The sequence below is a fragment of the Bradyrhizobium sp. SZCCHNRI1009 genome (assembly GCF_032487575.1).
Taxonomy (GTDB): domain Bacteria; phylum Pseudomonadota; class Alphaproteobacteria; order Rhizobiales; family Xanthobacteraceae; genus Bradyrhizobium.
This window is the reverse complement of the sequence record NZ_JAUEUL010000005.1, coordinates 1-230,686: the sequence shown is the minus strand read 5'-3', so window position 1 is coordinate 230,686 and position 230,686 is coordinate 1. Positions and strand designations below refer to the sequence as shown.

The following is a 230,686-nucleotide window of genomic DNA, read 5'->3' as shown; positions in this document are numbered from 1 at the left end:
ATGGCTTTCGGCGTGCCGTGCGGCACGGCGACGCCATAGAAGCCGGAGGTTTCGAACGCCGGCAGCACGTCGGCGACCGGCGGCAGATCGGGGAAGGCGGCGGCGTGCTCGCGCGTCGTGACGGCCAGCGCCCGGACCTTGCCGCTGCGCAAAAGGTCGACGGCGGAAGCGGCGTTGTCGAACATCGCGTGGATGTGGCCGGAGGCGAGGTCGGTCAGGGCCGGACCCGAGCCACGATAGTGCACAGTCGACCACGTGAGGCCGCCGAGTGTCCGGAACAGCTCGGCCGACAGCAGCTGGACGGTGCCGGGACCGGCGGAGCCGACGCTGAGCTTGCCCGGGTTGGCCTTGGCATAGGCCAGGAATTCGGGCAGCGTCTTGACAGGCAGCTGCCGGCTGACCAGCAGCAGCAGCGGCATGCGCGCCATGCCGGCGACGGGGATGAGATCGCCGTCGGGCGAGCGGTCGGTCGAGGCGGTGATGACGTTGGCGGTCGAGGTCGCAAGGATCGTATAGCCGTCCGGCGCGGCGCTCGCGACGCTCTTGGTGGCGGTCGCGCCGCCCGCACCCGGCCGGTGATCGAGCACGAAGGGCTGGCCCAGTCGGCGGGTCAGCTGATCGCAGATCAGCAGCGACAGCCGGCCGGTGGCTCCGCCCGGGGCAAACGGAATGACCCAGGTGACGGGCTGAGCCGGATAGGGCGCATCAACTCCGGCGAACGCCGTGGTCGAAGTCATGGCTGCAACACTGCTCCAGGCGGCGCAGCGCAGCAATGCGCGTCGTGTCATCGTGTCCTTGGGCATGCCGGCCTTCGCGTTGGCATGTTCTGGGAGCGGTACGCTAACCGGCATTTCCGAGAACTTCGTAAAGGATCGCATTCGCATCAACAGCGACGCACTCTCGGCCGGTTAACCCTCCCGATTAACGGCTGGTGAGGCCACACCGCCTATAAGCACGCCGAATTGGGGTGAGGGCGTTCATGAACTCCGGGCCGTTGGATCGATCTGTGGAACTCAGCACGGCCCCTCGGAGCCCGTCGGCGGCGAAGATCTGGTTGAGAGCGATCGAGCTGACCTCGCGCATCGAAGCAGAGCCCACGCGGCTGTTCGCCGACGTGGTGGACGACTGGGCTGCGAAGCAGCCCGAACGGCCGGCGCTGATCTCCGATCGCGAGACGCTGAGCTATTCCGCCCTGTCTGCGCGCATCAGCCGATACGCCCGCTGGGCGTTGGCCAACGGCATCGGGCCTGGCCACACGGTCGCCTTGATGATGCCGAGCCGGCCCGACTACTTGGCCGCCTGGCTCGGGATCAGCCGCGTCGGCGGTGTTGTTGCGCTCATCAACGCCAATCTCATCGGACCGTCGCTCGCGCATTGCATCAATGTGGCCCGGCCAATCCATGTGATCGTCTCCAAGGACTTCCACGAAGCCTATACGGAGGTTGCGCCGTTGATCGCGGGCGGGCCGCGTGTCTGGTTTGCCGACGGCGGCGATCTCGACGTCGCGATCGCCGCGATGGATACGCACGCGCTCGACCCAACCGAGCGCCGCGCTGTGACGATCAACGACCGCGCGCTGCTGATCTACACCTCCGGCACGACGGGCCTGCCCAAGGCCGCCAGCATCAGCCATCGCCGCATCATGAACTGGGGCGGATGGTTTGCCGGCCTCACCGGCGCAGGTCCCGACGATCGCCTCTATGACTGTCTGCCGGTCTATCATTCCGTCGGCGGCATCGTCGCGCCCTGCAGCATGCTGCGCGCCGGGGGAGCCGCGGTGCTCGCCGAGAAATTCTCGGTGCGCAATTTCTGGCGCGACATCGTCCGTCACGATTGCACGCTGCTGCAATATATCGGCGAGCTCTGCCGCTATCTGCTGGCCGCCGCGCCGTCCGATTTCGACCGCGCGCATCGGCTGCGGCTCGCCTGCGGCAACGGCATGCGCGGTGACGTCTGGGAGGCATTCCAGGCGCGTTTCCGCATTCCTCAAGTGCTGGAATTCTATGCCGCGACCGAAGGCAACTTCTCGCTCTACAATGTCGAGGGCAGGGTGGGATCGATCGGGCGCGTGCCGTCGCTGCTCGCGCATCGCTTTCCCGCCGAAATCATCAAGCTGGACGCCGACCAGCGCGCACCCCTGCGCGGAGCTGACGGACGGTGCCTCGTCTGCACGCGCGGCGAGATCGGCGAGGCCATTGGCCGCATCGGTACGGCGGACAAGGGAGGCGGTCGCTTCGAAGGCTATACCGATACGGGCGAGACGGAGAAGAAGATCCTGCGCGACGTCTTCGAGAAGGGCGATGCCTGGTTCCGCACCGGTGACCTGATGCGCCAGGACGACCAGGGCTTCTTCTATTTCGTCGATCGTCTCGGCGACACCTTCCGCTGGAAGGGCGAGAACGTCGCGACCAGCGAGGTGAACGAGGCGATCCTGCAATGTCCCGGCGTGTTGGAAGCATCGACCTATGGTGTTGTCGTGCCGGGGACCGATGGGCGCGCCGGGATGGCCGCGCTCGTCGTCGGCGACAGCTTCGATCTCGATCGTCTCTCCGTCGAACTTGCCCGAAGGTTGCCGTCCTACGCGCGGCCGGTGGCGCTCCGCATCACGTCGTCGCTGCAGTCGACTGAAACATTCAAGCAGAAGAAGCAGGAGCTGATGCGCGACGGCTTCGATCCGTCGGTCGTGCACGAGCCGCTCTACGTGCGAGACGCCGGGACAGGTGCATATTACCCGCTCGATCGCGATCTGCATGCGCGGATCCTCGCCGGCGAGGTTCGTTTGTAGGTGATTTTAATCATAGGCCATGATGGGCATTTACCAACGGTCCCGAAACATCGCGGGCCAGTCCGGGTTCCTTCACCTTCTGGCCCTATGGTCGGTTTCATCGTTTGAACAGTGAGCGGATTGGCCCATGTCGGTACGGTTAAGAATCATTGCAGCGATCAAGCAGATTGCGGAAGAACAGAAGGTCAAGCTGCCGCCGCTGACCGACGAGCTGACGTTGCATGAGACCGGCTTCGACTCGCTCGCTTTCGCCATCCTGGTCGCCCGTCTCGAGGACGATCTCGGCGTCGATCCGTTCACCCTGTCCGAGGATGTGACGTTCCCCAACACGATAGGCGACTTCATCGGGGCCTATGAGAATGTCCCCGCGTGAGATCTTCGCCCTTCGCGACCATCTCGGGACCGCGCTGACCGAACGGACGATCTCCGATCCGCGTCACGTCATATCGCTCGCCGAGCTCTCGCGCGGAAGCAGCCTCGGCGGCCGCACCGAAGAGCTCAACGGACGTTCGGTGCTGCTGGCGACCTCCGGCCAGCTCCTCGCCGGCCTTGCGCTGATCGAGATCGATGGCGTCGCACGACGTCTCCTGCTGTGTCCGCCGGATCTCAAGGGCGAGCACCTCGCCAGCATCATTGCCGATGCTGACATCGACGCCATCGTGACCGATGAGGTCCGGCGTTTCGACGCCTGCGGCGTCGATCTCGTGATCGAGGTCGCCCTGCCGCAGCCTTCTGCCGCGGTCGTGCAGACGGTGCGCGCCACCGAATGGCTGATGCTGACATCGGGTACATCGGGCGTGCCAAAGATTGTCGGGCATACGCTGGACGGTCTGTGCGGCGCGATCATCGGCGACCGTCCGGTACCTGGCGAAGCCATGCCGGTGTGGGCGACGTTCTACGACATCCGCCGCTATGGCGGCCTGCAGATCTTCCTGCGCGCCATCGTCGGCGGCGGCTCCATGGTATTGTCGGATCCGGGCGAGGGGCTATCGGACCACGTCGCGCGTCTCAACGCACGCGGCGTTACGCACATGTCCGGAACGCCGTCGCATTGGCGCAAGCTGCTGATGAGTGGGGCAGTGGAGGGCTTCGCGCCGCGCTATGTGCGTCTCTCCGGCGAGATCGCCGACCAGGCCGTGCTCGACGGATTGAAGCAGGCGTTCCCCGGCGCTTCGATCGGTCACGCCTACGCCTCGACCGAGGCCGGCGTCGGCTTCGCCGTCAATGATGGGCTGGAGGGTTTTCCTGCGACGCTGCTCGGCGAAGGCCGCGGGGCCGTCGACATGAAGGTCACGGACGGCTCGCTGCGCATTCGCTCCAAGCGCGCCGCGCACGCCTATGTCGGACGCGCTGCGGCTGCCCTGACCGATACGGATGGTTATGTCGATACCGGTGACATGGTCGAGCTGCGCGGCGATCGCTACTACTTCGTCGGGCGCCGCAACGGCATCATCAATGTCGGCGGGCTCAAGGTCCATCCGGAAGAAATCGAGGCCGTGATCAATGGCCATCCCGAGGTGCGGATGTCGCGCGCCAAGTCGCGGCGCAGCCCGATCACCGGCGGCATCGTCGTCGCCGAGGTCGTGCTGACGGCGGATGCCGATCCGGCGCGGACCGAGGCGGTCCGCAATGAGATCCTCGCCGCGTGCCGCGCGCGCCTCGCGCCCCACAAGGTGCCGGCGATGATCCGTGTCGTGCCGGCGCTCGACGTCACACCGGCCGGCAAGCTGGCGCGCGCCGATGCGTAACGTTCTCGTCACCGGCGGCAGCCGCGGCATCGGGCTCGCCATCGCGCGCAGGCTCGCTGGCGCTGGCTATGACGTCGTCACGGTGGCCCGCCGGGAAAGCGAGGAACTGCGCGCTGCGATCGCCGAGTTCAGCGCCAGCAGCGCCGGGATTCATTTCCGCGCCTGTGATCTCAGCGTCGTCGACGAACTTCCGGCCTTCGTGAAGTCGGTCCGCGACGAGTACGGTCCGCTCTACGGTCTCGTCAACAATGCCGGTCTCGGCACCGAAGGGCTGCTGGCGACCATGCACAATTCGGAGATCGAGGCCCTGGTGCGGCTGAACGTTCTGGCACCGATGATCCTGACGAAATATGTCGTTCGCCACATGATGGCCGCGGGCGAGGGGCGGGTGATCAACATCTCCTCGATCATCGCCTCCACCGGCTACAACGGCCTGTCCGTCTACGGCGCGACCAAGGCGGCGGCCAACGGCTTCACGCGCTCGCTGGCGCGCGAGGTCGGCAAGGTCGGCATCACCGTGAACGCGATCGCACCGGGCTTCATCGCCACCGAGCTGACGCAGAGCATGGACGAGGAGCAGCAGCGGCGCATCGCCGGCCGCAGCGCGTTGCGGCGGCTGCCGGAAACGGATGACGTGGCGGCGATGGTTGAATTCCTGCTCGGCGATGGCGGGCGCAATGTCACCGGCACCGTGCTGACGGTCGATGCAGGCAATACCGCCTGAGCCATTTGCGGCGATCGGTCGCTCTCGCCGTTGATTTCGCTCAAGGGTCCGACGGGCGGCAGCAGCGATAGTGCCGGCGCAATCCGGAACCGGTATCCATGTTCGAGCGCATTCTGCGGTGGACCCTCGTCGCGATCGCAATCGCGGGCCTCGCCGCGGGCGGCCTCGCGCATGTGCTCGGTCGCCCCGATCTTGCCGGGATCGCTTTTACGGCCTCGACCGTTCCGGTCATCCTGGGGCTGATCGTCTCGATCGTCCGCGATGTCCTGGCCGGCCGCATCGGCGTCGACGCGATCGCGCTGGTGTCGATGAGCGCGGCGATCATCCTCGGCGAGCCGCTGGCCGGCGCTGTCGTGGCGCTGATGTATTCCGGCGGCAACGTGCTCGAAGACATTGCCGTCGCCCGCGCCGAGCACGATCTGCGCGCGCTGGTCGATCGCGCGCCGCGCGAGGCACATCGCCGCCGTGGCGACCAGATCGACAACGTTCCGATCGCCAGCGTCGCGGTCGGTGATCGCCTGATGGTCCGCGCCGGCGAGATCGTCCCGGTCGATGGCATGGTCGAAGCGACCATCGCGGTCGTCGACGAGTCGGCGCTCACGGGGGAGCCGATCCCGGTGACGAAGACGCGCGGGATGGCGATCCTGTCGGGATCGGTGAATGCCGGCGACACGTTCGAAATGGCGGTCACCGCCACTGCGGGCGAAAGCACCTATGCCGGCATCGTCAAGCTGGTGACGACGGCCCAGACCGCGAAGGCGCCGTTCGTGCGGCTTGCCGACCGCTATGCGCTGATCTTCCTGCCCGTCAGCCTCGCCATCGCGGGGGCCGCCTATCTGGCTTCGGGCGATCTGATCCGGAGTCTTGCCGTGCTGGTGGCGGCAACGCCGTGCCCGCTGATTCTCGCTGCACCCGTCGCTTTCATTGCCGGCGTGGCGCAGGCGGCCCGAAGCGGCATTCTGGTCAAAGGCGGCGGCAAGCTCGAGGCGCTCGCGCGCGCCCATACCGTGCTGTTCGACAAGACGGGCACGCTGACCGTCGGCGGCGCGCGGCTGCTGTCGGTCGACGCCGCGCCGGGCGAGGACGCCGATGCGGTGCTGCTGCTCTGCGCATCGCTCGAGCAGGCCTCGCACCACGTGGTGGCGCACGCGATCGTTCAGGCCGGCCAGGCGCGCGGGCTGAAGCTGAAGGTGCCCGAACAGGTCAGGGAAACCATGGGCTCGGGCCTCGAAGGTCTGATCGATGGCCGCCCTGTGATGGCCGGCTCGCGCGACCTCGTGCTCGGCAGCCGGACGCCGCCGCCCTGGGCGGCGCGCGCGATCCGCCGCGCGTCGTGGCGGTCGGCGCTGATCGTCTTCGTTGCGATCGAGGGGCGCCCGATCGGGGCGCTGCTGCTGGCGGACGAACTGCGCGCGGATACGCCGCGCGCGATCCGCTGGCTCCGCGAGGCCGGCATCGCGCGCATGGTCATGGTGACCGGGGACCGCGCCGCGGCCGCCCAGGCGATCGGCGCGGCGCTCGACCTCGACGCCGTGCTGGCGGACCGTGTCCCCTCCGACAAGGTGGAGGCGGTCAAGAGCGAGCAGCGGCTGCATCCCACCATCATGGTGGGCGACGGCATCAACGATGCTCCGGCGCTGGCCTCCGCCGACGTCGGCATCGCGCTCGGCGCCCGTGGTGCCAGCGCCTCGTCGGAAGCCGCCGACGTGGTCATTCTCGCCGATCGGCTCGATCGCGTCGGCGAGGCGATCGTGATCGCGCAGCGCGCCCGACGCATCGCCCTGGAGAGCATCTTCGTCGGCATGGGCCTGTCGTTCGTGGCGATGGGGGCCGCGGCCTTCGGCCTGCTGCAGCCGGTGCCTGCGGCCCTGGTCCAGGAAGCCATCGACGTCGCCGTCATCCTCAACGCGCTCCGCGCTCTGTTCCCGGCCGGCCGCAGCAAAGCCGGCCGGATCACGGCCGAAGACGGCCGAGGGCTCAGGCATGATCACCAGGCGCTGCTGCGCGGCCTCGACCGCCTGCGCGCGATCGTCGATGCGCTCGACGAAGCCCCGCCCGACGGCGCCGTGGCGCTGATCATGGAGGCGAACGGCGTGGTGCAGGACAAGGTCGTGGCGCATGAGCGCGACGACGAGGGATCGGTCTATCCGAAGCTTGCGCGGCTCCTGCAGGAGAGCCACGGCCTGTCGGCAATGAGCCGCGCGCATCGCGAGATCCTGCATCTGGCGCGCCTGCTCGGCCGGCTGGTCGAGGATCTGCCGTCCGAACATGTGGATCGCTATCTGATCCGCGATGCGCAACGGGTGATCGAGGCGATAGAGACGCTGGTCCGCATGCACACGGCGCAGGAGGACGACATCTACGAGGCCGTGGTGGCGCGCTCGGCCGCCTGAGCCGTTCGCGTCAGCCTGGATGCCGCGGCAGGTCGATCCGTTCGTTGGCAAATTCCGCAGGACCTTCGATCAGGCGGCGGATCCGCCGCTCGCGCTCCTCGGCGGACAGGCTCGGATCGAGCATCCGATCGATCAGCCGGATCGCATTCTGCTCGATGGCGACGGGATCCCGCGACGTGGGCTGCCCGGCTGCGGCCGGCCGCGATGCATGCAGGCCGATCGTGAGCAACTGGCCGATGGCGTCGGAGCGTGTCATCTGGTGAACCTCCGCCCAGGCGTCGATCTCGGCGGTGAGCTCCTGGGACAGCTTCACCGCGCTCACCGCATCATATCCCAACCGGACGGCCGGGCTGTGATCCCTGCGGACGTCGGAGAATGGCGTCATGTGTTTGCCGGACGTCATCTGCCTGTTGATCATATCAGCCTAAAGTATACGGGAGGGACGGGGATTTGATTTCGATCAAGGACGGCTTAAGAAAGCGGCCTTCTCGCGACGGTTCCGCCGCCGGATGCCACGCGTGCCGCTGCCGCCAGGCAGGCCACGGAGCGTAATACCGTAGACAGTCAGCAAGCCCATGCGATTCCTCCACACCTTCCAGGTCTTCGACTTCCTCGACACGCTCGTGAGCCTGTTCACGGCGTTCGTGCTGGGCACGCTGATCGGTGCCGAGCGGCAATACCGGCAGCGCAGCGCCGGCCTGCGCACCAACGTGCTGGTCGCCGTCGGCGCGGCCGCCTTCGTCGACCTCGGCAACCGCCTGACCGGCGCCGACGGCGCGGTGCGGATCATCGCCTATGTGGTGTCGGGCATCGGCTTCCTCGGCGCCGGCACGATCATGAAGGAGGGCATGAACGTCCGCGGCCTCAACACCGCCGCGACGCTGTGGGCGTCCGCCGCGGTCGGCGCCTGCGCCGGCGCCGACCTGATCGCGCAGTCGGTGGCGCTGACGGTGTTCGTGCTGGCCGGCAACACCTTGCTGCGGCCGCTGGTCAATGCGATCGATCGCATCCCGCTCAATGCGCAGACCTCGGAGGCGAACTACGAGATCGTCCTGACCACCGACGGGCTGCGCGCCGCCGAGCTGCGCGAGGCGCTCGACGAGCGGCTGGAGGCGGCCAAATACCCGGTGCGGGAGACCGAGGTTGTCTATCGCTCCGAGGACATCGTCGAGATCATCGCGACGCTGGTGCCGCTCGCGGTCGATACGGTCGATCTCGACCGCGTCGTGTCCGAGCTGGCGAAGCTTGCCGGGGTCCGTCATGCGACTTGGAACGTCAGAGCGCTGGTGTGACGGCATTGGCGGACCAGCATCGCCGCGCCGGCGGCGGGGCGCTCGCCACACCTCGTGGCTGGCTGCCGCCGGCGACGGTCGCAAGCTCCCCACCCACGTCATGGTTCGACATCCCCCAGCATCGCTCATCGCGCCCATGCGAGAGTTCCATGCCGCGTCTGAACCATCGCTGAATGCGATGGCAGCCGGTCGAGGCTCTGCCGTCAATGCCCGCCGCGGGCGAAGATCTCGTAGAAGCCGAGCACGATCTCGCAGGCGATCAGGATGACGACGATGACCTCGAGCCGCAGCGAGCGCTTGGTGTCGATGATGTCGGCGAGCGTGGTCGCCGTCTCCGCGATCACCGCGAGCTTGCGGTTGAGGGTGTCCTCCCGCTCCTTCAGCTCATACTCGTCCTCGAGCCGTGCATAGAGCCGTTCCAGATCGGGCCGGTCCCACAACACGTCCGGCTTCTCGCCGACCGCCACGCGGCCGGAGACGCGGTGCTGCACCAGCAGCGCCTCGCCGAGCAGCTTGAGCATCGCCACCCGGCTCTTCGATGTTCGCCCCAGCAGCGCCAGCTCGCGCGCGAACGGCTCGATCGTGTCGAACACGTTGGCGATCTCGCGCTCGCTGCGGCCGAGCACGACGCTCTTGGCCAGCGCATCGGCGACGATGAGCAGCCGCTCCAGCGACAATTCCTTGACCAGGACCGGGCCGCCGACCGGGATCGGCTCGTCGGATTCGCGCGCGACCTGGACCTTGGCCGTCTCTTCCTCGTGCGGCGCGATCGGGCCGAACAGTCGCGCGCTCAGCCGGTCGAGGAAGTTGATCTCCTCCGCCACCGACAGGCCGATGAAGACGACGACGCCGTAGCGGAAGACCACGGCGATACCCGTCTCGCCGATGCGGACCGCCAGCGGCGTCGCCGACAGCACTTGGCCCTCGAAGCCGGCGGTATTGATGCGGTCCGCGATCTGGAGCGCGCGGGCGGCGAGTTGTGGAACGGGTGAGGTGTCGGCCATGATGGCGATAGGCTAGCACGTCAATGCCGATGGAACGATAACGCGGTGCAATCCGTCAGGCGACACGTCCGCTGCCGAATATCGTTGCCTGAACCCGCTTGACAGGAAAGAACGTAGCTCCTCATTGGACGCGCACCCCGGACGGATGCCTCTCAATGTCGAAGACCAGCGCTGCGGACTACTATGCCTCGATTCCGGTGTTTCGCGGCTTCGCGCGCCTGATGGAGCCGCAGCTCTACCAGCCGGTGCCGGATGACTGGCTGATCGGCACGGCTGACATCGTCGAGTCGACCAAGGCGATCGCCGACAGGCGCTACAAGGCGGTCAACATGGCCGGGGCGGCGGTCATCGCCGCGGTCACCAATGCCTTGGAAGGGCGCGAATTCCCATTCGTGTTCGGGGGCGACGGCGCGAGCTTCGCCGTCAGCCCGGATGACGAAGCGGCCGCGCGCGAGGCCCTTGCCGCGACCGCGACCTGGGTCAGGGAGGATCTCGATCTCGCGATGCGTGTCGCCCTGGTGCCGGTGAGCGCGATCCGCGCGCAGGGCCTCGACGTCCGCGTGGCGCGCTACGGTCCGTCGGCCAACCTGTCCTACGCGATGTTTGCAGGCGGCGGACTGGGCTGGGCCGAGGCCGCGATGAAGCGGGGCGAGTTCGCGATTACGCCGGCGCCGTCCGGTGCGCAGCCCGATCTGTCCGGACTATCGTGCCGGTTCGAGGAGATCCCGGCGGCACGCGGCCTCATCCTGTCGGTGCTGGTGCTGCCGGCCCCCGGCGCCGATGCGCAGGCCTATCGCAAGGTGATCGAGGAGATCATCACCCTGACCGAACGCAGCCCCGATGCCGGGCGGCCGGTGCCGGCCGGCGCGCCGGCGCTGCGATGGCCGCCGCAGGGATTCGGCTACGAAGTCCGCGCCGCGCGCGGACCGCTGTTGTCGCGCTGGGCCCGCGTGCTCGGACGGACGCTGTTCGTCTATGCCGTGATGCGGTTCAACATCAGCATCGGCGGCTTCGTGCCGGATCTCTACAAGCAGCAGGTGGTCGAGAATTCCGACTTCCGCAAATATGACGATGCGCTGCGCATGATCCTCGACTGCACCGACGAGCTCGCGCAGGACCTGGAGCGCCGGCTTGGCGCGGCGGCGTCGCGCGGCATCGTCCGCTACGGGCTGCATCGCCAGGATGCCGCGATGATGACCTGCTTCACGCCGTCCGCGATCCGGCCGGATCACGTCCACTTCATCGACGGCGCGCGAGGCGGCTACGCGTCGGCTGCGACCGCGTTGAAGGCCGCGGTCGCCTGAGCGCTGATCAGCGCGCGCGGGTCCAGGTCTCGCCGCCGCACAGCGATCCGACGCAGCCTTCCACCTTCAGCGTGTCCGGGCCGGAGACGGAGATGTGGCTGGTGTAGCTCTGGCCGTCATCGGCGTTATAGATCTTGCCGGACCATTTGTTCGGCCCCTCCGCGTGAACGCCTTCGAACAGTTGCAGGCCGATGATCGGGCGGTTGGCAAGCGCGCGATTCGGATTCTTGTTGTCGACGGCCGGCTTGCCGGTGTCGGTGTCCATCGGCTCCTTCAGCCACACGACGGTGCCGCAGAGACCGGCGCCGCATTTGGCGACCTTGATCCTGGCGTCGCCGGCCTGGGTCAGCCAGGTGCCGGTCGGATCATCGGCAGCCAAAGCGGGCTGCGCCATCACGACGGTCGCCAGCGCAAGACCAGCCAAACGCAATTTCCAAATCATCTTACCCCCCGTTGAAGCCGCGTTTCCATAACAGCAAACGGCGCAGTTGCAATCGCAGAGCAGCGGTTGTCCAAAGCGGGATCATCACGATCAGGTGCATCGCCGACGGAACGTCTCAATCCCTTGCTCGGTTGTCTCATGCACTGGAAATGGCTTTGACTGCCGCGACAAACTCCATTGTCGTCCCGGCCTGGTGCGCAACTGCGCACGCGGCGCCGGGACCCATACCACCAGGGAGGGGTTTGAGGCAGACCGGTCATTGGCATTGTGCCCATCACGTCCGCCGCGGCGTATGGGTCCCGGATCGGCGCCGCGACGCGCTGGCGCGCGTCACGGCTTGTCCGGGACGACAGCGGTGGGTTTGGCGGATTTACGACTCAAACAGCTGATGACAGGGCCGGGACACGGCAGCGCGGCCTCGCGGCATGTGATGCCCGAGTGCTGCGATCCATGTGGCCCTCTTGAAAGTGCGGAGGGCGCAGGGAATGCCGGGTGAAGGCCTCACCCATGGCCCGCCTGCGAAAAAAATGCAGGCGGCAGGTACCACAGGCAAAGCCGAACACTCCGGCATTCCCTGCGCGACGGTCTTCACGCTTATACGCAGTCTCCCTGGTGCGCCGGGCTTGTTGGCCACCATGCCGCGACCATGCTTGCGCATTGCGCGGGTGACACCAGCGTCGGGGTGTCAGGACGCTGCGACTTCACGTCCGCGAGGTATCGTTCGTCCGCATCCTCGTCGAAGAGAATGCTGCGATCTCTCGCGGCCATCGCATCCCCACCTCGCGTGTCGTGACGATCGCGCGCTACGCCCCTCTGCGGTGAGGCGGGATGCACGGAGATAATCATGATTTCCGATAATACGCAAGTTAATTATTTTTTCCGGAAGTTGCGCCGGGCGCTGCGCTGTCGTCCCGGTCGGGACATGGTTTGGACTGCCGCGACAAACTCCGCTGTCGTCCCGGCGAACGCCGGGACCCATACCCCCAGGGAGCGGTTTGAGGCACGCTGGCCGTTGGCCTTTCGCGTCTCGCAACCGCCGCGGCGTATGGGTCCCGGATCGGCGCCGCGACGCGCTGGCGCGCGTCACGGCTGTCCGGGACGACAGCGGAAAGGAGAACGGATTTACGATTCAAACAAGGGAGGGGAGAACGGAGTCACCACGGCAATCCGCAGAGGTCGATGGTGCCGCGGGTCGGCGCGGTGCGCTTGACGTCGTGGACCAGCGCGGACAGCCGGTCGAAGCGGATGCGGCCCTGCTCGGGCTGCTCGGCGTAGACGTCGCCGTCGAACGGGATGAAGCCTCTCGCCGTGTAGAAGGGGATGCGATCCGCCGCGCAGAATAGCACGGCGTAGTTGATCGAGTCCTCGTGCCGCAGGGTCTGGATCGCCGCGTTCAGTCCCACCGTGGCGAGGCCGCGGTTGCGCATGTCGGGACGCGTCAAAACGCCGCCGATGCCGGCGACATTGACGTTCTGGCCGTTCCACTTCACGAGTCGGCGATAGATGCCGACATGGCACAGCACCTCGCCCCTGTCGTCCTGCACCAGCACCCGCAGGTCGGCATGCGCAAATGTGATACCAGCCCACGGCAAACCGGCGACCACCTCCGGCGGCCAAATCGCGTCGTAAAGCGGCTTGACCAGCGGCCAGGCGGCGTCACCATTCAATACGTCGATCTCGATGCTCATCAAAGCGGCTCGCTTTTTCCAAATTCACGGTGTTTTACGGTGTCGGAACCTTCTATAAGAAGGTCCCGTTAAATCCCGTCTTCCACAAGTTGCGGAACCGCCCCCATGACCTTTACGCTTCCCCCCCTGCCTTACGCCTATGAAGCCCTCGGACCCTACATGTCCAAGGAGACGCTCGAGTACCATCACGACAAGCATCATCAGGCCTATGTGACCAACGGCAACAATGCGATCAAGGGGACCGAATTCGAAGGCAAGTCCCTCGAGGAGATCGTCAAGGGCTCGTTCGGCAAAAACCCCGCCGTGTTCAACAATGCCGGCCAGCACTTCAACCACATCCATTTCTGGTCGTGGATGAAGCCGAATGGCGGCGGCTCCAAGCTGCCGGGCGCGCTGGAGAAGAAGATCAATGAGGATCTCGGCGGCTTCGAGAAGTTCAAGGCCGACTTCGCCGCGGCCGGCGTCGGCCAGTTCGGCTCGGGCTGGTGCTGGCTCTCGGTCAAGAACGGCAAGCTCGAGATCTCCAAGACCCCGAACGGCGAGAACCCGCTGGTGCATGGCGCCACCCCGATCCTCGGCTGCGACGTCTGGGAGCACTCCTACTACATCGACTATCGCAACCGCCGTCCCGACTATCTGAAGGCGTTCGTCGAGAACCTCATCAACTGGGAATACGTCGAAGAGCTCTACAGCAAGGCGATCTGATTGCCGACGCGAGCAAGTGACCAGGGCGGCGGCTTCGGCTCGCCGCCCTTTTTCATGGCCCTTTTTCATAGCAAGGATCAGGACGATCCTTGCAACGGACGACACGTTTCGGCAGAGATTTTGCGGGTGATGCCGGGCGGGCAGGGGTCCGCTCCGGGCGCAGGATGCAAGGTGAGGTCGTGAATCAGTTGTTAGGCTATCTGCTCGTTTTCGTCGGTGGCGGCTCCGGGGCTGCGCTGCGCCACGCCGTCAACATGGCGAGCGGTAAGGCGTTCGGTACCGCCTTTCCCTACGGCACCTTCATCATCAACATCACCGGCTCGACCGTCATGGGCCTGATCGCAGGCTATTTCACCTTCCGGAGCGGCGGCAGCCATCAATGGTGGCGGCTGGTGCTGATGACGGGCATCCTGGGCGGCTACACCACGTTCTCGGCCTTCTCGCTCGACACCGCGCTGCTCTACGAGCGCGGGGCGGTTGGCCTGGCGGTGCTCTACGTGGTGGGCTCGGTCGGTATCTCCATCGCCGGCCTGTTCGGCGGCCTCGCCCTGATGCGGTATCTGAGCTGACGGAGTTGCTGGTCACTCGCAATGACGAGTGGAATGAACGCATCCGGCCCTGGAAACACCGCCTCAGCCCGCGGTGGACAGGGGTGATGTTATAATGTAACATCATGACGAAATGACGCAGTCCGCCCTTCATAGCCATAGCCATGGCCACGCGCACGGGCATACCCATGGTCACGGCCATGCCCACAGCCACGATTCGGGGGCGCCGCATCCGGCGCAGCCCGCGCCGTGGTCGATCCTGCGCATGCCGGTCGCGACACGGCTCGGCGCGGCGCTGGCGGCCAGCGCGGCGCTCTGGGTGATCGTCATCATGGCGATGCGGTGAGGGCGGCGGTGGCACAGCTGCAGTTCCGCGACGTCACCCTGGGCTATGACCGCCACCCGGCCGTGCATCATCTCTCCGGCGAGGTGCCGGAGGGCGCGCTGCTGGCCGTGATCGGTCCCAACGGCGCCGGTAAATCGACCTTGTTCCGCGGCATCGTCGGCCTGTTGAAGCCGCTCGCCGGCAGCATCACGGCCGCCGGCCTCAAGCCGCGCGAGATCGCCTATCTGCCGCAGATCGCCGATATCGACCGCTCCTTCCCGATCTCGGTGTTCGATTTCGTCAGCACCGGACTGTGGCGCAGCACCGGCATGTTCGGCGGCATCGGCGCGGCGGCGCGTGAGAAGATCGCGCAGGCCATCGCCGCCGTCGGCCTGACCGGATTCGAAGGCCGCGGCATCGGCACGCTGTCGGGCGGCCAGATGCAGCGCATGCTGTTTGCGCGCGTGCTGCTGCAGGATGCCCGCGTGATCGTGCTCGACGAGCCGTTCAACGCGATGGATTCCAAAACGTCGTCCGACCTGTTGCAACTGATCGAGCACTGGCATGGCGAGCGGCGCACCGTGCTGGCGGCGCTGCACGACATGGACATGGTGCGCGCGCATTTCCCGCAGACCCTGCTGCTGGCGCGCGAGGCCGTGGCCTGGGGACCGACGGCGGAGGTGCTGACAACGGACAATCTCGCGCAGGCGCGCCGGATGTGCGAGGCGTTCGACGATGCCGCCGCGCCCTGCGTGCCCCCGCAAGCCTCCAAGGCGGCGTGATGCTGCGCGAGGTGCTGTTCGCTCCGTTCTCGGATTTCGAGTTCATGCGCCGCGCGCTCGCCGCGGTCATCGCGCTGTCGCTCGGCTCCGGACCGATCGGCGTCTTCCTGATGCTCAGGCGCATGAGCCTGGTCGGCGACGCCATGGCGCATGCGATCCTGCCGGGAGCCGCGATCGGCTTCCTACTGTCGGGGCTCAATCTGTTCGCGATGACGACCGGCGGGCTGATCGCAGGCTTCGCCGTGGCGCTGCTGTCGGGCTTGGTGTCGCGCTCGACCGGGCTGAAGGAGGACGCGTCGCTCGCGACCTTCTACCTGGCGTCGCTGGCGATCGGCGTCACCATCGTCTCGGTCAAGGGCACCAATATCGATCTGCTGCACGTGCTGTTCGGCAACATCCTGGCGATGGACGATCCGACCCTGCTGATGGTGGCCTTCAATGCCACGCTCACCTTGGTCGTGCTCGCCGTGATCTATCGCCCGCTGGTGGTCGAGAGCGTCGACCCGCTGTTCCTGCGCACCGTCAGCCGCGCCGGCGCGCCGGCGCACCTGATCTTCCTCGGCCTGATCGTCGTCAACCTCGTCAACGGCTTCCAGGCGCTCGGCACCTTGCTCGCGGTCGGCCTGATGATCCTGCCGGCGGGCATCGCCCGGTTCTGGTCGCGCGACGTCACGCCGATGATCTGCATCGCCGTCACCTCCGCGATCGTCTCCGGCTATGTCGGCCTGGTGCTGTCGTTCCAGACCCGCATTCCCTCGGGGCCAGCGATCATCCTGGTCGCGTCGCTCCTCTATCTCGGCTCGGTGCTGTTCGGACGCGTGGGCGGCGTGCTTCCGCAACTGTTTCCGGGACGTCACCTCGAAGCCTGAAGTCCATCCCCATGAAACGTTTGCTGTCCGTCCTCACTCTGCTGCTGTCGCTCGTCGCTCCCGCATCGGCCGAGACCCGGCTGAACGTCGTCACCAGCTTCTCGATCCTCGCCGACTTCGTCCGCCAGGTCGGCGGCGACAAGGTCAGTGTCGCCTCGCTGGTCGGGCCGGACAGCGACGTGCACGTCTACACGCCGACGCCGCATGATGCGAAGGACGTCGGCGCCGCGCGGCTCTTGATCGTCAACGGCCTCGGGCTGGAGGGCTGGCTGCCGCGGCTGCAGCAGGCCTCCGGCAGCAAGGCGCCGATCATCACGGCCACGCAGGGCATCAGCCCGCGCAAGCGCGGCACGGATGCCGATCCGCATGCCTGGCAGTCGGTCGGCAATGCCAAGGTCTACGTACGGAATATCCGCGACGCGCTGGTGGCGGCCGACCCCGCAGACGCGGAGGTCTTCAAGGCCAATGCGGAGCGCTACCTCGCCGAGCTCGATGCGCTCGACCGCGAGGTCCGCGCCGAGATCGACAAGATCCCGGCCGAGCGGCGCAAGGTGATCTCGACCCATGACGCCTTCGGCTATTTCGCCGATGCCTATGGCGTCGCCTTCATCGCCCCGCTCGGCGTCTCCACCGAGACCGAGCCCTCGGCCCGCGACGTCGCCGAGATCATCCGCCAGGTGAAAAAAACAGGGATTCCGGCCGTCTTCCTGGAGAATTTCAACGATGACCGGCTGGTCGGCCGGATCGCCGCCGAGACCGGCGCCAAGATCGGCGGTACGCTGTATTCCGACGCCCTGAGCGATGAAAAGGGCCCCGTTCCCACTTACATTGCCATGGTCAGGCACAATATAAGGGCCTTGACGAGCGCGCTGGTCCGTTAGGGTTTTCAAGCCCTCGCGGCCAGCGCTTTTGAGCCATTTTCGATGCGATCTGAGGTTTTCGGAGTGAGCATGTCCGACGCGAGCAAGACACCAGTGACGGTCCTGACCGGCTATCTCGGGGCGGGCAAGACCACGCTTCTGAACCGCATCCTCTCGGAAGACCACGGCAAGAAGTACGCCGTCATCGTCAACGAATTCGGCGAGATCGGCATCGACAACGATCTCATCGTCGGCGCCGATGAGGAAGTGTTCGAGATGAACAATGGCTGCATCTGCTGCACGGTGCGCGGCGACCTCGTGCGCATCATCTCCGGCCTGATGCGGCGCAAGGGCAAGTTCGACGCCATCATCGTCGAGACCACCGGGCTCGCCGACCCCGCGCCGGTGGCGCAGACCTTCTTCGTCGACGAGGACGTTCAGAAGAACGCCCGGCTCGATGCGGTGGTGACGGTGGCCGACGCGAAGTGGCTGTCGGACCGGCTCAAGGATGCGCCGGAGGCCAAGAACCAGATCGCCTTCGCCGACGTCATCGTGCTCAACAAGACCGATCTCGTCAGCAAGCCGGAGCTCGCCGAGGTCGAGGCGCGCATCCGCGCCATCAACCCCTACGCAAAGCTGCATCGCACCGAGCGCTGCCAGATCGCGATCTCCGATGTGCTGGAGCGCGGCGCGTTCGATCTCGATCGTATCCTGGAGATCGAGCCGCAATTCCTCGAAGCCGGCGACGACCACGATCATCACCATCATGATCACGACCACGGTCATGATCATCATCACCACCATCACGATCACGGCCTGAAGCACTATCACGACGAGGAGATGCAGTCGCTGTCGCTGCGCTCCGACAAGCCGCTCGATCCGTCGAAGTTCATGCCGTGGCTGCAGAACCTGGTGCAGACCGAGGGCGGCAAGATCCTGCGCTCCAAGGGCATCCTGGCGTTTCAGGACGATGACGACCGCTACGTCTTCCAGGGCGTGCACATGATGCTGGAAGGCGATCATCAGCGGAAGTGGAAGCCGGATGAGGCGCGGCAGAGCCGCGTCGTCTTCATCGGCCGCGAGTTGCCGGAAGACGCCATCCGCGAAGGCTTCGAACGCTGCATCGTGACCTGATGACGTCGTTCGACCAGGGTGGCGAGGCCGCATCCATCGTCTCCGTCACCGACAAGGTGAAGCAGGTCGCGCTCGGCATGGCCGTCACGGCCGTGCACTATCTCGGCGACCGCGCGGTCTTCGTCGGCACCGAGGAGAGCGTCGCGGTTGTCGACGCCGAGGGCGAGATCAGCAAGATCGAGGTATCAGGCGGCGGCATCCTGTCGGCGGTGTCGGACGGATCGCGCATCCTGTTCGGCGGTGATGACGGCAAGGTCTCCGCGCTCGACAAGGCCGGCAGCGTCAGCGTGCTCGCCACCGATCCGAAGCGGCGCTGGATCGACAACGTCGCGGTTCATCCGGACGGTGCGATCGCCTGGTCGGTCGGCAAGACCGCGTTCGTGCGCGCGCCCAAGGGCGAGGAGAAGTCGCTCGAGGTGCCCTCGACCGCGGGCGGACTGGCGTTCGCGCCGAAGGGCCTGCGGCTTGCGATCGCGCATTACAACGGCGCCACTCTGTGGTTTCCGAACATGGCGGGCGAGCCGGAATTCCTCGGCTGGGCCGGCTCGCATCACGCCGTCACGTTCAGCCCGGACAACAAGTTCCTGGTCACGGCGATGCACGAGCCGGCGCTGCATGGCTGGCGGCTGGCCGATTCCCGGCACATGCGCATGACCGGCTACCCGTCGCGGGTCAAGTCGATGTCGTGGGGCAGCGGCGGGCGCTTTCTCGCCACCTCCGGCGCCGACATGGTCATCCTCTGGCCGTTCGTCGGCAAGGACGGCCCGATGGGCAAGGAGCCGGCGATGCTGGCGCCGATGAAGGCCAAGGTCACCGCGGTCGCCTGCCATCCCAAGCAGGACATCCTGGCCTGCGGCTACGAGGACGGCACCGTGTTGATGGTGCGGATGCAGGATGGCGCCGAGATCCTGGTGCGGCGGAACGAGACACCGCCGATCGTGGCGCTGGGCTGGAATGCCGCGGGAACGTGGCTCGCTTTCTCCGATGAAAGTGGCGAGGCGGGCCTGCTGCGGCTGTAACGGCGCGTTCCAGGGCGGGGATGGGGCGTTGGGGCGCAGGTCCCAATCGGAACCTCGCCCCCTTCCATTCGTTGTTCCGCACATCACATGATGCGGATGACAGCCATGGCCTCGATCAACAGCAAACGGACGTTGCGAAGGGACCTGTGGCTCGCAGGCGGCCTGCTCGGCCTTGGCGCACTGGTGGCGATCATCTCGCTGACCGAGATCAAGGCCAACCATCTCGACCAGGTGGCCCAGGCGACGCCCGAACCGTCGGCGACGCCAGCCGAATCCAAGCCCGGCGGCACCCGCCCGACCACACCGGCGCCCGAGCCGGCGCGCCCCGATCCGGCTGCTCAGCAGGAAGGCGCCAACAAGCCCGCGCTGCCGCCCGCTCCTGCCGAGAAGGTCGCGCCGCCGATGGAGAAGAAGTAGCTGGCCGCTGCGAGCTAAGTGCTCGATCATCCGCACTCTGCCTCAACATCGTTATGCCCGGGCTCGTCCCGGGCATCCACGTGTTTCCGGCTGCGCAGGCTTCGTGGATGGCCGGGTCAAGCCCACGGCTGTCCGGTTCAGACAGACTGGACATGGTGCATGGCGTGGATTCTTCTGCGGTCTTGAGCATCGCCAAATGTTCGAGACACACCAGGAAGGTCCCGCCATGCCGCATCAGAATACAGTATTCCGAGACATTCTGAAGTTGGTCCCCTGGCATCGCTTCGAGGCGCTTGTGGACGAGCATGGCACGGACGCGCGGATTCGACGGCTTTCCACCAAAGACCAATTTGTGGCGCTGCTGTACGGTCAGCTTTCGGGGGCTTCCAGTCTGCGTGAGATTGTCACCGGGCTGTCGAGCCACACCGCGCGGCTTTATCACCTGGGTGGGGGCCCTGTCCGCCGCTCGACTTTCGCGGACGCCAATATGAATCGGCCTGCGGAGATGTTTGCCGCCCTGTTGGCCATCATGATGAAGCAGGCCCATCGCCGGTTACGCCGCAAGCTTGCCGAGACGACGTATTTGATTGATTCGACCAGCGTACGGCTGACAGAAGCCAGCGCTGGCTGGGCACGGTTCTCTACCGGTGTCTGCGGTGCCAAGGTGCATGTGATCTATGATGCCGACGCCGACCGGCCGATTTATGCGGCAATCAGCGGAGCCAACGTCAACGACAATACTGCAGCGCATCAGATGCCCATCGAGCCGGGAGCAACCTACGTCTTCGATCTCGGCTATTATGAATATGCTTGGTGGGCTCAACTGGACGCCGCCGGTTGTCGAATCGTGACCCGGTTCAAATCCAATACGCCGCTGCGGGTCGTGGAGGAGTTGCCTGTCATCGCGGATGGCAACATCCTCTCCGACCGCATCGGCTTCCTTCCACAACGCCAAGCCTACAGCCGCCGCAATCCAATGCAGACTGCGGTGCGCGAAGTGCGCGTCACCTTGGAAACGGGAAAGATCCTGCGCATCCTGTCGAACGACCTCGATGCCAGCGCTCAAGAGATCGCCGACCTCTATCGTCGCCGCTGGGCCATCGAGTTGTTCTTTCGTTGGGTCAAGCAGACCCTCAAGATCACCAGGTTCCTCGGGACTTCTGAGAACGCCGTTCGTATCCAGATCGCCGTTGCCCTGATCGCCTTCCTCTTGCTTCGCCTCGCGCAAGACCTTCAGAAGGCAATCCAAAGCCCCTTGGTCTTTGCCAGATTGGTCCGCACCAACCTCATGCATCGCCGCCCCATCGATCAATTGCTCACGGGGCCACCCCAACTTGCCAAAAACCCACAACAGTTGAGCCTCGCAATATGCGGAAGCTGAACCGGACAGCCGTGGGTCAAGCCCGGCCATGACGGAGGAGAGAGCGGGGCGCGAACGCGGCGACAAATTCCGCCGTCGTCCCGGCGAACGCCGGGACCCATAACCTCAGGGAGTAGTTCGGGGCAGTCTATTAGCTCCACCTCCCGCCACATACCCGTCACGGAGTATGGTCCCGGCTCGAGGCCGGGACGACGGCGAGGGCTTACCGCACCAGGATGTTGCGGAACTGCCAGGGATCGGACGTATCGATGTCCTCCGGGAACAGGCCGGGGCGATCGTTCAGCGGCGTCCAGTCCGTGTAGTAGCCCTTGACCGGGCCGAGATACGGCGACTGGATCTCCAGGCAGCGGCGGAAGTCCATCTCGTCGGCCTCGACGATGCCGGCGGTTGGGTTTTCCAGCGCCCACACCATGCCGGCGAGCACGGCCGAGGACACCTGCATGCCGGTGGCGTTCTGATAGGGCGCGATGCGGCGGGTCTCTTCGATCGACAGCTGCGAGCCGTACCAATAGGCGTTCTTGCCGTGGCCGTAGAGCAGCACGCCGAGCTCGTCGATGCCGTCGACGATCTCGTTCTCGTCGAGGATGTGCCACTTCTCCTGCATCTTGCCGGTGGCGCCGAAGATCTCGTGCAGCGACAGCACCGCGTCGTTGGCCGGGTGATAGGCGTAGTGGCAGGTCGGGCGGTACACCACCTTGTCGCCGTCGCGCACGGTGTAATAGTCGGCGATCGAGATCGACTCGTTGTGGGTCACCAGGAAGCCGTATTGCGCGCCCGGGGTCGGGCACCACGAGCGGACGCGGGTGTTGGCGCCGGGCTGCAGCAGGTAGATCGCAGCGCCGCAGCCCTCGGTGTGGCAGCGGCCGTTCTCTGGCATCCACTTCTCGTGCGTGCCCCAGCCGAGCTCGGCCGGCTGCAGACCCTCGGACACGAAGCCCTCGACCGACCAGGTGTTGACGAACACGTCCATCGGCTTCGGATTCTTTGATCGCTGGGTGTCGCGCTCGGCGATGTGGATGCCCTTGACGCCGAGCTTCTGCATCAGCTGCGCCCAGCCCTCGCGGCTCTTCGGCTCGACGATCTCGGTCTTGGTGTCCTTGGCGATGTTCAGCAGCGCCTGCTTGACGAACCAGGAGACCATGCCGGGATTGGCGCCGCAGGTCGAAACGGCGGTGGTGCCGCCCGGGCTCTTGCGGCGCGCAGCCAGCAGCGTCTCGCGCAGCGCGTAGTTGGAGCGCTGCTCGACACCCTTCTGCTTGTCGAAATAGAAGCCGAGCCACGGCTCGACGACGGTGTCGATGTAGAGCGCACCGATCTCGCGGCACATCGTCATGATGTCGACCGAGGAGGTGTCGACCGAGAGATTGACGCAGAAGCCCTGGCCGCCGCCTGCGGTGAGCAGCGGCACCAAGAGCTCGCGATAATTGTCGCGGGTCACGCCCTGCTGGATGAAGCGCACGCCATGCTTCTTCGCCAGCGCGCCATCGTCATGCGGATCGATGATGACGAAGCGGCTCTTGTCGTACTCGAAATGGCGTTCGATCAAAGGCAGAGTGCCCTTGCCGATCGAGCCGAAGCCGATCATCACGATGGGGCCGGTGATCTTCGCGTGGATCTGCGAGCTCATGAATGGTTCTCCGCGAAAGGTGCGTGTGATGGATGGATTCAGGCGGCGCGCGCCTTCAGATGCCTCGCCGCGTTTAGGAGCCGCGGCGCTTGGCGGTGACTTCGATCTCGACCTTCATCTCGGGCTTGAGCAGCGCGGCGACGACCAGCAGCGTTGCGGCGGGGCGGATGTCGCCGAGGACCTCGCCGCAGACCGCAAAATGCGCGTCGGCGTCGCTGACGTCGGTCAGGTAGTAGGTCGCGCGGACGATATCGGCCATCTCGAACCCGCCCTCCTGCAGGGCGGCCGCGATGGTCTTGAAGCAGTTGCGTGACTGGCTCGTGACATCGGCCGGCATCGTCATCGTGCTGTAGTCATAGCCGGTGGTCCCGGCGACGAAGGCGAAGTCGCCATCGATCACCGCGCGGCTGTAGCCGGCGGTCTTCTCGAACGGTGATCCGGTAGAGATCAGGCGGCGGGACATGACGGACCTCGTGGGGGGGATTTTCGGGGGTTAAAGAGCTTTTGCTGCACCTGCGCAACCCCTCGCGGGGCTGCTGCGGCGCCCGTTGCCGGAATGCCTAACGCAGGCGGGTGACGTCGGGTCCGGCGGGCGGGCCGCTGCTCCAGCGCCGGACCATGATGTCGCGAACGATCATGATCCCGAGCAGGATCAGCAGGAGCGTTGGCAACAGCGTTCGCCGCCGCGGCGTGGCCGCCGCCCTGGTCCTCACGCCGCGCACGATATCTGCCGCTCGCGGCGCGAGCGGCGGGCCTTGCGCTCGGCCGCTCCCGTGGCGACGATCATGCCGGTCGCCCCGTGCAGCGCGCCATCGACCAGCTCGAGCCCGAGCAGGCGCTCGCGCGCGAACGCACCAGGCAGCTCCAGCTCGGCGGTCTGCGCGACCGAGAAGCCGAAGCGGGCGTAGTAGGGCGCATCACCGAGCAGGATCACCGCGCCATGGCCGCGCGACGCCGCGATCATCAGCGCGGCATTCATCAGCGCCGCACCGACGCCGAGGCTGCGCGCCTCGGCGGCGACCGCCAGCGGGCCGAGCATCAGCGCGTCGCGTCCGCCGGCGCTGACGTGCCACAGCCGCAGCGTTCCCACGAGGACGCCGCCGCGCGTCGCCGACAAGGCGAGGCCTGCGGCGGGCGCGCGTCCGTCGCGCAGGCGCTGGCAGGTGCGCTCATGGCGATTGTCGCCAAAGCAGGCATCGAGCAGCGTCTCGCGCGCCGGGACGTCGGAGGCACGCTCGGCACGGATCACGAACGGAGCGGCAGTCCGAAGCGGCGTGGTCGAAGGGATGCGAAAAGCGGTCATGGCACGTCAGTCCCCGGCCTGCGCGGCGGACCTTGGGCTCGCGCGCAAACACGTGATGTCAGGTTGAAGATGACGGTGGATCGCTCCCTCCCCCGCTTGCGGGGGAGGGTCGGGGTGGGGGCAGCCCCACCCGAGGCTCTTGCCCATCTCACCCGCGCAGGGGCGAGGGCAGCCAGATCAGATGTGATAGGTCTTCAGCGGGGGGATGCCGTTGAAGGCCACCGACGCGTAGGTCGAGGTATACGCCCCGGTCCCCTCGATCAGCACCTTGTCGCCGATCGAGAGCGTCACCGGCAGCGGATACGGCAGCTTCTCGTACATCACGTCAGCCGAATCGCAGGTCGGGCCGGCGAGCACGCACGGGGTCATCTCCGCGCCCTCATGCGGCGTGCGGATGGCGTAGCGGATCGACTCGTCCATCGTCTCGGCGAGACCGCCGAACTTGCCGATGTCGAGATAGACCCAGCGCAGCTCGTCCTCGTCGCTCTTCTTCGAGATCAGCACCACTTCCGACTCGATGATCCCGGCATTGCCGACCATGCCGCGGCCCGGCTCGATGATCGTCTCCGGGATCTGGTTGCCGAAATGCTTGCGCAGCGCACGGAAGATCGAGCGGCCGTACTGCACGACCGGCGGCACGTCCTTCAGGTACTTGGTCGGGAAGCCCCCGCCCATGTTGACCATGGTCAGGTTGATGCCGCGCTCGGCGCAGTCACGGAACACCGTCGAGGCCATCGCCAGCGCGCGGTCCCACGCCTTCACCTTGCGCTGCTGCGAGCCGACATGGAACGAGATGCCGCACGGCTCCAGGCCCAGCCGCTTCGCCAGGTCCAGCACTTCGACCGCCATCTCGGGATCACAGCCGAACTTGCGCGACAGCGGCCACTCGGCGCCGGCGCAATCGTACAGGATGCGGCAGAACACCTTCGCGCCCGGCGCTGCGCGCGCGATCTTCTCGACCTCGGCGGCGCAGTCGACGGCGAAGAGGCGGATGCCGAGCGCATAGGCGCGCGCGATGTCCCGCTCCTTCTTGATGGTGTTGCCATAGGAGATGCGGTCCGGCGTCGCACCGGCGGCCAGCGCCATCTCGATCTCGGCGACGGTCGCCGTGTCGAAGGAGGAGCCGAGCGAGGCGAGCAGCGACAGCACTTCCGGCGCCGGGTTGGCCTTGACCGCGTAGAACACGCGGCTGTCCGGCAACGCCCGAGCGAAGCTCATGTAGTTGTCGCGCACGATCTCGAGGTCGACGACGAGACAGGGCTCGTGGTCCAGACCTTCCTCGCGGCGGTTGCGCAGGAATTCCCGGATACGTTCGGTCATAGCACCCTCCAAACGGCCCCAGCGACGAGACCCGTTCAAAATGATCCCGACACGGGTGCCTTGGCGTTGCCGCCCGATGGAAAGGCGACAAAACCTCGAACCCGTAGCCGAATTGTGCTGCCGTGGATTGGTTGGGAATTTCCCGCCCGCACACCTGGCAATGAAGGACAAGCCTTTTCAGTAGCCCGCGCCGGCTTTGGACTGCCGGTAGAGACCAAAAAAGCCCGATCCGTCGTTGCTTTAAGTCGCGTCCCCCGTTGAGAGCGGGGTGCGCCGGTTCGCCTCCGGCTGCCAGTCACGGTTGCAAAAGATGGGGTGACCTTCAGCGGCATCTCTTGAGAGAGATGCTGGGCTCTGGAGCATGACGATCTCGATCATGGTGATCTTGACCGCAACGATCCGAGGGCCCCTCGGTTCCTCATCCCTTGGCGGCTGTCCGGCCTCTTGTCCGGATACCTACCGACTGACACACGACCACAGGCACGTGCGAAATTGGGCAGAAGCGGAAATAAGCGTTTTGAATTTCGTTCGCAAGGCATTTTTGGACGCGGGGAAAGATTTCCCTCATCTGTGCTTGCGCGACACACAGAGCGGCGTCGATGTCTGAACGAACGTTAAGCGAGCTTAAACTTTCGTAACGCGTTCACGCTTGCAGGACAGTGTTTTTGTGCTGTTCACGCGCGCCTGGTGAAAGGCTCGATGCGCTGCGCGCCGCGGATGAAGCCGATCATCACGAACACGCCGATCGCGAACAGCACGGCTTGAACGATGTGCGCGCCGCTATCGCCGAGCCCGAACAGAATCGCCAGCGCCCAGCCGCCGGCGAAGGCCGCACCGAACACTTCGGCACCGATCAGGATCGCCGCCGAGATGACGGTGATCACGGTCGGCCAAGCGATCTGGCGGCCGGCTTTGGAGGTGGTCTCTGCGTTCATGGTCCAGGTCCTGTTGCGGGCCGCAATCTCTCCGAAAAGGCCCGGCCCTTCAAGGGGAAATGACCCAAAAAGGGCCGGCTCCGTGATATGAGGGGCGCATCGAACTTCCGGGAGAGGACGGACCCCAGCCGATGTCAGACACCACCGCTGTGATCGACGCCCAGACCAACCCGCTGCTCGTGGCCTGGGAGACCCCCCACCAGACACCGCCCTTCGACGCGATCAGGCCCGAGCACTTCCTGCCGGCCTTCGAGCGCGCCTTCGCCGACCATTCCGCCGAAATCACCGCGATCACTCACGATCCGGCCGAGCCCGACTTCGCCAACACCATCACGGCGCTGGAGCGCTCGGGCAAGCTGCTGTCGAAGGTCGCGGCGGTGTTCTACGACTTGGTGTCGGCGCATTCGAACCCGGCGATTCTGGAGATCGACAAGGACGTGTCGCTGCGGATGGCGCGGCACTGGAACCCGATCATGATGAATGCCGTGCTGTTTGGCCGCATCGCGCTGCTCTATGACAACCGCAAGGACCTCAAGCTCACCGGTGAGGAGCAGCGGCTCCTGGAGCGCACCTACACCCGCTTCCGCCGTGCCGGCGCCGGCCTGTCCGATGACGACAAGGTGCGGATGGCCGAGATCAACGAGAAGCTCGCCCAGCTCGGCACCACCTTCAGCCACCACGTGCTCGGCGACGAGCAGGACTGGGTCCTCGAGCTCGGCGAGGACGACCGTGCCGGCCTGTCCGAGAGCTTCGTGGCTGCCGCCAAGGCTGCGGCGGAAGAGCGCGGCATGCCCGGCAAGGCGATCGTGACCCTGTCGCGCTCCTCGGTCGAGCCGTTCCTGCAGAGCTCCGCCCGCCGCGACCTCCGCGAGAAGGTGTTCAAGGCGTTCACCGCGCGCGGCGACAATGGCAATTCCAACGACAACAACGCCGTCATCGGCGAGATCCTGGCGTTGCGCGAGCAGGCCGCCAGGATCATGGGCTTTCCCAACTTCGCCGCCTATCGCCTCGAGGATTCCATGGCGAAGACGCCGGAGGCGGTGCGCGGCCTCTTGGAGCGGGTCTGGAAGCCGGCCCGCGCCAAGGCGCTGGCCGACCGCGACCAGTTGCAGGCGATGATCACGGCGGAGGGCGGCAACTTCAAGCTTGAGGCCTGGGATTGGCGTTACTATGCCGAGAAGCTGCGCCAGGCGAAGGCCAACTTCGACGACGCGGCGATCAAGCCGTATCTTTCGCTCGATAACATGATCGCGGCCGCCTTCGATTGCGCCACGCGGCTGTTCGGGATCACCTTCGCCGAGCGCAAGGACATCCCGGTCTGGCATCCGGACGTCCGGGTGTGGGAGATCAAGGCGGCCGATGGCAGCCACAAGGCGCTGTTCTATGGCGATTACTTTGCGCGCTCGTCGAAGCGCTCCGGCGCCTGGATGACCTCGCTGCGCGACCAGCAGAAGCTCGACGGCGACACCGCGCCCTTGATCATCAACGTCTGCAACTTCGCCAAGGGCGCGGACGGCCAGCCCTCGCTGCTGTCGCCGGACGATGCGCGCACGCTGTTCCACGAGTTCGGCCACGGCCTGCACGGTATCCTGTCCAACGTGACCTATCCGTCGCTGTCGGGCACTGCCGTGTTCACCGACTTCGTCGAGCTGCCGTCGCAGCTCTACGAGCACTGGCAGGAGCGCCCCGAGGTGCTGCAAACCTTCGCGCGTCACTACCAGACCGGCGAGCCGCTGCCGCAGGACCTGCTCGACCGCTTCCTGGCGGCGCGCCGCTTCAACCAGGGCTTTGCCACGGTCGAGTTCGTCTCCTCGGCGCTGATCGACCTCGAGTTCCACACCCAGCCGGCATCGGCTTCGAAGCATGTGCGCGCGTTCGAAAAGGCCGAGATGGAGAAGATCGGCATGCCGCCCGAGATCGCGCTGCGCCACCGGCCGACTCAATTCGGCCATATCTTCTCGGGAGACCACTATGCGGCGGGCTATTACAGCTACATGTGGTCGGAGGTGATGGATGCGGATGCCTTCGGCGCCTTCGAGGAAGCCGGCAACATCTTCGATCCCACCGTCGCCAAGCGGCTTCACGACAACGTCTATTCCTCGGGCGGCTCGCTCGATCCGGAAGCGGCGTATGTCGCGTTCCGGGGCCGCGAGCCCGAGCCCGACGCGCTGCTCCGCCGACGTGGCCTGCTCGATGTCCCCGCGGCGGCTTGAGGTGAAGGGGATGGCGGTGGTTCGTTTCGTTCTCGGTGCGCTGATGCTCGTGCTCGGCGCGAGCGCGGCGAGCGCCCATCCGCATGTCTGGGTCACAGCGACCAGCGAGCTGCTCTACGCGGCCGACGGTTCGCTGACCGGCGTGCGGCACGCCTGGACCTTCGACGACATGTTCGCGACCTACGCACTGCAGGGCCTCGAGACCAAGCAGAAGGGCGTCTACACCCGCGAGGAGCTGGCGCCGCTGGCGCAGACCAATGCCGAGTCGCTGAAGGAATATGCCTATTTCACGTTCATCAAGTCCGACGGCCGCAAGCAGAAGCTCGAGGATCCCGTCGACTACTACCTCGAATACAAGGACACCAAGCTGACCTTGCACTTCACTCTGCCGCTGAAGGCGCCGGTGAAGCCCAGGGAGCTTCAGGTCGAGGTGTACGATCCCAGCTATTTCATCGATTTCCAGATGGCGGAGAAGGATCCCGTCAAGCTGGTCAGTGCTCCCGCCGGCTGCAAGTTCGGCCTGGTGAGACCGAGCGACGGCGGCTCCGTCGCGCAGACCATGAACGAACAGACATTCCTGAGCGGCGGGGCGAACGCCAATTTCGGAATGAATTTCGCCAACAAGATCTCAGTGGAATGTCCATGACACCTCGCCCCAGCTCCGCCCGTCCGCTCCTCACCTGCGCTGCGATCCTCGCAGCGCTTCTCGCCGCCGACGCCGCCTCGCATGCGCTGCTCGCCAAGCCGCCATTCGGCGCGCCGGCGGAGCCGCAGGTCGGCGGCATCGTCGGCTGGCTGCTCGCCAAGCAATCGGAGTTCTACCGGCAGATGTCGGGGGCGATCCGCTCGGCCAAGCAAGATGGCTCGGCGGTGTGGTGGCTGCTGGCGATCTCGTTCGCCTACGGCATCTTCCATGCGGCCGGTCCCGGCCACGGCAAGGCCGTGATCGCGTCCTATCTCGTCGCCAACCAGGAGACGGCAAAGCGCGGCATCGTGCTCTCGTTCGCCTCGGGCCTGATGCAGTCGCTGGTCGCGGTCGTCATCGTCGGCATCGGTGCCGTGCTGCTCAACGCCACGGCTGCGAACATGTGCAGCGCCGAGAAGGTGGTGGAGATTGCAAGCTACGGCCTGATCGCGCTGCTCGGCGCACGTCTGGTCTGGGTCAAGGGCGCGGCATTCCTGCGCACCTGGCAGCCGGCGGCGCCGGCACTGGCCTTGGCGGGCGCGCCTGCGGCGGCGGTGGCGCCGTCAGTGCATGATCATGGCCATGCGCATGATCATCAGCACCGCGCGCCTCATCATGATCATCACGGTCATGATCACCATCATGGTCACGACCACCACGGCCACGATCATCATCACCACGATCATGCGGACGCCCATGCTGCGGCGGCGCATGGTCACGCTGCTCACGATCACGTCCACCACGATCACGTTCACGGCGATGATTGCGGTTGCGGCCATTCCCACGGGCCCGCGCCGAGCGAGCTCGCCGGTCCCGGCGGCTGGCAGCGCGGCTTCCAGGCGATCTTCGCCGCGGGCATCCGCCCGTGCTCGGGCGCGATCCTGGTGCTGGTGTTCGCGCTGGCGCAGGGCCTGTTCTGGGCCGGCGTCGCTGCGACCTTCGTGATGGGCATGGGCACGGCGGTGACCGTGGCGACCATTGCGGTGCTCGCCGTCGCCGCCAAGGACGTCGCCCGCCGGCTCAGCGCCGGCCGCGACGGCGGTGGCGCGCTGATCATGCGCGGCCTGGAGTTCGGCGCGGCCGGGCTGGTGCTGCTGTTCGGTGTCGGCCTGCTGTTCGGCTACATGGCGGCGGAACGCACGACCTGCTTCTGAGCGGACAGCGCCCAGCGACTACGCGTCTGCCCACCACATCCGCCACGGCGTACTGGATGCCCCGCCTGCGCGGGGCATGACAGCGGTGGATGTGGCCCAGATCGCGCAACACCACGAGTGTCGTCCCGGCCTTGAGCCGGGACCCATACTCCGCGGCGGTCGTGAGGCGCGAGCACGTAGTTGCCCGCCTGCCTCAAACCGCTCCCTGTGGTTATGGGTCCCGGCTCAAGGCCGGGACGACAGCGAGGGTGCGGATGCGGTGTTGCCATGCCCCTGCGGCCGCAGCGCGCGTCCCAAGGCCATCAGCGGGAAGTAGTGGCGGTACATGCCGTAGCGGAGCATGAAGGCGCGGGACAGTTCCGGGCCCTGCATCAGCCGTTCCTGCAACGAGGGATCGTTCAGCTTGATGGTCTGGCCGACGCCGTAGCCGGGGAAGCCGGTGCCGGTGAACTCCGGCTCGTCCCAGGTGCCGGCGGACTGGCGTTCGACCAGCCACAGGCAGCCGCGCTCGATGGCTTCCTTGTCCTGCGGACGGTTGGCGGCGAGCAGTGCCATCAGCGCCCAGGCGGTCTGCGACGCGGTGGTGGTGCCGCGCCCGACCGCGCTGACATCCATGTAGGACGCGCAGCTCTCGCCCCAGCCGCCGTCCGGCTGCTGATGGGCGACGAGCCAGTCGCAGGCGCGGCCGATATAGGGTTGCGTCATGTCCTCGCCGATCGCGGCCAGCGCCGGCAGCACGGCGCCGGTGCCGTAGACGTAGTTGACGCCCCAGCGGCCGAACCATGGACCGCTCGGCTCCTGCTCCCTTCGGATGTAGTCCAGCGCGCGCACCATGGCGGGATGGTTGCGCGAGATGCCGAGCTTGCCGAACGCCTCGACGATATGCGCGGTGACGTCGACCGACGGCGGATCGAGCGCCTCGCCGTAGTCGCAGAACGGAATCTTGGTCAGGATCTGCTGGTTGTTGTCCTTGTCGAACGCGCCCCAGCCGCCGCCGTGGCTCTGCATGCCGATCAGCCAGTCGACGCCGAGCTGAATGGCCTCGTCGATGCCTTTCGCCTTCCACTTGGGGTCATGCCGCAGCGGCGCCAGCGCGATCAGCGCGACCGCGGTGTCGTCGGTGTCGGGATAGTAGTTGTTGGCGTATTCGAACGCCCAGCCGCCGGGCTTGACGTGCGGCAGCTTCATCGACCAGTCGCCGGGCACCCGCACCTGGCGCTCCAGCACCCAGTTCACCGCATTGTCCACGGCTTCCGGATAATCGCCGAGCACGCCGGCATCGTCGAAGGCGAGCAAAGTGAGGATCGTGTCCCACACCGGGCTGTTGGTCGCCTGGATGTAGGTGGCATCGCCAACATCGACCCGCCAGCCGGGATCGTTCAGGGCATCGAGGCCCTTGGCGAGAACGGGGTGATTGAGCGGATAGCCCTCGGCATAGAGCGCCATCAGGCCGTAGATCCAGGGCGGCTGGATGCCGCCCCAGGCGCCGTCGAAATCCTGATGGCGGATCATCCATTCCAGCACGCGGCTGGTCGCCGCCGGGCGAAACAGGCCGAGATTGAGCTTGTTGCCGAAGTTCTGCAGGGCATGCAGCACCTTGTCGGCGCCGCGGAAGAACTTGTCCCAGCCGCCGGCATTGGCCTTGACCGGCAGGTCGTAGCCGAACGCGTTGCGCCCATGCGGAAACAGCGCGTCGAGCCGGTTCTCGGGCGGCAGCGGCCGGCTCGGGCGCCGCGCCGACAGCACGGCGATCGGCATCAGGGTGGCGCGTGCCCATTGCGCGAAATTGTAGATCGAGAACGGAAACCAGAGCGGAAACCAGATCACTTCGGGCGGGATGTTCGGCGTCTTCTCCCACGGCCATTCGCCGATCAGCGCCAGCCAGTAGCGCGTGAACACGCGGATGTTGCGCAAGCCGCCCTTGGCCTCGATCCATTCGCGGGCGCGGCGCACCGGCGGCTCATCGTCGCGGAAGCCGAGCGAGCGCAGCGCGGCATAGGCCTCTACGGTCGCGTTGATGTCGCCATTGGGCGCGCCGAAATAGACCTGCCAGGCGCCGTCCGGGCGCTGGCTGTCGAGCAGCGACTGGCCCAGGCGCTTGCGCAGCGGATGGTCCTCGAGCCCCATGAACCACAGCGCCAGGCACCATTGCGCCTCCATGCAGGCGTTGGATTCGGCGCGGCCGACCCAGTGGCCGTCCGGCTTCTGGTTGGCGATCAGCCAGTCCGAAGCCGCCCGCACCGTCGATTGCAGGGCGGTCTGGTAATTTCCCGGGTCGCGCGGCGCGCGCGCGGAAGCCGAGCTGGTCAAAGTCATCATCATCCCTCTGGCGGCCCGATAGCGCCGCTGCAGCCGTCGAATTCACCCCGCCCTATAGGGAATTTCGCCGTCAAATCCAATCAACTGGCCGTAGCAGGCCGGATCAAAGCGGAAACGAAAAGCGTACGGACCGAGGTCTTCAGCGCTCGTGGTTAGCACCTCGGCGGGGACAGGGATGTGACACCGCTCACGCGCGGGGACCGCGGCTTCCGCTCAAACCGGCAGGTAATTGCGCAGCAAAGGCAGGAAGAAGATCGCGACCGTGATCAGGAAGCCGATCGCCCACAGGATCGAGCGCAGCGACGGCCGGTCGCCGACGTAGGTCAGGACGTAGGCGACGCGCACGATCAGGAACAGCACCGACAGCTCGTTGATCAGGTTCTGCGGTGCACCGCGGAACTCGGCCAGCAGCACCGCGGCGGCAAAGAACGGGAACGCCTCGATGCCGTTCTGGTGGGCGCCCAGCGCCCGCTCGCGGATGCCGCCGTCATAAAAAGAGGGATCGCGGGGCCTGGCATTGTCGTAGCGCCCGGCGCCGTCGACCTTGATCCATTTCGCCGGCACGATCGTTAAAAGGTAGAGTATTACGCTGGCGAAAATGCACCATTCTGCAATCGTCATGGCTCCTCCAGCCCGATGACATCGGTGAAATGGCCCTTATCTTGACAATGTCGAAACAAGCCGCCAAGCCACGCCCTTCACCAGTCACAGGCATCATGACCGCCGCCATCTCCCTCGACAATGCCAGGCCTGTCGATGCCAAGGCTCTTGATGCGAAGCCGTTGCCGGCCGCGAGCACGTCACGCGTCGGCGTGCTGCTGGCCAATCTCGGGACGCCGGATACGGCCGACGCCGCCGGCGTGCGGGTGTACCTGAAAGAGTTCCTGTCCGACCGCCGCGTCATCGAGGACCAGGGCCTGCTGTGGAAGATCATCCTCAACGGGATCATCCTCAACGTCCGGCCGCGCAAGAAGGCGAAGGACTACCAGTCGATCTGGAACACCGAGAAGAACGAATCGCCGCTGAAGACGATCACCCGCGCGCAGAGCGAGAAGCTGGCCGCTGCGATCGCCGACCGCAGCCACGTCCTCGTCGACTGGGCGATGCGCTACGGCAATCCGTCGATCAAGGCCGGTGTCGATGGCCTGATGGCCAAAGGCTGTGACCGCATCCTGGTCGTGCCGCTGTATCCGCAATATTCGGCCGCGACCTCGGCCACCGTGTGCGACGAGGCGTTCCGCGTCCTGACCGAGCTGCGGGCGCAGCCGACCATCCGGGTGACGCCGCCCTATTACAACGACGATTTCTACATCGAGGCGCTGGCGGTCTCGATCGAGGACCATCTGAAGACGCTGCCGTACACGCCCGAGCTGGTCGTGGCGTCGTTCCACGGCATGCCGAAGGAATATGTCGACAAGGGCGACCCCTATCGCGAGCAGTGCGTCGCCACCACCGAGCTGCTGCGCAAGCGGCTCGGCATGGACGACACCAAGCTGCTGCTGACCTTCCAGTCGCGTTTCGGCTTCTCGGAGTGGCTGCAGCCCTACACCGACAAGACCATCGAGAAGCTCGCCAAGGACGGCGTCAAGCGCATCGCCGTGGTGATGCCCGGCTTCGCCGCGGACTGCCTGGAGACACTGGAGGAGATCTCCGGCGAGAACTGCGAGATCTTCAAGCACAATGGCGGCGAGGAATTCTCCGCCGTGCCGTGCCTGAACGACAGCGCGCCGGGCATGGAGGTGCTGCGGCAGCTGGTGCTGCGCGAGCTGCAGGGTTGGCTGTAACGGGCTGGCTCTGAGCCGGCCCGCCGGCGCTTCTCTGCCTTCGGCTAGGTGAGCCGTGCGGCGGCGCAAGGTTAATGCCGCTGCAACCTTCGAAAATACTTTCCTGAACCGCGCCTAGCGAATCCCCGACAAAATCATGCAGCAATCCCTAGATTGTGATGGCTGCAGAGGCTGGTGAGGGGACGACCGTCTCCTCCCTTGGAGGATCCATGAGCGGTTTCGACATTTTCGCCATAGCGCTGGTGCTGCTGGTCATCTTCACGCTGTATTCCGGCGTGAAGACCGTGCCACAGGGGTTCGACTGGACCGTCGAGCGGTTCGGCAAATACACCCGCACCTTGTCGCCGGGCCTCAACATCATCGTGCCCTTCTTCGATCGCATCGGGCGCAAGATCAACATGATGGAGCAGGTGATCGACATCCCCGAGCAGGAGGTCATCACCAAGGACAACGCCACCGTGACGGTCGACGGCGTCGCCTTCTACCAGGTGTTCGACGCCGCCAAGGCGAGCTACGAGGTGTCGAACCTCAACCAGGCGATCGTCACGCTGACCATGACCAACATCCGCTCGGTGATGGGCGCGATGGATCTCGACCAGGTGCTGTCGCATCGCGACGAGATCAACGAGCGGCTGCTGCGGGTCGTCGACGCCGCGGTGTCGCCGTGGGGCCTCAAGGTGAACCGGATCGAGATCAAGGACATCGTGCCGCCGGCCGATCTGGTCGAGGCGATGGGCCGTCAGATGAAGGCCGAGCGCGTCAAGCGCGCCGACATCCTGCAGGCCGAGGGCCAGCGCCAGTCGGAGATTCTGCGCGCGGAAGGTGCGAAGCAGAGCCAGATCCTGCAGGCGGAGGGCCGCCGCGAATCGGCCTTTCTCGATGCCCAGGCGCGCGAGCGCGCGGCCGAAGCCGAGGCCAAGGCGACGCAGATGGTGTCGGACGCGATCGGCAAGGGCGATGTCGCCGCGCTCAACTACTTCATCGCGGACAAATACATCAAGGCATTCGGCCAGCTCGCCGATTCACCGAACCAGAAGGTGATCATGCTGCCGCTGGAGGCGACGGGCATGCTGGCCTCGCTCGCCGGCATCGGCGAGATCGCCAAGGCGACGTTCGGCGAGAGCGCGGCTTCGGCCGTGGCCGCCGCGCGCCGCGGCGGTTCGGTGCCGTCGGCGGGGACGCCGCCGGCGCCGCCCGTGCCGCCGCGGACGTAGAGCGAAGGAGGCGATCATGAGCGACATGTTCGTCACGCTCGGCACCTGGAACTGGCTGATCTTCGGCATCATCCTGATGGCGCTGGAGCTGCTCGCGCCGGGCATCTTCCTGTTCTGGCTGGGACTCGCGGCCCTGCTGGTCGGCCTGATCTCGTTCGTCGTCGCGCCGGGATGGCAGCTGCAGATCCTGCTGTTCGCGCTGTTCGCGATCGCGGCCGTGCCGCTGTGGCGGCGGCTGGCGCGCGCCAACGCGGCGCCATCGCAGGACAATCCGTTCCTCAACCGCCGCTCGGCCGCGCTGGTCGGCCGCGAGTTCACCCTGGAGAAGCCGATCGTTGGCGGCAACGGCACCGTGCGCATCGACGACACGGTGTGGCGCGTCGCCGGCCCGGACACGCCCGCCGGCAGCCGCGTGCGCATCGTGCAGGCGGACGGCGCACATCTGACGGTGACAGCGGCGTAGTTCGTTGCGCTGTGAGATACCCTCCCCTTGTGGGAGAGGGCATCTCCGGCTCATCAACATACTCGGTCGGGTGAGGGATTCTCTCCACGACTACGCGCGTGGAGAGAACCCCTCACCCGACCGAGCTTGCCGCGCTGTGCTACATGCAAAAGCCCTCACAAGGGGAGAGGGCGCATTTATGAGCACCGCGTGCTTCCTTTTGATAGTTGAGCGCCGCAATGCCTGCTGCTCAGTTCTGCAGCCGGACGCCCAGCATCACCACCGTGCCCGACGAACCGGCGCCGGCGATGTTGGAATCGAGCTTGTCGTAGCGCAGCGTGCCCTTCACCCACACGTTCCGTGACATCTTGTAGACGAGGTTGCCTTCGGCCGAATAGGTGCGGTCGCTGCGGCCGTAGCCCTGATAGTCGAGCGTGCCGAAGCTGAACTTGCCGATGCCGGTCAGCCAGCGGCGGAAATCGTGATCGACCTGCACCGTGTAGGTGCGCACCAGCACGCCGGAGGCGCCGGCCACCGTGGTCTCCGCGAGCTGCGTGTCGGAGAGAAAGCGCGCGGTGGTCAGCGGCGTCGCCGACCACACCAGCGAGGCCGTGGTCAGGAAGCCCTGCAGCCGGTTCAGCCGCGGGTCGACATAGCTGCGCGTGGCATAGCCGAGCGAGACCTCGCCGGTCAGCAGCCGGGTGAACTCGAACGAGGTGCCGGCCTTGGCGTAGCCGCCGGAGGAATCGCGCTGATAGCCGGAACGGTCGATCCGCTCATCGTGCACGCGGCTGTCGCCCTGGATTTCCGTGAAGGGCTTCAGGCCGGGCATGACCTCATAGGACACCCGGCCGATGCCGCCGAACTGGTTGTAGTTGCGGTCATCGTTCGACGTCATCGTGCCGTCGGTCAGCTTGCTCTGCTGATAGCTGGTGCGATCGGCGGTGGCGCCGGCCGAGACCTGCAGCCGGTTGAAGCGCTGGTCGATGCCTAAGGTGGTGCCGAGCGTGGTGTAGACCGGATAGCGCGACAATCCGGCCTGCACGCTGGGGCTGCCGGGATTGTCGGTCGCCGCGCGCAGGCGGAGCTGGGCGCCGATCGAGGTGTCGCGCGTGATATCGAGGCGGCCGTCGACATGGCCGGTGAAGTCGGGGCGGTCGAGCGTGGTCGGCGCCGAGTTGATGCCGCCGTCCATGACGGCCGGCAGAGTGCTGCCATAGCCGGTGAAGGATCCCCTGAGGTCGGCGACGAGGGCGTGACGCTCCCAGTTCGACACCGCCAGGAATTCCGGCGCGATCACCCAGGCCGGCATGCCGCGCGGCCTGGCGAGGCGGGCCGGGTTGCTGTCATAGCCGGCGGAGAGCTCGACCGCGCCTTTGATCAGGAACGGCCCGGCGTAGTCGCCGACCGCGCCGAACGGGTCGTCGTCGATCCTGAGGCGCTTGCGCGGCGGCTGGCCGGGGACGGTGCCCGCCATCGCGGGCGGCAGCGGCTGCCGGTTGGCGGAGGCCGAGGGCGGCAAGGTCGGGCGCACCTGGCCGGTGAGCTCGCCGGACGGCGGTGTGCCGGGGCCCGGCGCCGGCTTGGGCCGCGCCTGGGCGGGATAGTATTTCGGCTTCTTGCGGGTGCGATTCAGCGAATCATAGCCGACATCGGATGCGCCGCTGGCCGCGGGCACACCGGGCAGGGGGACCAGATTTCGTCGTGCGGCCGAGCTGGCCGGCGCAGGCGTCGCGGGCAGCCCTGGCGTCGGGACGGCATCGGTCAGGCCGCTGACCACGGTCCGCCGCAACGGGGAGTCCTGCGGAGCCAGGAAGCCGTCGCGCACCGGCCGGAACACGTCGATGGTCTGGGAGCGGGCGGCCTCGGGGCCGAGCGCGGCGAGCAGCAGGCATGCGGCGGACGCGCCGCGCCACACCGCGCGCCTTCGCGCGCGCCTCGCGCGGCCGCTGTCAGGCCTCCACCCCACGATGAAAATACTCCAACAAAATCAATTGCGTCGTCGGGACGCCCGCGCCGCCGGCAAACCGCGTCGTTAAGGGAGTAAAAACAAATATGGTTAATGGGCTGTTGATGGCGCCTTGCTGCCTTACCCATGCTAAAGAGCGGCGCCTGACTGTTCAGCCCTGGAAGTCCGCATGCCGAGATCGAAGCCGTTGCCCGACACCGCTCCCGCCAACGCAGATATCCAGTCGGCACTGCGCACGCTCGACGCCGGCAGCAACGGCATTGCCGCGATCTCCGCGGCGCTATCCGGGCCCTTGGGAGCAGCCTTCGCCGCTGCCGTCGAGCTGATCCGCCAAGCCAAGGGCCGGGCGATCCTCACCGGCCTCGGTAAGTCCGGCCACGTCGCCCGCAAGATGGCCGCAACCCTCGCCTCGACCGGCACGCCCGCCTTCTTCGTCCATTCCGCCGAGGCCGGCCATGGCGATCTCGGCATGATCACCTCGGACGACGTCGTCATCGCGCTGTCGTGGTCCGGCGAGCAGCCGGAGATGAAGACGCTGGTCAACTATACCAAGCGCTTCGCCATCCCGCTGATCGCGGTCACCTCCAATGCGCAATCGTCGCTGGGGGAGGCGGCGCGCATCGTGCTGGAGCTGCCGAAGGCGCGCGAGGCCTGTCCGCACAATCTGGCGCCGACCACCTCGACCCTGATGCAGGCCGCGATCGGCGATGCGCTCGCGATCGCGCTGCTCGAAGGCCGCGGCTTCACCGCGCTCGAATTCGCCAATTTCCATCCGGGCGGCAAGCTCGGCGCCATGCTCAAACATATCTCCGATCTGATGCGCTCGGGCGACGCGGTGCCGCTGAAGCCGCTCGGCACCGGCATGGCCGATGCGCTTGCTGAGATGTCGGCCAAGGGTCTGGGCTGCGTCATCATCGTCGATGGCCGTGGCCATGTCGCCGGCATCATCACCGACGGCGACCTCCGCCGGAAGATGCGTGCCGACCTGCTGTCCGTCTCGGTCGACGAGATCATGACCGCGAACCCGCGCACCGTGCGCCGCGAGGCGCTGGCCTCCGAGGCGCTGGAGATCCTGAACTCCGCCAAGATCACGACCCTGATCGTGACCGACGGCGCCAAGCCGGTCGGCATCCTGCACATGCACGATCTGTTGCGGGCAGGGGTGGCGTGACCTTCCCACCATGACCGACCGTTTCGATCTCGACAGATATCTCGCCCGCATCGGCTATCGCGGCCCGCTGACGCCGACGTTCCAGACGCTCGCCGGATTGCAGGCCGCCCATGTCGATGCCATCGCTTTCGAAGGCATCGATCCGCTGCTCGGCCGGCCCGTGAACATCGATCTCGCCTCGGTCCAGGCCAAGATCGTCGACGGCCGTCGGGGCGGCTATTGCTTCGAGCAGAACGCGCTGTTCAAGGCCGCGCTCGAGGCGATCGGCTTTGCGGTGACGCCGCTCTCGGCGCGGGTGCGCTGGCGGCTCGATGCCGACGCGCCACTGACGCCGCGCACGCACATGATGCTGAAGGTCGACCTGCCGGAGGGGCCGTACATCGCCGATGTCGGTTTCGGCTCCTGCCTGCTCGATACGCCGCTGCAGATGGTTGCCGACATCGAGCAGCCGACCGCGATGGGGACGTTCCGTCTGACGCTCTCCGATGGGCTGTATTGGCTCGCGGCGAGGCAGCCGGCCGGCTGGCGCACGATGTACGTCTTCGACCTCGCGCCGCAGATTCATGCCGACTACGTGCTCGGCAACTGGTTCACCTCGACCAGCCCGTTGACGCCGTTCACCTCGATGCTGATCCTGGAGCGGTTGACATCAGAGGCGCGCTACAAGCTGGTCAATCGCCGCCTGGTCATCGAGGCGCGCGATGGCGAGGTGAGGAGCGAGCAGATCATCGAAACGCCCGAGACGCTGCGCAGCGTCATCGAGGAGGTGTTCGGGCTGACACCTCCGGTGTCCGTCGATGTGATCTGGGCGCGCATCGAGGGTTGACGGGAAGGCGTTGCGATGGCGGATGAGTTTCAGCTGGAGTCCTATCTCGCCCGCATCGCCTATCGCGGGCCGCTCGCGCCCGACCTGGCGACGCTCGCAGCGCTGCAGGCCGCGCATGTCGACGCGCTGCCGTTCGAGGCGCTCGATCCGCTGATGGGCCGTTCCGTCCATGTCGACCTGCCGTCCGTGCAGCAGAAGCTCGTGCTCGGCCGCCGCGGCGGCTACTGCTTCGAGCAGAACGTGCTGTTCCAGGCCGCGCTGGAAGCGATCGGATTCAAGGTCAACGGCCTGACGGGGCGCGTGCGCTGGCGCTCGGCGCCATCAGATCCGCTCGGGCCGCGCCAGCACATGATGCTGCTCGTCGAGGTCGACGGCCATCCGCATCTCGTCGATGTCGGCTTCGGCATCTGCATGATGGATGCGCCCATCCGTCTCGAGATCGGGCCCGAGCAGCAGACGCCGATGGGGACGTTTCGCATCGGCACGTGGGACGGACTCTACACGGTCAGCGCAAAGCAGCCGGCGGGCTGGCGCATGATGTACGCCTTCGATCTCGCGCCGCAGATCCATGCCGACTACGTGCTCGGCAACTGGTACACCTCGACCAGCCCGAACGTGCCGGCCACGCATACGCTGATGATGGAGCGTGTCGAGCCTCGTGTGCGGCACAAGCTGGTCAGCCGCCGCTATCAGCGGCAGGCGCGCGATGGCGAGGTGATCGAGGAGCGGATCATCGAGACCGCCGGCGAGCTTGGCCGTCTCATCGACGACATCTTCCGTGTGACGCCCCCGGTGCCGGTCGAAGACATCTGGGCGCGGACGTCGAGCTGATCGCGTTGCAGGTTGCACGCGATGTTCTGTGATCGAACGTGCGTTGCGGCCGCGCATGCGAGCACGAGTCGCTGCGGAACTTTTTCGCGTGTCGTGCGGAATTTGACGGGAATGCCGGCCCTCTCATTGTGTTTATGTTAAGAGTCGCACCCTTAGGTTGCGGGAACCGGAGGGGCTCGCGGCTGCCAGCCGTCGAACAATGGGGATCGTCCAGCATGACTGACATCGTGATGCACGCGACGCGATCAATCCTGCAGAGTGTGTCCGCGCGGGGCTGCCCTCACCGAACACGGCCGCATCCTTCCTGACATCGGAGCCGCGCACCGCGGCTCATCCGAGCTGGCCTCACGGCCAGGACGGGTGGGGGCTTCACGGTTGCAACGTCGACCTTGACGCTTCGACGCTCATCCGATCGATCATGAGACCACGGCCTGACCTGCCACTTCAGGCCGAGCGGAGACTCTCGTCGAGGAAGCCCCCATCCCTTTTTTTGTTGTCCGTGCAATGAATGCTGCAAATTGGATTGGAGCTGCAAGCGACGCAATCGGTGCGCTCCCCTCCCCCTTGCGGGGAGGGATCGGGGGTGGGGGTCCCCGAGTCACGTTCGATCTGATGAGAGCTGAATTCTCTATCCGTGAGTAGGGCGCATGCTGAGCTCGATAGTCTCACCGCGTCATTGCGAGCGCAGCGAAGCAATCCAGAGTCGGTTGCGCGGCTCTGGATTGCTTCGTCGCTTTGCTCCTCGGAAGCTCATAGCTGACTTCAGAAGAAGAGGGCGACGAAAGCGGTGACTGCCTTGGGCATGTTCTTCGGCATGTTCTTGGGCATGTTGAAGCGCCGGCGGATCCAACGCTGTTCGGCGCCCGGTGACCCCCACCCCCGACCCCTCCCCGCAAGGGGGAGGGGAGCACACCGGCGTCGGGGTGGGCAGTCGGGCTAAGGCTGATCTACAGCACGTCCACTACACTCCGCGCTCAGCGCGGCAGCTCGGTCTTGCCCATAAGGAACTTGTCGACGGCCTGGGCGCACAAGCGGCCCTCGCGGATCGCCCAGACCACCAGCGACTGGCCGCGCCGCATGTCGCCGGCGGAGAAGACCTTCGGCAGCGAGGTCTGGTAGTCGGTCAGGTTGGCCTTGACGTTGCCGCGCGGGTCGAGGTCGACGCCAAGGCTCTTGAGCAGACCCTCGTGCACCGGATGCACGAAGCCCATCGCCAGCAGCACGAGGTCGGCTGCGAGCTCGAACTCGGTGCCCGGGATCGGCTTGAACTGGGCGTCGACGCGGACGCAGTGCATCTTCTTGACCGCGCCGTTCTCACCCTCGAACTTCTGCGTCAGCACCGCGAACTCGCGCATCGCGCCCTCGGCCTGGCTCGACGATGTCCGCATCTTCAGCGGCCAGTTCGGCCAGGTCAGCGCCTTGTCCTCGCGCTCCGGCGGGGCCGGCATGATCTCGAGCTGGGTCACGGAGAGCGCGCCCTGGCGCAGCGAGGTGCCGATGCAGTCGCTGCCGGTGTCGCCGCCGCCGATCACGACGACATGCTTGCCGCCGGCGAGGATCTCGGTCGCATTCACCGGCTCGTTGCCGACGCGGCGGTTCTGCTGCGGCAGGAAGTCCATCGCGTAATGAATGCCGGCGAGATCGCGGCCGGGGATCGGCAGGTCGCGCGGGGCTTCCGCGCCGCCGGTCAGCGCCACGGCGTCGTAATCCTTCAGCAGCGTCTTGGCATCGAGGCCATCCTTGCCGCCGACATTGACGCCGTAGTGGAAGACGACGCCTTCGCCTTCCATCTGCGCGATGCGGCGGTCGATGATACCCTTCTCCATCTTGAAGTCGGGAATGCCGTAGCGCAGCAGACCGCCGGCCTTGGCGTGCTTCTCATAGACATGCACCTCGTGTCCGGCGCGCGCCAGCTGCTGCGCGGCTGCGAGACCGGCCGGACCCGCGCCGACGACCGCGACCTTCTTGCCGGTCTTGACGGAGGCCGGCTCCGGCTTCAGCCAGCCATTCTCCCAGGCCTTGTCGACGATGGCGCATTCGATCGTCTTGATGGTCACCGGGTTGTCGTCGATGTTCAAGGTACACGACGCCTCGCACGGGGCAGGGCAGATGCGGCCGGTGAACTCCGGGAAGTTGTTGGTCGAGTGCAGGTTGCGCGACGCCTCTTCCCAGTTGCCGTTGTAGACGAGGTCGTTCCAGTCCGGGATCTGGTTGTTGACCGGGCAGCCGGTGGTGCCCGGCGCGGCCGAGCCCGTGCCGTGGCAGTAGGGGATGCCGCAATTCATGCAGCGCGCCGCCTGGTCGCGCAGCTCCTTCTCGGAGAGCGGCACCACGAACTCGTTGAAGTTCTTCAGACGCTCGGCAACCGGCGCGTACTTGCGATCGTGCCGCTCGATTTCGAGAAAACCTGTGACCTTGCCCATGACCTACGACGTCCCTGACTGCTCGGGCCTCATGGTTCGAGACGGCGCTTTCGCGCCTCCTCACCATGAGGGTTTGCTCCTACTTCTCCTCACCCTGAGGAGCGGCGTCTTCGCCGCGTCTCGAAGGGTGAGGCCCCGCTCTCGGCCTCATGGTTCGAGACGGTGCTGCGCACCTCCTCACCATGAGGGTTTGCTCCTATTTTCTCCTCACCGCTGAGGAGCGGCGTCTTCGCCGCGTCTCGAAGGGTGAGGCCCCGCTCTCGGCCTCATGGTTCGAGACGGCGCTACGCGCCTCCTCACCATGAGGAGAGATATCAAGCCCCGATCGCGATCTTCGGCTCGGCGTCGGCGTTGGCCGCCATTTCCTTCAGGGCGCGGCGGTACTCGACCGGCATCACCTTGCGGAACTTCGGCGCATAGTCCTTCCAGTTCGCCAGGATTTCTGCGGCGCGCTTCGAGCCGGTGGCCTTGGCGTGACGCGAGATCAGGATGTGCAGGCGTTCGATGTCGGACGCCAGCAGGTTCTTGAACACGTCGACCCGGCCATGCGCCTCAAGATCGCCCATCTGGTGATAGGAGGCTTCCGCGATCATCTCCTCCGACAGCACCGGCTCGAGCTCGACCATCGCCATGTTGCAATGCTTGTCGAAGTCGCCGGCCTCGTCGAGCACATAGGCGACGCCGCCGGACATGCCGGCCGCGAAGTTGCGCCCGGTCTTGCCGAGCACGACGACGATGCCGCCGGTCATGTACTCGCAGCAATGATCACCCGCGCCCTCGACCACGGCGACCGCGCCCGAGTTGCGCACCGCGAAGCGCTCGCCGGCGATGCCGCGGAAGAAGCACTCGCCGGAGATGGCGCCGTACATCACGGTGTTGCCGACGATGATCGACTCCTCCGGCACGATGCCGGAGTTGCGCGGCGGCTTGACGATGATGCGGCCGCCCGACAGGCCCTTGCCGACATAGTCGTTGCCTTCGCCTTCGAGCTCGAAGGTGACGCCGTTGGCGAGCCAGGCGCCGAAGGCCTGGCCGGCGGTGCCCTTCAGGCTGACATGGATCGTATCCTGCGGCAGGCCGGCATGGCCGTAGATCTTCGCCACCGCGCCGGAGAGCATCGCGCCCGCCGAACGGTCGGTGTTGTTGATCTCGGCCTCGATCTTGACCGGCGCGCCGCGGTCGAGCGCGGGCTTGGCCTGCTCGATCAGCTTGCGGTCGAGCACGGCGTCGAGGTGATGGTCCTGCTTCTCGGCGTGATAGACCTTCTGGCCCGGCTCCGCCTTCTGCTTGACGAAAAGCTTGGAGAAGTCGAGGCCCTTGGCTTTCCAATGCGCCACCAGCCTGGACTGGTCGAGCATCTGGGTCTGTCCGACCATCTCGTTGAACGAGCGGTAGCCCAGAGCGGCCATGATCTCGCGGACTTCCTCGGCGACGAAGAAGAAGAAGTTGATGACGTGCTCGGGCTGGCCTGTGAAGCGCTTGCGCAGCACCGGGTCCTGGGTGGCGACGCCCACGGGACAGGTGTTGAGGTGGCACTTGCGCATCATGATGCAACCAGCCGCGATCAACGGCGCGGTGGCGAAGCCGAACTCGTCGGCGCCAAGGAGTGCGCCGATGACGACGTCACGGCCGGTGCGGAAGCCGCCGTCGACCTGGACCACGATGCGGCTGCGCAGCCGCTCGCGCACCAGCGTCTGATGCGTCTCGGCAAGGCCGATCTCCCACGGCGATCCCGCATGCTTGATCGAGGTGAGCGGGGAGGCACCGGTGCCGCCCTCGAAGCCCGCGACCGTGACGTGGTCGGCGCGCGCCTTGGCGACGCCGGCCGCAACCGTGCCGACGCCGACCTCCGAGACGAGCTTGACCGACACCTGACCGTCGGGATTGACGTTCTTCAGGTCGTAGATCAGCTGCGCGAGATCCTCGATCGAGTAGATGTCGTGGTGCGGCGGCGGCGAGATCAGGCCGACGCCGGGCGTCGAGTGGCGCACCTTGGCGATGGTGGCGTCGACCTTGTGGCCGGGCAGCTGACCGCCTTCGCCGGGCTTGGCACCCTGCGCCATCTTGATCTGCATCATGTCGGAGTTGACGAGGTACTCCGTCGTCACGCCGAACCGGCCCGAGGCGACCTGCTTGATCGCCGAGCGCATGGAATCGCCGTTCGGCAGCGGCTTGAAGCGGTCGGCCTCCTCGCCGCCTTCGCCGGTGTTCGACTTGCCGCCGATCCGGTTCATGGCGATCGCGAGCGTCGTATGCGCCTCGCGCGAGATCGAGCCGAAGCTCATCGCGCCCGTGGCGAAGCGCTTGACGATCTCCTTCGCCGGCTCGACCTCGTCGAGCGGAACCGGCTTGCGCTTGTCGTCCTCGGCCGACTTGATCCGGAACAGGCCGCGCAGGGTCAGCAGCCGCTCCGACTGCTCGTTGAGCAGCTTGGCGAACGCCTGGTAGCGCTCCCTGGAGTTGCCGCGCACGGCGTGCTGCAAGGTCGCAACCGACTCGGCCGTCCACGCATGGTCCTCGCCGCGGGTGCGGTAGGCATATTCGCCGCCGACATCGAGCGCGCTCTTGTAGACCAGCGCATCGCCGAACGCGTCGCGGTGACGGCGCGTGGTCTCCTCGGCGATCTCGGCGAGGCCGACGCCCTCGATGCGGGTGTGGGTGCCGGCGAAGAACTTCTGCACGAACTCTGCGCGAAGGCCGACCGCGTCGAAGATCTGCGCGCCGCAGTAGGACTGATAGGTCGAGATGCCCATCTTCGACATGACCTTGAGCAGGCCCTTGCCGATCGACTTGATGTAGCGCTTGACGACCTCGTAGTCGCTCAGCGCGCCCGGCAGCTTGTCCTTGAGCGCGATGATGGTCTCAAAGGCGAGATACGGATTGATCGCCTCGGCGCCATAGCCCGCGAGACACGCGAAGTGATGCACCTCCCGCGGCTCGCCGCTCTCGACGACGAGGCCGACCGACGTGCGCAGGCCGGTGCGGATCAGGTGATGATGCACGGCGGCGCAGGCGAGCAGCGACGGGATCGGAATCCGGTCGGCCGAGACCATGCGGTCGGACAGGATGATGATGTTGACGCCCTCGCGCACCGCGGCTTCGGCGCGGCCACAGAGATCGTCGAGCACCTGCTCGAAGCCGGCCGCGCCCAGGCTCGCATCGAAGGTGGTGTCGAGCGTGCGTGAGACGAAGTGGCTGTCGGAGACCTCAGAGATCGAGCGGATCTTCTCCAGGTCCGCATCGGTCAGGATCGGCTGATGCACCTCGAGCCGCTTGGTCGAGGCGACACCCTCGAGGTCGAACAGGTTCGGTCGCGGGCCGATGATCGAGACCAGGCTCATCACCAGCTCCTCGCGGATCGGATCGATCGGCGGGTTGGTGACCTGTGCGAAGTTCTGCTTGAAGTAGGTGAAGAGCAGCTTCGGCTTGTCCGACAGCGCCGAGATCGGCGTGTCGTTGCCCATCGAGCCCGTGGCCTCCTCGCCGGTCGCCGCCATCGGCGTCATCAGGATAGCGATGTCTTCCTGGCTGTAGCCGAACGCCTGCTGCCGGTCCAAGAGCGGCAGGTTGGTGCGCGCACCCGTGGTCGGCGCATCCGGCAGCTTCTCGACCTGAATCTGCGTGCGGCCGAGCCACTCGGTGTAGGGATGGCTGGCGGCGAGCTGCGCCTTGATCTCGTCGTCCGGGATCAGGCGGCCCTGCTCGAGATCGACGAGCAGCATCTTGCCGGGCTGCAGCCGCCACTTGGTGACGATCTGGTCCTCCGGGATCTTCAGCACGCCCATCTCGGACGCCATTACGATGCGGTCGTCCTTGGTGACGAGATAGCGCGCCGGCCGCAGGCCGTTGCGGTCGAGCGTGGCGCCGATCTGGCGGCCGTCGGTGAAGGCGATCGCGGCCGGGCCGTCCCACGGCTCCATCAGGGCGGCGTGATATTCGTAGAACGAGCGGCGCTCCTCGCTCATCAGCGGATTGCCGGCCCACGCCTCCGGGATCATCATCATGACCGCGTGCGGCAGCGAGTAGCCGCCCTGCACCAGGAACTCGAGCGCGTTGTCGAAGCAGGCGGTGTCGGACTGGCCCTCATAGGAGATCGGCCAGAGCCGGCTGATGTCCTTGCCGAACAGCTCGGACGACACCGACGCCTGCCGCGCCGCCATCCAGTTGACGTTGCCGCGCAGGGTGTTGATCTCGCCGTTGTGCGCGATCATCCGGTAGGGATGCGCCAGCGACCAGGTCGGGAAGGTGTTGGTCGAGAAGCGCTGATGCACCAGCGCCAGCGCGCTCTCGAAGTCCGGCTCATGCAAATCGGCGTAGTACTTGCCGAGCTGGTCGGCCAGGAACATGCCCTTGTAGATCACGGTCCGGCACGACATCGAGCACGGATAATAGCCCGACATGCCACGGTCGCGGCGCTGATAGATCGCCTGCGAGATCGACTTGCGCAGGATGTAGAGCTTGCGCTCGAACTCGTCCTCGGTCTTGGCGGCGCCGTTGCGGCCGATGAACACCTGCATGCTGCGCGGCTCGGTCGGCTTGACCGTCACGCCCAGCGAGGAGTTGTCGGTCGGCACGTCGCGCCAGCCGAGCAGGACCAGGCCTTCCTCCTCGATCTGGTCGGCGATGATGCTCTTGATGACGTTCCGCCAGGAATCGTCGCGCGGCATGAACAGCGCGCCGATGGCGTATTCGCCGGGGGCGGGCAAGGTGAAGCCGAGCTCCTTCGCCTTGCGCGAGAAGAAGGCGTGCGGGATCTGCACCAGGATGCCGGCGCCGTCGCCGAAGCGCGGGTCGGCGCCGACGGCGCCACGATGCTCGAGGTTGCACAGGATGTTCAGCGCGTCGGCGACGATCTGATGCGACTTCTGGCCCTTGATGTTGGCGATGAAGCCGACGCCGCAGGAATCCTTCTCCTGGCTCGGGTCATACAGACCTTCGGCCTCCGGACGCCAGGTGTGCAGCTCGCGGGTGATCTCGGCCGGTTTCTCGTGCGAATCCACAGCCAGCACCGCGCCGCCCAAAATTCCGTGCTCGACCTTCGATCCGCTCATATCCGTCCCCATCAGTTATTGGTCAGGGCCTTCACCACAGTCCGGTACACAGTCCGGCGCACCCCGGGCGCTGCGCGGCCCCTCTCCGGAGCCAACGCTCGTCCTTTTTCAGCGAGCCGCATTTGCAGAATTCAGGCCAGCCGCCGGGGGACCATGTCCCCGCTGGACGACCGCGGCCTGTTCATGTCGCAGCGCCCTCAGGCGCCGTAACATCATTGCAAAGTCTCGGTCACCTTTGCAACGAAATTTTAGACAGCATTTCTGTCCTAAACCGCAAGATGCCAAACTTTAACCTATCACACAAGCACTGCGGAGTCCTCGAGTTCGGGCGCCGCAACACGCTCATTCCCCGGCAAATCTTCCGTTTCTGCCGCTGACCGAACGATCCGGCCGGGCCGGCGATCACGCGCCGCGCTCGATTTTGAAACCTAACGCCCCGATCCCGCCCCTTCGCCGACCCAGGACCGCCGGAATCGCGGCAGAACTTCCGCCGCACTTGAGAAGAAGCGAACAGCTTCACGTGCGGGGGCATGCAGGAGCTTTGAACCATGAAGTTGCTAGTTGGAGTCGTCTCAGCCGCGCTGGTCGCGACGTTCGCCGCCGCGCAGGCCGAGCCGCTGCCACCGTCCGGCCTCCACGGGCCGTATACGGCAGTCTCCGATTTCGATGCGCCTTATTCGGACTTGCCGCCGCCGGCCGTCGTGCCTGCGCCACCGCCGCGCTACGGCTACCGGCCGGGCCCTGACTACGGCTACCGCGACGAGCGCTATGTGCCGCCGGCGCCGGTCTACCGTCAGGACAATTACAGAGAGGGCTATCAGCAGGACTATGGCTATGCGCCCGCGTTCCTGCCGGTGCATGAGGTCTATGCCATTCTGCGCGACAACGGTTTCTCGCCGCTCGGCGCGCCGCGCCAGCGCGGCAATGTCTGGATCGTGGCGGTGCTCGATCGCCAGGGCGAGGACGGCAAGCTCGTCGTCGATGCCCGCTCCGGCCGCATCATCCGCTTCGTGCCGGCGTTCCAATGGGGCGAGGAGTACGAGCGGATGCGCTATGAGCCCGCCCCGCGCGGTGGCCTCGACCGCCTGCCGCCGCCGAGCGTGATCCGGGCCGATCCGCGCCTGGTGCCGCCGATGCCGGCTGCGCCGCGCGTTGCCACCGCGGCGCCGATCCAGCCGAAAGTGCCGACGCCTGCCGCGCGGCCGAGTGCACCGGCACCGCAGACCGCAGCGCTCAATCCGAAACCGGCGGACGCACCCAAGGCCCTTCCGCCCAAGCCCGCGGACATCAAGCCGGCCGAGGCCAAGGCTTCGGACGCCAACACCTCTGACGCGAAGCCTTCAGAAGCCAAGCCTTCAGACGCCAAGGCTTCAGAGGCCAAGGCTTCAGAGGCCAAGGCTTCAGACGCAAAACCCTCTGAGCCGAAGCCCGTGCAATCGGCCGCGGCTACGGCCACGCCGCAGACGACTGGCTCCGTCGCGGCGCCCGCGGCGAAGCCGGTGCCCCAGATCCTGCCGACGGCAAAGATGCCGGCTGTACAGGGTTTGGAATAGAGGCAGTCAGACGGTCTGCCCGGCCGCTTGCCACCCCCAACGCCGTCATCGCCCGGCTCGACCGGGCGATCCAGTCAACACCGGCATCTCGGTCATTCACGACCGCCGCCGCGGACTGGATGCCCGCTTTCGCGGGCATGACAGGTCGTTTGGAGCAGCCGATGAGACCCCAGCACCATCGGTCGCACTACTCGTGCTGACCGGCGGCCTTCAGGATCAGATCAGCGATCTCCTTCGGATGCGACACCAGCGACAGGTGTCCGGCGTCGAGCTCGATCGTGGTTGCCTTCATGCGGTGGGCCAGGAAGCGCTCGAAATCCGGATCGATGGTCTTGTCCTGCTTCGACACTGCATAGAATGACGGCTTGTCGTGCCATGCCGCCTGGGTGGTGCGGTTGCCGAAGATCGTCGCCGCGGTCGGCCACTGCACCGCATAGAGCTCCTTTGCCGTCGTCGCATCGACGCCGTTGGCGAAGTCCGTCAGGAAGGCGTCCTCGTTGAGCTTGGTCTCGCCGTCATGGTCGACGATGCCGGCGCGCGCCGGCGGCGTCGGATATTGGCCGGCGAGCTTGACGAAATCCTCGCCCGCATCGGGGGCGCGGGCGGCGACATAGACCAGCGCGCTGACCTTCGGATCGGTGCCGACCTCGCTCACGACCGTGCCGCCCCAGGAATGGCCGACCAGCACGGCCGGCCCATCCTGCTCGGCCAGGGCGCGGCGGGTGGCGGCCGCGGAGTCTGCCAGCGAGGTCAGCGGGTTCTGCACGGCCGTGACCTTGAGGCCGGCCGCCTGCAGATAGGGGATGACCTTGGCCCAGCTCGAGCCGTCGGCCCAGGCGCCGTGCACCAGCACGACGTTGTGGACCTTGGGCGGCGGCGCGGGCTGCGCCAGAGCAGGGCCGGCCAATGCCGTCAGGGCGGCGACGAAAGTGAGGGTGCGAACGACGTTCATCGTTGAGGCTCCAGTGGCTCGGGTGAGTGAGGTCATCACTGGCGTCTTCGCTGGCCGGGTGCAGGCCGTTACCGCCCGTCACGATCGTTTGATTGCACTGCAGCAACGCACAAAAAAACGCCCCGGCTGCCCGGGGCGTTCGCATTCTCAAGTCTGAGTGCCGGTTAAGCGGCGGCCTTCTCGGCCGATCCCTCGATCACCGGCTGCTCGGAGCCTTGCGCGCCGGTTGAGATCGGAATCGAGCGGGGCTTCTTCGCTTCCGGAATCTCGCGTACGAGGTCGACGTGGAGCAGGCCGTTTTCGAGGCTGGCGTTCTTCACCACCACGTGGTCGGCGAGCTGGAACGAGCGCTCGAACGCCCGGGCGGCGATGCCGCGATACAGCACCTCAGCCTTCTTGCCGTTCTCATTGGCGGCCTTCTCGCCCTTGATCGTCAGCGTGTTTTCCTTCGCGACGAGGGAGAGCTCATCCTTGCCAAAGCCGGAGACGGCGACGGTGATGCGGTAGGCGTTCTCACCGGTGCGCTCGATATTGTAGGGCGGATAGCCGGGGGTGGGCTCGGCGGTGGCCTGATCGAGCATCGAGAACAGACGGTCGAAACCGACGGTGGAACGATAGAAGGGGGTGAGGTCGTAGGTACGCATGGTCAAAGTCCTCCATTGAGCGACTATTGGGCAAACCCGCCCGCCATCGGGCCGGGCCGTCGTGCAGCCATCAGAGGCCTGCACGATCTCGATGTAGGGCAGGCGTTTCGACGTTCAAGGGCGTTCGGGACCTGCTCTTTTTGCCGTTCCACCCCTTGATTCCCGCTGCCTTTCACCTATTCGATGGGTGCCTCATGACGCTCGTCTCGATTCCCGCCAATCCCGTTCCCGAAAACGTCACTGCCGGCACCATCAAGACCCCTGATGGCGCCGAGCTGCGCTTTGCGCGCTGGGCGCCGCCGGCCGGGCGCAAGGGCACGGTGTGCGTGTTCACCGGCCGCAGCGAGATGATCGAGAAGTATTTCGAGACGGTGCGCGATCTGCGCGATCGCGGCTTTGCGGTCGCCATCATCGACTGGCGCGGCCAGGGCCATTCGTCGCGGCGCCTGCGCGATTCCCGCAAGGGCTATGTGCGCTCGTTCTCCGACTACGAGACCGACGTGGAGACCTTCGTCACGCAAGTCGTGCTGCCGGACTGTCCGCCGCCTTATTTCGCGCTGGCGCATTCGATGGGCGGCACGGTGCTGCTGCGGCTCGCGCATGCCGGCAAGCGCTGGTTCGATCGCATCGTGCTGTCGGCGCCGATGATCGACCTTCCGGGCAGCCGCACAGCGCTGCCGGCGCGGCTGTTGCTGCGGGCAATGCGCATCGCCGGGCAGGGCGGCCGCTACGTGCCGGGCGGCAACGACGAGATCAGCGGACTGGCGCCATTCGTCAACAATCCGCTGACCTCCGATCCGGTCCGCTATGCCCGCAACGCCGCGATCCTCGAAGAAGATCCGACGCTCGGCATCGCCTCGCCCACGGTCGCCTGGGCCGACGCCGCGTTCTCCGCGATGATGACCTTCCGCGGCATGAGCTATCCGTCGCAGATCCGCCAGCCGATCCTGATGCTGGCGGCCTCCAGCGACACCGTGGTGTCGACGGCTGCGATCGAGGAGTTCGCCTATCATCTGCGCGCCGGCTCGCATCTCGTGATCGCCGGCGCCAAGCACGAGATCCTGCAGGAGCAGGACCGCTACCGCTCGCAGTTCTGGGCCGCGTTCGATGCCTTCGTGCCGGGCACCCCGCTGTTCGGCTGAGCCGTCGCGCCCGTTTGCTGGACACCCCTGGGCGGGCGGGCTAGCTAGGCCCGACGTCCTCCTCGGAGCTTGGCGGCAGACGTGAGTGAACGGCGGAAAAATCAGCAGGCGCAGGCGCTGCAGGAAGCGGTCCACGCGCTCCGTTCGCGGCAGTTCGCGCGCGCCGAGCAGATCGCCGCCTCGATCCTGCGCACGGCCAGGACCGATCGCGCGGCGCTGCTCGTTCATTCCCATGCGCTGCTCGGCCAGCACCGCGCGAGCGAGGCGATTGCGCCGCTGGAGAAGGCTGCGCTCCGCGGCAGCGATCCGGAACTCGAGACGCTGCTCGGCGCCGCCTTGTGCGAGTCCAGACGCGCCGCCGACGGCATCGCGCAGCTGCGCAAGACCGCGGCGCGGCGGCCGCCTTTTCTGCCGGCGTTCCAGGAGCTGGCGGGGCGGCTTGCCAAGTCGGGGCAGCTTGGTGAAGCCATCGCCGTGATCGAGGAGGCGCTGACGCTGTCACCCGACAGCGTCGACCTCCAGCTCGATCTCGGACGCCTCTCTCTTCAGGCCAATGACCGCGTTCGTGCCCGCACGCACCTGCTGGCGGCGCGCGAGGCCGCGCCGGGACGGCCCGACATCCTGATCGAGCTCGCCTGGGTGCAGTTCCTCGACGGCGACTATGCCGAGGCCGCAGGCACCTACCGCCATGCGCTCGGGCTGCGGCCGGAGGACACGCAGACCCGCGCCAATCTCGCGATGTGTCTCGCCGAGATGGGGGATCGCGATGGCGCCCAGGCTGCGCTGCGCACGGCGGTGCGCGGCCGGCCGCATCTGCTGACCCGCGCGGCCTACACGCTCGCCGTCACCTCGCACGGCCGTTTCTTCTTCCGTCCGAGCGACGCTGCCAGATTCCTGCAGATCGACGGCGCTGCGACAGCTAAGCCCTGAACCGCTTGCGATAGACGCCGGTCTCGCGCTTCAGCGCATCGCGCACCTCGTGGATCTCGGCGATCTCCTCTTCGGTGAAGGCCGAGGTCTGCATCGCCCATGCCTGCCGCTTCACCGGAATGCATTGCGCGACCGGCGTTCCTCTCGGGATCAGGCCGCGGAACGCCGTGTCATGCCAGTGCGCCGGGAAGTGCACGAACGAGTCGTGAAAGCGGTCGCTGTCGACCAGTCCGGTCAAGGTGGTGAAGGGCAGGTCGAAGCGGTTGACGGGATGCGTGAACAGCAATGCCCAGCCCTCCGGCGACTCGATGGTCCAGAGATTGTGAAACTTGAGCAGGAAGCGGTCGGCCTCGAACAGCGGCGAGCCCGTGACCTGCGCGACGTCGTGGAAGCTGATCGGTGAGCGCGGAAAATCGATCGCACCGCCCGGCGGCAGCTCGTTGTCCCAGCTGATGCCGCCATCCTCGACCGTGAGATCGCAGATCAGCGGAATGAGGAAGCCGGTCGTCATCGCGTCGATGAAGGGCGGGCAGCGCTTGACGGTCTGCTCCTCGGCCTGGTTGAGCGCGCTGAACGCGGTGGCCGGCATCGTCTTGACCCAGTCGGGAACGCCCATCGGCGCCGGCACCGGCTGCGGAATGAGGCCTTCGAGCTCCTTCGGACAGCGGAATTTCAGCGTGAGCGGTTCAGTCTCGGACATCGGCGCCGCGGTTCTCCTGGGGACGACGGCAGATGTCTACGCCTTCGCCGCCGAAAGTCCAACCGGCCGAGCCTGGGCCTGGCGATGCTCTATCTCGTCAGATGCGCCTCGGACACCGCATGATTGAACATCGCGTTCAGCGCCGACGTGATGTCGGCGGGCGTGTTCGCCGTATAGAAGAATCCTGGCGAGGCGCAGGCCTTCAGGCTCGGCGGAATCGAAGGAATGTTGCTGTTGGCATAGTCGTCTTCGTCACCGGCGAAGGATGCGTTCACCGGATTGATCACCTGGTAGGGTATGTAGAGCACGGAAATGATGATGCCGCGGTTCTTCAGCGGTGTGCAGGAGGTGTTCGGATCGATCACGGTGGCATGGTTGCTGCCTGACCATGAGCCATTGGGGACGCCCTTGACCTGCGGGTCCTGTGCGCCGTCGGTGACCAGGAATACGTAGGGCAGGGTGTTGGTCGAAGCGCTGCCGTTGCCGACACTGACGATCAGGTTGTTGACGCTGGAGAGGGCCGTGTCGATGTGCGTGCCGCCTGAGCCCAGAGATGCGTTGGTGTTGGTGTCGAGCAGGGTCGCGAGGTTGGCGGCTGCATAGTTGATGGTGGTCGAATCCGACGTCGAGCCGTTGATGCTGCTGGTGAGCGGGAAGTAGGAATAGAGATAGCGAATGAAGGGATAGAGACCGATCCGGAACTGGTTGCTGACCTTCTTGGTGTTGTTCGCAGTGACGAACAGCTGGTTCACGGCATAGCCCACCGCATCCAGCCGCAGCTGGATGCAAGAATCCGTCCCGTCGGTCGGACAGTTCGCAACGGTCGCCAGGTTCTTGTACAGCGAGTTCGGCAGGCCGGACACGATCGACGACGGCAGTTGAACGCCCTTGGGGTTGTTCTTGTTGGTGGTCAGCAGGCTCTTGTAGCCGCTCTGGCTGACGCGCGAGATCGCATAGCCCAGGCAATAGTTGTTGGTAGGATATCCCTGGGTCCCCGTATCGGTGCACGCGCTGTTCTGCGGCGAGAAGTGGCACGCCAGCGTGCACCCCGTGGGGTATTGCCGGTAGTTGTCCGGGCTGATCGCCTGCATGCGCTGCGCTTCGGCCGATGTCGACGGCAGGCCCATCGAGCCGGAGACGTCCAGCGTCAAGTAGAAGTCGAGATAGAGCGGCAGGGTGACGGAGGAGGACGATTGGCCGCTGACCGTCAGATTCTGATAGCCGATCACCGTCAGGAACGTGGCCGGCACGTTGGCGGTGAATTGCACCTGCGACGTCAGTGTGGACCCACTCTTGGTGACGGTGCTGGTCTCAGACGTCAATGTGTAGCCTTGAAAGGTAGAGGCGTTGCCCTTGAAGATGTTGTCCGCCTCGGAGACCCCGGCGGTAACGGTTCCGTCCGACGTCATCGCCATCGCCGCTGCATAGCCTGCCGAGTTGACCGAGATCGAGGCGATGCTCGCGGCATCGGCCGCAGACTGGAGCCTGATCTTCATGCGCATGGCCATGGAGTAGTCGGTCGCGCATCCGATCGCCGTGAGAATCGGCAACAGCGCCAGCGCGAATGTGACCGCGATATTGGCCTTGCTGTCGCGGGAGAAGCGCGCGATGGCGGCGATCGCCCGGCTCGCTGGTCGGCTGATATCCGTCATGCTCTTCCTCAAAAGATCCCGTTGGGGCGGTGAGGACCTGTATTCTTTTCCTTGTTGGCGCTTCCCTGCGGCGATCATCTCCGCGACTGCTTCAAGGAGACCTGCAGTGAGAACCGGGCACGAGCTCCGCCCGCTCCCCGGTCGTGAGCAGAGGGGGACGCCGTCGCGCGCGGGACCACATGTGGATGTATGCGGACGCCGATTGCGAATTCGGTTGACCTGCGACGAAACATCGCAGGCGACTGTTGCGATTTTGTTTACGTGGCGAGAGAGAGGCGCCGTCCTCCAATACCGTGCCAGCCCATGCATGCACCTGTCGTCAGCGCGGAGCCGCGCCGACGATCCACGGAGCAGCCGCCGCTACTTGGTCGACAGCACCTCGCCGAACCGCTCCCACTGCTTACCGGTGAAACGCATGAACTGCACCTGCTCGACCGGGAGGTGGTCCGTCTCTGACGTGTTGACCTTGATGCCCGGCAGCAGCATCGGCAGTTCGAGATCCTTGATCGACAGCGCCTGCCGCAAAATGTTCTCGCGCGACAGATCGTTGCCCGCGGCCTTCAGCACCTGCTCGAGCACCATGCCGTTGTTGTAGCCGTTGACGTAGTTGGAATCGCGGATGTCGCCGTCCGGCACGTATTTCGCCATGTAGTCGCGCCAGCCCTTGACGCCGGCATCGTCCGCCCAGGCCGGATCCAGAGGATCCTTGACATAAGCCGTCGAGATGATGCCTTTGCCGGCTTCGAGGCCCGCGGGCTCCATCACTGACGACATCCACACCGAGACGTTGGTCAGGAACGTCAGCGGGCGCCAGTTGATCTCATGGATCTTGCGGATCGCCTGCGCGGCGAATTTCGGCGTCGCGGCAATGATCAGCGCATCGGCGCCGGTCGATTTCAGCTTCACGATCTGCGAGTCGATGGTCGGATCGGTCGACTCGTAGCTTGCGACGGTCACCGCGCTGTCGAAGCGCTCGCCCAGCACGTCCTTCAGCCCGGCGAGATAGTCGCGGCCAAAATCGTCATTCTGCGCGAGAATGGCAAAGGTCGCATCCGGCTTCTTCTGCAGAGCGTAGCGCGCATACATCCGAGCCTCGTTGCGGAACGGCGCCATCACCCCCATCAAGGCCAGCGGAAATTGCTGGGGATCACCGAACTTCGAGGCGCCCGAGGCCACGAACAGCTGCGGCACCTTCTTGCCCTGGAGATACTTGGCGATCGCAGTGTTGTGCGCGGTGCCCATGGTCGAGAAGATGAACGACACCTCGTCGCTCTCGACCAGCCGTCGCGTCTGCTCCACGGTCTTGGGCGGCACGTAGCCGTCGTCCAGCGAGATCAGGTTGACCTTGCGGCCGTTAATGCCGCCGCGGTCGTTGACCATCTTGAAATAGGCCACCTCGCCTTTGCCGAGGATGCCGAAGGCGGACACGGGCCCGCTGTAGGGCATGGTCTGTCCAATGCGGATCTCGCCGGCGGTGATGCCCGGCTGATCCTCCGCCCGCACGGGCGCGGCGAGGACGGACGCGACGACGAACAATCCTGCCGCTGCGATGGCGCTTCGCATGGATACCTCCCTGGTGGCCGCGCTGCCGGCGGCGTTTTAGCGGTCAGCATAGGCGGAGGTTGGGGGGCTGCGCAATTAAAATATATTTTTTAATAAAAATGTACTTTCTGGCTTTGCTAGTGTGAATTGTCCCGCGAAAGTGAGTCGATGTCCGGCAGCGCCACCCAGACCGTCTACGAGCAGTTGCGTGCCAGCCTGCTCGCCGGCCTCTATCGTCCGGAGGAGAAGCTGAAGATCAGCGAACTCGGATCAGCCTTCTCGGTCAGCACGGGGGCGATCCGCGAGGCGTTGGCGCGGCTCACGGCGGAAGGGCTGGTGACGGCGACGCCGCAGCGCGGCTTCCGCGTGGCGCCGGTCTCGGTGGCCGATCTGCGCGATCTGACCGACATGCGCGTCGAGATCGAGACCAAGTGCCTGCGCCGCGCCATCGCCAACGGTGATCTTGCCTGGGAGACCACGGTCGTTGCCGCGCATCACCGTCTAGCCGCGACGCCGATCGCGGCTCATGACGGAAGCTTCTCGCCGGCCTGGATGCTGGCGCATGCCGATTTCCATGCCGCGTTGGCCCAGGCCTGTGGCAGCGCCTGGATGATGCGGGTGCGTGATCTCCTGTTTGCACACAACCAGCGCTATCTCGATCTCGCCCGCAAGACCGATCGTGGCAACCGCGATGCCGCGCGTGAGCATCGCGAACTGATGGAGGCGGCGCTGGCGCGCGACACCGAGCGCGCTGTGATGCTCATGACGGCGCATCTCGACAAGACCCGGGACACGATCGAGGCGGCGCTGCTCGCAGCGACGGCGATGAACGAGGCGAAGTAGGACCCTATCAGGACGCAGACGGCGAACGTCTTCGACGCGATCCGTCCCTAACCGGATGTCACCAGCCGAATGAATGAGGGTAGCCTGACGGCTGCGGCCACTTCATTCGGGGGGCGATGTACTTCCGCTGAGAAGCGTCGAACTAAGCGCGCCGCGCGTAGATGCGATCGCTCGGCGCGACGCGAACCACCATGCCTCGAGCGCGGTCGTAGTCCACCGTTGTCGTCGACATCATCCGTCAAGCGCGAGCTGTTAAGAAAATTCAACCTTTTCGAGCGCCGACGCTTCCCTCGTCCCGATGCATTTGTGAATCCGCCGTCAGTGTTAATCGGGCTTCATGCCGGGCTTGCTGTGCATTCAAGGATGCATTCACCACGCGCCGATCTCTCCAAGTTTGGAAACGTCCCGGTAACGCGCCGTCCCGCTAGTGGCGTCCACTAACGACATTCCTGGAGGAGACATTGATGATTATGAAGATTGCGCGGAAGCTGGTTGGTCCCCACGCGCTCAATTCCGGCTTCGGTCTGGTGACCATGTTCTCATTGACCGGCGTGGTCGCTTCACTCGTGCTGGTCCAGCACGGGGTGAATGTCAGCCCGCCCGCGATGTTCTGATCGAACCGCTGCCGACCCGGCCCCAGTTGGTAGTTGGTCCGCAGGACTCACCCGTCCCGAGGCGGGCTGCCTGTAACCTCTCTCGAGACAAGCTGTCACCGACAGTCATTCGGGCCGTGAACCGGTCTTCCTGGCGCGCGATCCGATCAGCTCGGCGACGAGCGGATTGGCGTAGCGGCGCTGCTGGCTCACGGCAAAGAACTGCTCCTTCAGCGCACTCAGCCGCGCGCGCTCGACGAGCGTGCCGGAGCGCAGCTCGTCGATCACGACGATCGACGGCACCAATGTGACGGTGCCGCTCTCGCGGGCCATCAGGCGCAGCATCGCCATGTCGTCGACCTCGGCGGCGATGATCGGGCGGATCCCGCCCGATCCGACTAGCGCATCGAAGGCCGAGCGCAGCGCGCTGCCTCGGCCGGGCAGGATCACGGGCGTCGTCGCGAGATCCTGCGGAAAGCGGAATCGCGCGGGCCCGGTCGGCTTGCGGCCGACGAGGCTGACGCGCTGTTCGTCGATCAGTGTGTTCTCGAAACTGCTGCGCATGTCCGGCGCTGCCGGATGGTTGGCGAGCACGAGGTCGAGCTTGTGGGAATCGAGCTGCTCCAGGAGCTCGGCGAACTGGCCGGTGCGGATGATCAGCTCAACGTCGACCCGCGCGATCAGCGGCTTCAGGAAGGCGATCTGGAAGTTGCGCGACAGGTTCGCCGCGGCGCCGACCCGCAGCAACTGTCGTCCCGGCCGTAGGCCCGACAGCGTCTCGATCAGCTCATGGCCGGACTTGAACACGCTGCCGGCATAGTCGAGCGCGATGCGCCCGGCCTCGGTGAGCTGCAGAGTGCGGCCGGTGCGCTCGAACAGCTTCTGCCCGAGCTGCGCCTCCAGCGCCTTGATCTGTACCGAGAGAGAGGAGGGCGAGACGTTGAGCCGCTGCGCGGCGCGGCTCATGCTGCCTTCGCTGGCGATGACCCAGAAATAGCGCAGGTGATGGTAGTTCAGGTGCGGCATGGCATCGTTCTATATTTTATAACGATCAGGTTCAATCATTGAAATTTTAAGAAGCATCGTGGGCCGGTAAAGCAGGGGGCAGCCGTCTCATTTGATCAACCTGTCGAGCCGTCATGAACCCGCTCATTCCCTGCCTCGCGGCGCTTGCGCCGCTCACGCTGTGTGTCGCCGCACTTGTGGGCATCCACGCCAGCGCCCGTGACGTTGCTCGCCGCGCGATCCTCGCCGCGGCGATCGCCTTCGGCATCGCGACGGTCGCGAGCCTCGCTGCGGCCGTCGTCGGGGCAGGGCGGACGCCGCTGCTTGGCGGATACGGCCTCGGGCTGTCGCTTCAGCTCGACGCGCTCGGCGCCATCCTCTCGGTTCTCGTCAGCTTCATCGGCATGGTCGTGGTGCGCTACAGCCGCAACTATCTCGACGGCGATCCAGGTCAGGTCCGGTTCACGCGCTGGCTGCTGCTGACCCTCGCCGCGGTGCTGACACTGCTGATCGCGGGCAATCTGGTGCTTCTGCTCGCCGCCTGGGTCGCGACGAGCCTTTCGCTCGGCAAGCTGCTGTTGTTCTACGAGACCCGGCCGGCTGCGATCCGCGCCTCGCGCAAGAAGTTCGTCGCGAGCCGGCTCGGCGACGCCTGCCTCGCACTCGCTGCGCTGCTGCTCTACATCCGGTTCGGCACGCTGGAGATTGCCGGCCTCGTCGCCCACGCCCGGGTGGGCGAGGGGGTTGGCTCTCCGATCGTCACGATTGCAGCGCTCCTGATCGTCGCGACCGCCATGCTGAAATCCGCCCAGCTGCCGCTGCATGGCTGGCTGATCGAGGTGATGGAGACGCCGACGCCGGTGTCGGCGCTGCTGCATGCCGGCATCATCAATGCCGGCGGCTTCCTGGTGCTCAGGCTCAGCGACGTGCTGCTGCTGGCCACGCCCGCGCTCGACGTCCTCGCGATCGTCGGCGGCGCCACCGCGCTGTTCGGCTCGCTGGTGATGCTGACGCAGACCTCGGTGAAGGTGCAACTGGCCTATTCGACGGTGGCGCAGATGGGCTTCATGCTGCTGCAATGCGGGCTCGGCGCCTTCTCCGCGGCGCTGCTGCACATCGTGGCGCACTCGCTCTACAAGGCGCATGCCTTCCTGTCCTCGGGCAGCATCATCGATCTTGCCCGGGCGTCCTGGACACCGAGCCCCGGCGGCCAGCCGCACGCGGCACGGCTGATCCTGGCGCTGGTCGCCGTGATCGGGCTCGCGCTGCTCACCGGGTTCGCCTTCGGCATGACCTTGCGCACCAACCCGGCGCAGATCGCACTCGGCTCGGTGCTGCTGATGGGGCTCGTTCACCTGATGGCCAACGCCATCGACGAGCGGCCGAACGCCTTCGTCGTCGCTCGCGCCGCGGTCACCGCGGCCGGTGTCGCGATCGTCTACTTCGCGCTGCAGGCCGCGATGGCCTGGCTGGTCGGGGGCAGCATCCCGGCTGCACGGCCGGTCGACGGCATCGTGCCGATGCTGATCGCGGCCGCCGTCGTCGTGTCGTTCGCGGCCGTCACCGTGTTCCAGAACCAGATGATGCGCCGCGCCGACGCGCCGTTCTGGATCGCGGCCTACGTCCACCTGCGCAACGGCCTCTATCTCAACACGCTCGCCAACCGTCTCGTGCTGACCTTAGGGCCGAGGCATTCGACCGCACGTCTCCCGTCCAACCAGTGATCCGAGATCTCCGATGACCCAGGCCGCCCTCGCCATGTCCATGGCCGATCCGCTCGACACCCCCGCCGATGCCGGGCTCATGGCCCGCATCGACAGCGCCTGTCAGCGGGTCGCGCCGCTGTGGCCGCTGAAGCACTTCGTCGCGGTCAATCCGTTCCTCGGCTTCACCGGCCAGAGCTTCGCGGCGACCGCCGCCACCTTCGAGCGCGTGGTGCGCACGCGCATGCTGATGCCGCGGGCGTATTACCGGCAGGCGCTCGATGACGGCCGGATCGACGATGCCGCGCTGACGCAGGCTCTCATGTCGCATCCATCCATGGGCCTCGACGTCGAACAGCTCAAGCGCAAGGCTCTTGCCGAGGCCGCGCAGTCGTCGCCGCCCGCCGTGGTCGCGACCGTCGCCGAGGTGCTCGACCGGCTCGCCGAGGGCGACCGCTACGTCTCGCTTGTCGCCTTCATGATCGACGAGATCTCGGCCTTCTGCGCCACCTATTTCGACGAGGGGCAGGCGAGCTGGCCGAGCCCGGTGCGGAAGCTGAAGCCCTACGCGGCCTGGCGCAAATTCGCGGCCTACGATCGCAATCCCGAGGCGATGGGCCTTGCCGGATTCCGGAAAGCCGTCGCGGAGCTGCCCGCCGATCCGGTGCAGGCGATCGGCCTGATCGTGGATCGGCTGGGAATCCCAGCTCGGGCCGTCGAGGACTATCTGGTGCGGGCGCTGTTCGATCTCGGCGGCTGGTCGGCCTATGCGCGCTATATCGGCTGGAACGCGCAGCTCGACGGCGGGCGAGACGATACTCTGCTGGAACTGCTGGCCATTCGGCTCGCCTGGGGCTTTGCGCTGTTCCAGGCACGGACCGACGAGGCGTTCAAGAAGGCCTGGGCGCAGGCGATGGCCGAGGCGGCCAAGCTGCCGGCCGACCACCGGCTCGAGGAGACGCCCGAGCTTGCGATCGATCTCATTCTGCATGAAGCCTACGAGATCGGGTTCCGCGAGAGGCTCGTCGCGAAGCTCGCCACCCATGGTGCGCAGCGATCGATCACGCAGCTGCCGGCCCGGCCGCTGGTCCAGGCCGCGTTCTGCATCGACGTGCGCTCGGAGATCTTCCGCCGCGCGCTGGAGACCGCCTATCCGGAAGCCGAGACCATCGGCTTCGCCGGTTTCTTCGGCTTCCCGATCGAATACGTGCCGATTGGCCACACCAGAGGCGGCGCGCAGTGCCCGGTGCTGCTGAAGCCCGCCTTCACCGTCTGCGAGGCCGTCAAGGGCGCCGACGATGTCGAGGAGGCTGAGGTGCTTGGCCTGCGTCTGCTGCGGCGGCGCGCCGCCAAGGCATGGAAGTCGTTCAAGGTCTCGGCCGTGTCGTCGTTCTCCTTCGTCGAGACTGCGGGCCTCGGCTTCGCCGCCAAGATCGCGACCGATAGCGCCGGCGTCACACGGCCGGTGCCGTCGCCGGTCGTCGATGGTCTCGATCCGGAGGTCGCCTCGCGGGTGATGCCGCAACTGACGCCCGGCGAACTCGGCGGGCGCGTGACCGGCTTCGACGACGTGCAGCGCGTCGCGATGGCGGAGGCGGTGCTGAAGGCGATGTCGCTGACCGGGCCGTTCGCGCGGCTCGTGCTACTGGCCGGCCACGGCAGCACGACGGTCAACAATCCGCACGCCTCCGGGCTCGATTGCGGCGCCTGCGGCGGTCACACGGGCGAAGCCAACGCGCGTGTCGCGGCAGCCGTGCTCAACGACCGGCGCGTCCGCGAGGGCCTCCGCGCCAAGGACATCGACATTCCCGCCGACTGCTGGTTCATCGGCGCGCTGCACGACACCACCACCGATGCGGTCACGCTGTTCGATGAGGACGACGTTCCGGCGGCGCTCGCGCAGGACCTCGCGCGGCTGAGGGCGCGGCTGACCGAGGCCGGACGGCTGGCGCGGCTCGAGCGCAGCGCCCTGCTCGGCATCCGCGACGCCTCGGATGTCGACGAGGCCGTCGTCGCGCGCACCCGCGACTGGTCGCAGGTGCGGCCCGAATGGGGGCTCGCCGGCAACGCCGCCTTCATCGCCGCGCCGCGCAGCTTCACCCGCGGGCTTGACCTCGGCGGCCGCGTCTTCCTGCACTCCTACGAGGCGGGGCGCGACGAGGGACATCGGACGCTCGAACTGATCATGACGGCGCCGATGGTGGTCGCGAGCTGGATCAATCTGCAGTACTACGGCTCGACCGTGAACAATGCCGCCTTCGGCAGCGGCAACAAGGTGCTGCACAACATCGTCGGGCAACTCGGCGTGCTCGAGGGCAATGCCGGCGATCTCCGGGTCGGACTGCCCTGGCAGTCGGTGCATGACGGCACCCGCTTCATCCACGAGCCGGTTCGCCTGAACGTGTTCATCGCCGCGCCGGAGAGTGCGATGGACGAGATCATGCAACGCCACCAGGGCGTCCGCGATCTCGTCGCCAATGGCTGGGTGATGCTGCATTCGCTGAGCGAGCAGGGCACGACCATCCGGCGGTGCCTACGCCCCGGTCTCTGGAGGGCGGCATGACGCGCTGGCGCGCCTCGCCGTCGGCAAGGCGCGCCGCTTCACATCCTCACAACGTCTTCAGATATTCGATGAGGTCCCAGCGCTCGTCCTCCGAGAAGGCGCCGCCGATGATGCCGTTTGGATAATCCTTGTTGGGCTTGGTCGGGCCTTCGAAGGAATGACCGAGCGTGCTGTTGCCCTTGATGGGCTTGCCGCTCGAATCGCTGGCCATGAACAGCGTCTGTCCGACCTTGCACGCGCTCTCGCCGCCCTTCGGCACGGCGAAGCCGACCGCCTTCGGGTCATAGTCGCGCGCGCCCTGGCAGAACGACGTCGGCCGCTCGGCAGCCGGCGTCAGCAGCCAGTACAGCGACGGCACTGAGCCGTTGTGCAGATAGGGCGCGGTCGCCCAGACGCCGTTGAGCGGGCGGGCGCGATAGCTCTTGCCGGCCGGGTTGGGGCAGTTCCTGCGATCGCCCCACAATGCGGCCCGCTCTGCCTCGGAGAGCTTGCGGTCTTCCATCCATTTGTCACTGGCCTTCTGCACGACGGCCATCAGCGCCAGCGCATAGGGCATGTCCGTGGTCGAGTCCTGCGGCAGGTTGCAACCCTTCAGGTCCTTGGCCGGATCGACCTCGAGAAAGCCTGCCACCTTGACCTTGCGGTTGGCGAGAATGCTCGCCTGTCCAGGGTCGGTCTGCATCGCGTCGACCGGCTTCTGCACGAGGTCGAGGATCGGGCCCTTGGCATTCCAGCCCTTGCTCTCCCAGTCATCGGCCGGCTTGATCTTCCAGAAGCTCTTGTCCGGATAGGTCTTGTCGAACACGGTGTCGGCGACCGGCCCGAGATGGCACTCGACGCAGATCGTTGCATAGAGCTTCCGGCCGCGTTCGACGCGGGCCGGATCGATCTTCCAGGCGTCGTCGCCGGCGAACAGTTTCTCCGGCCATTTCGGCGAGGTCAGCCCGCCGAACGCGGGCGTCGTCGTCGCGAACGGATCGGGACCGCGCAGCATGTTCTCGATGTAGAGCAGATTTTCGATCGCCATCGACGAGCGCCACAGCTTGTCCCGTGCGGTCTCCGGCGAGAGGTTGATCTGTGCAAACACGCCGAGCGCCTCGCCGGCATTGCGGATCAAGGGCTGCGCGATCGAGCCGTCATACTGCGCCCAGGAGAACCACGGCACCGTCCAGATGGGCGGATACGACACCGGCGCGTCGATGGCCTCCTGGTTGCCGAGCATGTTCGGCAGGCCGCTCACGGCCATGTCGAGATAGAACACCTGGTTGCCGATGCGGTTGAGTGCATCGAGCCTGCCGAAGCCTTCCTCGGTCTCGATCTGCTTCTTGGCCTTGATCGTGTCCTTGTAGTTCTTGGCCTGCATGTTGAGCGCGAAGGAGGTCGCGTCCTTCAGCCCCTTCTTCAGGGCGTCGCGATCGGCATCGGTTGCATTGGGCCCAAGCACGCGATCGGCAAAGCGCGAGAAGCGTCCGGGCACGTATTGCGTGAAGATCATCGCAAAACCCATGGCTTCTTCCAGCTTGCGCAGGTCGACCATGCCGGGGCCGCCGTCGAAGCGCACGCTCACGCCTTTGTAGTGAATGCTGCCGGCGTGGCAGGCCGCGCAGGTGAGGCCGATCTTGTCGGATTGCGGCGCGCCGGTGGTGGGATCGGCAGCGCCAGTGAGCCGCGCGAAGCCGACCGGCAGGCCGCCTTCGTTGCCGGCCGGGGTCGGCTTGAGGCCGGCGGGTAGCGGCGCGGCGGGCTCGGTCTTGGCAGCCGTGGCGGCGTAGCCGAACGGCCGGAGGACGCTTGGGTCGCCGTCGACGCTCTTCGGGCTCGGGATGAAGCCGAAGCGTTCGAGATAGGCGCTGTCGGAGATCAGGCCGGGCGTGCCGAACGGCGTCAGATACGGCTGCTCCATCGCCATGAACCAGGCGTAGGGAATCGGGAAGGTCGCGGTGCCCTGCGTCACGTGGTGAAACCAGTGCCGGTCCTGCGTGGTCCAGCCCTGGTCGAGCCAGTAGGCCGCCTTGGTCGGCTCGGTCTCGGGCAGCGCGGGCGGCACCAGGGCCGCGGCATCGGGCGGCAGGATGGAGCGTAGCTTGTCGCTCACCGCGTCCGGCGCGGCCACCCAGAGCAGCAGCAGCGCCAGCGCCGCGGCGACCGCGCCGCCGACGAGCGCCTTGCCGATGCGCCAGACGATGTTCGCGGGCTTGGGTTTGGCCATCAGCCGCGCGGCGATACGCTGCGGCAGGCGACGCTCGACGAACAGCGTGCGGACCTCGGCGACCGAGAGATAGCGGCCATCGCCGTCGCCCTTGCCGAGGATGTTCAGCAGCACCGGCCATTCGCCCTGCATCAGGATCGGGAAGTACCAGCGTGCCTGGTCGCCGTCGCGCGTCAGATTGGCCTTCATGAAGGTCTGGATCTGGGCCGCGTTGAGGCCGCGCTCGGTGCCCCCGTTGGGATCGGGATAGTCGCTGCCAAAGCTTGCGAAGCGGTCGATCTCCTCGGGATGGACCTTGGCCTCGGCGTCGAGGATGCGCGAGCCGCCGCCATGCTTGTCGAGTGGACCGTTGCGCAACTGGTCGAGATCGGCGCCGGACCACAGGCTCTTCAGGAGCCGCAGCGGCGACAGGCCGTTCGCGATCAGCGCCACGCCGAAGGTCTCGATGCCGACGAGCCGCTTCTTGAAGCCGGTCTCGCCGCTTGCCGCCTCGACCCGGTCGCCGATGGTCTTCAGCGGGACGCTGTGGCCGTCGACGAAGCCGCCGGCGACGAGCGCGCGCAGGAAGGGGCACGGGTTGTCGGACGAGACCGGAAGCTGTCCGGGCAGGGCGTCACGGGCGCGGGCGCTGTCTTCTTGCATCGAAGAACATCCTTGGAAAGCACCTGAGTGATGAAAACGAAATCACGCAAACAAACGAAGGCGGCGCCGAATTGCGCCGAGGAACGGGCGGGTCGGCCGCCGTCTGAACGCTACAATGCAATCGTGAATGATTGGAGTAACCCGCCCAAGTGTCAACCTCAAGTGTCAACCTCAAGTCGCGATCGCGCTATTCGCCCGCGAATTTGGCCTTGGTGTCCACGAGGGTGAGCTTGGTCAACGGGATGCCGGCCTTGGTGAGGCCGTCGCGATAATGCGCGATGTCAGCAGGATTGCGCCAGCGGATGTTGCTCAGGAGGCGCTCGATCGTCATCCACGGATGCTGGCTCAAAAGCGCCGCGACGGCCTCGCCGGCTTCGACCGAGCGTCCGAGCTGCGCCAGCGCGGCGGCGCGGATCGCGAGGCACTGAAGATGGTTCGGATTCTGATAGTGCGACTCCCGCGCCCAGGACAGCGAGGCGTCGTACTGGCCGAGCATGTAGTGGCTGAACGCGCTCAGCACCGACCATTGATAGCGCGGATCGCTGTTGCCGCGCTGGGCAGCGACCGAGAACAGCTCGATCGCCTGACGGTGCTCGCCGCCGACGAGATGGCAGACGCCAAGCACGCCGCGCGCACCCATGTCATAGGGATTGAGCTGCAGCGCCTTGCGCGCCGCCTCCATCCCGGCCTCGACCCGGCCCTGCATGGCATGGACATAGGCCAGCAGCGAATAGGAGAACGACGAGCGGGAATCGAGCCGGACGCCGGCCTCGGCCAGCGCCATTGCCTCGTCCCACAGCTCCCGTGAATTCCTGATCCAGCCGAAATGGATGCCCTGCAGCAGGATGGTGCCGAGATAGGTGTGGGCGATCGCGAGACCTGGGTCGATCCTGATCGCCTCGCGGAACAGCGCGATCGAGCTCTCGTAGTCGGCCTTGGTCGGTTGGTAGTAGTGCGACAGCCCGCGCAGGAAGCGGTCCCACGCCGTGAGGTCGGTCGTCTTGGACCGCACCGGCACCGCGGCCTCGGCGCGGTAGATCTCGGGGATCAGCGCGGTGCACAGGTTGGCGGTGATGTCGTCCTGCACGGCAAACAGGTCGCCGATGTCGCGGTCGTAGCGGCCGGCCCACAGCTGCTCGCCGTTCTCCGGCGCGACCAGCTCGGCGGTGACCCTGATCTTGTCGCCGGAGCGCCGCACCGAGCCCTGGATGAGATAGGTCGCATCGATCTCGCGTGCGATCAGGCGGGCGCTCATGCCGGCATGCTTGAAGGCGAAGGTGGAGTTGCGGCTGAGCACCCGGAAGAACGACTGCAGCGACAGCGCATGGATGAGGTCCTCCGCCAGGCCGTCCGAGAAGTACTCGTCGGTCTCGCCGCTGAGATTGGCGAATGGCAGCACGCCGACGATGGCGGTCCGGTATTGCGCCGGCAGGGCCGTGGCGGACCGCTGCTCGCGTCTCTTCTCCGGCGAGGACGGATCCCAGGTCCAGACGTTGATCGTGTCTTCGATGTTCTTGAAGCGGAACGGCCCGCGGTCGACGAAGGTGACCGTGAGGTGCTTGCTGGCTTCCTGGTAGGCCTTGTGGGAGACGGCAATTCCGCCAGGCGGTGCTGCGGCTTCAAGTCGCACCGCAGTATTGACGCCGTCGCCGAATACCTCGTCCTCATCGAAGATGACGTCGCCCATGTTGAGGCCGAGGCGAAACTGCATCACGCGGTCGGCCGGCAAATGAGCATTGCGCTCGGCCATCAGCTTCTGCACCTCGACCGAGGCCGCGATGGCGCCGACGACGCTCGGAAATTCCAGGAGAAACCCGTCCCCTGTGTATTTCACGATGCGGCCGCCGTGATTGAGGATGATCGGGTGGATGGCGCCGCGATGCGCCTTGAACGCGGCATGGGTTCCCGCCTCGTCGGCGCCCATCATCCGCGAGTAACCGACCACATCGGCACAGACAATCGCGGCCAGCCGTCTCTCCATTCCGTCTTTGCTCCCACACACGGCGATACCACGGCAACAGCGGTCGAATCCAATCAATTTGCGGAAGCAATGTGTAGGCCATGTGGCGGGCCGGCACCATGCGGCCCGATTGGCTCAAACCAGCCCGGCCCTGATCAGTCCGTCGCGGTAGTGATCGATATCCTCCCGGCGTTTCCATCGGATGTTCTTGATGTGGCGGTCGAGCGTCAGCCAGGGATATTGCGCGCGCAGCACGTCGACGGCGTCGCCCGCCTGATCGGTCGCGCCAAGCTGCGCCAGGGTCGCCGCGCGGATCGTCAGCGCCTGCAGATGGTTCGGGTAGAGAAACAGCTCCTCGCGGGCCCAGGACAACGCGGCCTCGTAGCGGCCAAGCAGGTAGTGGCTGTAGGCGTTCAGCGCCGGCCATTGGTAGCGCGGATCGCTGTTGCCGCGCTGGGCCGCGATCGAGAACAGATCGATCGCCTGCTGGTGCTCGCCGTTGACCATATGGCAAAGCCCGAGCACGCCGCGCGCGCCCATGTCGTAGGCATTGAGCTCGGTCGCCTTGCGCGCCGCCTTCATGCCGTCCTCATGGTCGCCCTGCATGGCCTGCACGAAGGCAAGGATCGCATAGGCGAACGACGAGCGCCCGTCGAGCCGCACGCTGTCCAGCGCCAGATTTTTCGCCTCGTCCCAGAGCTCGCGCGAGCCCTTGATCCAGCCGAAATTGATACCCTGCATCAGAATGGTCGCAAGATAAGCGTGGGCGAGCCCGAGAGTGGGATCGAGCGCAATCGCCTGCCGAAACAGCGAGATGGAGATCTCGTAGTCGGCCTTGGTCGGTCGGTAGTAGTGCGACAGACCGCGCAGGAAGCGGTCCCAGGCGGTCGGGTCGGTCGCCGGCGCACGGACCGGAATCGAGGCTTCAACACGATAGATCTCCGGCATCAGCGCCGCGCATAGGCTGGTGGTGATCTCGTCCTGCATCGCGAAGAGATCACCGACGTCGCCGTCGTAGCGACCGGTCCACAATTGAGCGCCGGTCTCGGGCGCGATCAGCTCCGCCGTCACGCGGAGCTTGTGACGAGAGCGCCGCACCGTTCCCTGAATCAGGTAGGTCGCATCGATCTCGCGTGCGATCAGGCGGGGATTGAGGCCGCGGTCCCTGAAGCGAAACGTCGAGGTGCGGCTCAGGACGCGAAAGAACGATTGCAGCGACAGCGCATGGATCAGGTCGTCCGCGAGCCCGTCGGCGAGATACGCGTCGGCGCCGTCGGAGAGGTTGACGAACGGCAGCACGCCGACGATCGCGGAGCGATATTGCGGCGGCAGGCCGTTGACGCTCGTCCCGGCCCGGATCGCCGTCTCGCTATCCGGCTCCCATGTCCACGCCTGCACTGGCTCCTGAAGGTTCTTGAACTGAAAGCTTCCGGCGCTGGTCAGCTTGATGGGCAGTTGCGGGCCGGCCTCCTCATACGCCTTGGCCGAGACGGCAACACCGCCCGGGACGGCGATCGATTCCAGATTGACGGCGACATTGATGCCGTCGCCGAAGGCCTCGCCGTCATCGACCGTGAACTCACCCTGATGGATTCCCAGCCGGAAGCGCATGTTGCGGTCGGACGGCAGATCGGCGTTGCGCTCCGCCATCAGGGACTGCATCTCGATCCCGAACTGGATGGCGCTGGCGGCGGTGGCGAATTCCAGCAGAAAGCCGTCGCCGGTGTGTTTGACGATGCGGCCGGCGTGGTTGAGGATGATCGGATGGATGGCGCCGCGATGAGCCTTGAAGGCGGCGTGCGTGCCGTCCTCGTCGATACCCATCATGCGCGAATAGCCGGCGACGTCGGCGCAAAGGATGGCGGCGAGGCGTCTTTCCATCACATCGTGCTCCCGCCTCGCGCATACCACGGCCGAGGCGGCCGAATCCAACGCTTTTCCGGAACCCATCGCGGCACCTCGCCATGCGGCCCCGCGCCGGCCTCTGCGGTGCGAGACGGCAATGCCGAGGCCAGGTATGGTTAGACCAGTATTGTTAGGAAATGCTCAATCATGCTCGGCATTCACGATTTGCCTTTGTTTCTCGTCTCCGGGCTGCTGCTCAACATCACGCCGGGTCCCGACACCGCCTACATCGTCGGCCGCAGCGCGCAGATGGGCTGGCGCGGCGGGGCCGCTGCCGCCTTCGGCATCAGCACGGGCTGCCTGATCCACGTGTTCGGAAGCGCGATCGGGTTGTCGGCGCTGCTCACAGCCTCTGCCACGGCCTTCGCTGCGGTGAAATGGGCCGGTGCGGCTTATCTGGTCTATCTCGGCATCACGCAGCTTCTGGCGCGGCGGCCGGACGCCGCCAGGACGAGTGATGCGACGTCGATGCCGGTGGTGACGCTGCACCAGGCGTTCTGGCAGGGCGCGCTCACCAACATCCTCAATCCGAAGGTCGCGATGTTCTTCCTCGCCTTCCTGCCGCAATTCGTCGCAGCCGAGGCGCCGCACAAGGCGATCGCCTTCCTGCTGCTCGGCACGATCTTCATCGTCAACAGCACGATCTGGTGCCTCGGCGTCGCCGTCGTCGCGGCCCGTGCTGCGCGCCGCGTGCGCGGCTCGTCCGCCACACTGCTCTGGCTCAACCGCGCGATCGGCGGGCTGCTGATCTATCTCGGGGTCCGGATCGCGATGCTCGAGGCGCGCTGACTTTACCAGAGCAGCTCGATGACCGCCGTGCCGGCGAGATACAGGCCGAGCAGGATCATGGCGATCAGGAACACACGGCGGAACGCCTCGGCCGGCAGCCGGGATCGCGCCGCCTGGCCGGCATACATGCCGAGAAAGGCGCCGGCCATCGCGACCGCGCCGGGCAGGGCGGTGGCCGTGCTGAGCAGGCCGGAGCTCGTCAGGTTGAAGGCCAGCGTGACCGTGGCGACCGTGAAGAACACGCCGAGGGCCTGGACCAACTCGTCCTTCTCGAGCCCGATCGCCTGCATGTACGGTACCGAGGGTACGACCTGCACGCCGGTGGCGGCCGAGATCAGCCCGGTGACGAGCCCGACGATGCCGCCGACCCATTTCTCGTGCGGCGGAGCGACCTTGAAGGCGAGCTTGGTGAGGCCGAGCAGGGCATAGAGCATCAGCAAGACGCCGAGCGCGACGTTGCCCCAGCGGGTCGAGGCATGGCTGAGCGCGCCGGCGTTGAGGCAGATGCCGATCGCGGTCCCCAGCATCAGCGGCCACAGGCGCCTGGCGATATCGCGCAGGTAAGGTCCGGCGAAGGTCTGCCAGATGTTGGTGATCACGGCCGGCACGATGACGATGGCGAGCGCGCGGCCCGGCGGCATGGCGACCGCGAGCAGTCCGACGGAGATGGTCGGCAGGCCGAGGCCGAGCGCGCCCTTGACGAAGCCGGCCAAGGTGAGCGCGAAGGCGATGAAGATGAGGATGGGGTCGATCATGGTTGTCACATTGACCAGACTGCGCCGGCGGCACAATGTGGAGGTTACGGAGCAAGCCTTCGTCCAGGACTGAGGCAGGATGACCATGCGTTTCGATCTGGTCGATCTCAGGCTGTTCATTGCCGTGGCCGAGGCCCGCAGCATCACCGGGGGCGCCGACCGGGCGCATCTGGCGCTGGCCTCGGCGAGCGCGCGGATCAAGGGTCTGGAGGACGCGTTCGGCGTCGAGCTGTTCAAGCGCGGCCGGCGTGGCGTGGATCTCACCGCGGCGGGCGAGAGCCTGCTCGATCACGCCCGCATCATCATGGCCAATGTCGAGGCCATGCAGGGTGAGCTCTCGGGCTTCGCATCCGGCCGTCGCGCCAACGTGCAGCTGCTCGCCAATACGGTCGGCCTCGCCGAGCATCTGCCGAAGGCGCTGGCGGCCTTTCTGCGCGAGCATCCCGACATCAACGTCGATGTCGAGGAGCGCGAGAGCACCGAGATCGCCGAGGCGATCGCGTCCGGCCGGGCGGATCTCGGCTTTGCGGCGGAGCACGCGCTGCCCGAGACGATCGAGCGCTTCGCCTTCGGCGAGGACCGGCTGATCCTGGTGGCCGGACGGCGCAGCCCGTTCGCGGCCCGCCGACAGATCGACTTCAGCGAGACCGCGGGGGAGGATTTCATCGGCCTCACGCAGGGGACGGCGCTCAACGTCCATATCGGCCGGCACGCCGCGCGGCTCGGCATCCGGCAGCACGTGCGGGCCAGGCTGCGCGATTTCGACGCGATCTGCCAGATGGTGGCGGCCGGGATCGGCATTGCCGTGGTGCCCGAAGCGGCGGCGCGACGTTGCGCGCGGTCGATGCCGATCAGCCTCGTCGCGCTGCGCGACGCCTGGGCCGATCGGCGGCTGGTGATCTGCGCCCGCAGCTTCAAGGCGCTGCCGCGTCCCGCGAAACTGCTCGTCGAGCATTTGCGCCGGGCCGCCGCGTGAAGCGCCCGACGACAGGCCGGATGTCCGTTCTGCACGAGGCGGAGCCAGGCCGGTGGAGGCGGGATCAGTCCGCGGCCAGCCGTTTCAGCGCCGCTTCGTGGACGCGCTTGTCGCCGGCGGCGACGATCCGGCCGCCGTTCTGCGCCGGGCCGCCTTCCCAGTTGGTGACGATGCCGCCGGCGCCGTTGATGATCGGGATCAGCGCCGCGATGTCGTAGGGCTTGAGCTCGGTCTCGATGACGAGATCGAGATGGCCCGCGGCCAGCATGCAATAGGAGTAGCAGTCGCCGCCATAGCGCGACAGCCGCGTCTCGGCCTCGACCCGGCTGAAGGTTGCGCGATCGGCCTCGTTCATCAGCAGCGGGCTCGTCGTATAGCACACCGCATCCCCGAGACGCTCGCAGCGCCGCACCGAGAGCCGGCGCTCGCCGCCGCCGTTCTTGTAGTTGGCGGAGCCGTTGTCGCCGGCGAAGCGCTCGCCGATGAAGGGCTGGTGCATCATGCCGAACACCGGCGCGCCCTTGTGCAGCAGCGCGATCAGCGTGCCCCAGGTCGGAAAACCGGCAATGAAGGACTTGGTGCCGTCGATCGGATCGAGCACCCAGACGTAGTCGGCGTCCTCGCGCTCGTTGCCGAATTCCTCGCCGACGATGCCGTGCTGAGGAAAGTTCGCCTTGATCAGGCGGCGCATCACCGCCTCGGCGGCGCGGTCGGCCTCGGTCACCGGGTCGAAATCCTGCCGGCTGCTCTTGTTGTCGACCAGCAGCGAGGTCCGGAAGAACGGCAGGATGGTTTCGCCAGAAGCGGTCGCCAGACGACCGATGAAGGCGGAGAAATCGATGACCGTCACAGCGCGTCCTTGGGTGAGGGAATCGGGTGGCAATGAGCCGCTATGCCTAGCTCAAAGCGGTTCGGGGTGCATCCGGATATGGAACACCAGCGTGGCATCATGGATACCGTTTGGTGTCCTGCCGCGCTGACCGGGCGCGATTGAGCCGTCGCGGGCCTCTGATGTGAAAGTGAAAGCGAAACCGGCGTCCCTCTCCGATCGTTTGGAATCTCCAATCAAGCCATTGACTTTTATGATGAAAAGCAAAGCTGTTTCGCGCTGAACGCAACCCGGCCTATGTTTTTTTGCATGGAGAAAGGCGGAAAAACCCTTGCGCTTTGTGCAGCGCGATTGCATATTGTTGCGGTGCGGTAGCGCTTCGCGTTATCGCTGCCCTCCTTGGGCGTTTCCTCCCTAGACTTGGGCCGCTTGTCATTCAAGCGGCCCTTTTTTTTGCGCCGGCGCCACCGGCCGGAATCCCTCGGACCGAGGGCGCTGCCCTCTATTCGGCCGCCGCCTGGAAAGGCCCGAGGTCGCCGAGCGGCACCGTCGCCAGCACCTCCGCGAGCACGGCGAGATCGGAAGCGACCTGGGCGAAGCGAGGTCCGCGCTCCCTGCGGCGCTCATCCATGTAGATCGCGCGGTTGAGCTCGATCTGGATCGCATGCAAGCCCGTGGCCGGATTGCCGTAATGCTCGGTGATGAAGCCGCCGGCATAGGGCTTGTTGCGGCCGACCGAATAACCGAGCCGGCCGAGCACGTCCTCGACCAGATCCGGCAGCAGCGACGCGCAGCTCGTGCCGTAGCGGTCGCCGATCACCATGTCGGGCCGGCGCGGCTCGTCGCGCGAGACGCCGACCGACGGCATCGAATGACAGTCGACCAGCACCACGGTGCCGAACTGCTGGTGCACGCGGTTGATCAGCCGGCGCAGCGCGCGGTGATACGGCTTGTACAGCGTCTCGATCCGGTGCAGCGCCTCGTCGACGCTCAGCCGGTCGCGATAGATCTCCTGGCCGTCGCCGACCACGCGCGGGATCGTGCCGAGGCCGCCGGCCACCCGCATCGAGCGGGTGTTGGCAAAGCTCGGCAGCCGCCCGGTGAACATTCGCGGATCGAGCTCATAGGGCTCGCGATTGACGTCGACATAGCAGCGCGGGAAATGCACGCGAACGACCGGAAAGCCGCGCGACAGGAGATCGGCGATCAATTCGTCCATGAACGAATCCTCGGACCGCCGCAACGCCGGCAGATCGATTCGCGAGGCCCTCAGGAAATCGTCGGGGTAGGCCGATCCGGAGTGAGGGGAATTGAAGATGATGGGCGCGCGCCATTCGGTCGGCTCCATGATCTCGAACGGCGGCAATTCGCCATCAAAGTCCGTCATCTCTGGGCGCCGTCCCCTTGGTCACGTGCGTCGATGTCACGTCCGTTGATGCGCCGGTATCCTCCGGCCGATTCGCTCTGGACAACGCAGGTACTGCTCTCGCCAACGCGCATCTTCGATAATCCCAGCCGGTCTGCCAAGCGAAAAGCAATGAAAAAGTTCATCCCGCGTTTGGAACAACTCTGAGCTGGCATGCTGCTTCGATCGAAGACCGCGGCTTCAGCCCTCAAAATGCCTTGCCGATGTCGGATCAAAAGGCGCAATCTTTCACCCGAAATTTACCGCCCGTCAGGCTTAGTGGCGGCAACGCTCCGCCTCTCACCCGGACCAGACAACCCCTCGCCATGCACAAAATCCTGCTCGCCGAAGACGACAACGACATGCGCCGCTTCCTGGTCAAGGCATTGGAAAATGCCGGGTTCCAGGTCTCGCCCCACGACAACGGCATGTCGGCCTACCAGCGGTTGCGCGAGGAGCCGTTCGAGATGCTCTTGACCGACATTGTGATGCCGGAGATGGACGGAATCGAGCTGGCGCGCCGCGCCTCCGAGCTCGACCCGGACATCAAGATCATGTTCATCACCGGCTTCGCCGCGGTCGCCTTGAACTCCGATTCGGAGGCGCCCAAGAATGCCAAGGTGCTGTCCAAGCCGGTGCACCTGCGCGAGCTCGTCAGCGAGGTCAACAAGATGCTGGCGGCCTGAGCCGCCGGGGCCGGCGTCGCGAAGTTCAGGATTATTCCCATTTTCGCCTGTTTGCGTCCTTGCCTGCCTGCGTGGGAGCCGATATAGGGACCCCCACCCGACGAGACCTTTTGGGTTTAGGGCACGTAGCTCAGCGGGAGAGCACTACCTTGACATGGTAGGGGTCACAGGTTCGATCCCTGTCGTGCCCACCACCCGTCCGGACGTCGGCTGATTTCATTGAGCTTTTCGTTCGATTTCCCGCACCTAGCCTGTCGGTGAGGGAATAGACGTTCGCTCTATGATCCACGGAGCCGATCATTCGTTCGAGCTTGGCGACGCCGCCGTACGCCAACTTCTTGCGATTGGCGTTCCGCGTGTAATGGCTTGCCATCCGACGATCGGTCCAACCGAAGATCGCATCCAGCTCGGCTTCCGTTGCTCCGTTTTCGGCGGCGACGGTCGCAGCCGCCTTGCGTAGGCCGTGCGCTGATCGGTTCGCCAACCCAGCTGCGACGCACTTCTCCTTGAACAGGTTGCCCAGGCTCTCCTTGGTCATCGGCTTGCCCTGCCGGGTCGCGATGTAGGTCTCGGTTCCGACCGGACCTGCCTCCAACGTCCGGCGCAGGACATCGAGCATCGGGAAGGTGACCTCAATGGTCTCGCTCCCCTTTTCGAGGCGCTTCGTGATGATCGGAACGGAGATCTGCTCGAGTTTTCCGTCAGGGCCAATCCGATCTTGCACCTGTTCGGTCACGTCGGCGGGGCCGAACGATGCTGCGTCACCCCGCCGAAAACCGGTGAAGAGGTAGACGTCGATCATCACGCGCTCGCGTGTGCCCAGCGGCCAGCGCTTATAGTAACGCCGAACGTCGGCATCAGACCAGGTGACGAAGCCTTCGGTTTTTGCCGGCTTGGGTGTCTTGATCCCCTCGGTTGGATCTACCGCAAGGATCTTTTGCGCGACCGCCCAGGCGAACATCCGCCTCATGGTGGTGAGAAAGTGCCGGGCTGCGGAGGGGTTCTGAGCGCGACGCCCAAGTCCGTCCAGGATGTGCTGCTTCTGGATGGCGGCGGCTCTTTTGTTGCCGTTGGCCTCCAGAACATGAATCATCAGGCTGTTGCGCTGCTTGTGCGTGCTCGCCTTCATCTCGCGCCAATCAGGCGCTTTTGCCTTGTATTCTTCCCATAGCCATTTGAGGCTACCATCAAAGACCTTCGCCCTCGCCTCACTGGGATCGATTGCGAGGCGCGGCCGATTGAACATGTCGGCTACAGCGATGTCGTAGTTGCGGTTGAATTCTATGGACCCGTACTCGCCGCGAATACGAGTGCGTTTGCCACCGACGTCCTTGTTGCGAACGTACCAGACCGTCCTGCCGTGACGGTTGATTTCCTTGTGAAGGTAGGGCTTGCGAGGACGGGGCATAAAGCGAATCAAAGCACGAAATGCTCTTCGGGCTCAACCGTCTCATCGATGCCCCGCTCTTCCTTGTATTTGACCAGGTCGACGATGATCGTGCCGTCCGGCTTAATTCGTATGGATGAAGCACCGGCCGCTTTTGCAGCGCGGATCGCTCGTGCCACTTCGCCTTGGGTAAATCGAGCGGGGCGCCGGCTCATGGAACGCCTTCGGTTGACATCGCGCTCTGCCGTAAGCGCATTTCCAATGTAGCTTGGTCCGAACTCGTCGTCTGCATCTCGCGGGACCGTCCCTGAAGCGGGATGCCGTGGCGTAGAAAAGGATGGGGTCGGATAGTTCAGGAGAGCGCCTCCAGAAACGTCGTCCCTGATCGTTGTGCCATAGAGCTTACAAGATTTCATCGAGGTCGCGCCGCGGACGCCATCTTACGGGATCTGCGATCCACCGGTTGATGTCGGATTCATGCCAACCAGTTCCGTTGCTGCTGATCTTGATCTGGGACGGGAACGTACCCTCGGCGATCTTGCGGTAGATGGTGGATCGGGACAGTCCAGTCCTGGCGAGGACGGTTTTCAACCTGATGATACGGTCTTCTCTAATCGGCGCGTTGCGGTCAAGCACTTCCAAGCCCTCTCCGTTGGGTGACGTTCGGTGTCTTTTCGCGGCCCGCGCTTCTCTCCGGGATTGGCATTGAGCCCTCCCATTATGGGGTCCAGTAGAATGACGTGGTCCAAACTGGTTCGCATCCTGATGATGGCTCATCGGAGATAAGACCGTATGCGAACTCACATCATTCATCGTCCGCGAAGGACGCCTTCCGCCTCCCGGCGGAACTCTAAGCTCTTCTTCCGTTGGTCGCGTTATGCAGTCGCGCCCATCGCTGTCGGTCTTGTCTCCCGTGTCCAACGAAATTCTGAGCCGTCGACCCACATCCGATGCAGGACCACTGCAATCCTGCGTGCCAATGCAACGATAGCCTTCTTGATCCCATGTCGTTTGGCGACATTCATCGCCCACGCTTTTAGCCACGACCATTTCTTGACGCGGATCAGCAATACGTGCGCCGCTTCATAAAGGAGCCCCCGCAGCATGCCGTCCCCGCACAATGAGACATGACCTATGCGACTGCTCTCGCCCGACTGATGGAGTACGGGTGTTAGCCCCAGTACAGCCCCCACTGCTCGTGAATGTCGAAAGCGGGACGGAATGTCGATCGTCGAGGCATAGGCGAGCGCGACGATCGGTCCGACTCCTGGCACCGTCATCAACTGCCGGCAGACCGGATCGACCTTGGCTTCGCAACGGACCTTGTGGTCCAGTTTGACGAACTGCTCGCGTAGCTTTCGCCTGGCAGCGAGCAATGGCTCGATGATTTCCTCCAGATCGGGAGCTGCCTCAACGAGCTCGCGTATCCTCTCGTCGAATTTGAATGCTCCAATCGTACCGACCTTCAGCCCAAAGTTGCGCAAGAGCCCGCGCATATCGTTTTCCATGGCGATAGCCTTCTCCTGCAACAGCTTGCGGGCCGTCAGCAAGGCGCGGCGCTTTTGGCTCGTCAGTGTCTTCACGTGCACGTCTTTGAACAGACCGACCCGCATCATGTGCGCAATGCCGCGCGCATCGTTGCGGTCGCTCTTGTTCGGCTGTTGAGCCTTCAAGAACGCTTTTGTGTGCCGCGTCTCGATACAGAGCACCGCGAATCCTGCCTTCGCGAGCCCCTCGAACAGCCATTGGGACAGCGGCCCAGCTTCGAGCCCGATCCGTTCAAAGTGAAATGTGGGGTCGCCCAAGACGGCGACCAGGTCGTCCGGGTGCGTCACAACCTTTTTCTCCCGGCAGAGTTTTCCGCTTTCATCGACAATGCACACGCTCGTTTCTTTGACAGAGACGTCGAGACCCGCATAATACTTCATGCTGCGCTCCATCTTTCTGATGCTTTGTGGCTGTTTCGTTCAGACCGCGTTTTATCATCAGCCTGAAGCGCAGCATCTTCCTTCCTTTACGGTCGGCGAAGATGGGGCACGAAGCCGATTACCCCATCTGGCTCGCGCATGGCCGTGATGCCCCTCGCTGGTTGCTTCTGACGTCCGGCGAGACCAGAGGCCAAACAGGTGCAGGCGGACAATAGGAGTTCGCGCGTTGCCACCTGTGGCGTAGAGCCGGCGGCAAACGGGATGGGTCAAATTCCAAGGCCTCGGCCCCTGCCGAGATCGATGCCATGGACGAAGGCCAGATCCTGGCCGAGTCGGCGGCCCGATTCGAATGCAATGCCGAGATCGTTCTTGCGGCCGGCAAGGATGGACTCCAGCTGCGGGTCGCGCTGGAGGCTCTTCGCCATGTCGCCCATCGCCGAGCGCGTGGCCTTGTAGCCGGACAAGTCGCCGGCCTGATATAGGCGCCTGCTGGTCTGGTCGAGCTCCCGCCATCGCTCAACGAAGTGATCGGCGCGACGGCCCGGATCGCTGCGGAGTTCGGTTTCGAGCTGGAGCGCGCGGATGGCGCGATTGACCCGGCCGTCCGCCGCTTCGCGGGCGAGCTCCGGGTTCTTCTTGTAGGCGGCCTCGGCATCGTGCGAGCCAAACGGGCGCACCTGCTCGAAGGCTTGGCGGGCCTTCTGCAGCTCTTTCACCTGCTCGGGACTGGCTCTGCCGCCCGTCTCCTGCGCCTCGAAGATCGCATCTACCGCGCGGGCATGGCGCACCAGCGCTCGTGTCCGGACGCGACGGGCGTCCGCTTCGGGATCTTGCGCCACGTTGCTTGCCGGCACTTCGGCTCCGCGCCGGTCGGCTGCGGGACCGCTGGCTTCCCTTTCCGGTGTTGCCCGCTCCCGCCTCCCTTCGCTATCCAGTCCGGCCACATCAGCCGGAGAGCGCAGGCCGTCGAAGATGTCTCGCAGCTTCTCGGGCACAATCTTGCGCACGATCTCAGCTACGCGCTCGCGGAATGTGATCCCACGCCCTTCTGCGTAGCTCTGGACCGGATCGGCGCAGTCGTAATCCGAGGCCATGTCCTTCGCACGTTCGCGCGACAGGGTGTGGGTGAGCCGCTCCTGACTCGCAAAATCATCGCGACCATAGTGCAGGTCCACCTCGTCGCGGTGACGCGACAGGGCGACATAGCTGCTGTGGGCATCCATGCCCGGCGTTGCCAGCACATGGACGCGGTCAACTGTCGTGCCCTGCGCCTTGTGGATCGTCGCGGCATATCCATGGTCGATGCGGTTGTAATCTTTGAACTCGAAGTGCACGGACCGGCCATCGTCGGTCTGTACGGTCATGGCTTGCGCGCTGATCTGTTCGATGGTCCCGAGCGTGCCGTTCTTGACGCCAAGACCGCGCTCGTTCTGCAGGAACATGACCCGGTCCCCGTTGGCGAAGGTTCTCGCGCCGCGTTCGACTGCCACATGCACTTCGTCGCCCAGATCGCCGGCAGCGCGCATGCGCACGCGCGCAGCCTCGTTGAGCGCCCGGACCTCGTCATTGGTGTGGGTGAGAATGATCCGGCTCCGGTCCGGCGATGCCTGACGATCGCGATTCCAGCGCTCGATCAGATCGCCGCGAGCCTGCTCGCGGCTCTGGGCCTCATGCACCATGCCGTGGGCGCGGTAGGCTCCAAGCGCATTGCCCGTTTTGCCGGTTGCCAGATCACGCGTGGCGTCCCGCTGCCAGCCCTCCCGCTGACGGCGCACCTCGCCGATTTCCGCCCCGCCGTGACGCTCATGGATCGAGCGAAACGCCGCGCCCGCCTCGATGGCCTGCAGCTGTTGCGGATCGCCGACCAGCACCACCTTTGCACCAGCATCGGCAGCGTGGGACAGCACGCGCTCAAGCTGGCGCGTGCCGACCATCCCCGCCTCGTCGATCACCAGCACATCACTGGATTGGAGCAGGTCACGGCCTTGTTCCCAGCCATGCTCCAGGCTGGCAATCGTGCGCGACGCAATGCCCGATCCGCTTTCGAGGTTTTCTGCGGCAATGCCGGACAGCGCAATGCCCCGGACCTCGAAGCCGGCGGCTTCCCACGCCTCCCGTGCCACCCCCAGCATCGCGCTCTTTCCCGTCCCGGCATGGCCGACCACGACGCTGAGATCGCGTCCATCTGTGACGTGCGCCAGCGCCTCAGCCTGCTCGAACGACAGCACCAGGCCGCGCGCTTCCGCACCCGCCAAAGCGGCCTGGCGATCCGCGTCGCGCACCTGGTGGCGCTCCCGTTTTGCCATCAGTTCAGCGGCCCGGTGCAGGCGCTGCTCTGCCTCGATCATTCCGCGGGTGGTGAAGCGATCCTCGCCGCGCGCATCCTTGCCGAGTTCGACCAGGCCGGGCGCTCCTTGCATTGCGCCCACCACCTCATTGAACTGGTCGAGCCCGTCGCTATGCCGGTGCGCGAACCTCGCCATATCGCGGCGCGTGAATGTCGATTGCTGCTGGGTGATGGCGTCCAGCCCTATGGTGGGGGCGGCGACAATCCGCGCGCCGTTGTTGCGCGCGATCTCGCGGTGCATCTCGGCGCGATCGGCCTCGCCGCCTTCGCCAGCGATGCCCCGAGACTCGATCCGTTTGGCGGGCGCGCCGATCTGGCTTTGCGGCTCCAGCGCGATGCCCTGGTCTTCCAGGCTGCGGTGATCAATCCGCGCGTCGATATCGAGCTCGGCTAACCGCTCATTGGCGAGCTCGGCCCAGCGTTCGCGGCAGCGCTCGACCATCTCGGTGCGGTTCCAGTCCCGCACCTTCTGGCCAAAGCCGTTCTCGTCGACCGAGCGCATGGTCAGCATGACATGAGCATGAGGTTTGGGCAGTCCGTCCTCTGCCCTGTCCCAATGCACATTCAGATCGGCGATCATGCCGAGACCGACGAACTCGCCGCGAACGAAGTCCCGGGCGAGCTCGATACCCTGCGCCTCACTCAGCTCGCGCGGAAGGGCGAACTCGACCTCACGGGCCAACTGGGCATCCTTCCGGATTTCGCGCGCTTCGACATCGTTCCAAAGCCGCTCGCGATCGCCCCATGAGGCCGGCGCGTTCTCCGGCAGCATCACTTCGGAATGAACGACGCCGCGCTTTTCGGAAAAGTCCTGATCACGGCCGAGCCGCTCGTCACGCAGCCGCGATGCCGAGCGGTAGGCCGCCGATGCCACCGCGCTGCTCCCGGCCTTCCGGCCAATGACCTTGACGTGAAGATGATAGATCGCCATCGCGACCAGAGCATCTACACAGCGAAGCGTACGTCGGCACGACGTATAAGCGCGCCCTCCCTCGAAAAATTCTCGGGAGGGATCGCACCGTCTCAGCCCGTCCTGACGACCTTACAGCATTCTGACGTGTGCTCGCCTATGATTTCTCTATCGACACTCATGGAGACTACGATGCGCAAACCAAGAGACTTCGATGCGGACCTGAAGGCGCTCGACGACAAGGCGCGCGAGCTGAAAACCGGGAAGGTGCGACAGCTCGGCAAATTGGTCATCGCCACCGGAGCTGACACGCTCACCGCGGAAGAACTGGCCGGTGCGCTGATCGTGCTGGCCGAGACGAAAGAGGCCGGGAAGAGGGAGGCATGGGCCAGGCGCGGGGCCGCGTTCTTTCAAAGCCGGTCGCGGCGAAATGCACCAGCAGCTGACCGCAACACGGACGGCGCTCCTGCGCAATCGGGCGGCGCGCACCCGGCATCAAGCCGCAAAAGCGCGACATGACATGCGCGCGTGGCAGGTCGAACGCCGTAAGCGCACCCGGCACCTCATCGAACTCGGCGGCCTCGTGATCAAAGCCGGTATCGTGGACCTGACCGGTGACGACCGTTCCACGATCTTCGGCGCGCTACTTTGGATGGCTGACAAGCTTAAAAGCGGTGAGGGCGAACGGGCACGTAAGCTTTGGGCCGCGAAGGGAAAACAAGCGTTCGAGATGGACCCTAGGATGCCAACACGCACAGTCGTCTATGTCAGGCAATCGCACGTTGGCCAATCGCTGCCGCTTCGACAGAAGCCCTATTGATCAATTGCAGGATCGGCATACAAATTGCGATTTGATTGCAGCCCTACCCTAGCTCCGAGCCGTTCGCTCTTGATGAAGCGGTCACTGTGACTTTCGACATTGGCTACTGGCGTTGGGTAAGGCTCACTAGATCGAGATCTCCGCCTTTATGATGATTGCCTTTCATTGAAGCAGGACCGGACCCGCCTGCCGAGTCTCTTGCCTTCGCAGCAGAAGGGTCCGGATTAGCCGCTGAACAGGCGCTTCAAACCAGCAATAGGTGAGGCGCGCGGTGACGAGCGTGGACAGCACGAAAGCCGCCGAGAACAGAGGATCGAGGTAGGGGATAGGCCGCTGCATCGACGAAAAAGCAAGCGCGATCGCAAGTTGAATCGGAAAGTGCAGCAGATAGCAGGAATAGGTCGTATTGCCGGCTGTCTCCACCAGGGTCTCCAGGCGCCGCGGCAAGACCATGGGCTTCGAGCAACAGAACAACAGGATCGGCGTATAGATGAGCAGAAGCGGTGCCGTGAGCGCCTCAAGGTCCATGCCGGACATCCAAAATGCCGCGGGCATCGCGATGCTCGCACACGCAGCCAAGGCTTCCAACTTCGGCCGATGCCGAGTCCCGGCGACAGCCTGTCTTGCCATCGCGGCAAGGCCGCCAGCGTAGAAGAAAGCGAAGCATTTTGCCATCAGCGTACCGGTCGCGATCGAGATCACGATCACCGCGAGATTGAAGAGCGGGGACGGACGCACGACGCGCAGCGACAGGAAAAACGCCGCATAGACCACGAGCTCGATTGAGACTGACCAGATTGGTGCGTTGAAGCTGACGCCATGCGGCGGAAGCCAGTCGCTTGCCATGAACAGCTGCTTGACGAATTGAGGGATGTCGTTTTGCTGAAAGACGAAGAAGTAGTTGTGCTGAACGAAATACATCGGCTGGAGCATCGTGACCAACAGCAACGTCGCGAGATGGAGCGGGTAAAGTCGCGCCAGCCGATAGACGAAGAAGGTCCATCCGTTGATCGTGCGGTCGGCGATGACCGCGCTATACTTCCAGAAGAAGATGAAGCCGGAGATGGACCAGAATATCTCGACCCCGATCTTGCCCTTCTCATAAAACGGGAACAGAACGCGGTAGAACGGCAGCTCGCTCCTCACGAGACCGACCGGCTCCTCGCCGACGAAGGCAAAGTGCTGATAGTGCCACAGCAGCACGGCGACAGTAGCGAGGAAGCGCAGCCCTTCCAATCCAAGGAGCTTCTGGGTCTTAGGCCATGTCGACGCTTTGGGAATGATCATCGGGGTCATCGACCTCCTGACGAGGGCGCTGGTCAATTCTAGTCCGAGCAAAGTGAAGGATTCTTTTCGCTTGGAGGCATCCCAGGCGTTCGTCGCAGGCGATCTCGGCGCCACACTAGATTGCCTTCTCCAAGGAATGAAACGCTGATCGTCGTGGTCTACGTTAAGATCTTGCGGATCATAGGCCACGATCCCGACCCGGTGACCATTGCGCGCGGTGTCCTCTCCAGCGCCTCGACCTTGCTCTAGTGAAAGCCGCGACGACTGGGAGGTGGATACTCAAAATCTGCCGCGAGACCGACGAAAAGGGGAGGCAACGCCGAACGAGATAGTGCGGTGCCAGATCGGCAATGGTGACAAGAACAAGAGTCGCCGCACCGAGAACTGTGGCTGCCGAGCTGCTCAATCTGACGCTCTGATCGCCAGAGGAGTCGCTCGCGAGCTCGAGAATGCAGTCGCTCGCCAAGTGCAGTTCCGCGCCCCGCAACAACTGGGTTTATTTTACAGTCACTCAAATCCAAATCTGGTGAGGCGCTTCAGTTGCTCGACAATGTGAGCTGCAGAGGACGACGAAGGAGCCATCGGCTCGCGATACGATGGCGAGTAGCGGGAGCTTTGATAGCTCCCAAGCTTCCGAACCGCACGCGCTTTCGGCTACAGCTGCTTGGCACGGCGCAGCATCTCGGGCACGCCGACGGGCTCTCCCGCCAGCTGTAATTGTAGTCCGGAACGTCGCCGCCTGTCGCTTTCGGATGCATCCAATCCATCGAGCATGGCCGACAGCGGCGATGTGAATACGGCACGTTCCAGGGCGCGAGCGGGACGACGGGATGATCGAAGACGTAGAACTCGACAGCCACAATCCTAACACCAAATGGCCGGGGGACCCCTCCGTCAGAAACTTAGACCAGTATTCCGCGCCGCCGCGGCCTTGAAGCGAGAAATCCGAACGCATTGGTTCGGGCTTCCTGAGAACGCCAACGTCTGGACTGCGCAGAACTAGTTGATGGAGGAATTGATGTCGACGAACGAGGTGTTGATCTTGCTGCCCAGACCGTTGACTGCTGCGATGATCGCAAGTGAAATTCCGGCGGCAATCAATCCGTACTCGATTGCAGTGGCTCCCGATTCGTCACGCAGGAACCTCATCATTTTGACCCGCATTACACCCTCTTTGCTGTTGGCCAGATCGGCGCACCTTCACGCCAGAAAAGGATATCCTACGTCATCTTAAAATAGATGAGTCGTGTAGGTACAATTTTAGGTAGGGCAAATATCTTTAGCGCTTATGATCTAGTGGGGCGCAGGTAGCTGTACGTTTTAGTGTCGGAACGGACGCGTGTACGCCCTCGCGGGAAATCGCAGACCACGGCATACAGGGCCGGTGTCAGGATTCGCTGACTTGCGCTCCGGTCATGATCTGGCACATTCCGTGCGTGAGTCGGTCGTGAGAAGCGTCGGCTCGCAATCCAGATGATCCCTGCGCCCGTCGCGAGGACGACGACATCAAGGCGACAGCAGTTCCGGTTGCGACCAGCCACACGATCGCTCCACATGGAAGGTCGATCGCATAATGTCCACCGATCGGCACGGTCGATGTGATCACGAGGGAATTCCAGATCAATGAAATCGGAAATAGCCACCTGAGGTGCCAGGACGCGGATATGATCATCAGCGCCAGGCAGCAATGGAACGAGGGAAATGTCACAACTCCCTGCAGATTGGCGAACGACAGCAACGGCGAGGCCTCATTGCGGAAGTATTCCAACTTCGACAAGTGATACGTTCCCGCGCCTGTCGGGAGATGCTCGAGCAAGCTGGCTGGGTACCCAAAGAACGCGAAGGCACCTTTCGCCGGCCAAATCACGGAAATGCTCGCGCATGCGACAATCGTGCTGGCGAATACGAACGTCAGTATCCATAGATGATCGAAACGGCGAACGATTGCGAGCAGTACTGAAAGGCCGAAGAGCAGGGGGAATGAGCTGTCGTACGTGACCGACAGGAGCTGGGACCAAGCGGGGTTGTCGGCTGCCCAAGCGATGACAGCAGGCAAGTCGAAGCCCGCCGCTCGATCCCATCTCGCAAGATCTGCATCGACGAATGGAGCGTTATTCCGAAGCCCGACAAGGCTGATGATTCCAGCCACTGCGCCCGATAGTAACATTGCTAGGAGCGCTCCGCACAAGTTGCTGAGCACCGGCGATGGTCGCCAACGTCGATAGACAACGTGAACCGTGAGGAGGAAGCCCAATATCGTCAATGCAACCAAGAGGCTGCCGAGATCGACAATGACAGCCGACCGCTGGAGCAGGAAGGCCGCGAACGTGGTCGCGACAAAGCAAATGGCCCATACGCTCGCTTCCACATATCCGGTCGTATGCGTTCCCTGAGAAGACCAGGCGAAAGCCGTGCGACCCGAAGTCTGGGAATCAGGAGGACTTGAATTTCCATCCTGCGACTGCGTGCCGTTAGGTCTGTGTATCTCCCCGATATGTGTCCTTGCGGATATCAGGAAGCGGAGGCGACGAAAGAGTGCGGGCAATAGGGTGTCTGTGGCGGGCTCCAACATGGATGTCCGCTCCGTGTCAGTCTGTTTCAGATTATTTCGGTCGGTACCTACATACGCAAAAACCGTGAGCCTGAGCAATCTCAACGTGTATTTTAACATGATACCGTGCTGAGATGCTTAACAGATCTCTAGCGCCCTGCGAGACGTGCGTTGGGAATCGGTCCGGGATTGCGTTGTCCAAGAGCTCCTGACCATGAGCCTATGATCGCCGGACATCGCAGCTTCGGTGTCAATGGGGCGTCCTTATGTAGGCTTGCTCGTTGCGCGGCGATGATCGAGTGCGGATTTCACCTTGCTGTCAAAATTGTCAGTTGTTCGGGCGGCCGGATGTTTATCGCCTCGACAATTCGGAATTCACCAGCTCTCGAACATCACGCAGATGCTTATGATTCGCGGGGATTGTGTCGTTCTTTGTTTGTGGTGGGGAACATCAGGCGCGCGCGAATTCAGGCGTTTGCCGTGAGGGAGCTAGCTGAGTAAGTCAAGAACCTTCGTTCCTCAGCCGTCCGGGGCGTTGCGAGGTGCTGTCGGGTTAGTCCAGCAGACGCGCGAAGCCTGCACTCAATGCATGCAGTGCGTGTAACGCGCGATCCCTCGCAGGTAAAAAATATCCTCGCAGGAACGTGCCAGATCTTGTCCAATCGTTTCTTGTGGTACATTATTCATACACGACTTAGGGTAGTGCAGGGGCAATGGAAGCGGGGCAGAGAGATACGGGGCTTGACTGCCTGATATTGCTGCTGCGTTTCCATCAGGTCGCTGTCGATCCGGCGCAGATTGCACATCAGCTAGCAGGAGAGGCGGTCGGCGTGACCGAGATGCTTCGCTGCGCCAAGCAGTTGCATCTCAAGGCGCGTGCAGTCAGGCAGACGTGGGAAAGTCTCCCCAAGCTGTCGCTACCGGCTATCGCGGCGCGGGCGGATGGCTCGTTCGTTATTCTGGGGCAGGTCACGGCCGACGCCGTGCTGATCCAAGATCCCCAGGTCAACCGGCCGCAGAGTCTCAAGCGCGCCGAGTTCGAAGCCAACTGGACGGGCACAGTGGTGCTGATGGCGCGCCGCGCCTCGCTCACGGATCTTGCGCGCCGCTTCGACGTCACTTGGTTCCTGCAGGCGATGCAGAAATATCGCCGCCTGCTCGGCGAGGTGCTGCTGGCGTCGTTCTTCCTGCAGCTGTTTGGCCTCGTCACGCCGCTGTTTTTTCAGGTCGTCACCGACAAGGTGCTGACGCATCGCGGCTACACCACGCTCGACGTGCTGGTGTTCGGCCTCGTCACGGTCACCATCTTCGAGACCGTGCTTGGCGGGCTTCGAACTTACGTCTTCTCCCACACCACCAATCGCATCGACGTCGAGCTCGGTGCGCGGCTGTTCCGGCATCTGGTCGCACTGCCGATCGCCTATTTCGAGGCGCGGCGCGCCGGCGATTCGGTGGCGCGGGTACGCGAGCTCGAGAACATCAGGAACTTCATCACCAGCTCGGCGCTGACCCTGGTGATCGATCTCGCCTTCACCTTCGTCTTTCTCGGGGTGATGTTCTACTACTCGCCGTTCCTCTCCTGGATCGTGGTCGGCTCGTTCCCGTTCTACATCGCGCTATCGGCCGGCGTGACGCCGCTGTTCCGCAAGCGGCTCGACGTCAAGTTCAACCGCGGCGCCGAGAACCAGGCCTTCCTGGTCGAGACCGTCACCGCGATCCAGACCCTGAAGGCGATGGCGATCGAGCCACAGATGCAGCGGCGCTGGGAGGAGCAGCTCGCCGGCTATGTCGGCGCCAGCTTCGACGTGCTGTCGCTCGGCAATTGGGCCAGCCAGTCGGTGCAGTTCATCAGCAAGATCGTCACCGCGCTGACCTTGTATTTTGGTGCGCATCTGGTGATCGAGGGGAGCCTCAGCGTCGGCGAGCTCATCGCCTTCAACATGCTCGCGGGTCGCGTGGCTCAGCCGGTGCTGCGGCTGGCGCAGCTGTGGCAGGATTTCCACCAGGCGCGGCTGTCGGTGGCGCGGCTCGGCGACATCCTCAACACCACGCCGGAGCCGGCCTTCAATCCCGGCCGCGCCGCGCTGCCGCCGGTGCGCGGCGAGGTGGTGTTCGATCACGTCCATTTCCGCTACCGCGTCGATGGTCCGCTTGCGCTGCATGACGTCAGCCTGAAGGTGCCGGTCGGCCAGGTGGTCGGGATCGTCGGGCCCTCCGGCTCCGGCAAGTCGACACTTACAAAACTGATCCAGCGGCTCTATGTGCCGGAGGGCGGCCGAATCCTGATCGACGGCGTCGATCTCACGGTCGCCGACGTCACCTGGCTGCGGCGGCAGATCGGCGCGGTGCTGCAGGAGAACGTGCTGTTCAACCGCTCGATCCGCGACAACATCGCGCTCGCCGATCCCGGCATGGCGATGGAGCGGGTGATCCAGGCGGCCGAGCTCGCCGGGGTCCACGAATTCATCCTCGGCCTGCCCGACGGCTACGACACTGTCGTCGGCGAGCGCGGCGCCAGCCTGTCCGGCGGCCAGCGCCAGCGCATCGCGATCGCGCGCGCGCTGGTCACCAATCCGCGCATCCTCATCTTCGACGAGGCCACCTCGGCACTCGACTATGAGAGCGAGAACATCATCCAGCGCAACATGCGCAAGATCTGCGCCGGGCGCACCGTCTTCATCATCGCGCACCGGCTGTCCGCCGTGCGCAACGCCGATCGCATCATCACCATCGAGAATGGCCGCCTTGTCGAAGACGGCACCCATGACGAGCTGATCAAGCGCGCCGGCCGCTATGCGACCCTGCACCAGATCCAGGCGGGGCTCCATGTCGTCGGCTGAGGCGCACAAGCAGGACAACGCGCCGATCTCGCTGGATGCGCACCGCAGGCGCCGCAATGATGCTCGCGAATTTCTCCCCGCCGCGTTGGAGATCGTCGAGACGCCGGCCTCGCCGGCGGGCCGCGCGATCGCCGGCAGCATCATGCTGTTCTTTGCCGTCGCGATCGCCTGGTCGATCATGGGCCATGTCGACATCATCGCCTCGGCGCAAGGCAAGATCGTGCCGACCGGCCGCACCAAGACGATCCAGCCGCTGGAAGCCGGCGTCGTCGCGGCGATCCATGTCCAGGACGGCGACAAGGTCCATACCGGCGACGTGCTGGTCGAGCTCGACCGCACCGTGACCGAGGCCGAGCGCCGCCGCGTCGCCCAAGGCCTGATGCAGTCGCGGCTCGATGTCGCCCGGCTCAGCGTGCTCAGGGATAGCTTTGCCGATCTCGCCGCGCTGCGGCCGCTCGTGGTGCCGCAAGGCGCCGCGCCGACCGATCTCGCGCGCACCCGCGCCGCGCTGCAGGCCCAGGCCGCCGAGCAGCTGTCGAAGCTCGCCGCCAATCAGCAGCAGATCGCGCAGAAGCGCGCCGAGGCGCAGTCGGTCGAGGCCGCGATCGCCAAGATCGATGCCACCCTGCCGTTCCTGCAGGAGACCGCCGAGATCCGCCGCAACGCCAAGGAGATACAGTACGGCAACCAGATCGCCTATATCGACGCGCAGTCGCGGCTGATCGACCAGCAGAGCGAGCGCATCGTGCAGACGCGGCGCCTGGTCGAGATCGAGGCGGCGCGGCTGGCGCTGGAGCAGCAGCTGGCGCAGACCCGCTCCGGTTTCGAGCGCCAGGTGCTGTCGGATCTCACTGACGCCGAGAAGAAGGCCGATGAGCTGACCCAGGACCTCGTCAAGGCCGAGCGCAAGATCGCCGAGCAGGTGCTGCGCGCCCCGATCGACGGCACCGTGCAGCAGCTCGCGCTGCACACCGTAGGCGGCGTCGTCACACCAGCGCAACAGCTGATGCTCATTGTTCCGGCGGACAGCCAGCTCGAAGCCGAAGCCATGATCTCCAACCGCGACATCGGCTTCGTCAATGTCGGCCAGGCAGCCGAGATCAAGATCGACACCTTCAACTTCACCCGCTACGGCCTCGTCCACGGCAAGGTGCTGAGTGTGTCCCAGGACTCAATCCTGCGCGAGAAGCCCGCCGACAAGCAAGCTGGCGCCAAGCCCGCCGGTGCGCTGGCCGAGACCAGCGAGCCGGCAGGCCAGGAGTTCATCTACTCCGCGCGGGTGTCACTGGACGAGAAGCAGATGCAGGTCGAGGATAAGATGGTGGCGCTGGCGCCGGGCATGGCGGTGACGGTTGAGATCAAGACGGGGACGCGGCGCATCATCGAATACGTGATGTCGCCACTGTTGAGGTACAGGCAGGAGAGCTTGAGGGAGAGATAGAGTCAAGAGAATAGGCAAGTCAGCAAGTATACGGCAAAACGAACGCTCTATTCGCTAAATCTCGGCTGTTTTAGTTCGGTCCAGGCTTCACCATGAAAATAAGAAATGCACTTGTTATATCCTTGCTGCTGGCGGTGGTCGTGGTGTTTTTCGTGGTCAAGAACACTCCGTTCGTACAGGCTTTGCTGGGAAATTGGGATTTCGTCAAATCAGTCGATAACGAACGGGGGAGCTATTACCGACTAAAGGTCAGGTTGGTCTACAATGGGGATTTGCAAAGTTTCGATATCGTAGTTGCATGTGACGTGCGGCAAGTGAACTATATGGACGGAGCACGAACGCTGGAAGTCGGTTTGACGCCGACCGTCTTTGGCCGAAGGATGGCTGATGGAAAGGCGATCGTCGTCCGTCCCCCTCGTGCTTGTCGTGGCGAAACGACCGAAAATGGTGGTGTGCCTGTCGACCTGTTGCCGCTCATTGTCGTCTTTGACGATGCTGAGACATTGGCTTTCGGAGCGGCATATTTGACGGATGATGCCTTCGATAGCCCGCTATCCTCATTAAAATTCGACGGTGCGTCGATCGAGTCGGCGGACAAAGCCGCGTTCGATAGGTTCAGAAGCGAACAGCCGAACCTCGTGAGCCGGTCGTCTTATCATACAGCGAGTGGCCCCGTTGCTGTGAAGAGGTTTGGCACGACCGCGGCAAGGATCCCGATGGGTATTGGATGTTTTGGCTACGCTCGATTTCGATTGACGGATGCTGAGCGCCAACGTGCGGCCGAGCTATGGCCGACCAATCGCCCGCGGTATTGGCTGCCTTCGCACCCGGGCGGGAGAGACGCGTTCTCGCCGACATTTGGCGAATTGATGATGACGGATCGGCAGTACGACAAGCCGACTGCATCGTACAACCTGCTTTCACAGACCGAGTATGGGATTGCAGACTTCGGAATGCCGAGGAGAAATCCTGTCGAATGGTCCGGTCATCAACGCCCCGTTGCACCGTCCTACTATCCAGATATTGGCGGGTGGCAAGCCTTGCCGTGGCCGAGCGATCCTGAAGCAAGAGCGCTTGAGCTGTTGTCGAATGGTCCACATGTCGGCGCTAGCATAGACTTTCGAGGTGGGGCAACTCGCGGGTTTGCATACTGTCGCCCTATGCCGGAGACATTTCCGACGGGGGTGGAATATCCGGACCCAGCCCAGGCACCAAGTGTTCGATATCTCAACTCTCCGGCTACGAACTACGTTGATGGAGTTGTTGTGTCCGGTGAGAGAAATTCGAGGCCTGCAGCCATCGTCGAGCGTGACGATTTCATTTTCCGACAATTCTTAATTGGGTTGTCGTCGACCAGGGGGGATGTTTGATGTCTTTAAATGAATTGCAAACGGCTGCCGCGCTCGCTGAGCAGGTCTATCGCCGGGCGGCAGGGGATCAGCAGTTATCCGACGCCGATATTCAAGTGTCCGGTGTAACGGGCCTTCGAGCGGCTAATATCTACGAGGATGGAAACTCGGCATTTTATTACGATGATACGACTGGCTTTGCTGGGCGGGTTGTTGTCAACAATACGGACGATACCGTCTACGTCGTCTTCCGCGGAACGGACATGGCGGGCAGTCTTAAAGATCTTGCTGTCGCTAAGGCTGGATTTGAGCGGTCTTCATCAATAGATTTGCGAGATTTTAATTACGGGAACTTCGTTCTCGGAAGGGGTACCAGCAGCAGGACTCAGTTTGATGATGCGCTTGCGCTTGCGCAAGCGGCCGAAGCAGTGGCTGCCGGTAGGAAGGTCGTTGTTGTTGGCCAGTCGCTCGGCGGGGGGCTTGCTGGTTTGGTGTCGGCCACGCTCGGGTTGCCTGCCTACCTTATCGCGCCTGCGCCGTTTCAGCACCAGCTTGAGTTCGAGGCGACGCGCTATGCGTTTGAGCGGCATGGCATCACGATTGAGGAATTGAAGAACGGACCCGTAGGCCAGATTGAGGACAACATACTTACGCTTGGCGGAGATGCGCTCCGTTCCAGTATTCATCAATTCTTCGGACAATACGATAGCATAATGGACGAGGTTCTGCTCGATCGGCAGATCCGCCTGAACTTTCTGAATCGTAATTTGAACAACCTATCGCAGATTTATTCGATTCAAGGGGAGGCGCTCACGAGTGGCGCCGTGGGGTTCAGTATCGGGCTGATCGCAAATCAGTTCTCTGCGCCAAAGACGTCCATGAACATAGGCGATGGGGACTCAATATCCCTGCATGGTCCAGCAATTCATAATCTTGTAATTCGAACGCTCGATTCGTCGCAGAGTTTCGGGAGTCTCTTGAGTGCCGACAAGGCGCTACGCGTGAGCTTCTTTGATTCAATTGGTATCACCGGTGTTGTCGATCACGACCGCGCGGGGCCGAGCCAGCCCATGGGCAGTGCGGGCCCAAACCCGTCGATTCTCGAGAATGCTCTTTGGAAGTCGGTCGATGTCACAGATGGATTCTATGATCGGTTCTATGCAAGATTTGGGACGTGGCTCGCCAAAGGTGCCGTTGCTGTAGGCAAATCCGATACTGCCGACAATCTTTCTGTGCACTCGGGCGTGGTGAAGCTCGGACTCCAGGTCGTACGCGACTCGATTAACGTCGCCGACCCCTCGGTGGGTGCGCCCGTTGGGCCGGATGGACTTGAAGTGTTCGGCGCAGGGAACGCCGATGGTCCAACCGCAGGCTATGTTCGCGTTGGACTCGATCAGATCAAGCCGATGAGTCCTGATCAATGGGATCAGATTGACGGCGGTCCCCCGCAGAAATTTGGCGTCCGTGATATCAACACGGCGATTGCACAGGCAGTTTGGACTGATCTCGGCATGTCGTCGCCAATCGGCGGATCATCGTCAAGTGCTGCTATTCGCGCGGTTCTCGGTGCAAGTTACCTTGAGATTCAAGGCGGATCGAAAGCTCTCCCGTCGTGGGAGGTTCTCATCGCCCAGGCGGGTGCTGATTACCGCTACCTGACCTATGATGCGAGCAAGTCTCCGATCACGACCGATGCTGTCACCTCACAGGTCATTATCGGTGGGGACGGCGGGAGCGATATCAAGGGATCAAGCGCTGCTGATATCATCGTCGGTGGCAACGCGATAAACAGATTCGAAGGTGGTGGTGGTAAAGACATCATCATTGGCGGTGGGCAGAAGGACACTTATACGGCCCGTCCCGGCCAAATTGAAGGCTCCTCTGTCACGTTCCTGGGTGGCGCAGGGGAGGACACTGCAATCTATGGGAGTGATTTTGCCGGGCAGGAAATAACGGCAAGCGGTGCAAAGCTGTCAGGGCTCAACCCTGACTTGGGTGTTTCAATCACGATTGGTGACAAAGGCCGGGTTGACACCCTGATTGGCGTCGAGCAGGTCGATCTCAGCAACGGAAAGGATCACCTGCATATCGACGACAGCATACGGAATCAAAAGAACAAAATTCGTTTCAATGCTGACGGTGTACCCGTCGATGGTCTGGGTAATCGATCCGATGCGCAGCCAGCTCCTGGTCGAGATGTGCTCGATTTTGGGAACATGTCGGCTGGGGTCGTGCTGACCGCAGCCGGAGATGACATTCGGTTCGACAATATCACCTTCGCCGGGTTCGACGAGATCAGGCTGACGTCGAAGAACGATACGGTCAGCACCAGCGCCGCTGGTCTGTTGCTCAACCTCGGCGATGGCGATGACACGGTCAAGTCGACGGGTAAGGGCACGATCATCAAGACCGGCGGCGGCGCCGACACAATCGAATTGTCGCACAATGGTCAGACGCTGATTCAGGACGCGGATGCATCCGACCGGCTCACCTGGTACGGCCAGACGCTGACAGGCGCCGTGCGCTGGGGCGGGTCTGAGAGCGTCTATGCGTATGATACTCATCTCGACCGCTACTATCACAACACCTCAGGTGACCTGGTCGTTCTGGATCGCCAGGGCAACGAGACGTTCATCTCGCGCTTCAATTTCGACCCCGGTGCATCGAACCTTATCGCCGGTCTGTACGTCATCGAGGTCACGTTCAAGACGATCCGCAGCAATATGTGGACGTATGCATTCGAGACCGCTGCGTCCATGCTCCAGGCCACGGAGAAGGTTGGGCAGGCCATGTTCGGCTGGCCGCGGACCAAGCGCAAGGATCCGCTGGTGCTCGACCTCGACGGTAACGGCATCAGCTTCACCATTCAGGAGGCGTCGAACGCCAAGTTCGACATCGACAAGGATGGCTTTGCGGAGCCGGTCGGCTGGATCGGTAGCGACGACGGCTTCCTGGTGCGCGATCTCAACGGCAATGGTGTCATTGACGACGTCGGCGAGATGTTCGGCAACGAGACCACGCCGGGCTTTGCCCAGCTCGCGCTGCTCGACGGCAATCACGACGGGAAGGTGAGCGCGCTTGATGACGGCCTCGCCGACTTCAATGGCGACGGCGTGATCGACGAGACCGACACGTTCTCGTCGCTCAAGGTCTGGGTCGATGCCAATGAGGACGGTATCACCGATGCGGGTGAGCTGAAGTCGCTGGCCGAGTTCGATATCGTCGCGATCTCGACCGGCGCGACGCCGTCGACCTACACCGATGGCGCTGACACGATCTCGGAGACGGGAACCTTCATTCGGGCTGACGGCACCACCGGGCTGGCGGCGGACGTCCAGCTCGAAACCGACAACAGCAACACCAGATGGCTGGGGGATTCCACCGTCAGCGATGCCGCGGTGAGCCGGCCGAACCTCAAGGGCTTCGGGACGCTGACGGATTTGCAAGTCGCGATGACGCTGAAGCCGAGCCTGATCGACGTCGTTGATGCCGCCTTGCCGTCGCTGGCGACATTGTCGCTGTCGGCGCTGCGTGCGGCGGTTCGCCCGATCCTCTATGCGTGGCAGGCGGCCGTTCCGGTGCCGACAGGCACGCCTGGGACCGAGCCGACGGAGGATTTCCATTTCGTCGGCACCACCAACGAGAAGGGCGCCGTGCTCTACGACTTCATCATCACGAAGTCGGACGACGAGGGGATCTTCTACGCCTATGCCAGCGGCCAGGCCGTCCGTGACGCCGCTGGTGCGGTCATCGAGCGTCCGACGTTGCAGCAGGTGCTGGGCAGTACGCCGGAGCAGGGCAGCTGGCAGATCCTGACGGCGGCCGACATCGCCTTCCTCGAGCGCTTCACCGGCGAGCGAATCGGCTTCGGTATCCCCACCAATCCGAGTGCGGACGCGATCCTGCGCGTCTCCGACGCCGTCACCGCCGGCTGGAACGAGCTGAACAAGCTCGCCATCCGCGTGGCGATGCAGGGCGAGCTTAAGCCGTTCTTCGCCGGCATCGCCTATGATGTGGCGACCGACACCTTCAAGCCGACCACCGACCAGCAGTTCGCGCCGATGCTGGAGCAGATCTTCCAGCACACACCGAGTGATCCGACGGCGGCTGGCAACTATCTGGAGCAATGGAAGGGCATCATCGGCATGATGCTGCCGGACTTCCAGCGTGACGATCAGGGACGGCAGATCACCGATGCCTATCTGTTTGCCAACATCGTCAATGCGTTCGAGAACGTTCCGGTCAACCTGTCGCTGCAGGCGGTCGCTGACAAGCTGTTCGACATCCCGGCCTCGGAGCTTGTGATCGGCAACGGCAATCTGACCGGCGGCGACACCACCGACGACATCTTCTATCTCAATGGCTCCGATCAGGTCGTCCAAGGGCAGGGCGGCCACGACGCCTATGTGGTCGGCACCAATTTCGGCCACGACGTCATTCAGGACGTCTGGCAGGGGCTTGGCGACAATCAGGAGGACGCGATCTGGTTCGCCCACCTCAACGTCTCCGATCTCACCTTCGTGCGTGACGGGCTCGACCTCGTCATCACCCAGAACGGCACCGACAACCAGATCCGGGTGATCGACGAGTTCGCCGGCCGCCGGCCGGGCCTCGTGACCGCCTATCAGGATTTCGACAAGTCGATCGAGGTGATCAAGTTCGCCGATGGCACCACCTGGGACAAGATCGACCTCGCCAACGCGGTCGGGAAGCCGTCCTACGCCACTGACGATAATCTGGTCGGCACGCCGGACGCCGACGTTCTCAACGGCGGTCTCGGCACAGATACCATGTCAGGCGGCGACGGCGGTGACACCTACATGTTCGGCCGCGGCGACGGTCATGACACGATCGAGGACAATCAGGCCTGGATCTGGGGCGAGCTGCCGGACTTCCTGCGGTTCGGTGAGGGCATCACGCTCGATGACCTGTCGTTCCAGCGCGACGGCAACTCCAATGATCTGACGATTGCGATCACCGGCACGGACGACGCCGTGACCGTCAAGGGCCAGTTCCGGGTCGATTACGGTCTGCTCAACACCACCATTGACCGGATTGAATACTTCACCTTCGCCGACGGCTCCTATGTCAGCTGGGAGGACGTGATCCAGAGCATGGATGCGAGCGCTGGGACTGACGGCAACGACGTGATCTACGGCTTCTCCTATGCCGACACGCTTCAGGGCGGCAAGGGCGATGACGTCATCGATGGCGGCCGCGAGGACGACACCTACGTCTATGCCCGCGGCGACGGCAACGATACCATCATCGACGGTCCGGATGCGCAGACCTCTGCCTTCGACACGCTGGTGCTGAAGGGCATCAATCCGGCCGACGTGACGCTCGTCCGTGACGGCAACGATCTGCGCTTGGTGTTCGCCGAGAGCGCCGACGGGGCCGGCGATGCCGGCTCGGTCCTGCTCAAGGACGAGCTCGACGACTGGTTCGCGCGCGGCATCGAGCAGGTCAAGTTCGACGACGGCACCGTCTGGACCCAGAACGATCTGCGGCTGAAGCTGCTGGCCCAGGCGTCGACCGACGGCAACGACGTCATCGTCGGCTACAACACCAATGATGTGATCGAAGGCGGCAAGGGCGACGATACCGTCGCCGGCGGCGCCGGCGACGACACCTATATCTATAACCGTGGCGACGGCAACGACGTCATCACCGAGGTCACTGGCGGAAATTACAGCACGATCGACACGCTGCGGCTGAAAGGGATCAGCCCGGCCAGCATCTCTTTCAGCCGCAACGGCAACGACCTTACGCTAATTATCAACGAAAGCGTGACGGGTGCCAATGACGGCGGCTCGATCATGCTCAAGGACGAACTCGGCGACTGGTTCAGCCAAGGCGTCGAAAACATCGTGTTCGACGACGGCACGACCTGGGATCAGAACTATCTGCGCACGACGGCGCTGTCGCAGGCCTTCACGCCGGGTGACGACGTCATCAATGGCTTCAACACCAACGACATCCTAATCGGCGGGCGTGGCAACGACACGCTGAACGGCGGCGCCGGAGACGATACCTATATCTACGCCCGCGGCGACGGTAACGACACCATCATCGACGGGCCGGCCGGCAACTTCTCGACGTTCGATACGTTGCGCCTTCAAGGTATCGATCCCGCCGCGATCAGCTTCGTCCGCAACGGCAACGATCTGACGCTCGTCATCGCCGAAACCGTGGCGGGCGCCGGGGATGGTGGCTTGATCCTGATCAAGCAGACTCTGGACGACTGGTTCAGCCAGGGCATCGAGCGGGTCGTGTTCGACAACGGGACCGTCTGGACGCAGAACGATTTACGCCTCAAGGTGCTGACACAATACTCGACCGCCGGCAACGACGTCATCGACGGCTTCAACACCAGCGACGTCATCACCGGTGGACGCGGCGACGATGTGATGTCGGGCGGGAGCGGCGACGACACCTATATCTACAACCGCGGTGATGGCAACGACACCATCATCGAGGGAACGGTGGGCAACGCCTCGAGTTACGATACTCTGAAGTTCAAGGGGATCCGGCCTTCCGACATCAGCTTCGTTCGCAACGGCAACGACCTGACCCTGGTGATTGCCGAGAGCGCGCCGGGCGCCGGTGACGGTGGTTCGGTCCTGATCAAGCAGACACTCGACGATTGGTTCAGCCAGGGCGTCGAGCAGGTCGTGTTCGACGATGGCACGGTCTGGAAGCAGGCGGACCTGCGGGCCCTCGTGCTGCAGCAGGCAGCGAGCTCCAGCGCGACGTCGATCTACGGCTTCAACGCGGCCGACACGATCCTGGCAGGAGCCGGTGACCGCTATCTGAACGGCCAGGGGGGAACCGACACCTACATCTACACTTCGACGGGCGGCAACGACGTCATCGAGGACAGTACGAGCGGCAACATCCTGGTGATGCAAGATTTTCCCTCGACCGCGGTAACGCTCAGCCGCAACGGCTCCGACCTCATCATCGCGAATACGGCGACGGGAAAGACCGTCACGGTTAAGGCGCAGTTCAGCAACGGGACGCTATCCACCGTCAGCTTCAGTGATGGCGCCAGCTGGAGCCAAGCGCAGATCCTGGACATCCTGGCGGGATCGAGCGACGCCAACGCGTATCCCTTCACCGCCGGAAGCGGCCAGGTGACCGTTGCTAATACGGTCACGACGATCCGGATGGGAGCGGGGATCTCGTCGTCCGATCTCTACTTCCAGGCGAATGGCAATGGCGACCTGACGATCAGGTTCAGAAACAGCACCGACGTCATCACCGTGCCGCGGGATCTTACCGTACAGCCCTGGGGCGTCTCCAGCGCGATCATTCGCATCGCATTCAGTGACGGCGCGGTGCTACCGGTCGGACAGCCGGCTGCGGGCCTAGGCACACCGTTGACTTTCACCTGGGTCGGCAACACCAACGGCTTCAACCTCGGCAACAGCAATTTCGGCTCCAACGTATTCGAGGTGTCGGCAGCCGGAAATCTGGGCTTTGCGGATTATAGCAACGGGGTCGCTGGAACGAACCGGATCAAATATGCGCAAGGATCCGGCAGCCTGACGGCCTGGCCTGGCGCGAGCAAGGGGTCCCTGGAGTTCGGCGCGGGCATCAGTGCGCAGGACGTGCTGCTACAAGCCGGTGGCGGCGACCTGATCGTCAAGTTCCGCAACAATGCAAGCGACAACATCCTCGTTCACAACGACCTGACGGTCAGTGGCGGTGTTGCCTCTAGCTCGATCAATCAGCTGGTGTTCAGCGACGGTAGTTCGATTGCGCTGGGAGGTTCGGCCTCGGTGCCGATTACCTTCACCTGGGTCGGTAACACCAACGGCTTCAATCTTGGCAACTCGAATTTCGGCTCGAACGTGTTCGAGGTGTCGGCATCCGGAAATCTCGGGTTCGGCGATTACAGCAACGGTGTCGCCGGAATTAACACGGTCAAGTATGCGGCAGGATCTGGTGCCCTATCGGTATGGCCCGGCGCGAGCAAGGGCACGTTGCAGTTCGGCACCGGCATCTCGGCGCAGGACGTGCTGCTGCAGTCCAGCGGCAGCGACATGATCGTCAAGTTCCGCAATAACGCGCTCGACAACATTCTGGTACACAACGATCTGACGATCAGCGGTGGTGTCGCCACCAGTTCAATCAATAGACTGGTGTTCAGCGACGGCAGCTCAATCGCGCTGGGCGGCTCAGCGTCGGTGCCGATCACCTTCACTTGGCTCGGCAACACGTCGTCGGCTGGACTATCGGGCTCAGGCTACGGCTCGAACGTCTATGAAATCACCGCCAGCAACGTCTCGGTCAATTTTGCAAATGTCGCAGCAGTGGGGGGCACCAACACCCTGCTTTACAGCCGCGGCGTCGGGCGGACGGACGTCAATCTGAACGCCGGCGCGACCGGCGCCATCAAATTGGGCGCCGGCATCTCTGCCCAGGACATCTATGTGCAGGTCGAGAATGGCGCCGATCTGATCCTTCGGATCCGGAACGACGACACCGACAAGATCGACATTCACGGCGACCTGACGAGCACAGGCGGCATCCAGTCGGTGGCGTTCGCCGACGGTACAGTGTTGTCGCGGCAACAGCTGCTCGCGCTGGAGACAACGGGCACCACCGTCAACGACGTCCTCTGGGGCTCGCTCGGAGCCGACACATTCGACGGCAAGGGAGGAAATGATATCGCGCATGGACGCGGCGGCAACGACACGTTCGTGTTCAACACCGGATACGGCCAGCTCGAGATCGACGAGACCGACAGCTCGAGCACTGCGGCCAATGTGCTGTCGCTCGGAGCCGGAATCCGGCCATCCGACGTGGCGGTGGCCGTAGCCTCAAACGGCAACGACTGGCTGCTGACGATCGGCGGCAACGGCGATCTGATCAGGATCGACAACATGGTGCAGTCGAGCACCAGCGGCGTCCAGCAGGTCCGGTTTGCCGACGGCACGGTCTGGGACCGGGCCGCAGTCAGGGACGCGTCGCTGACCTTCACCTGGACCGGAAGCGGCAGCAATCCGACCCTGGTTGGCAACGCGACGGGCTCCAACATCTTTGTGCTCGGTGATGGGGCCGAGACGGCGTTCGGAGGCACACGCTCCAACCTGTTCCGGGTGTCGTCCGGCACGGGGCAAGCCACCATCAATCTGTCGGCGACGGCCGACGCGAAGAACCAGATCGATTTCGGCAGCGGGGCCACAGCGCAGAAGCTGTGGTTCACGCAATCGGGCAACGATCTGGTGGTCGCCGTGCTCGGCACAGCGACGCGGGTGACGGTCGCAAACTGGTTTGCAGACTCCGCCAGCCAGTTGCAGACTATCACTGCAGGAACGACGGTGCTGGATGGCGGCGCGATCGGGACGCTGGTTCAGGCGATGTCAGCCTATACGGCGGCCCACCCGGGCTTTGATCCGGCGTCGGTCTCACAGGTCCCCAGCGACCTCGCCTTGCAGAGCGCGATGGCGGGTGCGTGGCACGGTCAAGCGGGCTTTCTCGCGAAATTCTTCGCCCTGACGTCCGGACCGTCGCAGCTGTCGGACGTCAACTGGGGGGCTGCGCCGAGCTTTGTGACGACAGTGTCCCAGATCTCGGGCACCGCAGACGCAGCCTGGCCAGCCTCGTCGCACGTCAATTTCGCGACGGCCTACCAGGCCAACCTCACCATCACGACGGCTGGAACCTATACGTTCAGCCTCGCTTCCGACGACGGCTCCGCACTCTACATCGATGGCGTGCGGGTCGTGAACAATGACGGGCTGCACGGCAATAACACGGTCTCCGGTCAGGTGACACTGGGGATCGGGGCGCATGCGGTCGAGGTTCGCTACTTCCAGAATGGAGGCGGCGAGGTCGTGACGCTGACGGCGCCGGCAGGAGCAAACAGTTTTGCGACTGCGACCGGCAGCCTGATCTTTGCCGGAAGCTACGGCAGCTATCGATTTGCCGCCGATGCCTTCGGCGATGTCTTGATCCTGGACACTCGTGCAGGCGCATCGGGCGCCAATTCCGCGGTCGGCCTGACGCAGCTGATCTTTGCTGACGCAGCGATCGGTGTCGTCTCGGGAACGGCGGGCGTCGATGCGTTGAGCGGCTCCGCGGCCAACGAGATATTCGTCGGATCCGGAGGCAACGATGTGATCGTCGGTGGGGGCGGGGTTGATACGGCCGCATTCTCCGGCAACTTTGCGAACTACACGGTATCTTTGAATTCGGCTAATCAGGTCGTGGTCAGCGACCTGCGCAGCGGCAGTCCGGACGGAACCGACACGCTGTCCGGCATTGCTTCGCTCGGATTTGCCGACCAGCAGGTGCAGCTCGTGGTCGGGACCGGCTCTACCGGCACAGCAGGTTCGGCTACGCTGGCAGGAACAGCTAGCTCTGAAGTTTTTGTTGGCGGCGCCGGCAATGACACGTTTATCGGTGGCGGAGGAAACGATCGGTACCTGTTCGGCGCGGGCCAGGAGACGATCGTGAACGGAACTGCGAGCAGCTCTACCGCCAGCGGACAGCTAGCTTTCGGAACGGGCGTGACGGACAACGATCTCTGGTTCCTGCAGTCCGGCAACGATCTGCAGATCGACCTGCTCGGCACGACTCAGAACGTCACGATCAAGAACTGGTTTTCGGCGCCATCGAACCAGCTGCAGGAGATCACCGCCGGCGGTCTCAAGATTGACAGCCAGATCTCGCAGCTGGTCCAGGCCATGGCGAGCTATTCGTCTAGCCATGCGGGCTTCGATCCGACCAGCGCAGGGAGCCAGGCAGCGTCCAGCGACCCGAGCCTGCAGGCATCGATTGCAGCCGCTTGGCACGCGTAGAGAGTGAGGTACACGGAGACGAAAGCTGGCTCGCTCGACTCGTCGGGCGCGCCAGTTCAATCTCATTTCGGCCTGATTCCCGACGTGCCTCCGCATCCTCTGCCGCCGGCCACGCCAGCAACTAGTGATTCTGCAGGATTGCGAACACCTCAATCTCGGCGCCAGACGAGGGGGAAGTAAGTCCCTCGTCGACTGGTGCGGCAAGCCAGCTACGATCGTTGACAAGACTCACCTTCATCGCGACGACGGCGGCACTTCCTCGCCTCTGGGGACGCCCGTCCAAAACGCCGTTTCCATCAGCCGGCCCGGGCACATCTGTCATTCATAGGTTGTTAACTAGCGTCCATTTGTCCGTGCGAGGAGATGGATGCGAACGTGTTTTTTACTCCGCCTTAGACGCCCTCCCGTATTCAGGTACAGGTAGCGCAAAAATATCGGTAACGAAGTGGGTTGCGCGCGCTGCTGGGAAGGCAGAAGTACAACATGTGCGAGCAGACGTTACCCGGGCGTGAGGTGCTGGCCACGTCGGCTGCGACCGATCAGCCGCCGTCGCACCACTTGGGAACTTACGCGTTCCTGATCTCTCTTTTGAGCGTCTTTTATCTTTCCAACGCATCACTCGTCCTAAGTCATTACGACCTTGGCTGGCATCTTGCCGCTGGCGACTTGATTCGAACGGAAGAGCGCATCCCCTTCCAGGATCCCTGGTCGTTCACCCTCGGGACCCAACAGTGGTTCAATCTCTCGTGGCTATGGGACGTGGTTGCCAGCACAATCTTCAAGTTCGGCGGATACGGAGGTCTTGTTGTCCTCGTCTTGGTGTGCGGAATCCTGATCGCTGGATATCTCACGTCGGCTTGCTTGCGAAGTGGCGCTTCCGCGTTCGCCGCCTGCATCGGGACATTTGCGGTTTGCCTGCTGTATCCCTCCTACGATACGGCGCCTAACAGCTATCTCGCAGCATCTCCCAACATCGCGACCATGGTATTCAGCGTGATTTTCTACCGGGAGTGTTTGCGGCCGACCAAACTGTCGTTGCTACCCTTGCTGATGGTGCTCTGGGTGAATTTGCACGGTGGATTCGTGCTTGGCTTCATGATCCTCGCTGTCTTCGGTGGCGGGGCCATTCTCCGAGGTGACTGGAACGACTTAAAAGCCATCGTAGTGGCTGGTTGCGGCTGCCTAGCGGCTACCTTCGTCAATCCGCTCGGCTGGAAAATCTACAAAGGTGTGGCGGCTACCTTGGGACACTTTGTTCAGGGACATATTGGAGAGTGGCTTCCCTATTCTCACAATGTCGAAATTCCGGGCAGCCTTCCCGGAATGGCCTACATTATTGCGTTCATCGCGCTGGAACTGCGGTACGGCGTAACGGCGAAAATCCGCGCCGAGCACCGCATTCTGTGTTGGGTATTTCTCGCGCTCGGACTTTGCCAGTTTCGATACATGTCATTCTTTTTCATCTTTTCGACGGTGCCGGTGGCTCTTCATCTCGATCGGCTTCTTCCCACTCGGCTGCCCAAGCCGCAAATTCAGCGGGCGCTTCTGACTGCAGCGCTCGTTGGCGCATGTGTCCTTCCGGTTACTTTTATCCGAGTACAGCCGGCTTTGGCATTGCCAAACATGTTGTCGGAGCAGGACGCCGAATACCTGGAGAAGCATCTTGCGCATGCGCGGGTGCTTAACCATTGGAATGTTGGAGGATATCTGATCTTCCTTACCCATGGATCAGTCCGGCTCTTTGTCGACGGCCGAGCGGCCACGGCTTATCCTGATGAGTTGCTCCGCGACTACTTCAAGCTCGTGCATTGGGAGGTCGATGAAGCCGCCTGGGATGAGGTGCTCGAGAAGTACCATATCGATGCTGTCTTGTGGCTTAAGGGGCATGATGAATTGAGGCAGTTCCTCGTAGGAAAGCGAGGCTGGACTGAGGACCATATCGGGAAGTACGAAAGTGTCTATGTCAGGCCCGCTGTCGCGCGCTGACGTGGCGCCAAGGGATATCGCCAGGTACTGCGTCCCCCGGAGCAGCAGAAGCTGATGCGCATTTGCGTAGAAAGTTGACGGCGAGGTTTCCACCAGCGCCCGCTCTGCTTCACCGATCTACTCCAGGGCTCTCGCTCACCGGCCAAACGATTGTAAAGCGTGGTTTCGTTGCTGCCGTAGCCTAGAGATCGCGCGGCGTTATATCCCCGCGCAAAAGCCGCGGCACAGGTTCCACAATGGTACGCAACCGGTGAGAGAATTGTGCCCAGCCAGATCTACCAAAATGCCCTCTCATGAATCCGGCCGCTCTGCAAAATGGCTTCAGAACGTGCCTCGTTTGTGAATCGTGAATCTCAGGATCTCCTTTTTTCACACTACCTTAAGTTTTGTCCCGTAATTTTGCGGGGTGAGAGATCGGGTGATCTGCGGGCTACTGGCCGGGCTTAAGAGCCCTGCTTGAGAGATGTGCCGCGACCAGCTCCCTGGGAATGCGATCCAATGTTCCGTGCTTTCGTCAGATGTTGCGCTCGCGATCGTCAAAAGAGCTTCGTTGAAGGAAACGATGGCCTGCAGGCATGAAAACCGACGAAGAAAACCTCGCGTGGCAAACACTCAATCTCAACTGGCTGCCAATCGCTCTGTTAGGCGCGGCGCTATTGAGTGCCTTGACGTACTCCGACTTTTCCTTGGAGCCAGTGGGTTTCGGAGTTCTCGTTGCTATTGCGATTTCGCTTGCGAGTATTGCCTATGCTTATGCCCACATCAGGCAGGCTTCCGCGGATCCTAAACTTGTCTTCTGGTTTGGTGTCACAGCTCAGATCATATTGCTCACGGCGATCGCTGGCCCTCTTAGTTATGTCGCAAACGCGATGAATTGGCCCCTACAGGATCGGAGCCTATTGTGGATCGACCGCGCAATTGGGTTTGATCCCCAGGGGATTGCAGCGTTTTTTAATGCCCACAGCTGGATCGGACACTACTTGAAAGTTGGATACGGCTTCATCAAGTGGCCCCTGCTCGCGATCCCGATCATTTTGGCGATGGGGTCGCGGTTCTTGCGACTTCAGCAATTCGTGCTGACATTGAGCGTTGCACTCGCTGTAACGATTGTCGTGTCCGCCTTCATTCCGGCCATAGGGACTTATTATGGTCTGGGATTGTCGCCGGGCGAGCAATTCCCGAAGGTTGACTCAGCAAATTACGCGGCGCAGCTTCGGGATATCTTCGCGTTACGAGATGGGTCGTTACGACAGCTCGACGTGCTCAGGCTGGCGGGCATCGTATCATTCCCAAGCTTCCACACGGCGTCGGCAGTTCTTTATATCTGGGCTTTGTGGCCGATCCGAGTTTTGCGGCCGGCGTCGATCGCGCTCAATACCTGGATGGTTGCCGCGACGCCCCTGATCGGTGCGCACTACATCATCGACCTAATCGGAGGCGCCGTTGTGGCTGGCGGGTCCATCGTGATGGTCAAGCACTTCTTGAGATCCCTATTGGTCAGTTCACAGCGCCGCGCGCAATCGCACGCTTATTGGCCGTCCGCTATGCCAAACGCCGGATCTTCGTCGGAGTAGACCCCGGTCACATCTTGGTGGCGCTGCCACACGGGCCGAGTTGGGTCCGGCGAGCAACGAATCGGCTCGATATCTGCAGGCTGGCGGAGCACTTGAACCCGATGGGCTCAGTGCCGTGCAGACGTTGGGCAGTTCGACGCGGTGCGTGCTGCTCCAGTTAATTTCGGTTGTTGATGCTGCGGGAACCAGTGGGCTCATCATGTCAGACGCCGTTTCGAGTTTGAACTCGGTTCCAAGCCAAGGCAGAGTAAGAGCGGTCGGCGTTCTGATCCTGATCCTGGTGCTGGGGCTTACTGCGGCGATGGCGTTCAAGCTGCTCTCGATCAGGGGCGTCGTTTTCGACGCCATGTCGACCGATGATGCGATGCGTCTTGTCGAAATCCGGGATTTTCTCGACGGCCAGGCCTGGTGGGATCTCCGGCAATACCGCCTGGGTCCATCCGGCGTGCTCATGCATTGGTCGCGCATTGTCGATCTGCCACTAGCTATATCGATCCTGACACTGAAACCTTTGATCGGTCCGCTCCATGCGGAAGCGGTAACGCTGTTCGTCTGGCCAATACTTCTGCTTCTCGTGGCTCTCGTGCTCGTCGGGACGATTGCCTACCGTATGAGCGAAGGCGTCGCGGCCTCATCGCTGGGCGCAGCTGTGCTGGCTATGCTGGCAGCGCCAGCATTGATACACTTCAAGCCGGGCGCGATCGATCATCACAACGTGCAAATCGATCTCTTGCTCCTGATGCTTCTCTTTGCGATCCAGGCCGATCGAAGCGCGACCAGGGCGGCGCTCGCAGCGTTGACCGGATCTGTGTCGCTCGCAATCGGAGTTGAGATCCTGCCGGTGATCGTCACGATATGCGGTGCCATGGCGGGTCTTTTCGTCTGGCGTGGTGGAGAGGTTGCGCGCGAAGTCTCGGCCTTTGCTCTCGCGCTAGCCGCATCATCGGCGGCTCTCGGATTTGCGTTGGTTCCGGCAGAGGAACTAACGTTCCCCGTGCTTGACGCGTTCGGGGGCCCGCTGCTTTTGTTGACCGTGGGCGGGAGCGTTGGCCTGGTGCTAATGGTTGGAATTGAGCGTTACCGATCCTCGCTATGGCTGCGTGTTGGTACTGCGACCGGAACCGTGATCGCCTTGCTCGGTGCGTTCGTCCTGCTTTTTGCGCGATCGCTGGTGTTGCCGTATTCGCAGCTTGATCCGCTGGTCGTTTCTCTATGGCTCGATCATGTTCAGGAGACCGTATCCCTGGCGGAGATGATCCGGATCGGTCCAGAGGAAGTACTCGGCTTTTACGCGTTTCCTCTTATAACAATGGCAATCGCGGCAGCGGCATTTTTGCGAGCCAACCCGGTTGATCGATTTCGGTGGGGTGTTGGTGTCGCTGCCCTCGCGACGTTGATTGTGATCAGCGTGTGGGAAATGCGCGGAACAGGCGGGGCTGCCATGGCGGCAGCGCCAATATTCGCCGCAGCCGCCGTCTTCATCTGGCCATCGCTTGCCCAGACAAGCAGCCTCGTTCTGGTGGCGTTCGTCGTCTCTCCGGTCATGTTCGCAGTGCTTGGAAAATGCGCGAAACCACTGATCGATTCGATGGTAGAGCCGACTGAAATGGTATTTGAACCTGACGAGTCCCGATGCCAAAGTGTTTCGGATGCCGAGCCTATGGGGCTATTGGCAAGAGGAAGCGTCATGGCGCCGATCGATCTCGGCCCGGCCATATTGGCTGCGACGAAACACGCCGTGTTTGCGGCCCCATACCACCGGAACAACGATGGCAATCTCGCGATGCTCAAGCTCATGCTTGCGCCAGCGCCGGTCGCGCATCAGATGCTACGAGACTACCACGTCGATTATGTGGTCACGTGTCGGACATCTCCAAATCGTAACGTTATTGAGCGCGCTCCGGATGGCTTAGAATCATTGTTGGCTCGAGGCGAAGTTCCTGAATTTCTCGAGCCATTGGGACTCGCATCCTCGTCCAAAATCGCGGTTTGGCGTGTTCGGGGATGATGGCCCAACTCCGGCGGCTTAGGTTTGGCGCAGATGAAGTCAAGTTGCTCACGCAACTGCCCGTATTCTGATCCGTCCCGTCAATACTGCGTCCACTACCCGGTCCGTGGGTGCGCGCTCTCGATCTCGCGGCCGCATCGGCGCGAACTCGGTTGCAATTGGGTATCCTCTTGAAGCGAGAGGACTCAGGAAGGTTGAGCACCAACTCGCACAATGAAGCTTCGGTCCGCGCGCCTGCGCGCGGTACTGGGGCGCGGACCAAGGACCTTGAGCGGCCCTGGGTATATGAAGAGAACGCGATCGCGGGGCATTGCAATGCCAGCTGGCAGCGGGGTGTCGGCACGACGCATGGGTGGATCTCGCGCGTGCGCGAGTCTTGCGCCTCCCCGCAACCATCGAAACACAGGAGAGGTTGGGCGAACGAGGGATCCGAACTTCACCTTTGGGCGCCGAGCGGTCGTGTCCCCGGGCGTGGTGTAACTCGGTAGAGCAAAGCCGTCCGCCCGCGCGCTCCCCATAGCGCCGTAGCGGGTGGACGGCTTTGCGGTGGTCACCGGCGATTGCCCGGTAGGGTCGGGTTGCTGACACCAACCTGATTCGAGGAACCACCGATGACCGACGAGATGATGAACCTTCGTGCGCTCGTAGAGAAGGCCCCCGACGCCGATCTTCTGCGCGAGATGATCGGCTTTGCAGCCCAGCGGTTGATGGAGATGGAGGTCGCCGGGCTGACCGGAGCGGCCTATGGCGAGAAGAGCTCCGAGCGTCTGGCGCAGCGCAACGGCTATCGTGACCGGACCTGGGAGACGCGTGCCGGTGCGGTCGAACTGCGTATTCCCAAGCTGCGCAAGGGAAGCTACTTCCCGGGCTTCCTGGAGCCGCGCCGGATGGCCGAGAAGGCGCTAACGGCCGTGATCCAGGAAGCCTACGTCCAGGGCGTCTCGACCCGTTCAGTCGATGACCTCGTGCAGGCGATGGGGATGAGCGGCATCTCCAAGAGCCAGGTGAGCCGGCTGTGCGGCGAGATCGACGACAAGGTGAAGGCCTTCCTCGCCCGTCCGATCGAGGGCGACTGGCCGTATCTGTGGATCGACGCCACCTACGTGAAGGTGCGCCAGCAGGGGCGCATCGTCTCGGTCGCGGTGATCGTCGCGATCGGCGTCAACAGCGACGGCCGGCGTGAGGTGCTGGGCATGGACGTCGGCCCGTCCGAGGCCGAGACGTTCTGGACCGCGTTCCTGCGCAAGCTCACACGCCGTGGCCTGCGTGGCGTGAAGCTGGTGATCTCGGATGCTCACGAGGGCATCAAGGCCACTGTCTCCAAGGTGCTCAATGCCACCTGGCAGCGTTGTCGCGTTCACTTCATGCGCAACGTTCTCGCCCATGCCGGCAAGAGCGGACGCCGCGTAGTCTCCGCCTTCATCGCCACGGCCTTCGCCCAGGACGACGCCGAGGCAGCCCAGACACAATGGCGCAAGGTCGCCGACCAGATCCGTCCCAAGGTGCCCAAGCTCGCAGCCCTCATGGATGAGGCCGAGCCTGACGTACTCGCCTATATGAGCTTCCCGGCACAGCACCGCGCCAAGCTGCATTCGACCAATCCAATCGAGCGGGTCAATGGCGAGATCAAGCGCCGCACCGAGGTCGTCGGCATCTTCCCAAACGAGGAAGCCATCGTCCGTCTCGTCGGCGCGATCCTGCTCGAACAGAACGACGAGTGGGCCGTCCAGCGCGCTCGCTACATGACGCTGGAAACCATCGCGCCTTTGAGCGATGATCCCATTGCCGGCCTGCCCGCTGTGGCGGGCTGACCAGCTCGGCCCGCACCGGAATCGCCCGGTGACCCACCATGCCAGCTACACCACTCTATGGGACACGATCCGCCGAGCCCAAAGGGCAAGCAGTCAACTTTTCTGAAGTCTTGGCAACTTTCAGGCGATTCTGGCTTCCAACCTACCCCTTGGATGGTGCGGGCATCGCCAGAAATTCCCTTTTGAAACCAAGAGCCCTGGAACGCTGGTGCGGGTGCCTAAATCATTGATCTTGATCCGTGTTTTCGCCCCTGTCGTGCCCACCATCGGCCGGTCCGGCCGGTGACCCAGCTCGGTCTGGTTTTCCGATCGTTGAATATCCTCCCTTGTGAACGCGAGGCGCGCGTGACGATCGCGGGGCGACGCAACCGCGGGCTCCGCCGCCGCGTCGTCGTGACGGCGGCAAGCCGGCTTGAACCGGCCATCCATGACGAGTCTCTTCGGTCAAGTTCTCCGTCATTGCGAGGAGCGTAGCGACGAAGCAATCCAGAGTCGCGCGCGCGACTCTGGATTGCTTCGCTTCGCTCGCAATGACGGCGGTTAGATTGTGATGAGGGCGCTGCGACATGGCTTCGCTGCCTCGCGGCGCATTCTCGCGTCCGAGCTTTGCTGATCGATGTCCCTCTCTTGGAAGAGGGCACGGGGAATGCCGGGCGCTGGCCGCACCCATGGCCCGCCTGCAGAAAAAAAGCAGGCGGCAGTCACCACAGGTTCAGCCGAGATCACCCGGCATTCCCCGCACGATGGTTTTGACGGCTGCTTCGCGATCTCCCCGGTGCGCCGGGCTTTCTGGCCACCGTTGCCCGCGCCGCGCGTGAGCGCCAACGCAAGCGTGACACCAGCGTCGGGGTGTCAGGACCACGCGACTTGACCGTGCGCATCGCCGCCGTTCGTCGGCGTGGAGAACCACGCTGCGACATCGACACGCCCACCGCATCCCGCCTCGACGTTCGTGACGACCGCGAAGCGCCCCTCTTGTGAGACGGGATGGAGAGAGAAGATCATGATTTCTGTAAAAAAGAAACAAAAATCTTCAGGCCGGGAGGGCTGGATAGAGAGATGTGTTTGAACCCGCAGGCGAATGAATTTTTCTGACGGAGGCGTTTTCTTAGAGCGTGGGCTCCGGGTGCTGGGCGGATCTGCTGGGCGTACGCGAGTCTCGCAGCAGCGATTTGCCCGTCGGGTCGCGTGCGCTCCTCGCTTTTGCCGATGCGTCGTTTGAAGTTCGTGCCCGGAGAATAGATAGAACCTGGTCCACCAGCCGAAGCTCGTCACGTGTGCGAAGGTTTCTCAGATCGACGGCGCCTTCATCACCAAGACAGCGAAGAGTCCAGCGGCACGGTGACGAACATGCCGGCTTGGATCTGCCCTTCTGCTATCTCGCCAGCCAGAACAAACAACCGAAGATGCAGGCAGTCGGGGGCCCAGATCACACCCGGCGGCGCCCTTGTAGAAGCTGGGATCGCCGTCGGCAGTCTCGTCGTCGATGGGGTGGGCCGGCCAGAATGATCGGGATCGAATTGGGCGATCGCGTCGGCCGCGATGTCTAAGATCGCGACCAGGGCAGTCGCTTCGTCCAAGGGAGTCTGGATCAGCGGCCGATGTCGTCCCAGGGTGATCATCGTATGGACTCCCGGGTGCTGTTCGTCGGTCGCGTCAAGCGGCAGGCCGCATCATCGGCAACGAGCCTATCCAAAAGCCTGCCGCCGGTACACCATCGGTCCTATCGGATGACGGTTCGAGACGATGCGCAAGGTCAGCAGGGAATGAACATGGACGAGACCCTTTCGATACGGCGCTACATCGCCGCGCCTCGGTCGGCGGTCTATCGAGCGCTGCTCGATCCACGCGCAATTGCAAAATGGAAAGTGCCGGACGGAATGACCTGCGAGGTGCATGCGTTCGACGCCCGTGAAGGCGGCTCGTTGCGGATTTCGCTCACCTATGACGTGCCGACCGGGGCGGGCAAGACGACCGCGCAAACGGACACATATCGCGGTCGCTTTGTGAAGCTCGTCCCGAATGAGCAGGTTGTCGAAGTGGACGAGTTCGAGACCACGGATCCCGCGCTGCGCGGCGAGATGACGATCACCATCACGCTTGCCGACGCGGATGGCGGGACCGAACTTCACGCCACCCACGCTGGACTGCCACGCGCGGTATCGCCGACCGACAACGAGACTGGCTGGCGGATGGCACTCGCGAAACTCGCGGCGCTGGTCGAGGCGCGATAAGCCCGGTTTTCCGCTCATGCCCGAGGCAGACATGCGCATGCCGATCATAAGGACATGCCGTCGACGGCAACCGCTGTTCGCCGAAGCAGAGGAAGAAAAAGCCGCTCAGAAAAAGCCGGGGCTCAGATCTGTTCCGTAGGTCAGCGCCATCGCCGCCACCAGCAATATGGCGGCACCGAGCAGCAAGAGGTGTTTGAGCAACGCGTGTTTGCGACCCTCGGATGTTTCAGAAAATGCCTTATAAAATACCTTGGTCAGAGCCGTCATTTGCGACCTCAATCTCCTCCCGCCCTGAGGTAGGTCAAGACGGGAGGCAGAAGGTTCATCGCAGGACAGGCGCTGACCGACAGCAGGCGCGAGAATCCGGCTCTCCGAACGCCGCGCGATCCTTCAGGGCGCGGCAGCGGCAAGCCCGAGCAGGACGACGAATCCGCCGATCGGCGGCAGGTGCCGGACATCGCGATGGCGCAGAACGGTCACCGCTGCCGCGGCGATGATCGCCGATCCAAGCGCCAGGCCGACGATGCGAGCCTGGGGAAGCGCAATCAGAATGGCGGCGACGATCTCCAGCCCGCCGGTCAGTCTGCCCCACCAGGCGGGGTAGCCCCAACGGGCGAAATCGCGCCGTGTGTCGGCCGTACCGACCGCGTTGAAGACGCCGGCGCCGAAGAAGGCGGCGACCAGCAGCCAGATCGAAACAGCGTGCGCCATCTCAAGACACTCCGGTGACCAGGGGCAGGGCCGCCAGGACCATGATCGCGGCCGTGACGCCGTGCATGCCGAAGGCGCTCGTCTTCGAGCCGTTCGCGGCAAGGATGACCAGCATGTCGCCAACTGGAATGACGGCTTCGACCAGCAGGACGAGGCCAACCGCGCCGGAACTACCCCACATCATCAATGCAAGGACCGCCAGGCCCGAGACGATGTCCCTCACGCCCTTGAGCCGCAGCCACCACGCGACGTTGGCGCCGGTCTCGGGCAGTGGCAGCCCGAAACTGCGCATCGCAGTGAACGGGCGAGCAACGTATTGCACCCCAATCGCGATGATCGCGACCGCCAGCAGCAAGGCAAGCCCAAACGAAAACCAGTGCATGCGACCCTCCGTTCTAACGGCCGTCGATAACCTAGCAACGCTAGGACAATATTCTAGCGTTGCTAGATCGTCAAGCGGTGGTATGGTGAATGCTGTCCGGCGGAGGGCGAGAATCTGGGCATCGCAGAGCGAAAGGGCAGGGCGCGCGCCGAGCGCGAGCAGCACATCGTCGCGGCCGCGCGCGCGATCGCGGAGCGCGAGGGATGGGGCGCGGTGACGATCCGGCGCCTGGCCGACGAGATCGAATACAGCCAGCCCGTGCTCTATTCGCATTTCGAGAACAGGGACGCGATCGTGTCCGCGGTTGCCCTCGAGGGCTTCAAGGAGATCACGGCCGCCCTCGAAGACGCGGCGAGGCAAGCGAGCGCTCGCGGCTCTGCGCTCAAGAATGTCGCTGCGGCCTATCTCGGCTTCGCGCTCGGCCGTCCTGCGCTCTACGATGCCATGTTCGTCCTGCCGACCGATCTGCGGTTCGCGGTGGCGGAGACGAGGCCGGAGCTGCGGGCTGCTTTCGATGCGCTGGCCGCGGTCATCGCGCCCTTCTGCAAGGATGCCGCGGTCGTCACCGAGACGTTCTGGGCGGCCCTTCATGGCCTCGCCGCGCTCGAACGGTCAGGACGTATCAGGCCCGCCGCGCGCGACGAACGTATCGCACGTGTCGTGCGGGCGATCGCGGGGGCTGGAAGCCGCGCACCAGCTCGCGGCTGACGCAGTCAATGTGCGTGAGATACGGTCACGCGCTGAGACCAGATGAACATCGCAGGACGCGTGAGAAAGACGTCGGCTCACGAGGTGTCGACCGGAGCACGCGCAGGCCGACAAATGTGCTTCAACTTCAGCTCAGCTGAGGCGGACTAACGGGCGCGCCGCGCTCGCTTCAGCTCGGCGACCTGAAACTTGCCGCCGGCCAAGAGGCTGCTGCAATGCAGCCAGACCTTATTGCGATCCCAGCCCAGGAACGCCTTGGTCTCCGCACAGTCCGCATAGTGCTTGTATCTGAGCGTGTCGCTGCAGGTCGTATCGAAATGTGAGAATTCCTGGCCCGACAGGCTGCATCCGACCCAAGGCGCGTTGCCGGACTTGAAGCTTGTCTCGCAGCCGCCGTTGCAACCAGTGGCAGCTCTCTCCAGCCTGGCGAACCTGGCTTCCACAGAGCCTGGCGCAGCCGACGGCGATTGCGTCGCCTGGGATGCGGCCTGAGCGACTGGCCGTGCCCGGCGCGACGTCACCGCGCCGGCTGCGTGCTGCGGCCGATAGGGCCGTACAGCCTGCTTGGGTGCATCGACCGTGATATCGGGAAGCGTGGAGCTTTTGGTGGGCTGCGCGACCGCCGGGCTGCAGAACAGCATCGTCGCCAACACAGCAACAAATGACGGCGCGACGACACAAGACGACAATCGCATGACGGCGTCCTTCCAGGGCGGGCCAGCCGCCAGATGCATCTACTTGACTGCCATTAGATACCTATCACGCGTTCGGGAACTTGGCTACTGATAATGAGAAAGATTCTCGCTCGCGGTTGCCGCCAGCATCGTTGCTGATCGCATGCGGACGAGTTGCTCGAGCGTCGGCCCATCAGCGGACCGGCAAGTTTCGGATTGCAATCATCGTTCTGAAATTGTGCTTTATAGATTTTCAATTTTAAATTGATCATTCTTCGACCGCTGTGTTCGTCGGCCAGCGCCGCCCGGCGGCCCGTCAGACCACAGGGAATCGGGTTGGAAGTTCCTATGGAGCGGCTGCGACCGAAGCTGCTAGAACCGGCGCATTCACGAGGACAGAACGATGACAAGCAAACGCGTGGTGTTCACCGGCGGAACAGGCAAGGCGGGCCGGCATGTGCTGCCACATCTGCAGGGCAAGGGCTACGAGCTCCTCAACGTCGATCTCAAGCCGTTCGATCACCCCGGGATCAACACCCTGATCGCGGATCTGACGGACAGCGGCCAGGCCTTCAACGCGCTGACCACGCATTACGGCTTCGGCGGCTTCAACGCCGGCCGGCCGCCACGGGCGCCGGATGCGGTGGTGCATTTCGCCGCGATCCCGCGCGTGCTGATCGAGCCCGACAATGAGACCTTTCGCGTCAACACTGTCAGCACCTACAACGTCATCGAGGCTGCGGCGAAGCTCGGCGTACGCAAGATCATCATCGCCTCCAGCGAGACAACCTATGGAGTCTGCTTCGCCGAGGGCGACAAGGACTTCAGGAGCTTTCCGCTCGAGGAGGACTACGACACCGACCCGATGGACTCCTACGGCCTGTCCAAGGTCGTGAACGAAAAGACCGCGCGCGCCTTCGCCATGCGCTACGGCATCGACATCTACGCACTCCGCATCGGCAATGTCATCGAGCCGCACGAATACGACATGTTCCCGCGTTTCCTCGCCGACCCGCCGTCGCGCAAGCGCAACGCCTGGTCCTATATCGACGCGCGCGACCTCGGCGAGATCGTGCATCTGGCGATCCAGAAGGATGGTCTCGGCTTCCAGGTCTTCAACGCGGTGAATGACACGGTGACGGCCAATATGCCGACGCGCGAGCTGTTGCAGCGCTATTGCCCGAAGACTCCGATCACCCGCGACCTCGGCGAGCGCGAGGCGCCGCTGTCGAACAGGAAAGCGCGCGAAGTGCTCGGGTTCAAGGAAGAACATGATTGGCGGAAATATGTGAAGGCGGGATAGCTCATCGAGTAGGGCGGATTAGCGCAGCGTAATCCGCCTTCTTCCGCTTCGGCTGCTGCAATATGGACGGCCATTCGTGCGCGAGGCGGCGGATTACGCTGCGCTAATCCGCTCCTACGGAGCGTCACGCCATCCGCCGACGGATTACCAGCATCGCGAGTGACAGCACGATGGTGCCGACGATGAACACGGCCGCGGCGGACACGATCGCCGGGCTGATGTTCTCGCGGATGGTGGCGAACATTTGCCGCGCCAGGGTGCGCTGGTTGGGGCCGGCGACGAACAAGGTCAGCACGACCTCGTCGAGCGACGTCGCGAAAGCGAACAGGGCGCCGGAGATGATACCGGGCAGCGCAATCGGAAACGTCACCGTACGCAGCACCACGGCGGGCGAGGCGCCGAGGCTCGCGGCGGCGCGCTCGAGCTGGAGATCGACGCCCTGCAAGGCCGAGGAGACGTTGACGAGCACGAACGGCACGGCGACGACGGTGTGCGCGATGATGACGCCGAGATAGGTGTTGGTGAGCCCGTAGCGCGAAAACATCAGCTGCATGCCGACCCCGAGCACGACCGCCGGCACCACCATCGGCAGCAAGAACACCGTGCGCAGCGTCGAGACCAGCAGCGAGGCGCGTTTGCCGCGCAGGCCGAGCGCGGCCAGCGTGCCGAGCAGCGTTGCGAGGGCTGTGGTCCCCGAGCCGATCAGCAGGCTGTTGACGATCGACAGCCGCCAGGATTCGGCGGTGACCAGCTCGCGAAACCAGCGCGTCGAATAGCCGGGAATGGGATAGTTCAGGAACACGCTGTCGGTCAGCGACAGCGGCAGCACCGCGATCAGCGGCCCGAGCAGGAACACGACGACGGCGATCGCGAACAGCAGCTTGACGACCGGCAGGAGCTTCATGCGTGCTGCTCCTCGGCCGAGGTCAGCCGGATGTAGACGGCATAGAGCAGGATGGTCATCGCCAGCAGGACGAGGCCGAGCGCGCCGGCCATGCCCCAGTTCGCCGCGCCAGTGGCGTAATAGGCGATCACCGAGGAGATCATCTGGTCGTTGGCGCCGCCGATCAGCGCGGGGGTGATGTAGTAGCCCAGCGCGGCCATGAACACGAGCAGCGCGCCGGAGACGACGCCGCGCATCGACAGCGGCAGCAGCACGTGGAGGAAGGCGCGCAGCGGATGCGCGCCGAGCGATGCCGCCGCCGGCATCAGGTTGCGCGGGATCGCGATCAGCACGCTGAAGATCGGCAGCACCATGAACGGCAGCAGCACATGCGTCATGGCGATGACGACGCCGAGCCGGTTGAACATCAGCGGGACCGGACCGGAGGTCAGGCCGAGCCCCCTCAGGGTCGCGTTGATCAGGCCGTTGTCCTGCAGCACGACGTACCAGGCCGCGGTGCGCACCAGGAGCGACGTCCACAGCGGCAGCAGCACGGCGCCGAGCAGCGCCTGCCGGCGCCAGCCTTCCACGGATGCGGCGACCATCGCGTAGGGCAGGCCGATCAGGATGCAGGCCAGCGTCACCAGCGCCGAGGTCACGAAGGTCCGGATCATGATCAGGCGGTTGGCCGAGCTGCCCTCCGGCATCGCGGCGATATCGCCGGCGGCGTCGCGCTCGAGGTCGACCGCGGCGAGCAGGTTCTTGTCGGTCCAGGGCGAGGCGACAGCGTCGGCGATGGTCATCCAATAGGATGTCTCGCTCCAGCGCGAATCGATCGCGGCGAGGTCGGCCGCGCCGTCGCCGCCGAGCGCGCGGCGGGTCTTGCCGAGCAGGCTGCGGAAGCCGGACTGCGCGCTGTTGAGGCGGCGCACGAGATCGCCGAACTGCTCGTCATTGGTCAGCCTGCGGATGTCGTCGACGAACGCGGCCTGCGCCGCTGCAGGAGGCAAGCTGGTGCGGTCCCAGCGCGCCAGCGCCGTGTGGGTGCGGGGCAGGGACTCGGTCGCGACCGGATCGGATACCGCCGACTTCATCATCGTCACCAGCGGCACGACGAAGAACGACAGCATGAACGCCAGCAGCGGCGCGAGCAGCAGAGATGCCGTCAACCGTTGGCGGAGGTCTGGTCGCATGATCCCACCACCCAGACATCCGACGCCGCGAACGATAGCGCGATCTCGCTGCCGACCTCCGCGGCCTGGCCGGCACGGTCGCCCTTGATGATCAGCCGCTGCGCGCCGACCGTGGCGACCAGACGCATGTGATCGCCGAAATACACCGCGTCCATGATGCGCGCGGTCAGGCGGTTTGCGGTTGCGGCCGCATGATCGTTGATCCGGATCGCCTCGGGTCGGATCGAGACCTGCACCTTGCCGCCATCGACGCGATCAGCGCCGGCATGCGCCGAAAGCGTAAGGCCCGAGTCCGTCGTCAGCCGCATCGCCTCGCCGGCCTGCTCAGCCACCTTGCACGACAGCAGGTTGGTCTCGCCGATGAACTCGGCGACGAACGGCGTCCGCGGCAGCTCGTAGATCTCGCGCGGCGTGCCGATCTGCTCGATCCTGCCGTGGTTGAACACGGCGATGCGGTCGGACATCGTCAGCGCCTCGTCCTGGTCGTGGGTGACGAATACGATGGTGAGGCCGAGCCGGCGGTGCAGGTCGCGGATGTCGAGTTGCATCTGCTCGCGCAGCTTCTTGTCGAGCGCGCCGAGCGGCTCGTCCATCAGCACCACCTGCGGCTCGAACACCAGCGCGCGGGCCAGCGCCACGCGTTGCTGCTGGCCGCCGGAGAGCTGCGCCGGCTTGCGCTCGGCCATGGCCGACAGCTTCACCATGTCGAGCACGCGCGCGACCCGCGTGGCGATCTCGGGCTTGGGCGTGCCGCGCATCTTCAGGGGAAACGCGATGTTGTCGCGCACGCTCATGTGCGGGAACAGCGCGTAGTTCTGGAACACCACGCCCATGTTGCGCTTGTGCGGCGGGAGCCCGTCGACCCTGACGCCATTGACTGCGATCGTGCCGCTGGTCGGCTGCTCGAAGCCGGCCAGCATCATCAACAGCGTGGTCTTGCCGGAGCCGGAGGGGCCGAGCAGGGCGACGAACTCGCCGCGGGCGATATCGAGGTCGAGATCGTCGACCACGGTCAGCGCGGCGAAGCGCTTGACCACCTGCCGGAACGAGATGAAGGGGGTATCCATGACGAAGGCTTTCGGCGCGGACCTCGCCGGGACTCATACGAGGCGGGCAGGCGCGCGTCGCGACGATCGCGCGCCCGGTGTGCGGAAGCGGCGGGCCTCAGCGCGCCAGCCAGGCGTTGAAGCGCTTCGACAGCTCTTCCGAATTGTCCGTCCAGAAGCCGACGTCCAGCGCGATCGCCTGCTTCAGGTTTTCGGGGGTCGTCGGCAGCTCCGCGGCGTATTTCTCCGGCACCAGCTTGGCAGCGGCGATGTTCGGCAGGCCGTAGGCGATGTATTCCGGCAGCTTGGCCTGGTTCTCGGCCTGGCTCGCAAAGGCGATGAAGTTCATCGCGGCATCCTTGTTGGGCGAGCCCTTGAGCACGACCCAGCTGTCGACCGCATAGATGCTGCCCGGAAACACGAAGCCGAAATGCTTGCCCTCGGTGCGGTTGATGGCGGTGATGCGGCCGTTATAGACCGAGGTCATCGCGACCTGGCCGGACGACAACAGCTGCAGCGGCTGCGCGCCGGCCTCCCACCACACGATGTCGGCCTTGAGCGCGTCGAGCTTCTTGAAGGCGCGCTCGACGCCCTCTTTGGTCTTCAGCACCTTGTAGACGTCGGTCGCCGGCACGCCGTCGGCCATCAGCGCGAACTCGAGCGTGTATTTGGCGCCCTTGCGCAGGCCGCGCTTGCCCGGAAACTTTGCCGTGTCCCAGAAGTCCGCCCAGGTCTTCGGCCCGTCCTTGATCTTATCGCCGTCGAACGCCATTCCGGTGGACCACACGATGGCGCCGACGCCGCAATCGCTGACGCCGGCCGGGATGAAGCCGTTTTTGTCGCCGATCTTGCTCCAGTCGATCTTCTCGTAGATGCCGTCGCTGCAGCCGAGCTCGAGCTCCTCGGCCTCGACCTGCACCGCATCCCAGTTCGGCACCCCGGCCTTCACCTTGGCCTGCAGCACGCCATAGCCGCCGTCCCAGCTCTCGTCGAGCACGGTGGCGCCGAGCTTGGCGGCGAAGGGCTGGAAGTAGATCTTGCGCTGCGCGTCCTGGTAGTTGCCGCCCCAGGACACGACGGTGAGATCACGCGCCTGCGCGGAAACGAGGAGACCTAGCATCGCGGCTGCGGTCACCAGCACCGTCTTCGAGACGGTTGCGGCTGCGCGTCTGACAGGCCGATCCGTCGCGTTCGACACTGTTGCCGTCGTGGAGTTGGTCCGCAGAAAAAGCATGCTCGATGATCCGTCGCGCTTGAAAGGTTCAAAAAAGCTATCGGCTGGACCAAGCCCTGGCAAGCGCGAGTTTTGATCGTCACGTGATGCTATTTTGGCGTTCATGCGCTGCATCAGTGGCGTTGCGGCGAAGCGCTAATGGTGCCGGATCCGCGCGGGAGGGTGCCGTGCGGCGGCCCGTCCGCTTCACCGCAGAGCAGGATTTTGATCGCGGTTGTGGTTTCATCCGATGTCCGTCTCCGTCGACGGCGCTTCCTCATATCTCAGCAGGTCTCCGGGCTGGCAGCCGAGAAACCGGCAGATCCGCTCGAGGGTCTCGAAGCGCACACCCTTCACCTTGCCTTGTTTGAGCAGGGACAGGTTGGCCTCGGTGATCCCGACATATTCGGCCAGGTCTTTGGACTTCACATTGCGTTCCGCGAGCATCACGCCCAGCCGCACTCGGATCGGCATGTCCTGTCCTTCAGACGAATTGCTTGTTTTCGTCGGCGATCTCCAGCGCCTCCGTCATCACCCAGGCGATGACCGCAACCGTCCCTGCGAAGATCAGCGCTAAGAGCGTATCCGATCCGACGCTCAGCGCGAGGGTCTTCGCTCCCGCGGGCTGACGGAAGCTCAGGACGACCGACAGCGCTGCACCGGCCAGCGGTTTCAGCAGGGCTGATGCCGCGACAGCGATCGCAAACGTCTTCAGCTGTCTGATCGAGTCGCGCGAGAAGATGCGGCCGGCGGCGAAGGCGTCGAAGCAACGACGTCCGCTCAGCAGGCCCCAGATCAGCGTCCCCAGCGGCACCATGGCGATGCTGAACGCGAGGGCCCGCGTGGACCAGTCGATCTCGGTCACCGGCGCATTCGGGATGCCGGCGTGGCTGAACAGCGTGGGCGCGGGCGTCAAGGCCCAATAGAGCGCCATTGCCGCGGCGAGCAGCCCGGATGTGACGAGACAGCTTGCCGCCATCAGTTGGCTGAGCCGGCGAATGCGATTGCTGCGTCCGGAGCGCGCGGCACTCGTGCCGGACATCTCTGCTGTTTGCGTCATGGTCGAATGGCCCCCACGGTTGATTGGTGTCTCGGCAGTGCGCCGACAGGATCACGATACGATCAAAAATTATCGTTTGACAATAATTTATTTTCGTTCGACAGATGGGGTATTAGCTCAGGAGCCACCTCATGTCTCATTGCCGGGCCAGACTGGCCGTCACTGTCGCCTTCGCGTCCGCTGTTATGACGACTTCTCCATCCAGCGCCGCGCCATCCACCTCTCGCGGCCTGATATCGGTCGCGCAGGTGGTTCAGATGCTGGAGAAGGCGCCGACCGACCGGACGGCCCAGCAGGTTCTCACCGCCTACCTTGCCGGCGTCGGCGAGGCCGCTGGCGCAGTCGCCAGCATGGGGCGCGCGACCTGCCGCACCTCGTTGAACTTGAGCGCGGCGACTGTCGGGCAGGCGCTGAGCTCCGCTGCCGCAGCGCAGGACGCGGCGGAAACGCCGGCAACGCCTTTGATCGTCAGGGACATGCTCGATCGCGCAGGATGCAAGCGCCCATGAGCTGTTCCGGCGCAGCAGCCATCACGCGCCAAAGCCGGTCTTCGCCATAGATGTCGTTACTTCGTGTTTTGCCGCGGTTTCGTTCAAAGGCGCGCGTGCTGGCCATTGATGCGGCGCCAAGGCGCGCCGCTACAGGCCGGCGCCGCAGCCATCGCGCTCCGGGCAGCTCTGCGATAGCGACGGATCACCTGCTGCCGCATTGTCGACGACCAGGCCCACCGCGGGGCGTGAGCTGGCTGTAGCGCTGACCGGGCCGGCGAGACGGCGAAATCCTCCATGTGCTCCGATGCGCTGAAAACCCTCGGCCGTCTTCATCAGCCGGGCTGCCACCATTTGATTCAAAAAATCCATGTTGCAACTCCTTGTGGTCAAATGACCCGGCGGCCTGGTGCGGGACAGGCCGCCGGGTCGGCGCAACGTGCTGGAGTTGGCGTCCTCCATCCCGCTGCGCTGGTCTGTGATCCGTTTCACAGTCCTGTAGAATTGATCGCGAAACGGATCATCGGGGGAGCGTGATGAGGGACGCCAGCGGCCATTTGTCTCTACGAATCAAGAGACGATCGCGCTTCTGGACCCTCGACATCACGCGCGTTCACATTCTTGTTTACTCCGCGGGTTGAGCCGCCACCGTACCGTGGCCGCCATGCTGGGTGAGCGGCTTCATGCCGGTCAGCGTCCGCAGCAGCACATAGAACACCGGCGTCAGGAACAGGCCGAACACGGTGACGCCGATCATGCCGGAGAACACCGCGACGCCCATCGCGCGCCGCATCTCGGAGCCTGCTCCGGTCGACAGCACCAGCGGCAGCACGCCCATGATGAAGGCCATCGACGTCATCAGGATCGGCCGCAACCGCAGACGGCTCGCCTCGATCGCGGCGCGCAGCGGCGTGCGCCCGGCGAATTCGAGCTCGCGCGCGAATTCGACGATCAGGATCGCGTTCTTGGCGGAGAGGCCGACCAGCACGATCAGGCCGATCTGGGTGAAGATGTTGTTGTCGCCCTTCGAGATGTAGACGCCGGCCATTGCCGCCAGCAGCGCCATCGGAACGATCATCAGGATCGCCAGCGGCAAGGTCAGGCTCTCATACAGCGCGGCCAGCACCAGGAACACCAGGAGGATCGCCAGCGGAAAGACCCACAGACCGGAGTTGCCGGCGATGAACTCCTGATAGGTCAGGTCGGTCCATTCGAAGGCAAAGCCGGGCGGCAGCACCTCGGCCGCGACCCGCTCGGCCGCCGCCTGCGCCTGGCCCGAGGAGAAGCCGGGCGCCGCTGCCGCGTTGATGTCCGATGACAAGAAGCCGTTGTAGCGGATGGCGCGCTCGGGCCCGGCGCTCTGCCTGATGTTCAGCAGCGCCGACAGCGGCACCATGTCGCCGGAGGCGGAGCGCACCTTGAGCTGGCGGATATCGTCGGCACGGGCGCGGAACGGCGCGTCGGCCTGCACGCGCACCGAATAGGTGCGGCCGAACTTGTTGAAGTCGTTCACGTAGTAGGAGCCGAGGTAGATCTGCAGGGTGTTGAACACCTCCGTCACGGGCACGCCGAGCTGCAACGCCTTGGTGCGGTCGATGTCGGCGAACAGTTGCGGCACGTTGACCTGGAAGCTGGAGAATACGCCGGCAATTTCCGGTGCCTTCTGCAGGCCCGCCATGAACGCCTTGGTGACGTCGTTGAGCGCCTCGTAGCCGAGGCCGGCGCGGTCCTCGATCTGCAGCTTGAAGCCGCCGATGGTGCCGAGGCCGTTGACCGGCGGCGGCGGGAACATCGCGATGAAGGCGTCCTGGATGCCGGCGTATTTCTTGTTCAGCTCCATCGCCAGCGCGCCGCCCGACAAGGACGGATCCTTGCGCTCGTCGAACGGCTTCAGGGTCGAGAACACGATGCCGGCATTGGAGGAGTTGGTAAAGCCGGAGATCGAGAGACCAGGGAAGGCGACCGAGCTCTCGATCCCGGGCTGCGTCAGCGCGATGTCGCTCATCTTGCGGATCACCTCCTCGGAGCGGTCCAGCGTGGCGCCGTCCGGCAGCCGCGCGAAGCCGACCAGGTACTGCTTGTCCTGGCCCGGCACGAAGCCGCCTGGCACCTGCTTGAACAGCACGGCGGTGGCGCCGACCAGCAGCACGTAGAGCACCATGACGGCGGCCTTGCCGGTGATCACCTTCGACACGCTGCCGCTGTAGTTATTGGACGCACGGACGAAGGCGCGGTTGAAGCCGCGGAAGAACCAGCCGAGGCTCGTGTCGAGGATGCGGGTGAGGCGATCCTTCGGCTCGTGGTGCCCCTTGAGCAGCAGCGCCGACAGCGCCGGCGACAAGGTCAGCGAGTTGACTGCGGAGATCACGGTGGAGATCGCGATCGTCAGCGCGAACTGCTTGTAGAACTGCCCGGTGAGGCCGGAGATGAAGGCGAGCGGTACGAACACCGCGACCAGCACCAGAGCGATCGCGATGATCGGTCCCGACACCTCGCGCATCGCCTGATAGGTGGCGTCACGTGGCGACAGGCCACTCTCGATGTTGCGCTCGACGTTCTCCACGACGACGATGGCGTCGTCGACGACGATGCCGATCGCGAGCACCAGGCCGAACAGGCTGAGCGCGTTGATCGAGAAACCGAACAGATGCATCACCGCGAACGTGCCGACGATCGAGACGGGGACAGCCAGCAGCGGGATGATCGAGGCGCGCCAGGTCTGCAGGAACAGGATCACGACGATCACGACCAGCACGATGGCCTCGAAAAGTGTGTGCACGACGGCCTCGATCGAGGAGCGCACGAACTGCGTCGGGTCATAGACGATGTGATACTCGACGCCTTCCGGCATCGTCTTCTTGATCTCGGCCATGGTGGCGCGGACGTTGTCAGAGATCTGCAGCGCGTTGGAGCCGGGCGCCTGGAAGATCGGGATCGCCACGGCCTGCTTGTTGTCGAGCAGCGAGCGCAGGCCGTACTCGGAGGCGCCGAGCTCGATGCGGGCGACGTCGCGCAGCCGCGTGATCTCGCCATGAGCGCCGGTCTTGACCACGATGTCGGCGAACTGGTCCTCGTTGGAGAGCCGGCCCTCGGCATTGACCGAGAGCTGCAAATCGAGCCCCTTGACGCTCGGCGATGCGCCGACCACGCCGGCGGCGGCCTCCACGTTCTGCGCCTGGATCGCCTTGACGATGTCGGAGGCGGAGAGGCCGTGCTCGGCCGCCTTCTGCGGATCGACCCACACCCGCATCGAATAGTCGCCGGCGCCGAACAGCTGCACGTCGCCGACGCCGTCGATGCGCGCCAGCCGGTCCTTGACGTTGAGCACCGCGTAGTTGCGCAGGTACGTCGTATCGTAGCGGCCGTTCGGCGAAATCAGATGCACGACCATGGTGAGGTCGGGCGAGCTCTTCTTGGTGATGACACCGAGCTGGCGCACCACGGCGGGCAGCCGCGGCTCGGCCTGCTGCACGCGGTTCTGCACCAGTTGGGTGGCCTTGTCCGGATCGGTGCCGAGCTTGAAGGTGACCGTGAGCGTCATCGCGCCGTCGGTGGTCGCCTGGCTGCTCATATAGAGCATGTTCTCGACGCCGTTGATCTGCTCCTCGATCGGCGTCGCCACCGTCTCGGCGATCACCTTCGGATTGGCGCCGGGATAGGTCGCGCGCACCACCACCGAGGGCGGCACGACGTCGGGATATTCGGAGATCGGCATGGAGAACAGCGCGATCAAGCCGCCGAGAAAGATCAGCGTCGACAGCACGCCTGCGAAGATCGGCCGATCGATGAAGAATTTGGAGAGGTTCATGGGAGGCCCCGTGGTCGGGAGATGTCGGTGAGTGACGTAAAATTCGTTTGAGCTCTTGTGCTCGATGCCGCCTCATATCCGGTGTCGTCCCGGCGAACGCCGGGACCCATACCGCGGACGGCTAGTTGGTGAAAAAGATTGCGGGTCATCTTTCTTTGTCGACAAATACGGCCGGTGGTTATGGGTCCCCGCGTTCGCGGGGACGACAGTTGTGGTGGTCGCGAACAGCCGAGCTTCCATCAAGATCAGCGCTGTGCCAGCTGCTTGTTGTCGTATGCAGCCCCATCTCTTGCGCCCATCGCTGCCACCTGCGTCTTCAGCAACGCGCCCGGCCGCACCCGCTGAAGGCCGTTGACGACCACGCGCTCGCCGGGCTTGAGGCCGGCGGAGATGATGCGCAGGCCATCGACGCTGCCGCCGAGGCTGACCGGGCGATAGACAGCGCGCTCGTCGTCGCCGACCACCATCACGAATTTCTTGTCCTGGTCGGTGCCGATGGCGCGCTCGTCGAGCAGCACCAGCGATTGCTGCTGCGGCTGGCCCATGCGCACGCGCGCGAACTGGCCGGGGATCAGCCGGCCGTCCTCGTTCTTGAACACGGCGCGGACGCGGATCGTGCCGCTCTGCCCGTTGACCTGATTGTCGATCAACTGGATATGGCCGGATGCCGTGATGCCGCCCGAGGTCGTCATCTCGACCGGGATGCGGTCGAGATTGCCGCGTTTGCCGGAGCCGTCGGCAATCGCCGACAATGCGCGCAACACCAGCTCTTCGGTGGCGTCGAAGCTCGCATAGATCGGGTTGACGGACACCAGCGAGGTCAGCACCGGCGAGGCCGACCCGGCGGCGACGAGGTTGCCGACGGTGACCTCGATCCGGCCGACCCGGCCGTCGACCGGCGCGCGCACCTGCGTGTAGTCGAGATTGAGTTTTGCGGCCTGCAACGCCGCTTCCGCGGCCTTGACGTTGGCGATCGCCTCGCGATTGCCGTTGTCGCGCTGGTCGTAGTCGCGCTTGGTGACGATGGAGTTGCCGACCAGCTGCGCGCCGCGCTCCAGCTCATTGGCGGCGAAGGATGCGCGGGCCCGCGCAGCCTCGAGCTGCGCCTGCGCCCGGTCGACCTCGGCGGCGTAGGGCGCGGGGTCGATCTTGAACAGGACGTCGCCGGCCTTGACCAGCGAGCCCTCGGTGAAATTGGTGCCGAGAATGGCGCCGGCCACCCGCGGCCGGATCTCGACCCGCTCGACCGCCTCGAGCCGGCCGGAGAACTCGTCCCACAGGCTCGCCTGGCGCGGCTCGACGACGGCAACCGTCACGGGGACGGCCTGTTCGGGGGCCGCCGCGCGGGCCGCATTCGGCGCGGGACTGAAGTGGAAATATTGGGAGCCGGCGTAGGATCCGGCGGCAATCACCAGGCCGGCGGCGGCGACGGTGCCCAGCCACCGCCTCAGGCGGCCGGAAGAACGAATTTCGGGCGAAGGCATTGGCGCGCTCCAGATTTGTAGTGCTCGCTACAAATGTGGCGCTGGCAACCCGTTCGCAAGAGACTTATGTAACGGATGCTACGAAAATAGTAGCCCGACTTTCGGCGACTGCGCCAGATCAAAGAAATCGCGTTCAATAACAACTAGATAAGAATCAGACGGGGCGGAGACGGGAACAGGAGTTTTGCACATGGGCATCGGACGGCCCCGGACTTTCGATCGCGACACCGCGCTGGACCAGGCGATGGAGGTGTTCTGGCGCCATGGCTATGAGGGCGCGACCATCGCCCAGCTCACCGACGCCATGGGCATCAACCCGCCCAGCCTCTATGCCGCGTTCGGCAGCAAGGAAGCCCTGCTCAAGGCCGCGCTCGACCGCTACACGGCGCGACGGGAGGCCTGGATGGACGAGGTGCTGAGCGCGCCGACCGCCCGCGAGGTCACCGCGCGGATGCTGATGGGCGTCGCCGAGAAACAGACCGATCCCTCCAATCCGCCCGGCTGCCTGCTGGTGCAGGGCGGTCTCGCCTGCGGCTCCGGCTCCGCCAACGTGCCGTTCGAGCTCGCGGCCCGCCGTGCGCAGACCGAGGAGCAGCTCCGGCACCGTTTCGAGCGCGCCAAGCGCGAAGGCGATCTGGCCCCGGCCGCGGATCCGGCCGCGCTCGCGCGTTACGTCTCGGCCGTGATCACGGGCATGAGCGTGATGGCCTCCTCCGGCGGCGACCGTGAGGCTCTGGCCCAGGTTGCGGCCGTGGCGATCAGGTCGGTCGAGGAGCAGTCTGTGCGGGCGTAATGCCCGGTCGCGCGGAGCCAAGCCGCCATGCGACATTCTCAAGCTGTCTCCATCTGTGTGTTCGCGAAGCCCCGAGCAGTCGTAGGAGTGACGGCCTGTGAGATCGTAGCAGGATATCGGCGTTTTCCGGACCGTCAGCCCGCAGCCGTTAAAGCACACCTTCGCGATGCCGGGCTTCGATCTGATTCCGGGCCGAATAGAGCGCTCGCAACCACCAGCCGCTTAGTCCCGGCGCGTCCGACGTCGCTCAATCTTGTCCGAAGGAGGCCTGCTCTGGAGCACCGTCCGCATGATGCCGGCGAACAGCAATGCTGCGGCCGGCCAATGAAACCAGACTCTGTGCAGACCGGTGAAAACATTGATCAGAAGCAGAAAGCCGGAGACCGTGAGGGCCATTGCGAGGGGACGAGGCAGGCTCGCGAAGTGATCCGCGATCGAGGTGATCGACGTGGATGCATCGCCGTCGCGAAAAGCAGGTGGAGCGCTCGAGGCCGCAAACGCGCGCGCATGGAGGGCGCCGTCGTCAACCGGGAGGTCGGGTCGCTGGCCGGAACGGCCGCCGATCGTGACACGATAGCTGGTCACCGGGGCAACATTCTTCAGCGGTGGCTGGCCAAGACAGTCGAAGCCGACAGTCAGTTTGTTGTGCACCTGGTCGTAGACGGGGGCCGAGACCACGATGCCGCCGGGCTCGGCCAGTTCTTGCAGGCGCGCCGCGATATTGACCCCATCGCCGAAGATATCGGAACCATCCACCATCACATCTCCCAGATTGATCCCGATGCGAAACTGCATCTGGTGTCCGTTGGATGGCGTGGGCTTCTGACTGATTTCCTGCTGAATTTCGACGGCACACCGCACGGCCTCGACGACACTGGCGAACTCGGCGATCACGGCATCGCCCCAAGTATTGACGATGCGCCCGTCATGGCGCACCACCAATCCTGCAATGGCCGTGCGGTAGCGGCGCAGCGTCTCCAGCGTACCGGCTTCGTCGGCTCCCATGAGGCGGGAATAGCCGTGCACATCCGCGCACAGCACTGTCGTCAACCGCCGTTTCAATTTATCGTCCGCCATGTAGCCGATCGTAGCCTCATCGATTGCCAAATGCATCAGGCATCATCCGGCGCAGCGGGATCAGGCCGCGCTGTTTTCCGTCCCATGCGCTGTGCGGCGGTCGCCCTTCGCATGGGTCTCTTGCGCTTCCTGATGAGGTCCGTTTCTTTGTGGGCCTGCATCGCCGGCCGGGCCGGTGCGCGCCTGCCTTTCCTCGCAACCACCGGGTTCAGCCTTCATGCGTGTCTTCTCCGCCGCCCTTGCCACCGAGACCAATACCTTCGCGCCGATGCCCACGGGGCTCGCGACCTTCCATGAGCGCGCCTACTTCCCCGCCGGCCAGCACCCGGACAAGATGCAGATGCATGGCGGGCCACTATGGGCTGCGCGCCAGGTTGGGCCGTCCAAGGGCTGGACGCTGATCGAAGGGCTGGTGGCCGCGGCCGTGCCCAACGGGCTCGTCACTCGCGCCGCGTTCGAAACCCTGCGTGACCAGATCCTTGCCGACCTCAAAGCCGCGCTGCCGGTCGACATGGCGCTGATCGGCCTGCACGGCGCGATGATCGCCGACGGCTATGATGATTGCGAGGGCGAGCTGCTCGCGCGGATACGCGAGATCGTCGGACCCGATGTCGTCGTCGGCGCCACGCTCGACCCCCACGTTCATATGAGCGAGCTGATGGTCAGAAGCGCCGATCTTCTGATCTGCTGGAAGGAATATCCGCACACCGACATTCTCGAGCGCGCGCAGGATCTGGTGAAACACTGCACCGAGATCGCCGAGAAGCGGCTGAAGCTGCAGAAGGCGCTGGTCGACACCGACATGATCGTCACCCTGCACACCACGCGCGAGCCGGTGCGCAGCTTCGTCGACCGCATCACCGCGCTGGAAGGCAAGGACGGTATCGTCTCGATCTCGATCGTTCACGGCTTCGGCTGGGGCGACACGCCGTCCATGGGCACCAAGGTGCTGGTCTATAGCGATGCCGCCGTCGATCCGGACGGTGTCAGGGCGAAGGCGCTGGCACGCCGCCTTGCGGACGAACTGATCGGCATGCGCGAGGCGGTGACCGAGCGCATGCCCGGCGTCGATGCCGCGCTTGACCAGGCATTGGCGACAGACGGCACCATCGTGCTCGGCGATGCCAGCGACAATCCCGGCGGCGGTGCGCCCGGCGATTCCACCTTCATCCTGCGCCGGCTGCTCGACCGCAACATCGGCAATGCCTGCCTCGGTCCACTCTGGGATCCGATCGCGGTGCGCATCGCCTTCGATGCCGGCGTCGGCGCCAAGCTGCCGCTGCGGATCGGCGGCAAGATCGGGCCGCTGTCGGGTGATCCCGTCGATGCGACCTGGGAGATCAAGGCGCTGAAGGAGAACATGGTGATGACGGGCCTCGCCGGCACGCCCGCCAAGCTCGGCGATTGCGCGCTGATCGCGAGCAATGGCGTCGAGGTCGTGATCACGACGTTCCGCTGCCAGGCGTTCGGCACCGACTTCTTCACCCAGCTCGGCTGCGATCCTGCCACGCGCAAGCTCGTCGTGGTGAAATCCGCCCAGCATTTCCGCGCGGCATTTGCGCCGATCGCGGCCGACATCATCATGGTCGATGCGCCCGGCGTGGTCGCGCGCGACGTGACGACGTTGCCCTACAAGAAGATCAAGCGTCCGAAATGGCCGCTCGACGAGTTGCCGCAACCATCGCGCGCATGATGTCCCAGAATGCGACGATCATCGCAGCGACGTTAACGTTCGGAACGCGGCTGGAACGAACCGCGTCCGAATCGCTTGCGAATCAGGGTTTGAAATCTGTTCACGGCTAGATGTCGTATCTCTCCGAGATGGCGCGCAACATGCAGCGCCGGCGATCCTGATCGCGCGGCTCGGCTTTCGCGAGAAGGTTAAAGGCGCAGAGGCGCGCCGGCGTCGTTGGAGAGAAAGCTACGACCCCGCATGCGGGGGCGGGCCCGCTCACGTCGTCGACGATCCGAACCGTCGCATCCACGCCGCCCTCAGACTGATCGGTGTCGGCGAGAACGGGCCCGGAGGCGCGCGCGTGATCAGGGCGACCAGCAGGAGCGCGGCGATCGCGAGCCAGAAGCACAGCCAGAACGCGTCGAGATAAGCGAGCACGTTGGCCTCGCGCTGGACCTGCGCGGCCAAGGTCCCGACGGCGCGCGCCTTGGCTTGGCCGCCGCCATGCGCGGCGAAATAGCCGGTCAGCCGTTGCAGCGCGCGCGCGACGTCGAGGTCGCCGCTCTGGATGTTGAGGCCGAGATAGGCCGAATGCACCTGCTCGCGCACCCGCAGCCACGTTCCCATCAGGGCGACGCCGATTTCGGCGCCGCCGAGCCGCATCACCTGGATGTAGGCCGCAAAGGAGGTCGCGCGGGCCGGATCGGAATTCGACAGCGCGAGGATGATGATCGACAGCAAGGTCAGGGCCTGTCCGATCGACTGCAGCACGACGATGACGATGAAATCCTCGCGCGCCCAGGCATGGGTGATCTGGGTGCCGAGCAGATTGGCCGCCGCGAAGGCGCTGAGACCGAGCACGACGACGATGCGAGGATCGAGATGGCGAAGCAGCACGATCGACAGCGGCACCAGCACGATCATCGGCAGCGCGCCGTAGAACAACAGCAGCGAGCCGCTCTGCTCCGGCCGCAACTGCGTGATCGTGGCGAGGAAGTTCGGCACCAGCGACGCATTCGAGAGGCTGGTCAGCGTGTAGAGCAGGATCACGACCAGCGACAGCCCGATGTTGCGCGAGAACAGCACGTTGAAATGCGCCCATGGCTGCGGGGCGAGCGCCTCGTTGACGAGGAACAGGACGAACAGCACAGCGCCGCCTGATAGCAGCGCCATCACCGTGCCCGATTGCAGCCAGTCGAGCCGGTTGCCCTGGTCGAGCCCGGCATAGATCATCGCCACGGCGCTGCCGAGCAGCAGCATCCCGCCCCAGTCGGCGTTCTCGAGCAGCGTGCGGTTGACCGGCTCGGTCGGGGTGCCGAGATAGACCATCAGCGCCATCAGCGGAGCCAGCACGACGCCCTGCCAGTACAGCCACTGCCAGCCGAGATGCTCGACATAGAAGCCGACCAGCGAGGTCGAGGTATCCAGCGCGAAACCGACCCGGATCGCATAGATCGAGATCGCCGGCAGCCACCAGCGGATCGGCAGGTTGCGGAAGATGATCATGAGCGTGGCCGGCACGAAGGTGCCGAGCAGCATGCCGTGCAGGATCGCGAGCGCGATCAAGGTCGGATAGTCGCGCACGAACGGAATGATCAGCGACAGCACCGCGTAGACCAGGCTGGGAATGCCGAGCACACGGCGCAGGCCGAACACGGTCGCGAGCCACGCCACCGCCGGCGCGATCAAGATCTGCGAGCCGATCGCGGCGGTCGACAGCCAAGCGCCCTCGTCGAAGCCGAGCGAGAACGCGCCGCGCAGATCGGGCAGGCCGACCGAGGTCAGCCGGCTGTCGAAATTCGCCAGGAACGAGCCGAGCAGCACCGCCCCGACGGCAAACAGCGGATGCGCCGCCTGGCCGCCGCGCGACAGCGGTCCGCGATCGGTCTCACTTGGTGCCATCGGCCTGGCCGGCGGTGCGGATGTGGGTCTCGACCGACATGCCCGGCAGCAGCCGCGCGAGCAGCGGCTGGTCGCCGTCGAGGGCGATACGGACCGGAATGCGCTGCACGACCTTGGTGAAGTTGCCGGTGGCGTTGTCGGGCGGCAGCAGCGCGAATTGCGAGCCGGAGGCCGGCGCGATCCGCTCGACGCGGCCATGCAGCCTTTGGCCCGGGAACGAGTCCACGGTGACCTCGACCGGCTGGCCGGGCGCGACATGGGTGAGCTGCGTTTCCTTGTAGTTGGCGATGACGAACACATGCGGCAGCGGCACCACTGCGATCAGGCTGCTGCCGATGTTGACGTAGTCGCCGACCTGGACCTGGCGCTGTCCGACGACGCCGTCGAATGGCGCGGTGATCCGGGTGTAGCCGAGCTTGAGCCGCGCCGCGGCGAGCGCGGCCTTGGCGCCGGCGAGATCGGCGCCGCGCTGCTTCTTGGTGCCGGTGAGCACCTCCAACTGGTGGCGCTGGGCGGCGATTACCGCGCGGCTCGCGCGCACGTCCGCCTGTGCCTTGGCATAGGCGGCCGTTGCCTGTTCCAGCCGCTGCTTGGTCCCTGCCTCGCTCTGCGACAGCGACTGCTGGCGCTCTTCCTCCTGCCTGGCCTGCACCTCGGCCGCGCCGGCCGAGACCTGCTGCGCTTCGGCCTGGGCGATGGTCGCGTATTGCAGCTCGACCTGGTTGCTGAGGTTGTCGAGCGCCGCCTGCGCCGCTTCGACATTGGCCTCGGCCTGCGATACCTGTGCCTCGTAGTCGGCCGGATCGATCTGGACCAGCAGGTCGCCGGCCTTGACCTGCTGGAAATCGCTGACCGCAACCTTCGTCACCTCGCCGGCCACGCGGCTCGAGAGCTGCGTCAGGTCGGCGCGCACATAGGCATCGTTGGTCGACTGGGTCGTTGCGTTGCCGGTCCAGGCGTTCCAGCGCGTGGTCGCGAGCGCCACGAAGGCGAGCGCTGCGATCACCGCAAGCAGCGGAATGCCGAGACGCGCCCAGAGCCCGGGCGCCGCGGCGGACGAGGGGGGCGGCGTCGATGCAGCGCGCGCCGCCGCGTCGACGTTACCAGGTGTTTCACTCAAGGGAGCCTCCTGCATCGGCCGACGCTGATCAGTCCGACGACTCGTACCCCATTCTGCGCCGCGTGCCACCTGGACTCTGGGTTGTGAGCCATGCGCCGCGGGGCATGGACATCTGCGCGCCGAACGGAACCGGCAGGCGATCGGACCGTGATGAAACAGCTAACAGGCCAGCAGGTTGAGCACACGGGCACAGCCCGCGATCGCCGCGCCGCGACCGCGCCAACGACATCGGCGCTGCACTCGCTGCCGCGACCAGCCCGCGCATGATGTCCCAGAATGCGACGTCGCGCGCGCTCACGTTAACGTTCAGAACGCGACTTGAACGAACCGCGTCCGAATCAGCGGCGCAGCCGGGTACGAGGTCTGTTCACGGCTAGATGTCGTGCTGCCATCGCGTGACATCAGCTATTCGGCATCACCTGACCGCCACCGGACGACCGGCCGGGGTGCAAGACCGTTAAGAGCGCGCAGAGCGGCGTGCCGCCAAGCGGTTGTCGGTGACGCCGGCCGGCGCGCTGCCCGGTTGCAGCGGTCGCCGCGCTGGGTCACATTTCGCATCCGCGACTGGGTCCAGCCGTTCGCTGATCAGAAGGCCTTCATGCATGGGTCACAACGGAGCGATCCTGGTTGCCGGAGGCGCCGGCTACATCGGGGCTCATTGCTGCAAGGCTGTTGCCGGGGCCGGCTACGTGCCGATCTGCTACGACAATCTGTCCACCGGCCATCGCCGCTTCGTGCGGTGGGGACCGCTGGTGGTCGGCGACATCGCCGACAGCGCCAGAGTGGCTGACACCATCCGCGCCCACGGGGTCGGCGCGGTCATGCACCTGGCCGGGCCGAGCACGATCGGCGAATCCGTCACCGATCCGGAGGCATACTATCTCAACAACGTCGCCGGCAGCCTGCGCCTGCTGCAGGGCATGCGCGAGGCCGGCTGCGCGCGGCTGGTGTTCTCCTCGACCGGCGCGGTCTATGGCGACGCCGGGCGGGATCCGATTCCCGAGAGCGCCGCGGGATCGGCCCTGAATCCCTACGGCCGCTCGAAATACATGATCGAGCAGATCCTGGCGGACTATCAGGCGGCCTACGGCCTGTCGGCCATCGTGCTGCGCTACTTCAACGCTGGCGGCGCCGACGCGTCAGGCCTGATCGGTGAGCTGCGCGATCCCGAGACGCACCTGATCCCGCGGGCGCTGATGGCGATCCTCGGCCATGTGCCGGACTTCGCGATCTTCGGCACCGACTATGACACACCCGACGGAACCGCCGTGCGCGACTATGTTCACGTCGATGATCTCGCGGCAGCCCACATCGCGGCGATGGAGCGTCTGCTGCAGAACGGTTCGGGTGGCACCTACAATCTCGGCACCGGCCGCGGCCATTCGGTTCGCGAGATCGTCGATGCAATCGGCAGGGAGACCGGCGAGCGGATCCCGCTGGTGGTGCGCGCGCGCCGCGCCGGCGATCCACCGGTCCTGGTCGCCGATCCGCGTCTTGCCCGGCAGGAGCTCGGCTTCGCGGCGCATCGGTCCGATCTCGGCACGATCATCCGCTCGGCCTGGAGCTGGCACCAGACCGCGCACCCCCGGATCGCATGAGGCCGATGCCGCGTGTCGGGAGCTTGTCGGGGAAGTTGTTACGCCGCGGCCGGCGGCGTGTGCGCGAATTCGTCCACGAAGCTCATCTCCGCGCGCTCGTCGTCGACCGACCAGCAGCCGATCTCGGAAGCGCCCCGGAAGAAGTGGACGCTGTGGACCGGTGAGCGGAAATCGTCGCCGCGAATGATCTGGAGCAGCGTCTGCGCCACGCGGCGGTGATCGCCGGGGAGCCTGAGGTCGAAGAATGCGTCGCCATAGCCCGGCAGGATGGTGCCGGCCGAATCGCGAACTTCCATGCGCAACTGAGCCATGCTCGCATTCAACGACAGCAACGGTTTCCGCCCGGTAAATGCCGCCGCGCTTTGGTCTCGATCCGGCGGCACATGCGGCCTCATCATTCGAGAGCTATTGCAGCGTGAACAGACCCAGCGCATCGCGGACCTCGCGCAAGGTCGCAGCGGTGACGGTACGCGCCAGTTCGGTGCCCTGCCTGACGATATCGAGAACATGGCCGGGATCACGCGCCAACGCCGCACGCCGGGCGCGGATCGGCGCGACCACGGCCTGCAGCACGTCATCGAGCCGCCGCTTCACGATGCTGTCGCCGAGGCCGCCGCGGACATAACGCGCCTTGAGGTCCGCAACAGCCGCAGGATCGTCGTCGAACGCGTCGAGATAGGTGAAGACGACATTGCCCTCGACGCGGCCGGGATCCGCGGCCCTGATGTGGCCGGGATCGGTGAACATGCGGCGGACAGCATCGCGGATCTCGTCCGCCGTGGCGGAGAGCGGAATCGTGTTGCCCTGTGATTTGCTCATCTTGGCCTTGCCGTCCACGCCGGGCAGGCGCCCGACGCTCGGGATCAGCGCGCGTACCTCGGGCAGCACCTCGCTGCCCGCCTGGCGGTTGATGCGGCGGACGATCTCGTTGGTCTGCTCGATCAGCGGCGCCTGGTCGTCTCCGACCGGCACGATGGTCGCCTTGAAGGCGGTGATGTCGGCGGCCTGCGCGACGGGATAGCACAGGAAGCCGCCCGGAATATCGCGGCCGAAGCCGCGCGCCTGGATCTCGTCCTTGATGGTCGGGTTGCGCTCGAGCCGCGCCACCGTGACGAAGTTCATGTAGAGCAGCGTGAGATCAGCCAGCGCCGGCAAATGCGATTGCAGGCAGATGGTCGTCATCTCCGGATCGATGCCGACGGCGAGATAGTCGGTCGCGATCTCCAGGACGTTCCGGCTTACCCTGGCCGGATCGTGGGCGTGGTCCGTGAGCGCCTGGGCATCGGCCAGCAGCAGGAATTGCCGATGCGTGGATTGCAGCGCGACGCGGTTCCGCAGCGAGCCGACATAGTGGCCGAGGTGCAGGGGGCCGGTGGTTCTGTCGCCGGTCAGGATGACGGGACGGTCTGGCACTGAGGGACGCATTGTGGTTCTCCAGGAGTGAGAACCGCCGCTCGATCGAGCTCTTCGATGCTGTTGATGACAAGAACCGCGTCGCAGGCCGATGAACGGCGGCGACGGGCGATCAAAGACGAGGCCGTGCCGCTCCTAGATGGAGCGCCACCACATGTTCGCGCGCAGGGTCTCGGTCTTGATCATCGGACCGATATGGCCGAAATCGCGGATCGACGCAACCCGCTGACATGCGCCGAGCGCGGCGCGATCCGGCCATTCCGTCTATTCGAGATCGATCGCATGATACTGGCCGGTCTTGTCGAGCTGCGTGCCCCAGACCTTGTGCAGCGCCTGGTGATCGGAGGGGCCGAAGCTCACCTTCGATCCAACGCCGAGCTCGTAGTTCTGCATCGATTCGAGGACGTCGACCAGCGACTCGGTGTCGACGGCGGGACCAGCGCGCCGCAGCCCTTCGATCAGGACGTTGGCGGTGAGATAGGCTTCCAGGGACGAGTAGTCCGCCGGCTCGCCGGGGAAATATTTGGCGAGCGCCTTCTTGTAGTTCAGGGTGACGGAGGCGTAGCCGTCGACGGCCGGCGTGACCTGGGTGCAGATGACGCCGTCGGCATAGCGCGGGCCGAGCACCATCAGCTCGCTGGCGAGGCCGGTGCTGCCGACGCCCGAGATCGTCGCGTAGGTCATGTCCGGATAGAGGTCGCGGGTCTTCTCGATGAACTTGGCCGCGGCGCGGAAGGTGGCGACCAGCACGACGGCCTTGATCGCATGCTTCTGCCGGCGGAGTTGCGCGATGGCCTCGTCGACATTGACGGTGTTGCGGCTGTAGCTCATGCGGAAGGCGTCGCCCGCGCCGCCGCGCAGCGCGTGCATCGCCTTGCTGACGCCCTCCCACCCCGCGTCGCCATAGGCGTCCTGCTGGGTGAGCACTCCGATCTCCTGCGGTCGCAGCTTGCGGCTCTTGACGAGATAGTTCACCAGCGCATGGGCTTCCTCGGCGTAGCCGGCGCGGTAGTTGAAGACGTAGCGGTCCGGCGGGTCGCGGCGGAGCGAAGGAGCCCCGGTGAAGGCGCCGAAATACAGCGCATGGTGCTCGAGCGCGTAGGGCACCGAGATCAGGGCCGTCGGGCTGCCGTAGTTCTCGACGAAGCCGAACACCTTGTGCTGCTCGTAGAGCTCCTTCATCGCGTTCAGCGTCCGCGTCGGCTCATAGGCATCATCGGCCGTGTAGAGCTTGAGCTGCCGGCCATGCACGCCGCCTTCCTCGTTGGCCTGCGCGAAGGCGAGGTCGATGCCGAGCTTGAGCTGATGGCCCATCTCCCGGGCCGGACCCGAGAACGGCGCCGCCATTCCGAAGCTGATTTCGGTGTCGGTCACGCCCTGGACCGGGGGGCGCGTGCTGGTCGGCGGCGCCGCCGCGGCATTGGCCATCCGCGTGTCGAACTTCGGCGTGCGGTCCTCCTCCCTGAGCGGCATGCTCTGGTCTGGCGTGACCACGGGGAGGGCGCTCGCGAACGCTCCGGTCGGGAAAGCATCCTGGACCGGCGCGACTGTCTGCGCGGCGCGGACCGGCGGCGGGGCGACTGTTGCCGGCGTCGTCACCTCCGCACTGCCGTTGGCGGAGAGCGCAGCGGTCCACCGCGTCGGAAGCCGCATCGCGGCAAAGCCGGCCACGCCAGCGGCGACAGCCACGAGCCCCAGCACGCTCAGCACGCCGAGCAACCGCCGCTCCCGTGGCGGCGGAGGAACCTCCTGCACGCCGTAGCGCGACGCGAATTCAGCGGGCGTGGGCCGGTCGTGCTCGTCGCGCCACGATTGTTCATACATCGGACGCCGGCCGTCGTCGTAGCCGGACGGGAATGGCGGATCGCGGTCGTCATTGGGCGCACGCAAATGTCTCACGATTTCCCCCTTGGCTCGCGCGTCATGGACTCGTTGGAGTTTTCTTCTTGATCGCGCGGCCGTCATGCGCTGCAGGTTCTGCCGGCCGGATGAGTGTGGCCATGCGTCGAGATCTGCGCACGTCACAGGACCAGCACTCATCATCGCGTGCTGGTGGCTCGACTGTCCCAGACATGTTGTCTGGAACAAGTCCGAACGTCGACATGATACTGCGAAGCAATGCGGCGGTTGTTTGTTCGCGCCGTCAATTCCGGCTGAACAACGAGAGAGCTGCGCCGCCATGAGGGCAATTAGCTAAGACAACAAGTAGACGTGAAGCAGTCGAGCCTGATGGTTGGCATCAGGTGCCGACGATGCTGTTCGCCCGGCGCAAAGCCTCTCGTCAGTGGCCGGCTTTCTCCTCCGCCACCAGTCCCGTCACCATCGCCTTCACCATGGTCGCGATCTGCGCGCGCAAGGCGGCGAGCGGCACCGCGATCAGCTTCTGCTCCAAGCCGAGCGCGACCATGCCGTGGACGGCCGAGAACAGGCTGCGCGCGGTGACGCTGATATCGTCGAACGAGCGCTGCGGAAACAACGCCGCCAGCGGCTGGTGGATGTGACGGAACAGGTGCATCTGGTCGGCGATGGCCCAGTCGGGCAGCGGCTTCTCGGGCGCCATGCGATGTTCGAACAGCGCGCGCCAGAGCTCGAGATTGTGGGCGGCGAAGTCGCAATAGGCGATCGCGATGCGCACCAGCGCAGCCTCGGGGCCGGGAGGGCCCGCGCCCTCGGCTGTGGACAGGTTGGCATCGAGCCGCGCAAGGGTGCGTGATCCGACCATCAGCACGAGCTCGTCGACATCGGCGACGAGATTGTAGACCGCGCCATTGGCGACGCCGATCTCCTGGGCGAGATCGCGCGTCTTCAGGCCGGCGAGACCCCGCGTGCGGATCATCCGCTCGGCAGCCTCGATCAGGGCTTCGCGCTGTTTTGCGCGTCTTTCCAGTGTCTTGGACATTGTCGACCAAAATATTGAGCGTCGCTCAAAATAATCCTTGAGCGCCGCTCATGATTGCGCTAGAAGAAATCCTATGAGCGATGCTCATAACAGGGAGTTCACAATGTTCAAGACCGTTCTGACGCTGTTTCGGGGCACCGTGGCCGTCGCGGAGGAGGAGCTGCAGGACCGTACCGCACTGGTGATCCTGGACCAGCAGCTGCGTGACGCCGCCGCCGCTGTCGAACGCAGCAAGCGCGCGCTGGCGCTGGCCATCGCGCAAGACCAGCAGGAGGGTAAGCGGCTCGAGGCGACCTTGGCGCGGATCACCGATCTCGAGGTGCGCGCCACCGCAGCGCTCGACGGCGGCCGCGAGGATCTGGCCCGCGAGGCGGCGCAGGCGATCGCCGGCCTCGAGGCCGAGCGTGACGCGGCGCGGACGGCGCGGGCGCTGTTCGCGACCGAGATCACCAGGCTGAAGAAGCATGTCGTCAACGCCGAGGCGCGCATTGCCGAGCTCGATCGCGGCCGGCGGATCGCGCGCGCCTCCGAGGCCGTGCGCAATCTGCGCCGCGGCGGCATCGAGGCGGCGCGTCCTTACGAGTGCACGCTGCCCGAGGCCGAGGCGACGCTGAAACGGCTGCGCGAGCGGCAGATCGAGGCGCAAGCCGCGGACGAGGCGCTCATGGAGCTCGATGCCGCGACGGGGCCGATCACCACGGCCGAGAAGCTCGCCGAGCAGGGCTTTGGCCCGCGCATCAAGACCACTGCCGACGACGTGCTGGCGCGGCTGAAGGCCGGCCGCACCGCCCCGGCCAACTGAATTTCGTCACCCCCGATCGAACGCATCAACAACCACTGCCATCATAGGAGCCGACCATGAACCAGAACACCCAGCCGCACAGCAGCGCCTTCATCACCTTCTCCTACGCCTCGTTCGGCGCCTCCGCCTTCCTCGTCGCTCTCGGCGTCTTCTTCATGCCGATCGATCTCTGGATGAAGGGCTATCTGACGATGGGCATCGTCATGCTGGTGCAGACCTGCGTCACCCTGACCAAGACCCTGCGCGACCGCCACGAGAGCGGCAAGCTCGTCAACCGCATCGAGGACGCCCGCGCCGAGCGCCTGCTGATGGAGGTGTCGAAGGCGGCGTAAGCCGGCAGTCGCAGCCCCCTTGCTTCCTCGGTCTATGGCATCGATCGTATCGGACGAGATGCATGCGACGCAGAAGCGTTCAATTGGTTACTCCGTCATGCCCGGGCTTGTCCCGGGCATCCACGTTTTTCCGAGGGCGCCGCACGGCGTGGATGGCCGGGACAAGCCCGGCCATGACGGCGTGGAGGCAGGACGTTCATGGAACAAGGCAGGGATGGAGCGGCCCAAGCATGGCTGCCATTCAGACTGCGTTTACCTTTGCCGCCGCTCCGCCTCTCATCATGATCGTGCATTAACGGCGTCAGGTTAGGTCAGTCGGATCTGGCCATGATGCTAGGATGCCGGTGACGGCAGGCATGGTCTGGCGGGTGGGTCTACAAGTGAACATCGTCGCAGCAGTGGGGCGTATCCGACGCGGCATCAGCTTCTGGCTGACCGCGCTCGGCCAGGAGGCGATGGACCTGTCGCTCCGAACCCACGCGGAGTTGCGCACGCGCATCGTCGAGAGCCCGGGGACGACCTTGGATGATGCGGCGCTGGCGGCGCTCGTGGCCGATCTCCGCACCATCGCCGGCAAGACGCTGCCGGCCGGCGAGCTCACCTATGGCATTTTTTCAGGCCAGCGCGAGCCGCTCGCGCGCGCCATCATCACCGTGGTGTCGGAGGAGGCGGGCGGCCGGCCGATCGCGTTCAACGCGCTCGCGGTGATGCAGGTCGAGCGCGACGGCGACGCCCAGCAGGTGCTGCATCTCGGACTGGTGATGGTCGACCCGGACGCGCGCGGCAAAGGCCTTTCCGGCGTGCTCTACGGCCTCACCACGCTGCTGCTGTTCATCCGTGACGGCCTGCGGCCGAAATGGATCTCCAACGTCACGCAGGTGCCGGCGGTGGCCGGCATGGTCTGCGAGACCTTCTCCGACGTCTATCCGTCGCCGCTGCCGCAGGCCCGGCCGAGCTTTGCGCATCTTCAGCTCGCGCGCGGCATCATGCGGGCGCATCGGGCGGTGTTCGGCGTCGGCGACGAGGCCGGGTTCGACGAACAGCGCTTCGTCATCACCAACGCCTATACCGGCGGCTCCGACGCGCTCAAGAAGACGTATGACGACGCGCCCAAGCATCGCGACCCCGTCTACAACGGCTTCTGTGCGCGCGAGCTGGACTACACCAGGGGCGACGACCTGCTGCAGCTCGGCCGGATCGACCTCGCCGCCGCCCGGCGCTATCTGCTGCGCGAGATCCCCTCGGACTCGCTGCCGGCGCTGCTGGCGACCTCGGCCGTGCTGGCGCTGCAGCGGATGATCCTGCCGCTGGTGCACTGGCTCGACGACACCAGGACGTTCGGCACCTTGCGTCCGCGCCTGCCGACCGGCGAGCCCACGCCATGACGGCCGGCATCGTTGCCGACTCCATCGTCAACCTCTGCGGCGCGATCGGCCTCGCGGTGGCCGCCGCGATGCTGCACCGGCGCGATCCCCGGGGACCGCTGACGGCGCGGCTCGTCGTTCTGCTCGGGACGGTCGCCTCGCTGTTCCTGCTGCGCGGCATCGCCTGGTGGATGGACAATGCTTTTCTCGACCGCCTCTCGCTGATTCCGGCGGCGCTGATCCCGCTCGGCGCGCTGGTGGTGACGGAGGGCCTGCTGCGCCGGCACGCGCATCGCATGCTCAAGGCAATTGCCCTTGCCGGCGGCGCGGCTCTCGCGATCGCCGGCGCGCTCGGTCCGGTCGCGTTCGAAAGCCACCACACAATCGTGCTGTCAGCCTTTCAGCTCGCGGGCTTTGCGACCTGCGCCTGGCTGCTGCTTCGCCGCGACCGCGCGAGCCTGCTGGCGTGGGAGAACCGCGCCATCGATCGCGTCGCCTTCGGCGCCATCATGGTCATCCCTTTCATCATCACAGATTTTCGCGTGCTGGCGCCGGGCATGCCGGTGCGGCTCGGCGCATTGGGCGCGCTGCTGGCGGTGACCGCGATCCTGATCGCCGGCGCCAGCGCGGAGACGCAGCGCCAAAGCGGGCTGCTGACAGTGTTGCGGATCCTCGGCGCCGCCTTGCTCGGCGCTGCCGCGGCCGCGCTCTCACCGGAGGTCGACGCTGCGCAACTGATGCGTTTCTGCGCGGTCGCCGTGGCCGGCGTGCTCACGATCGGACTGATCGGGGACGCCTTGCGCGCGGTGCTGCAAGCCCGCGAGCCGGGCGTGCTCGACTCGATCGGGGCGTCGAATGCGGCGACACGCGACGCTCTGATCGCCGAGCTCACGCGCCAGCCGGTCTTCGAGAGCGCACGCCGTTGCCGCGAGGATGAGCTGATTGCCTATGATCCGCCGCTTCTGCGCGACTTTCTCGCGTCGAGCCGGGTGCTGCGCCGGGCCGATGCGCCGTGGCGGCGGGCGGCCAACGACCCGGCCGTCGAGCGCATGGTGGCGCTGATGGATGCGCGGCATGCGACGCATGTGATCGTGCTGTCGCACCGGCCGGTCGATCTCATCGTGCTCGCGGTCTCCGTGATCTCGGCCGATCCGGCCACGGAAACCGCGCTCGCGCTGGTCAGGCGCCTGCTGGTGCAGGCGCCTGAGCGAGACGTGATCACGCCCACATGTGATGATGCTGATGCTGTGACATGTCCATCATCGGCCCTTCCATCATCGGACCGTCCATGACGAGGGTCGCCGGAGCGGCGCTGGCGGCGGGCGCCGCGCTCGCCAGCATGATCACGTTCGAGGCGGGCGCCGCCGTGATGGCCGCCAGGACGGCGGCGGCGTCGGCACTGTTGCCGCCGCCGGTGGTCGCCAGCACCTGGCCGATCGTGGTGCCGTCGACATTGTAGGCGCCGCCATTGACCGGGATGTTGTTGCCGCCGACATCGGCTGCGTTCTGGTGCATCTGGTCGGCGGCCGCGGCGACCAGCGCCTTGTTGCCGGCCTGGAAGCCCTCGAGGATCTTGGCGATCTCGGCGCCGAGCGTGCTCTGGTCGCCGAGCAGCTCGTTGTCGAAGCGGGCCTGGAAGATGCCGCCCTGCGCCGCGTCGAAATCGGTGACGTCCTTCTTGAACGTCATCAGGTCGGCGGTGACCTGCGCCATCGCGGCGGCGTCGCCGGCATTGACGGCCGCGATCGCCGCCTTGCCGAGCGCGTTCGACTGGGCGATGAACATGGCCCAGAAATCGGTCTGCGCCTGGTTGTCTTGATAGGCCGGCGTCGGATTGAGGAAGTCGCCGAATCCGGTCCAGCCGTTGAGGCCGTTCTGCTGCGCCATGTTGGCGAGATTGGTGTCGCCGGCGATGATGTCGATGATGTCGAGGAAGTCGTCGTTGAGTGCGCGACCGATGTCGACATTGCCGGCCGCGCCGTTGATGTGGGTGTTGACGAGCGCGAGCTGGTCGATGATGGCGAGCGCGTGCACGCCGGTCAGGCCGCCGAATTGCAGCGGATTGGCGGCGACCAGCGCATTGAGGCCGGCGATCAGCGCGTCGACATCGTCCTGGATGATGTCGACATTGCTGTCGTTGACGCCGCCGATCAGCCGGTTGGCGGCGTCGTTGAAGATCAGGCCGAGCTCGGCCAGCGTGCCCTTGGCGGCGGTTGCGGCCGTCACGCCCTCGGGCAGCAGCGCCGGCGCCTGCAGGAAGCCGGTGACGCCATCGGCGTTGGTGGCCTTGCCGGCGAGGTTCGGATCGTTGTTGACGACGTTGAGGATGTCGAGATGCGCGTTGCGCAGCGCGGTCTCCGCGGCCGCGATGCTGCCGAACGCGCCGCCGCCGGTCACCGACGCCATCGCGGCATCCTGCGCGACCGTGATGTCGGCGAGGATCTTGTTGACGTTGGTCAGCGTCTGCCCGGTGAACTGGTTGGCGGCGACCATCGCCTTCAGGCCGTCCTGAATCACGGTGAGATCGCCGGTGTAGTTGTAGACGCTGCCAAGCCCCTGGCCGCCTTCGTCGACCACGTTGCGCCACAGCCCGCCTTCCAGAAAGCGCGTCGCGTCGTTGAACACCACGCCGAGGTCGGCGAAGCCGAGCGCGGGCGTCGGTGGCGTGGGTGTGGGAGGTGTCGGCGTGGGCGGCATCGGCGCAGGCGCCGGCTGGCAGTGATGATTGTGATGATGATGGTGGTGGTTGTGCTGATGGTGATCGTGGTGACTGTCGTGATGGTGACGATGATGGTGCGACATGTCCGACGTACTCCCCAAGGCTGCGCACCACTGCGGATGAGCCGAGGCAACGGGGCGCGGCTGACGCGGGTGCGGATGATGCGGGCTATCTGCTGCCCGCTTCGTGGCTGCTTCGCGCAAGGAATGTGGAATGCGTCTGCGTCAGATTGTCGTGCGGCATACGGGGGGCGCTGCCGCAGAGCTGCGACATCTCACCGCTTGACGGGTGAGGGGCCGCTTCAAGAGCACGCGACCCGCGGCGATGTCGCGCCACGGCAAATCAGTGAGTTGCAAGAGCGCTCGACCGTCGCGATTCGGTCGATGCTGGACGTTCCGAATGCACGCGGAGCGCCTTGCGACGATCCGACGCGTCCGGCGAAATGATGCTGAGATCCGGAGCAACGACGGGCCGCCGCTGCGATGTGGCCGGATCATGGCGATTTCTTTGCGAAGGCCGCGAATGCGTCGGCGTAGTCGGCATGCCAGCGCGACAGCGGCGGCCGGTTCTCGACGATGTCGCCCGCGGCCCACAGGATGCGCCGCTCGTCCAGCGCGCGCGGCACGTCGTTGTCAGGGCACAGCACGTAGAAGTCGCCGGCCGCGACGCGCTCCAGCATGAAGTCGACCGTCTGCTCTGGCGTCCATGCGCCGGCCGGCTTCTCGACGCGGCCATTGGCGGTCAGCGGCGTGAACACGAAGCCCGGAATGAACAGATGCGCCGTCAGCTGGCAGCCGGGCGTGTTGCGCAGCTCGTGCTGCAGCGCCTCGGTGAACGCCTTCACGCCGGCCTTCGAGACGTTGTAGGCGGGATCGCCGGGCGGCGTGGTGATGCCCTGCTTGGAGCCGGTGTTGATGATCAGCGCCGCCCGGCCTTGTGCGATCATGCCGGGGGCGAACACCTGCGCGCCATGGATGATGCCCCACAGGTTGACGCCGAGGATGCGCTGCCAATTGTCGTCGGCAAGCATCTTGCTGCCCGGCTGGATGCCGGCATTGTTCATCAGCACGTCGATCGCGCCGAACCGCTGCCGCACCGCCGTTTCGAGCGCGACCACGCTGTCCCGGCTTCTCACATCGACCGTAGCGGTCATGACCGCAGCCTCACCACGCTTGGCTGCGGCCGAGAGCTTGGCGGCGGCGTCGCGCAGCCGGGCCTCGTCGATATCGGCGAGGCAGACGTTCATGCCGCGTTCTGCAAAGCGCATGGCGGCGGCGAGCCCGATGCCGGAGGCGCCTCCGGTGATGACGGCGGTGTGGTCGGCGGACAGAGCAGGGTGAGACACGGCAGGTTCTCCGGCATGACGATGAGATGTTGGTGTATGACGTCCTGGCGCGGCCGCAAGATCATCCGGCTGACGGCAAGACGGGTTTTTTGCGGCTACAACGCGAGGCGCATCAGTCCGGTCACAGATGCATCGTGTCGGCTGGAACCGGCTTACGACGCGGTTCTGGCCGCGCGGGCCTTCCGTGGCTTCTCGATGTCGCTGCGCAGCGCGGCGAGATCCTTCTTCACGGCATTGGCCGCGTCGCGCTCGATGCGCCGGTAACGTTCGACCAGCTGCGCGCCGAACGCCGTCAGCGCCGCGCCACCGCCATTGCGGCCGCCGGTCTGCCGCGCGACCGCGGGCTGCCGGCATACCCGGTTGATCTCGTCGACGAGGTCCCAGGCCCGCTTGTAGGACATGTCCATCGCGCGCCCGGCCGCTGAGATCGAGCCGTGCCGCGCGATGTTCTCCAGAAGCGCGATCTTGCCCGGCCCGATCCGGCTGCCGTCATCGAGATCGATGCGCAGGCTGAGCGAGGGCAGGGCGTTCGCTTTCGGCATGGAGGGTCTGCTCATACTGACGTGGGGCGGACATTGCCACCATCATGTTTTGCGAACAAGATGATGCCAATCGACAATCGCAACGACATCTGGGGACGAAATGCTGCCTGCGCTGTTTTCACCGCTCACGATCGGTCCTTATCACCTCAAGCATCGCGTCGTGATGGCGCCGTTGACCCGCATGCGCGCCGCAAAGGAGACGCTCGCGCCGCGGCCGCTCAACGTCGACTATTATGCGCAGCGCGCCACGCCGGGCGGGCTGATCATCGCCGAGGCCTCGCCGGTCGCGCCGACCGGCACCGGTAGCCCGAACGTGCCGGGCATCTATAGCACGGCACAGATCGCCGGCTGGAGGCAGGTCGTCGACGCCGTGCATGCCAAGGGCGGATTCATCTTCCTGCAGCTCTGGCATGTCGGCCGCGTCTCGCATTCCTCGTTCCAGCCGGGCGGTGCGTTGCCGGTGGCGCCGTCGGCGATCGCGATCGGCGACGATCTCAAGGCGATGACGGCGGACGGCAGGCCGGCGGCCTACGAGACGCCGCGGGCGCTGGAGTCCGACGAGATCCCCGCGCTCGTCGCGACTTATGGCCAGGCGGCGCGCAACGCGATCGCGGCGGGCTTCGACGGCGTCGAGGTGCATGGTGCGAACGGCTATCTGATCGAGCAGTTCCTGCAGACGCGCAGCAATCAGCGCACCGATCGCTACGGCGGCTCCATTGAGAACCGCTGCCGCTTCCTGCTCGAGGTGACGGAAGCCGTGATCGCCGCTTGCGGCGCCGACAAGGTCGGCGTGCGGCTGTCGCCCTATGGCATCGCCAACGGCTCCGGCGAAGCCGACCCGATGCCGCTCTACACGCATGCGATCGAGGCGCTGAACAGGCTCGGCATCGCCTATCTGCATCTGATCGAGCCGCGCTCCTCCGGCGCCGGCCGCGCCGACGTCAACTGGCAGAACGTGCCGTCGGCGCTGGCGCTGTTCCGTCCGATCTGGAAGGGCGTGCTGATCGGCGCCGGCGGCTTCACCGGTGAGCCGGCGGAGGCGGCGATCAAGGCGGGCGATGCCGACGCCATCGCTTTCGGCCGCTACTTCATCTCCAATCCGGACCTGCCCGCCCGCCTGCAGCACGGCTGGCCGCTGACGCCCTACAACCGCCCGACCTTCTACGGCGGCGAGGAGAAGGGCTACACGGATTATCCGGTGTATCAGGAGACAGCCGAGGCGTAGCCTCCGCTCTCTCCACGTCATTGCGAGGAGCGAAGCGTACGATGATCGACGCTCTTCGCTCGTCTCTTTCCACATCGTCATGCCCGGGCTTGTCCCGGGCATCCACGTCCATCCAAGCGTGCCGACCGACGTGGATGGCCGGGACAAGCCCGGCCATGACGTGGTGAGGGCTTGCACCAACAAACAACACCGCGTCGCCGGAGGAACCGCAACATGAAAAACCGCACCACCGGACGTTCGGCCTTCCTCGCGCTGCTCAAGGACGAGGGCATCACGCATCTGTTCGGCAATCCCGGCACCACCGAATTGCCGGTCATGCATGCGCTGAAGGATCATCCCGATCTCACCTACGTCATGGCGATGCAGGAGAGCCTGGTGGTGGCGATCGCCGACGGCTTCAGCCGCGCCTCGGGACGTCTCGTCGCCTGCAACGTCCACGTCGCTCCGGGTCTCGGCAACGCCATGGGCGCGCTCTACAATGCGCAATTCACCGGCACGCCGATGATCCTCACCGCCGGCCAGCAGGAGCAGGGCCACGGCCTGATGGAGCCATTGCTCTACGGTCCGCTGGTGCGGATGGCCGAGCCGCTGGTGAAATGGGCGGTCGAGGTGACGAGGCTGGAGGACCTGCCGCGCATCATCAGGCGCGCCGCCAAGGTCGCGACCACGCCTCCGACGGGCCCCGTCTTCATCTCGCTGCCCGGTGATATCCTCAATGCCGAAGCCGGCATCGAGCTCGGCCGGTCGACGCGGGTCGATGCGCGCGTGCGGCCGACCGCGGACGCGTTGCAGGGGCTGGCGCAGCGCATTCTCAAGGCGCAGCGGCCGGTGATCATCACCGGCGACGAGATCGTCAAGAGCGATGCGCTGCAGGCCGCCGCGGAGTTCGCCAGCGCGATCGGCGCACCCGTGCATCAGCAGTCCGCGCCCTATGGCGCACATTTCCTCTCCGAGCATCCCTGCTACATCGGCTCGCTGTCGCGCGCGCAGAAGCAGGTCCGCGATCTCCTGGCGCCGCATGATCTGCTGATCGTGCTCGGCGCCGATCCGTTGCGGATGTCCGTGCACAGCGAGATCGAGCCGCTGCCGGAGGGCTTGCCGATCGTGCAGATCGGTCTCGTCGATTGGGAACTGGGAAAGAATTTCGGCGCCGAGATCGCGCTCAAGGCCGACGTTCGCGAGACGCTGCTTCAGCTCACGCCGCTCTTGCGCGATCTTGGCGGCGCGGCCCTGCAGGCGCGTGCGCAGGAGCGTGTGGCCGAATTGTCCGCGAAGAACTGGAGCGCGCGACGCCGCACGCTGGCCGCGCAGATCGAAGCGGCGCGCGAGCGGACGCCGATCGATCCGGACTATCTGGCGCTGCAGGTCGCCGAGGCGATGCCGGAGCACGGCATCCTGGTCGACGAAGGCCTGACCTCGGCGCGCTACATGACGGCGCTGTGGCCGTATCGCGACCGCTACAACTATCACGCGCTCGCCTCGGGGGGCATCGGCTGGGGCCTGCCGGCCTCGGTCGGCGTCAGCCTCGCCAATCCCGACCGCCCGGTCGTGTGCTACTCCGGTGACGGCAGCGCGATGTACTCGATCCAGGCGCTGTGGACCGCAGCGCATCACAAGCTGCCGCTGTCGGTGGTCATCGTCAACAATGGCGGCTACCGCATCATCAAGCAGCGGCTGCTGTCGTTCCACGGCGACGATAACTATATCGGCATGGATTTTGTCGATCCGCCGGTGGATTTTGCGGGATTGGCCAAGTCGCTCGGCTGTGAGTCGCTGCGTGTCAGTGATCCGCGCGAGCTGAAGTCGGTGTTATCGGGGGCCTTCCGGCGGCCGGGCGCGAAGCTGATCGAGGTGATGGTGAGCAACGCGGTGAACTGAGCAGGCGTCAAGCTGAGAGGGGTGGTCCATCCACGACCACAGTCGTCATTCCGGGGAATGACGACTTCATGAGCAGCCGCTAAAGAAATCGCTTTACGAATACCCGAAGATATGCTTTATTTCCGAAATCCCGCCTCATACGGAGGGGCGCATCGCGATCGTCACGACACGCGAGGTGGGGTGCGACGGCTGTCGGCATGCCGCAGCGTGGGGAAGCCCGCGCCGACGAACGGCATCTGGCGGACGCAAAGGCGTGTGGTCCTGGCACCCCGACGCTGGTGCCAAGTCGCGGGTGATGATCCCGCCGATGACGGTGGCTATCAAGCCGGACACCGGGGAGAGCACGCTATACGCGTGAAAACCGTCGCGCGGGGAATGCCGGATGCTCGGCTGAACCTGTGGTGACTGCCGCCTGCTTTTCTTTCTGCAGGCGGGCCATGGGTGAGGCCTTCACCCGGCATTCCCCGCGCCCTCCGTCTCGTGAGGGTGTTCATGCCAATAGCTCGGGTGCTCGACCGCACCGCGAGAACGAGAGCGCGTAAGTCGGGGACGGCGACAATGCTGCCCGACGCGTCAAGTCCCAGGCATGGCAGTTCCATAATCCGAGACGCATGCGCTGACCCATTGAATTCAAACCCAGCCTCTTTCGCTCGGCCCACGATCCCGATATGACGCCGCCTTCGTTGTGACTGGAAAAGCGCCATGACCAGGATTGATGCAATCGCCCGTGCCCGTCAAAGCCTGACGAGCGGTGACTTCCTGGCCGAGCTCGGCCGCCGGGTCGCCTATCGCACCGAGAGCCTCAATCCCGAGCGCAAGGACGACCTCGCGGCGTATCTGGCCAACGAGCTGACGCCGTCCTTTGCCGCGCTCGGCTTTTCCTCCGAGATCGTGCCCTCGCCGAGCGGCAAGTCGCCGTTCCTGATCGCGACCTACCACGAGAGCGACAGCGCCCCGACGATGCTCAGCTATGGCCACGGCGACACCGTCGACGGCATGGCCGGCGAATGGCGCGACGGGCGCGATCCCTGGGCGGTGACGCCAGCGGGCAATCGTCTTTATGGCCGCGGCACCGCCGACAACAAGGGCCAGCACAGCATCAACTTGGCGGCGCTGCGCGCGGTGCGCGAGGCCCGCGGCGGCAAGCTCGGCTTCAATGCGAAGTTCATCATCGAGATGGGCGAGGAGATCGGCTCGCCCGACCTCGCAGAGGTGGCCGACCGGCATCGCGACGCCTTGAAGGCCGACGTCTTCATCGGCTCCGACGGCCCGCGGCTGTCGACCGCACGCCCCACCATCTTTCTCGGCTGCCGCGGCGGCATCCGGCTGCATCTCGACGTCAATCTGCGCGAGGGCGGCAATCATTCCGGCAATTGGGGCGGCGTGCTCGCCAATCCCGCCACCATCCTCGCCAATGCCATCGCCACGCTGGTCGACGGCCAGGGCCGCATCAAGCTGGAGTCGCTGAAGCCGCCGCGCCTCACCAACGCGATCCGCGCCATCCTCGCCGACGTGAGGGTCGAGCCGACCGCCGACGAGCCGGCGCTGTCGGACGATTGGGGCGAGGAGGGCCTGACGCCGGCGGAGCGGCTCTATGCCTGGAACACGCTCGAGGTGCTGGCGATCTCCTCCGGCAATATCGACAAGCCGGCGAATGCGATCCCCGGCCGCGCCCGCGCCGTGCTGCAGCTGCGTTTCGTCGTCGGCACCAAGGTCGGCAGCATCGTGGAGGACGTGAAGAACCAACTCGTTGCGCATGGCTTCCCGATGATCGAGGTCAGCATGACGCAGGGCTTCATGGCCTCGCGCGCCGACATCGACAGTCCCTGGATCAAATGGGCCGCGGACTCCATCCGGATGAGCACCGGCAAGGCGCCCGCCGTGCTGCCGAACTTCGGCGGCTCGCTGCCCAATGACGTGTTTGCCGACGTGTTGAAGATGCCGACCATGTGGGTGCCGCACTCCTATCCGGGTTGCTCGCAGCACGCGCCGGATGAACACATTCTGCTGGATGTCACGGAGGAGGCGCTCGGCCTGATGGCCGGGCTGTTCTGGGATCTTGGCGAATTGCGGAAGCCGCTGTGAACCGAGAAGGAGGCATGAGCACACATCGCCTGGCATCATTGGTGCTCACCTCCCGCCGCCTGAGCCGGAGTGAGGGGCGTGCCGCGTGCGGGAACCGTCCGCCTGCAACTTTCGTCTGGTCGCGGGGCATGCGAGCTGATCGTAGTTTACCATCCCGACGTTCGGCGCTGCCGTTTCAGCCCGAACGTCTTGTCGAAGGGGACGCGGGACAGGCAATTTGTCGCAATCGTCCGAGGACGTCCCGCCGCGGGGCGGTCTATGGTGCCCGCGCTCGTCCGGCCGGAGATCGTCCGGGGGCGGGGGCCATTTTGAGTTCGCTGTGGTTTATGCAAGCATCCGGCGATCAGCCGGATTGAGGAGATCAGTTATGAAGCAGCTTCGCCTATTCGGTCTTGCCGTCGCCGCCGCGCTCTGCGCCGGCCAGGTGCAGGCCGAGGACCTGACGGGGACCCTGAAGAACATCAAGGAGACCGGTGCGATCACGCTGGGCGTGCGCGACTCCTCGATCCCGTTCTCCTATCTCGACGACAATCAGAAGCCGATCGGCTTTGCCATCGACATCTGCATGGGCATCGTCGATGCCGTGAAGAAGGAGCTCAAGCTCGACAAGCTCGACGTGAAGCTCAATCCGGTGACGTCGTCGACCCGCATCCCGCTGCTCGCCAACGGCACCATCGATCTGGAATGCGGCTCCACCACCAACAATGCCGAGCGCCAGAAGCAGATCTCCTTCACCAACACCCACTTCCTGACGGCGAGCCGCTACGTCTCGAAGAAGTCGAGCAACATCAACAAGATTGATGATCTGAAGGGCAAGACGGTCGTGTCGACTGCCGGCACCACCAACATCAAGCAGCTCACCGAAGCCAATGCCGCACGCAATCTTGGGATCAACATCATCCCGGCCAAGGATCACGCCGAAGCCTTCCTGATGGTCGAGACCGATCGCGCCGTGGCTTTCGTGATGGACGACATCCTGCTGTCGAGCCTCGTCGCTAGCTCCAAGGATCCGGCCGCCTACGTCATCTCCAAGGATGCGTTCTCCAAGCCGGAGCCCTACGGCATCATGCTCCGCAAGGACGATCCGCAGTTCAAGAAGGTCGTCGATGCTGCGACCGCCAAGATCTACACCAGCGGCGAGGGCGCCAAGCTGTATGACAAGTGGTTCATGCAGAAGATCCCGCCGAAGGGCCTGAACCTGAACACCCCGATCTCGGCTGAGCTGAAGGCCGAGTTCGCCAAGCCGTCGGACTCGCCGGATCCGGATTCGTACAAGCCGTAAGGTGAAGTCGCATTAAGCTCGTGCCGCGACGCCGGTGCGCTCCCTCCCCCCTTGTGGGGGAGGGTTGGGGAGGGGGGCCCGCAGGGGCAGTCTTTGCTGAGACCCCCACCCCGACCCCTCCCCGCTTCGCGCGGGGGGAGGGGAGCGCAGTGTCGCTCGTGGCGACATTGCGTAAACCGACCGCGAGCTATCACTTCAGGACACCCCCGTGAACTACACCTGGAACTGGCACATCTTCCTGGAGCCGAACCCGACCGGGGCCGGCACCTATTTCGACATGCTGCTGTCGGGGCTGAAGGTCACCATCGTGACCTCGCTGTCGGCCTGGGTGATCGCGCTGATCTGCGGCACGATCGTTGGCATTCTGCGCAGTCTGCCCTCGAAATTGGCGACCTGGATCGGCTTCGTCTATGTCGAGTTCTTCCGCAACATGCCGCTGCTGGTGCAGCTGTTCCTGTGGTTCTTCGTGCTGCCCGAGTTGCTGCCGCGAACCGCCGGCCTGTGGCTGAAACAGATGCCGAATGCGCCGTTCTATACGGCCGCGGTCGGCATCGGGCTGTTCATGTCGGCGCGCGTCGCGGTGCAGCTCGCGGCCGGCATCGGCTCGCTGCCGCGCGGCCAGATGATGGCGGCGACCGCGCTCGGCCTCACCACCTTGCAGGCCTATCGCTACGTGCTGCTGCCGATGGCCTTCCGCATCATCCTGCCGCCGCTGACGTCCGAATTTCTCAACACGGTCAAGAACAGCGCCGTGGCGATCACGATCGGTCTGATCGAGCTGACGGGCGCCGCCCGCGAGATGCAGGAATTCTCCTTCCAGGTGTTCGAGGCGTTCAGCGCCGCAACGCTGATGTATCTCGTCATCAACGTCATCGTCGTGATCGGCATGCGCCTGCTGGAGCGCGCGGTGGCGATCCCTGGCTACATCACGGGCAAATGAGATGCTGGCCAATTTCGATTTCGACGTCATCCGCCGCTCGCTGAGCTACCTGTTCATCGACGGCATGACATTCACCTTGACGCTGACCGCGCTGTCGGCTTTTGGCGGTCTCGTCTTCGGCACCATGATCGCGCTGATGCGGCTGTCCGGCTATCGCGTGATGGGCTGGATCGCCGGGCTCTATGTCGACTTCATGCGCTCGCTGCCGCTGGTGCTGGTGATCTTCTGGTTCTACTTCCTGGTCCCCTATATCGGGCAGTGGATCACCGGATCGTCGCGGCCGATCAAGGTCGGCGCCTTCGCCTCCTCGCTGATCACCTTCATCATGTTCGAGGCGGCGTATTTCTCCGAGATCATGCGCGCCGGCATCCAGTCGATCTCGCGCGGTCAGCCGGCCGCGGCCTCGGCGCTCGGACTGACCTATGCGCAGACCATGCGCTACGTCGTGCTGCCGCAGGCGTTCCGCAACATGCTGCCGGTGCTGCTGACCCAGACCATCGTGCTGTTCCAGGACACTTCGCTGGTCTACGTGCTCTCGATCCCGGACTTCCTCGGCGCCGCCTCCAAGGTCGCGCAGCGCGACGGCCGGCTGGTCGAGATGTATCTGTTCGCGGCCCTGATCTACTTCACCATCTCCTGCATTGCGTCCTACGGCGTCCGCCGCCTGCAGTCGCGCATCGCCATCATCAGGTAGTCGGCTCCCATGATCGAAATCAGCCACGTCAACAAATGGTACAGCCCGAGCTTCCAGGTGCTGAAGGACTGCACGACATCGGTCGCCAAGGGCGAGGTGGTGGTGGTCTGCGGTCCCTCCGGCTCCGGCAAGTCGACCCTCATCAAATGCGTCAACGCGCTGGAGCCGTTCCAGGACGGCACGATCACGATCGATGGTCTCAAGGTCAATGATCCCAAGACCAACCTGCCGAAGCTGCGCTCGCGCGTCGGCATGGTGTTCCAGCATTTCGAGCTGTTTCCGCATCTGAAGATCATCGAAAATCTCTGCCTCGCCCAGCAGAAGGTGCTGGGGCGCGGTCACGAGGAAGCGACCGCCAAGGGCATGAAGCTGCTGGAGCGCGTCGGGCTGAAGGAGCAGGCGCAGAAATTTCCGGCGCAGCTCTCGGGCGGCCAGCAGCAACGTGTCGCGATCGCGCGTGCGCTCGCCATGGACCCGATCGCGATGCTGTTCGACGAGCCGACCTCGGCGCTCGATCCGGAGATGATCAGCGAGGTGCTCGACGTCATGGTCGATCTCGCCCGCGAGGGCATGACCATGATGGTCGTGACCCACGAGATGGGGTTTGCCAGGAAGGTCGCCCACCGCGTCATCTTCATGGACCGCGGCGAGATCGTCGAGGACGCCAAGAAGGATGAGTTCTTCGGCCAGCCCCGCAGCGAGCGCGCGCAGCAGTTCTTGTCGAAGATTTTGTCGCACTAGTTAGACCCGTCATTCCGGGTTCGATGCTGCGCATCGCCCCGGAATGACGGCGAGAGAAACGATCGGCGCATGCTAAGGACTATGCGTGCGCTGATGAGAAAGGAGATACCGCCTTGGACCCCATCGCTTACGTCAACGGCGCCTTCGTGCCCCTGTCCGAGGCCAAGGTCTCGGTGCTCGATCGCGGCTTCCTGTTCGCCGACGGCATCTATGAGGTGGCGGCGGTGCTCGACGGCAAGCTGGTCGACAGCGCCTCGCACCTCGCCCGGCTGGAGCGCTCGGTCGGCGAGATCGGGCTGGCGCTGCCGGAGAGCCTGGCGCGAATCGAGGCGCTGCAGAAGGAGCTGGTCGCGCGCAACCGGCTCGACCAGGGCATGGTCTATCTGCAGGTCACGCGGGGCGCTGACAAGGGCCGCGACTTCCCGTTTCCGAAAGGCGACGTCAAGCCGACGCTGGTGATGTTCGTGACCGCCAAGAACATCGTCGATGCACCCTCGGCGACGGCGGGCATCGGCGTCATCACCGTGCCCGACATCCGCTGGGCGCGGCGCGACATCAAGAGCGTCGCGCTGCTGGCGCAGGTGCTGGCGAAGCAGGCGGCTGCGGCCGCCGGCGCTGGAGAGGCCTGGATGGTCGAGGATGGTCACGTGACCGAGGGCGGCTCGTCCTCCGCCTTCATCCTGACCAAGGACGACGTCATCGTCACCAGGCCGAACTCCAACGCGATCCTGCCGGGCTGCACCCGCAAGGCGGTGGTGAAGCTCGCCGAGGAGCGTCAGCTCAAGGTCGAGGAGCGGCTGTTCACCGTGGAGGAGGCGCTCGCGGCGAAGGAGGCCTTCATCACCAGCGCGAGCTCGTTCGTGCAGCCGGTGGTCACGATCGACGGCAAGCCGGTCGGCGACGGCAAGCCTGGCCCGGTCGCGGCGCGGCTGCGCGAGATCTATGTCGATTTTGCGCGCGCGACGGCGGTGTAGTTCGACGAGAGAGCAGATGCAGCATCGAAACCCGTTTGCTTCGTCCGGCGCTTTGCTATCGTGGCGGCGAACCAAACAAAAACGGGGAGGCGTTTCGATGCGGTATCGCTTGTGCGGGCTTGCGGCCGGACTGTTGATTGCGGGCGCGAGCTGGGGGACGGCATTCGCCGATGACGGCTGGGTGACCCTGGTCGACGGTGACAAGAAGGTCGAATTCGCCGAGGTCGGCAAGGCCAATTGGGAGGCGAAGGACGGCGTGCTGATGGCCGACAAGCTCGACGGCAAGGATCCGTCCTATCTGGTCACCAAGGCCAGCTACAAGGATTTCCAGATCAAGGCCGAGTTCTGGGTCGACGACGCCGCCAACAGCGGCATCTTCATCCGTTGCGACCAGTCGGCGAAGATCGACTCCAACATCTGCTACGAGGTCAACATCTTCGACAAGCGGCCCGATCCGAAATACGGCACCGGCGCCATCGTCGACGTGTCCAAGGTCGATCCGATGCCGAAGGCCGGCGGCAAGTGGAACACCTACGAGATCACCGCCAAGGGCACGCGGCTGACCGTGATGCTCAACGGCGAGAAGACCGCCGACGTCGACGACAGCAAGCATGCTGCGGGGCCGATCGCCCTGCAATACGGCTCGGGCGTCGTGAAGTTCAAGAAGGTGCAGATCAAGCCGCTATAGCGGTGCATTCCGGGCAGCGGCGCTGACCACGGCTCGCGCGGTAAAGGCCCTTGCAGTACCAATGGCGCGCCATCATCTGCAGAGGATGGCGGGCCAGCCTGGCCAGCGTCACCAGTTCGAGCATGGCGGGCATTGCGGACTCCCTCACTTTCTTCCGACGAGATGGGGCGGCGCTCCGGTGACGGAAGTGCCGCCCCAGTCGCGTCAGCCATGCAGCTTCTTTGCGGTCTCGGCGATCACGCGCCCTTGATAGCGCGCCCCCGCCAGCTCGTTCTCGCTCGGCAGCCGGCTGCCGTCGCCGCCAGTGATGGTGGTCGCGCCATAGGGCGAGCCGCCGGTGATCTCGTCGAGCTTCATCTGGCCGGCGAAGCCGTAGTTGAGGCCGACGATGGTCATGCCGAAATGCAAGAGGTTGGTGATGATCGAGAACAGCGTGACCTCCTGGCCGCCATGCTGGGTCGCGGTCGAGGTGAAGGCGCCGCCGACCTTGCCGTTCAGCGCGCCCTTGGCCCAGAGGCCGCCGGCCTGGTCGAGGAAGTTGGCCATCTGCGAGGCCATGCGACCGAAGCGGGTGCCGGTGCCGACGATGATGGCGTCATAGTTGGCGAGCTCCTCGACCTTGGCAACCGGTGCGGCCTGGTCGAGCTTGTAGTGCGAGGCCTTGGCGACGTCGGCGGGCACGAGCTCCGGCACGCGCTTGATGTCGACGGCGGCGCCGGCTTCGCGGGCGCCTTCGGCGACGGCGTTGGCCATCGCTTCGATGTGGCCGTAGGCGGAATAGTAGAGAACGAGAACCTTGGTCATGGAAGTCTCCGTGGGAATGCGAGTGATCGGGGAGGGCGTCCCGGCCGGAGAGCCGACCGGGATCGCGAAACAGACTTAAGCGGCGTCGACCAGCACCAGTTCGGAATCTTCGAGCGCCGTGATCTTCAGCGTGGCCTCGTCGCGGATGGCGGCGCCGTCACGAGCGTTGACGCGGACGCCGTTCACTTCGACGCTTCCGGCGGCAGGCACGAGATAGATATGCCGGGCCTTGTCGGCATCGTACTCGGCGGTCTCGCCGGCCTTCAGCGTGGTGCCGAGTACGCGTGCCTTGGCGCGGATCGGCAACGCGTCGCCGTCATCTGCGAAGCCGCTCGCGAGCGTCACCAGCTTGCCGGAGCGATCGGACTTCGGGAACGGCTTGGCGCCCCAGGTCGGCTGGCCGCCGTCGGTGGTCGGCTCGATCCAGATCTGGAAGATCCGGGTCGTGGTCGGCTCGAGATTGTACTCGGAGTGGCGGATGCCGCTGCCCGCACTCATCACCTGGACGTCGCCGGCCTCGGTGCGGCCCTTGTTGCCGAGGCTGTCCTGATGGGTGATCGCGCCCTCGCGGACATAGGTGATGATCTCCATGTTGCGATGGGGATGCGCGGGGAAGCCGGTGTTCGGTGCGATCTCGTCATCGTTCCAGACGCGCAGGGCGCCGTGGCCCATGTTGCTGGGGTCGTAGTAGCTCGCGAACGAGAAATGGTGCCTGGCCTTGAGCCAGCCGTGGTCGGCGCCGCCCAGCGCCGCAAAGGGCTTCAGTTCGATCATGGGTCTGCTCCTGTGGTTGCAACGGTCGGCCGGTGCCGCCGTGCCGTTGGGCATTGGAATAAGGCGGCGACCGGAGTATAGAAATAGAAACTATTGAAACCTATTGTTTCCAAAAGAGAGATTTGAAGGAATGGCGCGACTTCCGGATTTCGAGGCGATGGCGATCTTCGCCAAGGTCGTCGAGCTGCGCTCCTTCGCCGGCGCCGCGCAGGAGCTGAGCCTCTCCAAGGCCTCCGTCTCCAAGGCGGTGAGCCGGCTGGAGGAGCGTCTAGGCACGCGGCTGTTCAACCGCACCTCGCGGCGCCTGGCGCTGACGGATGCCGGTCAGCGGCTGTCCGAGCGCGCCGCGCAGCTGCTCGCCGATGGCGAGGCGGCGGAGACCGAGGCGCTCGCGCAGTCACTGACGCCGCGCGGTCTGGTGCGTTTCGCCGTGCCGATGACCTTCGGCGTCAAGAAGATCGCGCCGCTGCTGCCGGCGTTCCTGGAGCAATATCCGGAGGTCTCGATCGACCTCCACATGAGCGACGCCACCGTCGATTTGATCGGCGAAGGTTTCGATCTCGCACTGCGCATCGCGCGGCTGCCGGACTCCTCGCTGCTCGCGCGCCGGCTCTGCGCCATGCCGCGCTACACGGTGGCGGCGCCGTCCTATCTGAAGCGCCACGGCCGGCCGACGCACCCGATGCATCTCGCCGAGCACAAGTGCTTCGGCTACGCCTATCTCTCCACCGCTGGCGTTTGGCACTACACCAATGCGGCCGGCGAGCAGGCCAGCGTGCGGCCGGCGGGACAGCTGCGCGTCAACAATGGCGAGGCGCTGTTGCCGGCGGTGCGCGCCGGGCTCGGCATCGCAGACCTGCCGGATTTCATCGTGGGCGACGCGATCGCGTCGGGCGAGGTCGAGGTGGTGCTGAAGGGCTGGAGCCAGCCGGAAGGCGCGATGCACCTGGTGATGCCGCCCGGCGGCCCGCGCCCCGCGCGGGTCGAGGTGCTCTCGGAGTTTCTGGTGAAGGAGCTCGCGAAGGCGAAGAAGCGATGAGCGCGCCCGCCGATCTCAGCCGATCAGGACTGCACCTCGCAGACGTCGACCCATGCCGCTTCTGTCAGCTCGGCCATGCGATCCGGCGTGATCTTCACCGCGCTGTGGGTCGAGCCCGCCGCGGGCACGACGATGTCGAAGGCCTTCAGCGACAGATCGCAATACACCGGCAGCGGCGACTTCAGCCCGAACGGGCAGACGCCGCCGACCTCGTGCCCCGTGATGTCGGCGACCTCGTCGAGACCCAGCATCTTCGGCTTGCCGCCGAACTGCGCCTTGACCTTCTTGTTGTCCATGCGGGCGTTCCCGGCAGCGACGATCAGGATGACGCGTTCACCGACGCGCAACGACAGCGTCTTGGCGATGCGGGCCGGCTCCACGCCATAGGCTTCCGCCGCGAGCGCCACGGTTGCGGAGCTCTGGCTGGAGACGAGGACGTCGATGTCGGGGGCTTTTTCAGCGAAGAAGGCGCGGACGGATTCAAGGCTCATGCGTGTTGACGATCTCAGGCAATTCGGAGAGCGCAGCAATACGATAATCGGGCGCAAAACCCAACTCGTCCATCTGGGTGCGCAGCGCCTTGAACATCGTGAGCGGGGACACGAGATCGGTCTTGTTGCAGGCGGCCGCCATGGCTTCGGGAGTGACGCGCTCGATCCAGGCGACGTTGAGGCCGAAGGCCTTGGCGCCGCAGACGTCCCAGGGATTGGAGGACACGAACAGCACCTCGGCGGGTGCAAGTCCAAGTGTCTCCGCGATCAGCGTATACGCTTCGGGACTCGGCTTGAAGATCTTGTGGGCATCGACGCTGATGACCGCATCGAGCATAGCATCGAAGCCGCTGGCCTTCACCAGGCCGTCGAGCATCGCGGGGCTGCCGTTGGAGAGGATCGCGAGCCGGCGGTCCTTCATCGCGGCGAGCGCGGCGCGTGCATCAGGGTAGGGATCGAGATCGAGATATTTGGCGATGATGCGATCGCGTGTGATCGCATCGGCCTGCAGGCCGAGAACGCGCAGCGTATAGAGCAGCGACTCGCGGGTGACGACCGAAAAATCCTCGTAGCGCTGCATCAGCGAGCGCAGCCAGGTGTATTCGAGCTGCTTGATGCGCCAGATCTGCGTGATGATGTCGCCGTGGCCGGGAAAAGCCTGCTCAGTGACCGCCGCTACCGACTGGATGTCGTACAGCGTGCCATAGGCGTCGAAGACGATGGCTTTGAACGGCATGGCGCTCACCTGACCACCTCGAACAGGCGCGATGACCGATGGGCCACCGCGCCCGCGTAGACTAGCACGATCCTTGCGGACCGAACGATCTCAGATCCCGAGCAGCCTGCGCGCGTTGGCCTTCAGGACCTTCGGCCGGATCTCGTCGCGGATGTCGAGCTTGGCGAAGTCGGCGAGCCAGCGGTCGGGCGTGATCACCGGCCAGTCCGAGCCGAACAGCATCTTGTCCTGCAGGATCGAGTTGATGTAGCGCACCAGGATCGGCGGGAAGTACTTCGGCGACCAGCCCGAGAGGTCGATGTAGACGTTGGGCTTGTGGGTCGCCACCGACAGCGCCTCCTCCTGCCAGGGGAAGGAGGGATGGGCCAGGATGATCTTGAGGTCGGGGAAGTCGGCCGCGACGTCGTCCATGTACATCGGGTTGGAGTATTTCAGCCGCATGCCCATGCCGCCCGGCATGCCCGAGCCGACGCCGGTCTGGCCGGTGTGGAACAGCGCGATCGCGCCGCCGTCATTGATCGCCTCGTACAGCGGATAGGCGAGCCGGTCGTTGGCGTAGAAGCCCTGCATGGTCGGGTGGAACTTGAAGCCGCGGACGCCATACTCCTCGATCAGCTTGCGCGCCTCGCGGACGCCGAGCTTGCCCTTGTGCGGATCGATGCTGACGAACGGGATCAGCACATCGAGATGGTCGGAGGCGACCTCGAGCATCTCGTAATTGTTGTAGCGCCGGAAGCCGGTCTCGCGCTCGGCGTCGACCGGGAAGATCACCGCGGCGATGTTCTTCGAGCGATAATAGGCGGCGGTCTCCGGCACCGTCGGCGGATGCTTGTGCGGCGACTTGAAGTAGTCGGCCATCTGGGCCTGGAAATCGTCGTAGCCGTCATCCGCATGCATGCCGCAGGGCTCCTCGGCATGGGTATGGATGTCGATGGCGACGACGTCGTCGATCTTGGGCAGAGCGAGCTTGGGCATGGGCGTTCCCGGCGGTTGGTTCTTGGCTTTGGAAAATTGATTATAGGATATAACAAATTTGGCAATCGCCAAGTTGGATTGGTGGGCCGCTGGCCGGCAGGTTCTGTTGAAGCCCGGCCCCGCCATGATTGACATCCGGCGGGCCGGTGGTTAGAAACCGGCCAATCCGGGCGGCTTGGTCGCTTGCGGAACTCCCTTTCTATTTGCCACTTCCGGCCTGTCCAACACGGCCTTTCAACGTATCAGGATGTCCCATGAAGGTCCGTAACTCGCTGAAGTCGCTGCGTGGCCGCCACCGCGCCAACCGTCTGGTCCGCCGCAAGGGCCGCGTCTACGTGATCAACAAGGTCCAGCGCCGCTTCAAGGCCCGCCAGGGTTGATCGAACGAGGCTGATCCGGCCGCCGTCGCCAGTCCTCCGCTCACAGGCGTTTGACGCGTGTGCTGCTTTGCAGGACGCGCTGACTGCGTCTACACTCGGCGCATGGCAAAGCGAACTTTCCGGGCGGTCCTGCTCGCCGCCGTCGTCATTTCCATACCGCACCTTGCGCAGGCGCAGGGCGAGCCGCGTGCGGCGCCCAAGCCGAAGCCGCCCGAGGCGCCCGCCAAGCTGCCCAAGGTCGGGGCCGACAAGACCAAGGGCCTCGATTTCCTGTTCGGCGCGCTGAAGGCCGCACCGGACGAGATCAGCGCCAAGCACGTCGAGGCGCGGATCTGGGCGATCTGGCTGCAGACCCCCAGCGATACCGTTGCCCTGCTGATGGCGCGGTCCAAAGCCGCGATGGACGCGAAGCAGAACGACGTCGCGCTCAAGCTGCTCGATTCGGTCATCAAGCTCCGGCCCGATTATGTCGAGGCCTGGAACCGCCGCGCCACGATCTACTACCTCCAGAACGATTACGGCCGCTCGCTCGCCGACATCCAGCAGGTTCTGCTGCGCGAGCCGCGGCACTTCGGCGCGCTCGCGGGTCTCGGCATGATCATGCAGGATCTCGGCGAGGAAAAGCGGGCGCTGGACGCGTTCCGCAGGGCGCTCGAGGTCAATCCGCATCTGGACAAGGTGCCGGAGCTGGTCAAGACGCTGACCGAAAAGGTCGAAGGCCGCGACATCTGACGCCGGACCTGCCGTTAACCATGTGCTGATCGCCGCTCTTGCTGGCGGGACCGCGCAACCCCACGTGCCGCTTGATCGAGATTTGTCGGCAGGAGAGGCGCAATGACGCGTGCGGTGCTGGCGGCAGCGCTGGTGATGACGGCGGCCACGGCCGCGTGGGCCGAAGACATGTTCTGGGTGGTCGGCAACCGCGCCACCAATCGCTGCGAGATCGTGACCAGCAATCCGGTCGTCACCCCCACCATGGGCGACATCTGGTTCGCGTCCGGCCCCTTTAAGTCGCTGGACGACGCAAAGCTCGCGCGCTCCACGATCAACGCCTGCCCGAACAAGGACATCACAGCCGAGGACTGATCGTCGCCCGGTCGGATCGCTCAGTGGAACGCGGTGCTGCGGCGGTCCGGCAGGCCGTACTGGGCGGCCGCGGCATAAAGCTGCGCGATCTCGGCCTCGAGGTGCTCGTTGACCAGCAGCAGCGCCTTCAGCGCGCCACGGAGATCGCCATTGCAGCTCGCGACGATCTCGTCGATAGCCGTCTCGCTTGAACGAACACTCATCGGTAACCCCCTCCCAAAACACCAAACTAAACTCAGGGCCGGTCATCGTGCTCAAACCAAGCAATGACCCGACCGGAAGTAATTCACGGCCATCAGCCGATTGCGAGGAAAAGTCCCGACCATGGTTATAAAATGGCCGACGACGCGGTGATGACAGGATTCCCGGACGAAACGACGAGACAACGCGGCTGGATCTGCAACTCCCGCGGATCTGCACCGTAACTGTCACTGTGACAGGCAGAAAACTATCAATGATTTCAATGTTCTTGGTGGGCACTTTGGCGCTCCTGGCGATGCTCACGCGCGCCGGCGTGGCGGTGCTCGAGCGCCGTTACCCGGCGCAAGGGCAGGCCATCAATGTCGAGGGTGCGACGATCAATCTTGTGGATATCGGGCCCCGCGACAGCGAAAAGCCGCCACTGTTGCTGCTCCACGGCGCCAGCTCGAACCTCGAGGCGATGCGCAGGCCGCTCGGCGACCTGCTCGCGCAGCGCCACCGGGTGCTGCTGGTCGACCGTCCCGGCCACGGCTGGAGCCCGCGTCTCAGGCCCGAGGATTCCACGCCCGCCGCTCAGGCCCGCATGCTGGATGAGGCGCTGGCGCGGCTCGGGGTCGGCCAGGTCGTCCTGGTGGTGCATTCCTGGAGTGGCGCGCTCGGCCTGCGCATGGCGCTCGATTTCCCCGACCGGGTCGCGGGCCTCGTGATGCTGGCGCCGGTCGCGTATCCCTGGCGAGGCGGGGTCGGGCGCTACAACGAGGCCGTCACCACGCCGGTGGTCGGGCCATTGCTGGCGCATACGATCACGCTGCCGCTCGGTCTGGCGCTGATGGCGCCCGGCGCCCGCGGCGTGTTCGCGCCGCAGGCCATGCCGGACGATTTCGTCGACCGGACCGCGACGCCGCTGCTGCTGCGCCCGCGCGAGTTCATCGCCAATGCGCGCGATCTCGTCACCCTGAAGCAGGCCGTGATCGAGCAGGCGCCGCGCTATGGCGAGATCAAGGTCCCGGTCACGATCGTGGCGGGCGAGGCCGACCGGACGGTCTATACCGACATCCATGCCCGCCCGCTCGCCCAGGTCGTGCCGCACAGCCGGCTGATCGTGCTGCCCGAGCTCGGGCACATGGTCCAGAACGCGGTGCCGGAACTGGTGGCCGGCGAGGTCGACCGCATCGTCGCGGCCGTCGCCACGGCCGATGCCGTGGCGCCGTGATGCAAAAAAGCCCCGGCGGTCGGCCGGGGCTTTGCAGGCGAGCTGATGGGTCGGCCGGCGGCCGCTTACTGCTTCTGCTTGCCGTCCTTGTCGAACGACGACACATAGGCCCAGAGGTTGTTGATCTCGGTCTCGTTCTTGATGCCGGCGAAGGTCATCTTGGTGCCGGGAATCTTGGCCTTCGGATCCTTGATGTATTCCTTGAAGACCGCCTCGTTCCAGGTAATGCCCGAATTCTTGTTGGCTTCCGAATAGTTGTAGTCCGGCGCGCTGCCCGACTTGCGGCCGTCGAGGCCGTTCAGCTCCGGGCCGACCTTGTTCTTCGCGCCCTCGCCGATCGAATGGCAGGGCAGGCACTTGTTGAAGGACGTCTTGCCGGCGGCCGCATCCTGCGCCAGCGCGGCAGACGCCAGCGACGACGAGGCGAGGATGACGAGCGCGCTCAAAGTCATTTTCTTCATGGATCAGGCTCTGTGGGTTACGAGACGAGTTTGCGCGCAGGTTGTGGCATGGCCTCAGGCGAGGCACAAGCGGGGATGCGCTGAGGCAAATCAGCATAATGGCTGAGTTTGTTGCTCTGCCGCAAACGTCGATGCTGATCCGCTGCCTATCCAAACCGTTTCGGTTGTGATTGATAGGCCAGGGCAAAATCGAGGCCGGAGGAACGCGATGGCGATCATGATGCCGGAGGCAGATCAAGCGGTGCTGGCGCGCCGTGGCGAGATCATTGCTGCACTGCGTGCAATCGTGCCGGGCGAAGGCGTCATCGACAGCGCCGCCGAGATGCTGCCCTACGAGTCCGACGGGCTGATGGCCTACCGTCAGCCGCCGATGGTCGTGGTGCTGCCGGAGACCACCGCGCAGGTGTCGCAGGTGCTGAAATATTGCCATGACCAGGGCATCAAGGTGGTTCCGCGCGGCTCCGGAACGTCGCTGTCCGGCGGCGCGCTGCCGCTGGCCGACGGCGTGCTGCTCGGCCTCGGCAAGTTCAAGCGCATCCGCGAGATTGATTTCGACAACCGCGTCGTCGTCACCGAGCCGGGGGTCACCAACCTGGCCATCAGCCAGGCGGTGGCGCATGCCGGCTTCTACTACGCGCCCGATCCGTCGTCGCAGATCGCCTGCTCGATCGGCGGCAATGTCGCGGAGAATTCCGGCGGCGTGCACTGCCTGAAATACGGCATGACCACCAACAACGTGCTGGGCTGCGAGATCGTGCTGATGACCGGCGAGGTGCTGCGTATCGGCGGCAAATGCGCCGAGAATGCCGGCTACGACCTGATGGGGCTGATCACCGGCTCGGAGGGGCTGCTCGGCGTGGTCACCGAGGTCACCGTGCGCATCCTGCAGAAGCCGGAGACGGCGCGTGCGCTGATGGTCGGCTTCGCCGAGGTCGAGGCCGCCGGCGAATGCGTCGCCCGCATCATCGGCGCCGGCATCATCCCCGGCGGCATGGAGATGATGGACAAGCCTGCCATCCACGCCGCCGAGGCCTTCGTCCACGCCGGCTATCCGCTCGACGTCGAGGCGCTGCTGATCATCGAGCTCGACGGCCCCGGCGTCGAGGTCGACGAGCTGATCGGCCGCGTCGAGAGCATCGCCAATGGCTGCGGCTCGACCACCTGCCGCATCTCGACCTCCGAGGCCGAGCGCAACCTGTTCTGGGCCGGCCGCAAGGCGGCGTTCCCCGCCGTCGGGCGCATCTCGCCGGACTATCTCTGCATGGACGGCACCATCCCGCGCGGCGCGCTGCCGAAGGCGCTGGCGCGCATCCGCGAGCTGTCGGAAAAATACCAGCTCGGCTGCGCCAACGTGTTCCATGCCGGCGACGGCAACCTGCATCCGCTGATCCTGTACGACGCCAACAAGCCCGGCGAGATGGAGCGCGCCGAGGCGTTCGGCGCCGACATCCTGCGCTGCTGCGTCGAGCTCGGCGGCGTCCTGACCGGCGAGCACGGCGTCGGCATCGAGAAGCGCGACCTGATGCCGGAGATGTTTTCCGAGATCGACCTCAACCAGCAGCAGCGCGTGAAATGCGCGTTCGACAGCCAGGGCCTGCTCAACCCGGGAAAAGTGTTTCCGACCCTGCATCGCTGCGCCGAGCTGGGACGGATGCATGTGCATGGCGGCAAGCTGGCGTTTCCGGACTTGCCGCGGTTTTGAGGCGGGCGCTGTCGAGCGGAGCTGCGTCATCTGATGCCTGTTCGCACTCGCGGCTTGCGAACGCTGGAGACCCTCATGGTGAGGAGGCGCGCGAGCGCCGTCTCGAACCATGAGGCCACCGTACGGGCCTCGCCCTTCGAGACGCCCGCCTAGCGGCGGGCTCCTCAGGGTGAGGGGCGCAAGTCGCTCCCTCGACATCAACCGTGCAGATCGAAGCCGGCACTCTCGCCCCCTTCCATAAGCAGGCTGCTCACGGTCCATGTGCATGCCGGTTCGAATCTCAACCCTCATGGTGAGGAGGCGCGCAGCGCCGTCTCGAACCATGAGGCCCCACAGCAGACACGACCTCGCGATCCCGCGGCGTTCTCCGCCCGAGTGATGCGATCGACACGCCCTCCAAACCAATCGAGAGGGCGCAGGGAATGCCGGGTGAAGGCCTCACCCATGGCCCGCCTGCGAAAAAAATGCAGGCGGCAGGTACCACAGGTGCAGCCGAACATCCGGCATTCCCTGCGCGGCGGTCTTAACGCTTATACGTGCTCGCCCCGGGGATCGGCTGTCTTGTCCCCGTCGTCGACGCGACGCGCGGAGGCGTCGTCGCCGACTTGGCCTCAGCACCGGGAGGCCAGGCCCACACGATTTCACGTCCGCATCGCAATCGTTCGTCGGCATGACGCGAGGTCACGCTGCGACCCGACACGGCCACCGCATCCCCACCCCACGTATCGTGACGACCGCGCGTACGCCCCTCTCGGTGAGGCAGGATGGGTGAAGTTATACATGATTTCTGTAAAAGCGAAAGGAAAATTTCGCCATAAGGGGGCGGTTTAACGTTCTGAGTTGGATTCATTCACGAAATAAGTTTTTCAGCGCGGAGCTCTGGTTTCAGAAAGTCCAGCCTTCGGCGGCCATGAAATCCTCAAGCGTGAAGCACGGCACCTTGAAATGATCGCAGATGTTCGGGATCTTAGCGGCCCCCTTTTTGAATTTCTCCATCGTGACTACTGTTAAGCCGTCGGTGCCGGCTTTGGCGATCACGAACGGATCGGCATTCCGACCGCCCTTATAGAATTTTTGCCTCTCGATGTTCGCTTGGAAATGGGGAACGGAAAATATCTTCGTTACGAACTGACCTTCGTCGTTGGTGGGCGTGGGAAAGATGTCTTGGTTCTGCTTCGCCCAGTCCGCGAGGTCGGCAAGCGAACCGTCCTCAATCTCGCGCAAGACTTCACGCGTGGATATGATCAACTTGTTCGCGATCATCTGGTCGAACTTAGTCCAAAGCGATGGGAATTGCTTTCGGTAATAGTTCCGAAACAGAGCCGAGAAAGGCGAGTTGTCGAACACATACATTATAATGCGCCGCGTTCGAAATGTTCTTCAAGACCTGCAAGGCTTTTGGGTTTGACGTCGAGGAAGTTGGCTAGCTGCGTTTCGCTAATGCGATTTCGTCGATACTCATCTAGCGCTAGAGAAACGTAGTCGCGGCCGAGGTAAGCAAGTTTGGTCCAGAAGTAATCGCCGCCCGGAGCGCCTGCACCGCCACGCTGCTGTGCCCAGCGAGTAGTCGCCTCGCGGTAGGTTTGCTGCGTGATCTTGCCCTGATCGAGAAAACGACGAAAAATCACTTCTCGGCTGACATGAAAGCGGTTCGCGAGTTCGGTAGCGGTTGCCTCGTCGTGCTTGCGACCTTTCATAGCTTGCGCAAGCTCCTTTTCAGGCAAGAGAAATTCCGCAGCAAACGCATTGCAGAAAACCTCAATTGCTTTTTGATCGCCTCCGATCCGGTCGATATAGTCGCTGCTAAGCGTATCGATGCCGCTGGTCTGAAATAGCAGGTGCGCAAGCTCGTGGAACAGAGTGAATATCTGCCTCGTTTTAGTGGAGCTGTTGTTAACGTAGATCAGCGGGAATATTTCGTCGTAGAGACAGAAGCCAGAGAAGTCATCTGTTCTGAAAGCGTCCTTGAAGACGAAGACACCGACAGCTTGGAATGCGTCGCGCCAAGCCTTCAGCGCGTCGTCGTCGGTTTTGAATTGTTGCTGAGCTTCCAGAGATAAGCCAAGGTAATCGCGAACCTTTTCGGCGGTGGTGGCGATATTGTCCTTGATGCTAAGTCTTAGGTCTCGAATGATCTGCCGTTCTGCGGGGTTCTTAGAACCCGTCAATTCAGCCAAGTTGAGTTGAAACGCCGTGGCCTTGCTGACGAGCAGGCGCACACGGCTGGGAATGCTTTCCAGTTCGGCGTCGGGAAGCGTTCGGAACGACTTCTTGACATCAGGAACATCGGGAGGCTCGGGAAAAAAGAAAACCGATATCGGAAGTTTCAGCCCTGAGGCGAGCCCTTCAAGCTGCGCATAAGTCGGACTCGATGCGCCGCTTTCCCACTCGTCAATGCGGCCGAAGTGCTTAGCCTCGTCGAGCGAGAGGCCGGCGCGCTTTCGTGCCCAGGTCAAGACCGATGGATTGATCTGAAGTCGCTCGACGGCCATCGTGCAGTCCCAAGAACAACGTTGTACGGGCGGCCGACCTCTAACCGGCAGAGGCCTGATCTGCCACCGAATTCTTGTCCAACAGAATTCAGATTCCAAATGCGTTGTACGCCGAATGGCGCTGGTTGATCAACGGGCGATTGGCCGAGCTGGTCGGGCGTTACGCTGACATTGCACAAAATGTCTGAGTTGGTTTAGCTTCGTGGATATTTGCTCCAGCAGCTAGCCGGTCTTGTGCAGCCTCACCGCAACTTCTAGCTCCCCTTCGACCTTGAGATCACGGCTACGCCTCCCCCATTCCCTGACCGATATCTCGGCCGTTTCCAATTAGTGTAGCTTGAGCTGCCTAGCAGGATACTTCTTCTGCCAGGTCTCCACGAGAAATAGCGAGACTGTACTTGCGGAATGAATCGCAAGCCTTGCAATGCGCGGATCGATTCTGCGGTAGCCCCTTTCGCGTCCGTGTGCATCCCCGCCGTGTGTCCGGAGAGCGCCCACACCGTTCACCACCGAGTTGAGGCCGCCGAGGATTGTACGTACATCATTGGCAATCTCGTCCGCGACACCCTGCTTATCAGGCGTCAGACCAAGAGGCTCGCGGACCGCTTGATAGAGCCCTTGCACATCCTTTTTGGGTGGAAGAGGTAGTTCAAGCTCGATCAGCACCGAACGACAGACGCTCTCGATGACCGAGCAGGCGGACGTTACAGCGTCCTCCGGATCGCTCTCGGCGCTCGCAAGTGCCCGCTCGAGGTCGCGGTTCACGGTGTCGAAATCAATGACAGACGCAGCGGTGACCAAAGCGTCAACAACGCTGGCTGACCTGCCTGGCGCCCCTAGTCGGACATGGCGCCCGACACGCTGTAGCTCAAGCCCGTCGAAGGAAAGCCGTGCGTTGAGGTATTCGATGACGGCCTGCAGCCTATCGGGGTCGGACGCGAAGTCGCGAGGGTCCGCCGCTCGCTCGATGATGTTCCGGAGGATCGTCTGGTCGCCGACGCGGTTGGCTCGTTCAATCGCCTCGATCAAGGTGGGCAGTCGTGACCCGTTGCCAATGCTCATGGCGATGTTGCAGCCGCGCATGAAGGATTCGAGCTTCGGTCCCGATCGATAGATCCCAATTGGTGGCGCGGGGTCGTTGCCGCCTCCGCCTGAGATCACCATCGCCAGTGCTTCGACCGACTGTGGAGCGAGATGGATGTGCATTCAGTAGGCAATCTATTCGCTGATAACAGCCGATGTTCGACCGGCCCCGCCGAAATTGCAAGCCTGTCCTAGACGGCAACGTTTAGGATCAGCGCCTCACAGGCTGGGGGGGGGCACGAGATGATGGCGGCTAGGGGGCTTTGTTCTCCACGCAGTTGCGGCGATAGTGCGCTCTGATAGATAGCTCAGCGGGCTTTGCCGCTGAGAAGCGGTCTCTTAAGTTGGCCCGTCCCCTTCATGCTAGGAAAGGGAGAGCCGCTCTCCACCCAATTTCGATCTTGACGGGTTCCCGTGCCTAAATCAGTGGCTCTAAAAGTCGGCGGGTTACGCTTCGCTAATCCGCCCTACGGGCTAGGGTGGTGATGGAATTCACATGCGTCCAACTGAAACCTCAACGCCGACCATACGGCTGCGTTCTTTGATCCTGGCAGTGCGAAATCCGGCAAGACCGTCTCCGATTAGGTGACAGTGCCGGACTGTCACCTGATCCAGGCTCTTTTGTAGACTATGTCGGTTTTTGAGAACCGATAGGAGGCGAGGTTGGTTCAGCTTACGCCACGCCAACACCATTAGCCGCTTTGGCACTGAAGCCCAGTGACTGAACGGGCCTAGGGCGGATCAGCGAGATTCGACGAGTAGCCTCAAAATTGACAATGTGCGGACTAGATTCGCGGGGCGCTCGTGGGAGGTCGCCATGGGAATGCCGTCCTATCTAGCTGACATCGAAGACAAAGCTGCGGACAATCGGGCTGTGGCAGGGCTGTTTGTGAAAGGGACGGCTGGAGCCGCGGGCATAGACTCAGTTCTGGAAGCCAAAAAGACCGCCACGGCAATAAAGAAGGCGCGTAGGGAAGAGGCAGAAGTTCGCGAGATAGAAGAGCGAACGCGTAGCTACGTCGATGATATGCTCGCTTGGCTGGCCGCTACGGTCGACGTCACGCCGTTGCAGCGGCGCTGATTTTAACAGGCGCATGGGGAATTGCGGTGATAGTGCGCTTAACTCGAGGCGAAGCGCAGCGCCGGACCTTGCCGCTTAATAGCGTGCTCTGACGCGGCCTGTCCCTTCCAATAGCAAGAACTGACAGACCGCGATCCACCCAACCCGATCTCGCAGTTACGGTGACAGTGCACTAAACTTGACGCGCGCCGCCCGAACGGAGCAGGACCGCGCATGGCCCGTCTTGCCCGTGTCGTCATGCCGGTCTGCCGCATCATATCATCCAGCGAGGCAACGGGCGCGCGCGGACCTTTTTCGGGGACGACGACTACGCGCTGTACCGCGACCTTCTCGCGACCCACTGCGCGGCGGCCGACGTTGAGGTGTGGGCGTGGTGCCTGATGCCGAACCATCGGCAGCGAGCGCTTCCTCGCCCGGATCGAGAAGCTGACCGGGCGCGTGCCCAAACCTGCGAAGCGCGGACCGAAGCCGGCGGCGGAGGCGTGAGCGCGGACGCGGAGAGGGCAGGATCAGTTTTGTGGACTGTCACCGTAATATCGTAATCCGAACTCGCGGGCGACCGGCAAAACGCCTTCGCCCCGAGGCAGCTTCTATTGTGGACGTGAAGGCCCGGAGCGCTGTTCGACTCCGGGCCGATCATGTGGTCGCAAGCTGATGAAACGACTAATGCACCCGGATGGTCCCATCTGCGTTGTAGTCACTCTTGGGGTTGTAGCCGCTATCACGGTGAGTTTTGGCATGTAGGTCAGCATTGCTGCCGCTCACGCCAGGAGTTCCGGTATCAACCCGCATGGTCCCGTTTGCGTTGTAGTCACTCTTGGGGTTGTAGCGGGAATCGCGGTGAGTTTTTGCATGTAGGGCAGCGTTGCTGCCACTGACGCCCGGAGTTCCGGGATTAACCCGCATATTCCCATATTCGTCGCGATCACTATCGCTCGACCCGACCTGCGGAACCGCAGCGGCTCTTGCATGATGATGAGTGCGATGACCGGCCAAGGCCGCAGATGTAGAGATAGCGAGAATAACAAGACCGACAGCAATGCTTCTAGCCATAGTCAACTCCTGATGTTGAAGAACCGCTGACGACGGGTACGCCGCCAGCGTATAGGCTGACACGCAATTTCTGGCTGTCGTTGATATAACTCAAACGCTGAAAGCGAGTACGCCGTCACCGTCGCCGCCGTTCTGGGTATCTGCCTGGTTTGGAATTACTGAAATTACGAAATCACGGTGACAGTGCAGAAATTACGGTGACAGTGCACTAAACTTGACGCAAATCACTCGGGCGAGCAGGGTGGTGCATGGCCCGTCTTGCTCGCGTCGTCATCCCCGGTGTGCCGCATCATGTCACCCAGCGCGGCAACGGCCGCGCGCGGACCTTTTTCGGGGACGACGACTACGCGCTGTACCGCGACCTGCTCGCGACCCATTGCGCGGCGGCTGACGTCGCGGTGTGGGCGTGGTGTCTGATGCCGAACCACGTGCACCTCATCCTGGTGCCGTCGGATGCCGACGGGCTGCGCCGGGCGCTGTCGCGGGTGCATCGCGTCTACGCCGGGACCATCCAGGCACGCCGCCGGCGTAGCGGACATTTCTGGCAGGGGCGGTTCGGCGCGGTAGCGATGGACGAGACGCATCTGACGGCGGCGCTGCGCTATGTCAGTCTCAATCCGGTGCGGGCGCGGCTGGTGGCGCGCCCTCAGGACTGGGTCTGGTCAAGCACGCGCGCGCATCTGCGCGACCGCGACGACGGCATCACCGCGCGCGAGCCGGTGAAGCGGATGTTCCCGGACTTGGCCGGCCTGCTGTCCGCCCCACCGGAGGACGAGGACGCTCTGTTGGCGCGCCTGCGCGCCGCCGAGAGCATCGGCCGCCCGATCGGCAGCGACCGCTTCCTCGCCCGTATCGAGAAGCTGACCGGGCGCGTGCTCAAGCCGGCCAAGCGGGGGCCGAAGCCGGCGGAGGAGGCGTGAGCGCGCCGCACCCGGCAACAGGCATTGCTCGGCCTTGCTCAAGTTTTGTGGACTGTCACCGTAATGCCGAATGGTGCTGGTTGATCAACCGGCGATTGGCTGAATTGGCCGGGATGATGCAGCGCGTGAAACGGCGCGGCAAGGGGAGTAGACATTGCATAAATTAGTAGGTGTGGTCGTCATTGTCTTGGTGGCCTGCATTTCAGTCGCATCATTCTCCCTGAACATTGCATTGGCGAAGAGACGCGTGTCGGTCTGGAGGCGGGGCTCCACCTACATGTTCATTCGTTCCAATGGCATGGGCGGCATTCAGAGGAGAGCAAAAGAGATATGGATGAGCCGGCTTGGCTACGAGTGGTCGCAAGCGGTCATCATAGCAAAGCATCAGCAACTTGCAGGACTGATCGGGTTTGTTGGTTGCGGTCTCCTGTTTGGAGTTGCCGCTGCGGTCCTTCAATATCTTGACTCCAACTAGGGCCGTAGGGCGGATGAGCCGAAGGCGCAATCCGCCGCGTGGCCCGAACGGTCGGCGGGTTACGCTTCGCTAAACTAACCCGCCCTACGAACAAACGGACATAAGTCCCGACGATATTGCGACCCTCGGGCTGGAACGCAGGCCGCCGTTACTTGACCAGATGTAACCGGGCTCGGGATTACAGTGAGTGCATTTGACTAGAGCCCCTTTGGATTGACAACCCATCTACCGCGACGCGCCGCCGGAGGTCGGGACGTTGATCGCGCAGGGCCGATAGAGCGCTTGGAGCTCCTTGCCGCGAAGGAAGATCGGCTGTGCGGTCAGGCCGCCGTGGCGCGTGATCCATCGTTTGATCGGGGCCGGGTAGAGGTCAAACAACATCTGCGTTGCTTCCGGGTTCGGGACAGGACGGAGGAAGAGGCCCAGATTGTCAGTTTCCCTGAAGGTGAACACGGCTCTCGGGGTAATGCAGATTCTGTCGCGCGGAAGGGTCCCCAGCACGATCGTGCAGGCGCCCCCGCAGATCCCGTCGATGATGACGTGCTCGCCGGAGTCGCGCAGGAGTTTGTATTTGTCGACATAAGTCCCGATGCGTCCGCCCGGGTCGTCGGCAATGCGCACCGCCGCCCGGCCGGTTGCCATGCCGGCCAGGACGAGCGCGGCGACCAGTATCCCCATCACAAGCTTCATCTGCAGCCCGTCCAGTCGCATCAAATCCGATCATCTTGCGTGATCGGCAACGTCGCACCGTTCATCGTCGTCGCTGTTTTGTCCAGAGAGGCCGTGCGGCATGGACGGTGTCGTCCCGGCTCGTGCCCGGGAGGGACGCAAGACAGGCCCGTTATTCCGGGTTCAAGGCCTGAGGCCCTATCCCGGAATGACGGGGATCGTGACGCAGCGGGTAGGGCGGATTAGCCGAAGGCGTAATCCGCCGCGCGTATCGAAAGGTCGGCGGGTTACGCTGCGCTAACCCGCCCTACGGACTCGCGCGCCGCGGCGTAGAGCGCCCCGCACTCCACGAGAAGGGAACTGCATTCGGCTGCGCCCCGCGCGAACGTTTTTCCTGCGTGCCCATCCTCCTCCTCCCATCCCCTTGTCCCCGCACGATCTTTTCGCCACACCGGGCTGCCCTTTTCGCCCATCATGCTCTAGAACGAGTCCAACACTGATGGCCGCGCGTTGCGCGCGACCATCGTCATCATCAACCAGCAAGGCCAGCAGTGGTGGACGCCCTCAAAGTACGCAACGCAGCCGATGTGGAGGAGGTGGTTCGCGCCGCCATCGCCAGCGAGCAGCCGCTCGACGTGATCGGGCACGGCTCCAAGCGCCAGATCGGCCAGATCACGACGACCAACGCCGTGCTCGACCTGTCGGCGCTGAGCGCGGTCGTGTCCTACGAGCCGAACGAGCTGATCATCACGGCGCAGGCGGGGGCGCCGCTCGGCGATCTCCTGTCGCTGATCGATTCGAAGAGCCAGCAATTCGCGTTCGAGCCGATGGATACGGGGCCGCTGCTCGGCACCGCCGGCCGCGGCACGCTCGGCGGGATGATCGCGGCAGGGCTCGCCGGGCCCCGGCGGGTCCGGGCCGGCGGGGTGCGCGACCATCTGCTCGGGGCGCATGCCGTCTCCGGCTTCGGCGAGAGCTTCAAGACCGGCGGCAAGGTGGTGAAGAACGTCACCGGCTACGATCTCTGCAAGCTGCTGGCGGGCTCCTGGGGCACGCTCGCGGTCATGACCGAGGCGACCCTGAAGGTGATGCCGCGGCCGGAGGCCGAACGCACGCTGGTGCTGCGCGGGCTCGACGACCTCAAGGCCAACCGGGCGATGACGGCGGCGCTCGGCTCGCCGTTCGACGTCTCCGGAGCCGCGCATCTGCCGGCCTCGACGCTGCGGCCGGAGGTCACGGGCTTGAGCCCGCTCGGCTCGCCGCGCGAGGCGGTCACGGTGATCCGGCTGGAGGGCATCACGGCCTCCGCGGCGCATCGGGCGGCGTCGCTCGCCCGCCAGCTCGCCACCTTCGGTCCGGCTGAGATCATTGCGGACGACGCCTCGGCCGATGTCTGGAGCGCCATCCGCGACGTGCTGCCGCTCGCCGCCCATGGGCCGCTCGGCGCCTGGACGGTGTGGCGGATCGTCTGTCCGCCGGTGTCGGGCGGCGCGATCGGGCAGGCCCTGACGCGCCAGACCGGCGGCGAGGTGATCTATGACTGGGGCGGGGGCCTGATCTGGGCCGCGCTGCCGCCGCAGCCCGATGCGTCGGCGGGGCTGGTGCGCAAGCATGTCGAGGCCGCCGGCGGCCACGCGACCCTGCTGCGCGCGTGGGACGAGATGCGGCTCGCGGTCGACGTGTTCCACCCGCAGCCCTCAGGCGTCGCCGCGCTGGAGGAGCGCGTTCGCGTCTCCTTCGATCCCAAGACCATTCTCAACCGCGGCCGTCTGCGTCGGAGCGTTGCGTCATGAAGACCGAGTTCACCCTGGCGCAGCTCGCCGATCCCGACATCGCGGTCGCCGACAAGATCCTGCGCGCCTGCGTGCATTGCGGCTTCTGCACCGCGACCTGTCCGACCTACGTGCTGCTCGGCGACGAGCTCGACAGCCCGCGCGGGCGGATCTACCTGATCAAGCAGATGCTGGAGAAGGACCAGGCGCCGACGGCCGACGTGGTCAAGCATATCGACCGCTGCCTGTCGTGCCTGTCCTGCATGACGACCTGCCCGTCGGGCGTCCACTACATGCATCTGGTCGATCAGGCGCGGGTGCGAATCGAGCAGCGTTACGAGCGTCCGCTGACCGACCGGCTGCTGCGCGCCGTGCTCGCCTATGTGCTGCCGCGGCCGCGTGAGTTTCGGCTGGCGATGACCTTGGCGCGGCTCGGCCGGCCGTTCAAGGCGCTGCTGCCGGCATCCTCCGCCTCGCGCGCACCTGCGCCCAGCCTGCTGCGGCGCGTCAGGGCGATGCTCGATCTGGCGCCCGCCGCCGCGCTGCCGCCGCCGGGGCCGGCTGATGGCAGCGTGTTTGCCGCGCAGGGCGCGCGGCGCGGCCGCGTCGCGCTGCTGCAGGGCTGCGCACAGGCGGCCCTGGCGCCGCGCATCAACCAGGCTGCGATCAACGTCCTGACCCGGCACGGCATCGAGGTCGTCTTGGTCAAGGACGAGCAATGCTGCGGTGCGCTGACCCATCACATGGGGCAGGATTCCGACGCGCTGGCGCGGGCGCGCGGCAATGTCGACGCCTGGACCGCGGAGGCGAAGCGTGGCGGTCTCGACGCCATCCTGGTGACGACCTCGGGCTGCGGCACCGTCATCAAGGACTACGGACACATGCTGCGCGAAGACCCGCGATATGCAGCGCCCGCGGTCGCCGTGTCGGCGATCGCGAAGGACATCACCGAGTATCTCGCCGGTCTCGATCTGGCCCCTGCAACTCAGCATGACGACGTCGTCGTGGCCTATCACTCGGCCTGCTCGCTGCAACATGGGCAGAAAATCACGAGCATTCCGAAAGAATTGCTTTCCAAGTCCGGATTCGTGGTGAAAGATATACCGGAGAGTCATTTGTGTTGCGGTTCGGCGGGGACCTACAACATTCTCCAGCCTGACATCGCGATGAAGCTGCGCGATCGCAAGGTCGCCAACATCGCGACCGTCAAGCCGAATGTGATCGCGGCAGGCAATATCGGCTGCATGATGCAGATTGCCAGCGGCACTTCCGTCCCCGTCGTGCACACCGTTGAGCTTCTCGACTGGGCGACGGGCGGTCCGCGGCCAGGAATGATTTGACGGATGGGCGCGCGCTGATGGCCGGCCCGTCCCGCCGGACGAGCTGATCGAACGGCGGCAACTGGAGGGTTTCTGATGGCGAAGGACAAGAAGGCGAAGAAGGACAAGAAAGAAAAGAAGAAGCTGATGGCGCAGGCCAAGGCAGCGAAGAAGGCGACGAAGAAGTCCGCCAAGAAGGCTGCAAAGAAGTCGGCGAAAAAGGCCGCCAAGAAGGCTGCCAAGAAAACTGTCAAGGCGCCGGCCAAGAAGGCGAAGAAGACCGTGAAGGCCGCGGCGAAGAAGGCGGCCAAGGCCCCTGCGAAGAAGGCTCCCGCCAAGAAGGCGAAGGCGTCGGCTGCGAAGGCTCCGGCTGCGCCGAAGAAGAAGGCCGCCAAGAAGCGGGCTCCCAAGATGGCTCCGCTGGTCGAGACCCCCGAAATGCACGAGACCGAATCGGCTGCTGAGACCAGCTGGGCGATGCCGAGCGCGGCGCCCGAGGAGCACGAGGACGGCGAGGGCACGGCGTCCAGCAACTGATCCTTCTGGACCGGATCATTCTCAGGGCCGGACGAATTCACATCGGGAGGCCGCGGCGGCTGCGCTGCGGCCTTTTCGTTTGCCAGCGTCCGTTGTCTGCGTTGGCTGCCCCTTGTTGTCGATGGACCTGTTTGTCCGAACGGTCGTCCCCGCAGATCTACGGCCGGGCGAATCCGACTCCGGTGCGCTGCGCCGTTTTGCTTGCGGCACCGCGTTTCCAGCGGGCCGGCACAATCGATTGTGCGTCCTAGCGTGCTTTCGGACACGGAGATTTGTTGTTCAAATGCAACACGCGCCGACTACCTGCCGTAGAAATGTCAAATCGCCCAAAAAGGCGGCAGATGCCGCGCTTTTTTGCTTCACGTGTGGCGGGACGCTGGCACAAATTGCGTCTGGATGACGCAGCCGGTCTTGTTTGCGCCCTGGGGGGCCAAGGTGGGGCAGGCTTTTTTCGAAATAGGGTGATGGGGATCGTCATGAAAAAGTGGGCTTTGCTGGCAACGGCGCTGGCAATGGTTTCGGGATCGGCTTCGGCGGCGGATATGGCGGTCAAGGCCTATAAGGCTCCGCCTCCGGTCGCGTTCGAGCCGTGGGACATCGCGTTCGGCGCGGCGATCATGAACGACTACGTGTTCCGCGGCGTCACCCAGTCGAACCACAAGGCGTCGGTCGCCGCCTATTTCGAGCCGCGCTACAACGTCAACAAGGACCTGCAGCTCTACGTCGGCGTCGCCGGCGAGAGCATCTCGTTCGCGAACCGCGCTGCTGCCGAGATCGACATCTACGGCGGTATCCGCCCGACCTTCGGCGCGTTCGCCTTCGACATCGGCGTCTGGGGCTATCTGTATCCGGGCGGCACCTGCTACTACGGCGGCGGCGCCGTGACGGATTTCGCGGGTCAGGCGCTGAGCGCCGAGTGTCAGGCCAACACGCTGACCAACCTGAACGTGATGAAGAAGGACGTCTCGTTCTTCGAAGTCTACGGCAAGATGAACTACACCGTGAACGACATGTGGACGTTCGGCGTCACCGAGTTCTACTCGCCGAACTTCCTGAACACCGGCGCCTGGGGCAACTACGCCTCGGTCACCGGCAAGTTCACCGCCCCGAGCACGACCTTCGGCTCCAGCGGCGTCGGCATGTACGTGTCGGGTGAGTTCGGCCGTCAGTGGTTCGGCACGTCGGACTCCTTCTACGGCGTTCCCGCCTTCCCGAACGGCATCAAGTATGCCGACTACAACACCTGGAACATCGGCGTCGGCTTCACCTACAAGGTGTTCACGCTGGACCTGCGCTACTCCGACACCGACATGTCGAAGGGTGATTGCAACGCCTTCACCAGCGACTTCACCGCCAGCGGCACCACCAACGTCACGCCGATCAACCCGGCTGGCCTGGGCTCGAAGTGGTGCGGTGCGACCGGCATCGCCAAGCTCTCGGTCGACCTGACGGCGATGAGCAATCTGAAGTAATCACCCGCCAAGGCGGATCGGACTGATCACGAAGGGCGGCAGAGCAATCTGCCGCCCTTCTGCTTTTTGGTGACGGGGGCCGGCTGTCGCTCGGACGTCTTGCCGCCTTTCCTGGTCGCCTTGCGTGGGCACCGCGGCGCGCGCGCCTCAGCTGCCTCCACCCGCGGTCGCGTCGGCCGCCTGTCCGGCTTGCCGCAGCGAGAACCGGTCGCCGTCGCGAATCAGCTCGACCTTGCGGTCGTGGAAATCGTGCAGGGTCGAGCGGTGGCCGATCGAGACGACGGTGGTCTGCGGCAGCCGCTCGGCGATGACCCGATAGAGCCGGGCTTCGCTCGGCTCGTCCAATGAGGCCGTGGCCTCGTCGAGGAACAGATATTGCGGCGCATGCAGCAGCGCGCGGGCGATGCCGAGCCGCTGCTGCTCGCCGAGCGACAGCATCCGGTTCCAGTGCTGGTCCTCGTCCAGCCGGTCCGCCAGTTGCGGCAGGCCGACGGCCACCAGCGTCTCCTTGACCTGCTCGGCACTGAACGCATCGGCGGCCGCGGGATAGACGATCGCCGCCTTGAGCGCGCCGATCGGGAAGTAGGGCCGCTGCGGCAGCATCATCAGCTTGGCATGCGCGGGCACGCTGATCGCTCCGCTGCCGAACGGCCATATCCCGGCGATGGCGCGGAACAGCGTCGACTTGCCGGCGCCGGACGGCCCGGTGAGCAGCGTGCGTTCGCTGCTCTCGAGGCTGAAGCCGTCGGCCGCGATCAGCGGCAGGCCGTTCGGCAGCTTCAGCAGCAACTGGGCGAGCTCGATGCTGTCGCCGGCATGGCTGGCGACATCGATCGTCTGCGGCTCGGCCGAGAGCTTGGCGGCGCTCTCGATGGACATGTCGAAGCCGTCGAGGCGGGCGACGGTCGAGCGCCAGTCGGCGAGCGTCCGATAGGTCGTCACGAAGAACGACAGCGCGCCCTGCACCGTCGAGAAGGCGGACGCCGTCTGCATGATGCCGCCCATCTGGATCGACTTGGCGAAGTAGGCAGGCGCAACCAGCACATAGGGAAAGATCACGGCCGCCTGCGAATAGCCCGCCGTGAAGGCCGTCAGCCGCTTGGTCCGGCTCATGATCTGGTACCAGTTCTGGACGACCCGGCCGAAGCGGGTGCCGAGCTGACCTTGCTCGGCGCCTTCGCCGCGCAGCAGCGCGATCTGCTCGGAGCTTTCGCGCACCCGCACCAGGTTGAAGCGGAAGTCGGCCTCGTAGCGCTGCTGCTCGAAGTTGAGATTGACGAGCGGCGATCCGATCCAATGCGTCAGGAGGGTCCCGAAGATCGCATAGATCAGCGCGATCCAGACCAGGTAGCCGGGGATCGCGATGTTGGTGCCGAACAGCTGCAGCGGGGCATCGGTCGACAGCCCCCAGAGCACCACCATGAACGATGCGAGCGAGACGACCGAGCTGAGCAGGCCGATGGTGATGTTCAGTGTCTTGTCGACGAACAGCTGCACGTCGTCGGCAATGCGCTGGTCCGGGTTGTCGGCGATGTCGCCCTTGAGCTGCATGCGATAGTGCGTGGCGTTGTCCAGCCAGCGGCGCAGGTAGACGTCGGTCATCCACCGCCGCCAGCGGATCTGCAGCCATTGATTGAGATAGAGCTGGTAGACGGCCAGGATGATGAAGATGGTCGCCAGTACGGCGAACACGCCGATTTCCCAGATGAAGCTGTTCCAATCATACTGCTGCAGCGCGTTGAAGAATCTGTTCTGCCACTGGTTCACCAGCACCTGGATCGCAACGAGCGACAGCTCGATCGCAATGACGGCGGCGAGAAGGATGCGGCCGGCGACCTTGTCCTCGGAGCGGAAGTAGGGAATGGCGATCCGCCAGACGGTGGCGACGGTCGAGCGCAGATTGTTCACAGACGGGCTGCTCCTGAGAAAAGGTCTTAACAGGCTGACTAAAAACGAGAAAATCGCTGGTGTCGCCGCCTGCCTAGACTAAAGTCGTAATCTGGCGGGTGGCCGCCGGCTTGTCGGTCGCGTGTGACAAACCGTAGCATGGGGCAGGGGAGAGGGACTGCGACCGCCGCCAGATTTCGCGAGAATTTGAGCAGAGTTGGGCGTTGCCGGTTTTGTGATCGCCTTTCCGACCTTTGCCAGGCTTGGGGGCCTGGCGAGCAGACCTGATCCGTCCCGCCGGACGGGGTCCAATGACAAGAACGTGGGGGGAGAAGTCACGATGTGGAATCAAATCTACGACCCGTTGGGGAGCCCGGCGCTGTCGACGCTGGCCGCCGCCGTCCCGGTCGTGACGCTGCTGGTGCTGATCGCCAGTGGCAAGGTCAAGGCACACATCGCGGCGATCATCGCCGTGATCCTGACCAACCTGATCACGATCTTCGTGTTCACGATGCCCGCCAACATGTCGCTGCGCGCGACGTTTCTGGGCGTCATCACCGGGTTCTTTCCGATCGGCTGGATCGTCCTGAACGTCATCTTCCTCTACCAGGTCACGGTCTCCACCGGACGGTTCGAGCTTCTGAAGCGCGCCATCGGCGGCGTCACGGAAGACCGGCGCCTGCAGCTGCTGCTGGTCGCCTTCTCGTTCGGCGCGTTCTTCGAGGGCGCATCCGGCTTCGGAACCCCGGTGGCGATCACCGGTGCCGTGCTGATCGGCCTCGGCTTCTCGCCGCTCGCGGCCTCCGGCCTGTCGCTGATCGCCAACACCGCCCCGGTCGCCTATGGCGCGCTGGGCACGCCGATCCAGGGCCTCGCCTCGGTCACCGGCCTCGACCCCTACATCCTCGGCGCCATGGTCGGCCGGCAGTTGCCGATGTTCTCGCTGATCGTGCCGTTCTGGGTGATCTGGGCGTTCGCGGGCTGGAAGGGCATGAAGGACGTGTGGCCGGCGATCCTGGTCACCGCCGTCTCGTTCGCGGTGCCGCAATTCCTGATCTCGAACTACGTCAACCCGTGGATCGTCGACATCGGCGCCTCGCTGATCTCGATGGGCGCGCTGATCCTGTTCCTGAAGGTCTGGCAGCCGAGGCAGCTATGGCTGTCGCCGGCGTTGCGCGGGCGTGACGAATCGGCCGCCACGATGACGGCGGCGAAGCCGCTGGACCGCACGCCGCTGACGCAAGCCGAGCTCTGGGGCGCGCTGCTGCCCTGGATCATCGTCTGTGTCGTCATGCTGATCTGGGGCAACGGCGCCTTCAAGGCCTGGGCGAACTCGATCTTCACCTGGAACTATCCGGTGCCCGAGCTCGACAAGCTGATCAACAAGATGCCGCCGGTGGCTGCGAAGCCGACGCCGGAAGGCGCAGTGTTCTCGTTCACCTACCTGACCTTCACCGGCACCGGCATGCTGATCGCCGCGATCATCTCCGGCTTCCTGATGGGTGTCGGACCGGGCAAGCTGATCGCGGAATATGGCCGCACCATCCGTCTCTGCGCGATCTCGCTGATCACGATCTCGGCGATGCTCGCGATCGGCACGCTGACCCGGCTGTCCGGCGTCGATGCCACGCTCGGCCTAGCCTTTGCCGCGACAGGCGTGCTCTATCCGTTCTTCGGCACCTTGCTCGGCTGGTTGGGCGTGGCGCTGACGGGATCGGATACGGCCTCGAACGTGCTGTTCGGAAACCTGCAGAAGATCACCTCCGAGCAGCTCGGCCTGTCCCCTGTCCTGATGGCGGCCGCCAACTCCTCCGGTGGTGTCATGGGCAAGATGATCGATGCGCAGTCGATCGTGGTCGCCTCGACCGCCACCAACTGGTACGGCCATGAGAGCTCGATCCTGCGCTACGTCTTCCTGCATTCGATCGTGCTGGCCTGTCTTGTCGGCCTGTTCGTCACCTTGCAGGCCTATGTCTATCCGTTCACGGCGATGGTGCTGAAGTAGCAACACCGTCTGCGACAAAAGCCCCGCGCCGCAGCTGCGGCGCGGGGCTTGCTATGTTTGGAACACATTTGTGCGGGAGCCGTGCTGGCGGGAGTCACGGCCATCGCCTGGAAGGCGAGCCCTGCGTGTGACTGGTGTGAAGGGGAACGATGCAAGTGTTGAAGCGTGGCTGCGCCGTGGCGACGGTGGCGTTGTCGATGTCGGGGCTGGCGCTCGCCGCCGCCTCGGCGGAGGAGTTTCCTTTCGGCATGGAGATGACGCTCGATGCGCTGCCGCAACCCGGCTCGAAGCGGGTGCCGGATCTCGACATCGGCGATAACGGTGACACCGTGCTGGAGCTGTGGTGCAAGGGCGGCAAGGGCCAGTTCTCAGTTGCCGGCAACACCATCGTGTTCATCGCCAGCAGGATCGAGGACCGCAACTGCCCGGCGGCGCGCGCCCAGGCCGACGACGAACTGATCGCGGCGCTGAGCGCGGCGACCAACTGGAAGCGTCAGGGCGACCTGATCATCTTCATCGGGCCGAAGACGCTGCGCTTCCGGCTCAATACGAACTGAGGCAGGGCGGTCGCCTGTGAAGATGAAAAGCTGCTGAGACCAGCAACCCTGCTGGTCAGTTACTCCGTCATGCCCGAGCTCGTCCCGCCTGCGCGGCCGCAGCCGCTTCGGCGCGGCGAAGGCCCGGGCATCCACGTCCGTCCCAGGATGCCGATCGGCGTGGATGGCCGGGACAAGCCCGGCCATGACGACCTGGAGAGAGACGTGAGCGCACAACGGGTTGCCATATGCGCCGTGCCAATTGAAGAAAGGGGGCGCGCACCGGTCGACTGCGCGCCCGCCGCTCTTTCACTTCCAGACCGAGTTGTCCGCGTCCCAGCGCTTGGCCTTGAAGGCCTTCGCCAGCTCGTCGATGGCGCCGCCATCGTCACGGGTGTCGCCCTCCTCGTCGCCGGATGATTCGTCCGACAGGATCAGCTTGGCGGCGGAGCTCTCGTCGATCGTCGTCGTGCTCGGGCTGCTGATCCACAGCATCAGCGCGTCCGCGCCGCCCGGCTTGTCCGCCGAGACGAGGCCGGTGACCTCGATGACGTCGGTGAGTTCCAGGGCCGGCATCAGTTGGCTCGGCCGCTTCAACGTCAGCTTCAGCTTGCCGCTGACCGGATTCCACGCCGCGCTCGTCGGCTTGGCATTGTAGGTCCGGGCCAGGACGTCGGAGATCGCGTTTGCGAGCTTGTCCTTGTTGATCTTGTCGCCGTCGCGCCAGTCGGCAGCCGCGAAACGGATGGTGCGGTCCATCTCGACGGTGCCGGCGGTCCAGCCGGCCGTCACCACGCCGTTCATGGCCCGCGCCTTCGCGATCAACGCTCCGGCGCGGTCGGGGTCGACCGTCATGCTGATGGTCTGCTCGCCCGCGCGCAAGGCATCGCAGCTCACGATCAGGCTCGACAGCGAAACTTCGACGTTCTCGCCCTTCAGGCTCTTGAGGAAGTCGGTCATGGCGTCGAGCTTGAGCCGGACCGAGACCGCCTCGGGCGAGACGTCGGTGAAGTCCTTCGGCTGGGCGCTGATGCCGTCGTCGCTCGACTGGCTCTCCTGGAATTCCTTCTCGCTGACGTCGGAGTTGTCGGTCGACGCCACCTCGGTGACGCTCTTGCCGATCGTGATCTGGCCGCGGAACTCGAACGTGTCGCCGGTCGGCTTGCGATTCAGCTTCACCGTGACCGGCTCCTTGGCGCCGTTGCTCTGGGTCGCGCCGGTCAAGGTCTGGCCGTTGACCGTGAGGCCGACCACGAAGCGGTCCTTGCGATCCGAATTCTTTGCGACGGGATAGCAGACGTCGAGCGTGGCGGCGGTGACGGTCTTGCCCTGGCGCGTCTCCTTCAGGATCACGTCGGCATTGCCGTCCATCAGACCGTCGATCGCGGTGAAATACCGCGTCTCGTTGGCGGGGGCCTTGGTCCCGCTCTTGCTCTGGGCCCAACCGAGTTCCGGCGCGGCCGCTACAATCACGGCCAGCGCAAGCAAAATCGCGCGCATCTGAAAATCCTTGTGGGGGCAGAATCGGCCTTAAGCTGTAGCGCCGATTTGCGGTCGCTGCACCCCCGGCGCGGACACTCGGCCAAAAAGAAGGCCGCCCGGAGGCGGCCTTCCTGAATGTGAGATGTCGAAAACAGGGCTCAGAAGCCCATGCCGCCCATGCCACCCATGCCGCCGCCGGCCGGCATCGCGGGAGCCGCATCCTTCGGCAGCTCGGCGACCATGGCCTCGGTGGTGACCAGGAGACCGGCGACCGACGAGGCGTCCTGCAGCGCGGTGCGGACCACCTTGGCCGGGTCGATGATGCCCTTGGCAACCATATCGACATAGTCCTCGGTCTGCGCGTCGAAGCCGAAGGTCTCGGACTTCTCGTCCAGGATCTTGCCGACCACGATCGAGCCTTCGACGCCGGCGTTCTCGGAGATCTGGCGAATCGGAGCCTCGAGCGCCTTCAGCACGATGTTGATGCCGGCCTGGACGTCCGAGTTGGCGTTGGTGATGCGGCCGACCGCCTTCTTGGCGCGCAGCAGCGCCACGCCGCCGCCGGGGACGATGCCTTCCTGCACCGCAGCGCGGGTCGCGTTGAGGGCGTCCTCGACGCGGTCCTTCTTCTCCTTGACCTCGATCTCGGTCGCGCCGCCGACGCGGATCACCGCGACGCCGCCCGCGAGCTTGGCGAGACGCTCCTGCAGCTTCTCACGGTCGTAGTCCGAGGTGGTCTCCTCGATCTGCGCCTTGATCTGGCCGACGCGTGCCTCGATATCGGCCTTCTTGCCGGCACCGTTGACGATCGTGGTGTTCTCCTTGTCGATCACGACCTTCTTGGCGCGGCCGAGCATCTTCACCGTGACGTTCTCGAGCTTCATGCCGAGATCTTCCGAGATCAGCTGACCGCCGGTCAGGATCGCGATGTCCTCGAGCATGGCCTTGCGGCGGTCACCGAAGCCCGGCGCCTTTACGGCCGCGACCTTGAGGCCGCCGCGCAGGCGGTTGACGACCAGGGTGGCGAGCGCCTCGCCCTCGACGTCCTCGGCGATGATCAGGAGCGGACGGCCCGACTGCACCACGGCTTCGAGCACCGGCAGCATGGCCTGCAGGCCCGACAGCTTCTTCTCGTGCAGCAGCACGTAGACGTCGTCGAGCTCGGCGGTCATCTTCTCGGCATTGGTGACGAAGTAGGGCGAGAGATAGCCGCGGTCGAACTTCATGCCTTCGACGATGTCCACCTCGGTGTCGAGCGACTTGTTCTCCTCGACCGTGATGACGCCCTCGTTGCCGACCTTCTGCATCGCCTGGGCGATCATCTTGCCGATCGCGGCGTCGCCATTGGCGGAGATGGTGCCGACCTGGGCGACCTCGGAGGACGCAGCGACCGGCTTGGCGCGCTTCTCGATGTCCTTGATCACGGCGGCCACCGCGATGTCGATGCCGCGCTTGAGGTCCATCGGGTTCATGCCGGCGGCAACGGCCTTGGCGCCCTCGCGCACGATGGCCTGGGCCAGCACGGTCGCGGTGGTGGTGCCGTCACCGGCGGTGTCGTTGGTCTTGGAGGCGACCTCGCGCAGCATCTGCGCGCCCATGTTCTCGAACTTGTCCTCCAGCTCGATCTCCTTGGCGACGGTGACGCCGTCCTTGGTGATGCGCGGAGCGCCGAAGCTCTTCTCGATGACGACATTGCGGCCCTTCGGGCCGAGCGTCACCTTGACGGCGTTGGCGAGAATGTCGACGCCGCGCAGCATGCGGTCGCGTGCGTCGCCGGCGAATTTGACGTCCTTGGCTGCCATTTCAAAATTCTCCTGGAGTAGACCTCGACGGCGAGGGGCGTGATCGCCCGTCTGTCGCTGGAACGAGGTTGCAGAGCATTTTCGCCCGGGGCGGCTGATCGCCGCCCCCGACAGGTCGGGATCAGGCGACGACGCCCATGATGTCGGACTCCTTCATGATCAGGAGCTCCTCGCCGTCCAGCTTGACCTCGGTGCCGGACCACTTGCCGAACAGCACGCGGTCGCCGACCTTGACGTCGATCGGGATCAGCTTGCCGCTCTCGTCGCGGCCGCCGGGGCCGACGGCGACGACTTCGCCCTGCGAGGGCTTTTCCTTGGCGCTGTCGGGAATGATGATGCCGCCCTTGGTCTTCTCTTCGGCGTCGATGCGCTTAACCACGACGCGGTCGTGCAGGGGACGAAACTTCGATTTGGCCATGACGGATCCCTTTTGGGGTGCTTGGATAAGTGTTGCTGTCGGAGGAAATCTGAATGCGACCACATTTGACGCCCACTTGGCGCCAACTGGCTCGCAGCCTTAGCAATCGCGCCCTCCGAGTGCTAAAGACCGCTCGGGGAAATATGGCTTGCGGCTGTTCCTGTCAAGCAACGGCCAGCCGTTAAGCCGTTCTTGAGGCTGTTAGGGGGATGTTGTCCGGGGCCAGACATGTTAGTGGAGCGGCGTCGTCATCCGACGTCATTGCTCTGACGAGCGTTTTGCGCTTGGTTGCCGGACGGGGCAGCCACGATTCTGTTCCTAAGGGGATGCCATGACGAGTTCACGGTGCGCGCGGCCGGTTGCCAATCTCGCGATCGCGTCGGCGCTCACGATGCTTCTGGGAGCGTGCACGGGCTTCAGCCTGTCGCCGTCGCCCCCCATGCAGACCGAGGCGCCGGTCGAGCCCGAGGTTCCGGCGACGATCCGCCCCGAGGATCTCGTGGGCAAATGGGGCCTCGCCGCCTACAACAATCCGAATGACCGCGCGCGCACCGAGAAGATGGCTCTGGCGCAGTGCAAACAGCCTTACGTCATCGGGGCAGGCACGTCCGGCGGTGTCGTGATGCATCTGGCCGACCAGGCGACTCCCCAGGAACTGCGCCTGAAGGGGTCGGCCAGCGGCAAGAACTACATCGGCCCGGCCGGACCGCCCGGCGGCGAGCAGGACCGCGAGGTCATCTCCTTCGACGGCCGTGTGCTGATCACCCGTTTCGTCGACAAGGATGCGGCGACCCGTTACCAGACGATGGTCTACGTCCGCTGCGGGCCGCGCGCCTGAGATCCGGGCGATCACCCCGCAAAGGTCGAGTGTCGAACGAAAAACGCCGGCGACTGCGCCGGCGTTCTGTATGGTGACGTGGCCTGAAGCGGTCGCTGGGACTGGCCGCCGACCTCAGTTGAACATCGCGTCGATGTCGTCCTGCGAGGCGTGGCCGACCTCGCCCGCCGCCTTCGGGCCGTTCAGCAGCCTGGCGTCGCCCTCGCGGGTGTCGACGATCGGCGGCACATGCGCCTTGATGGCGTCGACGCCGCCCCAGATGTCCATCATCACCACGATGTGGTGCTCGATGAACTTCATGGTGGTCATGACCTTGTTGATGCGCTGGCCGGTCAGGTCCTGGAAGTTGCAGGCCTCGAAGATCGACACCACGCGCTCCTGGATCTCTTCGCTCAGGATCTTCTGCTGGTCGGCCGAGTCCACCTTGGACAGCGCACTGGCGGCCTGGTCGATCGCCTCCGCGGCTTCGAGGATCTGCTGCGTCGCCTGCTCGGTGCCGCCGACGACCGCGCCGAGCTCGCCGTTGACCTTGGCCATCTCCTCGCCGTTGAAGCTCTTGGCATGGAGGGTCGCGATCTCGCCCTTGGTGCGGTTGATCGCGTCGTGGATCAGGTCGAGCTCGACCTTGAGCTTTTCGCACTGCTCGATCTGGGCACGATACGTCTCGAGCAGCGCGCGCGCTTCGGCGACCTCGCGTGCGGCGGATTCTTCGATGGCGGCGTTGGCCGTGTTGCTACCTCCGCTGCGGATGGCGTTGGCCATCTGGGAGCGGATCGCGCGCAGCTCGTCCATGATTTCCTTGTGGTTGGGGCCGATCTCGCCGCCCACGAAGTCGGGCTCCGGCATATGGCCGACGATTGCTTCTTCGATACGGAAACGCTTGCGAACAGCCATGATAGTATCCCTGACCTCTTGTTCGGATCAGTTCTACGCAGAGCCTATTTAACATCGCGTTCACGCCAGGAACCGCAGTTGAGCAACGCTGGCGTGCATCGTGCGTCAACTATTAACCATGCCTCGCCGGCCTTCACGCAAAATAAACGCTAGCCATCAAAACCGCCGTCGTATGCAGCGATGGTGAATCCCGGCGCCTCCCGCGTTTACCAAAGCGATCGGGTTTTGCTCTTTATTGACGATACGCGGCGGCGTTGCCGCCTCGCGCGACGAACAGTCTCCAGACGAAACAGTACAGAGTACGTCGATGTTCAAATCATTCTCCACGGCGCTGCTGGCCGGCGCATGCGCATTCTATTCAGGTCTGGATCGGGCGGCGGCCCAGGGGTTTCAGCAGCCGACCGTGATTTACAGCGGGCCGCCGCAGCAGTCCGCGCCGGTGCGCACCGCCTATGTCGAACGCTCGCGCATGGGTGGCGGCTTCATCGAATTCCTGTTCGGAGATCCGCAAGGCGGCCGCGGCGCGCCTCCGCCGGGACAGCCGATGTACCAGCAGCAGCCGTCCTACTACGAGCCGCAGCGGCTGGCGCCGGGCATGGTCCCGCAGCAGGGAGTGCCGGATGAGGAGGCCTATGAGCAGACGCAGCGGCCGCTCGATCCGAAATACGAGAAACAGATCGTTGACTATGACGGCAAAGAACGGCCGGGCACGATCGTCATCGATACGCCGAACAAGTTCCTCTATCTGGTCCAGGGCGAGGGCAGGGCGCTGCGCTATGGCATCGGCGTCGGCCGGCCCGGCTTCACCTGGTCGGGCGTGAAGACGATCTCGGCCAAGCGTGAATGGCCGGACTGGACGCCGCCGCCGGAAATGCTCGCGCGCCGGCCCGACCTGCCGCGGCACATGGAGGGCGGACCGCAGAACCCGCTCGGCGCACGCGCGATGTATCTCGGCTCGTCGCTGTATCGGATCCACGGGTCGAACGAGCCATGGACGATCGGCACCAACGTGTCGTCAGGCTGTATCCGGATGCGCAACGAGGACGTCATCGACCTCTATGGCCGCGTGAACGTCGGTGCCCGGGTGATCGTGCTCTGACGACCGCCGCCGCACGACATCGGCCATTGAAAAAGGCCGCCCATCCGGGCGGCCTTTGCATTCTCGAATTGGCTGCGACCCGGGAGGATCACGCGTAGTCGCTGCCACCGTCGTCGTCGCCATAGCCGTCATCGGAATCGAAGTCGGCCGCGTCGCTGTCATTGCCGTTGTCGTCGTAGTTCGCCTGGTCGAACAGGCCGGCACGACCACTGTCGCCGCCCGAGCGGCCGATGTCGTCGAGACCGGCGTCACGCGCCAGCGACCCGCCGGACTGGTCGCCGCTCCACGGGCTGGCACCGCCGCCGCGCTCCTCGATGATCGTGGTGTCGCCGAACGCCTGATGCGACCCGCCGCCCATCATCGAGCGGATGCCGCCGAGCAACAGTGAGCCGCCGACCATGCCGGCCGCGGCCGCCGCGGCCGTGCCGAGGAATGAGCCGCCTCCGCCGCCGAACATGCCGCCGCGCGGCTGGCCGAAGCCGCCCTGATCGTAGGGGCCGGGCTGACCGGGATAGCCGGGCTGGCCCTGGTAGCCCGGGGGCATCGCCTGGCCGCTGTTCCAGACCGGCCGGCTCGGCAACGGCGGCGGCACGTTAGGGACCGACCCGCGGCTGCCCGCGCCGAAGATGCTGTCGCGCATCGAATCGAGGAAGCCGCCGGACTGAGCCTGCTGCGGGGCCTGGGCGTGCTGCAGCTCCTCGATGCGGGCATTGGCGCGTTTCAAGGCTTCGTCCTGCACCAGCACCGTCTGCACCAGCGCGTAGACGGCATTGGGAGCCCGCTGCAGCGCCTGGGCGATGGCGGCGGCGGCCTCCGGATCACGCGGTGCACTCTCCAACTTGGCAAGCCGGTCGAACAGATCGTCGATGAGTTGGCGTTCTTGCGGTGTCATGTTGTTCTCCTGCCGCTTGCCTTGTTCCGGCGAAGCGCGGCCAAGATTTAGGGGGACTTTGTGGCCCGGCCAGCCGGGGCGCGGATTAAATTTCGGTATGCGACACAGCGTCTCTCGGGCTTGCGCGGCGTTTTGGACCTCCACGCTGCCCGCACCGCAGGAGGAACGCTGCCGAGCGGCTTTTTGTTCGTCGCAGGCCCGCAAGATCCGTTCAGGCCAGCGTCATCCGGCGGCGGTCGAGCAGCGCTGGAAAATGCTCGCCGGCGAGATAGGCGTGCTCGTGCTCGCGCTGGACGGTCAAAGGATCGAGCTCGATCAGGACGTCGTCGACGAAGCCGGGATGGCACATCACCAGCCCGTCCTCCGGCAGCTCGTCCAGGAAGCCGTCCATCAGCGTGGCGAAATCCGAGGTCTTGCTGAAATCATAGGCGCCGGCGAAAGCGGGATTGAAGGCGATCTCGGCCCGCTTGGCATGACGGCGGAATTGCGCGCTCAGGACGTCCAGCAGCAGCGCCTTCGGTGCCGTCAGCCGCTGCATCAGCGGCACGTTCCGGCCGCCCTGACGCACCCAGGCCGCCGGCGCGGCTTCCTTGACGGCGGCGAGGAAGCCCTCGCGCACCTGCGGATAGAGCTGGGCATGCTGATGGCCGTCGACGAAATCCGGGGCGCGGCCGAACAGCTCGCCGAACGCCGCAAGCTGGACCAGCACCTCGGCGCGGATCAGCTCGGGATCGAGCCGGCGGGACATTCCCGCCCGCAGCAGCTTGGGAAAGGGCAGGAACATGCCGCCCTCCGACGGGCGGAAGTGCATGGTGAGGGGCCGGAATGGCGCGGTCAGCGTGACGTGCAGGCCGATGGCGCAACGCGGGCGGTCGGACGCGACCCTGGTCAGCTCCGCCACCTCGTCGCGCCCGATCGCGGCGCCCACCGTCATCACCGAGGTGGCGTTCAACCGGCCGCGCGCGATCAGGTCCCGGATGGCGCTGTTGACCCCGGGGCTGATGCCATAGTCATCGGCGCACAGCCAGATGCGCCGGTGCGGCGTCGCGCTCATTCGGCGGCGTTCCTCTCGGCGCCGTCGCTCCGTGCATCGAGCGCTGCACGCTTCTCGCTGTGCTCGGCGACGAAGTAGATCGGACGCGCCTTCAGCTCGGACAGGATCTTGCCGATATACTCGCCCATGATGCCGATCATGATCAGTTGCACGCCGCCGATCGTCATCAGGCCGACCATCAGCGAGGGATAGCCCGGCACCGATTTGCCGCTGACGACGGTCTCCCAGAGGATGGAGAGCCCGAACAGGAAGGCCGCAGAGGCCAGCAGGATTCCGAGCAGGCTGGCGAAGCGCAGCGGGGCGACCGAGAACGAGGTCAGCCCTTCAATCGACAGGCCGAGCAGGCTCGTCAGGTTGAAGGTCGTCACGCCGTGGGCGCGCGCCGCGGGCTCATAGTCGACGCGGATCTGGCGGAAGCCGATCCAGCTCGCGAGGCCCTTGAAGAAGCGGTTGCGTTCAGGGAGCTGCCGCAGCGCGGCCACCGCGCGCGGCGACAGCAGGCGGAAGTCGCCGGCATCCTCCGGAATCTTCTGCCGCGCCCCCCAGTTGATGAGCGCGTAGAAGCCGTGAACTGCGACCCGGCGCAGGAACGGCTCGTTGTCGCGATGCGCCTTGGCGGTATAGACGACGTCGTAGCCGTCCTTGATCCAGTGCGTGACGAGTTGCTCGACCAGGGCCGGCGGATGCTGGCCGTCGCCGTCCATGAACATCACCGCGCCGCGCCGGGCATGATCGAGGCCGGCCATCAGCGCGGCCTCCTTGCCGAAATTGCGCGACAGCGACACGACCTGCACATCGAGCGCATCGGCCTGCAGCGTGCGGGCAATCGCGAGCGTGTTGTCGCGGCTGCCATCGTCGACATAGACGAGCTCACAGGCGAGACCGAAGCGCTGACGCAGGGTGCGTGCGAGATTGTTCAGCCGCTCGTGCAGCACCGTCAGTCCCGCGCCCTCGTTATAGACGGGGATAACGATCGACAGTCCCTGCGACGCGGCGTCGGCCGCGGTCGTGGTCAGGTCGGACACGTCAGTTCCCAGCATCGCTCAGAGTCCTCGTTCTCCTACCAACATATGGTAGTCGCGCTCACCTGTCGCTACGATGAACGGCGATTTATGATCGCAGGAAGGCCTCGAGGCGGGCAAACAGCGGATTCTCGCGGTCGAGCACGTAGTCCAGCGAGGCGACCGAGACGGTCTCGGCGCCATGTGCGCGCAGAAAGCTGCCGAGCGCGTAGATCTGCGCCGGCGGGCAGTGCAGGGTCAGCATGCCGGACGAGGTCGGGCCGCCGAACGGCGCCACCACGCCGAAGCGGTTGTGCGCTTCGGTCAGCATTGCTGCGTCGCACCCTTTGAAGCGGGTGCGGACCTCGCGGTATTTGCTGGCGCGGGCGCGGGCATGGATGTGGTCGAGAATGATCCGGGCGCTCTCGCGCGGACCCTCCGACCAGTCGGCGTCGCGCGAGGCGACGAGATTGGCCTGGCTGCGCAGGATCACGCCGTCGTCGAGCACCTTCAGCCCGTTGGCGACCAGTGTCGAGCCGGTGCTGGTGATGTCGACGATCAGCTCGGCGGTGCCGACCGCGGGCGCGCCCTCGGTGGCGCCGGCGCTCTCGACGATGCGGTAATCGACGATGCCGTGGGCGGCGAAGAAGCTGCGCGTCAGGTTGATGTACTTGGTGGCGACGCGCATGCGGCGATTGTGCTGGGCACGGAAACCGGTGGTGACGTCGTCGAGATCGGCCATGGTGCGGACGTCGATCCAGGCCTGCGGCACCGCGACGACGACGTTGGCGCCGCCGAAGCCGAGCGTGTCGATCAGCAGCACGCGCTTGTCGGCATCGGTGATGCTCTCGCGCACGAGATCCTCGCCGGTGACGCCGAGATGCACGGTCCCGCGCGCCAGTTGCGAGGCGATCTCACTCGCAGAGAGATAGGCGATCTCGACATTGTCGAGACCTGCGATGGTGCCGCGATAGTCGCGCGCGCCGCCGGGCTTGGACAGGTTCAGCCCGGCCCGTCCGAAGAAGGCTTCGGCATTCTCCTGCAGACGTCCCTTGGAGGGAACGGCGAGGACGAGGGGGCCGCTCATGATGCTCTCCCGCGCGCGGCCTTGCCCGCGGCGCTGCTCTGGGCCAGCCGCTCGATCCAGATCGAGAAGCCGACGGCCGGAATCGACGAGGCGGCGCCGAGCTGGCTCAGCAGGCCGTCATAACGGCCGCCGGCGACCAGCGGCTCGTCGCCATTGCCTGGGTGGTGCAGCTCGAACTCGAAGCCGGTGTAGTAGTCGAGGCCGCGGCCGAACGAGGTGGCGAAGCGCACCTTGGCGATGTCGATACCGCGCTGGGCCATGAAGCCGGCGCGCGCCTCCAGCGCATCGATCGCCGCCGAGATGTCGAGCCTGGCATCGGCGGCGAGGGCGCGAAGCTGCTCGACGGCCTCGGTCGGGCTGCCGCTGATGGCGAGGAAGCGCTTGATACGGTCCAGCGCGTCACGTGGCAGCGCGCCGCTCTTCAGGGTGGACTGCTCGAGGAAGCGGTCGGCGATCTCCGCCACCGTGCGGCCGCCGACGGCGGTGGCGCCGGCAATCGACATCAGGTCGGTGACCAAAGCGAGCGCCGCCTTGCGGTCGGAGCCGGCCAGAGCGGCGAGCACGCCCTCATACTCGTTGCGCGGCGCTACCGAGGCGATCGCGAGCCGCTCGAGGTCCTGCGCCAGGGTGCGCTTGCGGTTGAAGTCCTTGATCAGCCGCCGCCGCCAGACCGGATAGAGGTCGAGCGCGTCGATGAGGGCCGTGAACAGCGCGACGTCGCCGGTGCGGATCTCCACCGCGGCAAGGCCGGCGGTGGCGGTCGCCTCGATCGCCAGCGCCAGCATCTCGGCATCGGCGGCGGGCCGGTCCTGGCGTCCGAACGATTCGATGCCGGCCTGCAGGAACTCGCTCGGGCGGCCCTCGCGGTAACGGAATACTGGACCGAGATAGCTGAAGCCGGCCGGCTGCCCGGCGCGGGCCGAGGCGAGATAGTCCCGGGCGACGGGAATGGTCAGGTCGGGGCGCAGGCAGAGCTCTTCGCCGGCGGCGTCGCCGGTCAGGTAGAGGCTCTTGCGGATGTCCTCCCCAGACAGGTCCAGGAACGGCTCGGCCGGCTGCAGGATCGCCGGCTCGGCCCGCTGATAGCCGGCCTGGGCGAAGGATTGCAGCAGCGTGTCCGCCCACGCGGCGGGTCCGGTCGGAGCGGGTCCGGTCATGGCGATTCGAGTTCCAAAGTGGATTGGGCGCCCGCTGGGAGCGGCGGCTGCCCCTTAGCATGGCCGTTTGACGGTTTCGACTGCGAATGGCCCCGGCGCGCCACAATTGGCCGGAAGACCTTAACCGCGGGCTCCGCTCCAGTCCCCGAGCGTGGCCTGGATCACGGCGAGGGCGGCAACGCCGGCCGTATCCGCGCGCAGGATGCGCGGACCCAGCGCCAGCCTGATCACGCGCGGCTGGCGCAGCAGCAGCGTCCGTTCATCCTCGGCAAAACCGCCCTCCGGCCCGATCAGCAGGTCGATGCCGCCCGCAGCCTTGGTTCCGTGCAGCGCCTGCAGCGGATCGGCCAGCTCGGCCGCCTCATCGCAGAACACCAGCAGCCGCTCAGGCTGCCGCTGCGCGAGGAAGCGCTCCAGCGGCACGGGGTCCCTGACCTCGGCGAGGCTGAGGATGCCGCATTGCTCGGCGGCCTCGATCACGTTGGCGCGCATGCGCTCGCCATTCACGCGCGACACCTGGGTGTGCCGGGTGATGACCGGCTCGAGGCGCGCGGCGCCCATCTCGACCGCCTTCTGCACCATGTAGTCCAGCCTGGCGTGCTTGAGCGGTGCGAAGACATAGGCGATATCCGGGAGGTGATCCTGCGGCCGGCTCTGTTGCAGGATCGTCAGGGCGTCCGCGCGCTTGCGGCCCTCGATCACGGCCCGCCATTCGCCGTCGCGGCCGTTGAAGACCAGCACGTGATCGCCGGCGCCGAGGCGCAGGACGTTGCCAAGATAATTGCCCTGGTTGCGGTCGAGCGCGACCGAGCCGCCCTCCTGCAGGGGGGCGTCGACGAACAGGCGCGGGGCGGTGAAGTCGTATGCGGGCATGGAGCGAAGCGGTGCCGATGATGGACGTTGCTTACCGGACCCCGCGCCGGCCGCAAAGCAGGCGGAGCCGTCACGGGGTGTTGTCTCAGGTACTGGCGATGGCGCCTTTCGGCCGTGCTGTCGACAGATTTTACCGCTTCGATCCCGCGGGTCGTCCCTTGGGACGGACATCCGACGATTCCGTGAGCCTCGATGCGGAGAACGGCCTTGATCTTGAGACATTCGACTTCGGCGCTTGCGATCTGGGCGCTTGCCGCGACCATCGCCGTGATGGTCGCTGCGCCGTCCCGGGCCGACGACAAGGCGGTCGCCGCGCCGCCGCAGCGGGCGGCGCCCGCGGTTCCGGGCGGCGCTGGCGTGGCTGGCTTTCGCCCGCCCGAAACCTGTCTGAAGGAGTTCACCCCGCTGCGGGACGAGACCGCGCGCCGGGCCAAGCTGCTCAAGGCGGCGACCGAGCGGCGCTTTGCGCCCGGCGAGGCCTGTCAGCTGGTGCATGACTACGAGCTCGCCCAGACCAAGATGATCGACTACGCCGTCGCGCATGCCTCGCTCTGCGGGATCCCGGCCAAGATCACCGATCAGTTGAAGGCGAATCACGAAAACACCCTGACCGTGATGCGCAAGGTGTGCACGGCGACGTGATCCCTCGCGGCGGGCAGGTCGCCGCCGACTGGCTATTCCGTTCATCGGGCGTGCAGGGCGCAGACCGAACCCGATGCCCGGGCCTGACGTCCGTGGTCGGGATTGCATGCCGGTCTGGAACCCGGCTGCGTCCCTCCGCCGCGGATGTGATCAAATCCGCGGTTGTGCTGGACGGACGAGAATCGTAAAAGCCCCGGATCGGATCGTGCTTTCATCCGGAAGTGTTGAGGATTCTTGGTCTTACCGGAGAACCAGCCTTGATCGTCCGCCAGTCTTTCATGCCGCTCGCCATTGCCGCCCTGGTGCTCTCCACAGGGCAGGTCGTCGCGCAGAGCTCGTTTCCCGCGCCGATGCCCGGCCAGGCCCAGACCAGCAACTCGCCGTTTCCGCCCATCAACGGCGCGGCGCCAATGCGGGCTGCGGCTCCGTCGAGCCCGTTTCCGAGCCCCGGCGGCTCCGCGTTCGGTGGCGGCGGCGGTGGCTTTGCGCCTCCGCCGATGGGGGCTGCGCCGCAGGGCGGTCCGCCCGAAAGCTGCATGAAGGAGTTTCTGCCGCTGCGCGAGGAAGCCGAGCGTCGCGGCAAGCTGATCAAGGCGGCGAGCGACCGCAAGGCCTCGCCCGACGAGGCCTGCAAGCTGATCGCGAATTTCGGCAAGGCCGAAGTCAAGATGATCAAATATGTCGAGGCGCATTCGGCGAGCTGCGGCATTCCCCAGCAGATCGCCGACCAGCTGAAGGCCGGTCACAAGAACACCGACGCGCTGGAAAAGAAGGTCTGTGCCGTGGCGGCGCAGATGCAGTCGGGGGCTGGAAGGCCCGCGGCTCCGAGCCTCAGCGACGTGCTGGGCTCGTCGGCCGCGCTGCCTGAAGCCAACACGACGAAGAAGGGCGGCTCCGCCTTCGACACCATGACCGGAAACGTCCTCACCCGATGAGCGACACCGCCGCCCGCGTTGCTGACGCGACCGGCAATTGGGTCGACACGCTGGCGCCGGTCTGGAGCCGGCCTTACCTGCGGCTCGCCCGCTACGATCGCCCGATCGGATCGTGGCTGCTGCTGATGCCGTGCTGGTGGTCGGCCGCCCTCGCGGCCGGGATCGGCGGGAATCTGTCCATGCTGCCGGCGTGGATCGCGCTCTATTTCGTCGGCGCGTTCGTCATGCGCGGCGCCGGCTGCACCTGGAACGACATCACCGACCGCGATCTCGACGCCAAGGTGGAGCGCACCCGTTCGCGCCCGATTCCCGCCGGCCAGGTCGGCGTGAAGCAGGCGCTCGCCTTCCTGGTGGTCCAGGCCCTGATCGGCTTGGCGGTGCTGCTGCAATTCAACCGCTTCGCGATCGCGACCGGCATCGCTTCGCTGCTGATCGTCGCGATCTATCCGTTCATGAAGCGCGTCACCTGGTGGCCGCAGGTCGTGCTGGGTCTCGCCTTCTCGTGGGGCGCGCTGATGGGTTTTGCGGTCGCGTTCGGCCGCATCGATGCAACCGCGCTGCTACTCTACGCCGGGTCGATCGCGTGGGTGATCGCCTATGACACGATCTACGCGCATCAGGACGCCGAGGATGACGCGCTGATCGGCATCAAGTCGACCGCGCGCCTGTTTGCCGAGCGCACGCATCTGGCGCTGGTCATCTTCTACGGTCTGGCCGTCATGCTGATTGGCGCCGCGTTCGCGACGGCCCACGTGCATGTCGCGGCGTGGCTCGGGCTCGCGGGCTTTGCCGCCCATCTCGGCTGGCAGATCCGGCGTCTGGATATCGCCGATCCGGCGCTGTGCCTGCGCATCTTCAAATCGAACCGCGATGCCGGACTGCTGCTGTTCGCCGGACTGCTGGTCGACGCCGTGCTGCGTGCAAGCTGATCAGTTGCGCGCGATGATCTCGCGCTCGCCGCGATGGATCGAGGCGGGATTGAGCTGATAGCCGACACGGCGTCGCATCAGGAAGCGCGGGCGGCGCGAGCGGATCGCGTTGCGGCGGCGGCGGCGCGGCGTGGCCTCGCGGCGCGTGTCCTGCAACTGGGGCAGCGCGAACGTCTCGCTCCACATCGCCCACGCAGCAACGATCTCGGTCTGGTCGTCGCTGACGCAGAGCGGGATGGTCAGGGAAGGGTCGCGGTGGACGAGCACCAGCATCACCTGCGTGGCGTCGATGTCGCGCACGCCGATGCCGAGGAAGTCGCTGACGCGGAGGTTCAGGGCCATGCGCATGCCGCTGACGGCACGACGCAGGACCACGCGCTCCCGGTGCAGTTCGATCTGCCGGATCCCGCCATCGGCACGGGTATCGTGCGCGCTGTACGAGACGGGCAGGGAAAGAGGGTCGAGCCGCAGGACGCGGCCCGACCCAGCGGAATTGCTTCCGCCTGTTGCTGTTTGACGCCTCACGGCTTGGTCTCCCCGCCGGGATTATGCTCCCGGTCGATGCGTGTGACCTTGCCACGCAGATCGCCCGTATCGGCTTAACAAGCCTGGTTAATCAGATCTCACGCATGATCCTCTTACCGTCATGATTGACAAGCGCTTGCCCCGCATGATTGACGAGACCTTGCCGATTTGCCGACAATCCGATGTGCCGTCTGCCGTCCTGCTTGAAGTCGGCGTGAACAGGCCACATTTCGTTTGGATTGAGCCGTCTTCGCCCACCTGACATCGATCGGATCGTGTTCGTGACCTCTTCCCCAGCCTCATCGTCGACCTCCGCCCAATCAGATCTGCTCGACCAGTCCGCCCTGCGAACGCTCGCCGAGCGGCTGGTGGAAGCCGCGAGGAAGGCCGGCGCCGATGCCGCCGACGCCATCGCGGTGCGCGGCATCTCGCTAGGCGTCGAGGTCCGTGACGGCCGTGTCGAGGAATCCGAGCGCTCCGAGGGCGACGATGTCGGCCTGCGCGTGCTGGTCGGCAAGCGCCAGGCCGTGGTGTCGACCAACGATGTCAGCGGCGACGGTGTCGCGCGGCTGGCCGAGCGGGCGGTGGCGATGGCGCGGGTGGCGCCCGACGATCAATATGTCGGCCTCGCCGATCCCGCGCTGCTGGCGCGCGACATTCCCGAACTCGATCTGCTCGATCCGCAGATTCCCTCGACCGCAGAGCTGGAGCGCCGTGCCCAGGAGGCGGAGGCCGCCGCGCTCGGCGTGAAGGGCGTGACGAAGTCCGGTGGTGCGTCCGCCTCGACCGGCATCGGCGGCATGGTGCTGGTCACGAGCGACGGTTTTCACGGCGCCTATCTGCGCTCGAGCCAGAGCATCTCGACGACCGCCATTTCCGGTGAGGGCACCGGAATGGAGCGCGACTACGACTACACGGCGGCTCCGCACGGCGCCGACCTGCTGGCGCCCGCGGCCGTCGGGCGCAGCGCCGGCGAACGCGCGGTGGCGCGCGCCAATCCGCGCAAGGTTGCGACGTGCCAGGTGCCGGTGGTGTTCGATCCCCGCGCGTCCGGCTCGCTGGTCGGACATCTGGTCGGCGCCATCAATGGTGCCTCGATCGCGCGCAAGACCAGCTTCCTCAAGGACAAGCTCGGCGCGCAGCTGTTCGCCAAGGGCATCCGCATCATCGATGATCCGCTGCGCAAGCGGGGCTTGCGGTCGCAGCCGTTCGACGCCGAGGGCGTGAAGGTGAAGCAGACCGCGCTGGTCGACGATGGCGTGCTGACGACGTGGCTCCTCGATTCGGGCACCGCGCGCGAGCTCGGCATGGTGACGACCGGGCATGCCCATCGCGGCGTGTCGTCGTCGCCTTCGCCCGGTCCGTTCAATCTGCATCTCGAAGCCGGCGTCGTGACAGCCAAGGAGCTGATCTCGGACATCAAGCAGGGCTTCTACGTCACCGACCTGATCGGCTCGGGCGTCAACGGCGTCACCGGCGACTACAGCCGTGGCGCGTCCGGCTTCTGGATCGAGAATGGCGAGATCGGCTATGCCGTGAGCGAAGTGACGATCGCCGGGCATCTGTTCGAGATCTTCAAGTCGATGACGCCCGCCAGCGATCTGGAATTCCGCTATGGCGTCAATGCGCCGACGGTGCGCATCGAAGGGTTGACGCTTGGCGGACGGTGAGATCGGGAAACCGGACGACACGAGCCTGGCGGCGGACGCCGGGCTCCTCAAAGAGGCGGTGCGCGAAGCCGGCGAGCTCGCACGTTCGATGTTCGGAACGGAGCTGCGCAAATGGACCAAGGGGGCGTCGTCGCCCGTTTCCGAAGCCGACATGGCGGTCAATGCGCTGCTCGAACGCAGGCTGCGATCCGCAACGCCGGATTACGGCTGGCTGTCCGAGGAGAGCGCGGATGATCGGGCGAGACTTGGTCGATCGCGGGTCTGGATCGTCGATCCGATCGACGGCACGCGGTCCTATCTCGGCGGCCGCAACGACTGGTGCGTGAGCGTTGCGCTGGTCGAGCACGGTGCGCCGATACTCGCCGCCGTGCATGTCCCGGTCAGCGAGGAGTTCTTCTTCGCCGCGCGCGGTAGCGGCACCACGTTGAACGAACAGCCGGTTCGGGCTGCACCTGGACGCGAGCTCGATTTCTCGCGCGTGGCCGGCCCGAAACCGCTGGTTGAGCGGCTGGCTCCGGACGCGGCGCGGATTGAGCTGCATCCGCGAATCGGCTCGCTGGCGCTGCGCCTGTGCCGTGTCGCGCATGGCGGGCTCGATGCCGCTTTTGCAGGCGGACAAAGCCGCGATTGGGACCTTGCGGCGGCTCATTTGATCGTGCAGGAAGCGGGTGGTAAAATGACCGCGTTGTCCGGCGAGGCGATCCTCTATAATCGTCCGGAAGTGGTGCACGGGGTGCTGGTGGCAGCGGGCCGCGACCGACATGCTGACATCGTCGCTCAGTATCGCAGGTTACCGCCGGACTGACGCCCCTGGATCGCACCCTCCATTTCGCCTGCAAGGCGCTGATTAGGAAACGATACCGATGACAGATAGCGCCTCGCAGCAGCTCCTTCACCTCGTGATCGGCGGCGAGCTCATCAACCTCGACAAGAACGAATTCAAGGATCTCGACAAGGTCGACATCGTCGGTGTCTATCCGAACTACGCGGCGGCCCACGCCGCCTGGCGAGCCAAGGCGCAGATGACGGTCGACAACGCCCATATGCGCTATTTCATCGTTCACCTGCACCGGCTGCTCGATCCCGGTCAGGACGCGAAGTAAGACGCAAAGCTCGTCACTTGAAACATCTGGTTCGCAATACGCTGCGCAGCGGCTGGTTCCAGCGCGCCGTCGGGTTCCTCGCCGCCGAGTACCTGCGTCTGGTGTGGCTGACCAACCGCTTCACCTATGAGCCGCCCGAGGTCTACGATATCGTCGAGCCGCAGATGCCGGCGATCTTCGCGTTCTGGCACGGCCAGCATCTGCTGACCCCCTTCATCAAGAACAAGCCGAGCTATCGCGCCAAGGTGCTGATCTCCCGCCATCGCGACGGCGAGTTCAACGCGATCGCGGCGGAGCGGCTCGGCATCGGAACCATCCGCGGCTCCGGCGATCACGGCTCTTCCTTCCACCGGAAAGGCGGAGTAGGAGCTTTCAAGGAGATGGTGCGGGCGCTCGAAGACAACTATAATGTTGCATCGACCGCCGATGTGCCGAAGCGCGCGCGGATTGCGGGTCTCGGCATCATCATGCTCGCGCGTGAAACAGGACGTCCGATCATGCCGTTCGCAATGGTCACGAGCCGCTTCATCCGCCTGAAGAACTGGGACAGCACCACCATCAATTTGCCATTCGGCCGCGGCGCATTGGTGGGAATCAAGGAAATCAACGTGCCGCGCGATGCCGACGCCGCGATGATGGAAGAGGCGCGTCTCGACCTCGAGGCGACGCTGAACCAATGCATGCGCCGCGCCTATGAGATCGTCGGCCGTCCCGAGGCCTGTCCCCCTCCGGTCGCGTCGGGAGCATCGAGTGCCTAGCCCGCTGCCGATGGCCCTGCGTGTCTACCGCGGGTTGTCCTCGGCGGCATCGCCGCTTGCGCCGGCCCTGATCAGGCAGCGGCTCAAGCATGGCAAGGAGGATCCGGAGCGGACCGACGAGCGTCGCGGCCTGAGCCACGACACCCGCCCGCTGGGTCCGCTGGTCTGGATTCACGGCGCCAGCGTCGGCGAGGTGCTCGCGGCGGCGGCACTGATCGAGCGGCTGCGTGAGCTCAACATCCGCATCCTCATCACGTCCGGCACCGTGACCTCGGCCGCGATCGTGGCCAAGCGTTTCCCACCCGACGTGATCCACCAATACGTGCCCTATGACACGCCGCGCTTCGTCGAGCGGTTTCTCGATCATTGGCGTCCCTCGCTCGGGCTGTTCATCGAGTCCGATCTCTGGCCCAACCTGATCCTGGCCGGTGCCTCGCGGCGGGTGCCGATGGTGGTGATCAACGGCCGCATGTCGCCGCGCTCGTTCCCGCGCTGGCGCCGCATGTCCGGCACCATCTCCGCTTTGCTGGGACGCTTTGATCTCTTCCTGACGCAGTCGCAGGCGGATGCCGACCGGTTCTCCGCGCTCGGCGCGCGCAACGTCATCACCACCGGCAATCTCAAGCTCGACGTGCCGGCGCCGCCCGCCGATCCGGCGAAGCTCGATCGGCTCACGGCGATGACGCGCGGCCGTCCGGTCGTCGTCGCCGCCTCCACGCATCCCGGCGAGGACGAGATCCTGATCGCGGCCCATAGGGCCTTGTCTGCGGCCTATCCGTCGCTGCTCACCGTGATCGTGCCGCGCCATCCGCATCGCGGCCCGGCGGTCGCGGAGCTCGTCGCAAGCGCCGGCCTGCAGGGCGCCTTGCGGTCGCGCGAGGACCAGCCGCTCGCCGGCACCGACATCTACGTCGCCGATACCATGGGTGAGCTCGGCCTGTTCTACCGGCTGGCGCCGGTCGTGTTCATGGGCGGGTCGCTGGTCGAGCATGGCGGCCAGAACCCGATCGAGGCGGTCAAGCTCGGCGCGGCGATCGTGCATGGCCCGCACGTGTTCAATTTCACCGACGTCTACGAGGCGCTGGACAAGGCCGGGGGAGCCCGGCTCGCCCACGATCAGGAGGCGCTGATCCGGCAGCTCCGGCAGCTGCTCGCCGATCCCGCAGCCGGCAACAGCCTGGTTGCGGCAGGCACGCGCGTCGTCGATCAGCTCGGTGGCGCGCTGGAGCGGACGCTGTCGGCGCTCGAGCCGTATCTGTTGCAGGTCAGGCTCGAGATGGGGGCCGCCGGCGATGCGTGAGCCGGCCTTCTGGCATCGGCCGCCCTCCTGGCAATCGCGTCTGCTGTCCCCGCTCTCGACACTCTACGGTGCCATTGCCGCACGCCGCATGGCGCAAGTCGGCGTCGATGCAGGCCTGCCGGTGATCTGCGTCGGCAATTTCCATGTCGGCGGCGCCGGCAAGACGCCGACCGTGCTGGCGCTGACCGACATGCTGCGTGACCTCGGCGAGCGGCCGGTGGTGCTGAGCCGTGGCTATGGCGGCCGGCTGCACGGTCCCGTGGCCGTCGATCCCGCTATCCATCAGGCGGCCGATGTCGGTGACGAGCCGCTGATGATGGCCGCGCGGGTGCCGGTCGTCGTCTCGCGCGACCGCGCCGACGGCATCGGCCTCGTCAAGGCGCAGGGCGCCTCGGTCATCCTGATGGACGATGGCTTCCAGAATCCGTCGATCACCAAGGATCTCGCGCTGATCGTGATCGACGGCGCGCGCGGCCTCGGCAATGCCGAGGTGTTTCCCGCCGGACCGTTGCGCGCGCCGCTGCCGCCGCAACTGGCGCGCACCGACGCGTTGGTCGTGATCGGCGGCGGCCGAGCCAGCGATCTGGTCGCTGCGCGTGTCTCGGCGGCCGGCAAGCCGGTGTTCTCGGCCGCGTTGCAGCCCGATGCAAAGGTCGTCGCGGCGTTGCAGGGCAGGCCGCTGCTGGCGTTTGCCGGGATCGGCGATCCCGCCCGCTTCTTCCGCACCCTTCGCGGCGCGGGTCTCGACGTCAGGCGCGAGCGGGCCTTTCCGGATCACCACCCATTCACGACAGGCGACGTCGCAGCCCTCGCCAACGAAGCGAGGCGTGATGGATTTGCCCTGGTGACCACGGAAAAAGATCTCGTGCGGTTCCGCGGCCATGAGGCCGCGCCCGATGTCATGGCATTCCCGGTCACTTTGCAGTTCGACGATCTCGCCGCGTTGCGCGCGCTGGTTGTGCAACGACTGGCAGCGAAGCGTAAAGGTCAGCCGTTGGCCTTCAATGCGCCCGGATAATGCCGCTGCAGCACGGCGGTCGGCACGGCGTAGGCTTCCTGCAGATCGACACTCCAATACTTCAGCTCGTCCAGCGGAATCCGCACATCGGTGACCGCGCAGCGCACATAGCTTCCCGGTGAGATCACCCGGAAATCGCCATCCAGATACTGCACCTGCGCCTCGCCCTGGCCCGAGGGACCAAACTTGTTGAGCACGTCCGCGATCTCCAATTCCTTGCCGTGAAATCCCTCCGCGAGCGCCGCACGCACACGACAGGCCGATTTTCGATAGTGTCCTAGCATAGATGGGGGACGCTGTCCCCCCGCGCAAACCCACTGATTTGTGATGCTTCTGCACGAAACTCCGTGCTAGCTAGGTTTCAATATCCGCCGCTTGTCCCGCCCGGCTGGTTTGATGCGCTCCCTCGTCGCCATCGTTGTCTCAATGCTTTGCGCCACGGCGTTTTCAGCCTTGGCTGAGCCGTTGCCGGCGCCCGTCGCGGTCGAGATTCCCTCGGGAAGCTATGTGCTGCGCGCCCAGCTCTACCGGCCGAAGGGGGCCGGCCCATTTCCGGTCGTCGTTGCCCTGCACGGCTGCGGTGGGCTTTCCGGCCGCTCCGAGCCCGTGCTGCCGCGTTATCGCGACTGGGCGGAGGAACTGGTCGGGGACGGCAAGGCCGTCCTGTTGCCGGACAGCTACGGCTCGCGCGGGCTGGGCCCGCAATGCCGCGTCAAGGAGCGTCGTATCAGCGGCCGGCGCGAGCGTGTCGCGGACATCGTGATCGCGCAGAAATGGCTGGCCAAGCAAGCCTGGGCGATGCCCGACCGGGTCAGTCTGGTCGGCTGGGCCAGCGGTGCGAGCGCGCTGTTATGGGCGGTACGCCCGCAATTGCCCCAGCACGTCTCGCCCGATTTCCGCTCGGCGGTGGCGTTCTACCCGGATTGCCGTGCCTCGTCCGGCCTCGGCTGGAGCACGCGCGTCCCGACATTGGTGCTGATCGGCGGGCTGGACGACGTCTATTCGCCGCCCGCATGCCGACAGATGATCGATGGTGCGCGCGGCCGCAGCGCGCTGACCCGCATCGTGATCTATCCCGGCGCCTATCACGATTTCGATCGTGTGAACCTGCCGCTGCATCAGGTTGCCGGCTCGGATGCCGGGGCGCCCGAGCGCGGCCATGTCGGCTCCGATCCCGAGGCGCGCGCCGATGCGCAGAAGCTCGTGGCCGAGTGGCTGGCGCGCTGAGAACCGATCAGAACAGGCTGCCTTGATCGGCGGGATCGGGCGTGCGCTTCGCTGCCGAAGGCTTGGCCTCGCGCGCAGGTTTCGGCGATGACGGCGCTGCCGGCGGAAGCGGGCGGTCCGCGCCCGCCGTGGCCGCGACCTTGCCGTCCGCAAATTCGATCGAGAGCGCGGCGCCGGGACCGATGCTCGCGGCATGGTGCAGCGGGTGGCCGGCCTCGTCACGCACCAGCGCAAAGCCACGCGCCAGCACGCTGCGATAGGACAGGGCGGTGAGGAGCTTTTCGTTCTGGCCGACGCGGGCCGACAGGCGCTGAAGCTGGGTCAGCAACGCGCGCCGCGCCCGCTCGGCCAGACGTTCGGTTCGGTCGCGCTCGCGACCGATGGCCTGGCGCTTGGCCTGCGCATAGGCCTGCCGAGAGGCCTTGAAGCGGGCATCGAGCGCCTCGAACCGCTCGCGCCGCCGGTGCAACTGGCCGCGCGACGATAGCGACAGCCGTTCGGACGACGCGATCAGGCGATGGCGCGACTGCGCGATCTGCGCGTGCAGCACGCGCAGAGTGAGCTTGGCGCTCGCCGCCGCGAACTGGCGGAAGTGCACATGCGTGTTGGTCTTCAGCGCGCGCGGCAGGCTGGCGGCCGCCGAATCCAGCCGCTGCCTGGGAATGGCGAGCAGATCTCCGGCGCCGGGCAGAGCGCGCGCGGCGGCGCGCAGCTCGTTGCGGCGGCTCTCCTGGCCACGCTGCCAGCAGACGCTGACACGGCGCGCGAGGCTTGCGACCTCCTGCATCAGCTCGCTGCGCACCGGCACCGCCATTTCCGCGGCTGCTGTCGGAGTCGGCGCACGTTTGTCCGCGGCGAAATCGATCAAGGTCACGTCGGTCTCGTGGCCGACCGCCGAGATCAGCGGGATCATGCTCTCGGCCGCGGCGCGGACCACGATCTCCTCGTTGAACGACCACAGGTCTTCCAGCGAGCCGCCACCGCGCGCGACGATCAGCACGTCGGGCCGCGGGATCGGCCCGCCCTCGGGCAAGGCGTTGAAGCCGCGGATCGCGGCGGCGACCTGCTCGGCCGAGCCCTCGCCCTGTACCTTCACGGGCCAGACCAGCACGCGCCGGGGAAAGCGGTCCTCGAGCCGGTGCAGGATGTCGCGGATGACGGCGCCGGTCGGCGAGGTGACGACGCCGATCACCTCGGGAAGCCACGGCAGCAATTGCTTGCGCGCGGGATCGAACAGCCCCTCGGCCCCGAGCTTCCGCTTGCGCTCCTCCATCAGCGCCATCAGCGCGCCGATCCCGGCCGGCTCCAGCGCCTCGATGACGATCTGGTACTTCGATGAGTTGGGATAGGTGGTGAGCTTGCCGGTGGCGATCACCTCGAGCCCTTCCTGGGGCTTGAAGCGCATGCGGCCATGCACGCCCTTCCAGATCACCGCCTCGATCTTGGCGCTCTCGTCCTTGAGCGCGAAATAGCAATGCCCCGAGGAATGCGGCCCGCGAAAGCCGGTGATTTCGCCGCGCACCCGGACATGGCCGAACTGGTCCTCGACCGTGCGCTTCAGCGCCGAGGACAGCTCGGTGACGGTGAATTCGGGCGCGTTGGGCAAGGCTTCCGCAGGCGGCATCGCTGGCTGATTCGGTTCGGGGAGCAGCAGCCAAGGTAGGGGCTTTCCGCGTCCGCCGCCAATCAAGCCGTTGTCTTTTCGATAACTCTGTTATACAGAGTACTCTATAAATTGAGTGAGCGGAGGAGAGCATGCGAAGCGGTGCGAAGGTCCTGTTTCGGGCCCTAGGAGGAGCGTTCTGCCTCGTCGGCGTGCTTGCTTTGGTTCTGGCCGCGATGATCGCCACGCCGCTTGCGCGCCCGCCCGAGCTCAAGTCGATCTCGGAGACGGCCGGACGGGTCGACCGCAGCACCATGCCAGGGCTGCAGCGCTTCAGCGCCCGCGATGGCACCGAGCTGGCCTATCGCCATTACCCGGCGCGCGGGGCGGCTGTCGGCAAGGTCGCGATCGTCGTCCACGGCTCCTCCGGCTCCAGCGTCGCCGTGCATGCCCTCGCCGATGCTTTGGCGGCGCGCGGCATCGAGACCTTCGCGCCCGACATTCGCGGCCATGGCGGCTCCGGCACCCGCGGCGACATCGGCTATCTCGGACAGCTCGAAGACGATCTGGCCGACCTCGTCGCCGAGCTCAGGAGGTCGATCCCGGCCGAGCCGATCGTGCTGCTCGGCCATTCGGCTGGCGGCGGCTTCGCGCTGCGCGCGGCGAGCGCCCCGATCCAGGATCTGTTCACGCGCACCGTGCTGCTCGCTCCCTATCTTGGTTACGACGCGCCGACCAACCGGGAGAATTCGGGCGGCTGGGCCGGTCCTGACATTCCGCGCATCCTGGCGCTCGGCGCGCTCAGGCGCATCGGCATGCCGTGTTGCGAGGCACTGCCCGTGCTGGCCTTTGCTGTCAGGCCGAATTCGGAGAAATTCCTGGCGCCGACCTACAGCTACCGGCTGTTCCGAAATTTCGCGACCCGCGGCTACAAGGCCGATCTCGCCGCGGCGAAGCACCCGGTGACCATCATCGCCGGCGCCGATGACGAGCTGATGCTCGCCGACAAATATGCAGATGCGGTGCACGCCGTCGCGCGCGGCGTTGACGTGAAGCTGATCGCGGGCGTCAATCACATGGAGATCGTGTCGGCGCCGCAGGCGGTGAGCGCGATCGCCGAAGACGTGGCTAAGCGCTAGAGGTTCAAACCGCATGATCGACAGCCTGGAAGCCGCGCGGGCGCTCGGCGACATCGAGGATGTGATGAAGCGCGTGCGGCAGTCGCAGATCTATCGGCTGTCGAGCCTGCTGATGATGCTCTGGGGCGTTCTCGTCTTCGCCGGCAATCTCGTGACCTATCTCACGCCGGTCCACGCGGCCAAGGCTTGGCTGACGGTCTATGTCCTCGGCCTCGCCGGATCGGTGGTGTTGGGCGCGGCGGAGAAAGCGCGCTCCGGCGTGCGCAGCTTCGATGTCAGGGCGGTGCTCGCCTTCGTCATGTTCTTCGCCTTCGGTTTCTTCGTCGAGGCGATCGGCCATTTCGGACCGCGCGAGATGGGCGCGTTCTGGCCGGTCTATTTCATGCTGTTCTACGGCCTCGCCGGCTTGTGGTTCGGCGCGGCCTTCACGGTGTTCGGCCTGTGCGTCACCGCGTTGACCCTGGTCGGCTATCTCTTCATCGGCGCGGCTTTCCCGTTGTGGATGGCGTTCGTCAATGGTGGCGGCCTGGTTCTCGGCGGCCTGTGGATGCGGCGGAGCTGACGGCTTGGCGGAGCTCGACGAGATCATCCACCAGCCGCTGCGGCTGAAGATCATGGCGGCGCTGAATGCCCTGCCGGCCGGGGCCGGGCTGGAATTCGTCCGGCTGAAGAAGCTGACAGGCGCCACCGACGGTAATCTCGGCGCCCACATCGACACGCTGGCGCGCGCCGGCTACGTCGCCGTGGACAAGGCCTTTGTCGGCAGGAAGCCGCAGACTATGGTGACGGCCACCGCGGCCGGCCGTGCGGCCTTCGCCCGCTATGTCGCGAGCCTGCAGGACATCATTGCCGGCGCAGCCGCGAAGCCGCCGGAGCCATGATTTGACTCCGTTGCGAGGGCCGGGCAATTGGGGCGTCCAAATTGGCCCATCCCTCTGCGACGGCATCGACGATGAACATTCTGCTCCTTGGTTCCGGCGGCCGCGAGCACGCGCTCGCCTGGAAGATCGCCGGCTCGCCGCTGCTCACCAAGCTGTGGTGCGCGCCCGGCAATGCCGGGATCGCCAAGGAGGCCGAATGTGTCGCGCTCGACGTCGCCGATCATGCGGCGGTGATCGCGTTCTGCCGGGCAAACAAGGTGGACCTGGTGGTGGTCGGCCCCGAGACGCCGCTCGCCGCCGGCATCGTCGATGATCTCGAAGCGGCCGGCATCAAGGCGTTCGGCCCGTCCAGGCTCGCCGCCAAGCTCGAGGGCTCCAAGGGATACACCAAGGATCTCTGCGCCGAATACGACATCCCGACCGGTGCCTATTCCCGCTTCGACAATGCCCCCGAGGCACTGGCCTATGTCCGCGAGCACGGCGCTCCGATCGTCGTCAAGGCGGACGGGCTGGCGGCCGGCAAGGGCGTCGTCGTCGCCAAGACGGTTGTCGAGGCCGAGGACGCCATCAAGATGATGTTCGAGGGCGGCTTTGGTGTCGCCGGCACCGAGGTCGTCATCGAGGAGTTTCTCGAAGGTCGGGAGGTGTCGTTCTTCGCGTTGTGCGACGGCGAGACCGCGATACCGCTGGCCTCCGCCCAGGACCACAAGCGGGTGTTCGATCACGACCAGGGACCGAACACCGGCGGCATGGGAGCGTATTCCCCGACGCCGTTCGTGACGCAGGAGATTCATGACAAGATCATGAATCAGATCATTCAGCCGACCATTGCCGGGATGAACGCCCGGGGCACACCCTTCAAGGGCATTCTCTATGCCGGCCTGATGCTGACCGCCCAGGGGCCGAAGCTGTTCGAATACAATGTCCGCTTTGGCGATCCGGAATGTCAGGTGCTGATGCTCCGGATGATGTCGGATCTCGTGCCCGCCATGCTGGCCGCCTGCGACGGGCAGTTGAGGAATTTCGACCTGCGCTGGTTTCCCGACGCCGCCGTCACCGTGGTCATGGCCGCGAAGGGCTATCCCGGCGACTACGCCAAGGGCGGTGTCATCGAGGGGCTCGACGACGCCGCGAGGATCGAGGGCGTCGAGATATTCCACGCCGGTACGGTGGCAAAGGACGGCGCCATTCTCGCCAATGGCGGGCGCGTCCTCAATGTCTGCGCGTCGGGCAAGACCGTCACCGAGGCTCAGGCGCGGGCCTATCAGGCCGTCGACCGCATCAAATGGGCCGACGGCTTCTGCCGGCGCGACATTGCCTGGCAGGCGGTGGCGCAGGAAAGCGGTCAGGGCCGAGCATCGTGATCGCCGCAGTCGGCCCCGCAAGGCTATTTTTCCCGTACGAATTGTGGCAGTTCCATAGACTCATGCCTTGATGGGATGAATCAGTTCCGCCGTGGAACGGAGGGGCCATGGAATGCGCGCGGTGCGGCAGGCAGAATCAGCCAGGGAGAGCCTCGTGCGACCGGTGCGGCGAGCCGCTCAGCCTCAGATGTGAGGCGTGCAACCAGACCAACAGTCCGTCGAATCGCTTCTGCGGCCAATGCGGCGCGCCGTTGCCCGGCCGGCTGGCTCCGCCCGACCAGGCGGCGCAGCGCGTCCTGAGGACCCTGAGCAGCAAGGGTGGAGAACGCAAGCGTCTCACCATCCTGTTCGCCGACATCCGCGATTCCACCCAGCTGATCGACAGCCTCGGCGATCCCGAGCTCGCGATGCAGCGGCTCGATCCGGTGCTCAACCTCATGAAGGAGGCGGTCCACCGCTATGACGGCGTCGTCAACAAGACGCAGGGTGACGGCGTCATGGCCCTGTTCGGAGCGCCGGTGCCGCATGAGGATCATGCGGTTCGCGGCTGCCTCGGCGCGCTGGCGATGCAGGACTCCATCGCGCGCCTCGCCGACCCGCATTTGCAGGTCCGGGTCGGGCTGCACACCGGCGAGGTGATCGTCCAGGTCGTCGAGAACAGCATGTACCAGACCTACGACGCGGCCGGCGCCAACGTCCATCTCGCCAATCGTCTGGAGCACATGGCCGAGGCCGGCACCATCCTGATCAGCAAGGAGACCTACACCGGCGCCAGGCAGTTCGTCGAAGCCGAGCCGCTCGGCACCCACGCGCTGCGCGGCATCGCCTCGCCGGTGTCGATCTACAAGCTGATCGGCCGCCTCAGTGCGCCGGCGAGCGACGTCTTCCGCAGCGGCCAGCGCCTGTTGCCGCTGATCGGGCGCAATGCCCAGCTTGCGGTGCTCGAGCGCGAGCTCGACGACGTCCTGGCGGCGCGCGGCGCTGTCGTCGGCATTGTGGGTGAGGCCGGCATCGGCAAGAGCCGGCTGTGCTTCGAGTTCGCCGAGCACTGTCGCCGCCAGGGCATTCGCGTCTACGAGGCGCGCGTGCTGGCACATGGCCGCGCCACCCCGTTCCAGCCGGTGCTCGAATTGCTGCGCGACTTCTTCGGCATCCGGCCGAAGGAGCCGGTGGAGGTGTCGCGCCAGCGCGTGGTCGACCGGCTCGAAGCCATTGCCATGCCCGACACGGCGCTGGTCCTGCTCCTGGACTTCATGAACCTCGCCGATCCGGCACGGCCGGCGCTCCGGCTCGATCCCGGCGTGTTCAAGACCCGTCTGCTGAACGTGTTCAAGACGCTGTTCCGTGCGGCGCCCGCCGACGGCGCCATGGTGATCATGATCGAGGACCTGCATTGGGTCGACGAGGCCAGCGAGGAATTCGTCGAGGCGCTCGCGGAGGCCACGGTCGGGACCAAGACACTGCTGGTCGTGAACTACAGGCCGGGTTTCGCCGCCTCCTTCATGCAGCAGGCCCCATTTCACGAACTGCACATCGTCCCGCTTGCCTCCGAGGAGGCAAGCGAACTGCTACGCGGGGTGTTCGGTGACGATCCTTCGCTGGAGGTGCTGGCGCGCGACATCGTCGAGCGCGCGCAGGGCAATCCGTTCTTCCTCGAGGAGCTTGCCAGCGCCGTTTCCGAAAGCGGCGGCTTCGAGGGTGAGCGCGGCGCCTACCGTCTCAAGGGTGGCATCGGACCGATTCCACTGCCGCCGACCGTGCATGCGGTCGTGGCCGCGCGCATCGATCGTCTCGGCGAATCTGCCAAGAACGTGCTGGAAGCAGCGGCCGTGATCGGCCGATCGGTCGCGCTGGCGGTGCTCAAGCCCGTAACCGGCATCGATGACGCAGAGCTGTTCGATGCGCTCGCTCAGCTCAGGCAGGCCGATCTTCTCTACGATCTGCCGCCGTTCGACATGGGCGTGCTCGCCTTTCGTCATCCGCTGATCCAGGAGGTCGCCTATGCGATGCAGCTGCGGTCCCGGCTGAGCACGGTCCACGCTGCCGTGGCCAAGGCGATCGAGGCGCTCGATTGGGGGACGCAGGACGAATTCGCTGCCCTGATCGCCTCGCACTATGAGTTCGCCGGCCAGACCATGCAGGCGGTCGAGCATCTGCAGCGCGCGGCGCGCTGGATCGGCCGCACCAACACGGCGGAGGCGCTGCGGCTGTGGAAGAAGATCCGCTCCCTGCTGCAGGCGCTGCCGCAATCGGAGCGCGTCGACCGCCTGCGTGCGCTGGCCAGCGGCCAGATCCTGAACTTCGGCTGGCGCGAAGGCATCTCGGCCGAAGAGGTCAAGCCTTTTGCTGAAGAAGCGTTGAGATTTGCCCGCTCCTCTGACAAGGCGCATGAGCCGTTGTTGATCGGCGCTTATGGCCGCGTGCTCGCTTCGACGGGAGCGGCCGATGACTACGTCGACCTGGCGCAGAACGCCATCAAGCTGACCTCGGGCGAGGGGGATGTTGGCCGCTACGCGACCGTCAACGCCATGCTGGCGCAGGCATACACACATTCGGGACGGATGAACGAGGCGCTCTCGGCGGCCAATACAGCCATCGCTGCAATGGCAAGCCAGGCCGGCTTCGACAGTCACGTCACGCTTGGTTTGAACCCGAACCAGATTCTCGGCTTTGACGTCAGCTATTGGGTGAGATGCATCAGGGCGCGCGCAATGGCTCATCTCGGCCAGATCGAGGATGCTCGCAGCGAGCTTCTCGAATTGGTGCAGCAGCCTTCATCCGAGGTCGCACCGGTGCTCCAGTTCGTCCCGCACTTCAACCTCGTGGAGCTGGCATGGATGGTCGAAGACCAGAGCCTTGCGCGCGAGCACGCAAGGCGAGTTTCCGATCTCGCTGAAACATCCGGCATTCCCTACATCCGCGTGCTCACCTTGCTCTGCGCAAGCCTCGAACAGGCTTTGACCGGTCGATTCGCCGACGCGACGAATGAGATGGTTGGCGCGATCGAAGCCGCTCGGGCCGCAAGGACGGGGCTCGAGCTCGAGGCGCGCATGGCCGCCATAAATGCCGATCTGCTTTACCGGAGTTACGACTTCGATGCCGCTATCGAGGCCAGCAAACAGGCGATCCTTGTAGCCAAGCGAAAGACGGATCGAGTGGCGGAGTGTTACGCGACGACCGTTCTGGGCCTTGCTCTTGCCGGAGCCGGCAGGAACGAGCAGGCTGCGGGACTTCTTGAGCAGATAGGACATCTCATGAATGTCTCCGGTGCGTTCTGTCTGCGTTCATTAGTTCAGAAACTGCAATTGCATCTTGAAGCAATGCAATGATGCATGCATTGTCGATTCGTTGAATTCCGGCTTTTTCAGATTTGGGGGTTACAATGGGGGTAATGATTAAAGACAGTACTACCCTTGATATTATCGTGCAGCTCAACAAACGGTTCGATGCAGATGCCTTGCCCGAAATGGTCGAGCTGCAACGGGAGTTCGGGGTCTTCTCGCTGAGGCATAGTCTACAGCAGTCCTTTGCTTTGCTCGGAATCGTGCCTGCCGATTGGTCCGAGCGGCGGCGCTGGTACAAGTTTCTCGAGTTTCTGAAGACGTATCCATCGGACATCGCCAGCGTGAACGGCCATGATCGTGTGATCCAGGCGTTCAAGGATGATCTGGAGTGCGAAAAGCCGCTGCCGGTCTCGATCGTCTGTCACTCTGCGGCAGAGGATCCCCGTGTCACCGTGTCGGAAGGACGTCCGATCGTTTTCTCCCTCGACAAGCACGTCATTATCTCTATCCCGACGACGCCCGGTCGTGAGGCACGCAAGCAGGCCGCTGAGACCGCACGGGCGAGGCGGGTCGAAAAACGCAAGAAGTGAGGCGACCACGAGGGTCGTCTTCGGAGACGAGGCTCTTTGCTCGATTCCCCTGTTCTGACGTCGATGTCTATCGCGCCGTGCCGTCTCGAGCGATCACCGACCCGGTTCGGTGCTGATGTGCGTGAGAAGCTGAGCGCTGCCTTGGGCCGTTCAGCTTCACTGTCCCATTGGCGCCAGATCGCCCTTGATGGTCCGGAGAAAAGAAGGCACCATGACACCGGTGCATTCTGCGCTATCGGGAGGAAGCCGTTATGGGAGCGATGATGAAGGACAGCACGACGCTCGACGTCGTGGTTCAGTTCAACAAGCGGTTCGAGGCTGACGCGGTGCCGGAGATGGCCGAGTTGCAGCGCGAGTTCGGGATCTTTTCTGCCGAGCATGGCCTGCAGCGCTCGTTCACCTTGCTTGGCATCGTGCCTGCCGACTGGAATGAGCGCCGTCGCTGGTACAAATTCCTGGATCATCTCAAGACCTATCCTTCGGACCGCGACGGCGTAAATGGTCACGATCGAGTCGTCGAGGCTTTCAAGGAGGATCTGGAATCGGGCGCGCCGTTGCCGATCTCGCTCGTCTGTCATTCGGCCGCCGATGATCCGCGCGTCACTGTCTCTCGTGGACGGCCTGTCGTCTTCGCGTCCGACGTGCACGTCATCGTGTCGATTCCGACGACGCCCGGCCGCGTCGTGCGACAGCAGATTGCAAAGACGGTGCGGGAGCGGCGCGCTCGAGAGCTCAGCATGCAGTGAGCGCCAGATCTGCCACACGCACGGCGAAGGACGTTCCGAGCCTCGGCTTGATCCAGGCGGACGTCGATGCCTATTACTCTGCCTGCGTTGCGCGTCACGGCGCAACGCCGCGCGGCGTTGACTGGTCGTGCGAGGCGACGCAGGGCCTGCGCTTCGTGCAACTGATGAAGCTGTGCGACGTGTCGGCGCCGTTCAGCCTCAATGACATCGGTTGCGGCTATGGCGCGCTGGTGCCGTTTCTTGAATCGCGTTTTGCGTCCTGTGAGATTGACTATCTCGGCATCGACCTGTCCCGCGCCATGATCAGCCGGGCGCGGCGCCGCTTTGCCGCCCCCTTGCGGCGCTTCGTCGTCGCGTCGGAGAGCCCGCGCATCGCCGACTATTCGGTCGCCTCGGGCATCATGAACGTCAACGTCGGCTATTCGCGCGACGCCTGGGAAGGCCACATCAAAGCCATGTTGCAGCGCATGTTCGCGACCAGCCGGCGCGGCTTTGCCGTCAATTTCATGCGAGCGGCCGCTGATGAGGAGCAGGACGGCGATCCCGCCAAGGCGCGCCTGTATCGCACTACGCCGGACGTTTGGGCCACCCACTGCGAGCAGGAGTTTGCGGCGGCCGTCGAGGTCATCGGCAACTACGGGATGAAGGAGTTCACGCTCCTGGTGCGCCGCCTGACTCATGCCGCCCCGTCGCAAGCAGGGCTCTCGCACTGATGTCGGCTGTTCCGTCGCTATCCTCGCAGACAGATCGCCGCAGCGCCGCCGTCGAGCGTGCTGTGGACGTGCTGATCTCCTCGCGAGGTCACGCCGATCCAACGCGGCTGGAACGCGCCTGTGCGCTGCTGCGCCAGCGCGCGCCGCTGCATTGGGTTGAACGCTCGGGCGTTCGTCCGTTCCGGGCGGTCACGCGCTATGCCGACATTGTCTCGATCGAGACACGGAGCAATGAGTTTGCCGCGGGCCCGCGCACCTATCTCGCCAGCGAGACCTCCGAGGCCGTGCTGCAGCGTGTCACCGGCAAGCCGCAACTCGTGCGCAGCCTGACCGAGATGGATCCGCCGGATCACGGCGTTTATCGCGGCATCATCCAAGGCGCCTTTGCGCCGCCGGTCTTGCGCGAGATGGAGACATGGCTGTCGCAATGGGCCGCCGAGATCATCGACCGGGTTTCCGCGCGCGGCGCCAGTTGCGACTTCGCAGGCGACGTGGCGCTGCCCTTCACCTTCCGGGTGATCGGCCGCATGCTGGGCACGCCGGAGGCCGACGATGCCCGGCTTGCGCGGCTCGCCCAGGCCTTCGTGGGCGCCGAGGATCCGCGGCGCCGTCTCGCCGAGGCGCCGGGCGATACGATGCGGATGGCCATGCTGGCGCTGCGCGATTATTTCGAAGCCGTCGTGGCCGACCGGCGCGCCCGACCGCGCGACGATCTCGCCAGCCTGATTGCGCATGCCGCGCCGCATGGCGCGGCAATGCCGCATTACGAGCTGATCTCCTACTTCATCCTGCTGGTCACGGCGGGCCACGATACGACGGCGCTCGCATTGGCGGGCGGCCTGGCGGCGCTGCTCGCGGCGCCCGAGCAGATGGTGCGGCTGCGGGCCGAGCCCGAGCTGCTCGATCCGGCGATCGAGGAAATGCTGCGCTGGACCTCGCCGGTGCGGCACTTCATGCGCACCGCGGTCTGCGACACCGAGGTCGGGGGGCAACGCATTCGCGAAGGCGATGGGCTGGCCTTGTTCTTCCATTCGGCCAATCGCGACGAGACCGTGTTCGAGGACGCCGGCGCGTTCCGGATCGATCGCAGTCCGAACCCGCACATCGCCTTCGGCCGTGGTCCGCACATCTGCATGGGACTGCAGCTGGCGCGGATGCAGATGCGGGCGCTATTTGCGGAGCTGCTGCGCCGGACCGAACGGATCGAACTCGCCGGGCGGGTGCGCCGGGTGCGGTCGCCCTTCATGAGCGGCGTCTCCAGCCTCCCGGTTCGCATGAGCTTTCGCGCGCTGCGCAAGGAGGCGGCTGCATAGGCCTCACCGCCGCGCCTTGAAGAACTCCTTCAGCATCTGCGCCGCCTGCTGCTCGCCCACCGCCGAATAGACCTCCGGGGCGTGATGGCAGGTCGGCGCCGTGAAGAAGCGCACACCCGACTCGACCGCACCGCCCTTCGGATCGGCGGCCCCGTAATACAGCCGTCGGATGCGCGCGAAGGAGATCGCGCCAGCGCACATCGTGCACGGCTCGAGCGTGACGTAGAGGTCGCACTCGACCAGCCGCTCGCTGCCGACGACCTGGGCCGCCTGCCGCAGTGCCAGGATCTCGGCATGCGCGGTCGGGTCGCGGTCGGTCAAAGTGCGGTTGGCGGCGGTGGCGATGACCGCGTTGTCACGGACGACGACGCAGCCGATCGGCACCTCGCCGGAAATTGCGGCCGATTCGGCCGCTTTCAGCGCCAAATCCATGAAAGAAGGGCTGTTCATGGCTCGTCACGCCCGCCCAAGTCTGCTACTGGATCGCCCTTCAGCACAACCGGACCCCGATTTCCTGCGTGACATGCGCTGCTTCAGAAGCGCGCGGTTCACGCGTCGTCCTGCACCTCGAAGTGAGACCTTCATGCCCCGCACCACCGACAAAGACAACGATTCCCGCGGCCGCCGCGGCGGCGCCCCGCGGGGGCGGTCCGAGGGCGGCAAAGGACGCTCGGGCGCTGCGCGTGGGCCGGAAAAGAAGTTCGCCAAGCGCGGCTTCGGCGACAAGGAAGCGGGTGGCCGGGGCAAGCGCTCCTTCGACGAGGGCCGCGCCCCGCGCCGCCGCGACGACGGCGATGCGCCGCGCAAATCCTTTGGCGACAAGCCGCGCTTCAACCGCGATGAGCGGCCGCGCGGCGATCGGGCCTATGCCGCTCGCCCGGCGCGGTCGGGCGATGGCGAGAAGCGCGCCTTCAAGCCGCGTGGCGACCGGCCGAAATTCGATCGCGACGAGCGGGGCGGCGAGAAGCGTCCCTATACGCCGCGCGCCGGTCGCGACGAGGCTCGTCCGGCGGGGCGATCGTCCGAGCGCAAGTTCGGCGAGCGCAAGCCCTACGCTCCGCGGGAGCGCGATGGTGAGAAACGCCCCTATACGCCACGCGGCGAGGGCGCGCGTGATCGCGGCGACCGGCCGCGCACCGAGCGCAGCTTCGGCGACCGTCCGCCGCGGACCGGCGATCGCCCTGAGCGCAAGTTTGGCGGAGAGCGCAAGTTCTCTCGCGGCGCTGAAGGCGATCGGGGCGAGCGCAAGTTCGGTGCCGGCGCGCGCGGGCCGCGCAAGGAGTTTGGCGACCGTCCCTCGCGCGGCGAGAGCAAGCCGTGGCAGAAGCGCGGCGCGGATGGCGATCGCCCGGAACGCAGCCCGCGTCCGCCGCGCGAAGGCGGCCGCAGCTTCGATCGCCCGCGCACCCAGCGCAGCAGCGAGGATCGTCCGAGATTCGACAGGCCCAAATTCGACAAGCCGAAGTTCGATCGCCCGCGCGATCGGGGCGAGGAGCGCAGCTTCGACCGGCCGCGCCGTCCCGAGGGGCGCACCGACTGGCAGGAGCATCCGCGCAGCGAACGCCGTGGCCGCGACGGCTTCTCCGAGCGGCCGCGCCGCGACAATGAAGACGACAGCAAGGTCTTCGCCAAGCGTCCGGCGTTCGGCGGCCGCGGCGCCTATCGCGAGCGCAAGCCCGAGACCGACAAGCGCAGCGCCCGCGTTGCCGCCGAGCCGGCCGCACCGAAGAAGGCCGGCGAGCGCATCGCCAAGGTGCTGGCCCGCGCCGGCCTCGCCTCGCGCCGCGACGCCGAGGAGATGGTCACGCAGGGCCGCGTGACGGTGAACGGCCGCGTCATCAACTCCCCCGCGCTCGATGTCACCGAGAATGACGTGATCCAGGTCGACGGCGCGCCGCTGCCGGAGCGCGAGCGCACGCGGCTGTTTCTGTATCACAAGCCGCGCGGGCTGATGACGACGCACAGCGACCCCGAGGGGCGGCCGACGGTGTTCGACAATCTGCCCGAGGGCCTGCCACGGCTGATCTCGATCGGCCGACTCGACTTCAACACCGAAGGGCTCTTGCTGCTCACCAATGACGGCGGCCTCGCGCGCGTGCTGGAATTGCCGGACACCGGCTGGACGCGGCGCTATCGCGTCCGCGCCCATGGCGAGATCACGCAAGGACAGCTCGATCAGCTCGCCGCGGGCGTCGAGGTCGACGGCGTCAAATACGGCCCGATCGAAGCGACGCTCGAGCGCGACCAGGGCGCCAATGTCTGGCTGGTCGTCGCGATCCGCGAGGGCAAGAACCGCGAGGTGCGCAACGTGCTCGCGCATCTCGGCCTCGAGGTGAACCGCCTGATCCGCGTCTCCTACGGTCCGTTCCAGCTGCTGGAGCTGCCCGAAGGCGAGGTGCAGGAGGTCAAGACGCGGGTGCTGCGCGAACAGCTCGGCGAGAAGGTCATCGCGCAATCGGGCGCCGATCTCGGGCCGGCGGGCAAGGGCAACCGCGAGCCGCTGCCGGACCCGAAGCCCAAGCCGAAGCGGGAGGTCGTGGCCGACCGCAAGGGCCGGCGCGTGCTGGTCCAGCGCACCGGCAGCGACGAGGCGCGCGAGCGCCACGAGGCCGAGGCGCGTTTCCCCGGGCCGCCGCGGCGGCCGAAGCGCGGCTATCACGGCAAGCGCGATATCACGCCTCGGGACGACGAATAGGGTGCGGCGATGCGTGTCGTCGGTGGACGGCTGAAGGGCCGCAACATCGCTTCGCCCGCCTCGCGCGACATCCGGCCGACGCAGGACCGGCTGCGCGAGGCGCTGTTCAACATCCTCGTCCACGCCTACGAGGATCCGATCGAGGGCGCACGCGTGCTCGATTTGTTTGCCGGCACCGGCGCGCTCGGCATCGAGGCGACCTCGCGCGGCGCGGCGTTCACGCTGTTCGTCGACAACGGCGCCGAGGCAAGGGCGCTGCTGCGCAACAATGTCGAATCGCTCGGGCTCGGCGGCGTCACCAAGGTCTACCGCCGCGACGCCACCGATCTCGGACCGGCGCATCCGGTCGAGCCGTTCTCGCTGGTGTTCCTCGATCCGCCCTATGGCAAGGGCTTGGCCGAGAAGGCGCTGGCCTCGCTGCGCGACGGCGGCTGGCTCGTGCCATCGGCGCTGCTCGTGGTCGAGGAGTCCAAGGCTGCCGCGTTCAAGGCGCCCGAGGGGTTCGAAGAGCTCGAGCGCCGCGCTTACGACGACACGGAGTTCGTGTTCCTGCGCCGGTCCTGATCCTCGCTCGCTGTCGCCCCTGCGAACGCAGAGGCCCATAGCCACAGGATTGCGTTGGGAGGCTGGCTGCTCGTAACGTCGTTCATGTCCCTGACTGCTGCTGCGGCGTATGGGTCCCGGATCGGCGCCGCCGGACGGCGCTACGCGCCGCCGGTGGCTTGTCCGGGACGACACCGGATTTGTAGCTATCGTCGTGGCCTCAATCGTAGCCGCTATCTCCTCCCGAACAGCTTCTCCACATCCGCGAGCTTCAGCTCGACATAGGTCGGGCGGCCGTGATTGCACTGGCCCGAGTTCGGCGTGTCCTCCATCTCGCGGAGCAGCGCATTCATCTCTTCCGGCTTGAGGCGGCGGCCGGCGCGGACCGAGCCGTGGCAGGCCATGGTGGCGGCGACGTGCATCAGGCGGCGCTCCAGCGGCAGCGCCTCGCCCCATTCCTCCATGTGCTCGGCGAGGTCGCGCAGCAAGCCTGCGGCATTGATCTTGCCGAGCAGCGATGGCGTCTCGCGCACGGCGACCGCGCCAGGCCCGAAGGATTCGATGGCGAGGCCGAACGAGGCCAGCTCATCAGTCCGCGCAAGCAGTGACTCGACGGTGGCTTCGTCGAGCTCGACGATGTCCGGGATCAGCAGGATCTGCCGCTGCACGCCATGCGCCGCCAGCGAGGCCTTGAGCCGCTCATAGACGATGCGCTCATGGGCGGCGTGCTGGTCGACGATGACGAGGCCATCGCGGGTCTGCGCCACGATGTAGGTGTCGTGGATCTGGGTGCGCGCAGCGCCGAGCGGACGGTCGAGCAGGTCGGGCGCGGCCGGCTGCTCGTGCAGCCGAACGTCGGCGCGGGGTGTGCCGACGTCGAACGCCGCTTGAGAGGACTCCGCAAGCCCGAACGAGCCGAGATCTGGTGAGGGCGCCGCCGCAGGGAAGGAGCCGCCGAAATGCGGCATCACCGGCGCCGACGGCGAGCGCTGCCAGTCCCAATTCATCGGACCGACGTTGGGCCGCGGCGGAGCGAAGGCCGGGCGGAACGCGGCGATGGTCGCGCCACCCTCATTGGCCGCGGTGCGGCGGCCCTCCCGCGCGAGACCTTCCTTCAGCGCGTGGATGATCAGCGCGCGCACCAGGCCGGCATTGCGGAAGCGCACCTCGGTCTTGGCCGGATGCACGTTGGCGTCGACCTCGCGCGGATCGAGCGTCACAAACAGCGCCACCAACGGATGCCGGTCACGCGGCAGATAGTCGGCATAGGCGGCGCGCACCGCGCCGAGGATCAGCTTGTCGCGCACCGGCCGGCCGTTGACGAACAGATACTGGCCGAGCGCATTGGCGCGCGTCAGCGCCGGCGCCGCGGCGAAGCCTTCGACGACAACGTGATCGCGCTCGCTGCGCACCGCGATCGCATGGCTGCGGAAGTCGGCGCCGAGGATGTCGCCGAGCCGCGTCAATTGGCCCGGCGCGCCGGGCAGCGCGGCGGCCCAGGTCACCGGCGCGCGTTCCTCGCCGGCGAGGGTGAAGGCGATGTCGGGCCGCGCCATCGCCAGCCGCCGCACCACCTCGCGGATCGCCTCGGCCTCGGTGCGGTCGGTTTTGAGGAACTTCAGCCGTGCCGGCGTGGCGTGGAAGAGGTCGGCGACCTCGACGCGGGTGCCTTGGTTCAGCGCGGCCGGCACGATCGGGGACTTGTCGCCGCAATCGACTTGAAGCGCCCAGGCGTGCGGCTCGCTTTTGTGTCGCGTCGTGATCGACAGCCGCGCCACCGAGCCGATCGAGGGCAGCGCTTCGCCGCGGAACCCGAGCGTGCGGATCTGCAGCAGGTCCTCGTCGTCGAGCTTGGAGGTCGCGTGGCGCTCGACCGCGAGCGCGAGATCGGCCGCGGTCATGCCGCCACCGTCGTCGGTGATCGCGATCTTCCGCCGCCCGCCACCATCGGTGAAGATGTCGATGCGGCTGGCGCCGGCGTCGATCGCGTTTTCGACCAGCTCCTTGACGACGCTCGCGGGCCGCTCGACCACCTCGCCGGCGGCGATGCGGTTGACGATCTGTTCGGGGAGCTGGCGGATGGGCATGGTGCGAACGAACTTGAAAGCTGGCTGGCTTGGATCTTGAAGGCGCGCGGCGCTGCGGCGGCCACGCTGCAAATGTGGGGCGAGAATAGCTTTTTTCATGCGCTGCGGCAGAGAAAAGCAACCTTCTCCAACGGGATTGTGAGGCGGGCGGGGCCAGTATATCGTTTCGCAAAAATAACGATCAGCCGGAGGAAGACCATGTGCCATCTGTTCGCACACCAGCCTCAGCGCGATTATGCGTCGCAGACCCGTAGTTTGCGGATCGGCGGCCATAGCACGTCGATCCGGCTCGAAATGGCGTTCTGGGACACGCTCGAGGAGATCGCCGCCAAGGAAGGCATGAGCCTCGCGAAGTTCGTGACCACGCTGTACGCCGAGGTGCTCGACCACCACGGCGAGGTGAGGAATTTCGCCTCGCTGCTGCGCTGTTCCTGCCTGATCTATCGGGCGAAGGCGACCGCCGCGGTGCCGGATTTTCGCGCGCCGGCCGCGATCATGGACGCGGCGGAGTAGCCACGCGTCTGCTGTCTCGTCTCCCTCCCCCGCCTGCGGGGGAGGGCGGGGTGGGGGCGCCACACGGGCAGTCTTTCCTGCGCGCGCTTCATGGGCAGTCTTTGTGGAGCGTTCCCCCACCCGCATCGCATCTTCGATGCGATGCGACCTCCCCCGCAAGCGGGGGAGGCGCTGACTGCATTCGCGGCGGGTGAGGTGCGCACCCATCACGCGTTGCTAATCAGATCTCCTTCTTCTGCATCGCGCCCGCGATGTAGTCGGCCTGGCGGATCGCCAGCGCCACGATGGTCAGCGTCGGATTGCACGCCGCACCGGTCGTGAACTGACTGCCGTCCGACACGAACAGGTTCTTGATGTCGTGGGTCTGGCCGAACTTGTTGACGACGCCGTCCTTGGCCTTCTCGCTCATCCGGTTGGTGCCGAGATTGTGCGTCGAGGGATAGGGCATGGTCGGGTAGGTCACGGTGGCGCCGACCGCTTCGTAGATCGCCGAGCCTTGCTTGTAGGCGTGGGCGCGCATCGCGACGTCGTTGGGGTGGTCGTCGAAATGCACCGACGCCACGGGCATGCCGAACTTGTCCTTGGCGACCGGATCGAGCGTGATGCGGTTGGTCTCCTGCGGCATGTCCTCGCCGACCAGCCACATGCCGGCCATGCGCGGATAGGTCTCCATCGCCGCGGTGAAGCTGCGGCCCCAGGCGCCGGGGTTGAGGAACGCCGCCATGAACGGCAGGCCGAGCGACAGCGTCTCCATCTCATAGCCGCCGACGAAGCCGCGCTTCGGATTGAACGCCGCCTCGTCGCGCACGATGCCGGCCATTGTGGTGCCGCGATACATGTGCACCGGGTTTTCGAACGTCGCATAGACGCTGCCGGTCATGTGCCGCATGTAGTTGCGCCCGACTTGGCCGGAGGAGTTGGCGAGGCCATCCGGGAACATGTTCGAGGCGCTGTTGAGCAGGAGGCGCGGGCTCTCGATCGAATTGCCGGCGACCGCGACGATGCGGGCCTTCTGCAGCTGCATCTTGCCCTGGCTGTCGGCATAGACCACGCCGGTCACCTTGCCGGAGGCGTCATGCTCGATCTTGATCGCCATGCTGCCGGATCGCACTTCGAGATTGCCGGTGGCCTCGCCCTTCGGAATCTCCGTGTAGAGCGTCGACCATTTCGCACCGGACTTGCAGCCCTGGAAGCAGAAGCCGATCTGCTGGCACGAGCCGCGGCCGTCGCGCGGCTGCGAGTTGATCGCCATGTTGCCGGTGTGCACGGTCTTGTAGCCGAGCTTGCGGGCGCCGGCTTCGAGCACCTTGAAATTGTTGTTGCCGGGCAGGCCGGGAATGTCGTTGGTGCGGGTCACGCCCATCTTGAACTCGGCCTTGGCGTACCACGGCTCCATCTCGGCGAGCGTCACCGGCCAGTCCATGAGGCTCGAGCCGGGCACGCCGCCATAGGTGGTGCGGGCCTTGAACTCGTGCTCGTCGAAGCGCAGCGAGGCGCCGGCCCAGTGCACGGTCGAGCCGCCGACCGCCTTGACAATCCAGGCCGGCAAATTGGCGAAGTCCTTGGCGACACGCCAAGTGCCCGATGTCGTGCGCATGTCGGTCCAGGCGAGCTGGGTGAAGCTCTCCCATTCGTCATTGATGAAGTCCGGAATCTCGTAGCGATTGCCGGCCTCCAGTATGACGACCTTGATGCCCTTCTGCGCGAGCTCGTTCCCGAGCGTGCCGCCGCCGGCCCCCGAGCCGATGATGACGACGACGCTCGAATCGTTCTGGTCGAATTTTGCCATGGTGGTGTCCTCCGTGTTCTCTTCGTTGTTCGCCGGCGTCAGGCTTTCGGCAGCCAGTCGATGTCGGAGAAGCCACGGTTGATGTAGCCGCCATGCTCGGCGGAGGAGCCCTCGTAGCCGAACTTTGGCCAGAGCTCTTTCTGATTGTAGAGCGACACCACGAGGTCGCCGCGCAGGGTCTTGAAGAACGTGGTCTGCTCGATGCCCTGGAGCAGCGCGACGCGGTCGGCCTCCCACGGCACCTGCGCATAGGGCACCTTGTGGCGATCCTTCGCGTCCTGATCGAGCCGGGCGACGCCGTCATTGATCATCGCCTTGACCGCGGCATCTTCCGCCGCCTTGCCGTCCCACGGCTTGACCGCGGTGATGTAGTAGCGGTCGGCGAGGAAGTCGTGCGGGTAGATGTCGCGCGCGACCTTCACCAGCGTCTTCAGCGTCGCCGGCGTCAGCGCCTTGGCATCCTCGGCCCAGGCATCGGTGATCCCGAGGCCGGTCGCGGAAGCCACGGCCGCGGCCGGCACGGTCGAGGCCGCGCCCTTGAGAAAGACGCGGCGGTCGTATCTGTTGCGGCGATCGACTTCTCTCATGGGTATCCTCCGTGGGTTTTTTGCTTATGTATTTGCGTCGTTCTGCGGCTAGCCGAAGCGGCCGCCGCGCTGGATGACCTCGATCTTGTAGCCGTCGGGGTCGCTGACGAAGAAGAACCGCGCGAGTGTCGCGCCATTGTGCTTGAAATCGCGCAACGGGCCTGGCGCCAGGTTCTCGCGCTCGAAGCGGGCGTGCTCGGCGTCGAGATCGTCGACGACGACGGCGAGATGGCCGTAGCCGTCGCCGAGCGTGTACGGCTCCTTGCGGTCGTAGTTGACGGTGAGCTCGACCTCGAACGGCGAGGAGGGATGGCGCAGATAGATCAGCGCGAAGCCGTCGAAGCGGAGGTTGTCGGCGATCTCCAGCCCGAAGGCGCGCTTGTAGAAGTCGAGCGCTTTCGCTTCGTCGAAGACGCGGATCATGGAGTGTACGGGCTTGGCCATCTCAATTGTCCTTCAAATAGTTGATGATCGTGGCGCGCACGTCGGGCTTGGCCTGGCGATAGGCCATCACGGCGCCGGGGATCAGCTCTTGCGGATTGGTCAGCCAGGCGTCGAGCTTGGCCTCGTCCCAGGTGAAATCGGCCTTGGCGAAGCCGGCCGAATAGCGGAAACCTTCGATCGAGCCGGCGCGGCGGCCGACGATCTTCGACAGCGGCGGCCCCTGCCGCATCGGCTCGGCGCTGCTCAGCGTATGGCAGACGCCGCATTGCTGCTTGAACAGGGTGGCGCCGTCGACGGGCTTCGGCGCGGGCAGCGTCATCTGCGCCGACGCGATCGTGGTGCTCAGCACCGCGCCAATGAATGCCCCGCACAGAAGAAGCGCATCTTGCGCCGCACGCCGTCCCGCCATCGTTCCTCGCTCGCAATTTTTCCGGAGCGTAGGTCGCAGGTGGAGCGCCGTGGTAGTAGCCGGCTGTTTCAGCGGGAACAAAGCGTGCGCAGCAGTCGTGCGCGCCGCAGGAATGTCAGCGTTACGGACTAATCGTCGAAACGGCGCGCACCGCGCCCCGCCTTGACGTCGCTGCGGAGCTTCTTGCCCTCGAGCCGGCGCTGCTTGGAGCCGAAGGTCGGCTTGGTCGGGCGCCGCACCTTCGGCCGCACCATCGCTTCGCGGAGCAGCGTGACCAGCCGCTCGATCGCATCGGCCTTGTTGCGCTCCTGGGTGCGGAAGCGCTCGGCCTGGATCACGATGACGCCATTCTTGGTCATGCGCTGGCCGGCCAGCCGCGCCAACCGTGCCGCGGCATCCTCCGGCAACGTGATGCGGCTGGTGTCGAAGCGCAGTTGCGCCGACGTCGACAGCTTGTTGACGTTCTGGCCGCCAGGTCCGGAGGCGCGGACGAACGAGATCTCGATGTCGTTCTCGTCGATGGCAAGGTCGCGGGAGATCCGCAGCATGGGACACCAGGGGGAATCGAGGCTTTCGCGTGCACCATAGCGGTTTTAGGGGCGGCGTGCGCGGGTTCGCGTCGACGGCACCGTTGACCCGGGACAGTCATCACAATCTCCGCTGTCACCCCGGCGAACGCCGGGATCCATACCCCAGGGAGCAGTTTGGGGCAGGCGGGTCATTGACATCTCGTCCCCATCATTTCGGCTGCGGCGTATGGGTCCCGGATCTGCGCGCACCTTGCGCGCTTGTCCGGGACGACAGCGGTTGGTGTGGCGGACTTCACGGTTCAAACAGCGGGGACGATCAGCTAGGACACGGCTTCGCGCTCTCGCGGCATGCCTGCCCGAGGCTTGCATCGTCGTGGCCCTCGCTGAGAATGCAGAGGGCGCGGGGAATGCCGGGCGCTGGCCGCACCCATGGCCCGCCTGCGAAAAAAATGCAGGCGGCAGGTACCACAGGTTCAGCCGAGGCATCCCGGCATTCCCCGCGCGACGGTCTTCACGCTGATACGCGCTCTTGTGTGTTCGAAACCTGCCAGAATGTGCGAACGGGCGGTTCTGACCAACCGCCCGTCGCTGGATCTGAG

At 65.1% G+C, this 230,686-nt stretch carries 197 protein-coding genes, 1 tRNA gene and 1 pseudogene (1 of these 199 cut by a window edge); 107 read left to right on the top strand and 92 right to left on the bottom strand.

What is annotated here, in order from left to right; all coding sequences use genetic code 11:
* Positions 1-803, bottom strand: partial view of a tripartite tricarboxylate transporter substrate binding protein gene (locus tag QX010_RS11970; RefSeq protein WP_316179671.1) — the 5' portion only. Its footprint begins 178 nt before the window's first position; only the first 803 of its 981 coding nucleotides appear in the window; its start codon is at positions 801-803; its stop codon lies beyond the left edge, outside the window.
* 176 nt (positions 804-979) lie between these two features.
* Here QX010_RS11970 and QX010_RS11965 point away from each other — a divergent pair, with 176 nt between their 5' ends.
* The 5 genes from QX010_RS11965 to QX010_RS11945 all read left to right on the top strand — a co-directional run bounded on the left by QX010_RS11965 (position 980) and on the right by QX010_RS11945 (position 7,650).
* Positions 980-2,785, top strand: coding sequence for a long-chain-acyl-CoA synthetase (locus QX010_RS11965; RefSeq protein ID WP_316179669.1), 1,806 nt, complete (start codon positions 980-982; stop codon positions 2,783-2,785).
* Between the two features lie 127 nt (positions 2,786-2,912).
* Entirely contained in the window at positions 2,913-3,158 is a 246-nt protein-coding gene (locus QX010_RS11960; RefSeq protein WP_315802699.1) for an acyl carrier protein, read from the top strand.
* A complete protein-coding gene (locus QX010_RS11955) occupies positions 3,145-4,533 on the top strand; it encodes a fatty acid--CoA ligase family protein (protein WP_316179666.1) in 1,389 nt (462 codons plus the stop codon). Before QX010_RS11960 ends, QX010_RS11955 begins: the two co-directional genes overlap by 14 nt.
* The gene (locus QX010_RS11950) at positions 4,526-5,257 is read left to right on the top strand and encodes an SDR family NAD(P)-dependent oxidoreductase (protein ID WP_316179664.1); all 732 of its coding nucleotides are present in this window, start codon (positions 4,526-4,528) and stop codon (positions 5,255-5,257) included. The genes QX010_RS11955 and QX010_RS11950 overlap by 8 nt, the downstream gene beginning before the upstream one ends.
* 98 nt (positions 5,258-5,355) lie before the next feature.
* Positions 5,356-7,650 (top strand): heavy metal translocating P-type ATPase, encoded by a 2,295-nt coding sequence (locus tag QX010_RS11945; RefSeq protein WP_315802702.1) that lies wholly within the window; start codon positions 5,356-5,358, stop codon positions 7,648-7,650.
* Positions 7,651-7,660: 10 nt separating this feature from the next.
* On the opposite strand, the gene QX010_RS11940 is transcribed toward QX010_RS11945, so the two are convergent.
* Entirely contained in the window at positions 7,661-8,068 is a 408-nt protein-coding gene (locus tag QX010_RS11940) for a hypothetical protein (RefSeq protein WP_316179661.1), read from the bottom strand.
* 157 nt (positions 8,069-8,225) lie between these two features.
* Here QX010_RS11940 and QX010_RS11935 point away from each other — a divergent pair, with 157 nt between their 5' ends.
* Entirely contained in the window at positions 8,226-8,942 is a 717-nt protein-coding gene (locus QX010_RS11935) for an MgtC/SapB family protein (protein ID WP_315802704.1), read from the top strand.
* A gap of 203 nt (positions 8,943-9,145) precedes the next feature.
* Here the strand turns inward: QX010_RS11935 and QX010_RS11930 are convergent, their stop codons facing one another.
* Positions 9,146-9,946: an RMD1 family protein gene (locus QX010_RS11930; RefSeq protein WP_315802705.1), complete on the bottom strand. Its 801-nt coding sequence runs from the start codon at positions 9,944-9,946 to the stop codon at positions 9,146-9,148.
* A 155-nt stretch (positions 9,947-10,101) separates the two neighbouring features.
* Here QX010_RS11930 and QX010_RS11925 point away from each other — a divergent pair, with 155 nt between their 5' ends.
* The gene (locus tag QX010_RS11925; protein WP_316179659.1) at positions 10,102-11,250 is read left to right on the top strand and encodes a DUF3095 domain-containing protein; all 1,149 of its coding nucleotides are present in this window, start codon (positions 10,102-10,104) and stop codon (positions 11,248-11,250) included.
* A 7-nt stretch (positions 11,251-11,257) separates the two neighbouring features.
* Here QX010_RS11925 and QX010_RS11920 read toward each other — a convergent pair whose 3' ends face one another.
* Both QX010_RS11920 and QX010_RS11915 read right to left on the bottom strand, forming a co-directional pair.
* Positions 11,258-11,692, bottom strand: a complete 435-nt coding sequence (locus tag QX010_RS11920) for a DUF2147 domain-containing protein (protein ID WP_315802707.1) — start codon at positions 11,690-11,692, stop codon at positions 11,258-11,260.
* Between the two features lie 1,154 nt (positions 11,693-12,846).
* Positions 12,847-13,380, bottom strand: coding sequence for a GNAT family N-acetyltransferase (locus QX010_RS11915; RefSeq protein ID WP_316179656.1), 534 nt, complete (start codon positions 13,378-13,380; stop codon positions 12,847-12,849).
* Between the two features lie 105 nt (positions 13,381-13,485).
* Between QX010_RS11915 and QX010_RS11910 the strand changes: the two genes are divergently transcribed.
* The 10 genes from QX010_RS11910 to QX010_RS11865 all read left to right on the top strand — a co-directional run bounded on the left by QX010_RS11910 (position 13,486) and on the right by QX010_RS11865 (position 21,420).
* A complete protein-coding gene (locus QX010_RS11910; protein ID WP_316179654.1) occupies positions 13,486-14,085 on the top strand; it encodes a superoxide dismutase in 600 nt (199 codons plus the stop codon).
* Between the two features lie 179 nt (positions 14,086-14,264).
* The gene (crcB, locus tag QX010_RS11905) at positions 14,265-14,654 is read left to right on the top strand and encodes a fluoride efflux transporter CrcB (protein ID WP_316179652.1); all 390 of its coding nucleotides are present in this window, start codon (positions 14,265-14,267) and stop codon (positions 14,652-14,654) included.
* A 112-nt stretch (positions 14,655-14,766) separates the two neighbouring features.
* Positions 14,767-14,979: a hypothetical protein gene (locus QX010_RS11900; protein ID WP_316179651.1), complete on the top strand. Its 213-nt coding sequence runs from the start codon at positions 14,767-14,769 to the stop codon at positions 14,977-14,979.
* A gap of 8 nt (positions 14,980-14,987) precedes the next feature.
* Positions 14,988-15,740 (top strand): ABC transporter ATP-binding protein, encoded by a 753-nt coding sequence (locus QX010_RS11895; protein ID WP_316179650.1) that lies wholly within the window; start codon positions 14,988-14,990, stop codon positions 15,738-15,740.
* Positions 15,740-16,609: a metal ABC transporter permease gene (locus QX010_RS11890; RefSeq protein ID WP_316179648.1), complete on the top strand. Its 870-nt coding sequence runs from the start codon at positions 15,740-15,742 to the stop codon at positions 16,607-16,609. The genes QX010_RS11895 and QX010_RS11890 overlap by 1 nt, the downstream gene beginning before the upstream one ends.
* Positions 16,610-16,620: 11 nt before the next feature.
* Positions 16,621-17,490, top strand: a complete 870-nt coding sequence (locus QX010_RS11885) for a metal ABC transporter substrate-binding protein (RefSeq protein WP_316179646.1) — start codon at positions 16,621-16,623, stop codon at positions 17,488-17,490.
* A gap of 69 nt (positions 17,491-17,559) precedes the next feature.
* A complete protein-coding gene (locus QX010_RS11880) occupies positions 17,560-18,603 on the top strand; it encodes a CobW family GTP-binding protein (RefSeq protein WP_409997906.1) in 1,044 nt (347 codons plus the stop codon).
* Positions 18,603-19,622: a WD40 repeat domain-containing protein gene (locus tag QX010_RS11875; protein ID WP_315801794.1), complete on the top strand. Its 1,020-nt coding sequence runs from the start codon at positions 18,603-18,605 to the stop codon at positions 19,620-19,622. The genes QX010_RS11880 and QX010_RS11875 overlap by 1 nt, the downstream gene beginning before the upstream one ends.
* A gap of 105 nt (positions 19,623-19,727) precedes the next feature.
* Positions 19,728-20,039: a hypothetical protein gene (locus QX010_RS11870; protein ID WP_316179644.1), complete on the top strand. Its 312-nt coding sequence runs from the start codon at positions 19,728-19,730 to the stop codon at positions 20,037-20,039.
* Between the two features lie 226 nt (positions 20,040-20,265).
* Positions 20,266-21,420, top strand: coding sequence for an IS4 family transposase (locus QX010_RS11865; RefSeq protein WP_315800429.1), 1,155 nt, complete (start codon positions 20,266-20,268; stop codon positions 21,418-21,420).
* Between the two features lie 202 nt (positions 21,421-21,622).
* Here the strand turns inward: QX010_RS11865 and QX010_RS11860 are convergent, their stop codons facing one another.
* From QX010_RS11860 to QX010_RS11840, 5 genes are all read right to left on the bottom strand, one after another.
* Positions 21,623-23,047 (bottom strand): homospermidine synthase, encoded by a 1,425-nt coding sequence (locus QX010_RS11860; RefSeq protein ID WP_316179642.1) that lies wholly within the window; start codon positions 23,045-23,047, stop codon positions 21,623-21,625.
* Between the two features lie 73 nt (positions 23,048-23,120).
* Positions 23,121-23,510, bottom strand: coding sequence for a RidA family protein (locus QX010_RS11855; RefSeq protein WP_316179640.1), 390 nt, complete (start codon positions 23,508-23,510; stop codon positions 23,121-23,123).
* 246 nt (positions 23,511-23,756) lie between these two features.
* Positions 23,757-24,350: an N-acetyltransferase gene (locus QX010_RS11850; protein ID WP_316179637.1), complete on the bottom strand. Its 594-nt coding sequence runs from the start codon at positions 24,348-24,350 to the stop codon at positions 23,757-23,759.
* Between the two features lie 177 nt (positions 24,351-24,527).
* Positions 24,528-25,670 (bottom strand): type III PLP-dependent enzyme, encoded by a 1,143-nt coding sequence (locus QX010_RS11845; RefSeq protein WP_315716540.1) that lies wholly within the window; start codon positions 25,668-25,670, stop codon positions 24,528-24,530.
* Between the two features lie 674 nt (positions 25,671-26,344).
* A complete protein-coding gene (locus tag QX010_RS11840; RefSeq protein WP_315801799.1) occupies positions 26,345-26,605 on the bottom strand; it encodes a hypothetical protein in 261 nt (86 codons plus the stop codon).
* Positions 26,606-26,736: 131 nt separating this feature from the next.
* Here QX010_RS11840 and QX010_RS11835 point away from each other — a divergent pair, with 131 nt between their 5' ends.
* The 3 genes from QX010_RS11835 to QX010_RS11825 are packed head-to-tail and all read left to right on the top strand — an operon-like array spanning position 26,737 to position 30,657.
* Positions 26,737-28,818 carry a M3 family metallopeptidase gene (locus QX010_RS11835; protein WP_316179636.1) on the top strand — a complete coding sequence of 694 codons (2,082 nt, stop codon included), beginning with the start codon at positions 26,737-26,739 and terminating at the stop codon, positions 28,816-28,818.
* A 10-nt stretch (positions 28,819-28,828) separates the two neighbouring features.
* Positions 28,829-29,464 carry a DUF1007 family protein gene (locus QX010_RS11830; protein ID WP_316179634.1) on the top strand — a complete coding sequence of 212 codons (636 nt, stop codon included), beginning with the start codon at positions 28,829-28,831 and terminating at the stop codon, positions 29,462-29,464.
* The gene (locus QX010_RS11825) at positions 29,461-30,657 is read left to right on the top strand and encodes a nickel/cobalt transporter (RefSeq protein ID WP_316179633.1); all 1,197 of its coding nucleotides are present in this window, start codon (positions 29,461-29,463) and stop codon (positions 30,655-30,657) included. The genes QX010_RS11830 and QX010_RS11825 overlap by 4 nt, the downstream gene beginning before the upstream one ends.
* Before the next feature lie 225 nt (positions 30,658-30,882).
* On the opposite strand, the gene shc is transcribed toward QX010_RS11825, so the two are convergent.
* Both shc and QX010_RS11815 read right to left on the bottom strand, forming a co-directional pair.
* Positions 30,883-32,973 (bottom strand): squalene--hopene cyclase, encoded by a 2,091-nt coding sequence (gene shc / locus QX010_RS11820; protein ID WP_316179631.1) that lies wholly within the window; start codon positions 32,971-32,973, stop codon positions 30,883-30,885.
* Positions 32,974-33,189: 216 nt separating this feature from the next.
* Positions 33,190-33,597, bottom strand: coding sequence for an MAPEG family protein (locus QX010_RS11815; RefSeq protein WP_316179630.1), 408 nt, complete (start codon positions 33,595-33,597; stop codon positions 33,190-33,192).
* A 95-nt stretch (positions 33,598-33,692) separates the two neighbouring features.
* On the opposite strand from QX010_RS11815, the gene hemH reads away from it, so the two are divergent.
* From hemH to QX010_RS11800, 3 genes are all read left to right on the top strand, one after another.
* A complete protein-coding gene (gene hemH, locus QX010_RS11810) occupies positions 33,693-34,760 on the top strand; it encodes a ferrochelatase (RefSeq protein ID WP_316179628.1) in 1,068 nt (355 codons plus the stop codon).
* A 209-nt stretch (positions 34,761-34,969) separates the two neighbouring features.
* A complete protein-coding gene (locus tag QX010_RS11805) occupies positions 34,970-35,974 on the top strand; it encodes an SPFH domain-containing protein (RefSeq protein ID WP_315801805.1) in 1,005 nt (334 codons plus the stop codon).
* Between the two features lie 16 nt (positions 35,975-35,990).
* Positions 35,991-36,437 (top strand): NfeD family protein, encoded by a 447-nt coding sequence (locus tag QX010_RS11800; RefSeq protein WP_316179626.1) that lies wholly within the window; start codon positions 35,991-35,993, stop codon positions 36,435-36,437.
* A 229-nt stretch (positions 36,438-36,666) separates the two neighbouring features.
* Here QX010_RS11800 and QX010_RS11795 read toward each other — a convergent pair whose 3' ends face one another.
* A complete protein-coding gene (locus tag QX010_RS11795; protein ID WP_316179624.1) occupies positions 36,667-38,385 on the bottom strand; it encodes an outer membrane beta-barrel protein in 1,719 nt (572 codons plus the stop codon).
* Positions 38,386-38,554: 169 nt separating this feature from the next.
* Here QX010_RS11795 and QX010_RS11790 point away from each other — a divergent pair, with 169 nt between their 5' ends.
* From QX010_RS11790 to QX010_RS11780, 3 genes are read left to right on the top strand one after another with little or no spacing between them, the layout of a single operon-like run.
* Positions 38,555-39,556, top strand: a complete 1,002-nt coding sequence (locus QX010_RS11790; protein ID WP_315801808.1) for a KpsF/GutQ family sugar-phosphate isomerase — start codon at positions 38,555-38,557, stop codon at positions 39,554-39,556.
* A gap of 10 nt (positions 39,557-39,566) precedes the next feature.
* Positions 39,567-40,382 carry an arylamine N-acetyltransferase gene (locus QX010_RS11785; protein ID WP_316179622.1) on the top strand — a complete coding sequence of 272 codons (816 nt, stop codon included), beginning with the start codon at positions 39,567-39,569 and terminating at the stop codon, positions 40,380-40,382.
* Positions 40,383-40,397: 15 nt separating this feature from the next.
* Entirely contained in the window at positions 40,398-41,213 is an 816-nt protein-coding gene (locus QX010_RS11780; protein WP_315801810.1) for an arylamine N-acetyltransferase family protein, read from the top strand.
* Between the two features lie 974 nt (positions 41,214-42,187).
* Here the strand turns inward: QX010_RS11780 and QX010_RS11775 are convergent.
* Together QX010_RS11775 and gltB are read right to left on the bottom strand one after the other, a co-directional pair.
* The gene (locus QX010_RS11775) at positions 42,188-43,636 is read right to left on the bottom strand and encodes a glutamate synthase subunit beta (protein ID WP_316179620.1); all 1,449 of its coding nucleotides are present in this window, start codon (positions 43,634-43,636) and stop codon (positions 42,188-42,190) included.
* A gap of 314 nt (positions 43,637-43,950) precedes the next feature.
* On the bottom strand, positions 43,951-48,687 hold the full coding sequence (gene gltB, locus QX010_RS11770) for a glutamate synthase large subunit (RefSeq protein WP_316179618.1): 4,737 nt from the start codon (positions 48,685-48,687) through the stop codon (positions 43,951-43,953).
* A gap of 548 nt (positions 48,688-49,235) precedes the next feature.
* On the opposite strand from gltB, the gene QX010_RS11765 reads away from it, so the two are divergent.
* Positions 49,236-50,240, top strand: coding sequence for a hypothetical protein (locus QX010_RS11765; protein ID WP_316179616.1), 1,005 nt, complete (start codon positions 49,236-49,238; stop codon positions 50,238-50,240).
* Positions 50,241-50,427: 187 nt separating this feature from the next.
* Here the strand turns inward: QX010_RS11765 and QX010_RS11760 are convergent, their stop codons facing one another.
* A complete protein-coding gene (locus QX010_RS11760) occupies positions 50,428-51,192 on the bottom strand; it encodes an alpha/beta hydrolase (RefSeq protein ID WP_316179614.1) in 765 nt (254 codons plus the stop codon).
* A 164-nt stretch (positions 51,193-51,356) separates the two neighbouring features.
* Positions 51,357-51,836, bottom strand: a complete 480-nt coding sequence (locus QX010_RS11755) for an Hsp20 family protein (protein ID WP_315801815.1) — start codon at positions 51,834-51,836, stop codon at positions 51,357-51,359.
* A 194-nt stretch (positions 51,837-52,030) separates the two neighbouring features.
* Here QX010_RS11755 and QX010_RS11750 point away from each other — a divergent pair, with 194 nt between their 5' ends.
* Together QX010_RS11750 and QX010_RS11745 are read left to right on the top strand one after the other, a co-directional pair.
* Positions 52,031-52,978 (top strand): alpha/beta hydrolase, encoded by a 948-nt coding sequence (locus tag QX010_RS11750; protein WP_315801816.1) that lies wholly within the window; start codon positions 52,031-52,033, stop codon positions 52,976-52,978.
* Between the two features lie 81 nt (positions 52,979-53,059).
* Positions 53,060-53,908: a tetratricopeptide repeat protein gene (locus tag QX010_RS11745; RefSeq protein ID WP_316179612.1), complete on the top strand. Its 849-nt coding sequence runs from the start codon at positions 53,060-53,062 to the stop codon at positions 53,906-53,908.
* On the opposite strand, the gene QX010_RS11740 is transcribed toward QX010_RS11745, so the two are convergent.
* The 3 genes from QX010_RS11740 to QX010_RS11730 form a co-directional block, all read right to left on the bottom strand.
* Positions 53,898-54,608, bottom strand: coding sequence for a hypothetical protein (locus tag QX010_RS11740; protein ID WP_316179610.1), 711 nt, complete (start codon positions 54,606-54,608; stop codon positions 53,898-53,900). The two genes, QX010_RS11745 and QX010_RS11740, sit on opposite strands and share 11 nt — an antisense overlap.
* 89 nt (positions 54,609-54,697) lie before the next feature.
* Entirely contained in the window at positions 54,698-56,260 is a 1,563-nt protein-coding gene (locus tag QX010_RS11735) for a TadE/TadG family type IV pilus assembly protein (RefSeq protein ID WP_315801819.1), read from the bottom strand.
* Positions 56,261-56,620: 360 nt separating this feature from the next.
* Positions 56,621-57,823 (bottom strand): ABC transporter substrate-binding protein, encoded by a 1,203-nt coding sequence (locus QX010_RS11730; protein ID WP_316179608.1) that lies wholly within the window; start codon positions 57,821-57,823, stop codon positions 56,621-56,623.
* A gap of 147 nt (positions 57,824-57,970) precedes the next feature.
* Here QX010_RS11730 and QX010_RS11725 point away from each other — a divergent pair, with 147 nt between their 5' ends.
* The gene (locus QX010_RS11725; protein ID WP_316179606.1) at positions 57,971-58,645 is read left to right on the top strand and encodes a GntR family transcriptional regulator; all 675 of its coding nucleotides are present in this window, start codon (positions 57,971-57,973) and stop codon (positions 58,643-58,645) included.
* Between the two features lie 464 nt (positions 58,646-59,109).
* Positions 59,110-59,259 carry a hypothetical protein gene (locus QX010_RS11720; protein WP_316179605.1) on the top strand — a complete coding sequence of 50 codons (150 nt, stop codon included), beginning with the start codon at positions 59,110-59,112 and terminating at the stop codon, positions 59,257-59,259.
* Between the two features lie 105 nt (positions 59,260-59,364).
* On the opposite strand, the gene QX010_RS11715 is transcribed toward QX010_RS11720, so the two are convergent.
* A complete protein-coding gene (locus QX010_RS11715; RefSeq protein WP_316179603.1) occupies positions 59,365-60,264 on the bottom strand; it encodes a LysR family transcriptional regulator in 900 nt (299 codons plus the stop codon).
* Between the two features lie 113 nt (positions 60,265-60,377).
* Here QX010_RS11715 and QX010_RS11710 point away from each other — a divergent pair, with 113 nt between their 5' ends.
* On the top strand, positions 60,378-61,967 hold the full coding sequence (locus QX010_RS11710; RefSeq protein ID WP_316179601.1) for an NADH-quinone oxidoreductase subunit L: 1,590 nt from the start codon (positions 60,378-60,380) through the stop codon (positions 61,965-61,967).
* 13 nt (positions 61,968-61,980) lie between these two features.
* Positions 61,981-64,509: a DUF2309 domain-containing protein gene (locus QX010_RS11705; protein WP_316179599.1), complete on the top strand. Its 2,529-nt coding sequence runs from the start codon at positions 61,981-61,983 to the stop codon at positions 64,507-64,509.
* A gap of 46 nt (positions 64,510-64,555) precedes the next feature.
* Here QX010_RS11705 and QX010_RS11700 read toward each other — a convergent pair whose 3' ends face one another.
* From QX010_RS11700 to QX010_RS11690, 3 genes are all read right to left on the bottom strand, one after another.
* On the bottom strand, positions 64,556-67,360 hold the full coding sequence (locus tag QX010_RS11700; protein ID WP_316179597.1) for a di-heme-cytochrome C peroxidase: 2,805 nt from the start codon (positions 67,358-67,360) through the stop codon (positions 64,556-64,558).
* Between the two features lie 187 nt (positions 67,361-67,547).
* On the bottom strand, positions 67,548-69,341 hold the full coding sequence (locus QX010_RS11695) for an adenylate/guanylate cyclase domain-containing protein (protein WP_315801827.1): 1,794 nt from the start codon (positions 69,339-69,341) through the stop codon (positions 67,548-67,550).
* Between the two features lie 114 nt (positions 69,342-69,455).
* Entirely contained in the window at positions 69,456-71,201 is a 1,746-nt protein-coding gene (locus tag QX010_RS11690) for an adenylate/guanylate cyclase domain-containing protein (protein WP_315801828.1), read from the bottom strand.
* A gap of 171 nt (positions 71,202-71,372) precedes the next feature.
* Between QX010_RS11690 and QX010_RS11685 the strand changes: the two genes are divergently transcribed.
* Entirely contained in the window at positions 71,373-72,014 is a 642-nt protein-coding gene (locus tag QX010_RS11685; RefSeq protein ID WP_316179594.1) for a LysE family translocator, read from the top strand.
* Between the two features lie 2 nt (positions 72,015-72,016).
* Here the strand turns inward: QX010_RS11685 and QX010_RS11680 are convergent, their stop codons facing one another.
* Positions 72,017-72,769 (bottom strand): sulfite exporter TauE/SafE family protein, encoded by a 753-nt coding sequence (locus tag QX010_RS11680; RefSeq protein WP_315801830.1) that lies wholly within the window; start codon positions 72,767-72,769, stop codon positions 72,017-72,019.
* Between the two features lie 85 nt (positions 72,770-72,854).
* Here QX010_RS11680 and QX010_RS11675 point away from each other — a divergent pair, with 85 nt between their 5' ends.
* A complete protein-coding gene (locus tag QX010_RS11675) occupies positions 72,855-73,745 on the top strand; it encodes a LysR substrate-binding domain-containing protein (RefSeq protein ID WP_315737053.1) in 891 nt (296 codons plus the stop codon).
* A gap of 64 nt (positions 73,746-73,809) precedes the next feature.
* Here QX010_RS11675 and hisN read toward each other — a convergent pair whose 3' ends face one another.
* Complete coding sequence (gene hisN, locus QX010_RS11670; protein WP_315801831.1) at positions 73,810-74,595, bottom strand: histidinol-phosphatase; 786 nt, start codon at positions 74,593-74,595, stop codon at positions 73,810-73,812.
* A 481-nt stretch (positions 74,596-75,076) separates the two neighbouring features.
* A complete protein-coding gene (locus QX010_RS11665) occupies positions 75,077-75,961 on the bottom strand; it encodes an N-formylglutamate amidohydrolase (RefSeq protein WP_315801832.1) in 885 nt (294 codons plus the stop codon).
* 344 nt (positions 75,962-76,305) lie between these two features.
* Here QX010_RS11665 and cpdR point away from each other — a divergent pair, with 344 nt between their 5' ends.
* Together cpdR and QX010_RS11655 are read left to right on the top strand one after the other, a co-directional pair.
* Complete coding sequence (gene cpdR / locus QX010_RS11660; protein WP_006610087.1) at positions 76,306-76,665, top strand: cell cycle two-component system response regulator CpdR; 360 nt, start codon at positions 76,306-76,308, stop codon at positions 76,663-76,665.
* A 119-nt stretch (positions 76,666-76,784) separates the two neighbouring features.
* Positions 76,785-76,859 (top strand) — tRNA-Val (locus tag QX010_RS11655).
* A gap of 209 nt (positions 76,860-77,068) precedes the next feature.
* On the opposite strand, the pseudogene QX010_RS33055 reads toward QX010_RS11655, so the two are convergent.
* Positions 77,069-77,467: pseudogene (locus QX010_RS33055) on the bottom strand (integrase); the annotation flags it as partial.
* Here QX010_RS33055 and QX010_RS11650 point away from each other — a divergent pair.
* Positions 77,384-77,836, top strand: coding sequence for a hypothetical protein (locus QX010_RS11650; RefSeq protein ID WP_316179592.1), 453 nt, complete (start codon positions 77,384-77,386; stop codon positions 77,834-77,836). The pseudogene QX010_RS33055 and the gene QX010_RS11650 sit on opposite strands and share 84 nt — an antisense overlap.
* Before the next feature lie 245 nt (positions 77,837-78,081).
* On the opposite strand, the gene QX010_RS11645 is transcribed toward QX010_RS11650, so the two are convergent.
* The 4 genes from QX010_RS11645 to traA all read right to left on the bottom strand — a co-directional run bounded on the left by QX010_RS11645 (position 78,082) and on the right by traA (position 83,258).
* The gene (locus QX010_RS11645; RefSeq protein WP_315753634.1) at positions 78,082-78,267 is read right to left on the bottom strand and encodes a hypothetical protein; all 186 of its coding nucleotides are present in this window, start codon (positions 78,265-78,267) and stop codon (positions 78,082-78,084) included.
* A gap of 187 nt (positions 78,268-78,454) precedes the next feature.
* Positions 78,455-78,667, bottom strand: a complete 213-nt coding sequence (locus QX010_RS11640) for a helix-turn-helix transcriptional regulator (RefSeq protein WP_316179833.1) — start codon at positions 78,665-78,667, stop codon at positions 78,455-78,457.
* 260 nt (positions 78,668-78,927) lie between these two features.
* Positions 78,928-79,980, bottom strand: a complete 1,053-nt coding sequence (locus QX010_RS11635; RefSeq protein ID WP_316179591.1) for an IS110 family transposase — start codon at positions 79,978-79,980, stop codon at positions 78,928-78,930.
* Between the two features lie 266 nt (positions 79,981-80,246).
* Positions 80,247-83,258, bottom strand: a complete 3,012-nt coding sequence (traA, locus tag QX010_RS11630; RefSeq protein WP_316179590.1) for a Ti-type conjugative transfer relaxase TraA — start codon at positions 83,256-83,258, stop codon at positions 80,247-80,249.
* A 171-nt stretch (positions 83,259-83,429) separates the two neighbouring features.
* On the opposite strand from traA, the gene QX010_RS11625 reads away from it, so the two are divergent.
* Positions 83,430-83,756, top strand: coding sequence for a conjugal transfer protein TraD (locus QX010_RS11625; protein WP_316179589.1), 327 nt, complete (start codon positions 83,430-83,432; stop codon positions 83,754-83,756).
* Position 83,757: 1 nt separating this feature from the next.
* Entirely contained in the window at positions 83,758-84,057 is a 300-nt protein-coding gene (locus tag QX010_RS11620) for a conjugal transfer protein TraD (protein WP_316179588.1), read from the top strand.
* A gap of 162 nt (positions 84,058-84,219) precedes the next feature.
* Here QX010_RS11620 and QX010_RS11615 read toward each other — a convergent pair whose 3' ends face one another.
* The 3 genes from QX010_RS11615 to QX010_RS11605 all read right to left on the bottom strand — a co-directional run bounded on the left by QX010_RS11615 (position 84,220) and on the right by QX010_RS11605 (position 87,916).
* Positions 84,220-85,353: an acyltransferase gene (locus tag QX010_RS11615; protein WP_316179586.1), complete on the bottom strand. Its 1,134-nt coding sequence runs from the start codon at positions 85,351-85,353 to the stop codon at positions 84,220-84,222.
* Positions 85,354-86,343: 990 nt separating this feature from the next.
* Entirely contained in the window at positions 86,344-86,508 is a 165-nt protein-coding gene (locus QX010_RS11610; RefSeq protein ID WP_315753307.1) for a Flp family type IVb pilin, read from the bottom strand.
* A 223-nt stretch (positions 86,509-86,731) separates the two neighbouring features.
* The gene (locus tag QX010_RS11605) at positions 86,732-87,916 is read right to left on the bottom strand and encodes a phosphatase PAP2 family protein (RefSeq protein ID WP_316179584.1); all 1,185 of its coding nucleotides are present in this window, start codon (positions 87,914-87,916) and stop codon (positions 86,732-86,734) included.
* 692 nt (positions 87,917-88,608) lie between these two features.
* Between QX010_RS11605 and QX010_RS11600 the strand changes: the two genes are divergently transcribed.
* From QX010_RS11600 to QX010_RS11565, 8 genes are all read left to right on the top strand, one after another.
* Positions 88,609-90,735 (top strand): type I secretion system permease/ATPase, encoded by a 2,127-nt coding sequence (locus QX010_RS11600; RefSeq protein WP_316179583.1) that lies wholly within the window; start codon positions 88,609-88,611, stop codon positions 90,733-90,735.
* Positions 90,722-92,176 (top strand): HlyD family type I secretion periplasmic adaptor subunit, encoded by a 1,455-nt coding sequence (locus QX010_RS11595; RefSeq protein ID WP_316179582.1) that lies wholly within the window; start codon positions 90,722-90,724, stop codon positions 92,174-92,176. The genes QX010_RS11600 and QX010_RS11595 overlap by 14 nt, the downstream gene beginning before the upstream one ends.
* A 122-nt stretch (positions 92,177-92,298) precedes the next feature.
* The gene (locus tag QX010_RS11590; protein WP_316179580.1) at positions 92,299-93,546 is read left to right on the top strand and encodes a hypothetical protein; all 1,248 of its coding nucleotides are present in this window, start codon (positions 92,299-92,301) and stop codon (positions 93,544-93,546) included.
* A complete protein-coding gene (locus QX010_RS11585; RefSeq protein ID WP_316179578.1) occupies positions 93,546-104,336 on the top strand; it encodes a calcium-binding protein in 10,791 nt (3,596 codons plus the stop codon). The genes QX010_RS11590 and QX010_RS11585 overlap by 1 nt, the downstream gene beginning before the upstream one ends.
* A gap of 450 nt (positions 104,337-104,786) precedes the next feature.
* Complete coding sequence (locus QX010_RS11580) at positions 104,787-106,322, top strand: hypothetical protein (protein ID WP_316179576.1); 1,536 nt, start codon at positions 104,787-104,789, stop codon at positions 106,320-106,322.
* A 575-nt stretch (positions 106,323-106,897) separates the two neighbouring features.
* The gene (locus tag QX010_RS11575) at positions 106,898-107,896 is read left to right on the top strand and encodes a phosphatase PAP2 family protein (protein ID WP_316179574.1); all 999 of its coding nucleotides are present in this window, start codon (positions 106,898-106,900) and stop codon (positions 107,894-107,896) included.
* 145 nt (positions 107,897-108,041) lie between these two features.
* Positions 108,042-109,904: a hypothetical protein gene (locus tag QX010_RS11570; protein ID WP_316179572.1), complete on the top strand. Its 1,863-nt coding sequence runs from the start codon at positions 108,042-108,044 to the stop codon at positions 109,902-109,904.
* A gap of 611 nt (positions 109,905-110,515) precedes the next feature.
* The gene (locus QX010_RS11565; RefSeq protein ID WP_316179569.1) at positions 110,516-111,715 is read left to right on the top strand and encodes an IS256 family transposase; all 1,200 of its coding nucleotides are present in this window, start codon (positions 110,516-110,518) and stop codon (positions 111,713-111,715) included.
* Positions 111,716-113,025: 1,310 nt separating this feature from the next.
* On the opposite strand, the gene QX010_RS11560 is transcribed toward QX010_RS11565, so the two are convergent.
* Positions 113,026-113,337, bottom strand: coding sequence for a hypothetical protein (locus tag QX010_RS11560; protein WP_315801842.1), 312 nt, complete (start codon positions 113,335-113,337; stop codon positions 113,026-113,028).
* A 3-nt stretch (positions 113,338-113,340) separates the two neighbouring features.
* Between QX010_RS11560 and QX010_RS11555 the strand changes: the two genes are divergently transcribed.
* Positions 113,341-113,949, top strand: coding sequence for an SRPBCC family protein (locus QX010_RS11555; protein ID WP_316179568.1), 609 nt, complete (start codon positions 113,341-113,343; stop codon positions 113,947-113,949).
* Between the two features lie 105 nt (positions 113,950-114,054).
* On the opposite strand, the gene QX010_RS11550 is transcribed toward QX010_RS11555, so the two are convergent.
* The 3 genes from QX010_RS11550 to QX010_RS11540 form a co-directional block, all read right to left on the bottom strand.
* Complete coding sequence (locus QX010_RS11550; RefSeq protein WP_315801844.1) at positions 114,055-114,216, bottom strand: hypothetical protein; 162 nt, start codon at positions 114,214-114,216, stop codon at positions 114,055-114,057.
* A gap of 123 nt (positions 114,217-114,339) precedes the next feature.
* Positions 114,340-114,660, bottom strand: a complete 321-nt coding sequence (locus QX010_RS11545) for a DoxX family protein (RefSeq protein ID WP_315801845.1) — start codon at positions 114,658-114,660, stop codon at positions 114,340-114,342.
* Between the two features lies 1 nt (position 114,661).
* On the bottom strand, positions 114,662-115,042 hold the full coding sequence (locus tag QX010_RS11540) for a DUF4267 domain-containing protein (RefSeq protein WP_316179566.1): 381 nt from the start codon (positions 115,040-115,042) through the stop codon (positions 114,662-114,664).
* 114 nt (positions 115,043-115,156) lie between these two features.
* On the opposite strand from QX010_RS11540, the gene QX010_RS11535 reads away from it, so the two are divergent.
* The gene (locus QX010_RS11535; protein ID WP_315802160.1) at positions 115,157-115,750 is read left to right on the top strand and encodes a TetR-like C-terminal domain-containing protein; all 594 of its coding nucleotides are present in this window, start codon (positions 115,157-115,159) and stop codon (positions 115,748-115,750) included.
* Between the two features lie 146 nt (positions 115,751-115,896).
* Here QX010_RS11535 and QX010_RS11530 read toward each other — a convergent pair whose 3' ends face one another.
* Positions 115,897-116,484, bottom strand: coding sequence for a hypothetical protein (locus QX010_RS11530; protein ID WP_315801847.1), 588 nt, complete (start codon positions 116,482-116,484; stop codon positions 115,897-115,899).
* Positions 116,485-116,827: 343 nt separating this feature from the next.
* On the opposite strand from QX010_RS11530, the gene QX010_RS11525 reads away from it, so the two are divergent.
* Positions 116,828-117,727 (top strand): NAD(P)-dependent oxidoreductase, encoded by a 900-nt coding sequence (locus QX010_RS11525; RefSeq protein WP_315801848.1) that lies wholly within the window; start codon positions 116,828-116,830, stop codon positions 117,725-117,727.
* 124 nt (positions 117,728-117,851) lie between these two features.
* On the opposite strand, the gene QX010_RS11520 is transcribed toward QX010_RS11525, so the two are convergent.
* The 6 genes from QX010_RS11520 to QX010_RS11495 form a co-directional block, all read right to left on the bottom strand.
* Positions 117,852-118,631 (bottom strand): ABC transporter permease, encoded by a 780-nt coding sequence (locus QX010_RS11520; protein ID WP_315801849.1) that lies wholly within the window; start codon positions 118,629-118,631, stop codon positions 117,852-117,854.
* The gene (locus QX010_RS11515) at positions 118,628-119,740 is read right to left on the bottom strand and encodes an ABC transporter permease (RefSeq protein ID WP_315802161.1); all 1,113 of its coding nucleotides are present in this window, start codon (positions 119,738-119,740) and stop codon (positions 118,628-118,630) included. Before QX010_RS11515 ends, QX010_RS11520 begins: the two co-directional genes overlap by 4 nt.
* 35 nt (positions 119,741-119,775) lie before the next feature.
* Entirely contained in the window at positions 119,776-120,870 is a 1,095-nt protein-coding gene (locus tag QX010_RS11510) for an ABC transporter ATP-binding protein (protein WP_316179563.1), read from the bottom strand.
* A gap of 97 nt (positions 120,871-120,967) precedes the next feature.
* Entirely contained in the window at positions 120,968-121,969 is a 1,002-nt protein-coding gene (locus QX010_RS11505; protein WP_315802162.1) for an ABC transporter substrate-binding protein, read from the bottom strand.
* A gap of 336 nt (positions 121,970-122,305) precedes the next feature.
* Positions 122,306-122,536: a helix-turn-helix transcriptional regulator gene (locus tag QX010_RS11500; RefSeq protein WP_315801851.1), complete on the bottom strand. Its 231-nt coding sequence runs from the start codon at positions 122,534-122,536 to the stop codon at positions 122,306-122,308.
* Positions 122,537-122,546: 10 nt separating this feature from the next.
* Positions 122,547-123,122 (bottom strand): DUF2975 domain-containing protein, encoded by a 576-nt coding sequence (locus tag QX010_RS11495; protein WP_316179562.1) that lies wholly within the window; start codon positions 123,120-123,122, stop codon positions 122,547-122,549.
* Positions 123,123-123,379: 257 nt separating this feature from the next.
* Here QX010_RS11495 and QX010_RS11490 point away from each other — a divergent pair, with 257 nt between their 5' ends.
* Positions 123,380-123,631, top strand: coding sequence for a hypothetical protein (locus QX010_RS11490; RefSeq protein ID WP_316179560.1), 252 nt, complete (start codon positions 123,380-123,382; stop codon positions 123,629-123,631).
* 604 nt (positions 123,632-124,235) lie between these two features.
* Here the strand turns inward: QX010_RS11490 and QX010_RS11485 are convergent.
* Both QX010_RS11485 and QX010_RS11480 read right to left on the bottom strand, forming a co-directional pair.
* A complete protein-coding gene (locus QX010_RS11485; RefSeq protein WP_316179558.1) occupies positions 124,236-127,418 on the bottom strand; it encodes a multidrug efflux RND transporter permease subunit in 3,183 nt (1,060 codons plus the stop codon).
* A gap of 245 nt (positions 127,419-127,663) precedes the next feature.
* Positions 127,664-128,902 carry an efflux RND transporter periplasmic adaptor subunit gene (locus QX010_RS11480; protein ID WP_316179556.1) on the bottom strand — a complete coding sequence of 413 codons (1,239 nt, stop codon included), beginning with the start codon at positions 128,900-128,902 and terminating at the stop codon, positions 127,664-127,666.
* Positions 128,903-129,092: 190 nt separating this feature from the next.
* Here QX010_RS11480 and QX010_RS11475 point away from each other — a divergent pair, with 190 nt between their 5' ends.
* Positions 129,093-129,695, top strand: coding sequence for a TetR/AcrR family transcriptional regulator (locus tag QX010_RS11475; RefSeq protein ID WP_315801856.1), 603 nt, complete (start codon positions 129,093-129,095; stop codon positions 129,693-129,695).
* Positions 129,696-129,917: 222 nt separating this feature from the next.
* Here the strand turns inward: QX010_RS11475 and QX010_RS11470 are convergent, their stop codons facing one another.
* Positions 129,918-130,772, bottom strand: coding sequence for an adenylate/guanylate cyclase domain-containing protein (locus tag QX010_RS11470; protein WP_316179830.1), 855 nt, complete (start codon positions 130,770-130,772; stop codon positions 129,918-129,920).
* 217 nt (positions 130,773-130,989) lie between these two features.
* Here QX010_RS11470 and QX010_RS11465 point away from each other — a divergent pair, with 217 nt between their 5' ends.
* Entirely contained in the window at positions 130,990-132,465 is a 1,476-nt protein-coding gene (locus QX010_RS11465; RefSeq protein ID WP_316179554.1) for a M81 family metallopeptidase, read from the top strand.
* A gap of 258 nt (positions 132,466-132,723) precedes the next feature.
* Here QX010_RS11465 and QX010_RS11460 read toward each other — a convergent pair whose 3' ends face one another.
* Together QX010_RS11460 and QX010_RS11455 are read right to left on the bottom strand one after the other, a co-directional pair.
* Complete coding sequence (locus QX010_RS11460) at positions 132,724-134,349, bottom strand: MFS transporter (RefSeq protein WP_316179552.1); 1,626 nt, start codon at positions 134,347-134,349, stop codon at positions 132,724-132,726.
* On the bottom strand, positions 134,336-135,469 hold the full coding sequence (locus QX010_RS11455; protein ID WP_315801859.1) for an HlyD family secretion protein: 1,134 nt from the start codon (positions 135,467-135,469) through the stop codon (positions 134,336-134,338). The genes QX010_RS11460 and QX010_RS11455 overlap by 14 nt, the downstream gene beginning before the upstream one ends.
* A 602-nt stretch (positions 135,470-136,071) precedes the next feature.
* Here QX010_RS11455 and galE point away from each other — a divergent pair.
* Positions 136,072-137,067, top strand: a complete 996-nt coding sequence (gene galE, locus QX010_RS11450; protein WP_316179550.1) for a UDP-glucose 4-epimerase GalE — start codon at positions 136,072-136,074, stop codon at positions 137,065-137,067.
* 38 nt (positions 137,068-137,105) lie between these two features.
* On the opposite strand, the gene QX010_RS11445 is transcribed toward galE, so the two are convergent.
* From QX010_RS11445 to QX010_RS11430, 4 genes are all read right to left on the bottom strand, one after another.
* The gene (locus QX010_RS11445; protein WP_315801861.1) at positions 137,106-137,450 is read right to left on the bottom strand and encodes a hypothetical protein; all 345 of its coding nucleotides are present in this window, start codon (positions 137,448-137,450) and stop codon (positions 137,106-137,108) included.
* Positions 137,451-137,472: 22 nt separating this feature from the next.
* A complete protein-coding gene (trpS, locus tag QX010_RS11440; protein ID WP_316179548.1) occupies positions 137,473-138,492 on the bottom strand; it encodes a tryptophan--tRNA ligase in 1,020 nt (339 codons plus the stop codon).
* Between the two features lie 252 nt (positions 138,493-138,744).
* Positions 138,745-140,379, bottom strand: coding sequence for an ABC transporter substrate-binding protein (locus QX010_RS11435; RefSeq protein WP_316179546.1), 1,635 nt, complete (start codon positions 140,377-140,379; stop codon positions 138,745-138,747).
* 382 nt (positions 140,380-140,761) lie between these two features.
* Complete coding sequence (locus QX010_RS11430; protein WP_316179544.1) at positions 140,762-141,379, bottom strand: TetR/AcrR family transcriptional regulator; 618 nt, start codon at positions 141,377-141,379, stop codon at positions 140,762-140,764.
* 103 nt (positions 141,380-141,482) lie between these two features.
* Between QX010_RS11430 and QX010_RS11425 the strand changes: the two genes are divergently transcribed.
* From QX010_RS11425 to QX010_RS11410, 4 genes are all read left to right on the top strand, one after another.
* The gene (locus QX010_RS11425; RefSeq protein WP_316179543.1) at positions 141,483-142,181 is read left to right on the top strand and encodes a PspA/IM30 family protein; all 699 of its coding nucleotides are present in this window, start codon (positions 141,483-141,485) and stop codon (positions 142,179-142,181) included.
* Between the two features lie 56 nt (positions 142,182-142,237).
* Positions 142,238-142,513 carry a YiaA/YiaB family inner membrane protein gene (locus QX010_RS11420; RefSeq protein WP_315721840.1) on the top strand — a complete coding sequence of 92 codons (276 nt, stop codon included), beginning with the start codon at positions 142,238-142,240 and terminating at the stop codon, positions 142,511-142,513.
* Positions 142,514-142,893: 380 nt separating this feature from the next.
* Entirely contained in the window at positions 142,894-143,898 is a 1,005-nt protein-coding gene (locus QX010_RS11415) for a hypothetical protein (protein WP_316179828.1), read from the top strand.
* On the top strand, positions 143,895-145,169 hold the full coding sequence (locus QX010_RS11410) for a hypothetical protein (protein ID WP_316179541.1): 1,275 nt from the start codon (positions 143,895-143,897) through the stop codon (positions 145,167-145,169). The genes QX010_RS11415 and QX010_RS11410 overlap by 4 nt, the downstream gene beginning before the upstream one ends.
* Here QX010_RS11410 and QX010_RS11405 read toward each other — a convergent pair.
* The 3 genes from QX010_RS11405 to QX010_RS11395 form a co-directional block, all read right to left on the bottom strand.
* Complete coding sequence (locus QX010_RS11405; RefSeq protein WP_316179539.1) at positions 145,096-146,679, bottom strand: hypothetical protein; 1,584 nt, start codon at positions 146,677-146,679, stop codon at positions 145,096-145,098. The genes QX010_RS11410 and QX010_RS11405 overlap by 74 nt on opposite strands.
* Positions 146,680-147,089: 410 nt before the next feature.
* Positions 147,090-147,941, bottom strand: a complete 852-nt coding sequence (locus tag QX010_RS11400; RefSeq protein WP_316179537.1) for an SDR family NAD(P)-dependent oxidoreductase — start codon at positions 147,939-147,941, stop codon at positions 147,090-147,092.
* A 152-nt stretch (positions 147,942-148,093) separates the two neighbouring features.
* Entirely contained in the window at positions 148,094-148,483 is a 390-nt protein-coding gene (locus QX010_RS11395; protein WP_316179535.1) for a winged helix-turn-helix domain-containing protein, read from the bottom strand.
* A gap of 100 nt (positions 148,484-148,583) precedes the next feature.
* On the opposite strand from QX010_RS11395, the gene QX010_RS11390 reads away from it, so the two are divergent.
* From QX010_RS11390 to QX010_RS11350, 9 genes are all read left to right on the top strand, one after another.
* Positions 148,584-149,708 carry an alkene reductase gene (locus QX010_RS11390; RefSeq protein WP_316179533.1) on the top strand — a complete coding sequence of 375 codons (1,125 nt, stop codon included), beginning with the start codon at positions 148,584-148,586 and terminating at the stop codon, positions 149,706-149,708.
* A 213-nt stretch (positions 149,709-149,921) separates the two neighbouring features.
* The gene (locus tag QX010_RS11385; protein ID WP_316179531.1) at positions 149,922-151,586 is read left to right on the top strand and encodes a thiamine pyrophosphate-binding protein; all 1,665 of its coding nucleotides are present in this window, start codon (positions 149,922-149,924) and stop codon (positions 151,584-151,586) included.
* A gap of 702 nt (positions 151,587-152,288) precedes the next feature.
* Positions 152,289-153,671, top strand: a complete 1,383-nt coding sequence (locus QX010_RS11380) for a M20 family metallopeptidase (protein WP_316179529.1) — start codon at positions 152,289-152,291, stop codon at positions 153,669-153,671.
* 367 nt (positions 153,672-154,038) lie between these two features.
* On the top strand, positions 154,039-154,953 hold the full coding sequence (locus tag QX010_RS11375) for an amino acid ABC transporter substrate-binding protein (protein WP_315801873.1): 915 nt from the start codon (positions 154,039-154,041) through the stop codon (positions 154,951-154,953).
* A 208-nt stretch (positions 154,954-155,161) separates the two neighbouring features.
* On the top strand, positions 155,162-155,893 hold the full coding sequence (locus QX010_RS11370; RefSeq protein WP_315801874.1) for an amino acid ABC transporter permease: 732 nt from the start codon (positions 155,162-155,164) through the stop codon (positions 155,891-155,893).
* Between the two features lies 1 nt (position 155,894).
* On the top strand, positions 155,895-156,587 hold the full coding sequence (locus tag QX010_RS11365; RefSeq protein WP_315801875.1) for an amino acid ABC transporter permease: 693 nt from the start codon (positions 155,895-155,897) through the stop codon (positions 156,585-156,587).
* Between the two features lie 9 nt (positions 156,588-156,596).
* Positions 156,597-157,328, top strand: a complete 732-nt coding sequence (locus tag QX010_RS11360) for an amino acid ABC transporter ATP-binding protein (RefSeq protein ID WP_316179526.1) — start codon at positions 156,597-156,599, stop codon at positions 157,326-157,328.
* Between the two features lie 113 nt (positions 157,329-157,441).
* Entirely contained in the window at positions 157,442-158,302 is an 861-nt protein-coding gene (locus tag QX010_RS11355; RefSeq protein ID WP_315801877.1) for a D-amino-acid transaminase, read from the top strand.
* A gap of 97 nt (positions 158,303-158,399) precedes the next feature.
* The gene (locus QX010_RS11350; RefSeq protein WP_316179524.1) at positions 158,400-158,990 is read left to right on the top strand and encodes a DUF1080 domain-containing protein; all 591 of its coding nucleotides are present in this window, start codon (positions 158,400-158,402) and stop codon (positions 158,988-158,990) included.
* Here QX010_RS11350 and QX010_RS11345 read toward each other — a convergent pair.
* The 3 genes from QX010_RS11345 to QX010_RS11335 form a co-directional block, all read right to left on the bottom strand.
* Positions 158,977-159,123, bottom strand: coding sequence for a hypothetical protein (locus QX010_RS11345; RefSeq protein WP_315801879.1), 147 nt, complete (start codon positions 159,121-159,123; stop codon positions 158,977-158,979). The genes QX010_RS11350 and QX010_RS11345 overlap by 14 nt on opposite strands.
* Before the next feature lie 71 nt (positions 159,124-159,194).
* Entirely contained in the window at positions 159,195-159,794 is a 600-nt protein-coding gene (gene wrbA / locus QX010_RS11340) for an NAD(P)H:quinone oxidoreductase (RefSeq protein WP_316179523.1), read from the bottom strand.
* A 75-nt stretch (positions 159,795-159,869) separates the two neighbouring features.
* Positions 159,870-160,568 (bottom strand): pirin family protein, encoded by a 699-nt coding sequence (locus tag QX010_RS11335; RefSeq protein WP_316179522.1) that lies wholly within the window; start codon positions 160,566-160,568, stop codon positions 159,870-159,872.
* 130 nt (positions 160,569-160,698) lie between these two features.
* On the opposite strand from QX010_RS11335, the gene QX010_RS11330 reads away from it, so the two are divergent.
* Entirely contained in the window at positions 160,699-161,607 is a 909-nt protein-coding gene (locus QX010_RS11330; protein WP_316179520.1) for a LysR family transcriptional regulator, read from the top strand.
* A 23-nt stretch (positions 161,608-161,630) separates the two neighbouring features.
* Here QX010_RS11330 and QX010_RS11325 read toward each other — a convergent pair whose 3' ends face one another.
* The 3 genes from QX010_RS11325 to QX010_RS11315 form a co-directional block, all read right to left on the bottom strand.
* Complete coding sequence (locus QX010_RS11325) at positions 161,631-162,098, bottom strand: YbaK/EbsC family protein (protein WP_316179519.1); 468 nt, start codon at positions 162,096-162,098, stop codon at positions 161,631-161,633.
* Entirely contained in the window at positions 162,088-162,834 is a 747-nt protein-coding gene (locus QX010_RS11320; protein ID WP_316179517.1) for a haloacid dehalogenase type II, read from the bottom strand. Before QX010_RS11320 ends, QX010_RS11325 begins: the two co-directional genes overlap by 11 nt.
* Positions 162,835-162,924: 90 nt before the next feature.
* Positions 162,925-163,809: an amidohydrolase family protein gene (locus tag QX010_RS11315; RefSeq protein ID WP_315801885.1), complete on the bottom strand. Its 885-nt coding sequence runs from the start codon at positions 163,807-163,809 to the stop codon at positions 162,925-162,927.
* Between the two features lie 254 nt (positions 163,810-164,063).
* On the opposite strand from QX010_RS11315, the gene ykgO reads away from it, so the two are divergent.
* From ykgO to QX010_RS11300, 3 genes are all read left to right on the top strand, one after another.
* Positions 164,064-164,189, top strand: a complete 126-nt coding sequence (gene ykgO, locus QX010_RS11310; RefSeq protein ID WP_006611362.1) for a type B 50S ribosomal protein L36 — start codon at positions 164,064-164,066, stop codon at positions 164,187-164,189.
* Positions 164,190-164,291: 102 nt separating this feature from the next.
* Positions 164,292-164,921, top strand: coding sequence for a tetratricopeptide repeat protein (locus QX010_RS11305; protein WP_316179515.1), 630 nt, complete (start codon positions 164,292-164,294; stop codon positions 164,919-164,921).
* Positions 164,922-165,023: 102 nt separating this feature from the next.
* The gene (locus tag QX010_RS11300; protein WP_316179514.1) at positions 165,024-165,275 is read left to right on the top strand and encodes a hypothetical protein; all 252 of its coding nucleotides are present in this window, start codon (positions 165,024-165,026) and stop codon (positions 165,273-165,275) included.
* 20 nt (positions 165,276-165,295) lie between these two features.
* Here the strand turns inward: QX010_RS11300 and QX010_RS11295 are convergent, their stop codons facing one another.
* Entirely contained in the window at positions 165,296-165,478 is a 183-nt protein-coding gene (locus QX010_RS11295) for a hypothetical protein (RefSeq protein ID WP_015669379.1), read from the bottom strand.
* Between the two features lie 251 nt (positions 165,479-165,729).
* On the opposite strand from QX010_RS11295, the gene QX010_RS11290 reads away from it, so the two are divergent.
* Positions 165,730-166,689, top strand: a complete 960-nt coding sequence (locus tag QX010_RS11290) for an alpha/beta hydrolase (protein WP_315801888.1) — start codon at positions 165,730-165,732, stop codon at positions 166,687-166,689.
* Between the two features lie 65 nt (positions 166,690-166,754).
* Here QX010_RS11290 and cycA read toward each other — a convergent pair whose 3' ends face one another.
* A complete protein-coding gene (gene cycA, locus QX010_RS11285) occupies positions 166,755-167,150 on the bottom strand; it encodes a cytochrome c-550 CycA (RefSeq protein ID WP_315801889.1) in 396 nt (131 codons plus the stop codon).
* A gap of 208 nt (positions 167,151-167,358) precedes the next feature.
* Here cycA and QX010_RS11280 point away from each other — a divergent pair, with 208 nt between their 5' ends.
* Positions 167,359-168,852 carry an FAD-linked oxidase C-terminal domain-containing protein gene (locus QX010_RS11280; RefSeq protein ID WP_316179511.1) on the top strand — a complete coding sequence of 498 codons (1,494 nt, stop codon included), beginning with the start codon at positions 167,359-167,361 and terminating at the stop codon, positions 168,850-168,852.
* 885 nt (positions 168,853-169,737) lie between these two features.
* On the opposite strand, the gene QX010_RS11275 is transcribed toward QX010_RS11280, so the two are convergent.
* From QX010_RS11275 to QX010_RS11265, 3 genes are all read right to left on the bottom strand, one after another.
* Complete coding sequence (locus QX010_RS11275; RefSeq protein ID WP_316179509.1) at positions 169,738-170,205, bottom strand: PIN domain-containing protein; 468 nt, start codon at positions 170,203-170,205, stop codon at positions 169,738-169,740.
* Positions 170,205-171,344: an ImmA/IrrE family metallo-endopeptidase gene (locus tag QX010_RS11270; RefSeq protein ID WP_316179507.1), complete on the bottom strand. Its 1,140-nt coding sequence runs from the start codon at positions 171,342-171,344 to the stop codon at positions 170,205-170,207. The genes QX010_RS11275 and QX010_RS11270 overlap by 1 nt, the downstream gene beginning before the upstream one ends.
* A 327-nt stretch (positions 171,345-171,671) precedes the next feature.
* Entirely contained in the window at positions 171,672-172,550 is an 879-nt protein-coding gene (locus tag QX010_RS11265) for an abortive infection family protein (RefSeq protein WP_316179505.1), read from the bottom strand.
* 694 nt (positions 172,551-173,244) lie between these two features.
* On the opposite strand from QX010_RS11265, the gene QX010_RS11260 reads away from it, so the two are divergent.
* Positions 173,245-173,508: a hypothetical protein gene (locus QX010_RS11260; RefSeq protein WP_316179504.1), complete on the top strand. Its 264-nt coding sequence runs from the start codon at positions 173,245-173,247 to the stop codon at positions 173,506-173,508.
* Positions 173,509-174,171: 663 nt separating this feature from the next.
* On the opposite strand, the gene QX010_RS11255 is transcribed toward QX010_RS11260, so the two are convergent.
* Positions 174,172-174,561, bottom strand: a complete 390-nt coding sequence (locus QX010_RS11255) for a hypothetical protein (protein ID WP_316179502.1) — start codon at positions 174,559-174,561, stop codon at positions 174,172-174,174.
* 248 nt (positions 174,562-174,809) lie between these two features.
* Between QX010_RS11255 and QX010_RS11250 the strand changes: the two genes are divergently transcribed.
* A complete protein-coding gene (locus tag QX010_RS11250) occupies positions 174,810-175,481 on the top strand; it encodes a transposase (RefSeq protein ID WP_316179500.1) in 672 nt (223 codons plus the stop codon).
* 154 nt (positions 175,482-175,635) lie between these two features.
* Positions 175,636-175,956, top strand: a complete 321-nt coding sequence (locus tag QX010_RS11245; RefSeq protein WP_316179497.1) for a hypothetical protein — start codon at positions 175,636-175,638, stop codon at positions 175,954-175,956.
* A 225-nt stretch (positions 175,957-176,181) separates the two neighbouring features.
* Here the strand turns inward: QX010_RS11245 and QX010_RS11240 are convergent, their stop codons facing one another.
* On the bottom strand, positions 176,182-176,667 hold the full coding sequence (locus QX010_RS11240; RefSeq protein WP_315801893.1) for a hypothetical protein: 486 nt from the start codon (positions 176,665-176,667) through the stop codon (positions 176,182-176,184).
* Between the two features lie 512 nt (positions 176,668-177,179).
* On the opposite strand from QX010_RS11240, the gene QX010_RS11235 reads away from it, so the two are divergent.
* From QX010_RS11235 to QX010_RS11220, 4 genes are all read left to right on the top strand, one after another.
* Positions 177,180-178,418, top strand: a complete 1,239-nt coding sequence (locus tag QX010_RS11235; RefSeq protein ID WP_316179496.1) for an FAD-binding protein — start codon at positions 177,180-177,182, stop codon at positions 178,416-178,418.
* The gene (gene glcF / locus QX010_RS11230; RefSeq protein WP_316179494.1) at positions 178,415-179,737 is read left to right on the top strand and encodes a glycolate oxidase subunit GlcF; all 1,323 of its coding nucleotides are present in this window, start codon (positions 178,415-178,417) and stop codon (positions 179,735-179,737) included. The genes QX010_RS11235 and glcF overlap by 4 nt, the downstream gene beginning before the upstream one ends.
* 75 nt (positions 179,738-179,812) lie before the next feature.
* The gene (locus QX010_RS11225) at positions 179,813-180,253 is read left to right on the top strand and encodes a hypothetical protein (RefSeq protein ID WP_316179493.1); all 441 of its coding nucleotides are present in this window, start codon (positions 179,813-179,815) and stop codon (positions 180,251-180,253) included.
* A 476-nt stretch (positions 180,254-180,729) separates the two neighbouring features.
* Positions 180,730-181,725, top strand: a complete 996-nt coding sequence (locus QX010_RS11220) for a TorF family putative porin (protein WP_316179491.1) — start codon at positions 180,730-180,732, stop codon at positions 181,723-181,725.
* A 147-nt stretch (positions 181,726-181,872) separates the two neighbouring features.
* Here the strand turns inward: QX010_RS11220 and QX010_RS11215 are convergent, their stop codons facing one another.
* Positions 181,873-183,633, bottom strand: a complete 1,761-nt coding sequence (locus QX010_RS11215) for an ABC transporter ATP-binding protein/permease (protein WP_316179489.1) — start codon at positions 183,631-183,633, stop codon at positions 181,873-181,875.
* A gap of 319 nt (positions 183,634-183,952) precedes the next feature.
* Here QX010_RS11215 and QX010_RS11210 point away from each other — a divergent pair, with 319 nt between their 5' ends.
* Positions 183,953-185,617, top strand: coding sequence for an L-lactate permease (locus tag QX010_RS11210; RefSeq protein WP_315801899.1), 1,665 nt, complete (start codon positions 183,953-183,955; stop codon positions 185,615-185,617).
* A gap of 149 nt (positions 185,618-185,766) precedes the next feature.
* Positions 185,767-186,174 (top strand): hypothetical protein, encoded by a 408-nt coding sequence (locus QX010_RS11205; protein ID WP_316179487.1) that lies wholly within the window; start codon positions 185,767-185,769, stop codon positions 186,172-186,174.
* A gap of 288 nt (positions 186,175-186,462) precedes the next feature.
* On the opposite strand, the gene QX010_RS11200 is transcribed toward QX010_RS11205, so the two are convergent.
* The 3 genes from QX010_RS11200 to groES all read right to left on the bottom strand — a co-directional run bounded on the left by QX010_RS11200 (position 186,463) and on the right by groES (position 189,855).
* Positions 186,463-187,653, bottom strand: a complete 1,191-nt coding sequence (locus QX010_RS11200) for a hypothetical protein (protein ID WP_316179485.1) — start codon at positions 187,651-187,653, stop codon at positions 186,463-186,465.
* A gap of 140 nt (positions 187,654-187,793) precedes the next feature.
* A complete protein-coding gene (groL, locus tag QX010_RS11195; RefSeq protein ID WP_315801902.1) occupies positions 187,794-189,437 on the bottom strand; it encodes a chaperonin GroEL in 1,644 nt (547 codons plus the stop codon).
* Between the two features lie 121 nt (positions 189,438-189,558).
* Positions 189,559-189,855: a co-chaperone GroES gene (groES, locus tag QX010_RS11190; protein WP_008961387.1), complete on the bottom strand. Its 297-nt coding sequence runs from the start codon at positions 189,853-189,855 to the stop codon at positions 189,559-189,561.
* 331 nt (positions 189,856-190,186) lie between these two features.
* Here groES and QX010_RS11185 point away from each other — a divergent pair, with 331 nt between their 5' ends.
* Positions 190,187-190,693: a hypothetical protein gene (locus QX010_RS11185; protein WP_315801903.1), complete on the top strand. Its 507-nt coding sequence runs from the start codon at positions 190,187-190,189 to the stop codon at positions 190,691-190,693.
* Positions 190,694-190,807: 114 nt separating this feature from the next.
* Here QX010_RS11185 and QX010_RS11180 read toward each other — a convergent pair whose 3' ends face one another.
* Positions 190,808-191,587, bottom strand: coding sequence for a protein phosphatase CheZ (locus tag QX010_RS11180; RefSeq protein WP_315801904.1), 780 nt, complete (start codon positions 191,585-191,587; stop codon positions 190,808-190,810).
* A 307-nt stretch (positions 191,588-191,894) separates the two neighbouring features.
* Between QX010_RS11180 and QX010_RS11175 the strand changes: the two genes are divergently transcribed.
* Positions 191,895-192,686 carry a L,D-transpeptidase gene (locus QX010_RS11175; RefSeq protein WP_316179482.1) on the top strand — a complete coding sequence of 264 codons (792 nt, stop codon included), beginning with the start codon at positions 191,895-191,897 and terminating at the stop codon, positions 192,684-192,686.
* Between the two features lie 88 nt (positions 192,687-192,774).
* Here the strand turns inward: QX010_RS11175 and QX010_RS11170 are convergent, their stop codons facing one another.
* From QX010_RS11170 to QX010_RS11145, 6 genes are all read right to left on the bottom strand, one after another.
* Positions 192,775-193,578, bottom strand: coding sequence for a DUF2076 domain-containing protein (locus QX010_RS11170; protein WP_316179480.1), 804 nt, complete (start codon positions 193,576-193,578; stop codon positions 192,775-192,777).
* A gap of 211 nt (positions 193,579-193,789) precedes the next feature.
* Positions 193,790-194,632 carry a ChbG/HpnK family deacetylase gene (locus tag QX010_RS11165; RefSeq protein WP_316179478.1) on the bottom strand — a complete coding sequence of 281 codons (843 nt, stop codon included), beginning with the start codon at positions 194,630-194,632 and terminating at the stop codon, positions 193,790-193,792.
* Entirely contained in the window at positions 194,629-195,672 is a 1,044-nt protein-coding gene (locus QX010_RS11160; protein WP_316179476.1) for a glycosyltransferase family 2 protein, read from the bottom strand. Before QX010_RS11160 ends, QX010_RS11165 begins: the two co-directional genes overlap by 4 nt.
* A gap of 70 nt (positions 195,673-195,742) precedes the next feature.
* Positions 195,743-196,720, bottom strand: coding sequence for an ATP phosphoribosyltransferase (gene hisG / locus QX010_RS11155; protein ID WP_315801909.1), 978 nt, complete (start codon positions 196,718-196,720; stop codon positions 195,743-195,745).
* Complete coding sequence (locus QX010_RS11150; protein WP_316179474.1) at positions 196,717-197,877, bottom strand: ATP phosphoribosyltransferase regulatory subunit; 1,161 nt, start codon at positions 197,875-197,877, stop codon at positions 196,717-196,719. Before QX010_RS11150 ends, hisG begins: the two co-directional genes overlap by 4 nt.
* A gap of 120 nt (positions 197,878-197,997) precedes the next feature.
* Positions 197,998-198,750, bottom strand: a complete 753-nt coding sequence (locus QX010_RS11145) for a 16S rRNA (uracil(1498)-N(3))-methyltransferase (protein WP_316179472.1) — start codon at positions 198,748-198,750, stop codon at positions 197,998-198,000.
* 207 nt (positions 198,751-198,957) lie between these two features.
* Between QX010_RS11145 and QX010_RS11140 the strand changes: the two genes are divergently transcribed.
* The 3 genes from QX010_RS11140 to ubiA all read left to right on the top strand — a co-directional run bounded on the left by QX010_RS11140 (position 198,958) and on the right by ubiA (position 201,256).
* Complete coding sequence (locus QX010_RS11140) at positions 198,958-199,392, top strand: hypothetical protein (protein WP_315801912.1); 435 nt, start codon at positions 198,958-198,960, stop codon at positions 199,390-199,392.
* A 257-nt stretch (positions 199,393-199,649) separates the two neighbouring features.
* Positions 199,650-200,327 (top strand): hypothetical protein, encoded by a 678-nt coding sequence (locus QX010_RS11135; protein WP_316179471.1) that lies wholly within the window; start codon positions 199,650-199,652, stop codon positions 200,325-200,327.
* Positions 200,324-201,256, top strand: a complete 933-nt coding sequence (gene ubiA, locus QX010_RS11130) for a 4-hydroxybenzoate octaprenyltransferase (RefSeq protein WP_316179470.1) — start codon at positions 200,324-200,326, stop codon at positions 201,254-201,256. Before QX010_RS11135 ends, ubiA begins: the two co-directional genes overlap by 4 nt.
* On the opposite strand, the gene QX010_RS11125 is transcribed toward ubiA, so the two are convergent.
* Positions 201,257-201,781, bottom strand: coding sequence for a DUF6101 family protein (locus tag QX010_RS11125; RefSeq protein ID WP_315801914.1), 525 nt, complete (start codon positions 201,779-201,781; stop codon positions 201,257-201,259).
* Positions 201,782-202,062: 281 nt separating this feature from the next.
* Between QX010_RS11125 and QX010_RS11120 the strand changes: the two genes are divergently transcribed.
* The 6 genes from QX010_RS11120 to lpxK are packed head-to-tail and all read left to right on the top strand — an operon-like array spanning position 202,063 to position 207,630.
* Positions 202,063-203,451, top strand: coding sequence for a TldD/PmbA family protein (locus tag QX010_RS11120; RefSeq protein ID WP_410051943.1), 1,389 nt, complete (start codon positions 202,063-202,065; stop codon positions 203,449-203,451).
* A gap of 58 nt (positions 203,452-203,509) precedes the next feature.
* Positions 203,510-204,256, top strand: coding sequence for a 3'(2'),5'-bisphosphate nucleotidase CysQ (locus QX010_RS11115; protein WP_315802166.1), 747 nt, complete (start codon positions 203,510-203,512; stop codon positions 204,254-204,256).
* A 58-nt stretch (positions 204,257-204,314) separates the two neighbouring features.
* Complete coding sequence (locus QX010_RS11110) at positions 204,315-204,554, top strand: DUF4170 domain-containing protein (protein WP_009031572.1); 240 nt, start codon at positions 204,315-204,317, stop codon at positions 204,552-204,554.
* 17 nt (positions 204,555-204,571) lie between these two features.
* Positions 204,572-205,312, top strand: coding sequence for a lysophospholipid acyltransferase family protein (locus QX010_RS11105; RefSeq protein WP_315801916.1), 741 nt, complete (start codon positions 204,572-204,574; stop codon positions 205,310-205,312).
* On the top strand, positions 205,305-206,612 hold the full coding sequence (locus QX010_RS11100; RefSeq protein WP_316179466.1) for a 3-deoxy-D-manno-octulosonic acid transferase: 1,308 nt from the start codon (positions 205,305-205,307) through the stop codon (positions 206,610-206,612). Before QX010_RS11105 ends, QX010_RS11100 begins: the two co-directional genes overlap by 8 nt.
* Positions 206,605-207,630: a tetraacyldisaccharide 4'-kinase gene (gene lpxK, locus QX010_RS11095; protein ID WP_315801918.1), complete on the top strand. Its 1,026-nt coding sequence runs from the start codon at positions 206,605-206,607 to the stop codon at positions 207,628-207,630. Before QX010_RS11100 ends, lpxK begins: the two co-directional genes overlap by 8 nt.
* On the opposite strand, the gene QX010_RS11090 is transcribed toward lpxK, so the two are convergent.
* Positions 207,600-207,827, bottom strand: a complete 228-nt coding sequence (locus QX010_RS11090) for a DUF2093 domain-containing protein (protein ID WP_315801919.1) — start codon at positions 207,825-207,827, stop codon at positions 207,600-207,602. The two genes, lpxK and QX010_RS11090, sit on opposite strands and share 31 nt — an antisense overlap.
* A 199-nt stretch (positions 207,828-208,026) precedes the next feature.
* On the opposite strand from QX010_RS11090, the gene QX010_RS11085 reads away from it, so the two are divergent.
* Complete coding sequence (locus QX010_RS11085; protein ID WP_315801920.1) at positions 208,027-208,857, top strand: dienelactone hydrolase family protein; 831 nt, start codon at positions 208,027-208,029, stop codon at positions 208,855-208,857.
* Positions 208,858-208,864: 7 nt separating this feature from the next.
* Here the strand turns inward: QX010_RS11085 and xseA are convergent, their stop codons facing one another.
* Positions 208,865-210,481 (bottom strand): exodeoxyribonuclease VII large subunit, encoded by a 1,617-nt coding sequence (gene xseA, locus QX010_RS11080; protein WP_316179463.1) that lies wholly within the window; start codon positions 210,479-210,481, stop codon positions 208,865-208,867.
* 131 nt (positions 210,482-210,612) lie between these two features.
* Between xseA and QX010_RS11075 the strand changes: the two genes are divergently transcribed.
* The 9 genes from QX010_RS11075 (at position 210,613) to QX010_RS11035 (ending at position 220,490) form a co-directional block, all read left to right on the top strand.
* Positions 210,613-211,599 carry an alpha/beta hydrolase gene (locus tag QX010_RS11075; RefSeq protein ID WP_410051942.1) on the top strand — a complete coding sequence of 329 codons (987 nt, stop codon included), beginning with the start codon at positions 210,613-210,615 and terminating at the stop codon, positions 211,597-211,599.
* A 13-nt stretch (positions 211,600-211,612) separates the two neighbouring features.
* Positions 211,613-212,161 (top strand): hypothetical protein, encoded by a 549-nt coding sequence (locus tag QX010_RS11070; RefSeq protein ID WP_316179462.1) that lies wholly within the window; start codon positions 211,613-211,615, stop codon positions 212,159-212,161.
* 4 nt (positions 212,162-212,165) lie between these two features.
* Positions 212,166-212,480, top strand: a complete 315-nt coding sequence (locus QX010_RS11065) for a transcriptional regulator (protein WP_316179460.1) — start codon at positions 212,166-212,168, stop codon at positions 212,478-212,480.
* Between the two features lie 71 nt (positions 212,481-212,551).
* Positions 212,552-213,844 (top strand): phosphoribosylamine--glycine ligase, encoded by a 1,293-nt coding sequence (gene purD / locus QX010_RS11060; RefSeq protein WP_316179458.1) that lies wholly within the window; start codon positions 212,552-212,554, stop codon positions 213,842-213,844.
* A 107-nt stretch (positions 213,845-213,951) separates the two neighbouring features.
* A complete protein-coding gene (locus QX010_RS11055; RefSeq protein WP_316179456.1) occupies positions 213,952-217,173 on the top strand; it encodes an adenylate/guanylate cyclase domain-containing protein in 3,222 nt (1,073 codons plus the stop codon).
* Positions 217,174-217,268: 95 nt separating this feature from the next.
* On the top strand, positions 217,269-217,718 hold the full coding sequence (locus tag QX010_RS11050; RefSeq protein ID WP_315801927.1) for a hypothetical protein: 450 nt from the start codon (positions 217,269-217,271) through the stop codon (positions 217,716-217,718).
* A gap of 335 nt (positions 217,719-218,053) precedes the next feature.
* Entirely contained in the window at positions 218,054-218,464 is a 411-nt protein-coding gene (locus QX010_RS11045; RefSeq protein WP_315801928.1) for a hypothetical protein, read from the top strand.
* Between the two features lie 47 nt (positions 218,465-218,511).
* Positions 218,512-219,177, top strand: coding sequence for a class I SAM-dependent methyltransferase (locus tag QX010_RS11040; protein WP_316179453.1), 666 nt, complete (start codon positions 218,512-218,514; stop codon positions 219,175-219,177).
* Positions 219,177-220,490 (top strand): cytochrome P450, encoded by a 1,314-nt coding sequence (locus tag QX010_RS11035; protein WP_316179451.1) that lies wholly within the window; start codon positions 219,177-219,179, stop codon positions 220,488-220,490. Before QX010_RS11040 ends, QX010_RS11035 begins: the two co-directional genes overlap by 1 nt.
* 3 nt (positions 220,491-220,493) lie before the next feature.
* On the opposite strand, the gene QX010_RS11030 is transcribed toward QX010_RS11035, so the two are convergent.
* Complete coding sequence (locus QX010_RS11030; protein WP_315801931.1) at positions 220,494-220,940, bottom strand: nucleoside deaminase; 447 nt, start codon at positions 220,938-220,940, stop codon at positions 220,494-220,496.
* 133 nt (positions 220,941-221,073) lie between these two features.
* Between QX010_RS11030 and QX010_RS11025 the strand changes: the two genes are divergently transcribed.
* Both QX010_RS11025 and rsmD read left to right on the top strand, forming a co-directional pair.
* Entirely contained in the window at positions 221,074-223,185 is a 2,112-nt protein-coding gene (locus tag QX010_RS11025) for a pseudouridine synthase (protein ID WP_316179449.1), read from the top strand.
* Positions 223,186-223,194: 9 nt separating this feature from the next.
* Positions 223,195-223,749 (top strand): 16S rRNA (guanine(966)-N(2))-methyltransferase RsmD, encoded by a 555-nt coding sequence (gene rsmD / locus QX010_RS11020; protein ID WP_316179448.1) that lies wholly within the window; start codon positions 223,195-223,197, stop codon positions 223,747-223,749.
* Between the two features lie 212 nt (positions 223,750-223,961).
* Here rsmD and mutL read toward each other — a convergent pair whose 3' ends face one another.
* Complete coding sequence (gene mutL / locus QX010_RS11015) at positions 223,962-225,815, bottom strand: DNA mismatch repair endonuclease MutL (protein ID WP_316179447.1); 1,854 nt, start codon at positions 225,813-225,815, stop codon at positions 223,962-223,964.
* 198 nt (positions 225,816-226,013) lie between these two features.
* On the opposite strand from mutL, the gene QX010_RS11010 reads away from it, so the two are divergent.
* On the top strand, positions 226,014-226,328 hold the full coding sequence (locus tag QX010_RS11010; RefSeq protein ID WP_315802167.1) for a ribbon-helix-helix domain-containing protein: 315 nt from the start codon (positions 226,014-226,016) through the stop codon (positions 226,326-226,328).
* A gap of 220 nt (positions 226,329-226,548) precedes the next feature.
* Here QX010_RS11010 and QX010_RS11005 read toward each other — a convergent pair whose 3' ends face one another.
* From QX010_RS11005 to arfB, 5 genes are all read right to left on the bottom strand, one after another.
* Positions 226,549-228,117 (bottom strand): GMC family oxidoreductase, encoded by a 1,569-nt coding sequence (locus QX010_RS11005; RefSeq protein ID WP_316179446.1) that lies wholly within the window; start codon positions 228,115-228,117, stop codon positions 226,549-226,551.
* A 38-nt stretch (positions 228,118-228,155) separates the two neighbouring features.
* Positions 228,156-228,704, bottom strand: coding sequence for a gluconate 2-dehydrogenase subunit 3 family protein (locus QX010_RS11000; protein WP_316179445.1), 549 nt, complete (start codon positions 228,702-228,704; stop codon positions 228,156-228,158).
* Between the two features lie 48 nt (positions 228,705-228,752).
* Entirely contained in the window at positions 228,753-229,148 is a 396-nt protein-coding gene (locus QX010_RS10995; RefSeq protein WP_316179443.1) for a VOC family protein, read from the bottom strand.
* Between the two features lies 1 nt (position 229,149).
* The gene (locus QX010_RS10990) at positions 229,150-229,467 is read right to left on the bottom strand and encodes a c-type cytochrome (protein ID WP_316179823.1); all 318 of its coding nucleotides are present in this window, start codon (positions 229,465-229,467) and stop codon (positions 229,150-229,152) included.
* 218 nt (positions 229,468-229,685) lie between these two features.
* The gene (arfB, locus tag QX010_RS10985) at positions 229,686-230,105 is read right to left on the bottom strand and encodes an alternative ribosome rescue aminoacyl-tRNA hydrolase ArfB (RefSeq protein ID WP_006610408.1); all 420 of its coding nucleotides are present in this window, start codon (positions 230,103-230,105) and stop codon (positions 229,686-229,688) included.
* Between the last annotated feature and the right edge of the window lie 581 nt (positions 230,106-230,686).

Bases quoted from the DNA above. Each gene is read 5' to 3' on its own strand.
- QX010_RS11965 (WP_316179669.1), top strand. From the start codon at position 980: ATGAACTCCGGGCCGTTGGATCGATCTGTGGAACTCAGCACGGCCCCT.
- QX010_RS11960 (WP_315802699.1), top strand. From the start codon at position 2,913: ATGTCGGTACGGTTAAGAATCATTGCAGCGATCAAGCAGATTGCGGAA.
- QX010_RS11955 (WP_316179666.1), top strand. From the start codon at position 3,145: ATGTCCCCGCGTGAGATCTTCGCCCTTCGCGACCATCTCGGGACCGCG.
- QX010_RS11950 (WP_316179664.1), top strand. From the start codon at position 4,526: ATGCGTAACGTTCTCGTCACCGGCGGCAGCCGCGGCATCGGGCTCGCC.
- QX010_RS11945 (WP_315802702.1), top strand. From the start codon at position 5,356: ATGTTCGAGCGCATTCTGCGGTGGACCCTCGTCGCGATCGCAATCGCG.
- QX010_RS11940 (WP_316179661.1), bottom strand. From the start codon at position 8,068: ATGATCAACAGGCAGATGACGTCCGGCAAACACATGACGCCATTCTCC.
- QX010_RS11935 (WP_315802704.1), top strand. From the start codon at position 8,226: ATGCGATTCCTCCACACCTTCCAGGTCTTCGACTTCCTCGACACGCTC.
- QX010_RS11930 (WP_315802705.1), bottom strand. From the start codon at position 9,946: ATGGCCGACACCTCACCCGTTCCACAACTCGCCGCCCGCGCGCTCCAG.
- QX010_RS11925 (WP_316179659.1), top strand. From the start codon at position 10,102: ATGTCGAAGACCAGCGCTGCGGACTACTATGCCTCGATTCCGGTGTTT.
- QX010_RS11920 (WP_315802707.1), bottom strand. From the start codon at position 11,692: ATGATTTGGAAATTGCGTTTGGCTGGTCTTGCGCTGGCGACCGTCGTG.
- QX010_RS11915 (WP_316179656.1), bottom strand. From the start codon at position 13,380: ATGAGCATCGAGATCGACGTATTGAATGGTGACGCCGCCTGGCCGCTG.
- QX010_RS11910 (WP_316179654.1), top strand. From the start codon at position 13,486: ATGACCTTTACGCTTCCCCCCCTGCCTTACGCCTATGAAGCCCTCGGA.
- QX010_RS11900 (WP_316179651.1), top strand. From the start codon at position 14,767: ATGACGCAGTCCGCCCTTCATAGCCATAGCCATGGCCACGCGCACGGG.
- QX010_RS11890 (WP_316179648.1), top strand. From the start codon at position 15,740: ATGCTGCGCGAGGTGCTGTTCGCTCCGTTCTCGGATTTCGAGTTCATG.
- QX010_RS11885 (WP_316179646.1), top strand. From the start codon at position 16,621: ATGAAACGTTTGCTGTCCGTCCTCACTCTGCTGCTGTCGCTCGTCGCT.
- QX010_RS11880 (WP_409997906.1), top strand. From the start codon at position 17,560: ATGTCCGACGCGAGCAAGACACCAGTGACGGTCCTGACCGGCTATCTC.
- QX010_RS11875 (WP_315801794.1), top strand. From the start codon at position 18,603: ATGACGTCGTTCGACCAGGGTGGCGAGGCCGCATCCATCGTCTCCGTC.
- QX010_RS11870 (WP_316179644.1), top strand. From the start codon at position 19,728: ATGGCCTCGATCAACAGCAAACGGACGTTGCGAAGGGACCTGTGGCTC.
- QX010_RS11865 (WP_315800429.1), top strand. From the start codon at position 20,266: ATGCCGCATCAGAATACAGTATTCCGAGACATTCTGAAGTTGGTCCCC.
- QX010_RS11860 (WP_316179642.1), bottom strand. From the start codon at position 23,047: ATGAGCTCGCAGATCCACGCGAAGATCACCGGCCCCATCGTGATGATC.
- QX010_RS11855 (WP_316179640.1), bottom strand. From the start codon at position 23,510: ATGTCCCGCCGCCTGATCTCTACCGGATCACCGTTCGAGAAGACCGCC.
- QX010_RS11850 (WP_316179637.1), bottom strand. From the start codon at position 24,350: ATGACCGCTTTTCGCATCCCTTCGACCACGCCGCTTCGGACTGCCGCT.
- QX010_RS11845 (WP_315716540.1), bottom strand. From the start codon at position 25,670: ATGACCGAACGTATCCGGGAATTCCTGCGCAACCGCCGCGAGGAAGGT.
- QX010_RS11840 (WP_315801799.1), bottom strand. From the start codon at position 26,605: ATGAACGCAGAGACCACCTCCAAAGCCGGCCGCCAGATCGCTTGGCCG.
- QX010_RS11835 (WP_316179636.1), top strand. From the start codon at position 26,737: ATGTCAGACACCACCGCTGTGATCGACGCCCAGACCAACCCGCTGCTC.
- QX010_RS11830 (WP_316179634.1), top strand. From the start codon at position 28,829: ATGGCGGTGGTTCGTTTCGTTCTCGGTGCGCTGATGCTCGTGCTCGGC.
- QX010_RS11825 (WP_316179633.1), top strand. From the start codon at position 29,461: ATGACACCTCGCCCCAGCTCCGCCCGTCCGCTCCTCACCTGCGCTGCG.
- shc (WP_316179631.1), bottom strand. From the start codon at position 32,973: ATGACTTTGACCAGCTCGGCTTCCGCGCGCGCGCCGCGCGACCCGGGA.
- QX010_RS11815 (WP_316179630.1), bottom strand. From the start codon at position 33,597: ATGACGATTGCAGAATGGTGCATTTTCGCCAGCGTAATACTCTACCTT.
- hemH (WP_316179628.1), top strand. From the start codon at position 33,693: ATGACCGCCGCCATCTCCCTCGACAATGCCAGGCCTGTCGATGCCAAG.
- QX010_RS11805 (WP_315801805.1), top strand. From the start codon at position 34,970: ATGAGCGGTTTCGACATTTTCGCCATAGCGCTGGTGCTGCTGGTCATC.
- QX010_RS11800 (WP_316179626.1), top strand. From the start codon at position 35,991: ATGAGCGACATGTTCGTCACGCTCGGCACCTGGAACTGGCTGATCTTC.
- QX010_RS11790 (WP_315801808.1), top strand. From the start codon at position 38,555: ATGCCGAGATCGAAGCCGTTGCCCGACACCGCTCCCGCCAACGCAGAT.
- QX010_RS11785 (WP_316179622.1), top strand. From the start codon at position 39,567: ATGACCGACCGTTTCGATCTCGACAGATATCTCGCCCGCATCGGCTAT.
- QX010_RS11780 (WP_315801810.1), top strand. From the start codon at position 40,398: ATGGCGGATGAGTTTCAGCTGGAGTCCTATCTCGCCCGCATCGCCTAT.
- QX010_RS11775 (WP_316179620.1), bottom strand. From the start codon at position 43,636: ATGGGCAAGGTCACAGGTTTTCTCGAAATCGAGCGGCACGATCGCAAG.
- gltB (WP_316179618.1), bottom strand. From the start codon at position 48,687: ATGAGCGGATCGAAGGTCGAGCACGGAATTTTGGGCGGCGCGGTGCTG.
- QX010_RS11765 (WP_316179616.1), top strand. From the start codon at position 49,236: ATGAAGTTGCTAGTTGGAGTCGTCTCAGCCGCGCTGGTCGCGACGTTC.
- QX010_RS11760 (WP_316179614.1), bottom strand. From the start codon at position 51,192: ATGAACGTCGTTCGCACCCTCACTTTCGTCGCCGCCCTGACGGCATTG.
- QX010_RS11755 (WP_315801815.1), bottom strand. From the start codon at position 51,836: ATGCGTACCTACGACCTCACCCCCTTCTATCGTTCCACCGTCGGTTTC.
- QX010_RS11750 (WP_315801816.1), top strand. From the start codon at position 52,031: ATGACGCTCGTCTCGATTCCCGCCAATCCCGTTCCCGAAAACGTCACT.
- QX010_RS11740 (WP_316179610.1), bottom strand. From the start codon at position 54,608: ATGTCCGAGACTGAACCGCTCACGCTGAAATTCCGCTGTCCGAAGGAG.
- QX010_RS11735 (WP_315801819.1), bottom strand. From the start codon at position 56,260: ATGACGGATATCAGCCGACCAGCGAGCCGGGCGATCGCCGCCATCGCG.
- QX010_RS11730 (WP_316179608.1), bottom strand. From the start codon at position 57,823: ATGCGAAGCGCCATCGCAGCGGCAGGATTGTTCGTCGTCGCGTCCGTC.
- QX010_RS11725 (WP_316179606.1), top strand. From the start codon at position 57,971: ATGTCCGGCAGCGCCACCCAGACCGTCTACGAGCAGTTGCGTGCCAGC.
- QX010_RS11720 (WP_316179605.1), top strand. From the start codon at position 59,110: ATGATTATGAAGATTGCGCGGAAGCTGGTTGGTCCCCACGCGCTCAAT.
- QX010_RS11715 (WP_316179603.1), bottom strand. From the start codon at position 60,264: ATGCCGCACCTGAACTACCATCACCTGCGCTATTTCTGGGTCATCGCC.
- QX010_RS11710 (WP_316179601.1), top strand. From the start codon at position 60,378: ATGAACCCGCTCATTCCCTGCCTCGCGGCGCTTGCGCCGCTCACGCTG.
- QX010_RS11705 (WP_316179599.1), top strand. From the start codon at position 61,981: ATGACCCAGGCCGCCCTCGCCATGTCCATGGCCGATCCGCTCGACACC.
- QX010_RS11700 (WP_316179597.1), bottom strand. From the start codon at position 67,360: ATGCAAGAAGACAGCGCCCGCGCCCGTGACGCCCTGCCCGGACAGCTT.
- QX010_RS11695 (WP_315801827.1), bottom strand. From the start codon at position 69,341: ATGGAGAGACGGCTGGCCGCGATTGTCTGTGCCGATGTGGTCGGTTAC.
- QX010_RS11690 (WP_315801828.1), bottom strand. From the start codon at position 71,201: ATGGAAAGACGCCTCGCCGCCATCCTTTGCGCCGACGTCGCCGGCTAT.
- QX010_RS11685 (WP_316179594.1), top strand. From the start codon at position 71,373: ATGCTCGGCATTCACGATTTGCCTTTGTTTCTCGTCTCCGGGCTGCTG.
- QX010_RS11680 (WP_315801830.1), bottom strand. From the start codon at position 72,769: ATGATCGACCCCATCCTCATCTTCATCGCCTTCGCGCTCACCTTGGCC.
- QX010_RS11675 (WP_315737053.1), top strand. From the start codon at position 72,855: ATGCGTTTCGATCTGGTCGATCTCAGGCTGTTCATTGCCGTGGCCGAG.
- QX010_RS11665 (WP_315801832.1), bottom strand. From the start codon at position 75,961: ATGACGGACTTTGATGGCGAATTGCCGCCGTTCGAGATCATGGAGCCG.
- cpdR (WP_006610087.1), top strand. From the start codon at position 76,306: ATGCACAAAATCCTGCTCGCCGAAGACGACAACGACATGCGCCGCTTC.
- QX010_RS11645 (WP_315753634.1), bottom strand. From the start codon at position 78,267: ATGAGCCGGCGCCCCGCTCGATTTACCCAAGGCGAAGTGGCACGAGCG.
- QX010_RS11635 (WP_316179591.1), bottom strand. From the start codon at position 79,980: ATGAAGTATTATGCGGGTCTCGACGTCTCTGTCAAAGAAACGAGCGTG.
- traA (WP_316179590.1), bottom strand. From the start codon at position 83,258: ATGGCGATCTATCATCTTCACGTCAAGGTCATTGGCCGGAAGGCCGGG.
- QX010_RS11625 (WP_316179589.1), top strand. From the start codon at position 83,430: ATGCGCAAACCAAGAGACTTCGATGCGGACCTGAAGGCGCTCGACGAC.
- QX010_RS11620 (WP_316179588.1), top strand. From the start codon at position 83,758: ATGCGCGCGTGGCAGGTCGAACGCCGTAAGCGCACCCGGCACCTCATC.
- QX010_RS11615 (WP_316179586.1), bottom strand. From the start codon at position 85,353: ATGACCCCGATGATCATTCCCAAAGCGTCGACATGGCCTAAGACCCAG.
- QX010_RS11610 (WP_315753307.1), bottom strand. From the start codon at position 86,508: ATGCGGGTCAAAATGATGAGGTTCCTGCGTGACGAATCGGGAGCCACT.
- QX010_RS11605 (WP_316179584.1), bottom strand. From the start codon at position 87,916: ATGTTGGAGCCCGCCACAGACACCCTATTGCCCGCACTCTTTCGTCGC.
- QX010_RS11600 (WP_316179583.1), top strand. From the start codon at position 88,609: ATGGAAGCGGGGCAGAGAGATACGGGGCTTGACTGCCTGATATTGCTG.
- QX010_RS11595 (WP_316179582.1), top strand. From the start codon at position 90,722: ATGTCGTCGGCTGAGGCGCACAAGCAGGACAACGCGCCGATCTCGCTG.
- QX010_RS11585 (WP_316179578.1), top strand. From the start codon at position 93,546: ATGTCTTTAAATGAATTGCAAACGGCTGCCGCGCTCGCTGAGCAGGTC.
- QX010_RS11575 (WP_316179574.1), top strand. From the start codon at position 106,898: ATGAAAACCGACGAAGAAAACCTCGCGTGGCAAACACTCAATCTCAAC.
- QX010_RS11565 (WP_316179569.1), top strand. From the start codon at position 110,516: ATGACCGACGAGATGATGAACCTTCGTGCGCTCGTAGAGAAGGCCCCC.
- QX010_RS11560 (WP_315801842.1), bottom strand. From the start codon at position 113,337: ATGATCACCCTGGGACGACATCGGCCGCTGATCCAGACTCCCTTGGAC.
- QX010_RS11555 (WP_316179568.1), top strand. From the start codon at position 113,341: ATGGACTCCCGGGTGCTGTTCGTCGGTCGCGTCAAGCGGCAGGCCGCA.
- QX010_RS11550 (WP_315801844.1), bottom strand. From the start codon at position 114,216: ATGACGGCTCTGACCAAGGTATTTTATAAGGCATTTTCTGAAACATCC.
- QX010_RS11545 (WP_315801845.1), bottom strand. From the start codon at position 114,660: ATGGCGCACGCTGTTTCGATCTGGCTGCTGGTCGCCGCCTTCTTCGGC.
- QX010_RS11540 (WP_316179566.1), bottom strand. From the start codon at position 115,042: ATGCACTGGTTTTCGTTTGGGCTTGCCTTGCTGCTGGCGGTCGCGATC.
- QX010_RS11530 (WP_315801847.1), bottom strand. From the start codon at position 116,484: ATGCATCTGGCGGCTGGCCCGCCCTGGAAGGACGCCGTCATGCGATTG.
- QX010_RS11525 (WP_315801848.1), top strand. From the start codon at position 116,828: ATGACAAGCAAACGCGTGGTGTTCACCGGCGGAACAGGCAAGGCGGGC.
- QX010_RS11520 (WP_315801849.1), bottom strand. From the start codon at position 118,631: ATGAAGCTCCTGCCGGTCGTCAAGCTGCTGTTCGCGATCGCCGTCGTC.
- QX010_RS11515 (WP_315802161.1), bottom strand. From the start codon at position 119,740: ATGCTGTCGTTCTTCGTCGTGCCGCTGGTGACGATGATGAAGTCGGCG.
- QX010_RS11510 (WP_316179563.1), bottom strand. From the start codon at position 120,870: ATGGATACCCCCTTCATCTCGTTCCGGCAGGTGGTCAAGCGCTTCGCC.
- QX010_RS11505 (WP_315802162.1), bottom strand. From the start codon at position 121,969: ATGCTAGGTCTCCTCGTTTCCGCGCAGGCGCGTGATCTCACCGTCGTG.
- QX010_RS11500 (WP_315801851.1), bottom strand. From the start codon at position 122,536: ATGCCGATCCGAGTGCGGCTGGGCGTGATGCTCGCGGAACGCAATGTG.
- QX010_RS11495 (WP_316179562.1), bottom strand. From the start codon at position 123,122: ATGACGCAAACAGCAGAGATGTCCGGCACGAGTGCCGCGCGCTCCGGA.
- QX010_RS11490 (WP_316179560.1), top strand. From the start codon at position 123,380: ATGCTGGAGAAGGCGCCGACCGACCGGACGGCCCAGCAGGTTCTCACC.
- QX010_RS11485 (WP_316179558.1), bottom strand. From the start codon at position 127,418: ATGAACCTCTCCAAATTCTTCATCGATCGGCCGATCTTCGCAGGCGTG.
- QX010_RS11480 (WP_316179556.1), bottom strand. From the start codon at position 128,902: ATGCCTTCGCCCGAAATTCGTTCTTCCGGCCGCCTGAGGCGGTGGCTG.
- QX010_RS11475 (WP_315801856.1), top strand. From the start codon at position 129,093: ATGGGCATCGGACGGCCCCGGACTTTCGATCGCGACACCGCGCTGGAC.
- QX010_RS11470 (WP_316179830.1), bottom strand. From the start codon at position 130,772: ATGGCGGACGATAAATTGAAACGGCGGTTGACGACAGTGCTGTGCGCG.
- QX010_RS11465 (WP_316179554.1), top strand. From the start codon at position 130,990: ATGCGTGTCTTCTCCGCCGCCCTTGCCACCGAGACCAATACCTTCGCG.
- QX010_RS11460 (WP_316179552.1), bottom strand. From the start codon at position 134,349: ATGGCACCAAGTGAGACCGATCGCGGACCGCTGTCGCGCGGCGGCCAG.
- galE (WP_316179550.1), top strand. From the start codon at position 136,072: ATGGGTCACAACGGAGCGATCCTGGTTGCCGGAGGCGCCGGCTACATC.
- trpS (WP_316179548.1), bottom strand. From the start codon at position 138,492: ATGCGTCCCTCAGTGCCAGACCGTCCCGTCATCCTGACCGGCGACAGA.
- QX010_RS11430 (WP_316179544.1), bottom strand. From the start codon at position 141,379: ATGTCCAAGACACTGGAAAGACGCGCAAAACAGCGCGAAGCCCTGATC.
- QX010_RS11425 (WP_316179543.1), top strand. From the start codon at position 141,483: ATGTTCAAGACCGTTCTGACGCTGTTTCGGGGCACCGTGGCCGTCGCG.
- QX010_RS11420 (WP_315721840.1), top strand. From the start codon at position 142,238: ATGAACCAGAACACCCAGCCGCACAGCAGCGCCTTCATCACCTTCTCC.
- QX010_RS11410 (WP_316179541.1), top strand. From the start codon at position 143,895: ATGACGGCCGGCATCGTTGCCGACTCCATCGTCAACCTCTGCGGCGCG.
- QX010_RS11405 (WP_316179539.1), bottom strand. From the start codon at position 146,679: ATGTCGCACCATCATCGTCACCATCACGACAGTCACCACGATCACCAT.
- QX010_RS11395 (WP_316179535.1), bottom strand. From the start codon at position 148,483: ATGCCGAAAGCGAACGCCCTGCCCTCGCTCAGCCTGCGCATCGATCTC.
- QX010_RS11390 (WP_316179533.1), top strand. From the start codon at position 148,584: ATGCTGCCTGCGCTGTTTTCACCGCTCACGATCGGTCCTTATCACCTC.
- QX010_RS11385 (WP_316179531.1), top strand. From the start codon at position 149,922: ATGAAAAACCGCACCACCGGACGTTCGGCCTTCCTCGCGCTGCTCAAG.
- QX010_RS11380 (WP_316179529.1), top strand. From the start codon at position 152,289: ATGACCAGGATTGATGCAATCGCCCGTGCCCGTCAAAGCCTGACGAGC.
- QX010_RS11375 (WP_315801873.1), top strand. From the start codon at position 154,039: ATGAAGCAGCTTCGCCTATTCGGTCTTGCCGTCGCCGCCGCGCTCTGC.
- QX010_RS11365 (WP_315801875.1), top strand. From the start codon at position 155,895: ATGCTGGCCAATTTCGATTTCGACGTCATCCGCCGCTCGCTGAGCTAC.
- QX010_RS11360 (WP_316179526.1), top strand. From the start codon at position 156,597: ATGATCGAAATCAGCCACGTCAACAAATGGTACAGCCCGAGCTTCCAG.
- QX010_RS11350 (WP_316179524.1), top strand. From the start codon at position 158,400: ATGCGGTATCGCTTGTGCGGGCTTGCGGCCGGACTGTTGATTGCGGGC.
- QX010_RS11345 (WP_315801879.1), bottom strand. From the start codon at position 159,123: ATGCCCGCCATGCTCGAACTGGTGACGCTGGCCAGGCTGGCCCGCCAT.
- wrbA (WP_316179523.1), bottom strand. From the start codon at position 159,794: ATGACCAAGGTTCTCGTTCTCTACTATTCCGCCTACGGCCACATCGAA.
- QX010_RS11335 (WP_316179522.1), bottom strand. From the start codon at position 160,568: ATGATCGAACTGAAGCCCTTTGCGGCGCTGGGCGGCGCCGACCACGGC.
- QX010_RS11330 (WP_316179520.1), top strand. From the start codon at position 160,699: ATGGCGCGACTTCCGGATTTCGAGGCGATGGCGATCTTCGCCAAGGTC.
- QX010_RS11325 (WP_316179519.1), bottom strand. From the start codon at position 162,098: ATGAGCCTTGAATCCGTCCGCGCCTTCTTCGCTGAAAAAGCCCCCGAC.
- QX010_RS11320 (WP_316179517.1), bottom strand. From the start codon at position 162,834: ATGCCGTTCAAAGCCATCGTCTTCGACGCCTATGGCACGCTGTACGAC.
- QX010_RS11315 (WP_315801885.1), bottom strand. From the start codon at position 163,809: ATGCCCAAGCTCGCTCTGCCCAAGATCGACGACGTCGTCGCCATCGAC.
- ykgO (WP_006611362.1), top strand. From the start codon at position 164,064: ATGAAGGTCCGTAACTCGCTGAAGTCGCTGCGTGGCCGCCACCGCGCC.
- QX010_RS11305 (WP_316179515.1), top strand. From the start codon at position 164,292: ATGGCAAAGCGAACTTTCCGGGCGGTCCTGCTCGCCGCCGTCGTCATT.
- QX010_RS11300 (WP_316179514.1), top strand. From the start codon at position 165,024: ATGACGCGTGCGGTGCTGGCGGCAGCGCTGGTGATGACGGCGGCCACG.
- QX010_RS11295 (WP_015669379.1), bottom strand. From the start codon at position 165,478: ATGAGTGTTCGTTCAAGCGAGACGGCTATCGACGAGATCGTCGCGAGC.
- QX010_RS11290 (WP_315801888.1), top strand. From the start codon at position 165,730: ATGATTTCAATGTTCTTGGTGGGCACTTTGGCGCTCCTGGCGATGCTC.
- cycA (WP_315801889.1), bottom strand. From the start codon at position 167,150: ATGAAGAAAATGACTTTGAGCGCGCTCGTCATCCTCGCCTCGTCGTCG.
- QX010_RS11280 (WP_316179511.1), top strand. From the start codon at position 167,359: ATGGCGATCATGATGCCGGAGGCAGATCAAGCGGTGCTGGCGCGCCGT.
- QX010_RS11275 (WP_316179509.1), bottom strand. From the start codon at position 170,205: ATGTATGTGTTCGACAACTCGCCTTTCTCGGCTCTGTTTCGGAACTAT.
- QX010_RS11270 (WP_316179507.1), bottom strand. From the start codon at position 171,344: ATGGCCGTCGAGCGACTTCAGATCAATCCATCGGTCTTGACCTGGGCA.
- QX010_RS11265 (WP_316179505.1), bottom strand. From the start codon at position 172,550: ATGCACATCCATCTCGCTCCACAGTCGGTCGAAGCACTGGCGATGGTG.
- QX010_RS11260 (WP_316179504.1), top strand. From the start codon at position 173,245: ATGGGAATGCCGTCCTATCTAGCTGACATCGAAGACAAAGCTGCGGAC.
- QX010_RS11255 (WP_316179502.1), bottom strand. From the start codon at position 174,561: ATGGCTAGAAGCATTGCTGTCGGTCTTGTTATTCTCGCTATCTCTACA.
- QX010_RS11250 (WP_316179500.1), top strand. From the start codon at position 174,810: ATGGCCCGTCTTGCTCGCGTCGTCATCCCCGGTGTGCCGCATCATGTC.
- QX010_RS11240 (WP_315801893.1), bottom strand. From the start codon at position 176,667: ATGCGACTGGACGGGCTGCAGATGAAGCTTGTGATGGGGATACTGGTC.
- glcF (WP_316179494.1), top strand. From the start codon at position 178,415: ATGAAGACCGAGTTCACCCTGGCGCAGCTCGCCGATCCCGACATCGCG.
- QX010_RS11225 (WP_316179493.1), top strand. From the start codon at position 179,813: ATGGCGAAGGACAAGAAGGCGAAGAAGGACAAGAAAGAAAAGAAGAAG.
- QX010_RS11220 (WP_316179491.1), top strand. From the start codon at position 180,730: ATGAAAAAGTGGGCTTTGCTGGCAACGGCGCTGGCAATGGTTTCGGGA.
- QX010_RS11210 (WP_315801899.1), top strand. From the start codon at position 183,953: ATGTGGAATCAAATCTACGACCCGTTGGGGAGCCCGGCGCTGTCGACG.
- QX010_RS11205 (WP_316179487.1), top strand. From the start codon at position 185,767: ATGCAAGTGTTGAAGCGTGGCTGCGCCGTGGCGACGGTGGCGTTGTCG.
- QX010_RS11200 (WP_316179485.1), bottom strand. From the start codon at position 187,653: ATGCGCGCGATTTTGCTTGCGCTGGCCGTGATTGTAGCGGCCGCGCCG.
- groL (WP_315801902.1), bottom strand. From the start codon at position 189,437: ATGGCAGCCAAGGACGTCAAATTCGCCGGCGACGCACGCGACCGCATG.
- groES (WP_008961387.1), bottom strand. From the start codon at position 189,855: ATGGCCAAATCGAAGTTTCGTCCCCTGCACGACCGCGTCGTGGTTAAG.
- QX010_RS11185 (WP_315801903.1), top strand. From the start codon at position 190,187: ATGACGAGTTCACGGTGCGCGCGGCCGGTTGCCAATCTCGCGATCGCG.
- QX010_RS11180 (WP_315801904.1), bottom strand. From the start codon at position 191,587: ATGGCTGTTCGCAAGCGTTTCCGTATCGAAGAAGCAATCGTCGGCCAT.
- QX010_RS11175 (WP_316179482.1), top strand. From the start codon at position 191,895: ATGTTCAAATCATTCTCCACGGCGCTGCTGGCCGGCGCATGCGCATTC.
- QX010_RS11170 (WP_316179480.1), bottom strand. From the start codon at position 193,578: ATGACACCGCAAGAACGCCAACTCATCGACGATCTGTTCGACCGGCTT.
- QX010_RS11165 (WP_316179478.1), bottom strand. From the start codon at position 194,632: ATGAGCGCGACGCCGCACCGGCGCATCTGGCTGTGCGCCGATGACTAT.
- QX010_RS11160 (WP_316179476.1), bottom strand. From the start codon at position 195,672: ATGCTGGGAACTGACGTGTCCGACCTGACCACGACCGCGGCCGACGCC.
- hisG (WP_315801909.1), bottom strand. From the start codon at position 196,720: ATGAGCGGCCCCCTCGTCCTCGCCGTTCCCTCCAAGGGACGTCTGCAG.
- QX010_RS11150 (WP_316179474.1), bottom strand. From the start codon at position 197,877: ATGACCGGACCCGCTCCGACCGGACCCGCCGCGTGGGCGGACACGCTG.
- QX010_RS11145 (WP_316179472.1), bottom strand. From the start codon at position 198,750: ATGCCCGCATACGACTTCACCGCCCCGCGCCTGTTCGTCGACGCCCCC.
- ubiA (WP_316179470.1), top strand. From the start codon at position 200,324: ATGAGCGACACCGCCGCCCGCGTTGCTGACGCGACCGGCAATTGGGTC.
- QX010_RS11110 (WP_009031572.1), top strand. From the start codon at position 204,315: ATGACAGATAGCGCCTCGCAGCAGCTCCTTCACCTCGTGATCGGCGGC.
- lpxK (WP_315801918.1), top strand. From the start codon at position 206,605: ATGCGTGAGCCGGCCTTCTGGCATCGGCCGCCCTCCTGGCAATCGCGT.
- QX010_RS11085 (WP_315801920.1), top strand. From the start codon at position 208,027: ATGCGCTCCCTCGTCGCCATCGTTGTCTCAATGCTTTGCGCCACGGCG.
- xseA (WP_316179463.1), bottom strand. From the start codon at position 210,481: ATGCCGCCTGCGGAAGCCTTGCCCAACGCGCCCGAATTCACCGTCACC.
- QX010_RS11075 (WP_410051942.1), top strand. From the start codon at position 210,613: ATGCGAAGCGGTGCGAAGGTCCTGTTTCGGGCCCTAGGAGGAGCGTTC.
- QX010_RS11070 (WP_316179462.1), top strand. From the start codon at position 211,613: ATGATCGACAGCCTGGAAGCCGCGCGGGCGCTCGGCGACATCGAGGAT.
- purD (WP_316179458.1), top strand. From the start codon at position 212,552: ATGAACATTCTGCTCCTTGGTTCCGGCGGCCGCGAGCACGCGCTCGCC.
- QX010_RS11055 (WP_316179456.1), top strand. From the start codon at position 213,952: ATGGAATGCGCGCGGTGCGGCAGGCAGAATCAGCCAGGGAGAGCCTCG.
- QX010_RS11045 (WP_315801928.1), top strand. From the start codon at position 218,054: ATGGCCGAGTTGCAGCGCGAGTTCGGGATCTTTTCTGCCGAGCATGGC.
- QX010_RS11035 (WP_316179451.1), top strand. From the start codon at position 219,177: ATGTCGGCTGTTCCGTCGCTATCCTCGCAGACAGATCGCCGCAGCGCC.
- QX010_RS11030 (WP_315801931.1), bottom strand. From the start codon at position 220,940: ATGAACAGCCCTTCTTTCATGGATTTGGCGCTGAAAGCGGCCGAATCG.
- QX010_RS11025 (WP_316179449.1), top strand. From the start codon at position 221,074: ATGCCCCGCACCACCGACAAAGACAACGATTCCCGCGGCCGCCGCGGC.
- rsmD (WP_316179448.1), top strand. From the start codon at position 223,195: ATGCGTGTCGTCGGTGGACGGCTGAAGGGCCGCAACATCGCTTCGCCC.
- mutL (WP_316179447.1), bottom strand. From the start codon at position 225,815: ATGCCCATCCGCCAGCTCCCCGAACAGATCGTCAACCGCATCGCCGCC.
- QX010_RS11010 (WP_315802167.1), top strand. From the start codon at position 226,014: ATGTGCCATCTGTTCGCACACCAGCCTCAGCGCGATTATGCGTCGCAG.
- QX010_RS11005 (WP_316179446.1), bottom strand. From the start codon at position 228,117: ATGGCAAAATTCGACCAGAACGATTCGAGCGTCGTCGTCATCATCGGC.
- QX010_RS11000 (WP_316179445.1), bottom strand. From the start codon at position 228,704: ATGAGAGAAGTCGATCGCCGCAACAGATACGACCGCCGCGTCTTTCTC.
- QX010_RS10995 (WP_316179443.1), bottom strand. From the start codon at position 229,148: ATGGCCAAGCCCGTACACTCCATGATCCGCGTCTTCGACGAAGCGAAA.
- QX010_RS10990 (WP_316179823.1), bottom strand. From the start codon at position 229,467: ATGACGCTGCCCGCGCCGAAGCCCGTCGACGGCGCCACCCTGTTCAAG.
- arfB (WP_006610408.1), bottom strand. From the start codon at position 230,105: ATGCTGCGGATCTCCCGCGACCTTGCCATCGACGAGAACGACATCGAG.